Source organism: Enterobacter sp. PL_is511, from assembly GCF_055816065.1.
This window is the reverse complement of sequence record NZ_JBVPGP010000021.1, coordinates 1-229,422: the sequence shown is the minus strand read 5'-3', so window position 1 is coordinate 229,422 and position 229,422 is coordinate 1. Positions and strand designations below refer to the sequence as shown.

Annotated in this window: 205 protein-coding genes and 7 tRNA genes (1 of these 212 only partly in view); 148 read left to right on the top strand and 64 right to left on the bottom strand. The window is 55.8% G+C overall.

Features of this window, described 5'->3' with window-relative positions; translation table 11 throughout:
• Positions 1 to 286, top strand: partial view of an AI-2E family transporter gene (locus AC0TN7_RS10445; RefSeq protein WP_061714661.1) — the 3' portion only. It extends 779 nt beyond the left edge of the window; 286 of the gene's 1,065 nt are visible here — the last part of the coding sequence; the start codon falls outside the window, past its left edge; the stop codon is at positions 284 to 286.
• Positions 287 to 381: 95 nt separating this feature from the next.
• Here AC0TN7_RS10445 and bcp read toward each other — a convergent pair whose 3' ends face one another.
• Together bcp and AC0TN7_RS10435 are read right to left on the bottom strand one after the other, a co-directional pair.
• Positions 382 to 852 carry a thioredoxin-dependent thiol peroxidase gene (gene bcp, locus AC0TN7_RS10440; RefSeq protein WP_008501635.1) on the bottom strand — a complete coding sequence of 157 codons (471 nt, stop codon included), beginning with the start codon at positions 850 to 852 and terminating at the stop codon, positions 382 to 384.
• Positions 852 to 1,421 carry a glycine cleavage system transcriptional repressor gene (locus AC0TN7_RS10435; protein WP_023325845.1) on the bottom strand — a complete coding sequence of 190 codons (570 nt, stop codon included), beginning with the start codon at positions 1,419 to 1,421 and terminating at the stop codon, positions 852 to 854. The genes bcp and AC0TN7_RS10435 overlap by 1 nt, the downstream gene beginning before the upstream one ends.
• 145 nt (positions 1,422 to 1,566) lie before the next feature.
• Here AC0TN7_RS10435 and dapA point away from each other — a divergent pair, with 145 nt between their 5' ends.
• The 6 genes from dapA (at position 1,567) to ypfH (ending at position 8,024) form a co-directional block, all read left to right on the top strand.
• The gene (dapA, locus tag AC0TN7_RS10430) at positions 1,567 to 2,445 is read left to right on the top strand and encodes a 4-hydroxy-tetrahydrodipicolinate synthase (RefSeq protein WP_008501633.1); all 879 of its coding nucleotides are present in this window, start codon (positions 1,567 to 1,569) and stop codon (positions 2,443 to 2,445) included.
• Positions 2,446 to 2,461: 16 nt separating this feature from the next.
• Positions 2,462 to 3,496: an outer membrane protein assembly factor BamC gene (gene bamC / locus AC0TN7_RS10425; RefSeq protein WP_473702125.1), complete on the top strand. Its 1,035-nt coding sequence runs from the start codon at positions 2,462 to 2,464 to the stop codon at positions 3,494 to 3,496.
• Between the two features lie 109 nt (positions 3,497 to 3,605).
• Positions 3,606 to 4,319, top strand: a complete 714-nt coding sequence (purC, locus tag AC0TN7_RS10420; RefSeq protein ID WP_023332985.1) for a phosphoribosylaminoimidazolesuccinocarboxamide synthase — start codon at positions 3,606 to 3,608, stop codon at positions 4,317 to 4,319.
• Positions 4,320 to 4,439: 120 nt separating this feature from the next.
• A complete protein-coding gene (gene ypfJ, locus AC0TN7_RS10415; protein ID WP_023308754.1) occupies positions 4,440 to 5,309 on the top strand; it encodes a KPN_02809 family neutral zinc metallopeptidase in 870 nt (289 codons plus the stop codon).
• On the top strand, positions 5,309 to 7,255 hold the full coding sequence (locus AC0TN7_RS10410; protein WP_473702124.1) for a tRNA(Met) cytidine acetyltransferase TmcA: 1,947 nt from the start codon (positions 5,309 to 5,311) through the stop codon (positions 7,253 to 7,255). The genes ypfJ and AC0TN7_RS10410 overlap by 1 nt, the downstream gene beginning before the upstream one ends.
• Positions 7,256 to 7,328: 73 nt before the next feature.
• Complete coding sequence (ypfH, locus tag AC0TN7_RS10405) at positions 7,329 to 8,024, top strand: esterase (protein ID WP_024907569.1); 696 nt, start codon at positions 7,329 to 7,331, stop codon at positions 8,022 to 8,024.
• Between the two features lie 38 nt (positions 8,025 to 8,062).
• Here the strand turns inward: ypfH and AC0TN7_RS10400 are convergent, their stop codons facing one another.
• The 3 genes from AC0TN7_RS10400 to AC0TN7_RS10390 are packed head-to-tail and all read right to left on the bottom strand — an operon-like array spanning position 8,063 to position 9,773.
• Complete coding sequence (locus tag AC0TN7_RS10400; RefSeq protein WP_014171111.1) at positions 8,063 to 8,260, bottom strand: YpfN family protein; 198 nt, start codon at positions 8,258 to 8,260, stop codon at positions 8,063 to 8,065.
• Positions 8,261 to 8,284: 24 nt separating this feature from the next.
• Positions 8,285 to 9,412, bottom strand: a complete 1,128-nt coding sequence (dapE, locus tag AC0TN7_RS10395; RefSeq protein ID WP_208763146.1) for a succinyl-diaminopimelate desuccinylase — start codon at positions 9,410 to 9,412, stop codon at positions 8,285 to 8,287.
• 10 nt (positions 9,413 to 9,422) lie between these two features.
• Positions 9,423 to 9,773 (bottom strand): ArsC family reductase, encoded by a 351-nt coding sequence (locus tag AC0TN7_RS10390; RefSeq protein ID WP_024907571.1) that lies wholly within the window; start codon positions 9,771 to 9,773, stop codon positions 9,423 to 9,425.
• Positions 9,774 to 10,160: 387 nt separating this feature from the next.
• On the opposite strand from AC0TN7_RS10390, the gene ypfM reads away from it, so the two are divergent.
• Positions 10,161 to 10,220: a protein YpfM gene (ypfM, locus tag AC0TN7_RS10385; RefSeq protein ID WP_015572204.1), complete on the top strand. Its 60-nt coding sequence runs from the start codon at positions 10,161 to 10,163 to the stop codon at positions 10,218 to 10,220.
• Positions 10,221 to 10,329: 109 nt separating this feature from the next.
• Here ypfM and acrD read toward each other — a convergent pair whose 3' ends face one another.
• The gene (gene acrD, locus AC0TN7_RS10380; protein ID WP_024907572.1) at positions 10,330 to 13,443 is read right to left on the bottom strand and encodes a multidrug efflux RND transporter permease AcrD; all 3,114 of its coding nucleotides are present in this window, start codon (positions 13,441 to 13,443) and stop codon (positions 10,330 to 10,332) included.
• 142 nt (positions 13,444 to 13,585) lie between these two features.
• Positions 13,586 to 15,280 (bottom strand): nitrate/nitrite two-component system sensor histidine kinase NarQ, encoded by a 1,695-nt coding sequence (gene narQ / locus AC0TN7_RS10375; RefSeq protein WP_024907573.1) that lies wholly within the window; start codon positions 15,278 to 15,280, stop codon positions 13,586 to 13,588.
• 152 nt (positions 15,281 to 15,432) lie between these two features.
• Between narQ and aegA the strand changes: the two genes are divergently transcribed.
• The 3 genes from aegA (at position 15,433) to AC0TN7_RS10360 (ending at position 19,214) form a co-directional block, all read left to right on the top strand.
• On the top strand, positions 15,433 to 17,409 hold the full coding sequence (gene aegA, locus AC0TN7_RS10370) for a formate-dependent uric acid utilization protein AegA (RefSeq protein WP_024907574.1): 1,977 nt from the start codon (positions 15,433 to 15,435) through the stop codon (positions 17,407 to 17,409).
• Between the two features lie 66 nt (positions 17,410 to 17,475).
• A complete protein-coding gene (gene nudK / locus AC0TN7_RS10365) occupies positions 17,476 to 18,069 on the top strand; it encodes a GDP-mannose pyrophosphatase NudK (protein WP_024907575.1) in 594 nt (197 codons plus the stop codon).
• Between the two features lie 101 nt (positions 18,070 to 18,170).
• On the top strand, positions 18,171 to 19,214 hold the full coding sequence (locus AC0TN7_RS10360) for a DUF1176 domain-containing protein (RefSeq protein ID WP_024907576.1): 1,044 nt from the start codon (positions 18,171 to 18,173) through the stop codon (positions 19,212 to 19,214).
• Positions 19,215 to 19,261: 47 nt separating this feature from the next.
• On the opposite strand, the gene ygjK is transcribed toward AC0TN7_RS10360, so the two are convergent.
• From ygjK to ebgR, 6 genes are all read right to left on the bottom strand, one after another.
• Positions 19,262 to 21,607, bottom strand: a complete 2,346-nt coding sequence (ygjK, locus tag AC0TN7_RS10355; RefSeq protein WP_024907577.1) for an alpha-glucosidase — start codon at positions 21,605 to 21,607, stop codon at positions 19,262 to 19,264.
• A 14-nt stretch (positions 21,608 to 21,621) separates the two neighbouring features.
• Positions 21,622 to 22,680, bottom strand: a complete 1,059-nt coding sequence (gene ygjJ, locus AC0TN7_RS10350) for a protein YgjJ (protein ID WP_024907578.1) — start codon at positions 22,678 to 22,680, stop codon at positions 21,622 to 21,624.
• 37 nt (positions 22,681 to 22,717) lie between these two features.
• Complete coding sequence (locus AC0TN7_RS10345) at positions 22,718 to 24,154, bottom strand: amino acid permease (protein WP_024907579.1); 1,437 nt, start codon at positions 24,152 to 24,154, stop codon at positions 22,718 to 22,720.
• A gap of 56 nt (positions 24,155 to 24,210) precedes the next feature.
• Positions 24,211 to 24,660 (bottom strand): beta-galactosidase subunit beta, encoded by a 450-nt coding sequence (locus AC0TN7_RS10340; RefSeq protein WP_032646754.1) that lies wholly within the window; start codon positions 24,658 to 24,660, stop codon positions 24,211 to 24,213.
• A complete protein-coding gene (gene ebgA / locus AC0TN7_RS10335; protein ID WP_463727070.1) occupies positions 24,657 to 27,740 on the bottom strand; it encodes a beta-galactosidase subunit alpha in 3,084 nt (1,027 codons plus the stop codon). The genes AC0TN7_RS10340 and ebgA overlap by 4 nt, the downstream gene beginning before the upstream one ends.
• Before the next feature lie 146 nt (positions 27,741 to 27,886).
• A complete protein-coding gene (gene ebgR, locus AC0TN7_RS10330; protein WP_048989340.1) occupies positions 27,887 to 28,870 on the bottom strand; it encodes a transcriptional regulator EbgR in 984 nt (327 codons plus the stop codon).
• Positions 28,871 to 29,008: 138 nt separating this feature from the next.
• On the opposite strand from ebgR, the gene AC0TN7_RS10325 reads away from it, so the two are divergent.
• Positions 29,009 to 29,341, top strand: coding sequence for a tRNA-binding protein (locus AC0TN7_RS10325; protein WP_024907583.1), 333 nt, complete (start codon positions 29,009 to 29,011; stop codon positions 29,339 to 29,341).
• A 71-nt stretch (positions 29,342 to 29,412) separates the two neighbouring features.
• Here AC0TN7_RS10325 and tkt read toward each other — a convergent pair whose 3' ends face one another.
• Positions 29,413 to 31,401: a transketolase gene (gene tkt, locus AC0TN7_RS10320; protein ID WP_463727071.1), complete on the bottom strand. Its 1,989-nt coding sequence runs from the start codon at positions 31,399 to 31,401 to the stop codon at positions 29,413 to 29,415.
• 19 nt (positions 31,402 to 31,420) lie between these two features.
• A complete protein-coding gene (gene tal / locus AC0TN7_RS10315) occupies positions 31,421 to 32,371 on the bottom strand; it encodes a transaldolase (protein WP_024907585.1) in 951 nt (316 codons plus the stop codon).
• A 246-nt stretch (positions 32,372 to 32,617) separates the two neighbouring features.
• On the opposite strand from tal, the gene maeB reads away from it, so the two are divergent.
• The 18 genes from maeB (at position 32,618) to eutR (ending at position 49,835) form a co-directional block, all read left to right on the top strand.
• Positions 32,618 to 34,897 (top strand): NADP-dependent oxaloacetate-decarboxylating malate dehydrogenase, encoded by a 2,280-nt coding sequence (maeB, locus tag AC0TN7_RS10310; protein WP_024907586.1) that lies wholly within the window; start codon positions 32,618 to 32,620, stop codon positions 34,895 to 34,897.
• Between the two features lie 160 nt (positions 34,898 to 35,057).
• Complete coding sequence (eutS, locus tag AC0TN7_RS10305) at positions 35,058 to 35,393, top strand: ethanolamine utilization microcompartment protein EutS (protein ID WP_061714674.1); 336 nt, start codon at positions 35,058 to 35,060, stop codon at positions 35,391 to 35,393.
• A 12-nt stretch (positions 35,394 to 35,405) separates the two neighbouring features.
• A complete protein-coding gene (gene eutP, locus AC0TN7_RS10300) occupies positions 35,406 to 35,885 on the top strand; it encodes an ethanolamine utilization acetate kinase EutP (RefSeq protein WP_032646741.1) in 480 nt (159 codons plus the stop codon).
• Positions 35,863 to 36,567, top strand: a complete 705-nt coding sequence (gene eutQ / locus AC0TN7_RS10295) for an ethanolamine utilization acetate kinase EutQ (RefSeq protein ID WP_048989344.1) — start codon at positions 35,863 to 35,865, stop codon at positions 36,565 to 36,567. Before eutP ends, eutQ begins: the two co-directional genes overlap by 23 nt.
• Before the next feature lie 9 nt (positions 36,568 to 36,576).
• Positions 36,577 to 37,380, top strand: a complete 804-nt coding sequence (gene eutT, locus AC0TN7_RS10290) for an ethanolamine utilization cob(I)yrinic acid a,c-diamide adenosyltransferase EutT (protein WP_061714675.1) — start codon at positions 36,577 to 36,579, stop codon at positions 37,378 to 37,380.
• Complete coding sequence (gene pta, locus AC0TN7_RS10285) at positions 37,377 to 38,393, top strand: phosphate acetyltransferase (RefSeq protein ID WP_463727072.1); 1,017 nt, start codon at positions 37,377 to 37,379, stop codon at positions 38,391 to 38,393. Before eutT ends, pta (AC0TN7_RS10285) begins: the two co-directional genes overlap by 4 nt.
• 40 nt (positions 38,394 to 38,433) lie before the next feature.
• The gene (gene eutM / locus AC0TN7_RS10280) at positions 38,434 to 38,727 is read left to right on the top strand and encodes an ethanolamine utilization microcompartment protein EutM (RefSeq protein WP_003835054.1); all 294 of its coding nucleotides are present in this window, start codon (positions 38,434 to 38,436) and stop codon (positions 38,725 to 38,727) included.
• A gap of 114 nt (positions 38,728 to 38,841) precedes the next feature.
• A complete protein-coding gene (eutN, locus tag AC0TN7_RS10275; RefSeq protein WP_024907592.1) occupies positions 38,842 to 39,129 on the top strand; it encodes an ethanolamine utilization microcompartment protein EutN in 288 nt (95 codons plus the stop codon).
• A gap of 11 nt (positions 39,130 to 39,140) precedes the next feature.
• Positions 39,141 to 40,544, top strand: coding sequence for an aldehyde dehydrogenase family protein (locus AC0TN7_RS10270; protein WP_473702123.1), 1,404 nt, complete (start codon positions 39,141 to 39,143; stop codon positions 40,542 to 40,544).
• A 12-nt stretch (positions 40,545 to 40,556) separates the two neighbouring features.
• Entirely contained in the window at positions 40,557 to 41,396 is an 840-nt protein-coding gene (gene eutJ / locus AC0TN7_RS10265) for an ethanolamine utilization protein EutJ (RefSeq protein WP_032646729.1), read from the top strand.
• Positions 41,386 to 42,573 (top strand): ethanolamine utilization ethanol dehydrogenase EutG, encoded by a 1,188-nt coding sequence (eutG, locus tag AC0TN7_RS10260; RefSeq protein WP_024907595.1) that lies wholly within the window; start codon positions 41,386 to 41,388, stop codon positions 42,571 to 42,573. Before eutJ ends, eutG begins: the two co-directional genes overlap by 11 nt.
• 27 nt (positions 42,574 to 42,600) lie before the next feature.
• Positions 42,601 to 43,833, top strand: a complete 1,233-nt coding sequence (gene eutH, locus AC0TN7_RS10255) for an ethanolamine utilization protein EutH (RefSeq protein WP_248165326.1) — start codon at positions 42,601 to 42,603, stop codon at positions 43,831 to 43,833.
• Positions 43,830 to 45,233, top strand: coding sequence for an ethanolamine ammonia-lyase reactivating factor EutA (gene eutA, locus AC0TN7_RS10250; RefSeq protein WP_473702122.1), 1,404 nt, complete (start codon positions 43,830 to 43,832; stop codon positions 45,231 to 45,233). The genes eutH and eutA overlap by 4 nt, the downstream gene beginning before the upstream one ends.
• 11 nt (positions 45,234 to 45,244) lie before the next feature.
• Positions 45,245 to 46,606, top strand: coding sequence for an ethanolamine ammonia-lyase subunit alpha (eutB, locus tag AC0TN7_RS10245; RefSeq protein ID WP_473702121.1), 1,362 nt, complete (start codon positions 45,245 to 45,247; stop codon positions 46,604 to 46,606).
• Between the two features lie 20 nt (positions 46,607 to 46,626).
• A complete protein-coding gene (gene eutC / locus AC0TN7_RS10240) occupies positions 46,627 to 47,523 on the top strand; it encodes an ethanolamine ammonia-lyase subunit EutC (protein ID WP_024907598.1) in 897 nt (298 codons plus the stop codon).
• 9 nt (positions 47,524 to 47,532) lie between these two features.
• Positions 47,533 to 48,192, top strand: coding sequence for an ethanolamine utilization microcompartment protein EutL (eutL, locus tag AC0TN7_RS10235; protein WP_024907599.1), 660 nt, complete (start codon positions 47,533 to 47,535; stop codon positions 48,190 to 48,192).
• 11 nt (positions 48,193 to 48,203) lie between these two features.
• On the top strand, positions 48,204 to 48,734 hold the full coding sequence (gene eutK / locus AC0TN7_RS10230) for an ethanolamine utilization microcompartment protein EutK (protein WP_024907600.1): 531 nt from the start codon (positions 48,204 to 48,206) through the stop codon (positions 48,732 to 48,734).
• Between the two features lie 48 nt (positions 48,735 to 48,782).
• The gene (gene eutR, locus AC0TN7_RS10225; RefSeq protein WP_090420076.1) at positions 48,783 to 49,835 is read left to right on the top strand and encodes an HTH-type transcriptional regulator EutR; all 1,053 of its coding nucleotides are present in this window, start codon (positions 48,783 to 48,785) and stop codon (positions 49,833 to 49,835) included.
• 108 nt (positions 49,836 to 49,943) lie between these two features.
• On the opposite strand, the gene hemF is transcribed toward eutR, so the two are convergent.
• Together hemF and amiA are read right to left on the bottom strand one after the other, a co-directional pair.
• Complete coding sequence (gene hemF, locus AC0TN7_RS10220) at positions 49,944 to 50,843, bottom strand: oxygen-dependent coproporphyrinogen oxidase (RefSeq protein WP_473702120.1); 900 nt, start codon at positions 50,841 to 50,843, stop codon at positions 49,944 to 49,946.
• Positions 50,843 to 51,718, bottom strand: a complete 876-nt coding sequence (amiA, locus tag AC0TN7_RS10215; RefSeq protein WP_024907603.1) for an N-acetylmuramoyl-L-alanine amidase AmiA — start codon at positions 51,716 to 51,718, stop codon at positions 50,843 to 50,845. The genes hemF and amiA overlap by 1 nt, the downstream gene beginning before the upstream one ends.
• Before the next feature lie 212 nt (positions 51,719 to 51,930).
• On the opposite strand from amiA, the gene AC0TN7_RS10210 reads away from it, so the two are divergent.
• The 10 genes from AC0TN7_RS10210 to pdxK all read left to right on the top strand — a co-directional run bounded on the left by AC0TN7_RS10210 (position 51,931) and on the right by pdxK (position 60,273).
• Entirely contained in the window at positions 51,931 to 52,356 is a 426-nt protein-coding gene (locus AC0TN7_RS10210) for a GNAT family acetyltransferase (RefSeq protein WP_024907604.1), read from the top strand.
• Entirely contained in the window at positions 52,343 to 52,792 is a 450-nt protein-coding gene (locus AC0TN7_RS10205; RefSeq protein ID WP_208763133.1) for a DUF2919 domain-containing protein, read from the top strand. The genes AC0TN7_RS10210 and AC0TN7_RS10205 overlap by 14 nt, the downstream gene beginning before the upstream one ends.
• Before the next feature lie 63 nt (positions 52,793 to 52,855).
• The gene (locus tag AC0TN7_RS10200) at positions 52,856 to 53,431 is read left to right on the top strand and encodes an RpoE-regulated lipoprotein (protein WP_032659315.1); all 576 of its coding nucleotides are present in this window, start codon (positions 52,856 to 52,858) and stop codon (positions 53,429 to 53,431) included.
• A gap of 92 nt (positions 53,432 to 53,523) precedes the next feature.
• Positions 53,524 to 54,423: a Dyp-type peroxidase gene (locus AC0TN7_RS10195; protein ID WP_023332959.1), complete on the top strand. Its 900-nt coding sequence runs from the start codon at positions 53,524 to 53,526 to the stop codon at positions 54,421 to 54,423.
• Between the two features lie 173 nt (positions 54,424 to 54,596).
• On the top strand, positions 54,597 to 55,610 hold the full coding sequence (locus tag AC0TN7_RS10190) for a sulfate ABC transporter substrate-binding protein (protein ID WP_032646709.1): 1,014 nt from the start codon (positions 54,597 to 54,599) through the stop codon (positions 55,608 to 55,610).
• Complete coding sequence (gene cysT, locus AC0TN7_RS10185; RefSeq protein WP_004123378.1) at positions 55,610 to 56,443, top strand: sulfate/thiosulfate ABC transporter permease CysT; 834 nt, start codon at positions 55,610 to 55,612, stop codon at positions 56,441 to 56,443. The genes AC0TN7_RS10190 and cysT overlap by 1 nt, the downstream gene beginning before the upstream one ends.
• Positions 56,443 to 57,318: a sulfate/thiosulfate ABC transporter permease CysW gene (gene cysW, locus AC0TN7_RS10180; protein ID WP_032646707.1), complete on the top strand. Its 876-nt coding sequence runs from the start codon at positions 56,443 to 56,445 to the stop codon at positions 57,316 to 57,318. Before cysT ends, cysW begins: the two co-directional genes overlap by 1 nt.
• A complete protein-coding gene (gene cysA, locus AC0TN7_RS10175) occupies positions 57,308 to 58,402 on the top strand; it encodes a sulfate/thiosulfate ABC transporter ATP-binding protein CysA (protein ID WP_008501607.1) in 1,095 nt (364 codons plus the stop codon). Before cysW ends, cysA begins: the two co-directional genes overlap by 11 nt.
• Before the next feature lie 117 nt (positions 58,403 to 58,519).
• Positions 58,520 to 59,431, top strand: a complete 912-nt coding sequence (cysM, locus tag AC0TN7_RS10170) for a cysteine synthase CysM (RefSeq protein WP_061714682.1) — start codon at positions 58,520 to 58,522, stop codon at positions 59,429 to 59,431.
• 5 nt (positions 59,432 to 59,436) lie between these two features.
• Complete coding sequence (pdxK, locus tag AC0TN7_RS10165; protein WP_090420067.1) at positions 59,437 to 60,273, top strand: pyridoxine/pyridoxal/pyridoxamine kinase; 837 nt, start codon at positions 59,437 to 59,439, stop codon at positions 60,271 to 60,273.
• Between the two features lie 44 nt (positions 60,274 to 60,317).
• On the opposite strand, the gene crr is transcribed toward pdxK, so the two are convergent.
• The 5 genes from crr to cysZ all read right to left on the bottom strand — a co-directional run bounded on the left by crr (position 60,318) and on the right by cysZ (position 65,111).
• The gene (crr, locus tag AC0TN7_RS10160) at positions 60,318 to 60,827 is read right to left on the bottom strand and encodes a PTS glucose transporter subunit IIA (protein ID WP_003861316.1); all 510 of its coding nucleotides are present in this window, start codon (positions 60,825 to 60,827) and stop codon (positions 60,318 to 60,320) included.
• Between the two features lie 40 nt (positions 60,828 to 60,867).
• A complete protein-coding gene (gene ptsI, locus AC0TN7_RS10155) occupies positions 60,868 to 62,595 on the bottom strand; it encodes a phosphoenolpyruvate-protein phosphotransferase PtsI (RefSeq protein ID WP_032646702.1) in 1,728 nt (575 codons plus the stop codon).
• Between the two features lie 44 nt (positions 62,596 to 62,639).
• Positions 62,640 to 62,897: a phosphocarrier protein Hpr gene (gene ptsH, locus AC0TN7_RS10150; RefSeq protein ID WP_000487600.1), complete on the bottom strand. Its 258-nt coding sequence runs from the start codon at positions 62,895 to 62,897 to the stop codon at positions 62,640 to 62,642.
• A 317-nt stretch (positions 62,898 to 63,214) separates the two neighbouring features.
• Entirely contained in the window at positions 63,215 to 64,186 is a 972-nt protein-coding gene (gene cysK / locus AC0TN7_RS10145) for a cysteine synthase A (RefSeq protein ID WP_014884739.1), read from the bottom strand.
• Positions 64,187 to 64,349: 163 nt separating this feature from the next.
• Positions 64,350 to 65,111, bottom strand: coding sequence for a sulfate transporter CysZ (gene cysZ, locus AC0TN7_RS10140; RefSeq protein WP_407858846.1), 762 nt, complete (start codon positions 65,109 to 65,111; stop codon positions 64,350 to 64,352).
• 230 nt (positions 65,112 to 65,341) lie between these two features.
• Between cysZ and zipA the strand changes: the two genes are divergently transcribed.
• From zipA to AC0TN7_RS10125, 3 genes are all read left to right on the top strand, one after another.
• On the top strand, positions 65,342 to 66,319 hold the full coding sequence (zipA, locus tag AC0TN7_RS10135) for a cell division protein ZipA (RefSeq protein WP_032646698.1): 978 nt from the start codon (positions 65,342 to 65,344) through the stop codon (positions 66,317 to 66,319).
• 69 nt (positions 66,320 to 66,388) lie between these two features.
• Entirely contained in the window at positions 66,389 to 68,404 is a 2,016-nt protein-coding gene (gene ligA / locus AC0TN7_RS10130; RefSeq protein WP_463727076.1) for an NAD-dependent DNA ligase LigA, read from the top strand.
• 1 nt (position 68,405) lies between these two features.
• Complete coding sequence (locus AC0TN7_RS10125; protein WP_003861328.1) at positions 68,406 to 68,621, top strand: DUF3820 family protein; 216 nt, start codon at positions 68,406 to 68,408, stop codon at positions 68,619 to 68,621.
• Here AC0TN7_RS10125 and AC0TN7_RS10120 read toward each other — a convergent pair.
• On the bottom strand, positions 68,618 to 69,613 hold the full coding sequence (locus tag AC0TN7_RS10120) for a bile acid:sodium symporter family protein (RefSeq protein ID WP_370883423.1): 996 nt from the start codon (positions 69,611 to 69,613) through the stop codon (positions 68,618 to 68,620). The two genes, AC0TN7_RS10125 and AC0TN7_RS10120, sit on opposite strands and share 4 nt — an antisense overlap.
• Before the next feature lie 89 nt (positions 69,614 to 69,702).
• Here AC0TN7_RS10120 and AC0TN7_RS10115 point away from each other — a divergent pair, with 89 nt between their 5' ends.
• Positions 69,703 to 70,638: a LysR family transcriptional regulator gene (locus AC0TN7_RS10115; protein ID WP_024907616.1), complete on the top strand. Its 936-nt coding sequence runs from the start codon at positions 69,703 to 69,705 to the stop codon at positions 70,636 to 70,638.
• Here the strand turns inward: AC0TN7_RS10115 and AC0TN7_RS10110 are convergent.
• Complete coding sequence (locus AC0TN7_RS10110) at positions 70,635 to 70,973, bottom strand: FlxA-like family protein (protein ID WP_032659298.1); 339 nt, start codon at positions 70,971 to 70,973, stop codon at positions 70,635 to 70,637. The genes AC0TN7_RS10115 and AC0TN7_RS10110 overlap by 4 nt on opposite strands.
• 207 nt (positions 70,974 to 71,180) lie before the next feature.
• Here AC0TN7_RS10110 and xapA point away from each other — a divergent pair, with 207 nt between their 5' ends.
• The 3 genes from xapA (at position 71,181) to AC0TN7_RS10095 (ending at position 74,265) form a co-directional block, all read left to right on the top strand.
• Entirely contained in the window at positions 71,181 to 72,005 is an 825-nt protein-coding gene (xapA, locus tag AC0TN7_RS10105) for a xanthosine phosphorylase (protein WP_032646692.1), read from the top strand.
• 51 nt (positions 72,006 to 72,056) lie between these two features.
• Complete coding sequence (locus AC0TN7_RS10100; protein WP_267217630.1) at positions 72,057 to 73,313, top strand: nucleoside permease; 1,257 nt, start codon at positions 72,057 to 72,059, stop codon at positions 73,311 to 73,313.
• 67 nt (positions 73,314 to 73,380) lie between these two features.
• The gene (locus AC0TN7_RS10095; protein WP_463727077.1) at positions 73,381 to 74,265 is read left to right on the top strand and encodes a LysR family transcriptional regulator; all 885 of its coding nucleotides are present in this window, start codon (positions 73,381 to 73,383) and stop codon (positions 74,263 to 74,265) included.
• Between the two features lie 43 nt (positions 74,266 to 74,308).
• Here AC0TN7_RS10095 and AC0TN7_RS10090 read toward each other — a convergent pair.
• The 4 genes from AC0TN7_RS10090 to AC0TN7_RS10075 all read right to left on the bottom strand — a co-directional run bounded on the left by AC0TN7_RS10090 (position 74,309) and on the right by AC0TN7_RS10075 (position 74,686).
• Positions 74,309 to 74,384, bottom strand: a tRNA-Lys gene (locus tag AC0TN7_RS10090).
• Positions 74,385 to 74,388: 4 nt separating this feature from the next.
• Positions 74,389 to 74,464: transfer RNA gene (locus AC0TN7_RS10085), tRNA-Val, on the bottom strand.
• Between the two features lie 29 nt (positions 74,465 to 74,493).
• Positions 74,494 to 74,569, bottom strand: a tRNA-Val gene (locus AC0TN7_RS10080).
• 41 nt (positions 74,570 to 74,610) lie between these two features.
• Positions 74,611 to 74,686: transfer RNA gene (locus AC0TN7_RS10075), tRNA-Val, on the bottom strand.
• A 258-nt stretch (positions 74,687 to 74,944) separates the two neighbouring features.
• Here AC0TN7_RS10075 and gltX point away from each other — a divergent pair.
• Positions 74,945 to 76,360, top strand: a complete 1,416-nt coding sequence (gltX, locus tag AC0TN7_RS10070; protein ID WP_024907621.1) for a glutamate--tRNA ligase — start codon at positions 74,945 to 74,947, stop codon at positions 76,358 to 76,360.
• 38 nt (positions 76,361 to 76,398) lie between these two features.
• Here the strand turns inward: gltX and AC0TN7_RS10065 are convergent, their stop codons facing one another.
• Positions 76,399 to 76,791, bottom strand: a complete 393-nt coding sequence (locus AC0TN7_RS10065; protein WP_032645222.1) for a YfeC-like transcriptional regulator — start codon at positions 76,789 to 76,791, stop codon at positions 76,399 to 76,401.
• A gap of 1 nt (position 76,792) precedes the next feature.
• On the bottom strand, positions 76,793 to 77,155 hold the full coding sequence (locus AC0TN7_RS10060) for a YfeC-like transcriptional regulator (protein WP_048992413.1): 363 nt from the start codon (positions 77,153 to 77,155) through the stop codon (positions 76,793 to 76,795).
• A gap of 217 nt (positions 77,156 to 77,372) precedes the next feature.
• On the opposite strand from AC0TN7_RS10060, the gene AC0TN7_RS10055 reads away from it, so the two are divergent.
• The 3 genes from AC0TN7_RS10055 to AC0TN7_RS10045 all read left to right on the top strand — a co-directional run bounded on the left by AC0TN7_RS10055 (position 77,373) and on the right by AC0TN7_RS10045 (position 79,970).
• Positions 77,373 to 77,448: transfer RNA gene (locus tag AC0TN7_RS10055), tRNA-Ala, on the top strand.
• Between the two features lie 41 nt (positions 77,449 to 77,489).
• A tRNA-Ala gene (locus AC0TN7_RS10050) sits at positions 77,490 to 77,565 on the top strand.
• A 215-nt stretch (positions 77,566 to 77,780) separates the two neighbouring features.
• Entirely contained in the window at positions 77,781 to 79,970 is a 2,190-nt protein-coding gene (locus AC0TN7_RS10045) for a sensor domain-containing phosphodiesterase (protein WP_463727078.1), read from the top strand.
• 45 nt (positions 79,971 to 80,015) lie between these two features.
• Here AC0TN7_RS10045 and AC0TN7_RS10040 read toward each other — a convergent pair whose 3' ends face one another.
• Positions 80,016 to 81,203 (bottom strand): NupC/NupG family nucleoside CNT transporter, encoded by a 1,188-nt coding sequence (locus AC0TN7_RS10040; protein WP_024907625.1) that lies wholly within the window; start codon positions 81,201 to 81,203, stop codon positions 80,016 to 80,018.
• A 348-nt stretch (positions 81,204 to 81,551) separates the two neighbouring features.
• Here AC0TN7_RS10040 and AC0TN7_RS10035 point away from each other — a divergent pair, with 348 nt between their 5' ends.
• Complete coding sequence (locus AC0TN7_RS10035; RefSeq protein ID WP_024907626.1) at positions 81,552 to 82,790, top strand: Nramp family divalent metal transporter; 1,239 nt, start codon at positions 81,552 to 81,554, stop codon at positions 82,788 to 82,790.
• A 33-nt stretch (positions 82,791 to 82,823) separates the two neighbouring features.
• Here the strand turns inward: AC0TN7_RS10035 and AC0TN7_RS10030 are convergent, their stop codons facing one another.
• Positions 82,824 to 83,174: a DUF2502 domain-containing protein gene (locus AC0TN7_RS10030; RefSeq protein WP_024907627.1), complete on the bottom strand. Its 351-nt coding sequence runs from the start codon at positions 83,172 to 83,174 to the stop codon at positions 82,824 to 82,826.
• 127 nt (positions 83,175 to 83,301) lie between these two features.
• Entirely contained in the window at positions 83,302 to 84,300 is a 999-nt protein-coding gene (gene mgrA, locus AC0TN7_RS10025; protein WP_473702119.1) for an L-glyceraldehyde 3-phosphate reductase, read from the bottom strand.
• Positions 84,301 to 84,487: 187 nt separating this feature from the next.
• On the opposite strand from mgrA, the gene ipdC reads away from it, so the two are divergent.
• Positions 84,488 to 86,146, top strand: a complete 1,659-nt coding sequence (ipdC, locus tag AC0TN7_RS10020; protein WP_024907629.1) for an indolepyruvate decarboxylase — start codon at positions 84,488 to 84,490, stop codon at positions 86,144 to 86,146.
• Here the strand turns inward: ipdC and AC0TN7_RS10015 are convergent, their stop codons facing one another.
• Positions 86,147 to 87,382, bottom strand: coding sequence for an ion channel protein (locus AC0TN7_RS10015; protein WP_048990063.1), 1,236 nt, complete (start codon positions 87,380 to 87,382; stop codon positions 86,147 to 86,149).
• 205 nt (positions 87,383 to 87,587) lie between these two features.
• Here AC0TN7_RS10015 and glk point away from each other — a divergent pair, with 205 nt between their 5' ends.
• The gene (gene glk, locus AC0TN7_RS10010; protein ID WP_048029635.1) at positions 87,588 to 88,553 is read left to right on the top strand and encodes a glucokinase; all 966 of its coding nucleotides are present in this window, start codon (positions 87,588 to 87,590) and stop codon (positions 88,551 to 88,553) included.
• 35 nt (positions 88,554 to 88,588) lie between these two features.
• On the opposite strand, the gene AC0TN7_RS10005 is transcribed toward glk, so the two are convergent.
• Positions 88,589 to 89,320 (bottom strand): LytR/AlgR family response regulator transcription factor, encoded by a 732-nt coding sequence (locus AC0TN7_RS10005; RefSeq protein WP_061714689.1) that lies wholly within the window; start codon positions 89,318 to 89,320, stop codon positions 88,589 to 88,591.
• 3 nt (positions 89,321 to 89,323) lie between these two features.
• A complete protein-coding gene (locus tag AC0TN7_RS10000; RefSeq protein ID WP_024907633.1) occupies positions 89,324 to 91,030 on the bottom strand; it encodes a sensor histidine kinase in 1,707 nt (568 codons plus the stop codon).
• A 386-nt stretch (positions 91,031 to 91,416) separates the two neighbouring features.
• Between AC0TN7_RS10000 and alaC the strand changes: the two genes are divergently transcribed.
• Positions 91,417 to 92,655, top strand: coding sequence for an alanine transaminase (gene alaC, locus AC0TN7_RS09995; RefSeq protein ID WP_023308710.1), 1,239 nt, complete (start codon positions 91,417 to 91,419; stop codon positions 92,653 to 92,655).
• Positions 92,656 to 92,707: 52 nt separating this feature from the next.
• Here alaC and ypdK read toward each other — a convergent pair whose 3' ends face one another.
• The gene (ypdK, locus tag AC0TN7_RS09990; protein ID WP_099458937.1) at positions 92,708 to 92,779 is read right to left on the bottom strand and encodes a membrane protein YpdK; all 72 of its coding nucleotides are present in this window, start codon (positions 92,777 to 92,779) and stop codon (positions 92,708 to 92,710) included.
• A gap of 358 nt (positions 92,780 to 93,137) precedes the next feature.
• Positions 93,138 to 94,058: a kdo(2)-lipid IV(A) palmitoleoyltransferase gene (gene lpxP, locus AC0TN7_RS09985; RefSeq protein ID WP_024907634.1), complete on the bottom strand. Its 921-nt coding sequence runs from the start codon at positions 94,056 to 94,058 to the stop codon at positions 93,138 to 93,140.
• 12 nt (positions 94,059 to 94,070) lie between these two features.
• Between lpxP and AC0TN7_RS09980 the strand changes: the two genes are divergently transcribed.
• From AC0TN7_RS09980 to AC0TN7_RS09865, 24 genes are all read left to right on the top strand, one after another.
• Entirely contained in the window at positions 94,071 to 94,208 is a 138-nt protein-coding gene (locus AC0TN7_RS09980; protein WP_196761053.1) for a hypothetical protein, read from the top strand.
• 638 nt (positions 94,209 to 94,846) lie between these two features.
• Entirely contained in the window at positions 94,847 to 95,344 is a 498-nt protein-coding gene (gene tssB / locus AC0TN7_RS09975; protein WP_148770420.1) for a type VI secretion system contractile sheath small subunit, read from the top strand.
• A gap of 32 nt (positions 95,345 to 95,376) precedes the next feature.
• Positions 95,377 to 96,921: a type VI secretion system contractile sheath large subunit gene (tssC, locus tag AC0TN7_RS09970; RefSeq protein ID WP_473702118.1), complete on the top strand. Its 1,545-nt coding sequence runs from the start codon at positions 95,377 to 95,379 to the stop codon at positions 96,919 to 96,921.
• An 18-nt stretch (positions 96,922 to 96,939) separates the two neighbouring features.
• A complete protein-coding gene (tssK, locus tag AC0TN7_RS09965) occupies positions 96,940 to 98,277 on the top strand; it encodes a type VI secretion system baseplate subunit TssK (protein ID WP_417927646.1) in 1,338 nt (445 codons plus the stop codon).
• On the top strand, positions 98,274 to 98,927 hold the full coding sequence (gene tssL, locus AC0TN7_RS09960) for a type VI secretion system protein TssL, short form (protein ID WP_248165305.1): 654 nt from the start codon (positions 98,274 to 98,276) through the stop codon (positions 98,925 to 98,927). Before tssK ends, tssL begins: the two co-directional genes overlap by 4 nt.
• A gap of 3 nt (positions 98,928 to 98,930) precedes the next feature.
• Positions 98,931 to 100,655 carry an OmpA family protein gene (locus AC0TN7_RS09955; protein WP_024907639.1) on the top strand — a complete coding sequence of 575 codons (1,725 nt, stop codon included), beginning with the start codon at positions 98,931 to 98,933 and terminating at the stop codon, positions 100,653 to 100,655.
• Positions 100,656 to 100,659: 4 nt separating this feature from the next.
• Positions 100,660 to 101,151 (top strand): type VI secretion system effector Hcp, encoded by a 492-nt coding sequence (hcp, locus tag AC0TN7_RS09950; RefSeq protein WP_023325816.1) that lies wholly within the window; start codon positions 100,660 to 100,662, stop codon positions 101,149 to 101,151.
• A 158-nt stretch (positions 101,152 to 101,309) separates the two neighbouring features.
• Positions 101,310 to 103,943, top strand: coding sequence for a type VI secretion system ATPase TssH (gene tssH / locus AC0TN7_RS09945; RefSeq protein ID WP_463727082.1), 2,634 nt, complete (start codon positions 101,310 to 101,312; stop codon positions 103,941 to 103,943).
• Positions 103,944 to 103,968: 25 nt separating this feature from the next.
• Positions 103,969 to 104,610 (top strand): hypothetical protein, encoded by a 642-nt coding sequence (locus tag AC0TN7_RS09940; protein ID WP_248165301.1) that lies wholly within the window; start codon positions 103,969 to 103,971, stop codon positions 104,608 to 104,610.
• Positions 104,611 to 104,901: 291 nt separating this feature from the next.
• Positions 104,902 to 107,412 carry a type VI secretion system Vgr family protein gene (locus tag AC0TN7_RS09935; RefSeq protein WP_024907642.1) on the top strand — a complete coding sequence of 837 codons (2,511 nt, stop codon included), beginning with the start codon at positions 104,902 to 104,904 and terminating at the stop codon, positions 107,410 to 107,412.
• A gap of 13 nt (positions 107,413 to 107,425) precedes the next feature.
• A complete protein-coding gene (locus AC0TN7_RS09930) occupies positions 107,426 to 109,738 on the top strand; it encodes a hypothetical protein (protein WP_473702117.1) in 2,313 nt (770 codons plus the stop codon).
• Positions 109,738 to 110,709, top strand: coding sequence for a formylglycine-generating enzyme family protein (locus tag AC0TN7_RS09925; RefSeq protein ID WP_463727083.1), 972 nt, complete (start codon positions 109,738 to 109,740; stop codon positions 110,707 to 110,709). The genes AC0TN7_RS09930 and AC0TN7_RS09925 overlap by 1 nt, the downstream gene beginning before the upstream one ends.
• Positions 110,706 to 111,677, top strand: a complete 972-nt coding sequence (locus AC0TN7_RS09920) for a formylglycine-generating enzyme family protein (RefSeq protein WP_228117548.1) — start codon at positions 110,706 to 110,708, stop codon at positions 111,675 to 111,677. Before AC0TN7_RS09925 ends, AC0TN7_RS09920 begins: the two co-directional genes overlap by 4 nt.
• A 70-nt stretch (positions 111,678 to 111,747) precedes the next feature.
• Complete coding sequence (locus AC0TN7_RS09915; RefSeq protein ID WP_024907646.1) at positions 111,748 to 112,143, top strand: hypothetical protein; 396 nt, start codon at positions 111,748 to 111,750, stop codon at positions 112,141 to 112,143.
• A 147-nt stretch (positions 112,144 to 112,290) separates the two neighbouring features.
• Positions 112,291 to 112,548, top strand: a complete 258-nt coding sequence (locus tag AC0TN7_RS09910; RefSeq protein WP_071994475.1) for a PAAR domain-containing protein — start codon at positions 112,291 to 112,293, stop codon at positions 112,546 to 112,548.
• Between the two features lie 2 nt (positions 112,549 to 112,550).
• Entirely contained in the window at positions 112,551 to 113,732 is a 1,182-nt protein-coding gene (locus tag AC0TN7_RS09905; RefSeq protein WP_463727084.1) for a hypothetical protein, read from the top strand.
• A gap of 21 nt (positions 113,733 to 113,753) precedes the next feature.
• Positions 113,754 to 117,176: an ImcF-related family protein gene (locus AC0TN7_RS09900; RefSeq protein ID WP_032645225.1), complete on the top strand. Its 3,423-nt coding sequence runs from the start codon at positions 113,754 to 113,756 to the stop codon at positions 117,174 to 117,176.
• Entirely contained in the window at positions 117,176 to 118,771 is a 1,596-nt protein-coding gene (gene tssA / locus AC0TN7_RS09895; protein ID WP_024907649.1) for a type VI secretion system protein TssA, read from the top strand. Before AC0TN7_RS09900 ends, tssA begins: the two co-directional genes overlap by 1 nt.
• Positions 118,772 to 118,791: 20 nt before the next feature.
• The gene (gene tssF / locus AC0TN7_RS09890; RefSeq protein ID WP_061714702.1) at positions 118,792 to 120,555 is read left to right on the top strand and encodes a type VI secretion system baseplate subunit TssF; all 1,764 of its coding nucleotides are present in this window, start codon (positions 118,792 to 118,794) and stop codon (positions 120,553 to 120,555) included.
• On the top strand, positions 120,510 to 121,613 hold the full coding sequence (tssG, locus tag AC0TN7_RS09885) for a type VI secretion system baseplate subunit TssG (RefSeq protein ID WP_061714703.1): 1,104 nt from the start codon (positions 120,510 to 120,512) through the stop codon (positions 121,611 to 121,613). The genes tssF and tssG overlap by 46 nt, the downstream gene beginning before the upstream one ends.
• On the top strand, positions 121,594 to 122,130 hold the full coding sequence (tssJ, locus tag AC0TN7_RS09880; RefSeq protein WP_024907652.1) for a type VI secretion system lipoprotein TssJ: 537 nt from the start codon (positions 121,594 to 121,596) through the stop codon (positions 122,128 to 122,130). Before tssG ends, tssJ begins: the two co-directional genes overlap by 20 nt.
• On the top strand, positions 122,123 to 122,575 hold the full coding sequence (tssE, locus tag AC0TN7_RS09875) for a type VI secretion system baseplate subunit TssE (RefSeq protein WP_024907653.1): 453 nt from the start codon (positions 122,123 to 122,125) through the stop codon (positions 122,573 to 122,575). Before tssJ ends, tssE begins: the two co-directional genes overlap by 8 nt.
• Positions 122,576 to 122,589: 14 nt before the next feature.
• Complete coding sequence (locus tag AC0TN7_RS09870; protein ID WP_024907654.1) at positions 122,590 to 123,060, top strand: hypothetical protein; 471 nt, start codon at positions 122,590 to 122,592, stop codon at positions 123,058 to 123,060.
• Between the two features lie 91 nt (positions 123,061 to 123,151).
• The gene (locus AC0TN7_RS09865) at positions 123,152 to 124,483 is read left to right on the top strand and encodes a VasL domain-containing protein (RefSeq protein WP_463727085.1); all 1,332 of its coding nucleotides are present in this window, start codon (positions 123,152 to 123,154) and stop codon (positions 124,481 to 124,483) included.
• 49 nt (positions 124,484 to 124,532) lie between these two features.
• Here the strand turns inward: AC0TN7_RS09865 and AC0TN7_RS09860 are convergent.
• Together AC0TN7_RS09860 and AC0TN7_RS09855 are read right to left on the bottom strand one after the other, a co-directional pair.
• Positions 124,533 to 124,604 (bottom strand) — tRNA-Arg (locus AC0TN7_RS09860).
• 75 nt (positions 124,605 to 124,679) lie between these two features.
• Positions 124,680 to 125,609: a formate/nitrite transporter family protein gene (locus AC0TN7_RS09855; RefSeq protein ID WP_463727086.1), complete on the bottom strand. Its 930-nt coding sequence runs from the start codon at positions 125,607 to 125,609 to the stop codon at positions 124,680 to 124,682.
• A 316-nt stretch (positions 125,610 to 125,925) separates the two neighbouring features.
• Between AC0TN7_RS09855 and mlaA the strand changes: the two genes are divergently transcribed.
• A complete protein-coding gene (gene mlaA / locus AC0TN7_RS09850; RefSeq protein ID WP_024907657.1) occupies positions 125,926 to 126,678 on the top strand; it encodes a phospholipid-binding lipoprotein MlaA in 753 nt (250 codons plus the stop codon).
• Positions 126,679 to 126,722: 44 nt separating this feature from the next.
• Here the strand turns inward: mlaA and fadL are convergent, their stop codons facing one another.
• The gene (gene fadL, locus AC0TN7_RS09845) at positions 126,723 to 128,006 is read right to left on the bottom strand and encodes a long-chain fatty acid transporter FadL (protein ID WP_024907658.1); all 1,284 of its coding nucleotides are present in this window, start codon (positions 128,004 to 128,006) and stop codon (positions 126,723 to 126,725) included.
• 372 nt (positions 128,007 to 128,378) lie between these two features.
• Here fadL and AC0TN7_RS09840 point away from each other — a divergent pair, with 372 nt between their 5' ends.
• From AC0TN7_RS09840 to sixA, 4 genes are all read left to right on the top strand, one after another.
• The gene (locus tag AC0TN7_RS09840) at positions 128,379 to 128,663 is read left to right on the top strand and encodes a YfcZ/YiiS family protein (protein WP_024907659.1); all 285 of its coding nucleotides are present in this window, start codon (positions 128,379 to 128,381) and stop codon (positions 128,661 to 128,663) included.
• Positions 128,664 to 128,941: 278 nt separating this feature from the next.
• Positions 128,942 to 130,252, top strand: coding sequence for an acetyl-CoA C-acyltransferase FadI (gene fadI / locus AC0TN7_RS09835; protein WP_148770451.1), 1,311 nt, complete (start codon positions 128,942 to 128,944; stop codon positions 130,250 to 130,252).
• Positions 130,252 to 132,399 carry a fatty acid oxidation complex subunit alpha FadJ gene (gene fadJ, locus AC0TN7_RS09830; protein ID WP_148770453.1) on the top strand — a complete coding sequence of 716 codons (2,148 nt, stop codon included), beginning with the start codon at positions 130,252 to 130,254 and terminating at the stop codon, positions 132,397 to 132,399. The genes fadI and fadJ overlap by 1 nt, the downstream gene beginning before the upstream one ends.
• Before the next feature lie 209 nt (positions 132,400 to 132,608).
• Positions 132,609 to 133,094, top strand: coding sequence for a phosphohistidine phosphatase SixA (gene sixA, locus AC0TN7_RS09825; RefSeq protein ID WP_024907662.1), 486 nt, complete (start codon positions 132,609 to 132,611; stop codon positions 133,092 to 133,094).
• Positions 133,095 to 133,140: 46 nt separating this feature from the next.
• On the opposite strand, the gene smrB is transcribed toward sixA, so the two are convergent.
• A complete protein-coding gene (gene smrB / locus AC0TN7_RS09820; protein ID WP_032646638.1) occupies positions 133,141 to 133,692 on the bottom strand; it encodes an endonuclease SmrB in 552 nt (183 codons plus the stop codon).
• A gap of 145 nt (positions 133,693 to 133,837) precedes the next feature.
• Here smrB and prmB point away from each other — a divergent pair, with 145 nt between their 5' ends.
• From prmB to AC0TN7_RS09790, 6 genes are read left to right on the top strand one after another with little or no spacing between them, the layout of a single operon-like run.
• On the top strand, positions 133,838 to 134,770 hold the full coding sequence (gene prmB, locus AC0TN7_RS09815) for a 50S ribosomal protein L3 N(5)-glutamine methyltransferase (RefSeq protein WP_025757143.1): 933 nt from the start codon (positions 133,838 to 133,840) through the stop codon (positions 134,768 to 134,770).
• A gap of 60 nt (positions 134,771 to 134,830) precedes the next feature.
• Entirely contained in the window at positions 134,831 to 135,916 is a 1,086-nt protein-coding gene (gene aroC / locus AC0TN7_RS09810) for a chorismate synthase (RefSeq protein WP_371897352.1), read from the top strand.
• Between the two features lie 2 nt (positions 135,917 to 135,918).
• A complete protein-coding gene (gene mepA / locus AC0TN7_RS09805) occupies positions 135,919 to 136,743 on the top strand; it encodes a penicillin-insensitive murein endopeptidase (RefSeq protein WP_024908935.1) in 825 nt (274 codons plus the stop codon).
• On the top strand, positions 136,743 to 137,552 hold the full coding sequence (locus tag AC0TN7_RS09800) for a sulfite exporter TauE/SafE family protein (protein WP_024908936.1): 810 nt from the start codon (positions 136,743 to 136,745) through the stop codon (positions 137,550 to 137,552). Before mepA ends, AC0TN7_RS09800 begins: the two co-directional genes overlap by 1 nt.
• Positions 137,552 to 138,097 (top strand): elongation factor P hydroxylase, encoded by a 546-nt coding sequence (locus tag AC0TN7_RS09795; RefSeq protein WP_463727087.1) that lies wholly within the window; start codon positions 137,552 to 137,554, stop codon positions 138,095 to 138,097. The genes AC0TN7_RS09800 and AC0TN7_RS09795 overlap by 1 nt, the downstream gene beginning before the upstream one ends.
• 13 nt (positions 138,098 to 138,110) lie before the next feature.
• Complete coding sequence (locus AC0TN7_RS09790; protein WP_032646635.1) at positions 138,111 to 138,389, top strand: YfcL family protein; 279 nt, start codon at positions 138,111 to 138,113, stop codon at positions 138,387 to 138,389.
• 57 nt (positions 138,390 to 138,446) lie between these two features.
• Here AC0TN7_RS09790 and mnmC read toward each other — a convergent pair whose 3' ends face one another.
• On the bottom strand, positions 138,447 to 140,444 hold the full coding sequence (gene mnmC, locus AC0TN7_RS09785; RefSeq protein WP_463727088.1) for a bifunctional tRNA (5-methylaminomethyl-2-thiouridine)(34)-methyltransferase MnmC2/FAD-dependent 5-carboxymethylaminomethyl-2-thiouridine(34) oxidoreductase MnmC1: 1,998 nt from the start codon (positions 140,442 to 140,444) through the stop codon (positions 138,447 to 138,449).
• Positions 140,445 to 140,602: 158 nt separating this feature from the next.
• Between mnmC and fabB the strand changes: the two genes are divergently transcribed.
• On the top strand, positions 140,603 to 141,820 hold the full coding sequence (gene fabB, locus AC0TN7_RS09780; protein ID WP_014832795.1) for a beta-ketoacyl-ACP synthase I: 1,218 nt from the start codon (positions 140,603 to 140,605) through the stop codon (positions 141,818 to 141,820).
• 208 nt (positions 141,821 to 142,028) lie between these two features.
• Positions 142,029 to 143,207 (top strand): MFS transporter, encoded by a 1,179-nt coding sequence (locus tag AC0TN7_RS09775; RefSeq protein WP_032646632.1) that lies wholly within the window; start codon positions 142,029 to 142,031, stop codon positions 143,205 to 143,207.
• A gap of 90 nt (positions 143,208 to 143,297) precedes the next feature.
• Here the strand turns inward: AC0TN7_RS09775 and flk are convergent, their stop codons facing one another.
• A complete protein-coding gene (flk, locus tag AC0TN7_RS09770) occupies positions 143,298 to 144,302 on the bottom strand; it encodes a flagella biosynthesis regulator Flk (protein ID WP_032646631.1) in 1,005 nt (334 codons plus the stop codon).
• 113 nt (positions 144,303 to 144,415) lie between these two features.
• Here flk and pdxB point away from each other — a divergent pair, with 113 nt between their 5' ends.
• The 15 genes from pdxB (at position 144,416) to hisP (ending at position 158,507) form a co-directional block, all read left to right on the top strand.
• Positions 144,416 to 145,552 (top strand): 4-phosphoerythronate dehydrogenase PdxB, encoded by a 1,137-nt coding sequence (pdxB, locus tag AC0TN7_RS09765; RefSeq protein WP_420278543.1) that lies wholly within the window; start codon positions 144,416 to 144,418, stop codon positions 145,550 to 145,552.
• Positions 145,553 to 145,619: 67 nt separating this feature from the next.
• On the top strand, positions 145,620 to 146,633 hold the full coding sequence (locus tag AC0TN7_RS09760; RefSeq protein WP_024908943.1) for an aspartate-semialdehyde dehydrogenase: 1,014 nt from the start codon (positions 145,620 to 145,622) through the stop codon (positions 146,631 to 146,633).
• Positions 146,633 to 147,445 (top strand): tRNA pseudouridine(38-40) synthase TruA, encoded by an 813-nt coding sequence (gene truA, locus AC0TN7_RS09755; protein WP_023312566.1) that lies wholly within the window; start codon positions 146,633 to 146,635, stop codon positions 147,443 to 147,445. Before AC0TN7_RS09760 ends, truA begins: the two co-directional genes overlap by 1 nt.
• Before the next feature lie 28 nt (positions 147,446 to 147,473).
• The gene (locus AC0TN7_RS09750) at positions 147,474 to 148,133 is read left to right on the top strand and encodes a DedA family protein (RefSeq protein WP_008502599.1); all 660 of its coding nucleotides are present in this window, start codon (positions 147,474 to 147,476) and stop codon (positions 148,131 to 148,133) included.
• 154 nt (positions 148,134 to 148,287) lie between these two features.
• The gene (accD, locus tag AC0TN7_RS09745) at positions 148,288 to 149,193 is read left to right on the top strand and encodes an acetyl-CoA carboxylase, carboxyltransferase subunit beta (protein WP_003861408.1); all 906 of its coding nucleotides are present in this window, start codon (positions 148,288 to 148,290) and stop codon (positions 149,191 to 149,193) included.
• Between the two features lie 70 nt (positions 149,194 to 149,263).
• Positions 149,264 to 150,532, top strand: a complete 1,269-nt coding sequence (gene folC, locus AC0TN7_RS09740; protein ID WP_024908945.1) for a bifunctional tetrahydrofolate synthase/dihydrofolate synthase — start codon at positions 149,264 to 149,266, stop codon at positions 150,530 to 150,532.
• Entirely contained in the window at positions 150,522 to 151,226 is a 705-nt protein-coding gene (gene dedD, locus AC0TN7_RS09735) for a cell division protein DedD (protein WP_024908946.1), read from the top strand. The genes folC and dedD overlap by 11 nt, the downstream gene beginning before the upstream one ends.
• A 229-nt stretch (positions 151,227 to 151,455) precedes the next feature.
• On the top strand, positions 151,456 to 151,944 hold the full coding sequence (cvpA, locus tag AC0TN7_RS09730) for a colicin V production protein (RefSeq protein WP_000262116.1): 489 nt from the start codon (positions 151,456 to 151,458) through the stop codon (positions 151,942 to 151,944).
• Positions 151,945 to 151,977: 33 nt separating this feature from the next.
• Positions 151,978 to 153,495, top strand: a complete 1,518-nt coding sequence (purF, locus tag AC0TN7_RS09725) for an amidophosphoribosyltransferase (protein ID WP_024908947.1) — start codon at positions 151,978 to 151,980, stop codon at positions 153,493 to 153,495.
• A gap of 89 nt (positions 153,496 to 153,584) precedes the next feature.
• Positions 153,585 to 154,154 carry a UbiX family flavin prenyltransferase gene (locus AC0TN7_RS09720; RefSeq protein WP_473702116.1) on the top strand — a complete coding sequence of 190 codons (570 nt, stop codon included), beginning with the start codon at positions 153,585 to 153,587 and terminating at the stop codon, positions 154,152 to 154,154.
• A 291-nt stretch (positions 154,155 to 154,445) separates the two neighbouring features.
• Complete coding sequence (gene argT / locus AC0TN7_RS09715; RefSeq protein ID WP_023312560.1) at positions 154,446 to 155,228, top strand: lysine/arginine/ornithine ABC transporter substrate-binding protein ArgT; 783 nt, start codon at positions 154,446 to 154,448, stop codon at positions 155,226 to 155,228.
• Positions 155,229 to 155,454: 226 nt separating this feature from the next.
• Positions 155,455 to 156,237 carry a histidine ABC transporter substrate-binding protein HisJ gene (hisJ, locus tag AC0TN7_RS09710; RefSeq protein WP_024908950.1) on the top strand — a complete coding sequence of 261 codons (783 nt, stop codon included), beginning with the start codon at positions 155,455 to 155,457 and terminating at the stop codon, positions 156,235 to 156,237.
• Between the two features lie 88 nt (positions 156,238 to 156,325).
• Entirely contained in the window at positions 156,326 to 157,012 is a 687-nt protein-coding gene (locus AC0TN7_RS09705) for a histidine ABC transporter permease HisQ (RefSeq protein WP_024908951.1), read from the top strand.
• Positions 157,009 to 157,725: an ABC transporter permease gene (locus tag AC0TN7_RS09700; RefSeq protein ID WP_008502590.1), complete on the top strand. Its 717-nt coding sequence runs from the start codon at positions 157,009 to 157,011 to the stop codon at positions 157,723 to 157,725. The genes AC0TN7_RS09705 and AC0TN7_RS09700 overlap by 4 nt, the downstream gene beginning before the upstream one ends.
• Before the next feature lie 8 nt (positions 157,726 to 157,733).
• Entirely contained in the window at positions 157,734 to 158,507 is a 774-nt protein-coding gene (gene hisP / locus AC0TN7_RS09695) for a histidine ABC transporter ATP-binding protein HisP (RefSeq protein ID WP_010433274.1), read from the top strand.
• Positions 158,508 to 158,604: 97 nt separating this feature from the next.
• Here the strand turns inward: hisP and AC0TN7_RS09690 are convergent, their stop codons facing one another.
• The 4 genes from AC0TN7_RS09690 to yfcG form a co-directional block, all read right to left on the bottom strand.
• Complete coding sequence (locus AC0TN7_RS09690) at positions 158,605 to 159,123, bottom strand: GNAT family N-acetyltransferase (RefSeq protein ID WP_048992660.1); 519 nt, start codon at positions 159,121 to 159,123, stop codon at positions 158,605 to 158,607.
• Between the two features lie 44 nt (positions 159,124 to 159,167).
• On the bottom strand, positions 159,168 to 160,061 hold the full coding sequence (locus AC0TN7_RS09685) for a TIGR01777 family oxidoreductase (protein ID WP_032646624.1): 894 nt from the start codon (positions 160,059 to 160,061) through the stop codon (positions 159,168 to 159,170).
• Between the two features lie 13 nt (positions 160,062 to 160,074).
• Positions 160,075 to 160,443 carry a dihydroneopterin triphosphate 2'-epimerase gene (folX, locus tag AC0TN7_RS09680; protein WP_023312555.1) on the bottom strand — a complete coding sequence of 123 codons (369 nt, stop codon included), beginning with the start codon at positions 160,441 to 160,443 and terminating at the stop codon, positions 160,075 to 160,077.
• 75 nt (positions 160,444 to 160,518) lie between these two features.
• A complete protein-coding gene (gene yfcG / locus AC0TN7_RS09675; protein WP_032646621.1) occupies positions 160,519 to 161,148 on the bottom strand; it encodes a GSH-dependent disulfide bond oxidoreductase in 630 nt (209 codons plus the stop codon).
• 140 nt (positions 161,149 to 161,288) lie between these two features.
• Here yfcG and yfcF point away from each other — a divergent pair, with 140 nt between their 5' ends.
• Genes yfcF through yfcD form a run of 3 tightly spaced genes read left to right on the top strand, consistent with a single transcriptional unit; the run spans position 161,289 to position 163,151 of the window.
• Positions 161,289 to 161,933, top strand: a complete 645-nt coding sequence (yfcF, locus tag AC0TN7_RS09670) for a glutathione transferase (protein WP_032646620.1) — start codon at positions 161,289 to 161,291, stop codon at positions 161,931 to 161,933.
• Positions 161,934 to 161,989: 56 nt separating this feature from the next.
• Positions 161,990 to 162,541 carry a phosphodiesterase gene (gene yfcE, locus AC0TN7_RS09665; RefSeq protein ID WP_024908956.1) on the top strand — a complete coding sequence of 184 codons (552 nt, stop codon included), beginning with the start codon at positions 161,990 to 161,992 and terminating at the stop codon, positions 162,539 to 162,541.
• A 55-nt stretch (positions 162,542 to 162,596) separates the two neighbouring features.
• Complete coding sequence (gene yfcD, locus AC0TN7_RS09660; RefSeq protein ID WP_032646619.1) at positions 162,597 to 163,151, top strand: NUDIX hydrolase YfcD; 555 nt, start codon at positions 162,597 to 162,599, stop codon at positions 163,149 to 163,151.
• 3 nt (positions 163,152 to 163,154) lie between these two features.
• Here the strand turns inward: yfcD and AC0TN7_RS09655 are convergent, their stop codons facing one another.
• Positions 163,155 to 164,174, bottom strand: coding sequence for a LacI family DNA-binding transcriptional regulator (locus AC0TN7_RS09655; protein WP_024908958.1), 1,020 nt, complete (start codon positions 164,172 to 164,174; stop codon positions 163,155 to 163,157).
• A 234-nt stretch (positions 164,175 to 164,408) separates the two neighbouring features.
• On the opposite strand from AC0TN7_RS09655, the gene AC0TN7_RS09650 reads away from it, so the two are divergent.
• The 5 genes from AC0TN7_RS09650 to AC0TN7_RS09630 all read left to right on the top strand — a co-directional run bounded on the left by AC0TN7_RS09650 (position 164,409) and on the right by AC0TN7_RS09630 (position 168,391).
• The gene (locus AC0TN7_RS09650; protein WP_024908959.1) at positions 164,409 to 164,852 is read left to right on the top strand and encodes a PTS sugar transporter subunit IIA; all 444 of its coding nucleotides are present in this window, start codon (positions 164,409 to 164,411) and stop codon (positions 164,850 to 164,852) included.
• An 80-nt stretch (positions 164,853 to 164,932) separates the two neighbouring features.
• Positions 164,933 to 165,205, top strand: coding sequence for a PTS sugar transporter subunit IIB (locus AC0TN7_RS09645; RefSeq protein WP_157189503.1), 273 nt, complete (start codon positions 164,933 to 164,935; stop codon positions 165,203 to 165,205).
• 21 nt (positions 165,206 to 165,226) lie between these two features.
• On the top strand, positions 165,227 to 166,618 hold the full coding sequence (locus AC0TN7_RS09640) for a PTS ascorbate transporter subunit IIC (RefSeq protein ID WP_023312548.1): 1,392 nt from the start codon (positions 165,227 to 165,229) through the stop codon (positions 166,616 to 166,618).
• Positions 166,615 to 167,445: a transketolase gene (locus AC0TN7_RS09635; protein ID WP_048992664.1), complete on the top strand. Its 831-nt coding sequence runs from the start codon at positions 166,615 to 166,617 to the stop codon at positions 167,443 to 167,445. Before AC0TN7_RS09640 ends, AC0TN7_RS09635 begins: the two co-directional genes overlap by 4 nt.
• Positions 167,438 to 168,391, top strand: a complete 954-nt coding sequence (locus tag AC0TN7_RS09630; protein WP_157189502.1) for a transketolase family protein — start codon at positions 167,438 to 167,440, stop codon at positions 168,389 to 168,391. Before AC0TN7_RS09635 ends, AC0TN7_RS09630 begins: the two co-directional genes overlap by 8 nt.
• A gap of 112 nt (positions 168,392 to 168,503) precedes the next feature.
• Here the strand turns inward: AC0TN7_RS09630 and pta (AC0TN7_RS09625) are convergent, their stop codons facing one another.
• Together pta (AC0TN7_RS09625) and ackA are read right to left on the bottom strand one after the other, a co-directional pair.
• Positions 168,504 to 170,645: a phosphate acetyltransferase gene (gene pta / locus AC0TN7_RS09625; protein WP_024908963.1), complete on the bottom strand. Its 2,142-nt coding sequence runs from the start codon at positions 170,643 to 170,645 to the stop codon at positions 168,504 to 168,506.
• 76 nt (positions 170,646 to 170,721) lie between these two features.
• The gene (gene ackA / locus AC0TN7_RS09620) at positions 170,722 to 171,924 is read right to left on the bottom strand and encodes an acetate kinase (RefSeq protein ID WP_024908964.1); all 1,203 of its coding nucleotides are present in this window, start codon (positions 171,922 to 171,924) and stop codon (positions 170,722 to 170,724) included.
• Between the two features lie 337 nt (positions 171,925 to 172,261).
• Here ackA and yfbV point away from each other — a divergent pair, with 337 nt between their 5' ends.
• From yfbV to AC0TN7_RS09600, 4 genes are all read left to right on the top strand, one after another.
• Complete coding sequence (yfbV, locus tag AC0TN7_RS09615) at positions 172,262 to 172,717, top strand: terminus macrodomain insulation protein YfbV (RefSeq protein WP_008502875.1); 456 nt, start codon at positions 172,262 to 172,264, stop codon at positions 172,715 to 172,717.
• A gap of 91 nt (positions 172,718 to 172,808) precedes the next feature.
• Positions 172,809 to 173,303, top strand: coding sequence for a YfbU family protein (locus AC0TN7_RS09610; RefSeq protein WP_008502874.1), 495 nt, complete (start codon positions 172,809 to 172,811; stop codon positions 173,301 to 173,303).
• Positions 173,304 to 173,314: 11 nt separating this feature from the next.
• Positions 173,315 to 173,974, top strand: a complete 660-nt coding sequence (locus AC0TN7_RS09605; protein WP_267216869.1) for a sugar phosphatase — start codon at positions 173,315 to 173,317, stop codon at positions 173,972 to 173,974.
• Positions 173,975 to 174,049: 75 nt separating this feature from the next.
• A complete protein-coding gene (locus tag AC0TN7_RS09600) occupies positions 174,050 to 175,882 on the top strand; it encodes an SLC13 family permease (protein WP_473702115.1) in 1,833 nt (610 codons plus the stop codon).
• A gap of 80 nt (positions 175,883 to 175,962) precedes the next feature.
• Here the strand turns inward: AC0TN7_RS09600 and yfbR are convergent, their stop codons facing one another.
• Together yfbR and alaA are read right to left on the bottom strand one after the other, a co-directional pair.
• Positions 175,963 to 176,562 (bottom strand): 5'-deoxynucleotidase, encoded by a 600-nt coding sequence (gene yfbR, locus AC0TN7_RS09595; protein ID WP_024908967.1) that lies wholly within the window; start codon positions 176,560 to 176,562, stop codon positions 175,963 to 175,965.
• Between the two features lie 94 nt (positions 176,563 to 176,656).
• Positions 176,657 to 177,871, bottom strand: a complete 1,215-nt coding sequence (alaA, locus tag AC0TN7_RS09590; protein ID WP_008500204.1) for an alanine transaminase AlaA — start codon at positions 177,869 to 177,871, stop codon at positions 176,657 to 176,659.
• A 938-nt stretch (positions 177,872 to 178,809) separates the two neighbouring features.
• Between alaA and lrhA the strand changes: the two genes are divergently transcribed.
• From lrhA to nuoN, 14 genes are all read left to right on the top strand, one after another.
• Complete coding sequence (gene lrhA / locus AC0TN7_RS09585) at positions 178,810 to 179,748, top strand: transcriptional regulator LrhA (RefSeq protein ID WP_021241557.1); 939 nt, start codon at positions 178,810 to 178,812, stop codon at positions 179,746 to 179,748.
• A gap of 630 nt (positions 179,749 to 180,378) precedes the next feature.
• Positions 180,379 to 180,819: an NADH-quinone oxidoreductase subunit NuoA gene (gene nuoA, locus AC0TN7_RS09580; RefSeq protein WP_014171000.1), complete on the top strand. Its 441-nt coding sequence runs from the start codon at positions 180,379 to 180,381 to the stop codon at positions 180,817 to 180,819.
• Between the two features lie 15 nt (positions 180,820 to 180,834).
• Complete coding sequence (gene nuoB / locus AC0TN7_RS09575) at positions 180,835 to 181,509, top strand: NADH-quinone oxidoreductase subunit NuoB (RefSeq protein WP_003861482.1); 675 nt, start codon at positions 180,835 to 180,837, stop codon at positions 181,507 to 181,509.
• Positions 181,510 to 181,598: 89 nt separating this feature from the next.
• A complete protein-coding gene (nuoC, locus tag AC0TN7_RS09570) occupies positions 181,599 to 183,401 on the top strand; it encodes an NADH-quinone oxidoreductase subunit C/D (RefSeq protein WP_023312537.1) in 1,803 nt (600 codons plus the stop codon).
• 2 nt (positions 183,402 to 183,403) lie between these two features.
• Positions 183,404 to 183,904 (top strand): NADH-quinone oxidoreductase subunit NuoE, encoded by a 501-nt coding sequence (gene nuoE, locus AC0TN7_RS09565; protein ID WP_006176513.1) that lies wholly within the window; start codon positions 183,404 to 183,406, stop codon positions 183,902 to 183,904.
• Positions 183,901 to 185,238, top strand: a complete 1,338-nt coding sequence (gene nuoF / locus AC0TN7_RS09560; RefSeq protein WP_008500209.1) for an NADH-quinone oxidoreductase subunit NuoF — start codon at positions 183,901 to 183,903, stop codon at positions 185,236 to 185,238. Before nuoE ends, nuoF begins: the two co-directional genes overlap by 4 nt.
• Positions 185,239 to 185,293: 55 nt before the next feature.
• Complete coding sequence (gene nuoG, locus AC0TN7_RS09555; protein WP_473702114.1) at positions 185,294 to 188,017, top strand: NADH-quinone oxidoreductase subunit NuoG; 2,724 nt, start codon at positions 185,294 to 185,296, stop codon at positions 188,015 to 188,017.
• Complete coding sequence (gene nuoH, locus AC0TN7_RS09550; protein WP_008500211.1) at positions 188,014 to 188,991, top strand: NADH-quinone oxidoreductase subunit NuoH; 978 nt, start codon at positions 188,014 to 188,016, stop codon at positions 188,989 to 188,991. Before nuoG ends, nuoH begins: the two co-directional genes overlap by 4 nt.
• A gap of 13 nt (positions 188,992 to 189,004) precedes the next feature.
• On the top strand, positions 189,005 to 189,547 hold the full coding sequence (gene nuoI / locus AC0TN7_RS09545) for an NADH-quinone oxidoreductase subunit NuoI (protein ID WP_003861491.1): 543 nt from the start codon (positions 189,005 to 189,007) through the stop codon (positions 189,545 to 189,547).
• A gap of 10 nt (positions 189,548 to 189,557) precedes the next feature.
• Entirely contained in the window at positions 189,558 to 190,112 is a 555-nt protein-coding gene (nuoJ, locus tag AC0TN7_RS09540; protein ID WP_008500212.1) for an NADH-quinone oxidoreductase subunit J, read from the top strand.
• Positions 190,109 to 190,411, top strand: a complete 303-nt coding sequence (nuoK, locus tag AC0TN7_RS09535; protein WP_003861496.1) for an NADH-quinone oxidoreductase subunit NuoK — start codon at positions 190,109 to 190,111, stop codon at positions 190,409 to 190,411. The genes nuoJ and nuoK overlap by 4 nt, the downstream gene beginning before the upstream one ends.
• Positions 190,408 to 192,249 carry an NADH-quinone oxidoreductase subunit L gene (gene nuoL / locus AC0TN7_RS09530; RefSeq protein WP_024908969.1) on the top strand — a complete coding sequence of 614 codons (1,842 nt, stop codon included), beginning with the start codon at positions 190,408 to 190,410 and terminating at the stop codon, positions 192,247 to 192,249. Before nuoK ends, nuoL begins: the two co-directional genes overlap by 4 nt.
• Before the next feature lie 76 nt (positions 192,250 to 192,325).
• Positions 192,326 to 193,855, top strand: coding sequence for an NADH-quinone oxidoreductase subunit M (nuoM, locus tag AC0TN7_RS09525; RefSeq protein ID WP_024908970.1), 1,530 nt, complete (start codon positions 192,326 to 192,328; stop codon positions 193,853 to 193,855).
• Between the two features lie 6 nt (positions 193,856 to 193,861).
• Positions 193,862 to 195,319 carry an NADH-quinone oxidoreductase subunit NuoN gene (gene nuoN / locus AC0TN7_RS09520; RefSeq protein WP_463727089.1) on the top strand — a complete coding sequence of 486 codons (1,458 nt, stop codon included), beginning with the start codon at positions 193,862 to 193,864 and terminating at the stop codon, positions 195,317 to 195,319.
• A 91-nt stretch (positions 195,320 to 195,410) separates the two neighbouring features.
• Here the strand turns inward: nuoN and AC0TN7_RS09515 are convergent, their stop codons facing one another.
• Positions 195,411 to 196,415, bottom strand: coding sequence for a chemotaxis protein (locus AC0TN7_RS09515; protein WP_024908219.1), 1,005 nt, complete (start codon positions 196,413 to 196,415; stop codon positions 195,411 to 195,413).
• A 64-nt stretch (positions 196,416 to 196,479) separates the two neighbouring features.
• Positions 196,480 to 197,397, bottom strand: coding sequence for a ribonuclease BN (rbn, locus tag AC0TN7_RS09510; RefSeq protein ID WP_463727090.1), 918 nt, complete (start codon positions 197,395 to 197,397; stop codon positions 196,480 to 196,482).
• A gap of 71 nt (positions 197,398 to 197,468) precedes the next feature.
• On the opposite strand from rbn, the gene AC0TN7_RS09505 reads away from it, so the two are divergent.
• The 10 genes from AC0TN7_RS09505 (at position 197,469) to AC0TN7_RS09460 (ending at position 207,336) form a co-directional block, all read left to right on the top strand.
• Positions 197,469 to 197,930 (top strand): GNAT family N-acetyltransferase, encoded by a 462-nt coding sequence (locus tag AC0TN7_RS09505; RefSeq protein WP_090419949.1) that lies wholly within the window; start codon positions 197,469 to 197,471, stop codon positions 197,928 to 197,930.
• Between the two features lie 53 nt (positions 197,931 to 197,983).
• Positions 197,984 to 198,289, top strand: coding sequence for a stress response protein ElaB (gene elaB, locus AC0TN7_RS09500; protein ID WP_008500219.1), 306 nt, complete (start codon positions 197,984 to 197,986; stop codon positions 198,287 to 198,289).
• 85 nt (positions 198,290 to 198,374) lie between these two features.
• Positions 198,375 to 199,670 (top strand): isochorismate synthase MenF, encoded by a 1,296-nt coding sequence (gene menF / locus AC0TN7_RS09495; protein ID WP_267216874.1) that lies wholly within the window; start codon positions 198,375 to 198,377, stop codon positions 199,668 to 199,670.
• 88 nt (positions 199,671 to 199,758) lie between these two features.
• On the top strand, positions 199,759 to 201,429 hold the full coding sequence (menD, locus tag AC0TN7_RS09490) for a 2-succinyl-5-enolpyruvyl-6-hydroxy-3-cyclohexene-1-carboxylic-acid synthase (protein WP_473702113.1): 1,671 nt from the start codon (positions 199,759 to 199,761) through the stop codon (positions 201,427 to 201,429).
• Positions 201,426 to 202,202, top strand: coding sequence for a 2-succinyl-6-hydroxy-2,4-cyclohexadiene-1-carboxylate synthase (gene menH / locus AC0TN7_RS09485; protein ID WP_473702112.1), 777 nt, complete (start codon positions 201,426 to 201,428; stop codon positions 202,200 to 202,202). The genes menD and menH overlap by 4 nt, the downstream gene beginning before the upstream one ends.
• Positions 202,199 to 203,056 (top strand): 1,4-dihydroxy-2-naphthoyl-CoA synthase, encoded by an 858-nt coding sequence (gene menB, locus AC0TN7_RS09480; protein ID WP_014832749.1) that lies wholly within the window; start codon positions 202,199 to 202,201, stop codon positions 203,054 to 203,056. Before menH ends, menB begins: the two co-directional genes overlap by 4 nt.
• Complete coding sequence (gene menC, locus AC0TN7_RS09475; protein ID WP_061714725.1) at positions 203,056 to 204,021, top strand: o-succinylbenzoate synthase; 966 nt, start codon at positions 203,056 to 203,058, stop codon at positions 204,019 to 204,021. The genes menB and menC overlap by 1 nt, the downstream gene beginning before the upstream one ends.
• Positions 204,018 to 205,379 carry an o-succinylbenzoate--CoA ligase gene (menE, locus tag AC0TN7_RS09470; RefSeq protein WP_473702111.1) on the top strand — a complete coding sequence of 454 codons (1,362 nt, stop codon included), beginning with the start codon at positions 204,018 to 204,020 and terminating at the stop codon, positions 205,377 to 205,379. The genes menC and menE overlap by 4 nt, the downstream gene beginning before the upstream one ends.
• A 124-nt stretch (positions 205,380 to 205,503) precedes the next feature.
• On the top strand, positions 205,504 to 206,043 hold the full coding sequence (locus AC0TN7_RS09465) for a YfaZ family outer membrane protein (protein ID WP_024908211.1): 540 nt from the start codon (positions 205,504 to 205,506) through the stop codon (positions 206,041 to 206,043).
• Between the two features lie 93 nt (positions 206,044 to 206,136).
• Positions 206,137 to 207,336, top strand: coding sequence for a nicotinamide mononucleotide deamidase-related protein YfaY (locus AC0TN7_RS09460; RefSeq protein ID WP_473702110.1), 1,200 nt, complete (start codon positions 206,137 to 206,139; stop codon positions 207,334 to 207,336).
• Positions 207,337 to 207,369: 33 nt separating this feature from the next.
• Here AC0TN7_RS09460 and glpC read toward each other — a convergent pair whose 3' ends face one another.
• From glpC to glpA, 3 genes are read right to left on the bottom strand one after another with little or no spacing between them, the layout of a single operon-like run.
• Positions 207,370 to 208,560: an anaerobic glycerol-3-phosphate dehydrogenase subunit GlpC gene (gene glpC / locus AC0TN7_RS09455; RefSeq protein WP_024908209.1), complete on the bottom strand. Its 1,191-nt coding sequence runs from the start codon at positions 208,558 to 208,560 to the stop codon at positions 207,370 to 207,372.
• Positions 208,557 to 209,774 (bottom strand): glycerol-3-phosphate dehydrogenase subunit GlpB, encoded by a 1,218-nt coding sequence (glpB, locus tag AC0TN7_RS09450; RefSeq protein ID WP_407858816.1) that lies wholly within the window; start codon positions 209,772 to 209,774, stop codon positions 208,557 to 208,559. The genes glpC and glpB overlap by 4 nt, the downstream gene beginning before the upstream one ends.
• Positions 209,764 to 211,392, bottom strand: coding sequence for an anaerobic glycerol-3-phosphate dehydrogenase subunit A (gene glpA, locus AC0TN7_RS09445; RefSeq protein WP_473702109.1), 1,629 nt, complete (start codon positions 211,390 to 211,392; stop codon positions 209,764 to 209,766). Before glpA ends, glpB begins: the two co-directional genes overlap by 11 nt.
• 251 nt (positions 211,393 to 211,643) lie before the next feature.
• On the opposite strand from glpA, the gene glpT reads away from it, so the two are divergent.
• Together glpT and glpQ are read left to right on the top strand one after the other, a co-directional pair.
• Entirely contained in the window at positions 211,644 to 212,996 is a 1,353-nt protein-coding gene (glpT, locus tag AC0TN7_RS09440) for a glycerol-3-phosphate transporter (protein ID WP_024908206.1), read from the top strand.
• Positions 212,997 to 213,007: 11 nt separating this feature from the next.
• On the top strand, positions 213,008 to 214,066 hold the full coding sequence (gene glpQ, locus AC0TN7_RS09435; protein WP_032646596.1) for a glycerophosphodiester phosphodiesterase: 1,059 nt from the start codon (positions 213,008 to 213,010) through the stop codon (positions 214,064 to 214,066).
• Positions 214,067 to 214,169: 103 nt separating this feature from the next.
• Here glpQ and yfaE read toward each other — a convergent pair whose 3' ends face one another.
• From yfaE to ubiG, 4 genes are all read right to left on the bottom strand, one after another.
• Positions 214,170 to 214,424, bottom strand: a complete 255-nt coding sequence (gene yfaE, locus AC0TN7_RS09430; protein WP_023325749.1) for a class I ribonucleotide reductase maintenance protein YfaE — start codon at positions 214,422 to 214,424, stop codon at positions 214,170 to 214,172.
• Positions 214,424 to 215,554 (bottom strand): class Ia ribonucleoside-diphosphate reductase subunit beta, encoded by a 1,131-nt coding sequence (nrdB, locus tag AC0TN7_RS09425; RefSeq protein WP_023312514.1) that lies wholly within the window; start codon positions 215,552 to 215,554, stop codon positions 214,424 to 214,426. Before nrdB ends, yfaE begins: the two co-directional genes overlap by 1 nt.
• Before the next feature lie 54 nt (positions 215,555 to 215,608).
• Entirely contained in the window at positions 215,609 to 217,894 is a 2,286-nt protein-coding gene (gene nrdA / locus AC0TN7_RS09420; RefSeq protein WP_473702108.1) for a class 1a ribonucleoside-diphosphate reductase subunit alpha, read from the bottom strand.
• 347 nt (positions 217,895 to 218,241) lie between these two features.
• Positions 218,242 to 218,970, bottom strand: a complete 729-nt coding sequence (gene ubiG / locus AC0TN7_RS09415; RefSeq protein ID WP_473702107.1) for a bifunctional 2-polyprenyl-6-hydroxyphenol methylase/3-demethylubiquinol 3-O-methyltransferase UbiG — start codon at positions 218,968 to 218,970, stop codon at positions 218,242 to 218,244.
• A gap of 146 nt (positions 218,971 to 219,116) precedes the next feature.
• On the opposite strand from ubiG, the gene gyrA reads away from it, so the two are divergent.
• Positions 219,117 to 221,753, top strand: coding sequence for a DNA topoisomerase (ATP-hydrolyzing) subunit A (gene gyrA / locus AC0TN7_RS09410; protein ID WP_148768929.1), 2,637 nt, complete (start codon positions 219,117 to 219,119; stop codon positions 221,751 to 221,753).
• Positions 221,754 to 221,888: 135 nt separating this feature from the next.
• Complete coding sequence (gene rcsC / locus AC0TN7_RS09405) at positions 221,889 to 224,735, top strand: two-component system sensor histidine kinase RcsC (RefSeq protein ID WP_148768928.1); 2,847 nt, start codon at positions 221,889 to 221,891, stop codon at positions 224,733 to 224,735.
• 89 nt (positions 224,736 to 224,824) lie between these two features.
• Here rcsC and rcsB read toward each other — a convergent pair whose 3' ends face one another.
• Both rcsB and rcsD read right to left on the bottom strand, forming a co-directional pair.
• Positions 224,825 to 225,475 (bottom strand): response regulator transcription factor RcsB, encoded by a 651-nt coding sequence (rcsB, locus tag AC0TN7_RS09400; protein WP_003859405.1) that lies wholly within the window; start codon positions 225,473 to 225,475, stop codon positions 224,825 to 224,827.
• Positions 225,476 to 225,491: 16 nt separating this feature from the next.
• A complete protein-coding gene (gene rcsD / locus AC0TN7_RS09395; RefSeq protein ID WP_024908200.1) occupies positions 225,492 to 228,164 on the bottom strand; it encodes a phosphotransferase RcsD in 2,673 nt (890 codons plus the stop codon).
• 742 nt (positions 228,165 to 228,906) lie between these two features.
• Here rcsD and AC0TN7_RS09390 point away from each other — a divergent pair.
• Positions 228,907 to 229,422, top strand: a 516-nt coding sequence (locus AC0TN7_RS09390; protein WP_473702106.1) for a porin, incomplete at its 3' end; no start/stop codon positions are given.

The following is a 229,422-nucleotide window of genomic DNA, read 5'->3' as shown; positions in this document are numbered from 1 at the left end:
GACCATTCCGGTGGTTGGCGTGGCGCTGTTCCAGTTTGGGCTGGGGACTGAGTTCTGGAGCTGCTTCGCGGTGTATCTGATTATTCAGGGGCTGGACGGTAACCTGCTGGTACCGGTACTGTTCTCCGAAGCGGTGAACCTGCATCCGCTGGTGATTATCTTATCGGTGGTGATTTTCGGCGGGCTGTGGGGATTCTGGGGCGTGTTCTTCGCCATTCCGCTGGCGACGCTGATTAAAGCCGTGGTCCACGCCTGGCCGGATGTGCCGGCGGTGGAAGAGAAGTAGTTTTGAGCGGCCTGATGCCCTCCCCCCGACCCTCTCCCACGGGAAGAGGGGGAAAACACGAAAAACGGCAACCTGGGTTGCCGTTTTGCTGTTTATCAGGCGCTTTCTTTCAGCCAGTTCAACACCACGTCGTGGTGGTTGCTGGTTTTGAAGTCGTCAAACACGTGTTCAACTTTTCCGTCAGCGTCAATCAGGAAGCTGATGCGGTGAATACCGTCGTAGGTTTTACCCATAAACGTCTTCTCGCCCCAGACGCCGAACTGCTCGCACACCTGATGGTCTTCATCAGAAAGCAGCGTGAAGTTCAGCAGCTCTTTTTCAGCAAATCGTGACAGCTTTTCTGGTTTATCCGTGCTGATACCCAGCACTTCCACGCCGACTTTTTTCAACTCGTCCATGTTGTCGCGTAAGCCGCAGGCCTGTACGGTGCAGCCGGGGGTCATGGCTTTCGGGTAGAAATAGACCAGAACACGCTGTCCCTGGAAGTCGGTCAAATTTACTTGCTCGCCGTCTTGATCCGGTAAGCTAAATTTCGGTGCGATGTCACCGGCTTTCAGTGGGTTCATTACTCAACTCCATCCTGTTCGTGCTGCGAATAATTGACGACGCTTATACTGCCCTGCGCGTTTAATTCTGTACAGAGGGCTTTGAACGCTTGCTCGATATTTGACGCATCCTGTGATGCAGGACTGTGCGCGGTAATTTGAATAAAGAGCGTGGGAACCGTACTTGCGTCGCCCGGCTGTGTGCGGGAAACGAGCTCGGCAATGTTCATCTGATGGCTGTCAAACAGCGCGGTGAAGCGCTCTATCAGATGGGGAGAATCAGGCACTTCAACCTGCACCCAGACGGTAGAAGGCATAGCCGGACGCGGTCGCGCCGTGGTGCGCTTCATGACAATCAGCAAATCCAGCTCGGCGCCTTTCAGCGGCAGGGTCGATTCAATCAACGTAATGGCGTTCCATGTCCCGGAAAGCAACATAATAAATGTGAACTCTTCGCCAAGCATGGCCAGACGGCTGTCTTCGATATTACATCCGCAGCTGCTTACGTGGCGGGTGATGGTGTTCACGATACCCGGCCTGTCGGCACCCAGCGCAGTGATAACCAGGTAATGTTGTGATGAGGTTGTCAAACCTGTTCTTCCTTTGCATGGTTAAGTCTTCCTAAGGAAAGCATAAAAAAAACATGCATACAACCGCCTGAGAGCCTCAGGTCGCTTGCTTTTATTACAGTTCCAAACGTAACATTGAGGCTCTTGTTCGCACAGAGGATGGCTCATGTTCACGGGAAGTATTGTCGCGCTTGTTACACCGATGGATGAAAAAGGTAATGTCTGCCGGTCAAGCATGAAGAAGCTCATTGATTACCATGTCGCCAATGGAACCTCGGCGATCGTTTCGGTAGGGACTACCGGTGAATCCGCAACGCTGAGCCACGACGAGCACGGCGATGTAGTGATGCTGACCCTGGAACTGGCTGACGGACGTATTCCGGTCATCGCGGGAACTGGGGCTAATGCAACCGCAGAAGCTATCAGCCTGACCAAACGTTTTAACGACAGCGGCATCGTTGGCTGTCTGACGGTGACCCCTTATTACAACCGTCCTACTCAGGAAGGTTTGTTCCAGCACTTCAAAGCCATCGCTGAGCATACTGACTTGCCACAAATTCTGTATAATGTGCCGTCCCGTACCGGTTGCGATATGCTGCCGGAAACCGTTGGTCGTCTCTCGGAAGTAAAAAATATTATCGGTATTAAAGAGGCGACAGGGAACTTAAGCCGCGTTCATCAGATCAAAGAGCTGGTTTCAGACGACTTTATCCTGTTGAGTGGTGATGATGCGACCGCGCTGGACTTTATGCAGCTCGGTGGCCATGGCGTGATTTCCGTAACGGCAAACGTTGCGGCGCGCGATATGGCTGAAATGTGCAAACTGGCCGCAGCCGGTCACTTTGATGAAGCGCGTGTCATAAATCAGCGTCTGATGCCGCTGCACAATAAATTATTTGTCGAACCCAATCCAATCCCAGTGAAATGGGCATGTAAGGAGTTGGGGCTTGTAGCAACCGATACGCTGCGTCTGCCAATGACACCGATTACCGACCACGGTCGTGACATCGTCAGAGCGGCGCTGAAGCATGCCGGTTTGCTGTAGAGTTTAGGGAGATTTGATGGCTTATTCAGTACAGAAGTCGCGCCTGGCGAAGGTTGCGAGTGTTTCGCTTGTTATGCTGCTCGCTGCCTGTAGTTCAGACTCGCGCTACAAGCGCCAGGTGAGCGGTGATGAATCCTATCTGGATGCGACCCCGCTTGCTGAACTTCACGCACCGGCTGGTATGATCCTGCCGATTCAGAACGGCGATTATAATATTCCCGTGACCAACGGCAGCGGCCTGGTCGGTAAAGCGCTTGATATTCGTCCGCCAGCACAGCCTCTGGCGCTGGTTAACGGGGCGCGTACCCAGTTCACCGGTGATACGGCGTCTCTGATGGTTGAGAGCGCGCGCGGTAGCACGCTGTGGCCGCAGGTTGTCAGCGTCATTCAGTCGAAGAACTACACCATCGATAAACGCGATGACGCCAGCCAGACGTTAACCACCGACTGGATCGAGTGGAACCGTCTGGATGAAGACCAGCAGTACCGCGGTCGTTATCAAGTCTCCGTAAAACCACAGGGTTACCAGCAGGCGGTCAACGTTAAGCTGTTGAACCTGGAGCAGGCGGGTAAACCGGTTGCGGATGCCGCGTCCCTGCAGCGTTACAGCACCGAAATGCTGAACGTGATTGCCGCGGGTCTGGATAAAACCGCGACCGATGCCGCCAACGCCGCGCAGAGCCGCAACGGTGTGACCTTCGATGTGCAAAGCGGTGCGGATGATACCGGCCTGCCAATGCTGGTGGTTCGTGCGCCGTTTAACCAGACCTGGCAGCGTTTGCCAGCGACGCTGGAAAAAGTGGGCATGAAAGTGACCGACAGCATCCGCTCAACCGGTAGCATGACGGCAACCTATAAGCCGCTCTCCGACAGCGCATGGCAGGAACTGGGCGCGAAAGATCCTCAGCTTGCCTCCGGTGACTACAAAATTCAGGTCGGTGACCTTGATAACCGCAGTAGCCTGCAGTTTATCGATCCGAAAGGTCACACGCTGACCCAGTCGCAGAACGATGCGCTGGTCGCGGTCTTCCAGGCAGCATTCAGCAAATAAATACGAGGGCTGGTGAATCCAGCCCTTTTTATTTTCGTGCCACGCAAACGTGTGCGTGGCATAATATGCCCAGTTTTGAACACAAATCATCACACCAGGAGTAATGAAGATGCAGAAGCAAGCTGAGTTGTATCGTGGCAAAGCGAAGACCGTATACAGCACGGAAAACCCGGATCTGTTGGTGCTCGAGTTCCGCAATGATACGTCAGCAGGGGATGGCGCACGCATTGAGCAGTTCGATCGTAAAGGCATGGTGAACAACAAGTTCAACCACTTCATTATGACCAAACTGGCCGAAGCGGGTATCCCGACCCAGATGGAAGCGTTGCTGTCCGATACGGAATGTCTGGTGAAAAAACTGGATATGGTTCCGGTTGAGTGTGTTATTCGTAACCGTGCGGCGGGCTCCCTGGTGAAGCGTCTCGGCATTGAAGAAGGTATCGAACTGAACCCACCGCTGTTCGACCTGTTCCTGAAAAACGACGCCATGCACGACCCGATGGTCAACGAATCCTACTGCGAAACCTTCGGCTGGGTGAGCAAAGAGAACCTGGCGCGTATGCAGGAGCTGACCTATAAAGCCAACGACGTGCTGAAAAAACTGTTTGATGACGCGGGCCTGATCCTCGTCGACTTCAAGCTGGAGTTTGGTCTGTTCAAAGGTGAAGTGGTGCTGGGCGATGAGTTCTCACCAGACGGTAGCCGCCTGTGGGACAAAGAAACCCTGGATAAAATGGACAAAGACCGTTTCCGTCAGAGCCTGGGGGGCCTGATTGAAGCGTACGAAGCGGTTGCTCACCGTTTAGGCGTTAAGCTCGACTAACTCCCTCACCTGCCAAAGGATGTTCGCATCCTTTGGCGTCTTACCTTTGTTTCCTATGGTAATCTTGCCGTTAACCGCCTACGATCATAGCTATTATAAATGGAATAGTTCGAGGTGGTTATGCGCTGGCAAGGGCGTCGTGAAAGTGACAATGTAGAAGACAGACGCAGTGATGGTGGCGGCGGTCCTTCAATGGGGGGGCCCGGCTTCCGGTTACCCAGCGGCAAGGGCGGCATCATCCTGCTGATTGTGGTGTTAGTCGCGGGTTACTACGGCGTTGACCTCACCGGGTTGATGACCGGTCAGCCGCTGCAACAGCAGCAGCATTCTCAGCGCTCCATCAGCCCGAATGAAGATGAAGCGGCCAAATTTACCTCCGTTATTCTCGCCACAACAGAAGACACCTGGAGTCAGCTGTTTGAGAAAATGGGGCGTACCTACCAGCAGCCGAAGCTGGTGATGTACCGGGGGGCAACCCGCACCGGATGCGGCACCGGACAATCCGTGATGGGGCCGTTCTACTGCCCGGCAGACGGTACCGTCTATATCGATCTCTCTTTTTACGATGACATGAAACGCAAGCTTGGTGCCGACGGTGATTTTGCTCAGGGCTACGTGATCGCACATGAGGTTGGCCATCACGTGCAAAAGCTGCTGGGGATTGAGCCAAAAGTACGCCAGCTGCAGCAAAATGCGTCTCAGGCTGAAGTGAACCGCCTCTCCGTCAAAATGGAGCTGCAGGCGGACTGCTTCGCGGGCGTCTGGGGTCACAGCATGCAGCAGCAGGGCGTGCTGGAATCCGGCGATCTTGAGGAGGCGTTAAATGCCGCTCAGGCGATCGGTGACGACCGTCTTCAGCAGCAGAGCCAGGGGCGCGTCGTACCGGACAGCTTCACACACGGTACCTCACAGCAGCGCTACAGCTGGTTTAAACGCGGTTTCGACAGCGGCGACCCGGCGCAGTGTAATACCTTCGGCAAAGCGATGTAATGCTGGCGTTTGATCAGCTGATACGCGAGCTTGAGCGCACCGGCCATCGTCGGCTGGTGGTGCTCAGCGGTGAGGCGCAGTGGACGTTAAGCCAGGCGGTTGCCCTGCGTGACGCCTTGCCCGGAGACTGGGTAAGGCTTCACGAACATCCTTCAAAAGCCATCAGCGGCCTGCTGGGACGCGAGTTCCGGCATGCCGTTTTTGACGCCAGCACCGGGTTTGATGTCGCCGCGTTTGCCGCCCTGAGTGGAACGCTGAGCGCCGGAAGCCTTCTGGTGCTGCGGGTTCCGCCGCTTGCTGACTGGGCCGACAGGCCTGACAGCGATTCTTTGCGCTGGAGCGACAGCGCGGAGCCGATCGCCACTCCACACTTTGTGCACCACTTCTGCCGGACGCTTGCCGCCGATTCGGATGCGATTGTCTGGCATCAGCATCGTCCCTTGTCCGTTCCAGTTGCGCCGGATTTACCCGCCTGGCAGCCTGCCAGCGGCGCACCGCAGCGCGAGCAGGCGGAGATCCTTGACGCGCTTCTGACCATGCCTGCGGGCATCGCAGCCGTAACGGCACCGCGCGGGCGCGGAAAGTCAGCGCTGGCGGGGATGCTGCTCAGTCGCATTCAGGGGAGTGCGGTGGTTACTGCACCGGCTAAAGGGGCAACGGATGTCATTGCGCGCTTTGCGGGCGAGCATTTCCACTTTATGGCTCCGGACGCGCTGTTGGCCTCTTCACGCCAGGCTGACTGGCTGATTGTCGATGAAGCCGCTGCGATCCCGGGTCCGCTGCTGGAGAAGCTGGTGACGCGTTTTCCGCGCGTAGTGTTAACCACCACGGTCCAGGGCTATGAGGGGACGGGCAGGGGATTCCTGCTGAAGTTCTGCGCTCGTTTCAGTAGATTGCGGCATTATGCCTTATCGACCCCCATTCGCTGGGCTGCCGGATGCCCGCTTGAGCGATTCGTGGCGAATGCGCTGTTATTTGATGATGCGCTTATCGATCGCAAACCGGAAGGCGACGTGCGTATAACGCCGCTGGCGCCGCGGATGTGGGAGAGTGACCCGGCACGCGTGGCAAGCGTTTATGAACTGCTGTGTGCTGCACACTACCGTACTTCACCGCTCGATTTACGCCGGATGATGGACGCGCCCGGCCAGCACTTTGCTGTTGCCGGGACGGAGGCAGAGATTGCCGGCGCGCTCTGGCTGGTGGAAGAGGGCGGGCTGTCCCCTGAGCTTAGCCGCGCCGTGTGGGCGGGATACCGGCGTCCACGCGGGAATCTCGTGGCGCAGTCGCTGGCGGCGCACGGCGGATCGCCACTCGCGGCGACGCTGAAAGGGCGACGGGTTAGCCGCATTGCGGTTCACCCCCTGCGCCAGCGGGAAGGCATCGGGCAACGGCTTATCCGTAGCGCCAGCGGGGAAGACTATCTGTCGGTGAGTTTTGGTTATACCGACGAGCTGTGGCATTTCTGGCAGCAGTGTGGGTTTGTGCTGGTGCGGATGGGGAGCCATCGGGAAGCCAGCAGCGGCTGCTACACGGCGATGGCGCTGCTGCCACTGAGCGAAGCCGGGCGTCAGCTGTGCGCGCAGGAACATCAGCGTTTGTGCCGGGATATGCGCGTCCTGTCGGCCCGGAACGGTGAAAAGATCCCGGTGGAAGACGGCTGGGAAGCTACCCTTAATAGTGACGACTGGCTGGAGCTGGCGGGGTTTGCGTTTGCCCATCGGGCGTTTTCAACCTCGGTTGCCGCGCTGACGCGGTTGTTGCTCACCATTGATATGCCGCTTCCGGCCCTGCGGGGGAAAATGGCAGGGAAAGCGGATGAGGTCGGGCGAAAAGCGTTGCTGGCAAAGCTGCGCAGTGAAACCGCGCAAGCGCTTGAAAGCCTTGATTATCCGCGCTGCCAGCGGTTGAAGGAAGCCATTTTGCAATGGCAATTTTTTCAATGACTTCTTCAGTAAAGTGGCATGGTCATTCCCGCCGGGAGGCGTAGAATCCAGGTCATCTATTAAGGAGACCACCATGAAACACGACCATTTTGTTGTTCAAAGCCCTGACAAACCGGCTAAACAGTTACTGCTTCTGTTTCATGGTGTTGGCGATAATGCCGTCAATATGGGTCAGATTGGCAGCTGGTTTGCGCCCGTTTTCCCCGACGCGCTGATTGTCAGCATCGGTGGCGTTGAGCCATGCGGTCCGAACGGACGCCAGTGGTTCTCGGTTCAGGGCGTGACGGAAGAGAACCGTCAGGCGCGCATCGATGCCATCATGCCCACCTTTATCGATATCGTCCGCTACTGGCAACAGCAGAGCGGCGTGGGTGCCGACGCGACCGCGTTGATTGGCTTCTCACAGGGGTCAATCATGTCGCTGGAAAGCGTTAAAGCGCAGCCGGGTCTGGTTTCACGGGTAATCGCGTTTAACGGCCGTTTTGCGACGTTACCGACAAGCGCAACCACGCAGACCACGATCCACTTAATCCACGGCGGTGAAGACCGGGTGATCGAGCTCTCGCATGCGGTTGCTGCCCAGGAAGCGTTGATTCGCGAAGGTGGGGATGTGACGCTGGATATCGTTGACGATCTGGGCCACGCCATAGACGACCGCAGCATGCAGTTCGCGCTCGATCGTTTGCGCTATACCGTACCGAAGCACTACTTTGATGAAGCGCTCAGCGGCGGTAAGCCGGATAATGATGATATTGTTGAGTTTATGTGAGGTTATCCCCTCTCCACAGGAGAGGGGATACAGACCGATTACTTCTTCTGGTCTTTCTTCGGCCAGTCGTCGTCATCGTCCCACTTGTCGTTGAAATCACGGTGCGGGGGAAGATCCGGTTTGTTGGCGAGAAATTTTTTATGGTCAACGCGCTTAAGGTCTTTAATCACGTTAAGCAATACGCCAACCAAAAAAACCAACACCAGAATCCACCAGTACTTTGAAAGCCAATCCATTCGCTATTCCTCTCAGAGCGTTCGTCAGGCGACGATTTGCTCCATAATACGTTGATACATACGGGCCAGCAGTTGCAAATCTGCCGCATTGACACACTCATTTATTTTATGAATGGTTGCGTTTACTGGCCCCAGTTCGACAACCTGGGCGCCCATACGGGCGATAAAGCGTCCGTCTGAAGTGCCACCCGTTGTCAGCAGCTGTGGCTTAATTTCATTATAGTGCTCGATGGCGTTCACCACCGCATCCACCAGCTTACCGCGCTGCGTCAGGAACGGCTGGCCGGAAAGCCACCACTCCACGGTGTAGCGCAGCTGATATTTTTCCAGCAGGGCGATAACGCGCGCCTTGATCATCTCATCGGTCAGTTCGGTGCTGAAGCGGAAGTTAAACTGGACGAAGTAATCACCCGGGATCACGTTGTTGCTGCCGGTCCCGGCCTTGACGTTCGCAATCTGCATGCTGGTTGGTGGGAAGAATTCGTTGCCTTTATCCCACTCGATGCCCACCAGTTCGTTCAGCATCGGCGCAGCGCGATGTACCGGGTTATCGGCCAGATGCGGATACGCAACGTGCCCCTGAACGCCGTGAATGGTCAGGTTACAGGTCAGCGAGCCACGGCGCCCGTTTTTGACGACATCACCCACCACTTCGGTACTGGACGGCTCACCGACCAGGCAGTAGTCCAGACGCTCGTTGCGCGCCATCAGCGCTTCAACGACCTTCACGGTACCGTTATGGGCGCTGGCTTCTTCGTCGGAGGTTATCAAAAACGCGAGACGGTTTTTGTGGTTCGGATGCTGCGCCACAAAGCGTTCTGCCGCCACGACCATCGCCGCCAGAGAGCCTTTCATGTCTGCCGCGCCGCGACCAAACAGCATGCCATCGCGAATGGTCGGCTCAAACGGCGGGTTAATCCAGCGATCCGCATCACCTGCCGGAACGACGTCAGTATGCCCGGCAAAGGCCAGCGTTTCACCCTGGCCGCGCCACGCCCAGAAGTTCTGGGTATCGCCAAAATCCATGTGTTCAACGGTAAAACCGATGGCACGCAGGCGTTCAATCATAAGAGCCTGACAACCTGCGTCGTCCGGGCTAAGGGAAGGACGGCGAATAAGCTGCTGAGTCAGCTCAATGACCGGGCATGACATAAACTACACCTCAACGAAAAAAGTCGGAATAAAGGGTTTCACTGAAACCCAGCAGCATAGGCTGCCCTGGCGCGCAGAGCAATGGGCGTTTGATAATTGCCGGCATCTCGAGCATCAGTTTTGCCGCGCTGTCGGCATCTTTGATGCTGGCGCGTAGAGAGTCGTCCAGTTTACGCCAGGTGGTACCGCGGGTGTTCAGCAGGGCTTCCCAGCCCAGTTCGCGAATAGCGCTATGCAGAAATTCTGCATCGAGCCCATCGGCACGGTAATCGTGGAAGCGGTACTCCACGCTGTTTGCTTCCAGCCAGCGGCGGGCTTTTTTGATGGTGTCGCAATTTTTAATGCCGTACATCACAACCATGGTGAATCCTTTTGATGTTCTGATAATTAAATGTTCAGTAAATTCGAAGATATATCCTTAAGTGGAATATAACACATTCAGGAATCGTCTGGATTAATGTGTCTTCTTAATTCGACTCACAACTGTACGCTGAATATTCTTTCATCATTTAAGCATAGATGTCCATAAACTTTAAAAACCCAATAAAGTCAGCCAATAAAATAAAACTCACCCGTCCGTAGGGTTATTTCAAAATATTGCTGGCCGTCACAAAAAATTGAGGGCTCTCCGTTCATATTTATCATAAATCCCCGCAGGACGTGGGGTACAATCACAGCAATTGGTTAAATAGTCTTCACAATGATGGTACGTTTTTGTAGAATGCGCATAATAATAAGAGAGGTTGTTATGATTGAACGTGAACTGGGGAACTGGAAAGATTTTATCGAAGGCATGCTTCGTAAATGACATTCAGTAAGAATTGCAAGAGCACTAAAATAAGTAAAATAACCATAGTGTGAATTAATCACACAATAAAAAGGCGGCCGATAAAGCCGCCTTTTTTTATTTCAACCACTTACTCAGGACGTTCCTTCAGCGGGAAGCGGCGACGCACCAGCACAAAGAACAGCGGAACGAAGTAAATGGCCAGAATGGTGGCCGAAATCATGCCGCCCATCACCCCCGTCCCGACCGCATGCTGGCTGCTGGAGCCTGCACCCGTACTGGTTGCCATTGGCAGAACACCAAAGACAAACGCCAGCGACGTCATCAGAATCGGACGCAGGCGCTGACGGCAGGCGTGCAGCGTAGCGGCCATCAGCTCGTGGCCTTTGGCATTCATCTCGTTGGCAAACTCAACGATCAGAATGGCGTTTTTCGCCGACAGCCCAATGACGGTGAGCAGGCCCACCTGGAAGTAGACATCGTTCTCCAGGCCGCGCATCCAGGTCGCCAGCAGCGCACCGATAACCCCAAGGGGCACCACCAGCATGACCGAAAACGGGACCGACCAGCTCTCATACAGTGCGGCAAGGCAGAGGAAGACCACCAGCAGCGAAAGCGCATAAAGCGCAGGGGCCTGCGCCCCGGAGAGACGCTCCTGGTAAGACATGGCCGTCCACTCGAGACCAAAACCGGCGGGCAGCTGCTGCACCAGTTTTTCCATGGTGTCCATGGCAGTACCGGTACTGACGCCCGGCGCGGCTTCCCCGACGATTTCAACCGCAGAATAGCCGTTATAGCGCTCCAGGCGCGGCGAGCCGCTCTCCCAGTGCGAATTAGCAAAGGCGGAGAACGGCACCATGCCGCCAGCATTATTTCTGACAAACCAGCGGTTTATATCGTCCGGCAGCATGCGGAACGGCGCGGCGGACTGGACATACACTTTTTTCACGCGTCCGCGGTCCATAAAGTCATTCACATAGCTCGAGCCCCACGCCGTCTGCAGGGTGTCATTGATATCGTTGATCGAGACGCCCAGCGCCTGCGCCTTACGCTGATCGATATCCACCTGGAGCTGCGGACTATCATCAAGGCCGTTATGGCGAACGCGGGTCAGGCCCGGATCGTTGCCCGCCAGCGCTAGCAGCTTATCGCGTGCCGCCATCAGCGCCGTGTGGCCCGCCCCGGCGTGATCCTGCAGCTCCATATCGAAACCGGCAGAACTGCCCAGCCCGCTTATCGCCGGCGGACTGCTGGCAAAGACGCGCGCCTCTTTGATGTGCGCAAAGGCTTTAGTCGCACGTTCAATGATGGCAAATGACGTTCCCGTTCTGGTATCGCGCTCGTCCCAGTCCTTCAGGCGGACGAACATGCGGGCGACGTTCTGCCCGTTCCCGCCCGGACCGGAGCCGACGGTAGAGAAGACCGACACCACGTTATCTTTCTCTTTGGTGAAGAAGTATTGTTCCACTTTCTGGACCACTTTCAGCGTCTGCTGCTGCGTTGCGCCGCTCGGAAGCTGCACCGAGGTGGTGAACATCCCCCGGTCTTCCATCGGCAGGAACGAGGTGGGCAGGTGCAGGAACAGCCAGACCATGCCGCCCAGCAGCACAACGTAAATCATCATCCAGCGAAGGCTGCGGTGCAGTACGCGACCGACGGCAGATTCATACCGGGCGGCGTTGCGGTTGAACATCCGGTTAAACCAGCCGAAGAAGCCTTTCTGACCGTGATGCTCCCCTTTGTGCAGCGGTTTCAGAATGGTGGCGCACAGCGCGGGGGTGAGGATCAGCGCCACCAGCACGGAGAGCACCATCGCCGAGACGATGGTTATCGAGAACTGACGGTAAATCGCCCCGGTGGTGCCGCCAAAGAAGGCCATCGGGATAAAGACGGCCGACAGCACCATCGCAATACCGACCAGCGCCCCCTGAATTTGCCCCATGGATTTGCGCGTCGCCTGGCGCGGAGTGAGTCCTTCTTCGCTCATGATGCGCTCGACGTTTTCAACCACCACGATGGCATCATCCACCAGAAGGCCAATCGCCAGCACCATGGCAAACATCGTCAGGGTATTAATGCTGTACCCGAACGCGTACAGCACCGCAAAGGTCCCCAGCAGCACCACCGGGACGGCAATGGTGGGGATCAGCGTCGCGCGGAAGTTTTGCAGGAACAGGTACATGACCAGGAACACCAGCGCGATGGCTTCCAGCAGGGTCTTCACCACGTCCTCAATCGACGCTTTAACGAAGGAGGTGGTTTCATAGGCGACTTTATACTCCAGCCCGTGCGGGAAATACTGCGACAGCTCGTCCAGACGATCTAACACCAGTTTCGCCGTCGCCATTTCGTTCGCGCCGGAGGCCAGTTTAATTCCCAGACCGGAGGCCTGATTGCCGTTAAAGCGGCTCAGGTAGTCGTATTTCTCCGCCCCCATTTCCACCGTGGCGACATCGCCCAGACGCACTTCCGACCCGTCCTGATTCACGCGCAGGGTGATGTTGCGGAACTGGTCCGGCGTCTGCAGCAGAGATTGCGAATTGATAGTGGCGTTCAGGGCTTGCTTATCAACGGAAGGCGTTCCCCCCAGTTGCCCCACGGCAATCTGGGCGTTCTGGGCTTTAATGGCATCCGTCACGTCGGTTGCCGTCATCTGGTAGCTGTTCAGCTTGTTGGGATCGAGCCAGATACGCATCGAGTATTGTGAGCCGTAGGCGTCGATATCTCCGACGCCGTTAATCCGGCTGATAGGATCCTGAATATTACTGGCGACGTAGTCAGCGATGTCCTGTTTATCCATCGAGCCATCTGTCGAGACAAAGGCGATGGTCAATATGTTGGTATCACCGGTTTTACGCACGGTCACGCCCTGGTTCTGCACCGCCTGGGGCAGCTTGCGCATGGCCGACTGCAGCTGGTTTTGGACCTGCTGCACCGCTTCGTCCGGGTCGGTGCCCGCCTTAAAGCTCAGGGTGACCGTCGCCTGACCCGTGGCGCTACTTTGCGAGGACATGTACATCAGGTTATCCAGACCCGTCATGTTCTGCTCGATAACCTGCGTCACGGTATTTTCCAGCGTTTGCGCGGACGCGCCGGGGTAGTTGGCGGTGACGCGCACGTTAGGCGGTGCCAGGTCGGGGTATTGCTCAACGGGAAGTGAAGTAATCGCCAGGACACCTGTCAGACACAACAGGATGGCAAGCACCCAGGCAAAAATGGGGCGATCGATGAAGAAATTCGCCATGAAAGTGTGACCTCGTTTTGCTGCACGTCATTATTGTTTATTGCCCGCATAACTTTAGCGGTAAGGGGCAGGTCAAACGTGGAGAAATAAAGGAGATAATGTAAATTATCATGCGCTTTTCCCTGCGCTTGCCCCTTTACCGTTATTTACCTGTTAACGGCGTGGGCACCGGGAACGTCACGCTGACCAGCGTGCCGCCGTTTTGCGGCTGTGAAAAGTGTAGTGTTCCCCCAAGCCGTTGCGCGCGTTCACGCATAATGTTCAGCCCGTAGTGTCCCGGCGGCTCGCTGGCCTCGCCAATTCCGATCCCGTTGTCACGAATGCTGACGCAGTGCGTACCGTCCGCTGCCGTCACGCAGTTCACCGCGATTTCGCTGGCCTGCGCGTGCTTAATGGCGTTCAGCACGGCCTCACGCACGATCTGTAAAAGATGCACCTGCTTTTGCGCGTCCAGCGCCAGCGAGGAGAGGCGACAGTCGAGATGCAGCTTAGCCTGCGTCTGGCTCTGCAGGACGTCGAGGGACTCCTGCAGCGCCGCGGGTAAATTCGCGTGGTTCAGCGTCAGGCGGAAGGTAGTGAGCAGTTCGCGCAGCTGCTGCCAGGCGTTGTTCAGCTCGCGGGAGAAGTCTGAGATGATGGTCTGCGCCGGAGTATTTTCCTCCGGCACGGCGCGTTTGAGCAGCGCAAGCTGAATGCGCAGATACGACAGCACCTGCGCCAGCGAATCGTGCAGCTCGCGGGCGATGGTGGCGCGCTCTTCCATCAGCAGCAGCTGCTGGTAATGTTTTTGCGCCTGGTTAAAGTACAGCCCGCGCCCGAGCATGGTCGCCACGCTTCTCATCAGCGGAAGGGGGACGCTGTCCGTTTCGCTTTGCCAGCGCAGCTCGCCGTAAAGGGTGTCCTGCATCAGTACCGGCAGGTTTTGTAGAGGGATCCCCCTGGACTCCTTCCCTTCACACAGCCGCCAGTCGTCGCTGGTGCGCAGCTCCAGATAATTCATCTGCGTATAGTCATGTACAATCTGCAGGATATGCCGGAAACAGTGGCTGTCTATCTGGCCGGTATTCAGCGCCTGCGAGCACTTGAACAGCATGTCGAGCTGCTGGTGGGCTTCGTGCAGGTGCCGCGTTTTTTCCGCGACCGAAGCCTCAAGCGAACGGTAGAGCGTATCTAATTCGGCGGACATGTGGTTGAAGGCGCGGGAGAGCTGGCCCAGCTCATTCGGCAGGGCGGAATCCGGCGCCGGGGTTGCAAATTCCCCGCGCTCAACCCGTTCGCTGGCCGCCACCAGATTGTTAAGCGGCAGCACCACCTGGCGACGGATGCGTCGCAGGGTAAACAGCGTCAGCAGCAGGATCCCGAGAGCGCCTGCCAGGGAAAGCAGGGTCACCGTCTGAATCTTATGTTCGGTGTAGTGCTGAAGGGCGAGGACAAAGGCATCAATGCGGCCGACAAAATCTTCAATATTGTGTTGATACCACGCGCTGTCGCCGCGGGCGATGTGAGCATCCATCTCCTGCCAGGCCACGTGCAGCTGCTGGTAGCGTGCTTTAACATTGTCCGGGACGTACCAGCGGTTCAGCTTCTGCAGCGCAGGCGCGCCGAGCGTCTGTTGCCAGCTCTCGCGATGTGCAGCAAGGGAAGGGCTGTTGCGCTGCATCTCGTAGCCCAGACGATAGCTCTGCATGCGCAGCGAGCCGGCGATATTGATGGCTTCGGCATCACGCTGGCTGCTGGCCAGCGTCAGCAGCGCGACGGTGCTGGTCAGCACGGATAAAACAATGATCGAAAAGAAAGCCCAGGCAAGGCTTCCGGAAACGGGTCGTTTAACGGTCACAGAACGGCTCTCTGAATAAAATTGATCTGCCACAGGTTCACTGGAAATAATTGGGCATTCCGGGCATTTGAACATTGCCCGATCGCGCCGTGATGCGTAAATACCATACTCTTATAAAGAGAAAGGTTATTGAACCAAAAACAGGTGTGGTTATGAATCGTTTTATTATGGCTAACAGCCAGCAGTGCATCGGGTGTCGCGCCTGCGAAGTGGCCTGCGTGATGGCGCACAACGATGAGCAGCATGTCCTGAGCGAGCGCCATTTTCATCCCCGTATTACGGTCCTGAGATCCGGTGAGAAGAGCAGCCCCGTGACCTGTCATCATTGTGAAAATGCACCCTGCGCGCAAAGCTGCCCGAACGGTGCCATCAGCAAATGCGATGACAGCGTACAGGTGAATCAACAAAAATGCATCGGCTGTAAGGCCTGCGTGGTGGCCTGCCCGTTTGGCACGATGGAGATTATCGTCACCCCGCTCGACAACGGCAGCGTGAAGGCCTCGGCGAATAAATGCGATCTCTGTCTGACGCGGCCACACGGCCCGGCCTGTATCGAAAATTGCCCGGCAGATGTCCTCTCACTGGCGACGCCTGCTGTCCTTGATCATCTGGCGAAATCGCGCCGACAGCGCACGGCCTGCCTGGAGGCGCGGCCCTGGCATGCGGAGGCCGTCGGAGAAGATGCTCCGCGCACCAAACTGCAGCAGATGCAGGGGACGGCGCCACGCGGCGAGCCCGATAAACTGGCTGCCGCAGAGCGCGTAAGCCATTTTAACGAAATTTACCTGCCGTTCCGGGACGGGCAGGCCGCCCGCGAGGCGTCGCGCTGCCTGAAATGCGGAGAGCACAGCATTTGCGAATGGACCTGCCCGCTGCATAACCACATCCCACAGTGGATTGAGCGCCTCAACGCGGGGGATATCGCCGGCGCGGTCGAGCTTTCTCATCAGACCAACTGTTTACCTGAAATTACCGGCCGTGTCTGCCCGCAGGACCGATTATGCGAAGGGGCCTGCACAATACGTGAAGAGGCGGGATCCGTGACCATCGGTAACATCGAGCGCTATATCTCCGATCGGGCGCTGGCGATGGGCTGGCGGCCGGATATGTCCGCCGTCACGCCGACAGATAAACGTGTCGCGATTGTCGGCGCGGGGCCTGCCGGGCTGGCGTGCGCCGACGTGCTGGCGCGCAGCGGCGTGAGCGTGACGGTCTATGACCGGCATCCGGAAATCGGTGGATTGCTAACCTTTGGCATCCCGGCATTCAAGCTGGACAAATCGCTGCTCGCGCGGCGCAGAGAGATATTTACTGCGATGGGGATCCGCTTCGAGCTGAACTGCGAGGTGGGCCAGGACGTATCGATGTCGCAGTTAAAGCACGATTACGACGCCCTGTTTATTGGCGTGGGAACCTATCGTTCGATGAAGGCGGGTATCCCGCATGAAGACGCGCCAGGGGTCTATGACGCGCTGCCTTTCCTGGTGGGCAACACGCGGCATGTTATGGGGCTGGAGGCGACGGCCAGCGAACCGTTCATCGACACCCATGGCTTAAACGTGGTGGTGCTTGGCGGGGGCGATACCGCCATGGACTGCGTCCGCACCGCGTTACGCCACGGTGCGGCGAAGGTGACTTGCGCCTATCGTCGGGATGAGGCCAACATGCCGGGCTCGAAGAAAGAGGTGAAGAACGCCAGAGAAGAGGGCGCGGCGTTTGAATTTAACGTCCAGCCGGTTGAGCTGACGCTGGATCCGAACGGAAAGGTCAACGGTATCCGGATGCTGCGTACCGAACTCGGAGAGCCGGATGCGCAGGGACGGCGGCGACCGGTTCCCGTGGCGGGCAGTGAGTTCGTGATGGCCGCGGATGCAGTCATCATGGCGTTTGGTTTTAACCCGCACGCGATGCCGTGGCTGCAGGCGCAGGGTGTCGAAACGGATGACTGGGGGCGGATCGTTGCCTCCGTCGAGAGCCGTTACCGTTACCAGACGACTAACCCGCAGATCTTCGCCGGGGGCGATGCGGTACGCGGCGCGGATCTGGTGGTGACCGCCATGGCGGAAGGCCGCCATGCGGCGCAAGGGATACTCGACTGGCTGGGGGTTAACGCGCCAGAACATCATTAAACCGGCGGGCGACAAAGCGGGATTCACGGCGTAGTATAGGACGACTCATTGTGTCGTGGAGCCCGTATGACCCTGAAAATTGACGTTATCAAAGACAAAATTCTCTCTGAAAACTACTTTGTCCTGCGTAACATCACCTATGACCTTACGCGTAACAACGGTGAAGTGATCCGCCACAAACGCGAGGTCTACGACCGTGGCAATGGAGCAACTATTCTGCTCTATAACCGTGAAAAGCGGAGCGTGGTGCTGATCCGCCAGTTCAGGGTGGCGACATGGGTCAATGGCAACCCTGACGGACGTCTGATTGAAACCTGCGCGGGCCTGCTCGATGATGATGAGCCGGAAGTCTGCATCCGCAAAGAGGCCGTTGAAGAAACCGGCTTCGAAGTGGGCGAGGTCAAAAAGGTCTTCGAGCTGTTTATGTCGCCCGGCGGCGTGACGGAAATCGTCCATTTCTTCATCGCGGAATACAGCGACGCGCAGCGCACTCACCGGGGCGGTGGCGTCGAGGATGAAGATATCGAAGTGCTGGAGCTTCCTTTTTCCCGAGCGCTGGAGATGGTGCGAACAGGGGAAATCAGGGATGGTAAGGCGGTGATATTACTGCAGTATTTACAGACTACCGGGCTGATGAATACCCCTTTCGAACGGATATAGCCTGTTTTTCGGGTATATCTGATAAATCCGATTGAGCAACCCCGGCGGGAACACGAAGATACTGCCCAGTTATGCGTTTTCGTTCCGGGATTGTGTCATTCATGCGCTACAGCGTCTTTTTATTTTCCCTGTTTTGGGTGCTCCTCGCGCCGCAGGTGCGGGCTGCACCCGCGCAGCAAGCCTTTTCTGACTGGCAGGTGACCTGCAATAACCAGAACTTTTGCCTTGCCCGCAACACGGGCGAACATCGTGGTCTGGTCATGACGCTCACCCGAAGCGCCGGGGCGAAAACGGATGCCACGCTGCGTATCGATCTCGGCGGTCTTGATACGCCCTCCGTTAAAGAGCCTGAGATTGCTCCCCGCCTGCTGCTGGATAACGTTCCTCTGAAGCTCGACAAACAGCGCTGGCAGCTCACGCCCTGGCATCTGAAAACGGACGATGCGGCCACCATCACCGCCTTTCTGAAAAACATCCAGGAAGGGAAGGCCCTGACCCTGCGCGGCGGTAAGCAGGTCATTTCACTGAGCGGTCTGAAAGCCGCGCTGCTGTTCATTGATGCGCAGCAAAAGCGCGTCGGCAGCGAAACCGCGTGGATCAAGAAAGGTGACGATCCGCCGTTAAGCGTTCCGCCTGCACCCGCCTTAAAAAAGGTGGCGGTCGTCAATCCGACCCCGACGCCACTCTCCCACGCCGAACTGAACGACCTGCTGGACTATGGTACCGGACGGATGAACAGCAGCCAGTGCTCGCTGGATCCTAACCGCCGGGAAGTGCGCGTCACCGCGTTAACCGATGACAAAGCGCTGCTGATCGTCAGCTGCGAGGCGGGGGCCTATAACACGGTCGATCTGGCGTGGCTGGTATCACGTAAAAAACCGTTCACCGCCCGCAGCGTCAGGCTGCGGCTGCCGTTTACGCCGTCAAGCGACGGCAGTGAGATGGAGTTGATGAACGCCAGCTTCGATGAGAAGACGCGCGAGCTGACAACGCTCGCGCTGGGACGCGGTATGGGTGATTGCGGGATCCAGACGCGCTGGCGTTTCGACGGCCAGCGTTTCCGCCTGGTGCGCTACGCCGAGGAGCCCAGCTGCGACAACTGGAATGGGCCAGATGCCTGGCCCACGCTGTGGATCACGCGGTAGCTTTTCTGCCGGGTAAGCGCCACCCGGCAAAGCAGACCGCACCCTCGTTACTGTTTACGGAAAAAGTCGTTATACAGCATGTAAAGATGCGCCGCGCTCCAGGAAAAGTTAGGCGCGCCCTGCTGCGCGCCGGTCAGCGGGTTGTAGTTTTCCTGAATCGGGCCGTCGGACGTTAACCCCTTCGCGTGCTTAAAGAAGTTTTCTGCCAGCGTTTGAGCCTGCTCCCGGTAGCCATAGCGTTCCATCCCTTTCAGCCCAAACCAGAACTGGTCGACCCACACCCGGCCTCGCCAGTAGATATCCGGACCAAAGGCCGGGTTGGTTAGCGCGGCAGTCCCGAGCGGCACATACGTGTTGAACTCTTTCGGATCCAGCATCACCTTCACCACGGCATCCGCATGCGCCTGCGTTGCCGCACCGTTAAACAGCGGCGACCAGCCTTCCGGTCCTTTACCGCGCTCGACGATAGGCTTGCCCGCACAGCCGTTCGCCAGCGGTTTATCCTCGATACGGATGTCATAGTAAAAACCGCTTTTCGCGTCGAACATACAGGTATTGATGTAGGTCGCGAGCTTATCCGCCAGCTGGCGGTAGCGGCTGGCCTCCTGCTCTTTACCCAGCAGGCTCGCCATCTGCGCCAGATAGTGATTATCGCTGTACATGTAGCTCGCCTGGTCGACGGACTCCTGCAGCAGCGAATAGCCCAGCAGCTTGCCCTCGTTATCGCGATTTTCAGCAAACTTTACCGTCCAGTCGCTGCGCTTGCCGCCGTTTTCGACATAGTTATCCAGCTGGGCTTTATCGATAAAACCGAATACGGCGGCGTCATCGCGGCCTGATTCCCACGAGGCCGCAACCTGCGCCGGGATCTCCAGACTGTCGTAATGGCCCTTGTCGATCACCCGGGCATAGTTGTTCAGGCCGGAAAGCGATTCCTCTTTATCGCCTTTTTTGACCGTAAAGAGCATCTCCCCGCTGGCGGTGTTATGGGCTTTGTCACGGGTCGCGCCGTACTCCGGCACGCCGTTGCCGTTATGGTCGCGGTTGCGCAGCCACCAGTCGTGGTAGGCCACCAGTTTAGGGTACATTTCTGCCAGCCAGGCTTTATCCTGCGTGGTGTTATATACCTCCATCACCGACCACGCTGCCAGGCTCGGTTTAGTATTGCGCTCATTCCAGTTGCCGCCGTCGCCGCCGCGTTCCGGGCTCAGGTTCCAGGCGATGAGATCCGGCACAAAGCCGGCATCCTGCGGGCGTACCGGATCGTCGGGTTTGATTTGCCAGGAGAAGACCGCGCGAATGTTCTCTTTGGCGATATCCGGGTTGAAATGCGACATGGCAAACGCCTGTTTCCAGGTATCCCACGGCCAGGTCTGGTTGCCGGAGAACCACCGTCCGGTGACGGATGGCGTCACCGTGTTATAGCGTATCGCGCCGCCCGGCGAACGCCAGTTGCCGTTCAGCGTCTCGATGGCCTTCACCGCCACGCGGGTTTGCTCTGGCGTGGCGTTAGGGTTAGTTAACCCTTTCTGCAAATAGCCCTCCCAGCGCTGCTGCGAGGCCGTCATATAAGCGGCCGGGCGCGCCAGAATATCGCGGATCTGCACCTGCTCGCGCTTCACCTCATCGGCATTCAGCAGATGGGAGTAGGTGGTATACAGCGTGGTGCTGCCGGTAATGTGTGCCCGGCTGGTAAAGCGATGCCCGTCGACGGTGGTCTCGACGGGGAGGGATTTATGCACCTGATATTCGGAACTGCCGGAGGTCAGAAGATCCCAGGTGGAGCGCACTTTGCCAAAGGTCACTTTCAGGCCGTCACGGGTGGGGACCAGCCTGCGCTGGTAATCCGGATACGCGCCGTCGATGGTCTTATCCGACAGCGGTTTGCCCTCTTTGGCCTCCAGCTTTTCCAGCAGTTCGCCGTCCCACACCAGTTCCAGCGGTGCCTTGCTGGTGATGCGGGTCTCCAGCAGCGAGGTGCGCGCGGTGGCAAAGCGCAGCGTCATCACGATCTGCACATCTTTCGCGATCAGCTTTTGCACCAGCGCGCCGGGAAGGCTGTAAGCCTCAAGGGTAAAATCGATTTTTTTGCCGTTCTGATACACATTCAGGCGATCGAAATTGGTCGCCATAAAGTTAATGTACTCTTCGGTGAGCAGTGCTACGCCGGGAAATCCTCCCTGGGTCTGCGGCCCGTTCGGCAGCAAATGACCATGCCAGGCACCCAAATCGAAAAAGGGATTAAACCGCTGGTGGTCGTCAGCGTCGAAATCGTGCATGTATTCCGGAGCACCGGTACGGTTGATGACGTTTTTAAAATCAGCAGGAGCGGTGGCGTGAGCCGAAAAGCTGAGCGCCAGCGCGCAGGCCAGCGGTGTAAGGCTGAGTTTCATATCGGAAGATCCTTTTACCAGTAGACGTATTGCATCAGGAAGACCTGGTCGCTCGGGTCGCCGGAGGCATTTTTCATGTAAAAGCGGCTGTCGGCTGCGGTGGCAAAGCGTCCATCGCCGTACTCATACCAGATACCGAACTGCATAAACGAGGTCGTTTCATCGGCGGCATTGTCCGGGCGATGCTTTGCGTAGCTGTAAGCGGTGGAGAGATAGACGCCTTTTAACGCTTCAACCATGGCGCTGACCATATAGCCGGTTTCAGTCCCTGAGACGTCCTTGCCGCTGGCGCGTCCGGTGTGATGCCAGGCGCGCGCTGCAAGGTTGGGCGACAGAATGCCGGTCAGAAACAGTTGTCCCGTGCCGTCGGTGACCTCAAGTCCGTTCATCCAGGTGACATCTTTGACGATGTCATACTGGATATAGCCGTTCGCCATCGCCGGATAGGTATACTTATCGTCATAGCGATCGTATTTACCAAAATGCAGCCAGGCTTTGCTCTCGTCATGGTGCCCCGCAGGCGTGGCGGTGACGCTGTAGCGCAGGTTCCCGGAGAGGTTTTGTACCTTGAGCGCGTACATAATGTCGCGAGTGTTGGGGATCACGTAGCCCAGATCGGGCGTGAAATCTCCCCACCACTGCAGGTCATCAAGGGAGGAGTCCTGACGCAGGCTGAGCATGATCTCGGTGTTGCCGTCGGTTTTGTAGCCGCCGTAAAAGCGGTTAAGCCCACCTTCGAATCCGCCCCAGCTGTGGTCGGGCACCCAGGCGTTCCCCTGATGGTCAGCCTGTACGGTCCAGCCCTCGCCGTAAATCAGGCCGAACCAGTGCCCGTATTTCATTTCCAGACCGCTCTCAATGTAGGTGCCGTCACTGTATTTATGTTTATTCTGACCTTCTAAATCCATATATCCGCCAACCCCCAGCTCGCCATAAAAACGAAACGACGGAGAGGTAATTTCCGGGGTTCGGGTATCGTCATGTTCAGCGGGTCGGGCTTCTTCTGCGGCAAATGCCGGGCAGCAGAAAGAGAGGGCAGCGAGTGCCCCAATTGTTTTCTCTTTAATTTTCATGCACTCATCCCAGTGAAAAATATCCATGCCTTCAGCGTTAGTGAAGATTTGAGGCAGGTGACGCTTCTGTTTGTTGTTGTTCTTTTGATAATCCCTTGACGTATTTGCTGTATTTCCACCAGGCAAATCCGAGGAATAACACAATGCCACCGACGTTATAGAAAATAATCGTCAGAATATTGGCACCGGTGGGGAAAGTTGAGGCCACAAAGCCGATGGCAAAAATCACAATCAGCATCGACACCACCACCATGCCCGTGGTGCGTGAGCCCATTTTGAAGTCGCGCGGGAGATGATCGAGCTTACGGCGCAGGTTCAGGTAGGCCAGCATGATGAACAGCGGCGGTAACATTGACGCGGCCGCGGTCATGTTGATGACGGTATTCATCAGCTCCTGCGCGGTGTTCGACCCCATGGTTGGGATAATCATGAGCGGAATGACGATCAGATACTGGATCCACGCCGCCCGCGCCGGTACGCCGTTCTCGTTCAGCGCCACGGTTTTTGGCCCAAAGATGCCGCTTGGGATCTCAGAGAAGAAGATTTTGACCGGGGTTGCCGTCCACATCAGCAGGGAGCCGAACATCGCGGTAAAGGAGACCAGGCCGACGAAGCGGTTCATCAGCACTTCCGGCAGGCCAAACCATACCGCCAGGCCGTGGAACACCTGTACCGAACCACCGGTGAATTTCAGCTCTTTGCTGCTGATAAAGACGTTAATCAGCACCGAGGAGATGGAGTAGAGCACGCCGATGAAAATCCCCGCCAGAATGATCACCCTGACGAAGGATTTTGACCCGCCCTTCACGTCGTTAACGTATACCGCAACGGACTCTGCGCCCCCGGCGGCCATAAATATCCAGGTGGTGATGCCGAGGAAGGCCCAGTTGAAGTTGGGGATCATCGCGTCAACGGTAATCGGGTCGGCTGGCTGCACGCCGCCCACCAGCGCCGCGCCGGCCAGAAGAATATAGGAGAGGGTCAACAGCAGCATGAGCGTTGAGGTCACCGACGTGATCGGCCCCAGCATCTTCGCCCCGTTGGTGGACACCCAGGTCGAGAAGGCGAACAGCACCATGCTCAGTACCGTGGTGGCAAACGGCGTAAGAATGTACTCATAGCCCAAAAAGGCGTAAGAGGCGTAGGCGATGACGCGCGGTAATAACGAGGTGAAGAAAAACAGGTTCACGAACCAGTAGGTGTAGGCGGTAATAAACGCCCAGCGCCCGCCCAGCGAGCTTTTCACCCAGGCGTACACGCCCGCTTCGGAGTTTTTATTCAGGGAGACAAACTCCGCGATGATTAAGCAGAAAGGAATAAAGTAGAACAGGGTGGCTAAAAAGAACATCGGCGCGGAGGCCAGCCCCAGCTCGATGTTGTTATTAATCACGTTGTTAAAACTGAATACGGCGGCAAACGTCAGCGACAGCAGGCCGAATTTGCCGATGGTATTACGCTTGGTAGTTTCAGACATAACCTATCTCCGGGTACGAGGAGGATAGCGGTGCTTCATTGGCACCGCTGGATTTTTTATTTGTTATGGAAATAACCGTCTTCGATGGTCACATAGAGGACGACTTTTTTGGCTGGCGTTTCGCTGATAAAGCGATACGCCTCGTGGTTTTCACATATCACGATCTGTCCCTCCCGCACCTGTTCGGTATGGCCCACGCCTTTCAGGTATTCGCGGTCGGTTTCATCCCGGTAGCACTCCACAAGCTGAAGGGCGTCTTTTGCGGCGTACTCAATTTTCTGCGCGCCCTGTAGGTAGTAATGGACCTCGAAATAGCGGCGATGGCCGACGAACAGCGCGTCGGTGCTGGCATCATGGGTCACGCGGTAGGCCAGAGAGTCGCCAATCGAGTGGGCAACGCCGGGCTGGATGTGGTCGATGTTATTAATGGCCTCTGTGCAGCGCTGCCATTTGCGGCCCGTGCGATAACGCTGCTGGAACTGTTCCAGGCTGTCGAGAACGATCATTTTTCTGCCTCGCTGTGCGAATTCATGGAGAAGAAACCGCTGCCGAACCGATGGCGCGCCAGTGCCTGCGCGGCGGTGTGTCCGCCTTCCAGCGGGAGCAGGGTGAAGCCGTAGCGGAACGGCCTGAACCAGACGCGCCATGTATCCAGCACTTCGCTTCCCCAGGAGTTAGAGCCTAAGCCCAGTACCTGATGGTCGAGATTGAGGGTGATGTCCTCGCTGCGACGCAGTTCGTTGCAGTGCTGCGCGACGTGGATGTTCTCTGCCGTGTAGCGCCAGGCGCTGAGGTGAATCGGCTGTTCAGGCACTACCAGCAGGCCGCTGCCGTGACGGCTGGCGAGCGTTGCCCAGCGCACCTGCTGACGGTTGCCGTTGTTCTGCGGGAACGGGTAGTTTTCGAACATTTCGTCCACCGTGGTGTGCCACAGGTCTATGGTGCTGGCCTGCTGGCTGTCCGGGTAGTTCTCACCGGGTCCGCGTCCGTAGTAGCTTACCTGGTCGAATTCGCCGTTGATGCCGAGGGTAAAGCCGATGCACGGGATAATGTGCGGGTAATCACCGTAGCGTTCACCGCTCAGCTCAACGTTAATTTGCCCGTCGGCGGCAATGCGCCAGCGATAGCTACAGCGCATGCCAAAATCAAACACCGGCGGGGCAATCAGCGTGCGGGTGGTAATGACGATCGCATCGTCCTGCTGCTCGACCTCAAAACCGCGCAGGTGCTCCTGCATAATCTGCAGATGGTTGGGTTGCCACAGCCCCTCATACTCCTGCTTGTGGTTATCAATCATCGGTTTGAAAAAGTTAATCTTTGGTTCACGGGTGATGTTTTCCTCACCGTTAACCAGCCAGGAGCAGAGTTTCCCCGTCACTTTTGAGAAGCGTGCGCGGAAGTTATGCCCGATCACGGTACAGTTCAGACGGTCTTCTGCCAGCCGCAGCGGTGTCGCGTTAGCGTTACTAAACGGCGTGGCGTGAGCCGTGCACGCTTTTAGCGGGAACTGATACACCGCAATCTCGTGCCCCGCTTCGCTGTAGCGCGTGCGGCTGTTTTTGCTGATGCGCACGGTCAGGAACGCTTCGCGCTCGTCGAGTTCGGGCAGGTTCAGGCTCACGCTGCGGGTGCTGTTGGGGGCCAGCCCGGAAATTGTCAGCGGCTGGCTGTGCAGGGTTTCACCTTCGGCACGCACCTCAACGAGCAGGGTGTAATCATCCAGGCTGGTGAACCAGAAGCGGTTTTCAACGTGCAGCTCGCCGTTCTGCCAGCGAAGTTTGACCGGGGCAATCACCTGCTTATATTCACGCAGGCCCGGACCCGGCGTTTGATCGGAGTAGATCAGTCCGTCGAGGCAGAAGTTGTAGTTATTCGGGTAGTCACCAAAGTCGCCGCCGTAGGCGTAATACGTATTGCCGCTGGCATCTGCCGCCTGAATACCGTGGTCGCACCACTCCCAGACGTAGTGGCCCTGAATACAGTCGTGGCGATCGAAGACGTTTTGATATTCCGTCAACCCGCCCGGGCCGTTGCCCATCGCGTGGGCGTATTCGCAGATAATGCGCGGTTTGGCGTGGGGATACTCGCCGAACAAATTCATCAGCGGCACGCGGGTGTACATGGTGGAGATGATATCCACCACCTCGGCGTCGCGATCTTCTTCGTAATGCAGCAGGCGCGTGTCATCCAGCGCCTTTGCAGCCCGGGCCATGGCGCGAATATTGCAGCCGTAGCCGGACTCGTTTCCAAGCGACCAGATGATGATGGAAGGGTGGTTTTTCTGGGCGTGAATATGGCGCTCGATGCGCTCAACGTAGACATGTTCCCACACCGGATCGTCCGTGATGCGGCTCAGGTCGCCGACGTTGGCAAAGCCGTGGGATTCCACATCCGTCTCCGCCATCACGAACAGGCCGTAGAGGTCGCACAGCTCGTAGAAGCGCGGATCGTTGGGGTAGTGGGCGGTGCGCACTGAATTGATGTTGTGCTGCTTCATCAGGATCAGGTCGCGCTCGACGCGATCCATGCCCACGGCGCGGCCTTTCTGGTGATCGTTGTCGTGACGGTTTACGCCGTGCAGCTTCAGGTAGCGGTTGTTCACGTAGAACAGGCCGTCTCGCACCTTGATGTCGCGGAACCCAATGCGCTGAGGGATAACCTCCAGCGTCTGTCCGTGTTCATCTTTGAGCGTTACGACCAGATGGTAGAGGTAGGGCGATTCCGCAGACCACTGCTGAGGCTGTTTGACCTCAATGCTAAAGGCGGTTTCCGCGCTGCGGGTCACGGTCAGGCCGTCGGTGGTGCCCTGATGGATCGCTGCTTCGCCATCATACAGGGCATACTCCAGCGACACGGCGGATGCGTGCGGGGCCAGGTTTTCCAGCTCAAGCTGACAGAAGAGGGTGGCGTCTTTCCATGCCTCGTCGAAGGTGGTTTTGATCGTGAGGTCGCGCACGTGAGTGGGATTTTTGCCGATCAGATAGACGTCGCGGAAAATGCCGGCCGTCCACCACATGTCCTGATCCTCAATGTAGGTCGAATCCGCCCACTGCAGCACCCGCACGCACAGCAGGTTTTGCCCGCCGTGCACCGCGTGGCTGATATCAAACTCGGCGGTCAGCCGGCTGCCCTTGCTAAAGCCAATGTAGTGACCATTCACGTAGACTTCGAAATACGTTTCGACGCCGTCAAACTTGATGAGGGTCTGCTTCCCCTGCCAGCCGTCCGATAGCGTGAAGTGGCGCTGATACGCCCCGGTCGGATTGTCTGTAGGCACCCACGGCACGTCGACCGGGAAGGGGAAGCCTTCGTCGGTGTACTGCAGCTGGCCGTGCCCTTCCATCTGCCACATGGCGGGTACGGTAATGTCGCCCCAGTCGGCCATATACTCAGAGGTAAAGTTTTCCGGTACCAGAAGGGGGTGGGTGAAAAAGCGAAAGTTCCACTTACCGCTCAGAGACAGAAAGTGGCTGCTGGCCTCGCGGGCAAAGGTGCGAGCCTGCGCGACGGTGTCGTATGAGAAGAAGTACGCTCGCGGCGGAAGCCGGTTCTCATGCGTGAGTTGAATATTTTCCCAGCGATTCATGCGATCTCCCTGTAGGGGGTAAACATCATTGCTGGAGATTTTAGTAAATATTTTACTAAATAAAATCAGTAAAATTGATTTGCTTTAACTCGATCACGAAATAAAAAAATGCCGGGCATGCCCGGCAGTGTGTTAAACGAGGGGAATTAGCGGGTGGTGCCGCGCAGTTTCAGCACGCTCGGCACGAAAACCTGAAGCGGCAGCGTCCGGCCATCGCGGGCTTTTTCCAGCAGCAGGTTAACCCCCTGGCTGCCCATCATTTCCGAGTGGATGCGTACGGTAGAGAGCGGCGGGAAGGTGAAGCGGGCGGTCGGGATATCGTTCACGCTGATGAGCGAAATGTCCTCCGGGATCGCCAGCCCTTTTTCGTGGATAGCGCGCAAGACGCCGATGGCTATCGAATCAGAGGCCACAAACAGGGCGGTAGGCCAGCTTGTCTGAGCTAGCATGGTTTTTGCCAGTTCGTATCCGGATGAGCTGGAAAAACCGCCGCGCCAGATATCCTGTTCTGACACCACCCCTTTCAGGCGACCATACTCGACAAAAGCGGCTTCGCGGATATCGGCTTTGCCGGGCTCATCTTCCCCACCGATAAAGCCAATGCGCTTAACGCCCTGATCAATGAAGAAATCAACGATCTGCTTGCTGATGCGCGAGAGGTCAATGTCGACGGAATCGAACGCGCTGCCGGGCTCGTGAAAATCGATAAAGCAGACGTTGTCCGTTAACGCAGTTGCAGCGCGCAGGACGGCTGAAGAGGGCTTGCCCACAATCAGTACGCCGGTAAGTTTTTTACTCTCTGGCAGGGTGGCATTGGCGTAACAGTTGCTCAGCTCGACGCCCAGCTTTTCACACTGTGTCTCAATACCGTGGCGGATGGCAAGGTAGTAAGGGTCGTTAATCTCCAGCTCTTGCTGGTAGCTGTAGAGCGCCAGAATGTGCTGCTGACCCACCGCGGCAGACTGCATTTTGCGGGACGTTGTGCTTTTGTATTCCAGCTTTTCCGCAATCTCCAGAATGCGGTGCTTGGTCTCTTCTTTTACGTTCAACGTTGGGTCATCGTTTAAAACCCGGGATACCGTCGCCAGCGAAACGCCAGCCTCCGTCGCGATGTCTTTGAGCGTAGCCATGTTTGTCCTTATTCCCCCACGTGATGACCCATTGTAAAGGATGAATCAGGACATGCATCCGTTTTTACTAAATATCCTGCCCATTGCTTCCGGCAAATAGCGTGCTAGTATTTAGTAAAACTTTACCAAGGAGAGAGCATGGACACGATAGCTTACGATGACTTTGCAAAGCTGGAGATCCGCGTGGGGACGATTGTGGACGTTAAGCGCCACGCCAACGCAGACAAACTCTATATCGCGCAGATTGATGTGGGCGGAAAAACGCTGCAAACCGTCACCAGCCTGGTGCCGTATTACCGGGAAGAAGAGCTTATGGGAAAAACGGTGGTGGTGCTGTGTAATCTGGCGAAAGCGAAGATGCGCGGCGAAACGTCTGAATGCATGCTGCTCTGCGCGGAAACCGATGACGCCAGCGAAAGCGTGTTGTTAACGCCGGAGCGGGCGATGGCGGCGGGTGTCCGGGTAGTATAAAAAAGGGTGGCAAAGCCACCCGATTTTCCAGGCCGGGTAAGCGACAGCGCCACCCGGCAACGCAGACCGCACTACAGCACGCTCAGCGCCTTCTCCACCACGTTCTCAACGGTAAAGCCGAAGTACGGGAACAGCTTATCGGCAGGGGCGGATTCACCGTAGCCTCGCATGCCCACAATCGCCCCTTTGAGCCCGACATACTTGTACCAGTAGTCGGCGATACCGGCCTCCACCGCCACGCGCGCCGCGACGTTAGAGGGCAGCACCGACTCCCGGTACGCCTCGTCCTGAGCGTCAAAAATATCCGTAGAAGGCAGGGATACCACGCGCACCGTGTGGCCTTCGGCGGTCAGTTTTTCCGCCGCTTTCACCGTGATTTCCACCTCGGAACCGGTCGCAATCAGGATCACGTCCGGCTTGCCGCCGCTGTCCTTCAGAATATAGCCGCCGCGGGCGATGTTTTTCACCTGCTCCGGGGTACGCTCAATCTGCGCCAGATTCTGGCGTGACAGAATTAATGCCGTTGGACCGTTATGGCGTTCTACCGCCAGCTTCCAGCCCACTGCCGCTTCGACCTGATCGCACGGACGCCAGGTGCTGAAGTTTGGCGTCAGGCGCAGGCTAGCCAGCTGTTCAACCGCCTGGTGGGTGGGGCCGTCTTCTCCCAGACCGATGGAGTCGTGGGTATAGACCATAATCTGCCGCGCCTTCATCAGCGCCGCCATGCGCGCCGCGTTACGGGCGTACTCGACGAACATCAGGAAGGTGGCGGTGTACGGCACAAACCCACCGTGATGGGCGATGCCGTTGGCGATCGCGGTCATCCCGAATTCGCGCACGCCGTAGTGGATATAGTTCCCGGCAATGTCCTCTTTCAGCGATTTTGAGCCGGACCAGATCGTCAGGTTGCTTGGTGCCAGGTCCGCCGAGCCGCCGAGCAGTTCGGGCAGAATAGGGCCGATTGCGTTCAGGGTATTTTGCGACGCCTTACGGGTGGCGATCTTCGCCGGGTTGGACTGCAGGTTTTCAATCAGCGCCTGGGTTTTATCGTCCCAGTCTTCCGGCAGACCGCCGCTCATGCGGCGGGAGAACTCGGCGGCCAGCTCCGGGTGCGCTTTTTTATAAGCGGCAAACTTCTCATTCCAGGCGTGCTGGGCTTTCTCACCGTCTTCACGGGCATCCCAGGCTCTATAGATCTCTTTTGGGATCTCAAACGGCGGGTATTTCCAGCCCAGCTTCTGCCGGGTCAGCGCCACTTCCTCCTCGCCCAGCGCCGCACCGTGCGCCTCCTCTTTGCCCGCCTTGTTCGGCGAGCCGAAGCCGATGACCGTGCGGCAGATAATCAGGGACGGTTTGTCCTTCACGCTCTGCGCTTCCTGAATCGCTTTTTTCACCGCCTCAGGGTCGTGACCGTCAATCTCATGCACCACGTGCCAGTGGTAGGCCTCGAAGCGTTTTGCCGTGTCGTCGGTAAACCAGCCCTCGGTCTCCCCGTCGATGGAGATGCCGTTGTGATCGTAGAACCCGATCAGCTTGCCGAGCCCCAGCGTGCCTGCCAGCGAGCAGACCTCGTGGGAGATCCCCTCCATCAGGCAGCCGTCACCCATAAACACGTAGGTGTAGTGATCGACAATCTCGTGGTCCGGCTGGTTAAACTGCGCCGCCAGCGTACGTTCGGCAATCGCCAGCCCAACCGCATTGGCCAGCCCCTGACCGAGCGGCCCGGTGGTGGTCTCCACGCCCGGCGTATAGCCAATCTCCGGGTGCCCCGGCGTTTTGGAGTGCAGCTGGCGGAAGTTTTTCAGCTCCTCAAGCGGCAGATCGTAGCCGGAAAGGTGCAGCAGGCTGTAGAGCAGCATTGAGGCGTGACCGTTGGAGAGAATAAAGCGGTCGCGATCGTACCAGGTGGGGTCATTCGGGTTGTGCTTCAGGAAGTCATTCCACAGCACTTCGGCAATATCGGCCATGCCCATCGGTGCGCCGGGGTGGCCGGAATTGGCTTTCTGCACGGCATCCATGCTGAGGGCGCGGATGGCATTGGCGAGCTCTTTACGGGACATAGTTCACTCCGTGGCAAGGTTAAAGTTTGGCGGCGAGAAGGTCTTCAAGTTTGCGCTGGTCGACGGCGAACAGGCGGATACCTTCCGCCAGTTTTTCCACAGCCATCGCGTCCTGGTTGTGCTCCCAGCGGAACTCCGCCTCGGTCATGGTTTTCGGTTTTGGCAGAACGGTGGAGGTGGGCACCAGCTTACGGATCACCGTCTCTTCTTTATCCTGTAGCTCCTGGAGCAGGTTAGGGGAGATGGTCAGACGGTCACAGCCTGCCAGGGCGAGGATCTGCTCGGTACGGCGGAAGCTGGCCCCCATCACGATGGTTTCGTAGCGGTGCTGTTTGTAGTAGTCGTAGATGTTACGGACCGATTTCACGCCCGGATCCTCATCCACCACGTACGGATCCATCGGCTGTTTTGCCTGATACCAGTCGTAGATGCGCCCGACAAACGGCGAGACGAGGAACACGCCCGCTTCCGCGCAGGCGCGCGCCTGGGCAAACGAGAACAGCAGCGTCAGGTTGCAGTGGATACCCTCTTTTTCCAGCACCTCTGCCGCGCGGATGCCTTCCCAGGTGGAGGCGAGCTTGATCAGAATGCGTGATTTATCGATGCCCTGATCCTGGTAGAGCTCGACCAGACGACGTGCCTTATTAATGCTTTTTTCTTTATCAAATGAGAGGCGGGCATCGACTTCGGTCGAGACGCGTCCCGGAATGCTTTTCAGAATTTCTGCACCAAAATTAACCGCCAGCTTGTCGCTGGCTTCGGCGACCTGCTGCTCCTGCGTTTTACCGCGCTGTTTACCGTAGGCAATGGCGTCATCAATCAGATGGCTAAAATGGGCAAGCCCGGCCGCTTTGAGCAGCAGCGAAGGGTTGGTGGTCGCATCCTCCGGCTGATAGTGGCGAATCGACTCGATATCGCCGCTGTCTGCAACCACTGTGGTGAATTTTTTGATGCCGTCTAGCTGGTTCATAAATGATTACTCCTTGGAAATAAAAGCGTTAGCTGAGTGCGTTAGTTCACACTTCTGGAAAAATCATGATGGACTTAACAAAAAAGCATAGCAGACGGGGGAGGCATTGCTTTTGAGACGGGTAACATGGCTGTTATAAATTGATAACAATTTTTAATGTGTGATGGTGAGAGTTTGGCAGCCTTCAAAGTTTATGCGCTGTCCTGCGGCGATACTATCTGACCGATACGTAAAAGGAATAACAAGATGGACGATCAGTTAAAACAGAGTGCCCTCGATTTTCACGAGTTTCCTGTCCCGGGGAAAATCCAGGTCTCCCCAACCAAGCCGCTGGCAACCCAGCGCGATCTGGCGCTGGCCTATTCGCCGGGCGTAGCTGCCCCGTGTCTGGAAATTGAAAAAGACCCGCTGGCGGCCTACAAATACACCGCGCGTGGCAACCTTGTCGCCGTGATCTCTAACGGCACGGCGGTGCTGGGGCTGGGCAACATCGGTGCGCTGGCCGGTAAACCGGTGATGGAAGGGAAGGGGGTACTGTTCAAGAAATTCGCCGGTATCGACGTGTTCGATATCGAGGTGGATGAGCTCGACCCTGACAAATTCATCAACGTGGTGGCCGCGCTGGAGCCGACCTTCGGCGGGATTAACCTGGAAGACATCAAAGCGCCGGAATGTTTCTATATCGAGCAGAAGCTGCGCGAGCGTATGAACATTCCCGTGTTCCATGATGACCAGCACGGCACCGCGATTATCAGCACCGCCGCGATTCTGAACGGCCTGCGCGTGGTAGAGAAAAATCTCTCCGACGTGCGCATGGTGGTTTCTGGCGCAGGCGCTGCGGCTATCGCCTGTATGAATCTGCTGGTGGCGCTGGGTATGCAGAAACACAACATTGTGGTCTGCGACTCCAAAGGCGTTATCTATAAAGACCGCGAGCCGAACATGGCGGAAACCAAAGCGGCCTATGCGGTGGAAGACGACGGTAAACGCACCCTGGACGACGTGATCGACGGCGCGGATATCTTCCTCGGCTGCTCGGGTCCGAAGGTGCTGACCCAGGAGATGGTGAAGAAGATGGCGCGTGCGCCAATGATCCTGGCCCTGGCGAACCCGGAGCCGGAAATCCTGCCGCCGCTGGCGAAAGCGGTGCGTGAAGACGCCATTATCTGTACCGGTCGTTCTGACTACCCGAACCAGGTCAACAACGTGCTCTGCTTCCCGTTCATCTTCCGCGGTGCGCTGGACGTCGGCGCAACGGCGATCAACGAAGAGATGAAGCTTGCCGCCGTTCACGCCATCGCGGAGCTGGCGCACGCCGAGCAGAGCGAAGTGGTCGCGTCTGCGTACGGCGATCAGGATCTGAGCTTCGGTCCGGACTACATCATTCCAAAACCGTTCGACCCGCGTCTGATTGTCAAAATTGCGCCAGCGGTGGCCAAAGCGGCGATGGACTCCGGCGTGGCGACGCGTCCGATTCACGATTTCGACGCTTACGTCGATAAGCTCACCGAGTTTGTCTATAAAACCAACCTGTTCATGAAGCCGATCTTCTCCCAGGCGCGCGCCGACGCGAAGCGCGTGGTGCTGGCGGAAGGGGAAGAGGCGCGCGTGCTGCACGCCACCCAGGAGCTGATCACCTTAGGCCTGGCGAAGCCGATTCTGATTGGTCGTCCGAGCGTGATCGAGATGCGTATCCAGAAGCTGGGCCTGCAGATTAAGCCGGGCGTCGACTTCGAGATCGTTAACAACGAATCCGATCCGCGCTTCAAAGAGTACTGGAGCGAATACTACGCGATCATGAAACGGCGGGGGATCACTCAGGAGCAGGCGCAGAAAGCGGTCATCAGCAACACGACGGTGATCGGCGCGATCATGGTCCATCGCGGCGAGGCGGATGCGCTGATCTGCGGCACCATCGGCGATTACCACGAGCACTTTAGCGTGGTGCAGGAGATCTTCGGCTATCGCGACGGCGTCCATACCGCTGGGGCGATGAACGCGCTGCTGCTGCCAAGCGGCAACACCTTTATTGCCGATACCTACGTTAACGACGACCCGACCCCGGACGAGCTGGCGGAGATCACCGTGATGGCCGCCGAGACCGTGCGTCGCTTTGGTATTGAGCCGAAGGTGGCGCTGCTGTCGCACTCTAACTTTGGTTCGTCTAAATCCGCGGCGGCCTGCAAAATGCGTGAGACGCTGGCGCTGGTGCGCGAGCGCGCGCCGGAGCTGATGATTGACGGGGAAATGCACGGCGATGCGGCGCTGGTGGAGAGCATCCGTAACGAACGTATGCCGGACAGCCCGCTGAAGGGATCGGCCAATATACTGATTATGCCGAACGTGGAAGCGGCGCGTATCAGCTATAACCTGCTGCGCGTCTCCAGCTCTGAAGGGGTGACCGTAGGACCGGTGCTGATGGGCGTGGCGAAACCGGTGCACGTGTTAACGCCGATTGCCTCCGTGCGTCGTATCGTGAACATGGTGGCGCTGGCGGTGGTTGAGGCGCAGACGCAGCCGCTGTAATATCACTTTAATTTATTTCCGGCGCGGGTCTCTCCCGCGCCTTTTTATTTTCCCTTTCTTAGTGATCCACTTCACCTTTTAAACCTGGTTGCCGAATTTTGTTATTTGCTCTGACAAAAAATTGCCACGATGAGGGCAGTTTTAGAGGAGGCGGTGAGCAATGGAAAAAGAACGCATTATTCAGGAATTTGTGCCGGGGAAACAGGTCACGCTGGCGCATCTCATTGCGCACCCCGGAGAGGAACTGGCGAAAAAGATCGGCGTTCCCGAAGCCGGTGCCATCGGCATCATGACGCTGACGCCAGGGGAAACGGCGATGATTGCCGGTGACTTAGCCCTGAAGGCGGCAGATGTAAATATCGGTTTTCTCGATAGATTCAGCGGTGCGCTGGTTATCTACGGCTCGGTAGGCGCGGTAGAAGAAGCGTTATTACAGACGGTAAGTGGTCTGGGCCGGTTATTAAATTTCACATTGTGCAATCTGACAAAAAGTTAATCAGAGGCGGCGATGAAACGTATTGCGTTTGTCGGTACGGTGGGGGCGGGGAAAACGACGCTCTTTAATGCGCTACAGGGAAATTATTCCCTCGCCAGAAAAACACAGGCCGTGGAGTTTAATGAGAATGGCGATATCGATACGCCAGGGGAATATTTTAGCCATCCTCGCTGGTATCACGCCTTAATTACTACGCTGCAGGATGTTGATACGTTGATTTATATACATGCGGCAAATGATAAAGAAAGTCGCTTACCTGCCGGGCTGCTGGATATTGGCGCAAGTAAACGACAAATCGCCGTTATCAGCAAAACGGACCTGCCGGATGCCGACGTCGCCGCAACGCAACAACTTCTTTGCGGGATGGGGTTTCAGGAGCCGATTTTTGAGCTCAATAGCCATGACCCGCGCAGCGTGCAGCATCTGGTGGATTATCTGACTGAGCTCAGCCAAAAGGAGGAAAGGGCAGGTGAAAAAACTCATCACAGCTAACGATATTCGTGCGGCCCACGCACGCGGTGAACAGGAAATGTCAGTTGTTCTGCGCGCCAGCATCATCACCCCGGAGGCGCGCGAAGTTGCGGAGCTGCTGGGCGTCACCATCAGCGAATGCGATGAATCCACGCCATGCGCAGCCGCTGCTAAACCGGCTGCGGTGATTGATGGCAAAACGGAAAACCAACGCATTCGCGAAACCATCATTGCACAGTTACCGGAAGGACAGTTTACCGAAAGCCTGGTTGCCCAACTGATGGACAAAGTCATGAAGGAGAAACAGTCGCTGGAGCAGGGCGGAATGCAGCCGAGCTTTCACTCGGTGACTGGCAAAGGCGGCGTCAAAGTCATCGACGGCAGTAGCGTGAAGTTTGGTCGTTTTGACGGCGCACAGCCGCACTGTGTGGGGTTAACCGATCTGGTGACCGACCAGGACGGCAGCAGTATGGCCGCCGGGTTCATGCAGTGGGATAACGCCTTTTTCCCATGGACGCTGAACTACGACGAAATCGACATGATTCTGGAAGGTGAGCTGCACGTTCGTCACGAAGGTGAAACCATGATTGCTAAAGCCGGGGACGTGATGTTTATCCCGAAAGGCTCCAGCATCGAATTTGGTACGCCCTCGACGGTGAAGTTTCTGTATGTGGCCTGGCCTGCGAACTGGCAGTCCTGCTAAGGCGGATGTATGAAGGATTTCATTACCGAAGCATGGCTCAGAGCGAATCATACGCTCAGCGAAGGGGCTGAAATTCATCTCCCCGCTGACGCTCGCCTGACGCCGTCTGCCCGGGAATTACTGGAAAGCCGACATCTGCGCATTAAGTTTATCGACGAGCAGGGCAGCCTGTTTATTGCTGACGAAGACCAGCAGCCGCAGCCGGTGCATGGGTTAACCAGCAGCGATACGCATCCACAGGCCAGTTGCGAACTGTGTCATCAACCGGTGGCGAAGAAACCTGACACGCTGACGCATCTGACGGCGAACAAGATGGTTGCCAAAAGTGATCCGCGCCTGGGATTTCGCGCCGCGCTGGACAGCACCATCGCGCTGGCCGTGTGGTTGCAGATAGAGCTTGGGCAACCGTGGCAGCCGTGGCTTTCGGATATCCGTTCGCGCCTGGGCAACATTATGCGCGCCGATGCGATGGGCGAGCTGCTGGGAGCACAAGCTATCGTCGGCTTAAGTGACGACGATTTACACCGCCTTTCGCATCAGCCGCTGCGCTATCTGGACCACGACCATCTGGTGCCTGAAGCCAGTCACGGACATGATTGCGCGCTGCTTAATCTGCTGCGTACCAAAGTCCGTGAAACGGAGACGGTGGCGGCCCAGGTTTTCATCACCCGTAGTTTTGAAGTCATGCGACCGGACATCATGCAGGCGCTCAACCGCCTTTCCAGTACGGTCTACGTCATGATGATTCTGAGCGTTGCGAAGCACCCGCTTACGGTTAGCCAAATTCAACAGCGACTGGGGGAGAAACCGTGATCGTTGAACGTGCTCGTCAACTCTCCCACCGCTCACCTGCACGGGTGGTGTTTCCGGATGCGCTGGATGTTCGGGTACTGAAGGCGGCAAATTACCTGCATCAGCACCGTCTGGCGCGTCCCATTCTCGTCGCCAGTCCGTTTGCGCTGCGTCAGTTTGCTCTCAGCCACCGGGTGGCGATGGATGGCATTCAGGTTATCGATCCGCAAAGCAACCTGCCAATGCGTGAAGAGTTTGCGCTGCGCTGGTTGGCCCGCGCGGGAGATAAAACGCCTGCGGATGCCCGGGAAAAACTCAACGATCCGCTGATGTTCGCCGCGGCAATGGTCAGCGCGGGTAAAGCTGACGTCTGTATTGCGGGCAATCTATCGTCGACGGCCAACGTGCTGCGCGCCGGTTTGCGCATTATTGGGCTACAGCCAGGCTGTAAAACGCTGTCGTCAATTTTCCTGATGCTGCCGCAGTATCTCGGGCCGTCATTAGGGTTTGCCGATTGCAGCGTCGTGCCGCAGCCCACCGCCGCACAGCTGGCGGATATTGCGATTGCCAGCGCGCAGACATGGCAGGGGATCACGGGGGAAGAGCCGCGCGTGGCCATGCTGTCGTTTTCAAGTAATGGCAGCGCTCGCCATCCCAACGTCGCTAACGTGCAGCAGGCGACGGAGATTGTTCGTGAGCGTGCCCCGCAGCTTATCGTGGATGGCGAACTGCAATTTGATGCCGCCTTTGTTCCGGAAGTCGCCGCGCAAAAAGCGCCCGCCAGTCCGTTAAAGGGCAATGCCAACGTGATGGTTTTCCCGTCGCTGGAGGCAGGCAATATTGGCTACAAAATCGCCCAGCGTTTGGGAGGGTATCGCGCCGTTGGACCCTTGATTCAGGGACTTGCCGCACCGCTTCACGACCTCTCTCGCGGCTGTAGCGTACAGGAAATTATCGAACTGGCGTTGGTGGCCGCTGTGCCGCGCCAGACTGACGTGAGTCGTGAAAACGCCTCGCACACACTGGTTGTATAAGGTCCCGTTCTGGACCCCTTTGACTTAAGAGGAAAGCAAAATGGAAGCATTAGGAATGATTGAAACCCGGGGCCTGGTTGCACTGATTGAGGCTTCTGACGCAATGGTTAAAGCGGCACGTGTGAAACTGGTTGGCGTGAAGCAGATCGGTGGCGGTCTGGTCACGGCTATGGTCCGTGGCGACGTAGCGGCATGTAAAGCGGCAACAGACGCAGGTGCTGCGGCTGCACAGCGTATTGGCGAGCTGGTTTCCGTACACGTGATCCCGCGTCCGCATGGCGATCTGGAAGAAGTGTTCCCGATCAGCTTTAAAGGCGACAGCAACGACATGTAAGTCGTCCATGTGACGCCACAAATTTCATTGCTGGCGTCACCCTCTCTCCTTTTCACATTACCTTCTGCGGAGGGTAGGGGGAGGTTTTACCTGAAATATGCCACGGAGGCGCGTATGAAACTGGCAATCGTCACAGGACAAATTGTTTGTACCGTACGCCATCAGGGGCTCGCGCACGACAAGTTGCTGATGGTGGAAATGATTGATGCCCAGGGTAATCCCGACGGCCAGTGTGCTGTTGCTATCGACAGCATCGGCGCGGGAACCGGGGAGTGGGTGCTGCTGGTCAGCGGCAGCTCAGCCCGTCAGGCGCACCGTCACGAATCATCACCTGTCGATCTGTGCGTGATTGGCATCGTCGATGAAGTGGTGGCTGGTGGCCAGGTGATCTTCCATAAATAAGGCAGAAAATCATGAATCAACAGGATATTGAACAGGTCGTGAAAGCGGTGCTGCTGAAAATGAAAGACAGCAGCCAGCCCGTCAGTGCCGTTCAAGAAATGGGCGTTTTTGCCTCCCTGGATGACGCAGTGACGGCAGCAAAACTGGCCCAGCAGGGGTTGAAAAGCGTCGCCATGCGTCAGTTGGCTATCGCGGCTCTTCGCGAGGCGGGCGAAAAGCACGCCAGAGAATTAGCGGAACTTGCCGTCACAGAAACCGGCATGGGACGCGTTGACGATAAATTTGCCAAAAACGTGGCGCAGGCACGCGGTACGCCGGGGGTGGAATGCCTGTCTCCACAGGTCCTGACCGGCGATAACGGTCTGACGCTGATTGAAAATGCGCCGTGGGGCGTGGTGGCCTCGGTGACGCCGTCTACCAACCCTGCCGCAACTGTTATCAACAACGCCATCAGCCTGATTGCCGCTGGCAACAGCGTGGTCTTCGCCCCGCATCCTGCGGCAAAAAAAGTCTCTCAGCGCGCCATTACGCTGCTTAACCAGGCGATTGTTGCCGCAGGCGGCCCGGCAAACCTGCTGGTGACCGTTGCCAATCCGGATATCGAAACCGCCCAGCGCCTGTTCAAGTACCCAGGCATCGGCCTGCTGGTGGTGACCGGCGGTGAAGCCGTAGTGGATGCTGCGCGTAAGCACACCAACAAGCGTCTGATTGCCGCCGGTGCGGGTAACCCGCCGGTGGTGGTGGATGAAACGGCCGACCTGGCCCGCGCGGCGCAGTCGATCGTCAAAGGCGCATCGTTTGATAACAACATCATCTGCGCCGATGAAAAAGTCCTGATCGTCGTGGATAGCGTTGCCGACGAACTGATGCACCTGATGGAAAGCCAGCATGCGGTGAAACTGACTGCGGCTCAGGCCGAACAGCTGCAACCTGTGCTGCTGAAAAATATCGATGAGCGCGGTAAAGGCACGGTCAGTCGTGACTGGGTAGGCCGCGATGCAGGAAAAATCGCGGCGACGATTGGTCTGACCGTACCAGAGCAAACGCGGCTGTTATTCGTCGAAACCTCAGCGACGCATCCGTTTGCCGTCACCGAATTGATGATGCCGGTGCTGCCTGTCGTGCGGGTCGCCAGCGTCGATGAGGCCATTGAACTGGCGGTCAAGCTTGAAGGCGGCTGTCACCATACGGCGGCGATGCATTCGCGCAATATCGACAACATGAACCGCATGGCAAACGCCATTGATACCAGCATTTTCGTCAAGAACGGACCGTGTATTGCGGGGCTTGGGCTCGGCGGTGAAGGCTGGACCACGATGACCATTACCACACCAACCGGGGAAGGGGTGACCAGCGCGCGCACGTTTGTGCGTCTGCGTCGCTGTGTGTTGGTGGACGCCTTCAGAATTGTATAAGGAGTAAAAGGGATGGCGCACGACGAACAGCGTTGGCTGACACCCAGGCTGCAAAAAGCGGCAGCGCTATGTAACCAGACGCCTGCTGCGAGCGATTCACCGCTGTGGCTGGGCGTTGATTTGGGAACGTGTGATGTGGTGTCGATGGTTGTCGACAGTGACGGACAGCCGGTTGCGGTTTGCCTGGACTGGGCCGATGTCGTGCGCGATGGCATCGTCTGGGATTTCTTCGGCGCGGTGACCCTCGTTCGTCGCCATCTCGATACGCTCGAACAACAGCTGGGTTGCCGCTTTACCCATGCGGCAACCTCGTTTCCACCGGGAACGGACCGGCGCATTTCGATCAACGTGCTGGAGTCTGCCGGACTTGAAGTGAGTCATGTGCTCGACGAACCGACCGCGGTGGCGGACCTGTTGCAGCTCGATAACGCTGGCGTGGTGGATATCGGGGGCGGTACCACCGGGATTGCCATTGTTAAACAGGGCAAAGTGATCTATTCCGCCGATGAAGCGACCGGCGGGCACCATATTTCTCTGACGCTCGCCGGGAACCGTCGCATCCAGTTGGAGGAAGCCGAGCAGTACAAGCGCAGCAATGGCAAAGAAATCTGGCCAGTGGTTAAGCCGGTCTACGAAAAGATGGCGGAAATCGTGGCTCACCATATAGCCGGACAGGGCGTCGCTGACTTGTGGCTGGCCGGTGGCTCCTGTATGCAGCCGGGCGTTGATGAACTGTTCCGTAAGCGTTTCCCGAAGCTGCAGGTGCATTTACCCCAGCACAGCCTGTTTATGACTCCGCTGGCGATTGCAAATAGCGGAAAAGAAAAAGCGGAAGGAATCTATGCAAGCTGAATTGCAGACCGCGCTCTTTCAGGCATTCGATACCCTGAATCTGCAACGCGTAAAAACGTTTAGCGTTCCACCGGTTACGTTATGTGGACTGGGAGCGCTGAGTACCTGTGGGCAGGAAGCAAAAGCGCGCGGACTGACGCATATGTTCGTCATGGTTGATCGTTTCCTGCATCAGGCGGGGATGACCGCTGCACTGGAGCGCAGCCTGGCGATGAAAGGCGTGGCGATGACGCTGTGGCCATGTCCGGCGGGCGAACCGTGCATTACGGACGTCTGCGCGGCGGTCGCGCAATTGCGTGAATCGAAGTGCGATAGCGTTGTGGCATTCGGCGGCGGTTCCGTACTGGATGCCGCAAAGGCAGTCGCGTTGCTGGTGACCAACCCCACGCAGACGCTGGCTGACATGACGGAGCACAGCGTGTTGCGTGCGCGTCTGCCGCTGATTGCGGTGCCAACTACCGCCGGAACGGGCTCAGAAACCACTAACGTCACGGTGATTATCGACGCCGCGACAGGACTTAAACAAGTGCTGGCCCACGCACTGCTGATGCCGGATGTGGCGATCCTCGACGCCGCGCTGACGGAAGGTGTGCCCGCACACGTCACGGCGATGACCGGGATCGATGCGCTGACGCACGCCGTTGAAGCATATAGCGCGTTGAACGCGACGCCGTTTACCGACAGCCTGGCGATTGGCGCGATTGCGATGATCGGTAAATCGCTGCCAAAGGCCGTCGGCTACGGTCAGGATCTGGCGGCGCGGGAAAGCATGCTGCTGGCGTCCTGCATGGCGGGAATGGCGTTTTCAAGCGCGGGACTGGGCTTGTGTCATGCGATGGCGCACCAGCCGGGCGCTGCGCTGCATATCCCGCACGGACAGGCTAACGCCATGCTGCTGCCCACGGTAATGGGGTTCAACCGCATGGTGTGTCGTGAGCGCTTCAGCCATATCGGACGGGCGTTAACTAACAAGAAGTCGGACGATCGCGATGCCATCAACGCCGTCAGCGAGTTGATTAGTGAAGTGGGCCAGACAAAACGACTCTCTGACGTTGGGGCAAAGCCCGAGCATTACAGCGCATGGGCGCATGCCGCGCTGGAGGATATTTGTATTCGCAGTAACCCACGCACCGCCACGCAGGCCGACATTATCGCGTTGTATGCGACGGCACAATAAATACACATATGACAGGGAGTGAAGGTTATGGGAATTAACGAAATCATCATGTACATCATGATGTTCTTTATGCTGATTGCCGCCGTGGACAGGATCCTGTCGCAGTTCGGCGGTTCGGCGCGCTTCCTCGGTAAGTTCGGTAAGAGTATTGAGGGTTCGGGCGGCCAGTTTGAAGAAGGTTTCATGGCGATGGGCGCGCTGGGCCTGGCAATGGTCGGTATGACCGCGCTGGCACCCGTACTGGCGCATGTGCTTGGGCCGGTGATTATTCCGCTGTACGAAATGCTGGGCGCAAACCCGTCGATGTTTGCCGGAACGCTGCTGGCGTGCGATATGGGCGGCTTCTTCCTGGCGAAAGAACTGGCGGGCGGCGACGTTGCGGCGTGGCTGTACTCTGGCCTGATCCTCGGAGCGATGATGGGGCCGACGCTGGTCTTCTCCATTCCGGTTGCGCTGGGAATTATTGAACCGTCCGATCGTCGTTATCTGGCGCTGGGCGTGCTGGCCGGTATTGTCACCATTCCAGTTGGCTGTATTGCGGGTGGTTTGGTCGCGATGTACTCCGGCGTCGAAATCAATGGTCAGCCGGTGGAGTTCACCTTTGCGCTGATCCTGATGAACATGATCCCGGTGCTGATCGTGGCCGTGCTGGTGGCGCTGGGATTGAAATTCATCCCGGAAAAAATGATCAACGGCTTCCAGATCTTCGCGAAATTCCTCGTGGCGCTGATCACCCTCGGCCTGGCGGCTGCGGTGATCAAATTCCTGCTGGGCTGGGAGCTGATTCCGGGTCTTGATCCTATCTTCATGGCACCGGGAGACAGGCCGGGTGAAGTGATGCGCGCCATCGAAGTTATCGGTTCTATCTCCTGTGTGCTGCTGGGCGCCTACCCGATGGTGCTGCTGTTGACCCGCTGGTTTGAAAAACCGCTGATGAGCGTCGGCAACCTGTTAAACGTTAATAACATTGCGGCTGCGGGGATGGTCGCGACGCTGGCGAACAACATCCCGATGTTCGGCATGATGAAGAATATGGATACCCGCGGCAAAGTGATCAACTGCGCCTTTGCGGTCTCCGCGGCCTTTGCTCTGGGGGACCACTTAGGCTTCGCCGCTGCCAACATGAACGCGATGATCTTCCCAATGATTGTCGGCAAGTTGATCGGCGGTGTGACGGCGATTGGCGTGGCTATGCTGTTAGTACCGAAAGACGAAGATGTTCCGGCAACAGCAGACACTCATCCGGAGGCGCAATCGTGAATATTCGCCAGCTACTCAGCGTCGGTATCGATATCGGCACCACCACCACTCAGGTGATCTTCTCGCGCCTTGAGCTGGTCAACCGTGCGGCAGTGTCGCAGGTGCCGCGCTACGAATTCATCAAACGCGAAATTAGCTGGCAAAGCCCGGTGTTTTTTACCCCGGTTGATAAGCAGGGCGGGTTGAAAGAGGCCGAACTTAAGGCGCTGATCCTCGCCCAGTATCAGGCGGCGGGCATCAAGCCTGAGGCCGTCGATTCCGGTGCGATCATCATTACCGGAGAAAGCGCCAAAACCCGCAACGCACGACCCGCAGTGATGGCGCTCTCCCAGTCGCTGGGGGACTTTGTGGTTGCCAGCGCCGGTCCGCATCTGGAATCGGTGATTGCCGGTCAAGGCGCGGGAGTGCAAACCCTGTCCGAGCAAAAAATGTGCCGGGTACTGAATATCGACATCGGCGGCGGGACGTCGAACTACGTCCTGTTCGATGCCGGAAAGGTCAGCGGTTCGGCCTGCCTGAACGTTGGTGGAAGGCTTCTGGAAACGGACGGTCAGGGGCGAGTGGTGCATGCGCATCAACCGGGACAGATGATTGTTGATGACATATTTGGTCCGGGCTTTGACGCCCGAGCCCTCAATGCGGCGCAGCTTGTTCAGGTGGCCCGACGGATGGCGGCGCTGATTGTGGAGGTGATTGACGGCACGCTTTCACCGCTGGCGCAGGCGATGATGCAAACCGGTTTACTGCCTGCGGGTGTGAAACCGGATGTGATTACGCTTTCAGGGGGAGTGGGCGAATGCTACCGCAACCAACCAGCCGATCCGTTCTGTTTTTCCGATATCGGGCCGCTCCTCGCCACGGCGCTGCATGAACATCCGCGTCTGCGTGAGATGAACGTGCAGTTCCCGGCGCAGACCGTGCGTGCCACGGTGATTGGTGCCGGTGCGCATACGCTGTCGCTTTCGGGCAGCACTATCTGGCTGGAAGGCGTGGCGCTTCCGCTGCGCAATCTGCCGGTGGCGATTCCGGTTGATGAGGCTGATCTGGTTGCCGCCTGGCAGCAAGCGCTGATGCAACTCGATCTGGATCCGCAAACGGACGCCTACGTGCTGGCGCTGCCCGGTTCGCTGCCGGTGCGCTACGCCGCGCTATTAACGGTGATTGATGCGCTGCTGGCCTTTGTCGCGCGCTATCCGAATCCGCATCCCCTGCTGGTGGTAGCCGAGCAGGATTTTGGTAAAGCCCTGGGCATGCTGTTACGCCCACAGTTACAGCAACACCCGCTGGCGGTCATCGATGAGGTGGTTGTCCGGGCGGGGGACTATATCGACATTGGTACGCCTCTTTTTGGCGGATCGGTTGTGCCGGTGACGGTGAAATCACTCGCATTTCCTTCCTGAGGGAACGACTTATGAAACTAAAGACCACATTGTTCGGCAATGTTTATCAGTTTAAGGATGTGAAAGAGGTGCTGGCAAAAGCCAACGAACTGCGTTCGGGGGATGTGCTGGCAGGGGTAGCTGCAATCAGTTCGCAGGAGCGCGTGGCGGCCAAGCAGGTGCTGTCAGAAATGACGGTGGCGGATATCCGCAATAACCCGGTGATTTCCTATGAAGAGGACTGCGTCACGCGTCTGATTCAGGATGACGTCAACGAAACGGCCTATAACCGCATCAAAAACTGGAGCATCAGCGAACTGCGCGAGTACGTGCTGAGCGATGAAACCTCCGTTGATGACATTGCGTTTACGCGTAAAGGGTTAACGTCGGAAGTGGTCGCCGCGGTAGCAAAAATCTGCTCTAACGCGGACCTGATCTACGGCGGTAAGAAAATGCCGGTGATCAAAAAGGCCAACACCACTATTGGTCTGCCTGGCACTTTCAGCTGTCGTTTACAGCCGAACGACACCCGTGATGACGTGCAGAGTATTGCGGCACAAATCTACGAGGGACTCTCCTTCGGTGCGGGCGATGCGGTAATTGGCGTAAACCCGGTGACGGATGATGTGGAAAACTTAAGCCGCGTACTGGATACCGTGTACGGCGTTATCGATAAATTCAACATCCCGACCCAGGGCTGCGTACTGGCACACGTTACCACCCAGATCGAAGCGATCCGTCGCGGCGCGCCGGGCGGGCTGATTTTCCAGAGTATCTGCGGCAGCGAGAAAGGCTTAAAAGAGTTCGGCGTTGAGCTGGCGATGCTGGATGAAGCACGCGCAGTGGGCGCGGAGTTTAACCGCATCGCCGGTGAAAACTGCCTGTACTTCGAAACCGGACAAGGGTCTGCGCTCTCCGCAGGCGCTAACTTCGGTGCCGATCAGGTGACGATGGAAGCGCGTAACTACGGGCTGGCGCGTCACTACGATCCGTTTCTGGTGAACACCGTGGTGGGCTTTATCGGGCCGGAGTATCTGTACAACGATCGTCAGATTATTCGAGCGGGTCTGGAAGATCACTTTATGGGCAAGCTGAGTGGCATCTCAATGGGCTGCGACTGCTGCTACACCAACCATGCTGATGCTGACCAGAACCTCAACGAAAACCTGATGATTCTGCTCGCCACCGCTGGCTGCAACTACATCATGGGCATGCCGCTCGGTGACGACATCATGCTCAACTATCAGACCACCGCCTTTCACGATACCGCCACCGTCCGTCAGTTGCTGAATTTACGGCCGTCGCCGGAGTTTGAACGCTGGCTGGAAACCATGGGCATTATGGCAAACGGTCGCCTGACCAAACGGGCGGGCGATCCGTCACTGTTCTTCTGATGACGCGGGGATGACACACGATGGATCAAAAACAGATTGAAGAAATTGTACGCAGCGTTATGGCGTCAATGGGAGAGTCGCAGCCGCAGGCGCAAGCGTCGTCACCTGAAGAGAAATGTAGCACCGCGCAGTGTGCTGCACCAACGGGTGAAAGCTGTGCAATGGATTTAGGCTCAGCCGAGGCCAAAGCGTGGATTGGCGTTGAGAACCCGCATCGCGCAGAGGTGTTGACCGAGCTGCGTCGCAGCACCGCCGCGCGTGTATGTACCGGCCGTGCCGGTCCACGCCCGCGCACTCAGGCGCTGCTGCGTTTCCTGGCCGATCACTCGCGTTCAAAAGACACGGTGTTGAAAGAAGTGCCCGAAGAGTGGGTAAAAGCCCAGGGGCTGCTGGAAGTACGCTCGGAAATCAGTGACAAAAACCTGTACCTGACGCGCCCGGATCTGGGGCGTCGTCTGAGTGCGGAAGCCATTGAAGCGCTGAAATCACAGTGTGTAATGAACCCGGATGTGCAGGTGATTATCTCTGATGGCCTGTCTACCGACGCCATCACCGCCAACTACGAAGAGATCCTGCCGCCGCTGTTGTCGGGCTTAAAACAGGCCGGATTGAAGGTTGGGACACCGTTCTTTGTTCGCTATGGTCGCGTGAAAATCGAAGATCAGATCGGCGAACTGCTTGGTGCGAAAGCGGTGATCCTGCTGGTTGGGGAACGTCCGGGCCTTGGCCAGTCTGAAAGCCTTTCCTGCTATGCCGTCTATTCGCCGCGCGTGGCGACGACCGTTGAAGCTGACCGTACCTGTATCTCGAATATTCACCAGGGCGGTACGCCACCGGTTGAAGCGGCGGCGGTGATTGTGGATTTGGCCAGGCGCATGCTGGAGCAAAAAGCATCCGGCATCAATATGACCCGTTAAGGAGGCATCATGCCAGCATTAGATTTGATTAGACCTTCAGTCACCGCAATGCGCGTGATTGCCTCGGTAAATGACGGTTTTGCCCGTGAACTTAAATTACCGCCACATATACGTAGCCTTGGACTCATCACAGCAGATTCTGATGACGTGGCGTATATTGCCGCAGACGAAGCGACAAAACAGGCAATGGTCGAAGTGGTTTATGGCCGCTCGCTGTATGCCGGCGCGGCGCACAGCCCCTCTCCAACCTCGGGCGAAGTGTTGATTATGCTCGGGGGGCCAAACCCGGCCGAAGTTCGCGCAGGTCTGGACGCGATGGTGGCCAATATTGAAAGCGGTGCGGCTTTCCAGTGGGCAAATGACGCAGAAGATACCGCTTTCCTGGCGCATGTGGTTTCGCGCACCGGGTCGTATCTCTCGGCGACCGCAGGATGCCGACCTGGCGATCCGATGGCGTATCTGGTGGCGCCGCCGCTGGAGGCGACGTTGGGTATTGATGCTGCGCTGAAATCTGCCGATGTGCAGATTGTCACCTATGTGCCGCCACCGTCAGAAACCAACTATTCGGCCGCGTTTTTGACCGGTAGCCAGGCCGCCTGTAAAGCCGCCTGTAACGCCTTTGCTGATGCCGTGCTGGATATTGCCCGTAATCCAGTCCAGCGCGCGTAAGAGAGGTGGTGATGATCAATGCACTGGGATTACTGGAAGTGGATGGCATGGTGGCTGCCGTCGACGCGGCAGATGCCATGTTGAAAGCCGCTAACGTGCGTCTGCTGAGCCACGAAGTGCTCGATCCTGGCCGGCTGACGCTGGTGGTGGAAGGCGATCTGGCTGCGTGCCGCGCAGCGCTGGATGCCGGCAGCGCTGCCGCAGCGCGTACAGGCCGTGTTATCAGCCGTAAGGAAATAGGCCGGCCGGACGATGACACCCAGTGGCTGATCGGCGGTTTTACGCGCCAGCCGAAGAAACCAGAACAGAAGCCAGAAGTGAAAACAGAGGTAAATCCGCAGAAGACGCAGGATGCCCCGTTGACGTCTGAATCCTCTGAGCAACTTCTGGCGCTGTTGGCATCGGTCCGTCAAGGAATGACGGCAGGGGAAGTGGCTGCCCACTTTGGCTGGTCACTTGATGAAGCCAGAAAGGCGCTGGAACAGCTCTTTTCTCACGGAGCGTTGCGTAAACGCAGTAGTCGCTATCGCTTAAAAAATTAATCTGTCGGAGGGCCGGGGGCTTCGTGGAGGCTTCCGGCTTAAAAGATCATGAAAAAGACCCGAACTGCAAACCTGCACCATCTTTATCATGAAGCATTACCCGAAGACGTTAAACTTACGCCGAAAGTGGAGGTGGACAACGTTCATCAGCGGCGCACAACGGATGTGTATGAGCATGCGCTGACGATTACCGCCTGGCAGCAAATCTACGACCAGCTGCATCCGGGAAAATTTCATGGCGAGTTCACGGAAATCCTGCTCGACGATATTCAGGTGTTCCGTGAATACACCGGACTGGCGCTGCGTCAGTCATGTCTTGTCTGGCCGAACTCGTTCTGGTTTGGTATTCCGGCCACGCGCGGCGAACAGGGATTTATTGGCACCCAGTGTCTGGGTAACGCTGAAATTGCCACCCGCCCGGGCGGGACGGAGTTTGAACTGAGTACGCCAGATGATTACACCATTCTGGGCGTCGTTATTTCGGAAGAGGCGATTGCCCGTCAGGCCAACTTCCTGCATAACCCGGAAAGGGTGATGCATATGCTGCGTAACCAGTCGGCGCTGGAAGTGAAAGAACAACACAAAGCTGCTCTATGGGGATTTGTGCAGCAGGCGCTGGCGACATTTAGCGAGAATCCGGTAAACCTCCATCAACCTGCGGTACGCAAAGTGCTGGGCGATAACCTGCTGCTGGCGATGGGCACAATGCTGGAAGAAGCGCAGCCGATAATCACGGCCGAGAGTATCAGCCATCAGAGCTATCGTCGCCTGCTGTCGCGTGCGCGCGAATATGTGCTGGAAAATATGTCAGAGCCGCTGACCGTACTTGACCTGTGTAATCAGTTGCACGTCAGCCGTCGGACGCTGCAAAACGCCTTTCACACGATACTCGGAATTGGTCCGAATGCCTGGTTAAAACGTATTCGTCTGAACGCCGTGCGTCGCGAGCTGATAAGCCCGTGGTCGCAAAGCGTGACGGTAAAAGACGCCGCCATGCAGTGGGGATTCTGGCATTTGGGGCAGTTTGCCACTGACTATCAGCAATTGTTTGCGGAGAAACCGTCGTTGACGCTGCATCAGCGTATGCGCCAGTGGGCGTGATGACATTATTGTGCCGGGTACGACGCTTTGCGCCTTATCCAGCCTGCGGGGCGGTGCCTCAGTCGTTGCAGGCCTGATAAGGCGCTAGCCGTCATCAGGTCAGGTAAACTACACCCAGTCGCGGATCTGAATAAACTCGCTAAGGGCGGCTTCCGGGCTGTTCGCTTCCGGCTGCCAGTCATATTCCCAGCGCACCAGCGGCGGCATCGACATTAAAATCGACTCCGTGCGTCCGCCGGTCTGCAGACCGAACAGCGTCCCGCGATCCCACACCAGATTAAATTCCACGTAGCGCCCCCGACGGTAGAGCTGGAACTCACGTTCGCGCACGCCATAGTTGGTGTTTTTACGGCGTTCGACAATCGGCAGGTACGCGTCGGTATAGCCTTCACCCACCGCGCGCATAAAGCTGAACGCGGTATCAAAATCCGGCGTGTTGAGATCGTCAAAGAACAGCCCGCCGATGCCGCGCTGCTCGTCGCGGTGCTTCAGATAAAAGTAGTCGTCGCACCACTTTTTAAATTTCGGGTAGACGTCTTCGCCAAACGGCAGGCAAAGATCCCGCGCGGTGGTGTGCCAGTGCACGGCATCCTCTTCGAAGCCGTAATAGGGCGTTAAGTCGAAACCGCCGCCGAACCACCAGACCGGGTCGGCGCCCGTTTTTTCCGCAATGAAAAAGCGCACGTTGGCGTGGCTGGTGGGCACAAACGGGTTGTGCGGATGCACCACCAGCGAGACGCCCATCGCCTCGAAGCTGCGGCCTGCGAGCTCGGGACGATGTGCCGTCGCAGACGCAGGCAAGGCGTCGCCGTGAACGTGGGAAAAATTCACGCCCGCCTGTTCGAAGATGCCGCCGTTTCGCAGCACGCGGCTGCGCCCGCCGCCTCCGGCTTCGCGCTGCCAGGTATCTTCCTGAAATTCACCGCCGTCTGCGGCGGCCAGTTTCTGGCAGATCTCATCCTGCAGCTGCAGCAGGAAGGTTTTGACCAGTTGAGCATCGGGTTTCATTAACGTTTCCTGGAGTGCGCTTTTTGGTTATCGAACCAGTTGAAGTAACTGATAATGCCGGAGGCGATGGCGTTGGCGATCTTCTGACGAAACGCCGTGGTGCCGAGGAGTCGCTCCTCTTCCGGGTTGGTAATGAAGGAGGTTTCCACCAGCACGGACGGGATGGACGGTGATTTCAGCACCACGAACGCTGCCTGCTCGGTGCCTTTACTGTGCAGACGATGCACTGGCTTAATCTTCTTCAGAATATGCGAGCCGAGCGTCAGGCTGTTTTTGATCGTATCCGTCTGCACGAGGTCGAACAGCACCTGCTGTAGCAGGTGGTCTTTGTCAGTGGCTTTCTTCCCGGCGACTTCATCCGCCCGGTTTTCGCGGTCGGAGAGATATTTTGCCATGGCGCTACTGGCGCCACGGTTGGAAAGCGCAAACACCGAGGCACCGGCCGCAGAAGGGTTGGTAAAGCCGTCGGCGTGGATCGACATAAACAGATCCGCCCCGTGCTGGTGGGCGATCTCTACGCGGTCATACAGCGGAATAAAGGTATCGCCAGAACGCGTCAGACGGGCGTCAATGCCGTTACTGCGTAAAATTGCGCGCACATTTTTTGCAATTGCCAGCACGACGTGTTTTTCTTTCGACCCGTTTTTGCCGATGGCGCCGGTATCAATGCCGCCGTGCCCTGGGTCGAGCATCACCAGACGCTTCGCGCCCGGCTTTTTGGCTTTTGGTTTGCTGTGTCCGTTACTGGTTTTGAGCGTGCTCTCGTCTTTCGCCTGAGCCTGCTTTGCGATGCCCGTTAACGTTAAGGCCGCCAGCCCCGCTTTGAGAACCTGACGACGCGATGTGAGTGCTTTTAATGGTTTGAATGTGCTCATGCGGCCTGAATACTAAAAAATGGGGTCCTGGTGTTATATCGTATCGTGTTTCCCGTTACGACAGTCCATATTGAGAATTGTTTTACTTTTCATTTCAATACGTGACAAAGTGACATTATGCCAAATTTTGGCGAGATTTTCCCCGGTTATTGGCTAAAGGCGTGCTTCGCGCCATAATCACTGTTTTTAAACCCGAAAAGGCGGTTAATACCATGGAGATACGCGTTTTTCGCCAGGAAGATTTCGAAGAGGTGATCACCCTTTGGGAGCGCTGCGATCTGCTGCGTCCGTGGAACGATCCGGAAATGGATATCGAACGTAAGGTGAATCACGACGTCAGTCTGTTTCTGGTCGCGGAAGTTAATGGCGAGGTTGTGGGGACGGTAATGGGCGGTTACGACGGCCACCGCGGCTCGGCCTATTATCTGGGCGTTCACCCGGAATACCGTGGCCGCGGCATTGCCAATGCGCTGCTGAACCGACTTGAGAAGAAGCTGATCGCCCGCGGCTGCCCAAAAATCCAGATCATGGTGCGGGAAGATAACGACGTCGTGCTGGGCATGTATGAGCGTCTGGGCTATGAACATGCTGACGTGCTGACTTTGGGCAAGCGTCTGATCGAAGATGAAGAGTACTGAGATCCATCCGGCTGACTTTGACGCGCAGGGCCGCGTCAGGCTGCCCTTTTTATTCTGGTGCGTTCTGCTGCTCCAGGCCCGGACCTGGGTGCTGTTTGTGATGGCCGCCGCGTCGCGCGGGCAGGGCGACACGCTGTTGAATCTCTTTTACCCCGATCACGACGCCTTCTGGCTCGGACTACTGCCGGGCGTACCGGCGGTGGTGGCGTTTTTGTGCAGCGGCCGGCGGCAGGCGATCCCGCGTTTGTGGCGCGCGCTTCGCGGGCTGCTGATCCTTGCCCAGATTGCGCTGCTCTTCTGGCAGCCGGTACTCTGGTGGTTCGGTGAGCCGCTAACGGGCATCGGTATTGCGCTGGTGGTGGCCGATATTGTGGCGCTGCTGTGGCTGCTGACAAACCCGCGTCTTCGCGCCTGTTTTGCGCCTCAGGATGATTAATCCGGCACTTTTTGCCGATGTCGCACTCCAACAAGCGTTGATTTAATTAGAAAGGACGTTTCAATGAAATCGCTGCGTTTACTTTTATGCGCTCTCCCGCTGGCATTGACCGGCTGTTCGACGCTCTCCTCCATTAACTGGTCCGCCGCGTATCCGTGGAACTGGTTTGGCTCATCAACGGAAGTGACCGAGCAGGGCGTGGGGAAAATTACCGCCGCGACGGCGCTGGATCAGAATGCTATTCAGGATGCGCTCAGCAGCGATTACCGCCTGCGCAGCGGCATGAAAACAGAGAATGGCAATATAGTGCGCTATTACGAAGCGCTGAAGGGCGACAAGCTGGCACTGGTGATCAACGGTGACAAAGGCACGGTAAACCGGATTGCCGTCATGGATGAAGATATTCCGACCGCCAGCGGCGTGAAGGTCGGGACCCCGTTTAGCGATCTTTATAAGCAGGCTTTTGGCAATTGCACCAGCGTGCCGTCTGACGACAAGGTCGCGGTGGAATGTAAGGCGGAAGGCAGCCAGCACATCAGCTATGTCTTCACCGGAACCTGGAGCGGACCGGAAGGACTGATGCCGTCTGACGACACGCTCAAGAGCTGGAAAGTGAGCAAAATACTCTGGAAGCAGTAATTTGCGCCTGAACAAACCGCCTCGCTGAAATCCGGGTATAATACCCGCCATCAATGCCACGCTGACGTGGCATCTTTATTTCAGGAGGAGCGATGTCTCAGGTTCAGAGTGGCATTTTGCCAGAACATTGCCGCGCGGCGATTTGGATTGAAGCCAATGTTAAAGGGGACGTGGATGCCCTGCGTGCGGCCAGTAAAGCGTTTGTTGATAAGCTGGCCACCTTCCAGGCCAAATTCCCGGAAGCCCACCTCGGCGCCGTTGTTGCCTTTGGCAATAATGTCTGGCGTCAGCTGAGCGGTGGCGAAGGGGCGGAAGAGCTGAAAGACTTCATCCCTTACGGCAAAGGTCTGGCACCTGCGACCCAATATGATGTGCTGATCCACATTCTCTCCCTGCGTCACGACGTGAACTTTTCCGTTGCCCAGGCCGCTGTGGCGGCCTTTGGCGACAGCATTGAAGTGCAGGAAGAGGTTCACGGCTTCCGCTGGGTGGAAGAGCGCGATCTGAGCGGCTTCGTCGACGGGACGGAAAACCCGGCGGGTGAAGAGGTTCGTCGCGACGTGGCGGTGATTAAAGACGGCGTGGACGCGGGCGGCAGCTACGTGTTCGTTCAGCGCTGGGAGCACAACCTCAAGCAGCTTAACCGCATGAGCGTGCACGACCAGGAGATGATGATTGGTCGTACTAAAGAAGCCAACGAAGAGATCGACGGCGATGACCGTCCCGTTACCTCGCACCTGACCCGCGTTGACCTCAAGGAAGACGGCAAAGGGCTGAAGATTGTTCGTCAGAGCCTGCCGTACGGTACCGCAAGCGGCACGCACGGCCTCTACTTCTGCGCCTACTGCGCGCGCCTGTATAACATTGAGCAGCAACTGCTGAGCATGTTCGGCGATACCGACGGTAAGCGCGACGCCATGCTGCGCTTCACCAAACCGGTGACCGGCGGCTACTACTTTGCGCCGTCCGTTGAGCGTCTGCTGGCGCTGTAATAGCCTTTCTCCCTCTCCCTGTGGGAGAGGGCTGGGGTGAGGGCATCAGGCCGCACCCCTTATTCCCTTTTCTGCTTCTAAATCACCAAACGGTATATAAAACCGTTACTCCTTTCATCCCCGTTATAAATATTATGACTATAAGATAGTCATCACATTTATAAGGGTGCGCAATGGCCGTTACTGTACTAAAAAAAGGAACTCTGGCGCTGGCAGGTTTACTGCTGGTGGCACAGGCGCAGGCGACTGAACTGTTAAACAGTTCGTATGACGTCTCCCGCGAGCTGTTTGCCGCCCTTAACCCACCGTTCGAACAGCAGTGGGCGAAAGACAATAACGGCGATAAGCTGACCATCAAGCAGTCCCACGCCGGGTCGTCCAAGCAGGCGCTGGCGATTTTGCAGGGCCTGAAAGCGGATGTGGTGACCTACAACCAGGTCACTGACGTGCAGATTCTGCACGACAAAGGCAAGCTGCTTCCGGCCGACTGGCAGAGCCGTCTGCCGAACAACAGCTCGCCGTTCTACTCCACCATGGGCTTCCTGGTCCGTAAGGGCAACCCGAAGAATATCCACGACTGGAGCGACCTGGTCCGTTCCGACGTGAAGCTGATTTTCCCGAACCCAAAAACTTCCGGTAACGCGCGTTATACCTATTTAGCCGCGTGGGGCGCGGCGGACAAGGCTGACGGTAACGATAAAGCCAAAACCGAGCAGTTCATGACCCAGTTCCTGAAAAATGTCGAAGTGTTTGATACCGGCGGCCGTGGGGCGACCACGACCTTCGCAGAACGCGGTCTCGGCGATGTGCTGATCAGCTTCGAGTCGGAAGTGAACAACATCCGCAAACAGTACGAAGCGCAGGGCTTCGAGGTGGTTATCCCGAAAACCAACATTCTGGCCGAATTCCCGGTCGCATGGGTGGATAAAAACGTGCAGGCAAACGGTACCGAGAAAGCGGCAAAAGCCTATCTCAACTACCTGTACAGCCCTCAGGCGCAGACCATCATTACCGATTACTACTACCGCGTGAACAACCCGGACGTAATGAACAAACTGAAAGATAAATTCCCGCAGACCGCGCTGTTCCGCGTGGAAGATCATTTTGGCTCCTGGCCTGATGTGATGAAAACGCATTTTGCCAGCGGCGGTGAGTTAGACAAACTGCTGGCGGCGGGGCATAAGTAATGTTTGCAGTTTCGACAAAACGCGTGCTGCCGGGCTTTACCTTAAGCCTCGGGACCAGCCTGCTGTTCGTCTGCCTGATCCTGCTGTTGCCGCTCAGCGCGCTGGTGATGCAGCTTGCGCAGATGAGCTGGGCGCAGTACTGGGACGTGGTCACCAACCCGCAGGTGGTGGCGGCCTATAAGGTGACGCTGCTGTCGGCGTTTGTCGCCTCCATTTTTAACGGCGTGTTTGGCCTGCTGATGGCGTGGATTTTAACCCGCTATCGCTTCCCGGGCCGCACGCTGCTTGACGCTCTGATGGATCTGCCGTTTGCGCTGCCGACGGCGGTGGCGGGCTTAACCCTCGCGTCGCTCTTCTCCGTGAACGGGCTGTACGGCGAGTGGCTGGCGAAATTTGACATCAAGGTGACCTATACCTGGCTCGGTATCGCGGTGGCGATGGCCTTTACCAGCATCCCGTTTGTGGTCCGTACCGTGCAGCCGGTGCTGGAAGAGCTGGGTCCGGAATACGAAGAAGCGGCGGAAACGCTGGGCGCCACGCGCTGGCAGAGCTTCCGCAAGGTGGTGCTGCCGGAGCTCTCTCCGGCGCTGATGGCGGGCGTCGCGCTGTCGTTTACCCGCAGCCTCGGCGAGTTCGGCGCCGTGATTTTTATCGCCGGGAACATCGCCTGGAAAACGGAAGTCACTTCGCTGATGATTTTCATCCGTTTGCAGGAGTTTGATTATCCGGCGGCGAGCGCAATTGCCTCGGTGATCCTCGCAGCCTCGCTGCTGCTGCTGTACTCAATTAACACTCTGCAAAGTCGCTTTGGTCGACGTGTGGTAGGTCACTGATGGCGGAAGTTACGCAATTGAAGCGATACGATGCACCCCGCATCAACTGGGGTAAATGGTTTCTGATTGGGGCGGGCGTGCTGGTTTCCGCCCTCATTCTCGTCGTGCCGACGGTTTATATCTTCGTTCAGGCGTTCAGCAAGGGCCTGATGCCCGCGCTGGAAAACCTGGCAGACCCGGATATGCTGCATGCCATCTGGTTGACCGTAATGATTGCGTTGATCACCGTGCCGGTGAACCTGGTGTTCGGGACTCTGCTGGCCTGGCTGGTGACGCGCTTTAACTTCCCGGGACGTCAGCTGCTGCTGACCCTGCTGGATATTCCTTTCGCCGTATCGCCGGTGGTGGCGGGTCTGGTGTACCTGCTCTTTTACGGCTCCAACGGCCCGCTTGGCGGCTGGCTGGATGCGCATAACCTGCAGATCATGTTCGCCTGGCCGGGTATGGTGCTGGTTACCATCTTCGTGACCTGTCCATTTGTGGTGCGCGAGCTGGTGCCGGTGATGTTAAGCCAGGGGAGCAACGAAGACGAAGCGGCGGTGCTGCTGGGGGCTTCGGGCTGGCAGATGTTCCGCCGCGTGACGCTGCCGAACATTCGCTGGGCGCTGCTTTACGGCGTGGTGCTGACCAACGCCCGCGCGATTGGCGAGTTCGGTGCCGTTTCCGTTGTTTCCGGTTCCATTCGCGGTGAAACCCTGTCGCTGCCGCTACAGATTGAATTGCTGCAGCAGGACTACAACACCATCGGCGCGTTTACTGCCGCAGCGTTGCTGACGCTGATGGCCATTTTGACCCTGTTTTTGAAGAGTGTGGTGCAGTGGCGTTTAGAAAATCAGGAAAAACGTCAGCATCAGGAGGGAAATCATGAGCATTGAGATTGCCAATATTAAGAAGTCTTTTGGTCGCACCCAGGTGCTGAATGATATCTCGCTGGATATCCCTTCCGGACAAATGGTGGCGCTGCTGGGGCCGTCTGGCTCGGGTAAAACTACGCTGCTGCGTATTATCGCCGGGCTTGAGCATCAGACCAGCGGGCATATCCGCTTTCACGGCACCGACGTGAGCCGCCTGCATGCCCGCGATCGTAAAGTAGGTTTTGTGTTCCAGCATTACGCGCTGTTCCGCCACATGACCGTGTTCGACAACATCGCGTTTGGCCTGACCGTGCTGCCGCGTCGCGAGCGCCCGGATGCAGCAACCATTAAGGCGAAGGTGACCAAACTGCTGGAGATGGTGCAGCTGGCTCATCTGGCGGATCGTTTCCCGGCCCAGCTGTCCGGCGGGCAGAAACAGCGCGTGGCGCTGGCGCGTGCGCTGGCCGTTGAGCCGCAAATTCTGCTGCTGGATGAACCTTTCGGCGCGCTGGATGCACAGGTGCGTAAAGAGCTGCGCCGCTGGCTGCGTCAGCTCCATGAAGAGCTGAAATTCACCAGCGTCTTCGTGACCCATGACCAGGAAGAGGCGATGGAAGTCGCGGATCGCGTGGTGGTCATGAGCCAGGGCAACATTGAGCAGGTTGACGAGCCGGAGCAGCTCTGGCGCGAACCGGCGACCCGCTTCGTGCTGGAGTTTATGGGCGAGGTAAACCGTCTTCAGGGTACTATTCGCGGTGGGCAGTTCCACGTGGGCGCGCACCGCTGGCCGCTGGGCTATACCTCCGCGCATCAGGGACCGGTCGATCTGTTCCTGCGTCCGTGGGAAGTGGACGTGAGCCGCCGAACCAGCCTGGATTCACCGCTGCCGGTGCAGGTGCTGGAAGCTAGCCCTAAAGGTCACTACACCCAATTGGTGGTACAGCCCCTGGGCTGGTATACCGAGCCGCTGACCGTGGTCATGCGCGACGACGTGCCGCCGCACCGGGGAGAGCGCCTGTTTGTCGGTCTGCAGCACGCCCGTATCTATCACGGCAAGGAGCGCATCGAGACGCGCGAGGATATTGCTCTCGCGGAGTCAGCCTGATAGGTTATTAGGATGTTTATCGCCCGGTGGCACTGCGCTTACCGGGCCTACAGTTATCACTGCGTCTTGTAGGCCGGGATCGCTGCGCGCGCCCGGCTTTTTTATTGAGTAAAAAACGTGAATACACTCGAAAACACCATCGGCAACACGCCTCTGGTCAAGCTTCAGCGCATGGGGCCAGACAACGGCAGCGAAATCTGGGTCAAACTCGAAGGCAATAACCCGGCGGGGTCGGTGAAAGACCGCGCGGCGCTGTCGATGATTGTCCAGGCCGAAAAGCGCGGCGAGATTAAGCCGGGCGACGTGCTGATTGAAGCCACCAGCGGCAACACCGGTATCGCGCTGGCGATGATTGCGGCGCTGAAAGGCTATCGCATGAAGCTGCTGATGCCGGACAACATGAGCCAGGAGCGCCGCGCCGCGATGCGTGCCTACGGAGCCGAGCTGATTCTGGTGACCAAAGAGCAGGGGATGGAAGGCGCGCGCGACCTGGCGTTAGAAATGGCCGAGCGCGGCGAAGGTAAACTGCTCGATCAGTTTAATAACCCGGACAACCCGTACGCGCACTACACCACCACCGGCCCGGAAATCTGGCAGCAAACCGACGGGCGTATCACCCATTTTGTCTCCAGCATGGGTACCACCGGCACTATTACCGGGGTATCGCGCTTTCTGCGCGAGCAGGATAAAGCCGTCACCATTGTCGGCCTGCAGCCGGAAGAGGGGAGCAGCATTCCGGGCATTCGCCGCTGGCCTGCGGAGTATATGCCCGGCATCTTTAATGCGCAGCTTGTGGACCTGGTGCTGGATCTTCACCAGCGCGAGGCGGAAAATACCATGCGTGAGCTGGCCGTGCGCGAAGGCATCTTCTGCGGCGTCAGCTCGGGCGGCGCGGTAGCGGGTGCGATTCGGGTAGCAAAGGCAAATCCGGGCGCGGTGGTGGTGGCGATTATTTGCGATCGCGGCGATCGCTATCTGTCTACCGGCGTCTTTGGTGAAGAGAGTTATTCGCAGGGGGCGGGGATTTAAGCGTCATGGAGATGATTCTATTCCGGGATAATACCCGGGCGCAGCAAACCGATATTGTCGCCGTGCAGTCGCAGGTGGTTTACGGCAGCGTGGGGAACAGCATTGCGGTACCGAATATTCGAACCCACAGGCTGAACGTCACCGCCGTGCCGACGGTACTGTTTAGCAACACGCCGCACTACGACACATTTTATGGTGGAGTGATCCCCGACGAGTGGTTCAGCGGTTACCTGAAGGCGCTGGAAGAGCGCGAGATCCTGCGCGAGCTTAAGGCGGTCACTACCGGCTATATGGGAAATGCCAGCCAGATCGTCCTGCTGGCGCAGTGGCTGAAGGCGGTCAAAGCGCAGCATCCCGACCTGCTGGTGCTGGTCGACCCGGTTATCGGCGATATCGACAGCGGAATGTACGTGAAGCCCGAGATCCCCGAAGCGTATCGGGAGCACCTGCTGCCGCTGGCGCAGGGGATCACGCCAAACGTCTTTGAACTGGAAGTGTTAAGCGGCAAACCGTGCCGTACGCCGGAAAGCGCCATCGCGGCGGCACAGGGACTGCTCTCTGACAGCCTGAAGTGGGTGGCGATCACCAGCGCGCCGGTCGCTGACGACCCGCAAAACATCCACGTGGTGCTGGTGACGAATGAAGGCGTGACCGTCAGCGCGCATCCGCGGGTAGAAACCAATCTGAAAGGGACGGGAGACCTGTTCTGTTCAGAGCTGGTGAGCGGCATTGTTGAGGGGAAAACCGTTGCCGATGCCATTCGCATGGCCGGCGATCGGGTGACGGACGTGATGCTTTATACCCAGTCGAAAGGCTACGACGAGCTCATTCTTCCCGCATAAACAAAAATGGCGCCCGAAGGCGCCATTTTTCTGTGCGGCAAGAATTACTTCTTGATGCGGATAACCGGGGTTTCACCCACGGTGACGCTGCCAGACAGTTTGATCAGTTCTTTGATTTCGTCCATGTTGGAGATAACAACCGGTGTCAGGGTAGACTTGGCTTTTTCTTCCAGCAGTGGCAGATCGAATTCAATCACCGGGTCGCCAACTTTCACACGCTGGCCTTCTTCCGCGATACGTTTGAAGCCTTCGCCTTTCAGTTCAACGGTGTCGATACCGAAGTGAACGAACAGTTCGATACCGCTATCAGATTCGATAGAGAACGCATGGTTGGTTTCAAAAATTTTACCGATGGTGCCGTCAACTGGAGCAACCATTTTGTTGCCAGTTGGTTTGATAGCGATGCCATCACCAACGATTTTCTCAGCAAACACTACATCCGGCACGTCTTCGATGTTGACGATCTCGCCGGAGAGCGGAGCAACAATCTCAATAGTTCCGGAGTCTTTTTTATCATCAGAAACCAGAGATTTCAGTTTATCGAACAAACCCATGATCTTCTCCTAAGCAGTAAATTGGGCCGCATCTCGTGGATTAGCAGATTGTTTTTTCTTCAATGAACTTGTTAACCAGCGTCATTAACTCGTCCGTTGTCGGTTGAGCAAGAGCCTGCTCTGCTAATACCTTCGCATCTTCGAAGTTCGTGTTACGGATAATCTTCTTAATGCGCGGGATGGAAATGGCGCTCATAGAGAATTCGTCCAGACCCATACCCAGCAACAGAAGTGTAGCACGTTCGTCGCCTGCAAGCTCACCACACATGCCAGTCCATTTACCTTCTGCATGAGAAGCATCAATAACTTGCTTGATCAAGTTCAGTACGGACGGTGACATTGGCTGGTAGAGATGTGAAATCATATCATTACCACGGTCAACTGCCAGGGTGTACTGCGTTAAATCATTGGTACCGATACTAAAGAAATCAACTTCTTTGGCTAAATGACGCGCAATGGTCGCCGCCGCCGGTGTTTCCACCATCACGCCGATCTCGATTGACTCGTCAAACGCTTTACCTTCGTCACGCAGTTCCTGTTTGTAGATTTCGATCTCTTTCTTCAGTGCACGCACTTCTTCAACAGAGATGATCATCGGGAACATGATGCGCAGTTTACCGAAAGCAGAGGCGCGCAGGATCGCACGAACCTGGTCACGCAGGATCTCTTTACGATCCATCGCGATACGCACGGCACGCCAGCCCAGGAACGGGTTCTCTTCTTTCGGGAAGTTCATGTACGGCAGCTCTTTGTCGCCACCGATGTCCATGGTACGGACGATAACCGCCTGAGAGCCACACGCTTCAGCCACGGCTTTGTAAGCAGCAAACTGCTCTTCTTCCGTTGGCAGCGCGTCGCGATCCATGAACAGGAATTCTGTACGATAGAGACCGACACCTTCCGCACCGTTGCGCTCAGCGCCATCAACGTCGCGGACGGTACCGATGTTTGCGCACACTTCAACCTGATGGCCGTCCAGGGTGATGGCTGGCAGGTCTTTCAGCTTAGCGAGTTCCGCTTTTTCAGTCGCAACCTGCTCCTGAACCGCGCGCAGTTTATCGATCTCTTCATTGGTTGGGTTGACGTAAACCAGATTGTTTACGGCATCCAGAATCAGATAGTCGCCATTTTTCACCTGAGAGGTGACGCTACCGGTACCCACGATGGCAGGCAGTTCCAGAGAACGCGCCATGATAGAGGTGTGGGAGGTACGGCCACCCGCGTCGGTGATGAAACCGAGGACCTTTTTCAGGTTCAGCTGTGCGGTTTCAGACGGGGTGAGGTCAGCGGCAACCAGGATCACTTCATCCTGAATCGCGCTCAGGTCGATGATGGCCAGGCCCAGGATGTTGCGCAGCAGGCGCTTACCGATGTCACGTACGTCAGCCGCACGCTCTTTCAGGTATTCATCATCCAGTTCTTCCAGGGCAGTTGCCTGACCTTCGATAACTTCATGCGCAGCCGCGTCGGCCGTCATGCCTTTATCTTTAATCAGGGCTATGATTTCCTGCTCCAGCTCCTCATCTTCGAGCAGCATGATGTGCCCTTCGAAGATGGCTTCTTTTTCTTCACCGAAAGTTTCGCCAGCTTTAGTTTTGATTGCTTCCAGTTGCGCAGATGCCTTGGCACGACCGCTCAGAAAACGTTCAACTTCCTGATCAACCTTGTCGGCAGAAATTTTTTTCCGGTCGATGACGATCTCGTCTTCTTTCAGCAGCAGTGCCTTGCCGAAAGCGATACCCGGGGATGCTAAAATGCCTGAAATCATAACCCTACCTTACTTGTGACTGATATTTAAAAGAACCCGGAAACTTACTCGAGCTCAGCCATCAGTTTAACCAGATGCTCAACTGCTTTCTGCTCGTCTTCACCTTCTGCAGAGATGGTGACAACGGTGCCCTGAGTCAGGCCCAGAGTCTGCAGTTTGAACAGGCTTTTTGCGCTCGCGCTTTTGCCGTTGGAAGTCACAGTGATTTCAGAAGTGAAGCCTTTTGCTTCTTTAACAAACTGAGCAGCAGGGCGGGTGTGCAGACCGTTCGGAGCGGTAATGGTAACTTCTTGCTGGAACATTGTATTTCCCCAACTTATAGGTTTAGTGTTGTGGAACTAAAGTCTAGCCTGGCGACTGAACTTTAGCCTGTATTGTTAGCGCTGACGTTTCGATCGTCATTAAACATTATGCAGCGAAAGCAAGACTTGAACCAAATCATAAAATCGATTCAGCAAGGCTATTTCGTTTGCCGATTAATTTCACGCATCAAAATAATTGCTGGTTTAAATACCAGACCCTTCGGGGTGAAGCAATGCCAGGAGGGGTAAAAGTTTGAAGCAGGCCACAAAAAAGCACCTGAAAAGGTGCTTTTTTACGCGTTATTAACATGCTGGCACTACTGTTGCAGCTCTTTTTCGGTAAACAGATCGGCAAACAGTGCGGTGCTCAAGTAACGCTCACCCGAGGACGGAAGGATAACCACAATATTCTTGTTGGTAAAGGCTTCATCTTCCTGAAGCTTGAGCGCTGCCGCAACGGCCGCACCGGAAGAGATACCCGCCAGAATGCCTTCTTCATCCATCAGGCGACGCGCGGTAGAGATGGCTTCTTCGTTAGTGATGGTAACCACTTTATCGATCAGCTTCAGATCCAGGTTGCCCGGAATGAAGCCTGCGCCAATACCCTGAATTTTGTGCGGGCCGGGTTTGAGCTCTTCACCCGCCAGTGCCTGGGTGATAACCGGTGAGTCGGTTGGCTCAACGGCAACGGTGATCAGGTCTTTTTTACCCTTTGTGCCTTTAATATAGCGCGACACGCCGGTCAGCGTACCGCCGGTACCCACGCCGGAGATAAAGACGTCAACCTGGCCGTCGGTATCTTCCCAGATTTCCGGACCGGTGGTCTTCTCGTGAATTTCCGGGTTAGCCGGGTTGCTGAACTGCTGCAGCAGGAGATATTTAGCCGGATCGCTGGCCACAATCTCTTCGGCTTTCTGAATGGCGCCCTTCATGCCCTTCGCGCCTTCGGTCAGCACCAGGTTCGCGCCCAGCGCTTTGAGCAGCTTACGACGCTCAATGCTCATGGTTTCTGGCATGGTCAGCGTCAGCTTGTAGCCGCGCGCGGCAGCCACATAGGCCAGAGCGATACCGGTATTGCCGCTGGTCGGTTCCACCAGCTCAACGCCTGGCTTCAGTACGCCACGTTTTTCAGCATCCCAAATCATGTTTGCACCGATACGGCATTTTACGCTGAAGCTCGGGTTACGTGATTCGACCTTCGCCAGAATGCGTCCATTACCGATACGGTTCAGTCGAACCAGGGGCGTATGACCGATAGTCAGCGAGTTGTCTTCATAAATCTTACTCATGGCCTGTCCTTAACTGTATGAAATTGGGATACCGACCCAGCATACCTGTTGAGCAGGTAGGGGGAAGTAAGGAATTCGCATATCTATATACTGCAAGGAAATAATGGGGATCAGTATGGAATAAGGGGCGGCATAAGCCACCCCTGCTTTACACATTTTTGCATTATTTCCATAACGCGTGCTTAGCACGGTAGCAGTCGACCCACATCGCCGTCGCGCCGCAGACGGCGACGGGCATGATGAACAGATTCAGGAAGGGAATCATGGTGAACAGGCTGGTCAGCGCGCCAAACTGCATATTGGCGACCTTCTGGCTGCGCAGGGCGGTGCGCATCGTTTTAAATGGCACCTTGTGGTTATCGAACGGATAATCACAGTACTGGATGGCCAGCATCCAGGCGCTGAACAGGAACCACAGCACGGGTGCCACCGTCTGGCCAATGCCGGGCACAAAATAGAGGATAAGCAGCACAACCGCGCGGGGCAGGTACCAGGCAAACTTTTGCCATTCACGCTTCATAATGCGAGGGAGGTCTTTCATGATCCCCCATATGCCCGTGTCCGGCGGCGTCGCGCCGGTAAGCCGCGCTTCCAGCTGTTCCGCCAGCAGACCGTTAAACGGTGCGGCTATCCAGTTCGCAATCGTCGAGAAGAAATAGCCAAACACCAGCAGCACGGAAATCACCGCCACCGGCCAGAGCAGGTAGTTCAGCCACTGCAGCCAGTCCGGCACATGGCTCATCATGGACGGGATCCAGCTCTCCAGCTTGGTGAACAGCCACCAGAACGCGCCGCCCATCAGAATAATGTTGATCAACAGTGGGAGAATGACGAAGCGTCGAATCCCCGGCAGGGAGACCAGTTTCCAGCCCTGAGAAAAATACCAGACGCCGCTGCGCGGGGGAGAAGAAGATGTTGAAACCATAGCCAGGCTGTACTCCTTTTTACACAACCAGTGGAATTGCCCGCCTATATTATCCACTTACGGAGCAATGACCAGTTCGGAAATGTTCGAAAAACCAGCAAAAAGCACGATTTCCTTCATCTTTATGCTGTGAATGCTCTGCACACACTTGCACTTGACGTAAACGGCAAATACTCTTAGTGAGTAAATGTTTGCCGTGGTGGCAAGGTGTTAGAACAACAGAGAATATAATGATGCAGGATTTGCGTCTGATATTAATCATTGTTGGCGCGATCGCCATAATCGCTTTACTGGTACATGGTTTCTGGACCAGCCGTAAAGAGCGTTCCTCGATGTTTCGCGATCGCCCACTGAAGCGCATGAAGTCCAGTCGTGATGACGATGACAGTGAAGATGACATCGACGGCAGCGACGACGACGGCGTGGGTGAAGTTCGTGTTCATCGGGTCAATACTGCGCCCGGCGCAGGCCATGGGGAGCAAGAAGCACCTCGTCCTTCGCAGCACCAGTATCAACCGCCGTATGCTTCCGCACAGCCGCGCCAGCCAGCGCAGCAGCCTGTGGAAGAGCCGGTGCGCCAGCCGCCGCAACAGCCTGTCTATCAGCAGCCTGCCCAGCCGGTTCAACAGCAACCGGTGCAGCAGCCCGTGCAACAACAGCCTGCTCAGCCGGTACAACAACCGCAGCAGCCTGTTCATGTCCAGCCTGCGCCTCAACCCGCTCCGGCACCGCACGTTGAGCCTGAGCCCGTTGTAGAGCCAGAGCCGGTTGTTGAAAAACCGCAGCGTAAAGAAGCGGTGATCATTATGAACGTGGCCGCGCATCACGGTAGCCATCTTAACGGTGACGTACTGCTTAATAGTATTCAACAGGCAGGCTTCAAGTTTGGCGATATGAACATTTTCCATCGCCACCTGAGTCCTGACGGTAGCGGTCCGGCGCTGTTCAGCCTGGCCAACATGGTTAACCCTGGCACCTTTGATCCGGAAATGACCGGTGATTTCGTGACCCCGGGTGTGACTATCTTTATGCAGGTGCCGTCCTACGGCGACGAACTGCAAAACTTTAAGCTGATGCTGCAGTCTGCCCAGCATATCGCTGACGAAGTCGGCGGTGTGGTGCTCGACGATCAGCGTCGAATGATGACCCCGCAGAAACTGCGCGAGTATCAGGACCGCATCCGCGAAGTTAAGGAAGCCAACGCGTAATCGCCGCGTTGACTTCAACTCCTCCTCAACCCCCGCCTGTCGGGGGTTTTTTCTCATTGATGGTGCGATATGGACTCAATCGAACAACAACTCACTGAACTGCGAACCACGCTTCGCCATCATGAATACCTCTATCATGTTATGGACGCACCGGAAGTTCCGGATGCGGAGTATGACCGCCTGATGCGCGAGCTGCGCGAATTAGAGGCGCAGCATCCTGACCTCATCACACCAGATTCTCCCACCCAGCGCGTCGGCGCTGAGCCGCTGGGGGCTTTTAGCCAGGTGCGTCATGAAGTGCCGATGCTGTCGCTGGATAACGTCTTCGATGAAGAGAGCTTCCTCGCGTTTAACAAGCGCGTGCAGGATCGCCTGAAAAGCAGCGACTCCCTCACCTGGTGCTGCGAGCTGAAGCTGGATGGCCTGGCAGTCAGCCTTCTCTACGAAAACGGCGTGCTGGTACGCGCCGCGACGCGTGGCGACGGCACGACGGGTGAAGACATCACCACCAACGTGCGTACCATCCGCGCGATCCCGCTGAAGCTGCAGGGCGACAACATTCCTGCGCGTCTGGAAGTGCGCGGCGAAGTGTTCCTGCCCCAGGCGGGCTTCGAGAAAATTAACGAAGAGGCGCGTCGCACCGGTGGGAAGGTGTTTGCTAACCCGCGTAATGCGGCGGCGGGCTCTCTGCGCCAGCTTGACCCGCGTATCACCGCGAAGCGACCGCTTACTTTCTTCTGCTACGGCGTCGGTATTCTGGAGGGCGGCGAGCTGCCGGATACCCATCTCGGGCGTCTGCTGCAGTTTAAAGCGTGGGGCCTGCCGGTGAGCAACCGCGTTCAGCTCTGCGACTCGCCGGAAGCGGTACTGGCGTTCTACCACAAAGTGGAAGAGGACCGTCCGACGCTCGGGTTTGATATTGATGGCGTGGTCATCAAGGTGAACTCACTGGCGCTGCAGGAGCAGCTGGGCTTTGTGGCGCGCGCGCCGCGCTGGGCGGTGGCGTTTAAGTTCCCGGCTCAGGAGCAGATGACCTTCGTTCGCGACGTAGAGTTCCAGGTCGGCCGTACGGGCGCCATTACCCCGGTTGCCCGTCTGGAGCCTGTGCAGGTTGCGGGCGTGCTGGTGAGTAACGCCACGCTGCATAACGCCGATGAAATCGACCGCCTGGGCCTGCGCATTGGTGACAAAGTGGTGATTCGCCGCGCGGGGGACGTGATCCCGCAGGTGGTTAACGTTGTGGAGTCAGAACGTCCTGATGAAACGCGCGAGATTGTCTTCCCGACCCATTGCCCGGTGTGTGGATCTGACGTAGAGCGTGTGGAAGGTGAAGCGGTGACGCGCTGTACGGGGGGCTTAATCTGTGGCGCACAGCGTAAAGAGTCACTGAAGCACTTCGTCTCCCGTCGGGCGATGGACGTCGACGGCATGGGCGATAAAATTATCGATCAGCTGGTTGAGAAAGAGTATGTCCACACGCCAGCGGATCTCTTCAAACTGACGGCGGGCAAACTGACTGGTCTGGACCGCATGGGGCCGAAGTCAGCCCAGAACGTGGTTAACGCGCTGGAAGCCGCCAAAGAGACCACCTTCGCCCGCTTCCTGTACGCGCTGGGCATTCGTGAAGTGGGTGAAGCAACCGCAGCAGGTCTGGCAGCATACTTTGGTACGCTGGAGGCGCTGGAAAAGGCGAGCATCGAGGAGCTGCAGAAAGTTCCGGATGTCGGCATCGTTGTCGCCACGCACGTCTTTAACTTCTTCGCCGAAGAGAGCAACCGCGAAGTCATCGGCAAACTGCTGGAAGAGGGCATCAGGTGGCCAGCACCGGTAGTGGTCAACGCCGAAGAGATCGACAGCCCGTTCGCCGGTAAAACGGTGGTGCTGACCGGCAGCCTGAGCCAGCTTTCACGCGACGATGCAAAAGCGCGTCTGGTGGCGCTGGGGGCAAAAGTGGCGGGCAGCGTGTCGAAGAAAACCGACCTGGTGATCGCCGGGGAAGCGGCGGGTTCTAAGCTGGCGAAAGCCCAGGAGCTCGGCATTGAGGTTATCGACGAAGCGGAAATGATGCGTCTGTTAGGAGAGTAACGTGGAGAAAGAGCAGCTCGTTGAGATCGCCAATACCGAGATGCCGTTCGGTAAATACAAGGGCCGCAGGCTGATCGATTTGCCGGAGGAGTATCTGCTGTGGTTTGCCCGCAAGGATGAATTCCCGGCAGGGCGACTGGGTGAGCTGATGGCTATCACGTTACTGATCAAAACCGAGGGGCTGACCCAGCTGGTTCAGCCCCTGAAACGCCCTTAAGCCTTCGCGGCGCGGGTCTCTTCCTGCGCCAGCTTTTCGGTCTGGCGTTTGTAGCGACGCGCCAGCACCGCGCAGACCATCAGCTGGATCTGATGGAAAATCATCAGCGGCAGCACCATCATTCCAATCACCGAGGTCGGGAACAGAATGTTGGCCATCGGGATACCGTTAGCCAGACTCTTCTTCGAACCGCAGAACACAATCGTAATTTCATCCGCTTTGTTGAAGCCGCACTTGCGTGCCACAAAGACGTTTACCGCTATTACAATCGCCAGCAGGACAATGCTGACCACCACGATAAACAGCAGCGAGCCTGCCCCCACCTTGTGCCAGATCCCGTTCACGACTGCTTCGCTGAAGGCGGAGTAAACCACCAGCAGAATCGAGGTCTGGTCGGTTTTTGAGATCCACTTTTTATGCTTCGCCACAAATGCGCCGGTCCACGGACGGGAGAGATGTCCCAGGACAAACGGCAGCAACAGCTGCAGACAAATTCTTCCGACCTGCTCCAGGTTACCTTCCGCCCCGTGCATGTTCATCAGGAGGCCCACCAACAGCGGAGAGACGAAAATCCCTAACAGGCTGGATGCGGATGCCGAGCAGACCGCGGCCGCCACGTTGCCGCCTGCCAGCGAGGTAAAAGCGATGGCGGACTGCACGGTGGCCGGCAGAATACAGAGATACAGGAAGCCGGTGTAGAGCGCCGGGTCGACGTTAACCGGTGCCCACCAGGCAAACAGCACCCCGAGGATCGGGAACAGAATAAAGGTGCTACACATCACCCACAGATGCAGTCGCCAGTGTCCGCCGCCTGCGATAATGGCTTCGCGGGAGAGTTTGGCGCCGTGCATAAAGAACAGCAGGGCGATGGCCGCCGTGGTCAAGCCTTCAAAGAATGGGACGAAACCGCCGCGAGCCGGGAAAAACGAGGCCAGTAAAACGGTAACCACCAGGGTAAGCGTGAACGGATCAAGGATACGAAAAAGTTTCATAATCTCTCCTGAAAACAGATGTCGCTATTGTGCTTTCTTCCGTTTGAGAAATAAAATTGATTTATTGCATCCATTCATGAATTAAATAGATGAATTATTCATTACGTCAGCTTCGTGTTTTTGTCACCGTGGCGCAGGCTCGTAGTTTTAGCCGGGCAGGGGAGATGATTGGCCTGAGCCAGTCGGCGGTCAGCCACAGCGTGAAAGAGCTGGAGAATCAGACCGGGGTGAAGTTGCTTGACCGCACCACGCGCGAAGTGGTGTTGACCGAAGCAGGTCAGCAGCTGGCCCTGCGCCTCGAGCGGCTGCTGGATGAGCTGAACAGCACGCTCAGAGACGTGGGGAGGCTGGGGCAGCAGCTTTCGGGTACCGTGCGGGTCGCGGCCAGCCAGACGATCTCTGCGCACCTTATTCCGCAGTGTATAGCCGAGGGCAGTCATCGCTACCCGGACATTGATTTTGTCCTGCATGACAGGCCGCAACAGTGGGTGCTGGAGAGCATCCGTCAGGGAGATGTGGATTTTGGTATTGTTATCGATCCCGGTCAGGTGAGCGATCTGGCGTGCGAAAGCATACTTTCGGAGCCCTTTTTGCTGCTCTGTCGTGACGACGATCCGCTGGCCACATTGCCGGAAGTCAGCTGGCAGTCCCTGCAGGGCGCGAACCTGGTTTTACAGGATTATGCCTCGGGCAGCCGTCCGCTGATTGATTCCGCGCTGGTGAATCAGGGCGTAAAGGCAACGATTGTCCAGGAGATTGGTCACCCGGCGACGCTGTTTCCGATGGTGGAAGCCGGGATTGGCATCAGCGTGTTGCCAGCCCTGGCGCTTCCCCTGCCGCAGGGAAGCCGGCTGGCCGTCAAGCGATTAACGCCCGTTGTCGAGCGAAAGCTGATGCTGGTGCGGCGAAAAAATCGTTCACTCTCGGGGGCGGCGCAGGCTATCTGGGAAGTGGTGCGTATCCAGGCACAACGATTAACCGAAGCCCGCATACGCGACCCACTCTTTAACGCATCAGAAGATTAGATGTAGATATCGATCTGATTATTGTCTGACGGGCTGTTCACCCCTTCAACTTTGCCCAGCTTTTGATCCTGCTTCTTCTGGGCCTCTTCAGCCTGCTGGCGCTGCAGTGCGGCGAGCTGCGCCTGCAGCACTTTGATCTGGGTCTGAATAAGTTCCTGCTGCTTCTTCTTCTCATCCGTGCTGACGGGGCTGTTCGCCAGCTCTTTTAACTGCTGGGTTAGCTTTTTGATCTTGTCGAGAATGCGGGTGATTTGCGCAGAGATATCGTTACTGCTCGAAGTGCCACTCGCGCCGCTGGTTTGAATCTGTTGGGTTGAAGCCTGAATGGTCGTCATACTTTTTCCTCGCGTTATAAAACAGAGGTATCGGCACCGACGGGATTAGCTTGAGCAAAACTGCCATATCTGGCAGGGAGTTGCATCGATACACAATCAGTATTGATGGTGCGGTGAAAGTGTATTGGAGGTCACCGGCAGGCTGCGGATATAAGACGTAAGTCATGCGATCCCCGCTATCGCGATTTTCATCCTTAAGGAGCCTCTATGACCCTCTCGAATAACCCGTGGTACTGCGCCGATATCATTCGCGCCGCTAAGCCGAACTTCACGCCTCGCGTGGCGTTTATTCTCGGCTCTGGCCTGGGCGCACTTGCCGACCAGATTGATGACGCCGTTTCCCTGAGCTACGAAAAGCTGCCGGGCTTCCCGGTGAGCACCGTGCATGGCCATGCCGGCGAGCTGGTGCTCGGGCATCTGGCCGGGGTGCCGGTTGCCTGCATGAAGGGGCGCGGCCATTTCTATGAAGGGCGCGGGATGACCATCATGACCGATGCGATCCGCACCTTTACGCTGCTGGGGTGCGAACTGCTGTTTAGCACCAATGCGGCGGGCTCACTGCGCCCGGAGGTTCAGCCAGGAAGCCTGGTTGCCCTGAGCGACCATATCAACACCATGCCGGGTACGCCGATGGTGGGGCTGAACGATGAGCGCTTTGGCGATCGTTTCTTCTCTCTGGCCAATGCTTACGACGCGGATTACCGTGCCGTTCTGCAAACCGTGGCAACGAAAGAAGGCTTCCCGCTGCATGAAGGGGTGTTTGTCTCTTATCCCGGCCCGAACTTTGAGACGGCTGCCGAGATCCGCATGATGCAGATTATCGGCGGCGATGTGGTGGGGATGTCCGTGGTGCCGGAAGTGATTACCGCGCGCCACTGCGGCCTGAAGGTCGTGGCCGTTTCTGCAATTACCAATCTCGCCGAAGGGCTGGGGGAGGTCAAACTCTCGCATGAACAAACCCTCGCTGCCGCCGAGCTCTCCCGCCAGAACTTTATCAATCTTATCTGCGGTTTTCTTCGCCATATTGCCTGAGTAAAACAATAAAGTGGCCCGCCAGGGCCACACTGCTATAAGGAATGGGTTATGAACATCACGACTCGCTTAAAGCTGATGTCCTTTATGCAATATTTTATCTGGGGGAGCTGGCTGGTAACCCTCGGCGCTTACATGATTAACACCCTACACTTTACCGGCTCCGACGTGGGCATGGTGTACAGCTCCAAAGGACTTGCCGCGATTGTTATGCCCTCGCTGGTGGGAATTATTGCCGACAAATGGCTGCGGGCAGACCGTGCTTACGTGATTTGCCACCTCGTCTGTGCCGTCGCGCTCTGCTATGCCGCACAGGTCAATGAGCCCGGCCTGATGTTCTGGGTCATGCTGGTGAATGCGATGGCCTTCATGCCCACGATTGCGCTGTCGAATACGATTTCTTACTCATGTCTTGAACAGGCAGGGCTGGATACGGTGAGCCATTTTCCGCGAGTACGGGTGTATGGCACCGTGGGCTTTATTGCCGCGATGTGGGCCATAAGCCTGATGGGGGCGGAGCTGAGCAACGTGCAGCTCTATATTGCGGCTGCCGCGTCCCTGCTGCTGGCGCTCTATTCTCTGACATTGCCAGCCATTCCAGTTGCACAGGCGAAAACCTCTCAGTCGCTGGCAAGCAAGCTGGGCCTCAATGCGTTTATCCTGTTTAAACAGCCCCGCATGGCGGTGTTCTTTTTATTCGCGATGCTGCTGGGCGCCGTGCTGCAGATAACCAACACGTTTGGCAGCCCCTTTCTGCATGATTTTGCGCGTAATCCGGCGTATGCCGATAGCTTTATCGTTAAATATCCGTCCATCCTGCTCTCCGTTTCGCAAATGTCTGAGGTGTTCTTCATTCTGACCATTCCGTACTTCCTCGGACGCTTTGGCATTAAAGCCGTTATGCTGATGAGCATGGTGGCCTGGATGCTGCGGTTCGGTCTATTCGCCTTTGGCGATCCGTCCGCGACGGGCTTCGTGCTGCTCATGCTCTCAATGATTGTCTACGGCTGCGCGTTCGACTTCTTCAATATTTCCGGCTCGGTATTTGTTGAACAGGAGGTCAGCGCCGATATCCGCGCCAGCGCACAAGGGTTGTTTATGACGACCGTTAACGGTATCGGGGCGTATTTCGGTTCGGTATTGAGCGGTATGGCAGTGGATTATTTCTCGGTGGACGGGGTGAAGGACTGGCAGACGATCTGGCTGGTATTTGCGGCCTATGCCCTGGCGCTCGCGGTAGTGTTTTATTTCAGCTTTAACTATCGCCACACCAGCAAAAACAGCGGGATGCGCACAGTTGCACACTAAATTTCCCCTCCGGACGCGGAAAGGCTTTAAGGTAGGCGCATAAGTGTTATCGCCAGGATATGTTTTGATGGAACGCGTCTATCGGACCGATCTCAAGCTGCTGCGCTATTTTCTGGCCGTGGCGGAGGAACTGCATTTTGGACGGGCTGCGGCCCGTCTCAATATGTCTCAGCCGCCGTTAAGCCTCCATATTAAAGAGCTGGAAAGCCAGCTGGGCACGTTATTGTTTATTCGCCACTCGCGGAGCGTCGCGTTGACGCATGCCGGTAAAGTGCTGATGGAAGAGTCACGACGGCTGCTGGCCAGCGCAAACCAGGCTCTGGCTCGCGTCGAGCAAATTGGCCGGGGGGAAGCAGGGCGCATTGAGCTGGGGATTGTGGGCACCGCCATGTGGAGTGAGGTGCGCACGGTGATGCGCGCTTTTTTGAAATCGCACCCGAATGTCGATGTTGTATTCCGCGAGAAATCCCCAGTCATGCAGATGGCGCTGCTTGAGCGCCGGGAGCTGGATGTGGGCATCTGGCGAATGGCAACCGAGCCCACCGCTGGGTTTACCAGCGTACGGTTACGCGAGGCCGCGTTTCTGGTGGCGATGCCGGAAGATCACCGGCTGGTGAGCGAATCATCGATTGCGCTCGCAGAGTTGCAGGACGAGTATTTTGTCACGATGCCTTCAGCGCATTCTGACTGGGCATTTTTACATCGCGTCTGCCAGCAGGCCGGGTTTTCGCCGATGATCGTGCGTGAAGCCGTTGAGCCGCAAACGGTACTGGCGATGATCAGCATGGGCATGGGGATTACGCTTGCCGCAGACAGTTACGCGCAAATGCAGTGGCCGGGCGTGGTATTCCGCCCGCTGAAAGAGCGTATACCGGCAGATTTATATGTGGTGTATGACGAGAAGCAGGCGACGCCAGCGGTGAAGACATTGATTGCGACGTTAACAATGTAAATCGCAGATAGCAAAAAAGCGCCTTTAGGGCGCTTTTTTACATTGGTGGGTCGTGCAGGATTCGAACCTGCGACCAATTGATTAAAAGTCAACTGCTCTACCAACTGAGCTAACGACCCGAAATGGTGGGCGATGACGGGCTCGAACCGCCGACCCTCTCCGTGTAAAGGAGATGCTCTACCAACTGAGCTAATCGCCCATTTCGGAACTGCTGCGATAAGGTGAGAATGGTGGGCGATGACGGGCTCGAACCGCCGACCCCCTCCGTGTAAAGGAGATGCTCTACCAACTGAGCTAATCGCCCAATCTCAATTCTTATCTACACTGCGAGTCTACCGAAGTAGATGGTGGGTGATGACGGGCTCGAACCGCCGACCCCCTCCGTGTAAAGGAGATGCTCTACCAACTGAGCTAATCACCCCCGCTGTGTGGAGTCGCATTATAGGGAGAGTTGAAAATGAGTCAACGCATTTTCTAAAGTTTTTATTCGTTCGTCGTAAAATTAAACAAAACGATCGCGAAACGGGCTGTGGCGCATGATTTCTAAACAAAAATCGCAAACCCGGTCATGATAAAGGGATCAACATTGAGGATTCCCCCCACAGTGATAGAATATTGCCCATCGTTTTTTCCCCAGGATTTGCCGATTGCCGGCATCTTTATAACGTAAGGCCATTTCATGAAAATCAAAACTCGCTTCGCGCCGAGCCCGACAGGCTATCTGCACGTCGGTGGTGCACGTACCGCTCTCTATTCCTGGCTTTTCGCACGCCACAACAAAGGTGAGTTCGTGCTGCGTATTGAAGACACCGATCTTGAGCGCTCCACGCCGGAAGCAATTGAAGCCATTATGGATGGGATGAACTGGCTGAATCTGGAATGGGACGAAGGCCCGTATTTCCAGACCAAACGCTTTGACCGCTATAACGCCGTCATTGATGAGATGCTGGTCGCGGGCACGGCGTATAAGTGCTACTGCTCAAAAGAGCGTCTGGATGCGCTGCGCGAAGAGCAGATGGCGAACGGTGAGAAGCCACGTTATGACGGCCGCTGCCGCCACGACCACAGCGAGCATGCTGCTGATGAGCCTTGCGTCGTGCGTTTTGCTAACCCGCAGGATGGCTCGGTGATCTTTGACGACCAGATCCGTGGCCCGATCGAATTCAGCAACCAGGAGCTGGACGATCTGATCATCCGTCGCACCGATGGTTCCCCAACCTACAACTTCTGTGTTGTGGTTGACGACTGGGATATGGAAATTACCCACGTTGTGCGCGGTGAAGACCACATCAACAACACGCCACGTCAGATCAACATCCTGAAGGCGCTGAACGCGCCGGTGCCTGTTTATGCGCACGTCTCCATGATCAACGGTGATGACGGCAAAAAACTGTCTAAACGTCACGGTGCGGTGAGCGTCATGCAGTATCGTGACGACGGTTATCTGCCGGAAGCGCTGCTGAACTATCTGGTGCGCCTGGGTTGGGCCCACGGTGATCAGGAGATCTTCAGCCGCGAAGAGATGATCGAACTGTTCTCTCTGAGCTCTGTGAGCAAATCAGCGAGCGCATTTAATACCGACAAGCTCCTGTGGCTGAACCATCACTACATCAATACCATGCCGCCAGAATATGTGGCGACGTATCTGCAGTGGCACATTGAGCAGGCAAATATTGATACTCGCACTGGCCCTGAGCTGGCGGATCTGGTGAAACTGCTCGGCGAGCGCTGCAAAACCCTGAAAGAGATTGCCGAAAGCTGCCGCTACTTCTATGAAGAGTTTGATGCGTTCGACGCGGACGCCGCGAAGAAACACCTCCGTCCGGTTGCGCGTCAGCCGCTGGAAGTGGTGCGTGACAAGCTGGCTGCCCTCACCGAGTGGACCGCTGAGAATGTGCATCACGCCATTCAGGCGACGGCGGACGAGCTGGAAGTCGGCATGGGTAAAGTCGGTATGCCACTGCGCGTCGCGGTGACCGGTGCGGGTCAGTCTCCGGCGCTGGACGTAACGGTTCATGCCATCGGCAAATCACGCAGCGTGGCGCGCATTAACAAGGCGCTGGACTTCATCGCTGAACGTGAAAATCAGCAGTAATCACGTCTACAAAAACGGCAGGGTAACCTGCCGGTTTTTTATGCCTCTTTTTCCGCGATACCCAGACGTGTAAGAAAACCGTGTATACCCTCGCGTTTCAATAAAGCGTCCAGACGCTTCTGCTCTGACGGAGTCATACTCTCCAGCGTCTCAATAATGCCCGGAGACAGGTTTGAAGAGGGTCCATTATAGGCAGACGTGGCCTCCGCGAGATGGTAAACCGCCTGACGGTTACGGATCGCCGGGAGGCTTATAATATGTTCCTTCACGCGCGCATCAACATGAATGAGCCGAGCCCGACCCCCCTTTACGCCGTTGAGTCCTTCCGTTTTCCACCCCTGCTGGCGTATCCAGCGATTAACCGTTTGTCTGGCAACGCCTAAACACTCCGCCAGCTCTTCCGTGGTCATTTTGCTACGTAATTTTTTCATATCAGTTCTGATCGCGAATCCCTAAACGTTGCAACAATCCGGTAATCCCTTCCCGCATTAACAGCGATGTCATCTGCTTCTGCTCTTCCGGCGTCATTTCATTGGCCAGCGTCAGGAGTAGGGTGTGAAGCGAACCGTCATGGCTGGTGCCTTCTGGCAGTTCGGACGTTTCACTTGCCCGACGTGCGCTGCGGATAAAGTCACGGACTTTTTCGTTCACATGCACCAGGCGCGCTTTCCCGCCCTGGACGCCTGGCTTTGGTGATGTAATCCAACCCTCTTTGCGTACCCATTTATTGATGGTCTGGCGGCTATAGCCAGTGAGGAGGGCTAACTCTTCTGGCGTCATTCGTTCCTTGATCATGCAATTTCCTGAATATCTATGGGGTTAATTAACGGCTCATTTTATAGCACCGTTTTACGTGAAAACGTGACAGGCTTAACTCCTGACTGCGAGCAGGCTCGCAAAGTGATTAATTTGCATGATTTTTCGGCGATTGAATGGCTTGAATTGATTTTGCCGTTGACACTCCGCAGCGGAATTCATATTATGCCGCCCGTCAACATGACAGCTTTACGATGGGGCTATAGCTCAGCTGGGAGAGCGCTTGCATGGCATGCAAGAGGTCAGCGGTTCGATCCCGCTTAGCTCCACCAAACTCTGAACCCAACAGAGTGCGGTTAGTAAAGAAACATGTGGGGCTATAGCTCAGCTGGGAGAGCGCTTGCATGGCATGCAAGAGGTCAGCGGTTCGATCCCGCTTAGCTCCACCAAAATTGTAAACCCTCGTCATATGACGAGGGTTTTTTTTATCTGTTTGTAACACCCTCTCCCGTATTTTGTTATCAAAAAGAAGGTATTCTTGTACCTCACCTCAATCGACATCAATAAAGCAGTCTATAAATAGACTTGAACTTGATTCGTGCAATTAATAAACCTATTATCCACCCGGTCAATGATTCGAACGGATAATATACTCATCAGCTTAATGAATAGAAAAACGTACAATAATGTAAAGATATTTATAATTGCCCTGACACTTTGTCTGATTGCGGTACCTGTCTCCCGTTATCTCTCCCCCCGCGCAATGGTTAATGGTCACGACGTTTATTTAGCATGGCTACCGCTAAGCGTGATGCTGGCAGTAATTCTGCTATTTGGGCGCAGGGCAATTCTTCCCATTGTGTTAGGTTTTACTGTCACTAATTTATTTTATGTTAATTTAGCACCGCTACAATATTCAGTTTTACTGTTCTGTCAGACCTTTGCGCTGTTCGCGGCGTGCGGCCTGCTACGCCTCATGCTGGGCAAGCGCTGGCGTCACAGCATCCCTAACAAGCACATCGGGCTACGTATATTCTGGCTCGGTTTTATTGTACCATTAGGTATTAAACTGTCGATGTATATGGCAGGCTATTTGTTTGATTTTCCGGTGACTATTTCCACCTTTTTCGGCGAAGGAACGGTAATTTATAACGTTGTGGATATACAAAGCCTGATATGTGCGGCATTGATTTTTACCATGATGTTCTATTACCCACTAAGAATGATAATTAATCCTCGTTATGCCATGACCTTCTGGCGGCGAAGCGTGAAGCCCGTGTTTTATCACAAGAATCTATTATTTATTTTTGTCTGGCTGACGCTTTTAGGCTTCATTCTCGTCATTTTATGTGGTCCTTTTGAATCACCGGTCATTGCGGGCTATTTGATGCCGCTGATTTTTATTCTTTTTACCTTAGCGATAAGCCGCCTGACCTATGCGCTTATCTCTCTGCTGTGGGCTGCATCCGCGCTCCTGCTGTTGACCTACAACTACAACTTCCTTAACGGGGTGGAATCGGGCCATTCGCTCTCTTTTATCCTGTCCGTGCTTATCTCTTTTGCTATCTGTCTGCTTTACATGTCACGAATTTACCAGCGCAGCGAGTGGCTGAAACGGGGCTGGCAGGGCAGGGCGCTGACCGATCCGCTGACCGGTTTGCCTAATATTCGTGCGCTGGAGGATTACCTTGAGATTCATCCGGATGCCAAAGTGTGCATTCTGCGTATGGATAACCTGGAGTTTTTGAGCCGCCACTACGGGATTATCATGCGGGTCCACTGCAAACGTACGATCGCCACGTCGCTACAGCCGCTTTTGCAGAAAGATGAGACGCTCTTCCAGCTTCCGGGAAGCGAACTGGTGCTGGTATTACTGGGGCCGGGAACCGCCGAGCGTCTCCAGCACATGGTCGATCGGCTGAACAGCCGTAAGATTTTCTGGAACAACACCGGGCTGGATATTGAATTTGGCGCGTCCTGGGGAATGGTCGAAAACGGCGAAAAGCTGCATCACACGCTGGGACAGCTGAGCTGGCTGGCAGAGCAGGCCTGCGGAGAGCAAAACGTTCTCGCGCTCACGAATAGCCTTGAGGCGGCATCAGGCCAAACGACAGAGCGTGTCCTGATGCTGGCGCGAATTAAGCATGCCCTTGAGGCGGGGCAGTTCCATTTATACGCGCAACCGATCCAGAAGGCGGACGGGAGCGGGTATTACGAAATCCTGGCGCGTATGGAGAGCGAGGGCGAGATCTTCACCCCTGACCGCTTTATTCCGCTGATTGCCCAGTTCAACCTCAGCCATCGGTTTGATATGTGCGTCATGGAAAAATTACTGGTGTGGCTGCGCGATCACCCTGCAACGCAGGCTGGCGCCCGTTTTTCCGTCAATCTGATGCCGCTCACGCTGATGCAAAAAGAGGTGGCGAACGAGATTTGCGCGCTCTTTGAACGCTACGGCGTTGCGCCGCAGGCCGTCGTGATTGAGATCACCGAAGAGCAGGCCTTCTCAAACTCTGGCTGCAGCATCCACAATATTCAGCAGCTGCGGGATTACGGTTTCCGGATTGCCATTGATGATTTTGGTACTGGCTACGCCAACTACGAGCGTCTCAGACGCCTGCAGGCAGATATCATTAAAATTGACGGCTGTTTTGTTAAAGACATTTGTACCGACGATATGGATGCGATGATCGTCCAGTCGATGTGTAATCTGGCAAAGACGAAATCGCTGTGCGTTGTTGCGGAATATGTAGAAACACCCGAGCAGCGGGAGATGCTGCTTCGCTTCGGCGTGGATTACCTGCAGGGCTACCTGATAGGTAAACCCAAACCGCTGGAAGAGTTGTGGGCATAAAAAAACCGGGAGCCAGGCTCCCGGTTTTTTGTTTAACGGTAAACGTTACAGTACCAGTGCCGCGATGGAAGCAGACAGGACGCTCACCAGCGTAGAGCCGTAAACCAGCTTCAGGCCAAAGCGAGAAACCACGTTACCCTGTTCTTCGTTCAGACCTTTAATCGCACCCGCGATAATCCCGATGGACGAGAAGTTAGCGAAGGAGACCAGGAACACGGAGAGAATGCCTTCCGCGCGCGGAGAAAGCGTGCTGGCAATTTTCTGCAGATCCATCATCGCAACGAATTCGTTAGAAACCAGCTTGGTTGCCATGATACTGCCCACCTGCAGCGCTTCGTGAGCCGGAACACCCATCACCCATGCAACAGGGTAGAAGATGTAGCCCAGAATCCCCTGGAAGGAGATACCCAGCACCGCGGCGAACAGGGCGTTCAGGCCAGAAATCAGCGCAATGAAGCCGATCAGCATGGCGGCAACGATAATCGCCACTTTGAAACCAGCCAGAATGTATTCACCCAGCATTTCGAAGAAGCTCTGGCCTTCGTGCAGGTTTGACATCTGGATGTTCTCTTCGCTGGCGTCAACGCGGTACGGGTTGATCAGCGACAGAACGATAAAGGTGCTGAACATGTTCAGAACCAGCGCCGCAACAACATACTTCGGCTCCAGCATGGTCATATACGCACCCACGATAGACATGGAAACGGTAGACATTGCGGTTGCCGCCATGGTGTACATGCGGTTACGGGACATTTTGCCGAGAATATCTTTATACGCGATGAAGTTCTCAGACTGACCGAGGATCAGGGAACTGACGGCGTTAAAGGATTCCAGCTTGCCCATGCCGTTCACTTTGGATAACAGGAAGCCAATTCCACGAATAATGAACGGCAGAACGCGGATGTGCTGCAGAATACCGATCAGTGCGGAGATGAAGACGATTGGGCAGAGAACCTTCAGGAAGAAGAACGCCAGACCTTCGTCGTTCATTTTACCGAAGACAAAGTTGGTCCCTTCATTGGCGAATCCGAGCAGTTTTTCGAACATTTCGGAGAAGCCTTTTACGAAGCCGAGGCCTACGTTGGAGTTCAGGAAGAACCACGCAAGTAAAACTTCAATGACCAGCAGCTGGACAACATAACGGATACGAATTTTTTTGCGGTCTGTGCTGACCAGCAATGCGAGTGCAGTAACGACAACAAGTGCCAGGACAAAATGAAGGACGCGGTCCATATTTGCTCCAAATATGAGGCAGGTTTAATTTTCGTGCACATTCTATGTAACAAGGGAAAAGAAAACGAGATCGAGGACACACTATAGTTACATCCTGTGACGAGTCTCAAAAATAGTGATCCACAATACATTTTTGTTATGTTAGGTAAATGAGTGAAAAGTTAAGTTTGTGTGCTAGTCTTCACAAAAGCGCGCGCGATTTCAGTTTCTGTTAGATCGCCCCACTTACCCGCCCGTCTATCGTTCAAAGCTATCAGAGAAATCACTGTAAACTTCACAAATGAACTTGATAATCATTCTCATTTTGATAGCATTAAACATAGCAAAGGCTATATTTCAGAGGCAGAAATGACAAACAGTCGCGTAGAGGGTAGCAGTGGCAGAGCCGCGCGCAAGTTGCGGTTCGCATTAATGGGACCTGCGTTCATCGCTGCCATTGGCTATATCGATCCAGGTAACTTTGCGACCAATATTCAGGCCGGGGCCAGCTTCGGCTATAAGCTGCTGTGGGTGGTCGTCTGGGCTAACCTGATGGCGATGCTGATTCAGATGCTCTCTGCAAAGCTGGGGATTGCCACGGGCAAAAACCTGGCGGAGCAAATTCGCGACCATTATCCGCGTCCGGCCGTCTGGCTCTACTGGATTCAGGCGGAAATCATCGCTATGGCCACTGACCTCGCTGAGTTTATCGGCGCAGCGATCGGCTTTAAGCTGATTCTGGGCGTGTCGCTGTTGCAGGGGGCGGTACTCACCGGGATTGCCACGTTCCTGATCCTGATGCTACAGCGTCGGGGTCAAAAGCCGCTGGAGAAGGTCATTGGCGGTCTGCTGCTGTTTGTCGCGGCGGCCTATATCGTCGAGCTGATTTTCTCACAGCCGAATCTGGCGCAGCTCGCTAAAGGGATGGCGATCCCAAGCCTGCCAACCTCGGAAGCGGTGTTCCTGGCCGCCGGGGTATTGGGGGCGACCATCATGCCGCATGTGATTTACCTGCACTCCTCGCTGACGCAGCATCTCCACGGTGGGACGCGCAAAGAGCGTTACTCCGCCACCAAATGGGACGTGGCGATCGCCATGACCATCGCCGGGTTTGTCAATCTGGCGATGATGGCTACCGCAGCTGCCGCTTTCCACTTTAACGGTCACACCGGTATTGCCGATCTCGACCAGGCGTATCTCACGCTGGAGCCGCTACTGAGCCATGCTGCCGCCACGATATTTGGTCTTAGCCTGGTGGCTGCCGGTCTTTCTTCCACGGTGGTGGGCACGCTGGCAGGCCAGGTGGTGATGCAGGGGTTTGTCCGGTTCCATATTCCGCTGTGGGTGCGTCGCTCCGTCACCATGCTGCCGTCATTTGTGGTGATTCTGATGGGGCTCGACCCAACGCGAATTCTGGTCATGAGCCAGGTGCTGCTAAGCTTTGGCATCGCACTGGCGCTGGTGCCGCTGCTGATCTTTACCAGCGACAAAAACCTGATGGGTGAACTGGTCAACTCAACGCTGGTGAAACGGACCGGGTGGGCCATCGTGGTGGTGGTGGTGGCGCTGAACCTGTGGCTGCTGATTGGGACAGCGTTGGGACTCTAAAAGAAAAAGGAGCCGTGAGGCTCCTTTTTGCTGTTAATCGTCATGACCGTGGTGGCCATGTCCGTGACCTTTGCCGCGACCCCAGCCGCCGCGACGGTCATCACGATCGTTCCACCCTTCACGGTAGCCGCGCTCGTAGGCGCTGTCTTTATACCAGCCGCGGTGTCTGCCGTTATCATGTTTCCACCAGCGGTCTCCGCGCCACTCATAGTGACGGTTCCAGTAGTCACGGTCGCGCCAGTAGCCACCGTCCCAGTATCTGCCGTAGTCATCACGATCGCCAATTTGTAATTTTACTGATGGCAACAGGGTGATTTCGCCCGCAGTGGCGATCAGCGGGGCTGAAGCCAGTAATACCGCTGCAAGAATCAGTGACCTGAACATACTCTTTCTCCTTCACGATCGGGGCCTTTGTGGGGCCTGTTAACGCAATTTTACGAGTTGGTAAAGCCTCGTTTCATCGCCTCAACTCCGAATTCCTGAGGGAGAGCACTTTTTGCTAAAAGTGGTTCTATTTTGAGCTGTTCAGAATGCCTTCTATACGGGACAGTTCTTCCGCAGAGAAATGGCGGTTTGCCAGCATGCCCACGGCGTCATCAATCTGCGACGCTTTACTTGCCCCAATCAGTACTGACGTCACATTCTCATGGCGTAATACCCAGGCCAGCGCCATCTGGGACAGCTTCTGGCCGCGCTCTTCCGCAATGGCATTCAGCTTTCTAACCTTCTCCAGCTTCTCTTCGGTTATCTGGTCAGGGTTAAGGAACTTACTGCCGCTTGCCGCGCGTGAGTCTGCCGGAATGCCGTTCAGATAGCGGTTGGTAAGTTGCCCGCCGGCCAGCGGCGAGAAGGGAATACAGCCAACCCCTTTTTCCTGCAGCACGTTCAGCAGTCCCGCTTCCGGCGCACGTTCAAAGAGGGAGTATTTCGGTTGGTGGATCAGGCAGGGCGTACCGAGGTCATTAAGGATATCAATCGCCTGGCGAGCCAGAACAGCCGGGTAGTTGGATAACCCGACATACAGGGCTTTTCCCTGGCGCACCACATAGTCAAGCGCTTTCATGGTTTCCTGCAGCGGCGTTTCCGGATCTGGCCGGTGATGATAGAAGATATCCACATACTCCAGCCCCATGCGCTTCAGGCTTTGATCGAGGCTTGCCAGCAGATATTTGCGTGATCCCCAGTCGCCGTAAGGCCCCTCCCACATGGTATAACCCGCTTTGGTAGAGACGATCAGCTCATCGCGCCAGGGCAGGAAATCCTCCTGCAAAATACGGCCGAAATTACGTTCGGCCGATCCGGGAGGCGGGCCATAGTTGTTGGCAAGGTCGAAATGCGTAATGCCCAGATCGAACGCACGCTGTAAAAGTTGACGGCTGTTTTCGATAAGAGTGGTGTCACCAAAGTTATGCCACAGCCCAAGCGAGATGGCGGGCAACCTGAGCCCGCTTTGCCCGCAGCGGCGATACTCCATTGTCCCATAACGATTTTTATCCGGCTGATAACCCATTTTCGTAACCTCTGGCGCTGAAGTAAAAAATCAGTGTATGCGTTTACATTTACGTGAAAAAAAGCAGCATAGCGCAGCCTTTTTTGTAAAGCATTCTTTCCATGGTCTTCTTATCGCCAATTCTGGACAGCCATCACGCTTATTTAATACTCAAGGTGAGGTCAAAACATTAGAAGGATACCTGTTTATGCGTACCCCATACTGCGTCGCCGATTACCTGCTGGACCGTCTTACAGATTGTGGAGCCGATCATCTGTTTGGCGTGCCGGGCGACTATAACCTGCAGTTTCTCGACCATGTGATAGACAGCCCGGATATCTGTTGGGTGGGCTGTGCCAACGAATTAAACGCCTCTTACGCCGCGGACGGATATGCCCGATGTAAGGGCTTCGCCGCGCTGCTGACGACATTTGGCGTAGGAGAGTTAAGCGCCATGAACGGCATTGCGGGCAGCTACGCCGAGCACGTTCCGGTCTTGCATATTGTGGGTGCGCCGGGTACGGCGTCACAGCAAAGAGGTGAGCTGCTGCACCATACGCTGGGCGACGGTGAGTTTCGTCATTTTTACCATATGAGCGAACCGATCACCGCTGCACAGGCGATCCTGACCGAACAAAACGCCTGTTATGAAATCGACCGGGTATTAACGACCATGCTCCGGGAACGTCGTCCCGGCTATCTGATGCTGCCCGCCGACGTGGCTAAAAAGGCCGCCACACCGCCTGTAAACGCTCTCACGCTCCGGCACGCGCATGCCGATAGCGCCTGCCTGAAAGCGTTCCGGGATGCCGCAGAGAACAGGCTTGCCAGGAGCAAGCGTACTGCGCTGCTGGCCGATTTCCTTGTCCTGCGCCATGGCCTGAAGCATGCGCTACAGAAATGGGTAAAAGACGTGCCGATGGCACACGCCACCATGCTGATGGGCAAAGGGATATTCGACGAGCGTCACGCCGGTTTTTACGGCACGTACAGCGGTTCGGCGAGCGCCGGCGCGGTAAAAGAGGCGATTGAAGGGGCGGATACCGTGCTGTGCATCGGCACGCGTTTTACCGACACCCTGACCGCCGGCTTCACGCATCAGCTTACCCCGGCTCAAACGATAGAAGTTCAGCCTCACGCCTCACGCGTCGGTGATATCTGGTTTACCGGCATCCCCATGCTCCAGGCAATCGAAACGCTGGTGGAGCTGTGTAAACAGCACGTACACGATACGCCGGTACCGGCCTCTCAAAGCGCGATGGCCTACCCGCAGCCGGATGGCTCGCTGACGCAGGCGAATTTCTGGCAAACGTTGCAGACGTTTATCCGCCCGGGGGACATCATTCTTGCGGATCAGGGCACCTCGGCCTTCGGCGCGATCGACCTTCGTCTGCCGGCTGACGTGAATTTTATCGTACAGCCGCTGTGGGGATCGATCGGCTATACGCTGGCGGCGGCATTTGGCGCACAAACGGCCTGCCCGAACCGGCGCGTAATTGTGCTGACGGGGGATGGCGCGGCACAGCTCACCATTCAGGAGCTAGGCTCGATGCTGCGGGATAAACAGCACCCCATCATTCTGGTTCTGAACAACGAAGGGTACACGGTAGAAAGGGCGATCCACGGGCCTGAGCAGCGGTATAACGACATTGCGCTATGGAACTGGACGCAAATCCCGCAGGCACTGAGCCTTGATCCTCAGGCCCAGTGCTGGCGGGTCAGTGAAGCGGAGCAGCTGGCGGACGTCCTTGAAAAAGTAGCGCACCACGAGCGGCTCTCGCTGATTGAGGTGATGCTGCCGAAAGCAGATATCCCACCGCTGCTGGGGGCGCTTACCAAAGCGCTGGAAGCGCGCAATAACGCCTGACTACTTGTCGTTTCGCCAGGCCATCATCATCGGTTTGCCCGCCAGCAGGAGCCAGGCGGGCAACATCACGATACAAAGCAGAGGGAAAAGCGTCGAATCCGGTACGACTACCGCCGCCATGAACAGGCTGAGCCACGCGTCGCGCGTGACCACCAGAACCAGTCCCAGAATAGAGCATGAGACGGTAATCGCCGCCGGCACCGCATCGACATGTTCGTGCAGCATCAGCCCCAGCGCGACGCCAACAAAGACCGCCGGGAAGATGCGTCCACCGCGGAAACCGCAGGCGGCCGCCACCACCAGCGCTGCCAGCTTGATTACGGCAAACAGCAGATAGTCGGAGACGCTAAATACCTGGCTGAAGGCCAGCTGCTGCATCTCGTCCAGACCTTTAAACAGCGTCACCGGCCCACCGATTGCCCCTAAAATACCGAGGATCAAACCGCCAGCCCCCAGAATTAACACCGGGTGTTTGAGTCTATGCATTAGCCGGTGCAGACGTGGAAGGCACCATACCGCCACCATCCCCAGCGCGATGGCGATAGCAACGACGATGGCGCCGCTGAAAATATCGGCGATTTGCATCTGGCCGTAGTGGGGGAGTGAGAGGGAAAAATGGGGATGGAAAAACAGACTGGTGGTCAACGCCCCGGCGGCGGCGGCCATCAGCGGCGCAAAGAGTTTATCCCAGAGGGGGACGTCGTTATTGCTGCTGAGCGTCTGCGAAAAGATCAGTGCGGCAGCGACGGGTGTACCGAAAAGCGCTCCGATGGTGCCTGCGGAGGCGAGAATGGTCCAGTCCAGCGCGCCGACGCGGGGCAAAATGCGTGAACCGAGGAAAACCGCCAGGCCAATGTTGACCGCCATAATCGGATGCTCTGGTCCCAGGCTGACGCCACCGGCCAGACCGAGAATCAACGCGATAATCAGCCCCGGCAGTGCCGAAGGGGAAACCGGGGCACCAATCAGCGGTTCCTGTGCCGGGTCTGGTCCAGCATGGCCAGGACTGAAACGGATCACCAGGCCCACCGCAATACCGGTCAACGTTAGCATCACAACGATCCAGGCAGGGGAGTCAGCGGTGACGCCCAGTCCTGCAGGAAGTGCGTTCCATAATAGTGTTTGCAGCACCGACGCGACTTTCATCACGACAATGAGCACCAGGCTTGAAACCACGCCAATGATTAGCGCCGGAATGGCCAGCAACAGCATGGTTCTGGCTCGCGGGTGGAGCATGATGATTTCCTTGTACAAAACGGTATTACGTTACTTTGCACATTAAGCTTTATGGCAATAGTGCAAAAGGTGCTGAAACGGTAAAGTTATTCTGTGACGAAGATCGATAATCCATGGGCATTCACCTTACGGCCGTTGTTGTTATCACGCCTTGAATTTACAGTGTCCCAAAGATTTATTCTGACTTTAGCGGAGCAGTAGAAGAATGACAAAGTATGCTTTGGTAGGTGATGTGGGCGGCACGAACGCGCGCCTCGCATTATGCGATGTAAGTAGCGGTGAAATTTCCCGGGCGAAAACCTACTCAGGGCTGGATTATCCAAGCCTTGAGGCCGTTGTCCGCGTCTATCTGGACGAGCATCAGGTTAGCGTCGAAGATGGCTGCATCGCCATTGCCTGCCCGATAACCGGCGACTGGGTCGCCATGACCAACCATACCTGGGCATTCTCCATCGCCGAGATGAAAAAAAACCTCGGCTTTGCGCATCTTGAAATCATCAATGACTTCACCGCGGTGTCCATGGCGATCCCGATGCTGAAGCCGGAGCATCTGATCCAGTTTGGCGGCGCTGAACCTGTCGAAGGTAAGCCGATTGCGGTTTACGGGGCCGGTACCGGCCTGGGCGTTTCACATCTGGTGCACGTTGCTCAGCGCTGGGTGAGCCTGCCGGGTGAAGGCGGCCACGTAGACTTTGCGCCAAACAGCGAAGAAGAGGGCATTATCCTTGAAGAATTACGCGCTGAGATCGGCCACGTCTCCGCCGAGCGCGTCCTTTCGGGGCCGGGGCTGGTGAACCTGTACCGTGCGATTGTGAAATCTGACGGTCGTCTGCCGGAAAACCTGCAGCCGAAAGACGTCACCGAACGAGCGCTGGCGGACAGCTGCATTGACTGCCGTCGTGCCCTGTCGCTATTCTGCGTGATTATGGGACGCTTCGGCGGCAACCTGGCGCTGACGCTGGGCACCTTCGGGGGCGTTTATATCGCAGGCGGAATTGTGCCGCGCTTCCTCGACTTCTTCAAAGCCTCCGGCTTCCGCGGCGGGTTTGAGGATAAAGGGCGTTTCAGAAGCTACGTGCAGGACATTCCGGTTTATCTGATCGTGCATGATAACCCTGGCCTGCTGGGTTCGGGTGCCCATCTGCGTCAGGTTCTCGGTCAAATCCTGTGACGTAGAGCCCTCTCCCGCTGGAGAGGGCTTTTTCTTTACAGGTGCATCAGCTGGCGGAACTCTTTCACCTTGCTGCGGCTCACCGGCACCTGAAAATCCAGATCCTTCAGGCGCAAAATGTAGGTGTTGTTAAACCAGGGTTCGATTTCGCGGATCTTGTTTAAATTCACGCAGAACGAGCGGTGGCAGCGGAAAAAGTGCGACGCAGGCAGCTTGCTGCAAAACTCGGTGATGTTCATCGCTATCACGTAAGATTCCCGCCGCGTATAGACAAACGTCATCTTTTCATGGGCTTCGGCATAGTAGATATCATTGACCGGCGTCACGATGATGCGCTCATCTTTGACCAGATTAATGGTGTCGTTTTCCCGTACCGTTGGGGTGGCGCTAGCGGGGGCGGTCTGCTGCTGCCATGCGGCCTCCAGCTTTTGCAGCATGCTGACAATCCGCGACTCCTGGTAAGGCTTAAGGATATAGTCAAACGCCTCCAGCTCGAAGGCCTCAACGGCGTGCTCTTTCCAGGCGGTAACGAAAACGATAAACGGCTTATGGGCAAACTGATTGATGTTTTGCGCCAGCAATACGCCATCCAGCGACGGAATGTTGATATCCAGGAAGATGGCGTCGACCCGGTTATGCTGCAAAAACTTCAGCACGTCCAGACCATCATCAAACGTACCCACAATCTCCATCTGGCTGTGGGTGTTGATAAGCCAGGTGAGCTCCTGTTGAGCCAGGAATTCATCTTCTACGATGATAACTTTCATGGGTTACTCCACCTGGGGCAACAGTGATGTTGTCGAATGAACGGGAGAACGCTCATTCGGGACGTAAAAAGCAATTTCGGTGCCCGGCTCAAGACGCTGAATATGCAGTCCGTCGCCGTAAAGCAGCTTGACCCGGTGGTGCACGTTCAGCAGGCCGATTTTATTCCCGGGCATCTCGTTAGACTCCACGCGCTCAATGACTTTTGGGTCAATCCCGTGGCCGGTATCGCGCACGGCAATGCGTACCCGGTTACCGCTTTCGGTGATGCTGATGGTGACCACCCCTTTGCCTTTACAGGGCTGAATGCCGTGAACAATCGCGTTTTCGACCAGCGGCTGGATAAGCAGGCTCGGAATCACGCAGTTGACCTCTTCATCAATATCGTAAATGACCGTGAGCTTGTCACCAAAGCGCGCCTGTTCAATGGCGATGTAATCCTTGATCTGATACAGCTCTTTTTTGATGTCGATCTGCTCGTCATCTTTCAGCTCGATGTTGTAGCGCAGATAGCGGGACAGGTTAAAAATCAGCTGGCGCGCGGTGTCCGGATTAAGACGAATGGACGAGGAGATCGCGTTCAGCGCGTTAAACAGGAAATGGGGATTGATTTTGCTCTGCAGCGCGCGCAGCTCTGCCTTATTTGCCATCTCACGCAGCTGTTCTGCACGGGAGACTTCCAGCTGAGTGGAGATAATCTGCGACAGGCCAATCGCCATCTCCTGCAGGGAGGAGGTGATCTGATGCGCGTGACAGTAATAAATTTTCAGCGTGCCCGTCACGACGCCTTTCTCCCACAGCGGAATAACCAGCATGGAGTGGATTTCCGGCGTTCTGTGGGCTTCGTCATTGTTTTTAATAATGATTTTACCGTAATTGATCGCCTGTCTGGTGGTCGGGCTGATGGTGTCATCATTATCGCGATAGTTGTGTTCCCCGACGCCAACATAGGCCAGCACGTGGTCAATATTGGTGATGGCGACGGCGTCTGCGTGGATGTCGTGGCGGATAATCTCGCAGACCTGACGCAACGATTCCGCATTAACGTGGCGGAAAAGCGGCAGCGTTTTGTTGGCGATATCCAGCGCCAGCTTGGCCTGACGGGCGGCGCTGGCTTCTTTTTCCCCTTCAACGCTTTGCACCAGCAGCACGATAAAACCGATGCACACGCTGCCCAGGATCATCGGAATCCCGATTTTCGAGACGATATCCAGCCCCAGCGCGGTGGTGGGGGCCCAGACGACGACCAGGATCATAGTCAGCGTTTCGCACACCATGCCTGCGACGATCCCGGCGCGCCAGCGCTGTTTTTTCGGGATTTTGCGGCTGATCCAGCCGGAGAGCACCCCGGCGATAATGCTGGTAATAAAGCAGGGCACCGCCGTTACGCCGCCGATATCAATCAGGTAGCGATGGGTTCCGGCAATCACGCCGGTGATAACGCCCACCCACGGGCCAAACAAAATTCCGCCGGACATCACGGCGATAATGCGCACGTTAACCAGCGACCCCTCTACCGGCACGCCTGACCAGGTGCTGAACAGGGCGAACAGCGAAAAGATGGCGGTAACGGCCAGCAGCTCTTTTGGCGAGTGGGCGGATTTGTGCAACAGCTCGCGAAACAGGCGAATGCGGATGAGGAAGAACAGGCAAATCAGCATTAATGCCGCACGGTCAAAAACCGCCAGCAGCATAGTGAATATTTCGTGCACGAGTAGACCTGGGAAAACGGGAAAGAACCATGATAAAAAACCTGGCGCGTATTGACCAGCTATCCGTCAGGTTTATCAAATGAGGAAAAACCATAATTCTTAAAGGGGATTGTCCGGCGGTAACGGACACGGCCTTATTTTTTATAGTCAGCGCATCGTCAGGTAACTGTTTTGATATCATCCTGTTAAATAACGGCTATCAGAAAGCCAACCCTGAAACAGGGGCTTCCGCTTTTTGGCACTGCCGGGTTCCGGTTTTCAGGCGATCGCTTTTTTTTCATTTCCCTCTCGACAGCATGATTTTTTTCAGGTTATTTTCTAAGCATGCCACATCGGTGGCAGCGTCGCTCGGACGGTCCGGGCGCTAACGTTAATCTGAGGAATCTATGGCTGAATTCAGTCCTGAACGCCGTTTTACGCGTATCGATCGTCTCCCCCCTTATGTTTTCAATATCACTGCTGAACTGAAAATGGCTGCGCGTCGGCGCGGCGAAGATATTATTGATTTCAGCATGGGTAACCCTGACGGCCCAACGCCGCCGCATATCGTTGAAAAGCTCTGCACGGTTGCCCAGCGTCCGGATACGCACGGCTACTCAACCTCTCGCGGTATTCCCAGATTACGTCGCGCGATCTCGCGCTGGTATCAGGATCGCTATCAGGTTGATATCGATCCGGAAAGTGAAGCGATTGTCACCATCGGCTCGAAAGAGGGGCTGGCACACCTGATGCTGGCCACGCTGGATCATGGCGATACGGTGCTGGTGCCTAATCCAAGCTATCCGATCCACATCTACGGCGCGGTGATTGCCGGGGCGCAGGTTCGTTCCGTTCCGCTGGTGGAAGGTGTCGATTTCTTTAACGAACTGGAGCGTGCGATTCGTGAAAGCTACCCGAAACCGAAGATGATGATCCTCGGTTTCCCGTCGAACCCAACGGCCCAGTGCGTGGAGCTCGATTTCTTCGAGAAAGTCGTCGCCCTGGCTAAACGTTATGACGTGCTGGTGGTTCACGATTTAGCCTACGCTGACATCGTCTATGACGGCTGGAAAGCCCCTTCCATTATGCAGGTCCCGGGGGCGCGTGACGTGGCGGTAGAGTTCTTTACGCTGTCAAAAAGCTACAACATGGCGGGCTGGCGTATTGGCTTTATGGTGGGTAACAAAACGCTGGTGAGTGCCCTGGCGCGCATTAAGAGTTACCACGACTACGGTACCTTCACGCCGCTACAGGTCGCGGCTATCGCTGCCCTGGAAGGCGACCAGCAGTGCGTTCACGAGATTGCCGCCCAGTATAAGCGCCGCCGTGACGTGCTGGTAAAGGGCTTGCATGAAGCGGGCTGGATGGTGGAAATGCCGAAGGCGTCCATGTACGTCTGGGCGAAAATTCCGGAGCCTTACGCGGCGATGGGCTCGCTGGAGTTTGCCAAAAAGCTGCTGCAGGATGCGAAGGTGTGCGTATCACCGGGCATTGGCTTTGGTGATTACGGCGACACCCATGTGCGATTTGCCCTGATTGAAAACAGCGATCGTATCCGTCAGGCGGTGAGGGGCATCAAGAGTATGTTCCGGGCCGACGGTCTTCTCACTTCAAAGAGCGTCGCTGAACATCCCGCGTCGTCATGACATAAAAAAACAGGAGCCGATGGCTCCTGTTTTTTTGACTGCATATTCTTCACTAGATCATCAGGGCAAAGGTTCCGGCCCAGACTAAAACAATCACCGAAATGCCCATAAAGAAATATTTCACGTTTCATCGCTCCGCGTATCTTGTGGTACGCATTTAAAAACAGAGTCCACCTGATTATAGAGAACTGAAATCCGGTCAAAACGGAAATGAGAATTTTCCCGTTACGCCGTTAACTCCAGTTCAGAATTCTGTGCTTTCCTGTTGCCAGACGGCGCTAATGTACGCCTAAAAATGAGGGGTGACAAGAGGCATTTTTTTAAATAATTTCCGTTACTTACGAGTGTCGTGGAACGGCGACAGTTTGATTTCGCATCGCAATAAATTCACTTTGGGCGACGCAACGAAAGAGGGCTTCTCAACGGGATGACAGGTGATTGAAAAGGTTAGTTTCTTAGCGAAACTAACCTTCCTGAAAGACTTAAATATAGAGAGAGGCTTCGCCAAGAGGGCGGGTTTTGAAACGGCGATGCATCCACAGATACTGCTCTGGCGCACGCATGATTTCAGTTTCGATGACTTTATTGATAAACGCTGCGGCTTCGCACTCGTTTTCCGGATAGTTAGCCATTTCAGGGGAGATGTGCAGACGATAGCCTGACTTATCTGCTTTTCTCACCATCGTTACGGTCAGCATGGAGGCGCCCGACAGACGCGAAATGACAAAGGTGCCGTTAGTCGTCGCAACGTCTTTCACCGCAAAGAAGGGCGCAAAGCTGCTGCCTTTACGTCCATAATCCTGATCGGGTGCAAACCAGACGGCTTCACCTTTCTTCAGAGCACCGACCATACCGCGCAGGTTATTACGGCTGATCATCGCCTTATTGGAACGCATGCGGCCACGCGTCTGGACCCACTCCATCAGCGCACTGTTGTGGGGTCGATAGGTCGCCATCATTGGCTGGCAAAGGCCCATCACGCGGCCACCCAGTTCCAGCGACATAAAGTGAACGCCGACGACCATCACGCCGCGTTTTTGCATCTGCGCGCGTTTAAGGTTATCCAGTCCTTCCACGTCAAACCACTTACGGACACGCTCATCCGGCCAGAACCAGGCCATGCCGGTTTCAAGCAGCGCCATGCCGATAGACTTAAAGTTTTCAGCGATGAGCTTCTCGCGCTCTTCGGCATTGTACTGCGGAAAGCAAAGCTCAATATTTTTCCGTGCGATGGATTCGCGACGTTTCAGGAAAACGCGGGAAGCGCTGCCCAGTTTCGATCCCAGCAAACGCAGAACAGGGTACGGAAGTTGAACCAGCAGCCAGAGTACGCCAAGACCAAACCATGTAAACCAGTAACGCGGGTGTAAAAACGCGCGTTGAAATTTGGATTGAGACAAAATAGTAAAACCTATGTGAAGCCTGTAAAGGTAGCGCAGGGTTTGCGATACGACGTGCCGATAAGACCGTTCTTCAAGGTGATGGTTGCAGGCTTTACCGAACTTTACGGCGTTGCCTGGCCACTGCTGATTTGGGCGGGCGGCGTAATGTAGCACCGTTATACGATATGTGCTATTACTCGTTTTTGATTAAAAAAGCGGCAGTTTGGAAGGTGCTTGATTTTACAGATTTTATAGGCAGTCGCATGAAAGCGCCTTTCCTGCCGAGCGAAAGGCAAAAGCGTTAGCGCTCAGAGGGAAGGCGTAAAGAAAAAAACGGCATAGTTGATTTGCGCCAAATTAAACATTTACGCCTTTATTTATTCCTCCGCATAATAAATAAGAATTTTCTTCGTGAAAATTCTTAAGCGTTATTCATACCATCAATGGAATAGTCATCTGCTTTCATCCATTCCTGTCTTCTTTTAATCGTGCCGCAATAAGATATTGTCGTTCTTTCGCGCTTTTTGACGTAATGCTGTGATGCAAATCAAAACAAGATGTTTTTATAAACATCTCTCTGGCTACAACCCCTTCTGCGATACAAATATTCGATTTGTGCGAAAAGAGCAGTTTCTTTTCCTGATTTAGTTGTCCTATTTACGATAATGTCTTAGTGGAAAATTCTTAAGAAAATTCTTGCTTCGGATTAATGATCTGTGTATTTGATTTTGTTCCGATCATTATTCTATTATTGCGCATCAAGAACGATACCGTGAAGTTGGCATAGCAAAACAAAGAGGGATGATTAGATGGCTGACAGTTTTCAGAATGAGGTGCCTAAGGCACGTATTAACCTGAAGCTTGACCTGCATACTGGCGGAGCAAGCAAGAAAATGGAATTACCCTTGAAATTGCTTGTTGCGGGTGATTTCAGTAATGGGAAGGAATCTGCGACAATATCTGAGCGCGAAAAGATTAACATCACCAAAAATAATTTTGACAGCGTTCTTTCCGAATATTCCCCAAAAGTTAACCTGGCCGTTAAAAATACGCTGTCTGACGATGGTGGTGAGGACAACATTCAGCTGACTTTCCAGAGCATGAAAGATTTCACGCCAGAGCAGGTGGCAGCACAAATTCCACAGCTGAAGGCGATGCTGGCGATGCGCAACTTGCTCCGCGATCTGAAAGCCAACCTGCTGGATAACCAGACTTTCCGAAAAGAGCTGGAGAAAATCGTTCTTGACCAGTCACTTAGTGCTGAGTTGCGAAATGAACTATCCGCACTGGCTTCAAAAAAACCTTAACCATCATGCTGTTTTAACGGATTAATCAAGGAATGCTCATGTCTGTACAAAATAATACTGCTGGCGGGGAAAGCGTGGTGCTGGAACGCCCTGGTGTGGGTGGGGTATACGCCTCACTGTTTGAGAAAATCAATCTGAACCCTGTCTCCGAGCTGAGCGCGCTGGATATCTGGCAAGATGCGCAGGCGATGTCGGATGCGACCGCTGACGAGCGTCTGACCGCAGGTATGCAGGTCTTTCTGGAATGCCTGACCAAGGCAGGCTCGAAAGTCGAAAAACTGGATAAAAGCCTGATCGATCACCACATCGCTGAGCTCGATTACCAGATAAGCCGCCAGCTCGACGCCGTTATGCACCATGAAGAGTTTCAGGCGGTTGAGAGCCTGTGGCGCGGCGTGAAGTCGCTGGTTGATAAAACGGATTTTCGCCAGAACGTGAAAATTGAGCTTCTGAGCATGTCTAAAGAAGACCTGCGCCAGGACTTTGAAGACAGCCCGGAAATTATCCAGAGTGGTCTCTATAAACACGCCTACATTGATGAATACGATACCCCGGGCGGCGAGCCGATTGCGGCGCTGATTTCCGCTTATGAGTTCGATGCTTCAGCGCAGGATGTCGCTCTGCTGCGCAACATCTCTAAAGTATCCGCGGCTGCGCATATGCCGTTCATCGGCTCGGCAGGCCCGAAATTCTTCCTCAAGGAGTCCATGGAAGACGTCGCGGCGATTAAAGATATTGGTAACTATTTTGACCGCGCAGAGTACATCAAGTGGAAATCGTTCCGCGATACGGACGACGCTCGCTACATCGGTCTGGTGATGCCCCGCGTACTGGGACGTTTGCCGTATGGCCCGGATACTGTTCCGGTTCGCAGCTTCAACTATGTTGAAGAAGTCAAAGGTCCGGATCACGACAAATACCTGTGGACGAATGCGTCGTTTGCCTTCGCGTCCAACATGGTGCGTAGCTTCATCAATAATGGCTGGTGTGTACAAATCCGTGGCCCGCAGGCTGGCGGTGCGGTTCAGGATCTGCCTATCCATCTGTATGACCTGGGTACCGGCAATCAGGTAAAAATCCCGTCTGAGGTCATGATCCCTGAAACGCGTGAATTCGAGTTCGCGAATCTGGGCTTTATTCCTTTGTCCTACTATAAAAACCGCGACTATGCCTGCTTCTTCTCAGCCAACTCCGCCCAGAAACCGGCGCTGTATGATACCGCAGATGCAACGGCCAACAGCCGCATCAACGCCCGCCTGCCGTACATCTTCCTGCTGTCGCGTATTGCCCACTACCTGAAGCTGATTCAGCGCGAGAACATCGGTACCACCAAGGATCGCCGACTTCTGGAGCTGGAGCTGAACACCTGGGTCCGCGGTCTGGTGACCGAAATGACCGATCCGGGCGACGAACTTCAGGCGTCTCATCCGCTGCGTGATGCAAAAGTGGTGGTGGAAGATATTGAGGAAAACCCGGGCTTCTTCCGCGTGAAGTTGTATGCGATCCCGCACTTCCAGGTGGAAGGGATGGACGTCAACCTGTCGCTGGTTTCCCAGATGCCGAAAGCGAAATCGTAAGGCGAGGGGTGATCAGGGATGAAAATTTACCGCCCACTTTGGGAGGATGGGGCCACTCTGGCCCCGCAACAGTTCCAGCAGCAGGTCCGCTGGAGTGAGCACGTTGCCAGCATGGTCGCCCGGATGGGTATTTCTCATCCCTGGGGCGTGGTTGCGGCAGAATTTGATGATGCTGCACTTGCGCTCTCGCGTCTGAATGCCATCCGTCTGGTCGTACGTTTCCTGGATGGCACGATTGTTGATACGGATCTGGCGGATAATATTCCGCCGGTCTGTGATTTGTCTGCCGCAAACGGCTCAGAGGTTGTTGAGGTGGTTGCCGCATTGCCGCTGCTGAGCGCCAGTGGTGGCAACCTCGATAACGGACAGGACAGTGAACGCCCGCGTCGCTGGAAAGCCGAACGTGTGGTGGTGCAGGAACTGGCTGGTCATGAAAGCGGGGAGTTGGCCATTTTGCGTCATGCGCTGACCCTGCGTTTGTCCAGCCAGGAAAATACGGCATACCTGACCTGTCCGGTGACCCGCCTGGTGCGTAATGCTCAGGGGCAGTGGAGCCGGGACCCGGCTTTCATTCCGCCGATGCTTTCCCTTTCTGCAAGCCCGTCGCTGGCCACCGAACTGGGTGACCTGCTGGTTCGTCTGCAGGCCCGCCGCCGTCGCCTGATGGCTATGCGCCGTGAAAGCAATGAGCGGATGGCAGACTTTGCTGTCGCGGATGTCTCCCTGTTCTGGCTGCTGAATGCGCTGAACAGCGCCGAGCCGGTGTTAACGGAACTTCTGCAGACGCCCGATCGTCACCCGGAACTCCTGTACCGCGAACTGACTCGTCTTGCCGGCAGCCTGCTGACATTCTCCCTGGAACATGACGCCGGGGACATTCCTGCTTATCAGCACGATGCACCGGAACGGGTATTCCCGCCTTTGCTGGCATTGCTGGACAAGCTCTTTGAAGCGAGCCTGCCGTCGCGGGTCGTAAGAATCCACCTCGAGCATCAGGACCAGATCTGGAAAGGTGCCCTGCACGACGCGCGTCTGCGCGAAGGGGCGGACTTCTACCTCTCAGTACGTTCTTCCATGCCGAACCATGAGCTTCAGACGAAATTCCCGCAGTTGTGTAAAGCGGGCAGCTTTGATGATGTTTCGGATGTGGTGAATGTAGCGCTGAGTGGGATGCTGATTAAGCCTTTGACGCATGTTCCGGCCGCTATCCCGTTGCGCCTTGAGAATCAGTATTTCTCGCTGGATCTGAGCAGTGAGGCGGCTCGCGCCATGCTTGAGATGGGCTGTTGCACCTTCTATACCCCGCGCTCGCTGGGGGATGTTGATCTCGAACTCTTTGCGGTGCTGCGTACATGAATAAATCTGAACTCAGCCAGATAGAACGTATTTTCTACCCGGGCTGGCTGATGGCCAGCCAGATACGGGGCGGTCAGGAAGTCCGTGACGGGGAAGAGCTATACCGGAGGGCCTGCCGTCTGGTGCAAGAGGCGAAAGCGGCGCTCACTGAGGCTGGTTACAGCGACATCAGCCGTGACCATATGGTGTATACCCTGTGTGCACTGCTTGATGAGAGCGTGATGAACCGGGGAACCACCGATGCTGGCTACCTGACCTGGCGCCGTGACCCGCTGCAGGCACACTTCTTTGGTACCCTCAACGCAGGTGAAGAGCTGTGGGAAAGGATCCGTAACCTGCTGAAAGAAACAGCCCCTGATACCGCCGTCCTGACCTGTATGTACCGGGCTCTGCAACTGGGGTTCGTGGGACAGTATCGCGCTCAGGATGATGAGCGTAGGGAAGATATTGTTCGCGCTCTCGCAGAGCGGGTGCCCGCCTTCACATTGGCACAAGATGCCCCCATTGTTGCCCGCGCATCGCGTCTGCGCAGCGGCCGTCGCTGGTACTGGCTGAGCTGGGTTGTGGCCGCTGTCGCCCTGGCAGCGCTCTGGTTCTTCCTTTCGTCTTCGCTTACCGAACTGGTAAGCCAGATCGTCAGGCCGGGGTAAGCGATGCGGGATATGTACCGAAGTCTGTTAACTGCCCTGGGTGCCATTCTGGCGCTGTGGCTCGTTCTGGGATTCTGGCCACTGTCCACGGGCAGCCGTGTAGCACTCGGTCTTCTGGTTGCTCTGGCGGCCGGAGTTATTTTCTGGTGCCAGCGTCGGGGTTCTCTGGCGAGGGCAACCGCTGTTCGTGAGATCGTGGATGAAAGCCTGCCGCCGGAAGATTTTCAGGGGGCGGTTATCTTTGTCTGTGGTGATAACGCTCCACTCTTTGTGTCCGGAACCCGTCACCGGGAAACCCGGCAGGGCTGGTATCTGTGGGTAAAGGATGCAGAGCAACTACCGCTCTTTGCACAGCACCTGAGTTTGGTGCGCCCGGCTCTGGTGTCGCAAATCTCGGTCATGCTGGCGGTTGTGCCTGAGCAGCACATATCCAGCGATGATTTTACCCAGTCTCTTCGGGGCTGGCAGCGTGCTGTCGTCCAGTGTCGCGCGGCATTCGGCACGCTCCCTCCATTATGGACCGTAACCTGGGTGTCACCACCGGCGGCGTATGCGGAAGCCGATCCTGTCTGGTTTACCACGGTAAGCCAGCGGAGCGGTATTCAGGTCTATCAGCCTGGTCAGGGCAATGTGTCACTGACGGAGTGGGCCCGGGATACTGGGTCAGACGGACGTTTTTCCCGTCTGAGTCAGATCCTGTGGCTGGACAGTCTGCTTGCCTGGCAGAAGAGCGCGGTGAATGACTTGTTGTCGGTACGGCGGGGTGAGTTACCCGTGTTGAAGCCCTGTGTGCAGGGCATGTGCATGGTGCGAGTGAACGGTATCGCGGGCAATCTCTGGCAACAGCACATTACCTCTGTGACGGCGCTGCCGCCGGATGCGGCCGTGACCACAGAGCCACTGCCGCTACCTGAACTGCTTCTGCCGGCGTTACCACGCCGACATGGTATTAGCCGTCGGAAGGTATTCTGGGGTTATGCCGGGCTACTCGGGGGCATTTTCCTTGCGTTGGCGATGCTGGCGTCCTGGATGAACAATCAGCGTCTCATCCGTAACGTTGGCGATCATCTTGCACTGTATCACCAACTGAGCGGTAAGCCTGTTGAACCGAAACTGCACGCGCAGCAGCGCCTGCGGGCTGATAGTGCGTTGCTCGACGACTGGCTGCGTCGTGGGGAACCACTACGTTATCGCCTGGGACTATATCAGGGGCTGCGCCTGGTTCCGCTCGTTGAGGCCGCTCTCAGCGACTGGGCACCTCCGCCACCGCCTCCACCAGTCATTAAGAAAATCATCCAGGGACCGAAAACCATTCGCCTCGACAGCATGTCGCTGTTCGATTCCGGCAAGTTCGTGCTGAAAGCGGGTTCCACCAGGATGCTGGTGAATTCACTGGTTGGCATCAAAGCGAAACCGGGCTGGCTGATTGTCGTCTCCGGGCATACCGATAACACGGGCAATCCGCAGCTGAACCAGACGCTGTCTCTGAAACGCGCCGAAGCGGTGCGCAACTGGATGCGTGACACCGGCGACGTGCCCGAAAGCTGTTTTGCGGTGCAGGGCTATGGCGAAAGCCGTCCTGTCGCAACCAACGACACCCTGGAAGGGCGTGCGCTCAACCGCCGTGTCGAAATCAGTCTGGTACCGCAGGCGAACGCCTGTCAGATACCCGGCAAACACCCGGCGCCATCGCAGGATGATGGCGCTTCACTACACAATGGAGAGTAATTCCATGGCAATTCCTGTTTATCTTTGGCTGAAGGACGACGGCGGCGCGGACATCAAAGGGTCTGTTGACGTTCAGGATCGTGAAGGCAGCATCGAAGTGGTTGCACAGGAGCATAACCTGTACATCCCAACCGACAACAACACCGGCAAGCTGACCGGCACCCGCATCCACACGCCGTTCCTGTTCACGAAGGAAATCGATTCCTCCAGCCCGTATCTGTACAAGGCGGTGACAACCGGTCAGACCCTGAAATCCGCTGAGTTCAAGTGGTACAAAATCAACGACGCGGGCCAGGAAGTGGAGTACTTCAACACCAAACTGGAAAACGTGAAGGTAGTGAAAGTGAATCCTGAAATGTATGACATCAAGGATCCTTCTAAAGAGAAGCACAACCACCTTGAACGCGTTGAACTGCGTTACGAAAAAATCACCTGGACCTACAAAGACGGCAACATCATTCATTCCGATTCCTGGAACGAACGCGCCACGGCGTAATCCTGATGCGGGCAGGTTTTCCTGTCCGCAGTTTTTTGCTGAGTGCCTGAGATGCGGGTACTCAGCAAAGAAAAAACAATCTGCCTGCCTGACCTTATGCGCTTTGGTGAACAGCGAGGGGCGGTAGCGTGTCCAGGAACCGACAAAGAGAGAATCTCATGGAAAATCCAGCCATCCTGTTACGTCGTCTGAACCCTTACTGTGCCCGAGCGATGGAAGGCGCAGCTTCGCTCTGTCAGACCCGTGCGCATGCCGAAATTCTGCCGGAGCACTGGCTGCTGAAGCTGCTGGAGCAGGGGGAAGGTGACCTGACGGTGTTGGCGCGTCGCTATGAATGGGATATGGATGGCATCTGGCAGGATTTGCTTGGCTGGCTCGACAGACAACCTCGCTCCGTGCGCCATCGGCCCCAGCTCTCTGATGACATCCAGACTCTGATGCAGCAAGCCTGGCTACTGGCCTCGCTCAATGGCGAAGAGCACATTCGCAGCGTCCATCTGCTGATGGCGCTGGTGGAAAAACCAAAACTGGCACGTTGTGACGGCCTTTGGCCGTTGTTAACGCTTGCTCAGAGCCAGCTGGAACGTCTGCGACCTTTGCTGGATGCGCAATCGGATGAGCGTCCGGAAATGCAGCGCGAAGCCGAGCTGGCACAGAATCATGGTGGTGAGGTGGAGTTTGTCGGGCGTCCGGCTGGTGCGGAAATGAAAGAGGGGGAACTGAGTCCTGCGCTGCAGAACGCGCTGGATAAATTCACCCTCGACGTCACCGCCAAAGCGAAGGAAGGGAAGATCGATCCGGTGTTTGGCCGTGACACAGAAATCCGCCAGATGGTGGATATCCTCTCTCGTCGCCGCAAAAACAACCCGATTCTGGTCGGTGAGCCGGGCGTGGGGAAAACCGCACTGGTTGAAGGTCTGGCGTTGCGTATTGCCGAGGGTAATGTGCCTGAATCACTGAAAACGGTCACTCTGCGTACCCTTGACCTGGGCCTGCTGCAGGCCGGTGCAGGCGTGAAAGGCGAGTTCGAACAGCGGCTGAAAAACGTTATCGATGCGGTGCAGCAATCCCCGTCCCCGGTCATGCTATTTATTGATGAAGCGCATACCATCATCGGCGCGGGCAACCAGGCAGGGGGCGCCGATGCAGCGAACCTGCTAAAACCGGCGCTGGCGCGTGGCGAACTGCGTACCATTGCGGCCACTACCTGGAGCGAGTACAAGCAGTACTTCGAACGCGACGCGGCCCTGGAGCGTCGTTTCCAGATGGTAAAAGTCGATGAGCCTGACGACGACACCGCCTGCCTGATGCTCCGTGGTTTGAAATCCCGTTACGCCGAGCACCATCACGTGCACATTACCGACGATGCGGTGCGCGCTGCTGTTACGCTTTCCCGCCGCTATCTGACGGGCCGCCAGTTGCCGGACAAGGCGGTTGATCTGCTCGACACCGCCGCAGCGCGCGTCCGCATGAGCCTCGACACGGTGCCGGAACAGCTGACCTGCATTCGCTCGCAGATTACCTCACTTGAAATAGAGAAGCAGGCGCTGCTGGAAGATATTGCTGTCGGCAATCAGAGCCATGGTGAACGCCTGACCGTCATTGAGCAGGAAGAGAACGCTCTCATCGTTGCTCTCGACGAGCTTGAAACGCAGTACGGGCAGGAATTGAAACTCTCCGAACAACTGCTGGAAAGCCGCCAGGACATCTCCCGTCAAAGCGAGACGCACGCGCTGCAGCAGGAACTGAACGGCATGCAGCACAGCAACCCGCTGCTCTCTCTGGATGTGGATGTACGCACCGTTGCCAACGTGATTGCTGACTGGACAGGCGTTCCGCTGTCATCGCTGATGAAAGATGACCAGACCGAACTGCTGATCCTGGAAAATGAAATGGGTAAACGTGTCGTCGGGCAGGATGTAGCGCTCGCGGCCATCGCCCGGCGTTTGCGTGCGGCAAAAGCGGGTCTCACCTCCGAGAATGGCCCGCAGGGCGTATTCCTGCTGGTGGGGCCGAGCGGCGTGGGGAAAACTGAAACCGTGCTTGCGCTGGCCGATGTCATGTACGGCGGCGAGAAGTCACTTATTACGATTAACCTCTCTGAATACCAGGAACCACATACGGTTTCCCAGCTAAAGGGCTCGCCGCCGGGCTACGTCGGTTATGGCCAGGGGGGGATCCTGACCGAAGCCGTGCGCAAGCGACCGTACAGTGTGGTTTTGCTCGATGAAGTCGAAAAAGCCCACCGCGACGTGATGAACCTGTTTTACCAGGTCTTTGACCGCGGCTTTATGCGCGACGGTGAAGGGCGTGAAATCGACTTCCGTAACACCGTTATTCTGATGACCTCTAATCTTGGCAGCGACCACCTGATGCAGCTGCTCGACGAACAACCGGAGGCCAGCGAAGGCGATCTTCACGAGCTGCTGCGTCCGATACTGCGCGATCACTTCCAGCCCGCGTTGCTGGCCCGCTTCCAGATCGTCATTTACCGTCCGCTGGCGGAAGCGGCTATGCGTACCATCGTGGAAATGAAGCTGTTACAGGTTAGCAAGCGCCTGCATCGACACTACGGCCTGAGCACGCACATTGATGAAAGCCTTTATGACGCGCTGACCTCAGCCTGCCTGCTGCCGGACACCGGCGCACGCAACGTCGACAGCCTGCTCAATCAGCAAATTCTGCCGGTGCTGAGCCAGCAGCTGCTCACGCACATGGCCACGAAGCAGAAGCCACACAGCCTGACGCTGGGCTGGGATGACGAAGAAGGGATTGTGCTGGCGTTTGATTAACTGGTTTATCTAAAGGGTAGCAATTATGGACAGCGCAAAAGAGATTGCCAGAGATATGCTTGAGGCCATTCATATCGATGGGGCTGGGTTTATCGGTGCTGTGGCGAAAGGTGTTATTTCCTTACCCGTCAGCCTTGCCTATCTTGGCTATGATTTTATAGATACGGAACACCGCAGAGAGAATCAGGATGATAAATTTCGGTTAGCAGCACTGGTTAAAAAAGTAACTTTTAACGATGAGGTTATTTATAAGGTTATTAAACCATTTATAGATGATTTTGTTTCTCATGTAGATACGCATAAAATTTCATATTTTTCAAGAAATATATCTGGTAGTGTTATAGGTAAAATGATGTTCTCGCAGTTTACGGGGGGTAACCTCGGAAGGGCGATTATATCTCAAGGAGTTGGTGCCTTTTTTTCTGGTTCTGTTGCTGGTGGTGTATTGGGAGTTGGTGCTGAAGCATCAAGATCTATTTATACATCGCGGTACTTGCGTGAAAGAAACCCCATAATGTATGAGAAATTATACAGTATGGGTGATTTTGATCTTTTTTATTATCTTGTTGAGGACATTGTTAGGCCTTATGAGACGGCTTGTGAAATTGAAAAGATAAATCCTGAAGAGTTTAATAATGTCTGCGAATACTTCTTTGGGGGTTTATGAATATAAAAGATTTTATACTTATCATTGTTTCACGGATCGTAGCCAGTATCGGGATGACGCTAGGAACTATCAGTATGGTTTACTCTTTCTACTGTTTCTTTTTTTCAGCCGATCCTTACCGCTTTATTCTGGGTGGGGCAGGTATAGTAGCCTTTCTCATAGGTTATGGACTTTATAAATTCGCCTTGAAATATATTTATGATGAATGGGAACATTATAGGTAATATTTATAATGTTTGTTGAGTTTGGTTCTGTTTAATATCATTCTAACCCAGGACAGGAATTATAGAAATGGAAAATACATTTAAAATGACAGAGGGCATCCTTAATCGCTATAAACTGGATATTCCTTCCTGCCCTTATCCATTGGATGTGGAACGTTTTGATGGTTTAGAACAAATGAGTGCTCTCTATCATTACACCATTCGTTTTACCAGTTCACATCCGGATCTTACGGCTGAAATGATGTTAAGTAAAACCGTTACCCTGAGCATGGGGGTGGGGAAACTATTAGATTCTGTTGTCGGTAAAATTGTTCATGGTGTGGTGACAAATTTCCGACGCCTGACCGGTTCACGCGATCAGGTTGCGTATGAAATTATTCTGGAACCTTTTATATCCTTACTGGATAAGCAGTTTCGTACTCACCGTTTCTTCGTCAATAAATCAGTGCCTGAAGTGGTAGAGCAAATTCTTGGTGAGCATGGTTTGAAGGGGTGGGAATATGAATTCAAGCTTAAACAAACCTACCCAAAACGGGAACAGATAAATCAGTACCAGGAAAGTGACCTCGCGTTTATCGAACGTCTGCTGGCTGAGGTGGGGATTTTTTACTTCTTCACCCTTCAACCGGATACCCAGACTGAAGTGGTGCACTTTGCGGATAAGCAGAGCGCCTGGACATTCGATAAAAAACTGCCACTTAACAGCCCTTCGGGCACCAATGACAATGCCGTTGACTCGGTGTGGGATATCCACGTCTGGCACAACGTGGTGGAACGTTCGGTCACCGCCAGCGACTATAACCATCGCGAAGCGCAGAATATTCTGACGTCCGTCCCGGCAGACATGACCCGGGGCGACGGTGACGGTATCACTTATGGTGATGTGTATCACTATCGTCCGCGTCACCTCGAGCGGGGTGACAAAATTACCCCTGCAACCGAAACCGGTAACTTCTGGGCTCGTCTGGAGCATGAACGTTTTTTGTCCGCCCAGACTACAGTGACCGGCAGCAGTACGGACCACACCCTGGGCCCGGCGCAGGTTCTTACCATTACCGAAACCGCTATCTCGCCGACACTACCCCGTGAAACGGAGAATGGTGTTGTTATTATCCGCACTGGCTACTACGGCAGCCGTAAGAATGCCTTGAAAGTGACATGGGTAGCGATGCCGTACTACGAGAACCGATGCTGGCGTCCAGCCGCGAAAAAGCGTCCGGTGGTCAGCGGCACCCTGATGGCGCGTGTGACCAGTGCCAAAGATAACGACATCTACGCCTGGCAGGATGCATCCGGCATGTACCGGGTGAAGTTTGATGCCGACCGTGATGATAAAAAGCAGGGCATGGAAAGCATGCCAGTGCGCTTTGCCAAGCCTTATGGTGGGGACAAATACGGATTCCACTTCCCGTTGATCCAGGGTACTGAAGTCGCCATTGCCTTCCATGAAGGCGATCCGGATCGGCCGTATATTGCCCATGCCATGCACGACTCCCGCCACGTCGACCACGTCACTGAGGCCAACAGCACGCGCAATGTTATCCGCACAGCCGGCCTGAACAAGCTGAGGATGGAGGACAAGCGGGGTGAGGAGCATATCAAGCTCAGCACGGAGTACGGGGGTAAGACGCAGCTTAATTTAGGACACCTGGTTAATGCAGAAAGGGCATTGCGCGGTGAAGGCGCTGAGTTGCGAACGGATGACTGGGTGAGTATCCGGGGTGGAAAAGGAATTTTCATAAGCGCCGATGATCAACCCAAAGCGCAGGGAAAAATGTTGGATATGAATGCAGCTGTTGCACAGTTACAGGACGCGCTACAGCTGGTGACCTCCCTGGCAGAAAGCGCCAAAGCATCCGGAGCAATGGAAGCCGATACGGGGTCTCAACAACAGCTTGGTAAGGTTCTTGCGCAATTAAAAGGGGCTGGACTACTGGCTTCAGCGCCTGCCGGTATTGGTTTTGTGACACCAAAAAATATCCAGATTTCTGCAGGTCATACGCTGACTGCAACTGCAGGTGAGAATGTGGATATGGGCATAATGAAAAAACTCACTGTAGCTGCGGGTGAAGCCATAAGCTTATTTGCCCAAAAGATGGGGATGAAGATATTCGCCGCAAGAGGCAAAGTGGATATTCAGGCGCAAACCGATGCCATGCGACTTCAGTCTGACAAAGCAATGAACCTCAACAGCGTCAGCAGTGAGATTGTGTTGAACGCGGCTCAGGGAATAACCCTGACTAGTAAAGGTGGTGCCTATATAAAAATCAAAGACGGCGCAGTGGAAATCGGAGCTCCCGGTAAAATAGATCTCAAAAGCGGGTCTATCTTATGGGGGGGAAGTGCGTCGCTTGAACAGGCTCTTTCTCCTGTGACGGTGAGTGATCCCGAGTTTCATAATCCTATGAATGGTGGATTCCAAATAAAAGATCAGGCTAATAATCAGCCTAAACCGTACATTCCTTATCGGATCGAGACAGAGGATGGACAGGTTATTCGTGGCGTCACGGATGAGAATGGATATACACAGGCCCATTATGGTGTGGATCCTAAAGCAATCAAATTATTTTTTGAATAATCAGGGGGGGATAGTGAACAAACAAGGAACACCCGTTGCGGAACATTCTTTAAGTAAAGTCGAAAAAAATGTTAAAGTTGTTCTGCACAAGTCATGTCAGTGTTATTTTCGCATAGAGACGCTTGAGTTAATTTTTATTGATGAGGGCGATGCCGCGGAGCTTGAAAAACTGATGAGCAAGCTTAGCGAGGTAATAGATAAACAACATAAGGCCAAGATCAATTATTCTCAGGCAATAGAGGATTATGGTAATAATCTGAAAGATATTGCGAATAAAGATAAATTGCCTGGATATGAGGATAAGATCACTACGGCTGAAGCTGCTCTCGACAAAGCAACGAAAAATCTTCAGGCTGAACTAGGTGAATTTGATGAGAGTACGGGTTATAAACCCGTGATTGAGATGATTCCTGTTCAACCCTTAAATAAAGGAATGTTTGGACGTTGCTACTCTTATATAAAACAGTCTGATTATGACGCGCTTAAAAGCAAATTTACTATTCTTTCGGTTGATACATTCAGCGGTGATGCGATCTTTACTAAGGATGATAAAGGCAATATTACCGGAATCAATATCGGTGCGTTAAAAACTAAGCTAGTTGCTGCACAAAATGCCATCAAGCAGATGATGGATAACACCATGACGGTCAGTGGAGATATTAGCTATGAAGCTACGCTGACTGAATGGGCTAATGCATGGAATAATCAATATAAAGAATATAGTAAAGACGGTAATTATATTGATGTTTCTGCTGGCGCGCAATTCTTGAGGCTTACGGCTAATGCCTCAACGTTGAATACCTGGAACCCGGATACGGGGAATGTACATATTAAAGGCGAGGCGAAAGCGGCTTTGACCGTCTTTTGCGGCAAAGTGAATTCAACTATTTATGTTCCAGATCGGGTCGGCTGGGAACTAAAATTTATGGTAAGTGATACCAAGGAAGCGAAAATTGGGATTTTGAGAGCAAAGATTGAGGGGGAGTTGAGGGGGTATGTAGGCGCCTCGGCGCAGGCGGAAGGCAACCTGCAGTTTGTTACGTTTGGTAATAAGCAGTTGCTGATGGGAAACCGAACGCCTGGTTCGCGTTTCGCTACCCGAAAAAAAGAAGGCGTAACAATTAAAGACAGCAAAGAGAACCCAAAAGGGTTGGAACTTAAAGGGGAAGCCTTTGGTGGCGCAAAAGTCGGTGGTAGCATGGGGGGGGCTTTGCAATGGTTAAAGCCTTTCGATTCGCTGGTTGACGAACTCCCGAATATGTTGCATACCTTTGGGCTGGATTCTCCGGCGCTAAAAGAAATTCTTCCTCCCATTAGTCAGTCAGAGAAGAAAAAAGGAGCGTATCTGGGGGAATTTCAGGATTTCGCTTCGCTAACTCTTGGGGGCGATGCGGAGTTAGGCATAGGTTTGAGTGGTGAATTTAAAGTCCGTTTCGTAAAAGGTAAGTTCAGATTCCATATTAAAGGTAGCCTCTGTCTGGGCGCAGGTGCGAAAGGCGAGGTAGAAGGTGAAATTACGCCTGAACTGTTTCCTGAGTTTGCTATCTGGGTTATTTATCAGTTATATGGCATTGATTATAAGCATTTGACTATAATTACTAAAGAAGCGTTTATGGCGTTATCTTATGTTTTGATTATGGGGGGGCGAGCTATTTATGAGGAATATTATAAGAGTATTTCTGCTGAATTTGAAGATATAAAGTCGGATTTTAATGATTTTATTGATAAAATATCAACGCAGCTAACTGATGCCAAGCGTAGATCAACAGAGCGTAATGATTTTGCGAACGTGATTAATGCTAAGCCTGGCAGTGTGTATCTATTTTATCCTGAGGCAAAGGGTATTGCTCTATATATCCTTATGGGTGACGGTGCATATGACCGTATAGATATCAATAATCAGGGGGATGGTTTTTTACCTGACCCCAATAAAAATAGAAAGAAAGCTGTATTACATATTTTGTCCAGCATTCAGACGAAGCGGGAATGGAAGAAGGTGTTGACACGCATAACAAAAGATGGAAGCGTCCGCCCTGGCAAGGAAGAGGCAATCGTCAAGCTAGCTCAGGAAGATTTAGCAATATTCTTACAGATAGGATTCAACCGGGATAAAGAACTCGAGGCTATTATTGATAAGTTAAACCTGAGGGATTTTGATGAAGTCATGAGTCGCCTGAAAAATAGCCCTGCCTACGGATATGCATTCTCACCGAACTGTTCGAAACAGTATTTTTTACACTGTGACGAAAACCCGTTTTATTCCTCGTTATGTCATTTTGTGCCTGTAGATACCCAGTATAACCAAAAATGGGAGAGAAATGAATAATGTCAAAAAATCGTCTGGGTAAATATAGTCTCATTTTAATGGTTTTTGTCAGTGGTTGTGATAATTCAGCGAGTGCAATAAAGCATACACCGCAAGAGAAAGCAGAGATTCAGCGCTATCTAAGCCGTGTTAAAGCGGATTTAGTCTATGTCCATGGGGGTACCTTCTGGATGGGCGATTTCTGCAAGAAAATGAGGGATGGTGGTCCCTACTGCTCACCAGAGAAAGACACAAAACCACTTCATGAAGTAGAACTCAGTAGTTATTCGATAGGTAAATTTAAAATCACACATGAAGACTATAATTTTTATCTAAAAAAGGCAGGTTTGCCAGAGAAGCGTTTCGAAAAAAAATGGAGGAATGATATATTAGCTGAAATGACGCACTTTAATAATAGTCCTGCTATAGTAACCTGGAATGAAGCAAATAACTACTGTAATTGGTTGAAATATGAAACTGGATTACCCTTTTCCCTCCCCACTGAAGCCCAATGGGAATATGCCGCACGTAGCCGTGGAAGGAATATTTTAGTGGCAACGGATGATGGGGTTTGGCGAGAAAATGAGAAAAATGGAGAAGGAGAAAACTATGCAACTGATGAAGACCGAAATAAAGTTGAAGAACGGTTTGGGGTAAATGGTTTGCTTGTGTTTTTTCCAGTTGATAAGTATCCACCAACTTCATTCGGTTTATATGGCATGGCAGATAATGGTTATGAATGGGTTAAGGATTGGTATGACCCTGAATATTATCAACACTCCCCAAGGAAAGATCCTCTGGGGCCAGAAAAACCTGTTGTTAAAGATGAGGATACCGGGCAGTACTGGAAGGTGCGGCGCGGAGGAGATCATCCGGATCCTACTGGCGATGTTGGTCTGACTTTTTTCCGCGGTTATAATATTCCAGATAGTGATTACCCTGATGGCACAACAGTCCGATGCGTGGTTAATAATGCGGAGCCTGTAAATTGAAAAATATAAAAAAGCAATGGAGTATTTTATTGGTTCTTATTATTTGCGGTTGTGATGATTCAACGAACTCAATAAAACATACCCCGCAAGAACAAGCAGAGATTCAGCGCTATCTAAGCCGTGTTAAAGCGGATTTAGTCTATGTAAAAGGAGGGACTTTCTGGATGGGCGATTTCTGCAAGAAAATGAGGGGAGACGGCCCATACTGCTCTTCAGAAAAAGATACTAAACCACTTCATGAAATTGAATTGAGCAGTTTTTCCATAAGTAAATTTAAAGTTACCCATGAGGACTATAAGTTCTACCTCAAAATTAATAATCTGCCTGCCCAAATATTCGACAAAAAATGGAAGAATGCTACATTGGCAGAAATGAATCATTTCAAAAATAGTCCAGCCATAGTGAATTGGACTGAAGCCAATAATTACTGTGTTTGGTTGGGAAGGGTAACTGGTTTACCCTTTTCACTCCCGACTGAAGCTCAGTGGGAATATTCTGCTCGTAGCCGTGGTCAGTATATTCTTGTAGCAACTGATGATGGTGTGTGGCGAGAAAATAAAAAAAATGGGAAGGGAGTAAATTATGCTACGGATGTGGATCGCCAGGCTGTAGAGGATATGGTCGGGATTAATAGCACATCCGTTCATTTTCCCGTCAATGCATATCCTCCATCGCCTCTTGGACTTTATGGCATGGCCGATAACGGTTATGAGTGGGTGAAGGATTGGTATGATCCTAATTATTATAATGTAGCCGACAAAAAAAATCCGCAAGGGCCTGAGAAACCTGTTATTAAGGATGAGCGAACAGGCCAATACCGAAAAGTATTGCGTGGCGGTAATAACCCAGACCCCACCGGTGATGTAGGATTAACATTTTACCGTGGTTTCAGAATTACAGATAACCCTTATCCTGTTAGCACTACGGTTCGATGTGTAGTTAATGCACCTGACCCAATAAAAGAATGACTGACTCACTTTTACTAATGTTCATTTATAAACACTTCAGGTATTTATAACGATAATAACAGGAGGTGATATGAATAGTGATCGAGTTATTCCTCTTTCGGAATTAAAATGTCGACTTATGGAATTGAATCAGGATGGCGGTATTCCGTTTTCTGTAATTGAGCAAGGAGATAAGCTAGTTGCTTCATGGAAGATTGTGGATGCGAAATGGATCGAGTTATTCGGCGTTGATGGCCTGAAGAAGCAATACAAACTGACATTGATTTTTAATGAAGCAAAGAACAGAGTGAGTTACAGAGAAAAATCAACCGATATCGAAACTGAACTAAGCATTGAGGCAGTGGGTTTAAAAAAACAAGTTCAATGGGGTAGTCGCAAAGAATTTAGTTTTGAAAAATCCTGGGGGATAAAAAAGATGGGGCGATTGGAGAACAGTATTCTTATAAATTTAGTTCATCAGATATAAAGAGTCCTGTATTTAGTATTGTCAATGGCTCAGGTTGGGAACTCAAAAAAAGCTTGGTGGATAAATATCGCTCCATATTTCTCTGGCTTATCTTTATCGCGATGGTGTTACTCGGGGCTATGTATTATCTGGTTTAAAGGAATAATTATGCAGGGTGTAATTCGAATTAATGATAAAACGACTCACGGTGGCACTGTAATTGAAGGAAGTTCCGGTGTGAAATTTATGGGGTTAGAGGTTGCTTGTCTGATGGATAAAGTAACCTGCCCTATGCATGGTCAAACGTTTATTGCAGAGGGCGATGAAGGTTCAAAAATTAATGGCAGACCTGTTGCATTACATGGCCATCGCTGCGGCTGTGGTTGTACGCTCATTTCTTCATTACTTGTTGCCGGAAAACGTTAATTATGCCAGTTGATCTTAAACAGATCCCGAAGGCAGAGCCATTACCCGTTCCTCCGAGTAAGTCTCGCTGGGTTCTAGCGATTGTTATTATCCTGATTGCGGGAGCCTTATTGGTGCTTTCTTTTTGGCCAAAAGGGTTGAGTACGCATTCCGCCTGGTTCTGGTTTTGTTCGCTTCTTATTCCTTTCTCGGTGGGAATGGCCGGTTATATTGCCAGATTAAGGCACTATGAGAACGAACGAGATCGCGTGATGTGGTGGAATCATTTACACCAAAAGCAGCATAATGAACAAGTTTTATTGGGGCAGCAAGCCGTTGGAGTGCTTGGGATGAGCTATACCACGCCTGTTGCCAGTAACAAACTTGCTGCAGCACTTTTGCAGGGATCAAATGCACTTCAGACAAACTATTATCCATCTCTTCAGTCCACGCTGACTTCGGCCTCACTCCATACGGCATCGAAAGTACGTAATGAAGCCGAGTATCTGTCCTTCCTGGATGTGGTACTGACCCGCGTTAGCCAGCAGTTACACGGAGAGATAGCAAAATTCACCGGTAACTTCGTTGTTCGCCTTCATCATGATGGCGTGTTGAAAGATGAGCAAATTTTCACTACCTGGCGAAGAGCTTTTCCTGAATTACATGCTGTTAACGACATAACCATCAGTACCGAAAACAATGGATTGATGTGGGTAGATGAGTGGCTCGACAAACAGGATGATACGCTGCTCCTTTCCGTTGAAATCAATTTATTTCTACTGGCCCGCGATCGACAGGCGGAATCGGTATCCGCTTTATTGCTGGCTTCTCCTTTGTGCATGGAGCGGCTGCATATTAAACCGCAAGCGTGGATACACCGCCCAGTTGTTGTGGGAGATGCCGAAAATAGTGTTGCGGATACTGCAAATTGGGGAAAAGTAACTTCTGGATTACCCTGGTATTTCTGGCGGGCCCAGGTGAAAAACGATGCACTGTCCATTGTTCTTCAGATGATGGACAAGTGGGGATTTTTAACTGCTAAAAAAGGGGAGCAGGTTCTGGATGATGCCTTTGGCAGGCCAGCTGCTGCAGTGGGCAATATAACGCTGATTTGCGCTTGCGAACATGCTGTTACTTCGGGTTTGCCTCAGTGGTTACTTGTTGGCGCTCGTACTACCCAAATGGCTATTGTCCGCCCTGCATAATGCTACGCAAAGGATAGTGATGTGAAAAAGAAAAAACGCCTCAGTACCTGGCTAGTCGTACTGCTCATCGCGGCTATAGGCGGTGGACTGATATGGACTGAAAATCCCTTTGTTTATCTTCGTTCTCCAGAGAAAAAAATGGCGGCTTCCCTGGCTGTCTCGGGCTTATGTTTGTTCATTTTACTCTGTGATGATTTATTTGTCCGATTGTGGCAATGGTTTATTTCTTTAAGTTTTATGAAACAGCTTCGTGAATTAACCGGGAAAAGTCATCAAACGGAACACATATCGCGTGCGGAGCAAGGAAAATGCAGTGAAACGATTAATATTCTCCACCTTGCTATGCGCAACCTCTATGGCCGTCGCTGGGGACGCAAAACGCGCATCCTCCTGATAACCGGTACGGCGGCTGAAGTTGAGCAACTGAATCCCGGCCTCACCACCCAGCTCTGGCAGGAAGATCGCGGCACGTTGCTGTTGTGGGGCGGTGACCTCAACACCCCAGCCGACAGTGTCTGGCTGACCGCACTGCGTAAGCTGCGCCGCCGTCCGGTGGATGGCATGGTGTGGGTCACCTCAGCATTTGATAGGCTTTTAGCGCCGGGGTTGGAGCAACCGTTACCGGTTCCCTCTGAAAGCATCATGGATTCCCTGTCTCATGCCATCAGTAACCGCATGGATGCGCTTGGCTGGAAACTCCCCCTGTACGTCTGGTCCCTACATCCGCGCGCCGGTAAGCCGGAAGGCCGCATCGTGCAGGCGACAGGTTGTCTGCTGCCCGCCGGATGCAGTCTGGAAGCGCTGGCTGACCAACTCGCGGCACTGACGCCGGCATTGACCTCACAGGGTGTGCAGCAGACCTGTGACAAGGTAAGGCATAACTTCCTGCTGTCCCTTGCCGATCAGCTCATTCGTGAGCCGGAAAGCGTGACCGCACCGCTGTCGGTGATGCTCAATCCGTATCGCCCGCTGCCGCTGGCCGGTGTGGTGTTCAGTCAGCCTTCAGCCGGTGCAGAACGCACTGTGCCGCACCACTGGGGCATGGATAAGCGCTGGAATGTTCTGCCTGAATCAGTCCGGACGCTTCCTGACGGGCTGCGTCCTCGCAAGCCCGGTATTCCATGGCGCAAGGTAATGGCATCTGCTGCTGCGCTCACGATGGTGAGCTGGGTTATGTGGATGGGCATCGCGTATGTCACCAACCGCAGCCAGATTGCAGGTGCGAATGCCCAGACCGCACTTGCCGCCCTACAGAATCAGCCGCTGGAGCAGCGCCTGCACGCGCTGTCTGAACTTCAGAAAACCATGGCCCGTCTGCAGTACCGCTCTGAGCATGGCGTGCCGTGGTATGAAAAGGCCGGGCTGAGCCAGAATAACGCCCTGCTGGCCGCACTCTGGCCACGCTATCAGGACAGCGCGTTGCCGCTGTTGCGGGATGCGGCTGCAGACCATCTGCAGAAGCAGGTCAGTGCCTTTAACGCGCTGCCTCCGGATAGCCCGCTGCGCGAGCAGAGGGCAAAAGCGACCTATGACCAGCTGAAACTTTACCTGATGCTGGCGCGTCCTGAGCATATGGATGGTGCCTGGTTTAGCACGGTGCTGCTTCAGGACTGGCTGAAGCGTGACGGTGTGAAGGACGGTATCTGGCTAGGCGTGGCCCCGTCGCTGCTGTCGTTTTATGGTGCACAACTGGTCACACATGCTGAGTGGAAACTGCGAGCTGATGAAAACATGGTCAGCCAGGCGCGTTCCCTGCTGGTTCGCCTGATGGGGGTGCGTAATAGCGAATCGACTCTGTACCAGAAAATGCTTTCACAGGTGGCACATCTGTATGTGGATATGCGTCTTGAAGATATGACAGGTGATACCGATGCTGCCCGCCTGTTCAGCACCACCGAAATTGTACCTGGCATGTTTACCCGTCAGGCCTGGGAGCAGGCCGTTCAGCCCGCCATCGAGAAGGTGGTGAAGGCGCGCCGGGACGAGCTCGACTGGGTGCTGACTGACAGCAAACGTCCGGTCAATAAGCAGGATGAAATCTCCCCGGAAGCACTTAAAAATCGCCTGACGGAGCGTTATTTTGCCGATTTTGGCGGCGCCTGGCTGGAATTCCTCAACAGCCTGCGCTGGAACCAGGCCACCACGCTGTCGGACTCCATTGACCAGTTGACCCTGATGGCCGACGTGCGTCAGTCGCCTCTGGTGGCGCTGATGAACACTCTGAATGTTCAGGGGCGTACCGGACAGACAGGCGAAGCGATATCAGATTCACTGGTGAAATCAGCCAAAAATCTGCTGGGTGGCGACAACAAAGATGCCATTGACCAAAGTGCCGGTGTTCATGGCCCGCTTGATGCGACCTTTGGCCCGGTCCTGGCACTGATGGATAAAAGCCGCACGGGAGCACAAGAGCAGAGTCTGCAGTCGTATCTGACACGTGTGACGCAGGTGCGTCTGCGTCTGCAGCAGGTGACCAATGCCGCCGACCCGCAGGCGATGACCCAGACCATTGCCCAGACCGTATTTCAGGGTAAAGCTGTGGACCTCACCGAAACCCGCGACTACGGCAGCCTGATTGCCGCCGGTCTGGGGCAGGAGTGGAGCGGCTTTGGCCGAACGGTGTTTGTGAATCCAATGGAGCAGGCCTGGCAGCAGGTGCTGACCCCTGCGGCCAACAGCCTCAATGCCCAGTGGCAGCAGGCGGTAGTGGCTGAGTGGAACAGTGCCTTTGGTAGCCGCTATCCGTTTAACAACTCAAGTAGTGATGTCTCGTTGCCGCTGCTGGCCAAATACCTCAACGCGGATTCCGGGCGTATCGCTCAGTTCCTGCAGACCCGTCTCAAAGGCGTGCTGCACAAAGAAGGAAACCACTGGGTGCCGGACAGCATCAACTCGCAGGGGCTGGCCTTTAACCCAGAGTTCCTCAATGCCATTAACACCCTGAGTCATATCTCCGATGTGGCCTTCACCGAAGGCAATGCAGGGATGAACTTCGAACTACGTCCAGGTACTGCCGATGGCGTGATGCAGACCACCATGATTATCGACAGCCAGAAGCTGATATACGTTAACCAGATGCCAGCCTGGAAGCGCTTCACCTGGCCTGCGGATACTGAGGCTCCTGGTGCGAACCTGAGCTGGATAAGCACCCAGGCAGGCACCCGTCAGTATGCGGATATTCCAGGCGCCTGGGGCTGGATACGACTGCTCGACAAAGCTGCCGTCAGTGCTTATTCGGGCGTGGGTAGCAGCTACAGTCTGAGCTGGACGGCGCAGGACGGTCGAACACTCAATTACACCCTGCGTACCGAAGCGGGAGAGGGTCCTCTGGCGCTGCTGAAACTGCGTAATTTCCGCCTGCCAGAGACCATCTTCAGCACGAAAGGCGTGGCAGCATCAGACCAGGTCGCCAGCGCAAGCAATGATACAGAGGACGTATATTGATGAGCACGCTCAACGCTTTACTCCGCGCCTGCCAGACTGAGCAGGAACCACTCCTTGCGACCACCCGTGAGCGGGTTAGGCTCTGGGATAGCTGGCTGCAGCCGCTGTCCGGTCCATCTCCTCAGGGTGACGACCCGGGTTATGACGATGACTTTCAGCAGATGCGCGAGGAGGTCAACAAACTCTCAGGTGCAGATACCGAACTTATCTGCCAGCTTGCAGAGAAGCTTCTGACCACGACCGCCAAAGATATCCGTGTGGCCACCTACTACTGCTGGGCAAAGCTGCACCGCGAAGGTGAGCAGGGGCTCGCTGAAGGTCTTGAACTGCTGTGCGGCCTGCTGGAGCGCTTTGGTACACAACTGCATCCACAGCGTGAGCGCAGCCGTAAGGCGGCACTGGAATGGCTGGCGGGATCGCGAATGACTGACTCTCTTTCCCTGTACCCCGAAGTGGTCAGGAACGATGCGATACGTACCACCGGGGCACTGCTGTTGATAGAGCAACTGACGGAAAATGAGCCGGATGAAATCCGACCGGAACTCAATACGCTGTATGGTGCTCTTGAAAGCCGCTTGCAGAAAGCGGGTGGTGTGGATGCGGTTGTGCCGCAGAACGCCAGTGCCTGCGAAACCCCTGCGACTGCTAGCCACTACGATGCCCCGGTCATCGGACGTATCACCTCCGGTCAGGATTTGCTGGCACAGGCCCGCACGCTCGCCGAATATCTGCGCGAACAGCCGGACGGGTGGCTGTCCGCACACCATCTGATGAAGAGCCTGCGTCACGATACTCTGCGGGCAATTCCGGCCCCGGATGCGCAGGGCCGTACCCGCATCGAACCGCCAAGAGCAGACCAGCGCGCGTTACTTAAACGTCTCTATCTGCAGCAGAACTGGGTAGAGATGCTTGAAACGGCAGATAGCGCCTTTTCCCGCGGTGCTAATCACCTTTGGCTGGATTTGCAGTGGTACATCCACCAGGCCCTGACGAAATCGGGTCAGGACACTCTGGCTGGCATTATTGCCGCTGACCTGAAAGGGTTGCTCACCCGTCTGTCCGGTCTGGAAACGCTCGCGTTCAGTGACGGAACGCCATTTGCGGATGAAGTAACGCTGAACTGGATCCAGCAAAGCGTGATGGACACAACTGGCGGGTGGGGCAATGACACCCCATCCGCTCAGATGTCTGCCAGCAATGATGACATTCTGGCGCTGGAGCCAGAAGCCGTGGTGCTGGCGGACAGTGAAGGCCCGGATACTGCGCTGGCCTGGCTACAGAAGCGCCCGGGTGTGACCACCGATCGCCAGAAGTGGCTGTTACGTCTGCTGATGGGCCGCATTGCTGAGCAGTACGGTAAAAATGAGCTGGCGATGCATCTGTTTGCTGAACTGGGTGATCGCGCCAGAGACGTGACTCTCAGCAACTGGGAGCCTGAGCTGCTGTTCGAGGTACAGGCCCGTCATCTGAAACTCCTGCGCCTGAAAGCCGGCCGCAGTGAGGCTGATAAGGCACGACTTACACCGTTAATGGACAAGTTACTTGCCGGGCTGATCGCTGTCGATCCAGCACGTGGTGCCGTGCTTTGCGGTTAAATGCACAGGAGCAGAAAAAAATGGAAGATTTGACTCTGCGTTATTACGACGCGGAAATGCGCTACCTCCGTGAAGCGGCTAAAGAATTTGCCCAGACCCATCCGGACCGGGCAGCCATGCTGGACCTGGATAAAGCCGGCACACCCGATCCGTATGTAGAGCGCCTGTTTGAAGGCTTTGCTTTCTCTATGGGGCGGCTGCGCGAAAAGATTGACGACGACCTGCCGGAGCTGACTGAAGGACTGGTCAGTATGCTCTGGCCACATTACCTGCGGACCATTCCGTCACTCTCGGTGGTCGCGTTCACGCCTGCGCTTCAGACCGTTAAGATGGCAGAGGTGATGCCCGCGGGGCTGGAAGTGTACTCCCGCCCGGTGGGGCCGAAAAATACGGTCTGCCGTTACCGCACAACCCGCGATGTGATGCTCAACCCGCTGAATATCTCTCGGGTGACCATGACCACTGAGCCGGACGGGCGCTCGTTACTGCGAATGCGCTTTGCCTGCAGCACACAGGCGGACTGGTCCCATGCGGACCTCAGTGACCTGAGCCTCTATCTAGGGGCGGATGCACCGGTCAGCAGCCAGCTACACCTTATGCTGACCAAACGGCAGGCCGCACTCTATATGCGCCTGCCTGGTCAAACTGACCGTATCCGGCTTGACGGATATTTCTCACCGGGCGGCTTTCGTGACGAAGACTGCCTGTGGCCGAAAGGCGATACCGCGTTCAGCGGCTACCAGCTTCTGCTGGAGTATTTCACCTTCCGCGACAAGTTTATGTTTGTCCACCTTAACGGCCTTGAGGGCATCACGCCGCCAGCGGGGGCTGAGTATTTTGATGTTGAAGTGGTGTTCAGTACGCCATGGTCATCTGACCTACCGGTCACTGATGATGCGGTTCGCCTCCACTGCGTGCCGGTGATTAACCTGTTTACGCTGGAGGCTGACCCGCTCACCATCACCGGGCTTGAAAACGAATACCTGCTGCGTCCAAAACGTCTGCAGGACGGACATACCGAGATTTATTCGGTGGATTCAGTCACTGGCTCAAACCGCACCAATGACGCGGAGTATGTTCCGTTTAGCAGCTTCAGGCACAAGGGCGGGATGATGCGCCGTTATGCTCCCCCCCGTTATTACCACACCCGCGTTAAGCGCAGCGTGACCGGGCTCTATGACACCTGGCTTATCCTTGGCGGGCACCAGTGGGAAGATGACCGCCTGTTTGAGCGTGAGGCCGTGTCGCTGCAAATCACCGGCACCAACGGTCAGTTACCACGCCGGGCATTACAGAGCACACTGCTTGACCGCTGTGAGCAGGTGGTGAGTACGCAACTTTCAGTACGTAACCTCTGCAAACCAACGCTGCCAGTCTATCCGCCTTCTGAAGACCGCTTTCACTGGCGGGTTCTGAGCCACCTGGGATCCGGTTTCCTGAACATGATGAGTACCGCCGAAGTGCTGCGCGGCACGCTTGCCCTGTATAACTGGCAGGAAGATGAAATGAACACCCGGCGTCTGGAGGCGATTCAGCATGTAAAGCACCATCGCCTTCAACGCTTTGAACAGGGCTACCTGCTGCGGGGGCTGGATATTGAGGTAACCCTCGACAGCAACGGCTTCACCGGTGAGGGTGATATTCACCTGTTCGGTGAAATGCTCAACCGATTCTTTGCGCTGTATGCCGATATGAACCAGTTCAACCAGCTTACCCTCATTGTTCAGCCAGAAGGAAAATGCATCCGGTGGAAAGAGAATCACAGTCCGCGTCTGCCAGGCTGATAGCGCAACTGGGCGACCGGCTGCCGTACATGAATTTTTACCGTTTCTGTCAGCTACTGGAGCAGAGCCAGCCGGATAAACCGGTCACCGGCAGCACCTGGCAGGTGCGACATGAGCCGGTTCGTTTCCGACCCCATGCGGGGATGGGGTTCCCAGCCTCTGAAATCAAAGGAGCAGAGCTACCGGAACATCCGCACCTTCCACCCACAATCCGTACCACCTTTATGGGGCTCTACGGCGTGGAGTCTCCGCTGCCGACGCACTATATCGATGACATCGCTCAGCGACGGGAAGGGTACGAAGCTAACGCGGACTTCCTCGATATCTTCAACCACCGGCTGATTGCTCAGTACTACCGTATCTGGCGTAAATATTCGTATCCGGCAACGTTTGAAGAAGGCGGTAAGGACAAAACTTCACAGTATCTGCTGGGTTTGGCTGGGCTTGGGATTGACGGCTGCACAGAAAGTATAGCGGCGCCTGCCTCACGCTTTCTGGCGCTGCTGCCGGTGATGTTGTTGCCAGGACGTACTGCGGAAGGCATGGCTTCACTGGTACGTCTTCTGGCGCCTAATACGCAGGCGAAAATCTGGCACCACGACAGGCGTCGGGTACCGCTGAAGAAACCTTTGAGAATGAGCATTAGCCAGCCTGTCACACTGACGCATCGCCCGGTGATGGGCAGTTATGCCACCGATGTGAACAGCCAGGTACTGATGCGTCTGACCACCACAGACCCTGTGGAAGTACCGGGTTGGTTGCCCGGCGGGGTGCTTTACACGGATCTGATGGCGCTATTGCACGTCTATCTTGGCTCTCGCCTGGATGTCCGCCTGCAGCTGTGTGTCGACCGTAGACTGCTGCCGGACGCGACAATGAGCACTCAACCCAAAGCGGGTGCAGTGCAACTGGGCCGCACTGCCGTGATGCGACCGCTGAATGCGGCTAAGACAACATCACACCCAAAAACAATAACCATCAATCTTGGCCGCTACGAGCGCGTACAGGAAAACATTCACCGCAAGGAGACTGATGAAGATGGCGATTACCGCTGGTAAATTTCCTCTGGTTACGCTGGCTGTAGGCATTACGCTGATGCTGGCTGGCTGTGGACTTACTCAGAGTGTTACGGACGGCACTGTCGCCGTGACTAAATCGATTTTTTATAAGCAGGTGAAGATCCTGCATCTCGATATTCGTGCCCGTGAAGCCGTGAACAGCAATGCTGGAGGTGTCGCTCTGTCGACGGTGGTGCGTATTTATCAGCTTAAAGACCGCAAAACCTTTGACAGCATGGACTACCCGTCATTGTTTAAAGACGACAGCCAGGCCGTCAAGGCAGACCTCGTGGCGGAGAAAGATATAAGGCTGCAGCCGGGGGGGGCGGTAACGGTTGATATGCCAATGGAAAAAGATGCGCAGTACGTGGCAGTGGCCGGGATGTTTATGTCACCTGACCAGGAGAACAACACCTGGCGTGTAGTATTGAGCCGCGATGAGCTTGATCCGGAGAAGGCCCGGGTGATTGACGCGGGCAGCAATCGACTGACTCTGCAGGCGCTGAAAGATGAGTGAGTCATCCCGTCCTTCACTGTATGAAACACTTTATGGCAACTTCACCGGCGGCCTCGACCTGCATCAGGTCAGCGAGCAGAACCAGGTCATCCTCTCGGTACTGGATAACATGCAGCGTATCCTCAACTGTCGTGCCGGCACGCTGGCGCATCTGCCTGACTACGGCCTGCCGGATATGACCAAAATCCTGCAGGGCATGCCGGGAACGGCTCATGAGCTGATGGGCACATTGTCTGCCGTCCTGTTCAAATACGAACCACGCCTGAAAAAAATAACCGTTGTCCTGCTGGAACAGAACGTCCCCGGTGAACTGCGCTATGCCATTGATGCTGAACTTAAAGGGATTGGCCTGGTGCGCTACGGGACTGAATTTATGCCCGAAGGACGGGTCCTGTTAAGGCATCTCAGACAACAGCAGTATCTCGACGCCACTCTTCGTATATAAGGTCCGATAACATCATGTCTGTAAAATTACAGTTCCTGAAGAAGTTGCAGGCACGCCAACCTGCACCTGTTCCTGCCATCAGCAAGAGTCAGGCTGATATTGCAGAGTTTCGCCAGCGAATGGCCCAGCTTCAGGAGCAAATGGACGCGTGGCTGACGGATACGGGACTGAATGTGGAGCCACTGACAGTATCCGTTCCGGATCTGCTGGTGGAGGGCGGGGCTTTTGAGATTTCCGGTATCGTTTTGCGCTATGACAGCCGGGCGGTCAAATTTATGCCGATCTTTCTGTATGGGCTGGGCGTCGCAGGTTGTGTCGAGATAACTTTCTGTTCCGGGGACAAGGTGATTTCTCAAGGACGCCTGTTCATGAGGGTGGGGAACGCAAATGGCTGGATCTTTACTCCCCCTGATACCTCATCCCGGTCCGGACAACTATTTGATGAAGGTGTATTTTTCGGTCTGATTTTAGCGCTGCTGCCATAGCGATATTTATGAGTCATTGCACTTTTAAACGCAAAATAGCCCCTCACATCAACTGACGAAATTAACCACACGGATATGCAGGCCCTCCAGGATGACCACACATATAACGTTAAAAACCGGCGGTGACCCGCGCACGCTGCCAGATTACGCCGCCCTCCGCGATGAGCTCAGCAAGCTGACGCATCCTGCTCGCCCGGATGTGAACTGGCAATATGTCGAAAAACGCTGCCTCTCTCTGTTTGAACAAAACGGTGTGGAGTTGCAGACTGCGGCCTGGTTCACCCTTGCCCGGACTCACCTGTCTGGATTGGCTGGCCTGAACGAAGGGCTGGCGATTCTGGAGGCCCTGATTAGCCATCAGTGGGACGTTTTCTGGCCGAAGACGCTACATACTCGTCTGGAAATTCTTAGCGGCCTGAGCCAGCGCCTGCAGCAGCGCATGCGTATGCTTCCACTCAACAATAGCCATCTTAGTGAGCTTTATCGTGCTGAAGCGTTGCTTACCCGGCTGAGTGCGGTGCTCCAGCGCCTTGAACTGAAACACCTAAGCCAGTTCGATACGTTACGAACAATGATACGTTCGAATGCTGAACGGCTGGAAAGCAGTAATGACGCATCCGATCTGAATGCACGCATGATGCCCGGTTGCGAATTACCTCAGGAAAAGGCAGAGCCGGTTGACGAAGTGAAATGGGTTTATGTTGTGCAGCCGGAAAATCAGCCCAATGCAGAGGATCGTGCGACAGCGCATGGGGCTGTCAGACCATGGAAACCCTTTGTCGCCGGGATGTGTTCTATGCTGGTGGTCAGCGTCGCCGTGGCGTGGGGAGGGGGCTTTCTGTCCAGACCCGATCCCTTAACGGCTCAGGCTATTGCCTCGCTGGCACCGTTACCTGAAGCGCTTACACCTGCTCAGCAAGACGCGTTAGCACAGCGAGGCACTTTCCCGTCCACGTTTATCACAGAAACGCAGCAGCAGCTTGCCCGACTGGATAAATTGCCTCCTGACTGGAATATTTCCTACAGCCTTCAGCTGTTAGCGCAACTCCAGGCATTGCGGCCGGAGGAAGCAAAGCCGCTCGCCGTACAGTGGCAGCAAAAATTTAACGCGGCGGCGTTGCCTGCTGAGGCCATGAACAGCTGGTATCAGGGAATGATGAAGCTTCAGCAACTGAGCCACCGGCTGAGTAGTCTGGATGAACAAAAAGGAAAATACATCACGGTGAGTGAGCTTAAATCGGTGGTTTTTTCGACTATACAGTCATTTAACCAAACAATACCGGCTGAAGAACAACTCAGACGCCTGTCACAGCATCCAACAGGAGGTGTGCTTCCTGAAGCCGAAAAGACCCAGCTGGAGTTGCGTCTTAAACAGCTGGCAACGCGTTACGCTCAAATAAAACGGGATTCTTCTTCGCAGTGAATTCTGCGGTGGACAGGCGAATTTGTTCAACAACGCGTGGAAGTCAAAGTGTCCCCTGCAGGAATCGAACCTGCAACTAGCCCTTAGGAGGGGCTCGTTATATCCATTTAACTAAGGGGACGAGGCGGCACGAGTATAGCCTTATTTACACTGTGCGTTAAGCGCATCGCCGCCTGACTGCTCAAAGAGTCACCATTCAGGACAATTTTTTTGTCGATTTATCATCATTTTCCCGTGCCTTAAGCTCAGCTTTGCGTTTGTTCGACATGTCGTTACGGATTTGGGCATGGCTTAACAGCGCGAAGATAAACGTTCCGCCGCAGATGTTACCCGCCAGCGTCGGTAGGGCGAACGGCCAGAAAAAATCGCTCCAGTGAAGCGTACCGTTAAAGACCAGATACAGTATTTCAACGGTACCGACCACAATATGCGTGGTATCAGCCAGCGCAATCAGCCAGGTCATCAATATAATCACCACAATTTTGGCGCTCCCTGCTGAAGGAAACATCCAGACCATTGTGGCGATGATCCAGCCGGAGATGATGGCATTCGAGAACATCTCCACCGGGGTGTTTTTCATCACATCCATGCCGATTTTTACAAACGCGTCCCGGGTGGCTTCATCAAAGATCGGCATGTGTTCAAACGCCCAGGCCGCGATGCCCGTGCCGATGATATTACCCAGCAGGACGACGCTCCACAGACGCATCAATAAACCGAAATTGCCGAGGGTGGGGTTTTGCATCACCGGCAGAACGGCGGTTACCGTGTTCTCGGTAAACAGCTGCTGTCGGGCCATGATGACAATAATAAAGCCGAAGGTATAGCCGAGATTCTCGAGTAAAAATCCGCCGGGTACACCCTCCAGCTGCACATGAAATATCCCTTTCGCAAGCAGAGATGCGCCCATTGAGAGCCCGGCAGCGATGGCTGACCAGAAGAGGGCCATCGCGTCGCGCTCCATCTCCTTTTCACCATCCTGACGTATATGTTCGTGGATGGCCATCGCGCGGGAGGGGAGGCGATCTTCATCAATTTCTATCTTCTCGCCGCGCGCTTTCTCCTCGCTTTCAATTTCAAGTTCCTCACTGTTCTCGCCAATTTTTTCTTCGCCCACGTCTTTCATATTTGCTCCCGGAGGTTGATCTTTTTGTTAAGCGTAGCGGCTTTTATCGGAATGCCTGTGGGGATGCTCTTAAATTGGCGGCAATGGCAACAAAGGTGATACATCTCTTTCAAAAGACATTATAAAATTGCCAGCGAAACGAATTCCAAAAGCCAGGCTATGCTGAGATCAGAGTCACGGTGGTTACTGCCCGTAATTGTGCTCATAGACATCGGTAAACGTGCTGTTACAATCGCTTGCACGTTTACAGACGGAGCGTCAACGGCTCCGTTACGGATGGCAATCAACGATAGCCATACTGAACAGGGAGATATTTATGAAACTTCGGCTGTCGGCGCTTGCGCTGGGCGCGACGATGCTTGTGGGCTGCGCCAGCTCCGGTGAGCAAACGGGACGCTCCGATCCTCTCGAAGGATTTAACCGCTCAATGTATAGCTTCAACTACAACGTGCTGGACCCGTATGTGGTTCGCCCGGTGGCAGTAGCATGGCGCGATTATGTTCCACAGCCCGCGCGTAACGGATTAAGTAACTTTACCAGCAACCTCGAAGAGCCTGCGGTAATGGTGAACTATTTCCTGCAGGGCGATCCGTATCAGGGGATGGTGCACTTTACCCGCTTCTTCCTGAACTCCATTCTGGGGATGGGCGGCTTTATTGATGTCGCAGGTATGGCGAACCCGAAACTGCAGCGTGAACAGCCGCACCGTTTTGGTAGTACGCTGGGGCATTATGGCGTTGGTTACGGCCCTTACGTTCATCTGCCGTTCTATGGCAGCTTCACCGTGCGTGATGACGGCGGCGATATGGTCGATACGCTATATCCGGTTCTGTCGTGGCTGACCTGGCCGCTTTCTGTGGGTAAATGGACGGTGGAAGGGATTGAAACCCGTGCGCAACTGCTCGACTCTGATGGTCTGCTGCGCCAGTCTTCTGACCCGTACATTATGGTGCGTGAAGCGTACTTCCAGAATCATGACTTTATCGCCAACGGCGGTAAGCTGAAGCCGGAAGAGAATCCAAACGCGAAGGCTATCGAAAACGAACTAAAAGATATCGATTCACAGTAAATAAAAAAGGTGAGCAATGCTCACCTTTTTTGATTCCAGTACGATTAGAACGCGTAGTTGAAGTTCGTACCGAACAGCCAGGCTTTACCTTCAGAGGTAAACTCGTAAGGGCCTTCCTGGAACGTCACTTTCTGACCGTGCATATAAGAAACGCCCGCATCGATGGATGCATTCTCGTTGAACGCATATGTCGCGCCTGCACTTAACCAGAAGCGGTCCTGATCCGGAATCGAAATGGAACGCTTGTCTGCCGGAACCGGGCTGTCGTCAAATGCAATACCGGAGCGGAAAGTCCAGTTTTTATCGTAGTAGTAGGTGGTACCCAGCGCAATACGATAGGCGTCGTGGAAGCTTTCGTCCTTATAGAACAGCGTTTGACCATTGGTTCCGGTCGCTTTCAGCTCCTGGAACTGGCTCCAGCTGGTATAGGCCAGGCTATAGTGAATAGCCCATTGTGGTGCAACGCGGTTGTAACCGGACACTTCCCACATTTCTGGCAAATGCAGCGACAGTGAACCTGGAACGGTCTGGTTTGACGTTCCCCAAGGAATGGTGGTACCTGCACCGGGAACCAGGTTGTTCACAGGCTTCAGGATGCCGCTCTTGTAATCGCCGTCGAAGTCAATTTTCACTTCGGAACGATAGGTCAGACCCCAGCGGTTGTTTTTATCCAGTTCGTACAGGATACCGGCGTTCCAGCCATAGCCCCACTCATCACCTTCAAGGCTGGCAATTTTATTGCTGTTTTTTGGCAGGCGAGCAGTCTGTTCCCCGGAATAACGTTCGATTTTGGCATCGGCGTAGACGGCATCAAAGCCCAGGCCAAAACTCCAGTTATCGTTCAGGCGATACGCACCGCTCAGGTTGAGGTTCAGCGTGGTAAGGTCTGTTTTACCGCCGTATTCACCTGCCGGGTAGTTGTTATTGAACTCGGTAGCAAGGCCGTAGTTAGACGTTACGGATGCACCCCAGCCAAACTGTTCATTGATAGGCGCAACGAAGTGCAGGTTAGGGATCCATGCCGTTGGGGCAATATTGTCCGCTTTAAGACTCGCACCCGTATAAGGCGACTTACCGGAAATGTTTACATCAGGATCGATATAAACCGCACCAGCAGAGAAGGTCGGACGATCAAACATCATGATCAATGCAGGGTTACGACTCGCGTTACCTGCATCATCAGCAATAGCGCCTTCCCCGGAATATGCGCGGCCAAGGCCAGAGGAAGAAAATTCGTTTAACTGAAAGCCCGCTGACCATGCGGAAGTGGAGACGAGTGCCACTGCGACTGCCAGCGCAGTCTTGTTGAACAGGGTTTTCTGGCTCATGACCATAACCTCATTGAGTTATTTTTATTCAATAATTGTTACATACCGTAACAGGAGCGCGAAGTGTAGGGTCTGAGGTATGACAGACAAATCAGACCAGTGGCCAGAGTATAGGTCTGACCAGCCGGAATGTTGCAAGTTTGTTTATTAATATTTTCAAACATGTTTCGTGAAACGAGATCTGGTTGGCAAAATTGTGACCATCGAGACTCACCCAAAAGGGTGGTTTTTGTTTTAGATCATTTTTTAGTGTGATATTGGTCACTTATCCGATTTTGCGCCATTAACGGCTGGAGAGAGCCCGCGCCGGGGCGTAAAATAGCAGCATCGTGTTTATCTCGCGCGCTGCGCGAATACAGAGGAAATTGAGCTATGAGTAAATGCAGTGCTGATGAAACCCCGGTTTGCTGCTGTATGGATGTTGGGACCATCATGGACAACACCGATTGCACCGCCTCTTACAGCCGCGTATTCACCAACCGTGCCGAAGCGGAAGAGACCCTGACTGCGCTGAGCAAGCGTGCGCGTGACGTTGAATCCGATCCTTGTGAAATCAAGTCTACCTTTACCGAAGTGGAAGGCGGCGTGAAGCTAGACATCGACTTTGTTTTCGCCTGCGAAGCAGAAACGCTGATTTTCCAGTTAGGCCTGCGTTAATTTCTGCGGCCTGATGCCCTCACCCCGGCCCTCTCCCACGGGAGAGGGCGCAAACATTAAAAACGGTAACCTACGGGTTACCGTTTTGCTTTTACCTTGCGCACCCGGCAACATACCGCACAAATGCCCCTGCTATGCAGGGGCATTTTCTTTTTCTTCTCTGTGTTTTAGCTCGCATTTTTTCGTTTCCCCGATTGGCTGAATGTAAAAAAATGGTTAAGACTATTATCAGGTCAGACCACTTTGTGTTTGCGAAAAATTTTTTACAGGGGAGTGTTATGAGTCAGGCATTACCGCTTATTACCCGTCAGGGCGATCGCATTGCCATAGTCAGTGGATTGCGCACGCCATTTGCGCGTCAGGCGACGGCGTTTCATGGCATACCGGCCGTCGACCTGGGGAAAATGGTAGTGGGGGAGATGCTGGCTCGCAGCGAAATTCCGCCTGAGGTCATCGAACAGCTGGTTTTCGGCCAGGTTGTGCAGATGCCTGAAGCCCCCAACATTGCGCGGGAAATCGTCCTCGGTACCGGGATGAATGTGCACACCGATGCCTACAGCGTCAGTCGCGCCTGTGCGACCAGTTTCCAGGCCGTGGCGAACGTCGCCGAAAGCCTGATGGCGGGGACTATCCGCGCCGGGATTGCGGGCGGGGCGGACTCCTCTTCGGTACTGCCGATTGGGGTCAGTAAAAAGCTGGCGCGTATCCTGGTCGATGCTAACAAAGCCCGTACGACGGGTCAGAAACTCAAACTCTTCTCGCGTTTACGTCTGCGCGATCTGATGCCCGTGCCACCTGCCGTAGCGGAATACTCCACTGGCCTGCGCATGGGCGATACCGCCGAGCAGATGGCGAAAACCTACGGCATTACCCGTGAACAGCAGGATGCGCTGGCGCATCGCTCGCATCAGCTTGCGGCAAAAGCCTGGTCGGAAGGCAAGCTGACCGACGAGGTCATGACCGCCTACATTCCACCCTATCGCGAACCGCTTGCGGAAGATAACAATATTCGCGGCACCTCGACGCTGGCGGATTACGCCAAACTGCGCCCGGCGTTTGACCGCAAGCACGGCACGGTGACGGCGGCGAACAGTACGCCGCTGACGGACGGGGCCGCCGCCGTGATCCTGATGACCGAATCCCGTGCGAAGGAGCTGGGCATTACTCCCCTCGGCTATTTACGCAGCTATGCCTTCACCGCCATTGATGTCTGGCAGGACATGTTGTTAGGTCCGGCGTGGTCCACGCCGCTGGCGCTGGAGCGTGCGGGGCTAACGCTGGCTGATTTAACCCTGATTGATATGCACGAAGCATTTGCCGCGCAAACCCTGGCCAACGTCCAGCTGCTGGCAAGCGAGCGTTTCGCACGCGATGTGCTGGGCCGCGTCCATGCTACGGGTGAAGTGGATCAGAGCAAATTCAACGTGCTGGGCGGCTCTATCGCTTATGGTCATCCGTTTGCTGCCACCGGCGCGCGAATGATCACGCAAACATTACATGAACTTCGTCGCCGTGGCGGCGGGTTTGGCCTTGTTACCGCCTGTGCGGCGGGCGGCCTTGGTGCAGCAATGGTTCTGGAGGCTGAATAATGGATATGCCATCTGCATTTAATCTGACGGTTCGCCTCGATAACGTGGCCGTTATCACTATTGATGTGCCGGATGAAAAGATGAATACCCTGAAGGCCGAATTTGGTGTTCAGGTGCGCGCGATGCTAAAGCAGATCCGCGAGAACAAAGCCATTCGCGGCCTGGTGTTTATCTCTGCCAAGCCGGATAACTTTATCGCCGGGGCCGATATCAACATGATCGCCCGGGCGCAAAGCGCGCTGGAAGCCGAAGAGCTGGCGCGTCAGGGCCAGCAGGTCATGGCGGAGATAAACGGCCTGCCGATCCCGGTCATTGCCGCGATCCACGGTGCCTGTCTGGGCGGCGGGCTGGAGCTTGCGCTGGCGTGCCACAGCCGTATATGTACCGACGATCCGAAAACCATTCTGGGTCTGCCTGAAGTGCAGCTGGGCTTGCTGCCAGGCTCCGGCGGAACGCAACGACTGCCGCGCCTGGTGGGCGTCAGCACGGCGCTGGAGATGATCTTAACCGGTAAACAGCTGCGAGCTCGTCAGGCGCTGAAAGCCGGTCTGGTCGATGACGTCGTGCCGCAGTCCATTTTGCTGGAGGCCGCCGTTGAGCTGGCGCTGAAAGGGCGTCAGGTAAGACGTCCTTTGCCGGTACGCGAGCGCGTGCTGGCAGGGCCACTGGGGAGAACGCTCCTGTTCAACATGGTGGGCAAAAAGACCGAACAAAAAACCAAAGGTAACTATCCGGCGGCAAAGCGGATCCTCGAGGTGATTGAGACCGGGCTGTCCCAGGGCAGCAGCAGCGGCTATGCCGCAGAGGCCAAATCCTTTGGCGAACTGGCGATGACGCCGCAGTCACAGGCGCTGCGCAGCATCTTCTTCGCCAGCACGGACGTGAAAAAAGATCCCGGTAGCGAGGCGCAGCCCGCGCCGCTGCGTGCCATTGGCGTACTGGGTGGAGGACTCATGGGCGGCGGTATCGCTTTTGTTACCGCCAGCAAAGGCAAATTGCCGGTACGCATCAAAGACATCAATCCTAAGGGGATCAACCACGCGCTGCAGTACAGCTGGCAGAACCTTGATCAAAAGGTCAAGCGCCGCCATATCAAGGCAAGCGAGCGTGATAAAACCCTGGCGATGATCTCCGGCACGACGGATTACAGCGGTTTTGCGCACCGCGATCTGGTGATTGAAGCCGTGTTTGAGGATCTTGCGCTTAAGCAGCAGATGGTGGCAGACGTTGAACAGCATTGCGCCGCGCATACCATTTTTGCCTCCAATACGTCGTCATTACCGATTGGCGATATCGCGGCGAAAGCCGTGCGTCCGGAGCAGGTGATCGGGCTGCACTTCTTTAGTCCGGTGGAAAAAATGCCGCTGGTGGAAGTTATTCCACACGCGACCACCAGTCCGCAAACTATCGCCACGGTAGTCAAGCTTGCGAAGAAGCAGGGTAAAACGCCGATCGTGGTTGCAGATAAAGCCGGCTTCTACGTCAACCGCATTCTGGCGCCCTACATTAATGAAGCCATGCGGCTGCTGACGGAAGGCGAGAAGATCGAACATGTCGACGAGGCGCTGGTAAAGTTTGGTTTCCCCGTTGGCCCAATCCAACTTTTGGATGAGGTGGGAATAGACACCGGCACTAAAATTATACCTGTACTGGAGGCGGCTTATGGCGATCGTTTTAGCCCGCCTGCAAACATTGTTTCTGCAATTTTGAAGGACGATCGCAAAGGCAGAAAAAATGAACGCGGTTTCTATCTTTACGGCGCGAAAGGGCGTAAAAGCAAGAAACAGGTCGACCCTTCGGTTTATGGGCTTATTTCGACCACCGGTCAGGGAAAACTGTCCGCCGTTCAGTGCGCTGAACGCTGCGTGATGATGATGCTCAATGAAGCGGCGCGCTGCTTTGGTGAACAGGTGATCAAGAGCGCGCGCGATGGCGACATCGGCGCGGTATTTGGCATTGGTTTCCCGCCGTTCCTTGGCGGCCCGTTCCGTTACATGGATACGCTCGGCGCGGGTGAAGTGGTTGCTATCCTGCAACGTCTGGCTTCGCAATATGGTCCACGGTTTACACCGTGTGACGAATTATTGCAGATGGCGGAACGGGGCCAGACATTTTGGCCTGCAAGGGAAACTGTCCTCGTAAGCTGAGGTCAAAGAAGGGTAAATCCTGAAGTGAATGAACCTGTTCTGGCGATTTTGTAAACAGAGATTGACTATACTTACGCCATTGAGGTAAAAAACAGCGTTTCATTCACCGAATGGATCAGGCACAATGCCCGACCATCGGGTTTTCTACCTCGCAGCATTTATCGCGGGTAGTTAACGCCGGTGATTCTGGTTAACAAAAGCGGTGCAATATGCAAGTTTTTATCATGCGTCACGGCGACGCGGCACTCGATGCCGCCAGTGACTCAGTACGTCCTTTGACCGTCTGTGGCTGCGACGAATCTCGTCTGATGGCGAACTGGCTTAACGGTCAAAAAGTGGACATCGAACGCGTTCTGGTGAGTCCGTTCCTGCGTGCAGAACAGACGCTGGACGTGGTAGGGGAGTGTATGAACCTGCCATCCAGTGTGGATGTTCTTCCTGAACTCACCCCGTGTGGTGATGTCGGCCTTGTCAGCGCCTATCTTCAGGCGCTGTGCAATGAAGGTGTCGCTTCCGCGCTGGTCATTTCCCACCTGCCACTGGTTGGCTATCTGGTATCTGAGCTGTGCCCTGGCGAGACCCCGCCGATGTTCACGACATCCGCCATTGCCAATGTTTCTCTCGACGAAACGGGCAAAGGTGTCTTCAACTGGCAAATGAGTCCGTGCAACCTGAAGATGGCAAAAGCCATCTGACGTGACGTGCGATATGGCGGGGTGCAATGTGCTTCCCGCCATTCTGTCAGGGCAACTCTGGCGGCTGCCACTCTTCCACTTCAATCAACACCAGCAACGCGGCATCTCCGCCGTACTCTTTTGGTGCCTGATGAAACGCCATCACGTGTGGATGCTGAGCCAGCCACAGCGGCGTCTGTTGCTTGAGGATATGTTTACCGTGGCCATGCATCACGCAGGCGCAGAAAACATGTTCACGACGACAGGCTGCAATCAATGCCCCCAGCTCCTGTTTCGCCTGCATCTGCGTTAAACCGTGCAGATCAAGAAACAGCTCCGGCGAATAATCTCCGCGACGTAACTTTTTCAGCTCAAAATGGCTGACGTCTTCGCGTACGTATTTCACCGCACCCTGAGTATTGAGCAGTGGCTGAAATTCATCTGAAAAATAGTGGCTGTTATCCGCCTGCTCCTGCAGCAGACGTTTGACCGGTACTTCGCTGATTTTTTTACGCTGCGGGCGATGGACAATCGTGTCCTGCGTGATTTTACGCGTCCCGGTCATTAGCTGCCGGAAGAGCGCCTGATCCTCCTCGCTGAGCGATGTTTTCTTTTTCATTCGTCATTCTCATCTCGTATTTCCGACAGTGTACCCGACTAAACGCATTTTTTAACCTCAAGCGAGACGCGTCATTGCTGATTTATCGCCGTCTTCATGGCAAACTAGCCGCCGAAAATTATGCGAGCATGCCCTGGAGGAAAGAGTGGATAAAATTTTTGTCGATGAAGCAGTAAACGAGCTGCATACCATACAGGACATGTTGCGCTGGTCGGTTAGCCGCTTCAGCGCCGCCAATATCTGGTACGGACACGGTACCGACAACCCGTGGGATGAAGCCGTGCAGCTGGTGTTGCCGTCCCTCTACCTGCCGCTGGATATCCCGGAAGACATGCGCACCGCGCGCCTGACCTCCAGCGAAAAACACCGCATCGTTGAGCGCGTGATCCGCCGCGTGAACGAACGTATTCCGGTCGCCTATCTGACCAACAAAGCCTGGTTCTGCGGCCACGAGTTCTATGTCGATGAACGCGTGCTGGTGCCGCGCTCGCCGATTGGTGAGCTGATCAACAACCACTTTGAAGGTCTGATCGGCCATCAGCCGCAGCACATTCTGGATATGTGTACCGGCAGCGGCTGTATCGCCATCGCCTGCGCGTACGCCTTCCCGGAAGCGGAAGTGGACGCCGTCGATATCTCCACCGACGCGCTGGCCGTGACCGAGCACAACATTGAAGAGCACGGTCTGATCCATCACGTCACGCCAATTCGCTCCGATCTGTTCCGCGATCTGCCGACGTTGCAGTACGATCTGATCGTCACTAACCCGCCGTACGTCGATGCGGAAGACATGTCCGATCTGCCGAGCGAATACCGTCACGAGCCGGAGCTGGGTCTGGCGTCAGGATCTGACGGCCTGAAGCTGACCCGCCGCATTCTGGCCTGCGCGCCGGATTATCTGACCGACGACGGCGTTCTGATTTGTGAAGTGGGCAACAGCATGGTACATCTGATAGAGCAGTACCCGGATGTGCCGTTCACCTGGCTTGAGTTCGACAACGGCGGTGACGGTGTCTTTATGCTGACCAAAGCGCAGCTGCTCGACGCGCGCGAACACTTCAGCATCTATAAAGATTAATCCAGCGGGCTTCGGCCCGTTTCACAACGCTCAAACACAAACAACAACATCGGAGCCGTGATGGCAGGAAACAGTATTGGACAGTTATTCCGCGTGACCACCTTTGGCGAGTCGCACGGGCTGGCGCTGGGCTGTATCGTTGATGGCGTACCGCCAGGCATCGAACTGACCGAAGCCGATTTGCAGCACGACCTCGACCGTCGTCGTCCGGGCACCTCTCGCTACACCACGCAGCGTCGCGAGCCGGACCAGGTCAAAATTCTCTCTGGCGTCTTTGAAGGCCGCACTACAGGCACCAGCATTGGTCTGCTGATTGAAAACACCGATCAGCGCTCCCAGGACTACGGCGCCATCAAAGACGTGTTCCGTCCGGGCCATGCCGACTATACCTACGAACAAAAGTACGGTTTCCGGGACTATCGCGGCGGCGGGCGCTCTTCCGCGCGTGAAACCGCGATGCGCGTGGCGGCTGGCGCCATTGCCAAAAAATACCTGCAGCAGAAATTTGGTATCGTTATCCGCGGCTGTCTGACCCAGATGGGCGACATTCCGCTGGCGATCAAAGACTGGGATCTGGTCGAGCAAAACCCGTTCTTCTGTGCCGATGCCGACAAGCTGGAGGCGCTGGACGAACTGATGCGCGGCCTGAAAAAAGAGGGCGACTCCATTGGGGCGAAAGTGACCGTCGTGGCCGACGGCGTCCCACCAGGCTGGGGCGAGCCGGTATTTGACCGTCTCGACGCCGACATCGCCCACGCGCTGATGAGTATCAACGCGGTGAAGGGCGTTGAGATTGGCGACGGTTTTGACGTGGTATCCCTGCGCGGCAGCCAGAACCGTGACGAGATCACGAAGGCGGGCTTCCAGAGCAACCACGCGGGCGGTATTCTGGGCGGTATCAGCAGCGGGCAGCAGATTATTGCCAACATCGCGCTGAAGCCAACCTCCAGCATTACCGTGCCGGGCCACACGATTAACCGCGATGGCGAAGAAGTTGAGATGATCACCAAAGGACGTCACGATCCGTGCGTGGGGATCCGCGCGGTGCCGATCGCAGAAGCGATGCTGGCGATCGTGCTGATGGATCACTTCCTGCGCCAGCGCGCGCAGAATGCGGACGTGACGACCACCATTCCACGCTGGTAAACATGAAAAAAACCGCAATTGCTCTGCTGGCGCTGCTGGCCAGTGGAGCCAGTCTGGCCGCAACGCCATGGCAAAAAATCACCCACCCGGTGGCGGGGAGCGCGCAGTCCATTGGCGCCTTTTCCAACGGCTGTATCGTCGGTGCCCAGGAGCTTCCTCTCCAGTCTGATACCTATCAGGTGATGCGCACCGATCAGCGGCGTTATTTCGGCCACCCGGATCTGGTGCTGTTCATCCAGCGTCTGGGAAATCAGGTGCATAACCTGGGGCTGGGCACGATGCTGATTGGCGATATGGGGATGCCTGCCGGGGGGCGCTTTAACGGTGGACACGCCAGTCACCAGACCGGACTGGATGTCGATATCTTCCTGCAGCTGCCGAAAACCCGCTGGACCTCCGCCCAACTGCTGAAACCGCAGGCGCTGGATCTGGTGGCGAGCGACGGCAAGCGCGTTGTGCCGTCCCTGTGGACGCGAGACGTATCCAGCATGATCAAGCTGGCCGCGGAAGATAACGACGTCACGCGGATTTTCGTCAACCCGGCCATCAAGCAGCAGCTCTGCCTGGATGCCGGAACCGATCGCGACTGGCTGCGCAAAGTGCGCCCGTGGTTCCAGCATCGTGCGCACATGCACGTTCGTCTGCGCTGTCCGGCGAATAGCCTGGAATGTGAAGATCAGCCGCTACCGCCGCCAGGCGATGGCTGCGGTGCGGAACTGCAAAGCTGGTTTGAACCGGCAAAACCTGGAACCTCTAAGCCTGAGAAGAAGACACCGCCTCCGTTGCCGCCTTCCTGCCAGGCGCTACTGGATGAGCATGTACTTTAATGGATAATTTCGTCGATCTGTTTATGGTGTCACCGCTGCTGCTGGTGGTGCTGTTCTTCGTGGCCATGCTGGCCGGTTTTATTGATGCCCTTGCGGGCGGTGGCGGGTTATTAACCGTACCCGCGCTGCTGGCGGCGGGCATGAGCCCGGCGCAGGCGCTTGCCACGAACAAGCTGCAGGCCTGCGGCGGCTCGCTCTCGGCGTCTCTCTATTTTATCCGCCGCAAGGTGGTGAGCCTGGCCGACCAGAAGCTCAATATCCTGATGACCTTTATCGGTTCCACATCGGGCGCGCTGCTGGTTCAGCACGTGCAATCGGATATTTTGCGCCAGATCCTGCCGGTTCTGGTCATCTGCATCGGTCTCTACTTCCTGCTGATGCCAAAGCTCGGCGAGGAAGACCGCCAGCGTCGTCTGCACGGCCTGCCGTTTGCCCTGATTGCCGGGGGCTGCGTCGGCTTTTACGACGGATTCTTCGGCCCGGGGGCAGGCTCGTTTTATGCGCTGGCGTTCGTGACGCTGGCCGGGTTTAACCTCGCCAAATCGACCGCTCATGCCAAAGTGCTCAACGCGACCTCGAACCTCGGCGGTCTGCTGCTGTTTATCATTGGCGGCAAGGTCATCTGGGCAACCGGATTCGTCATGATGGCAGGGCAGTTCCTGGGCGCACGCGCGGGTTCGCGTCTGGTCTTAAGCAAAGGACAAAAACTGATTCGCCCGATGATTGTCATCGTCTCGGCCGTAATGAGCGCCAAACTTCTTTATGACAGCCATGGACAGGAGATCCTCACCTGGTTGGGGATGAATTAATGAACAGTACGCATCACTACGAACAGCTGATTGAGATTTTCGACGGCTGTTTTGCTGACGATTTTAATACCCGTCTGATTAAAGGCGACGACGAACCGATCTATCTTCCTGCTGATGCAGAGGTTCCGTATAACCGCATCGTCTTTGCGCACGGCTTTTACGCCAGCGGTCTTCACGAGATTTCGCACTGGTGCATTGCGGGGAAAGCGCGGCGCGAGCTGGTGGATTTCGGTTACTGGTACTGCCCGGACGGACGTGATGCCGCCACCCAGGGGCAGTTTGAGGATGTGGAAGTGAAGCCGCAGGCGCTGGAATGGCTATTATGCGTCGCGGCGGGTTTCCCGTTCAACGTGAGCTGTGACAACCTCGAAGGCGACTTCGAGCCAGACCGTATCGTCTTCCAGCGCCGCGTTCATGCGCAGGTGATGGAATATCTTGAGAAAGGCATCCCGGAACGTCCGGCGCGCCTGATCGAGGCCTTACAGAATTATTACCACACGCCGGCGATCGCGGCGGAATGCTTCCCTTGGCCGGAAGATCTTTAACAGAGGAAAGAAGATGATCGCAGAATTTGAATCACGCATTCTGGCGTTAATTGATGACATGGTGGAACACGCCAGTGATGATGAGCTGTTCGCCAGCGGTTATCTGCGTGGTCACCTGACGCTCGCGGTAGCCGAGCTGGAAGCGGGTGACGATCACTCTGCCGACGCCGTTCACGCTGAAGTCACCCGCAGCCTGGAAAAAGCCATTCTGGCCGGGGAGCTCTCTCCGCGCGACCAGTCACTGGTGCTGGGCATGTGGGACAATTTGTTCCGGCAGGCGAAAGCGAAGTAAATGTTTCACCACCCTCTCCCAGTGGGAGAGGGACGGGTGAGGGCACCTGACCGCACCCTATTTAACCTTTTTCCCCTTCAGCAGTTTCCGTACCCACAAGCGATTCGGATTCAGCCCCGCAAGCGTAACGCTGTCCAGCGGAATCGGCTCGTCGCTCATTTGCGCGGCTAACACTTCAGCCAGCAACGGGGCAGAGCACAACCCGCGAGATCCTAATCCACCCAGCATATACAGCTCCGGATAAACCGGCGCGCTTACCGCTTTATCCCGGTTATCTGCAAGATCCTGATAGGCCCCAAGCGTCGCGTCGTAGTCCGGCACATTTCCCGCCATCGGCAGATGATCGCGGGTGGCACAGCGAACGCCGCAGCGCGCTTCTCCCTCGCTGACGTCAACCTCTTGCGCCCATGCCGCATCCGGGAAACAGTCAATCAGGCGCTGGCGGTTTTGCGCCTGATCCGCATCGCTGTAGCGCATATCCGTTTCGCCACGATGATAGCTGGCCCCGATGCAGTGATGGCCGTTAGACGGATTTTGTGGCGTCAGGTAGCCGTCATAGCACAGCACCTGACGCAGTTTGCTCAGTTCTGGTGCGGAAGGAATATGGCTCACCTGGCCGCCGACCGGATAAACCGGCAACGTTTCTGTCTGGATAAACTGATTGATGTTATGCCCGTTTGCCAGCACAACGCTGGCATGGCTTACCGCTTTGCCATCCGCAAAACGCAGATTCCAGCGCTCGCTTCGGCTCAGCGATTCAACGGTGTGAGCATAATACGCCGTCAGCCCGCGCGACTGCGCCAGGGAAATGACCGCCGCGGTCAGTTCAGCCGGGCACAGCCAGCCGCCGAGCGGATACTGAATGCCCCCACAGCCGGTTTCCACGCCAGCGGTGGCTGCCACCTCCTGCGCGCTTACCGCGCGAGCAATCTCGTCAGGCAGGCCCAGCGACAGCATCTGCGTGATTTTTTGCTGGCTCTTTTCATCCCAGCCGAGCTGCGTTACGCCGCACCAGTCATGATCGAACGCCACAGGCAGGGCGTCGTAGAGGCGACGAGCAAAGGTAAACGCCGCCGGGAAAAACCGGAACAGGGCCGGGTCGTGCGCGCTTAAAAGCGGATAGAGCGCCCCCTGGCGGTTGCCGGACGCGCCGCTGGCGGGCACATCGTCAGCACAGTAGAGCGTGACCTGCCAGCCACGGTGGAGAAGCGCGAGAGACAGCAGGGCGCTGGCGATCCCCCCGCCGACTATCGCCACCTCACGTGATGCACTGGCGCGGCGTGCAAACCAGGGCGCCTGAGCGGGAACGTCCAGCGTCTGATCCATCCTTCCGACCAGCATGTCGCGCTTGCGGCCAAAGCCTTTGGTCTTCTGCATGGTAAAGCCCGCCTCCTGCAGCCCGCGGCGGACAAAGCCCGCCGAGGTGAAGGTGGCAAGCGTTGCGCCAGGGCGCGCCAGCCGGGCCATCGCGCTAAACAGATGCTGGCTCCACATGTCCGGGTTTTTGGCGGGGGCAAAGCCGTCCAGGAACCATGCGTCCACCTTCTGATTCATCGAATCATCGAGCGTATCGGTCAGGTCATTGATGTCGCCAAGCCATAAATCCAGCGTCACGCGTCCGCCGTCCAGAATCAGACGGTGGCAGCCGCCGATGTGAGGCGGCCACTGTGCCTGAAGCTGTTCCGCCCAGGTGGCAAGCTCTGGCCAGCGCTGATGAGCGAGCCGCAGATCGTGCGCGGTGAGCGGGAATTTTTCGAAACTGATGAAATGTAATCTTTGTAGCGTAGCCTCAGGGTGTGCAGCGTGAAACTGGTTAAACGCCTGCCAGAGGGTTAAAAAATTCAGCCCGGTACCGAACCCACTTTCCGCGACCACAAACAGGCTCCGCGGATGCACCGGGAAGCGGGTGCTGAGCTGGTTTCCGTCGAGGAAAACATAGCGAGTTTCTTCGAGCCCGTTATCATTAGAAAAATAGACGTCATCAAAATCTCGGGAAACAGGTGTACCCTCAGCGTTGAATTCGAGGTTGGCGGGTTGTATAGCGTTTTGTTTCACGTAAGTTACTCGTCTGGCAGGCAGTGGCACGATCTTAACGATGTGAGTCCATCGGTGCAAATTTCCGCAGAAAATGTCTGATCGGACTTGTTCGGCGTACAAGTGTACGCTATTGTGCGACTCGAAACTTACTATAGTGCGACTTACAGAGGTATTGAATGAAACGTGCAGTGATTACTGGCCTGGGCATTGTTTCCAGCATCGGTAATAACCAGCAGGAAGTCCTGGCATCTCTGCGTGAAGGACGCTCCGGGATCACTTTCTCTGAAGAGTTTAAAGATTCAGGTATGCGTAGCCACGTATGGGGTAACGTCAAACTGGACACCACCGGTTTGATTGACCGCAAAGTGGTTCGTTTCATGAACGATGCCTCTATTTATGCTTATCTCTCCATGCAGGAAGCGATCAAAGATTCTGGCCTGAGCGAAGAGGTTTATCAGAACAACCCGCGCGTGGGTCTGATCGCCGGTTCCGGCGGTTCATCTAAAGCGCAGGTATTCGGTGCTGACGCAATGCGTAGCCCGCGTGGTCTGAAAGCGGTAGGTCCGTACGTGGTCACCAAAGCCATGGGTTCTGCGGTTTCCGCGTGCCTGGCGACCCCATTCAAAATCCACGGTGTGAACTACTCCATCAGCTCCGCGTGTGCGACTTCCGCGCACTGCATCGGTAACGCTGTTGAGCAGATCCAGCTGGGTAAACAGGACATCGTATTTGCTGGCGGCGGCGAAGAGCTGGGCTGGGAAATGGCCTGTGAATTCGACGCGATGGGCGCACTGTCCACCAAGTACAATGAGACCCCGGACAAAGCATCTCGTACCTACGATGCACACCGTGACGGTTTCGTTATCGCGGGCGGCGGCGGTATGGTTGTGGTTGAAGAGCTGGAGCACGCACTGGCGCGTGGCGCGCACATCTACGCTGAAATCGTGGGCTACGGTGCAACGTCTGACGGCGCCGACATGGTTGCGCCATCCGGCGAAGGCGCGGTGCGCTGCATGAAGATGGCGATGCACGGCGTTGACACCCCAATCGACTACCTGAACTCTCACGGTACCTCTACGCCGGTAGGCGACGTAAAAGAGCTGGGTGCGATCCGTGAAGTCTTCGGCGACAACAGCCCGGCGATCTCCGCGACCAAAGCCATGACTGGTCACTCTCTGGGGGCGGCTGGCGTTCAGGAAGCGATCTACTCGCTGCTGATGCTGGAAAACGGCTTTATCGCCCCAAGTATCAATATCGAAGAGATGGACGAGCAGGCTGCTGGCCTGAACATTGTGACCAAACCAACGGAAGCGACGCTGACTACCGTCATGTCCAACAGCTTCGGTTTCGGCGGCACCAACGCCACGCTGGTCATGCGTAAGCTGAAAGCATAAGTTTTATGTTTGATTCAGAAGGGGAGCCATAAGGCTCCCTTTTTTTATGCATTGACAAGCAGCTGATCTCACAGGCAAACTTCACCCCTCAACATTATCCTCACGATAATGCGTAAGCGTTTAACGTCAACCAACGCACCTTAATCCTGATTATCAGGTAGAGGGGGCGTGGCATTTCCCCGCCTTACTCTTCATTTCGGAGTAAAGCATGACTGCAGTAACTCAAACAGAAACAACCCCTTCAGCGAACGTCTCGCTGTTCCGTATCGCCTTTGCGGTATTCCTGACCTATATGACCGTTGGCCTGCCGCTGCCGGTGATCCCGCTGTTCGTTCATCAGGAGCTGGGCTATGGCAACACCATGGTCGGCATTGCCGTGGGCATTCAGTTTTTAGCCACGGTATTAACCCGCGGTTACGCCGGACGGCTGGCGGATCAGCACGGTGCTAAACGCTCGGCGCTGCAGGGGATGTTTGCCTGCGGGCTGGCTGGCGGCGCCTGGCTGCTGGCGGCTCTCCTGCCGGTAGACGCCGCGTATAAATTTGCGCTGCTGGTGCTAGGCCGTTTAATTCTTGGCTTCGGTGAAAGCCAGCTGCTGACCGGCACCCTGACCTGGGGAATGGGGCTGGTGGGGCCAGCACGTTCCGGCAAGGTGATGTCCTGGAACGGCATGGCCATCTACGGCGCGCTGGCCGCCGGTGCACCGCTTGGCCTGCTGATCAATAGCCAGTTTGGATTTGCGGCGCTGGCTGCAACGACCATGGCGCTGCCGCTGGTGGCATGGGCGTTTAACGGCTCGGTGCGTAAGGTACCTGCGCACAAAGGCGAGCGTCCTTCCCTGTGGAGCGTGGTCGGCCAAATCTGGCAGCCGGGCCTGGGCCTGGCGCTGCAGGGCGTGGGGTTTGCGGTGATTGGCACCTTCGTCTCGCTCTATTTTATGAGCCGCGGCTGGGCGATGGCCGGTTTTACGCTTACTGCCTTTGGCGGCGCGTTTGTGCTGATGCGCGTGCTTTTTGGCTGGATGCCGGATCGCTTTGGCGGCGTGAAGGTGGCGGTGGCATCGCTGGTCATTGAAGCTATCGGTCTTCTGCTGTTGTGGAATGCTCCCGTGGCATCCGTGGCCCTGCTGGGCGCTGCGCTGACCGGCTGCGGCTGTTCTCTGATCTTCCCGGCGCTGGGCGTTGAAGTGGTGAAGCGCGTGGCCCCGCAGGTGCGCGGGACGGCGCTCGGCGGCTATGCGGCGTTTCAGGATATCTCATACGGGGTAACCGGGCCGTTGGCCGGGGTGTTAGCCACCTCGTTTGGCTATCCGTCCGTCTTTCTGGCCGGTGCGGTTTCTGCGGTGGTGGGGATCGTGGTGACGCTGGTGGCGTTTCGCAGGCGTTGAGCCGTTGTTGCCGGGTGACGGCTGTGCCTTACCCGGCCTGCGATTCGAGCCGTTGTAGGCCCGGTAAGCGCAGCGCCACCGGGCAAAACCTCAGGCAACCAGCCAGAAAATCGCCAGCGCAATCAGCAGTGCAATAAACATCAACCCCGGACGCGCAGAGAGCGTTCTGAATGTCTCGACGACCGGCGCAAACAGCGGGCTGTAGATCGGCTGAACGTTTCTCACCTCCGGCACGCCGCCTTCACGTTCGGCGCGACGAACGAAGATTTGATTGAGCAGATCCTGCACCTGCGCGGTGGTCAGTACCGTCTGCGGCGTGGCCTGCCAGTTTTGCTGGGCGTAATCCCGAATCACGTCGAACTCGTGCGGCTCAAGCGGCTGTTTCAGCGCGGCCTGGACAGTATGCAGGGTAGGGGCATTCTGGGTGCTGAGCGTCTGGCGCGCCTGGAGCCAGGTCACCAGATGAGTAAACTGTTTGGCCGGGATCAGTTCACCCGCCTTCACGCCAGACAGCTCCAGCATGGATTGCCAGATAAGCTTCGTCGGTTCGCCGGTGGCCGCAGCCAGCTTTGTCACCATCTGCTTGAGCGTGTTGTGCTCGGCGGGCAGCAGCGGACGCTCGGTCGACGGGCGCACCTGAGGCTGCGGAATAGACAGCTCGTTGTTCTGCAGCAGGGTCAGCACGGTTTTAAGCTGGTCGGGCGTCAGCTGCCCTAGCGCGGTCTGACCATACTGCTGGCGAATAAAATCACTCACCGCCTGGCGGTTATTACCCTGGCCCAGCAGCTCCGTCAGCTGAGCAACAATCTGGCGCGTGGTGTGGTTCTGCTGCGCGGTCGTAATACGCTGGTTCAGATTTTGCTCGGCAGCAGGGAAATGACGCGACTGCAGCGGTGCGTCGTTCCTCACGCCTAAATCATGCTTTACTCCTGCCCAGACTTCCGCATTTTGCTGTGAAGTCAGCGCAATCAGGCGCGTGATCAGTCGCTCCAGCACGGTGCGCTGTTGCGTGGATAGCGGTTGTTCACCGGCAACGTTTGGCGTGACGGGGCCTTCACCCGGAGGGCGTGGCGGCGTACCTGAAATGGGCTGCATCGTCAAAAATCCTTAAAGTCAAAACTCAGCGTAAACCAGGTATACGTATATGCCTGGCGGCCAGATTATGGCACACTTGGCAGGTTTTCTTCCTCTCAAACAGGTACTCAGACGTGAAAATCCTCGTTGATGAAAATATGCCTTATGCCCGTGAGCTGTTTAGCCGCCTGGGTAACGTTAAGGCTGTCCCTGGTCGCCCGATCCCGGTCAACGAACTGGATGACGCAGACGCGCTGATGGTGCGCTCGGTGACCAAAGTAAATGAGGCGTTGCTCGCCGGTAAAGCGATTAAGTTTGTCGGAACCGCAACGGCAGGGACCGATCATGTGGATGATAAGTGGCTGAAGCAGGCTGGAATCGGTTTTTCCGCCGCGCCGGGCTGTAACGCCATTGCCGTTGTGGAATACGTTTTCTCCTCGCTGCTGATGCTGGCCGAGCGCGACGGGTTTGCGCTGAAGGACCGCACCGTGGGGATTGTTGGCGTGGGTAACGTCGGCGGACGCCTGCAAAAGCGTCTTGAAGCGTTAGGGATCCGCACGCTGCTGTGCGATCCGCCGCGCAAAGACAACGGTGATGACGGGGATTTCCGCTCGCTGGACGAGCTGGTCGAACTATGCGACGTGCTGACTTTCCACACGCCGCTGTTTAAAGAGGGGCCGTATAAGTCGCTGCATCTTGCTGACGAGGCGCTGATCCGTCGTCTGAAGGCTGGCACTATTCTGATAAATGCCTGCCGTGGCCCTGTGGTCGATAACGCTGCGCTGCTGACATGTCTGAATGAAGGACAAGACCTCAGCGTGGTGCTGGACGTCTGGGAGCCGGAGCCGGATCTCAACGTTGAGTTGCTTAACAAGGTGGACGTGGGCACAGCGCATATCGCCGGTTATACCCTCGAGGGGAAAGCGCGCGGCACGACGCAGGTCTTCGAGGCCTACAGCGCTTTTATCGGCCATCCGCAGCAGGTGGCGCTGGATACCTTACTCCCCGCGCCTGAATTTGGCCGCATTACCCTGCATGGTCCGCTCGATCAGGCAACGCTGAAAAGGCTGGTGCATTTGGTGTATGATGTGCGCCGCGATGATGCGCTGCTGCGTAAAGTGGCGGGGATCCCGGGTGAGTTTGATAAGCTGCGCAAGAACTATGTTGAGCGCCGCGAGTGGTCTTCCCTGTATGTAATGTGCGACGACGCCTCGGCGGCGACGCTGCTGCATAAGCTGGGGTTTAACGCCGTTCATCATCCGGCACGTTAATGTCTTCTTAATGCTCCCTGTCGGATACTCCGACAGGGACGCTTTTTTATTTCTGGAGTAAACCACCATGTCTGAAGGCTGGAACATTGCCATTTTAGGTGCCACGGGTGCCGTGGGCGAAGCCCTGCTCGAAACCCTTGCTGAGCGTCAGTTCCCGGTGGGCGATATCTATGCGCTGGCGCGTACCGACAGTGCAGGTGAGCATCTGCGTTTTAACAGTAAATCCGTGATGGTCCAGGACGCGGCAGCATTCGACTGGACCCAGGCGCAGCTGGCGTTTTTCGCTGCGGGCGCTGAAGCGACTGCTGCGTATGTTGAAGAGGCGACCAACGCAGGCTGCCTGGTGATCGACCTGAGCGGCCTGTTCTCAATGGAGCCGGATGTGCCGCTGGTGGTGCCGGACGTGAACCCGTTTGTGCTGGCTGACTACCGCAACCGTAACGTCATTGCGGTGCCCAACAGCCTGACCAGCCAGCTGCTGACTGCCCTGAAACCGCTGATCGACGACGGCGGACTGTCGCGCATTACCGTCACCAGCCTGCTCTCCGCGTCCGCGAACGGTAAAAAGGCCGTTGACGCGCTGGCCGGGCAGAGCGCGAAGCTGCTGAACGGTATCCCGATTGATGAAGATGATTTCTTTGGCCGCCAGCTGGCGTTCAACATGCTGCCGCTGCTGCCGGACCGCGAGGGTTCCGTGCGCGAAGAGCGTCGTATCGTCGATGAAGTGCGTAAGATTTTGCAGGACGATGGCCTGATGATCTCTGCGAACGTCGTGCAGTCCCCGGTCTTTTACGGCCACGCGCAGATGGTCGGCTTTGAAGCGCTGCGTCCGCTGGCAGCAGAAGAGGCGCGCGATGCGTTTGGCCGCGGTGAAGACATCGTGCTCTCTGAAGAGAGCGAGTTCCCGACCCAGGTGGGCGATGCCACCGGCAGCGCGCATCTTTCCGTTGGCTGCGTGCGTAACGATTACGGCATGCCGGAACAGGTTCAGTTCTGGTCCGTTGCCGACAACGTTCGCTTTGGCGGCGCGCTGATGGCGGTCAAAATTGCTGAAAAACTGGTGCAGGAGTACCTGTACTGATGTCAGACGTGGAACAAAAGCCGGTCCATAGAATTGCCCTCGGCATTGAGTACGACGGCAGTAAGTATTATGGCTGGCAGCGTCAGAACGAGGTGCGCAGCGTCCAGGAGAAGCTGGAAAAAGCGCTCTCTCAGGTGGCAAACGAGCCGATTAACGTCCTGTGCGCAGGACGTACGGACGCGGGTGTTCACGGTACGGGGCAGGTCGTGCACTTTGAAACCACCGCCGTGCGTAAGGATGCCGCCTGGACCCTGGGTGTAAATGCGAATTTGCCTGGTGACATTGCGGTGCGTTGGGTAAAAGCTGTGCCGGATGATTTTCACGCGCGTTTCAGCGCCACGGCGCGTCGCTACCGTTATGTCATCTACAACCAGCGCCTGCGTCCGGCGGTGTTAAGCCAGGGCGTGACGCATTTTTATGAACCGCTTGATGCTGAACGTATGCATCGCGCGGCGCAGTGTCTGATTGGTGAAAATGACTTTACGTCGTTTCGTGCGGTGCAGTGTCAGTCCCGCACGCCGTGGCGAAACGTCATGCACATAAACGTCAGCCGTTTTGGCGCGTATGTGGTGGTGGATATCAAAGCCAATGCCTTTGTACATCATATGGTTCGGAATATTGTGGGCAGCCTGATGGAAGTGGGCGCCGGACACCAGCCGGAGAGCTGGATTGCAGACCTGCTGGCAGCGAAGGACAGAACGCTTGCGGCAGCTACGGCGAAAGCGGAAGGGTTGTATCTGGTCTCGGTAGACTATCCGGATCGGTTTGACCTGCCGAAACCGCCAATGGGCCCGCTTTTTTTAGCGGACTAAACAAAGGTGCAATTAGGGCTTAGACAATATGGACGTAATTCGTTTTTTGATTGATTTCATCCTGCATATTGATGTTCACCTGGCGGAGCTGGTCGCGCAGTATGGCGTCTGGGTTTACGCTATTCTGTTCCTCATTCTGTTTTGTGAAACCGGTCTGGTCGTTACCCCATTCCTGCCAGGGGATTCCCTGCTGTTCGTTGCCGGCGCGCTATCGGCGTTACCCACTAACGATCTGAACGTGCATCTTATGGTGGTGCTGATGGTGATTGCCGCTATTGTCGGTGATGCGGTCAACTACACGATTGGACGCGTATTCGGTGAGCGGCTGTTCAGCAATCCGGATTCGAAAATTTTCCGTCGCAGCTATTTAGACAAAACCCATGCGTTTTATGAACGCCATGGCGGAAAAACCATTATCCTTGCGCGCTTTGTGCCTATTGTGCGCACATTTGCACCGTTTGTGGCGGGAATGGGGCATATGTCCTATCGTCATTTTGCCATGTATAACGTCGTGGGGGCGCTGTTGTGGGTGCTGTTGTTTACCTATGCAGGCTACCTGTTTGGCGATCTCCCGGTGGTTCAGGAAAATCTTAAGTTACTGATTGTAGCGATTATTGTGCTTTCCGTACTGCCTGGCGTTATCGAAATTATTCGTCATAAACGTGCGGCGGCAAAACAAGCGAAGTAAATGCACGCTGGCGGTTCGACCACTTTTTTATCCAAAGTTTCGGGCTGTTATGTTTTAATGTGCAACATTCATGGTCTGTTGGAGGCAAAAATGGCATTATTCGCCTCTTATAGCAAAACTGGCAAACGACCAGGTTCAGGCAGAAAGGTTATCAATGAGCTGGATTGAACGAATTAAAAGCAACATTACCCCAACGCGTAAAGCGAGCATTCCTGAAGGGGTATGGACGAAGTGTGATAGCTGCGGTCAGGTTCTGTATCGCGCAGAGCTGGAGCGCAACCTTGAGGTGTGTCCGAAGTGTGACCACCATATGCGTATGTCGGCGCGCAACCGCCTGCATAGCCTGCTGGACGAAGGCTCTCTGGTAGAGCTGGGTAGCGAACTTGAGCCAAAAGACGTGCTGAAGTTCCGCGATTCCAAAAAATACAAAGATCGTCTGGCCTCTGCACAGAAAGAGACTGGCGAGAAAGACGCGCTGATCGTCATGAAAGGCACCCTGCATGAGATGCCGGTTGTTGCCGCTGCGTTTGAGTTCTCCTTTATGGGCGGCTCAATGGGCTCTGTGGTTGGTGCGCGCTTCGTGCGTGCCGTTGAGCAGGCGCTGGAAGACAACTGTCCGCTGATCTGCTTCTCTGCCTCCGGCGGTGCGCGTATGCAGGAAGCGCTGATGTCGCTGATGCAGATGGCGAAAACCTCTGCTGCGCTGGCGAAAATGCAGGAGCGCGGTCTGCCGTACATCTCCGTGCTGACCGACCCAACCATGGGCGGCGTCTCCGCGAGCTTCGCGATGCTGGGCGACCTGAACATCGCTGAGCCTAAGGCCCTGATCGGCTTTGCCGGTCCTCGCGTTATCGAGCAGACCGTTCGCGAGAAACTGCCGCCGGGCTTCCAGCGCAGTGAGTTCCTCATCGAGAAAGGCGCCATCGACATGATCGTCCGCCGTCCGGAAATGCGCCTGAAGCTGGCGAGCATCCTGGCGAAGCTGATGAATCTGCCAGCGCCGAACCCGGATGAGCCGCGCGAAGGCGTGGTGGTACCGGATCAGGAACCCGAGGCCTGATAACTGAAAAGGGCAGGGCCGGTTGGCGCTGCCCTTTTGCTTTCTAATCTGTTAATGACAACCGGGCATTATGGAAAATAAAAGCATTCCCCAAGCCACGTCGCCCCTGGCCGCGTGGCTTTCTTATCTGGAAAACCTGCACAGTAAAACCATCGATATGGGGCTTGAGCGCGTAAGCCAGGTCGCCGCGCGTCTTGATGTGCTCAAACCGGCACCTTTCGTGTTCACCGTCGCGGGGACCAACGGTAAAGGCACGACCTGCCGCACGCTGGAATCTGTCCTGATGGCCGCGGGTTACAAAGTTGGCGTGTACAGCTCGCCACACCTGGTCCGCTATACCGAGCGCGTTCGTGTGCAGAACCGCGAACTGCCGGAATCGGCGCATACGGCGTCGTTCGCGGAAATTGAAGCCGCACGCGGTGAGATCTCATTAACCTATTTTGAATACGGCACCCTGTCGGCGCTGTGGCTGTTCAAACAGGCGCAGCTGGATGTGGTGATTCTTGAGGTTGGCCTCGGCGGACGTCTTGATGCGACCAATATGGTGGATGCGGACGTGGCGGTGGTCACCAGCATCGCGCTGGACCATATCGACTGGCTGGGACCGGATCGTGAAAGCATTGGCCGCGAGAAGGCCGGTATTTTCCGCGCAAATAAGCCCGCGGTGGTTGGCGAGCCGGATATGCCGCATACCATTGCTGACGTGGCGAACGAGAAGGGCGCGCGTCTGGTGCGCCGCGACGTTGACTGGCAGTACGAGGTCCAGGATAACGGCTGGCGCTTTAGCGACGCGCAGGGCGCGCTCGACAACCTGCCGCTGCCGCAGGTACCGCAGCCGAACGCGGCAACCGCGCTGGCGGCACTGCGCGCCAGTGGCCTCACGGTCAGCGAGCAGGCGATCCGCGACGGCATTAAGAATGCGCTGTTGCCCGGGCGTTTCCAGATCGTCAGCGAATCACCGCGCCTGATTCTGGACGTGGCGCATAACCCCCATGCGGCGGCGTATCTCGCGGGACGTCTCAATTCGTTACCAAAAACCGGGCGCGTGCTGGCGGTTATCGGTATGCTTCATGATAAAGATATCGGCGGGACGCTGGCCTGCATGGAGAGTGTGGTCGATAGCTGGTATTGTGCTCCTCTGGAGGGGCCGCGCGGCGCGACGGCTGAGCAACTGATGGAACATCTCGGCAAAGGCGCAATCTACAGTAGCGTGGCTCAGGCCTGGCATGCCGCGATGGCGGATGCTAAACCAGAAGATACCGTGCTGGTGTGTGGGTCATTCCACACGGTGGCACATGTCATGGAAGTGATGGACGCGGGGAGAACCGGTGGCGAGTAAGTTTCAGAACCGTTTAACAGGAACCATTGTGCTGGTCGCGCTCGGGGTGATTATTCTCCCGGGTCTGCTCGACGGGCAGAAAAAGCATTATCAGGATGAGTTTGCCGCTATTCCGCTGGTGCCGAAGCCGGGTGACCGCGATGAGCCGGATATGCTGCCTGCGGCGACGCAGGCGCTGCCTGCTCAGCCGCCGGAAGGGGCGGCGGAAGAGGTGCGTGCAGGCGATGCCGCCGCACCATCGCTCGATCCGTCTCGCCTGGCGGCAGCGAGCAACAGCGATATCGATCCGGTGCCGGTCGAGCAGCCTAAACCGGTTGAAAAACCGAAGCCGGTTGAGAAGCCGCAGCCGCAGCCGAAACCGCAGCGGGATAAAGCCGCAGAACAGCTAGCCGCGGCGTCAGAGACACCTCCGCCAGCAAAACCGGCGCAGCAGGATGCCGCTGCCCCAACGGGTAAAGCCTACGTGGTGCAGCTTGGTGCGCTGAAAAACGCCGATAAGGTCAACGAGGTCGTGAGCAAACTGCGCAGTGCGGGATATCGTGTTTACACTTCACCTTCCACGCCGGTGCAGGGTAAAATTACCCGTATCCTCGTGGGGCCAGAAGCGTCCAAAGATAAGCTTAAAGGTTCGCTCGGTGAGCTGAAGCAGATCTCCGGCCTGAGCGGTGTGGTGATGGGCTACAGCGCGAACTGATAAGATCTTACCCATTCCCGGAATGGTTTGCTCCCTCTCCCTTGAGGGAGAGGGTTGGGGTGAGGGGGGAGCAGACGTCCACAGAGACGTCAAATGGACCGTGGCGTTGAACATTTTTTCAGCGCCTTTTTTATTTACGCGCGGGAAGGAAATCCCTACGCAAACGTTTTCTTTTTCTGTTAGAATTCGCCCCGAACTGGATGACAGGGCGTTAAATCGTGGGACACATATGGTCTGGATTGATTACGCCATCATTGCGGTGATTGGTTTTTCCTGTCTGGTTAGCCTGATCCGTGGCTTTGTTCGTGAAGCGTTATCGCTGGTGACATGGGGTTGTGCTTTCTTTGTTGCCAGTCATTACTACACTTACCTGTCTGTCTGGTTCACGGGCTTTGAAGATGAACTGGTCCGAAATGGAATCGCTATCGCGGTGCTGTTTATCGCAACGCTGATTGTCGGCGCTATCGTGAATTACGTGATAGGTCAGCTGGTCGAGAAAACCGGTCTGTCAGGAACGGACAGGGTGCTCGGGATCTGTTTCGGGGCATTACGAGGCGTGCTGATTGTGGCCGCGATCCTGTTCTTCCTGGATACCTTCACCGGGTTCTCCAAAAGCGAAGACTGGCAAAAATCGCAGCTCATTCCAGAGTTCAGCTTCATCATCAGATGGTTCTTTGACTATCTGCAAAGCTCGTCAAGTTTTTTGCCCAGGGCATAAACCCTGAGATGTGGCTTAACGAGGAAAAGACGAATGTGCGGTATTGTCGGTATCGCCGGTTTCATGCCGGTAAACCAGTCGATTTATGACGCGTTAACGGTGCTTCAGCACCGTGGGCAGGATGCTGCGGGTATCATCACCATTGATGCAAACAACTGCTTCCGTTTACGCAAGGCGAATGGCCTGGTAAACGATGTGTTTGAAGCCCGCCATATGCAGCGTCTGCAAGGTAATATGGGGATCGGTCACGTTCGTTATCCTACTGCTGGCAGTTCCAGCGCCTCTGAGGCACAGCCTTTCTACGTCAACTCACCGTATGGCATTACCCTTGCTCATAACGGCAACCTGACCAACGCGCATGAGCTGCGTAAAAAGCTGTTCGAAGAGAAACGTCGCCACATTAACACCACCTCTGATTCTGAAATCCTGCTCAATGTGTTCGCCAGCGAGCTGGATAACTTCCGTCACTATCCGCTGGAAGCAGACAACATTTTTGCCGCGATTGCCGCGACAAACCGTCAGATCCGCGGCGCGTACGCCTGCGTTGCGATGATCATCGGTCACGGTATGGTCGCCTTCCGCGATCCTAACGGCATTCGTCCGCTGGTGCTCGGTAAGCGCGACCTCGGCGATGGCCGTACTGAATATATGGTTGCCTCTGAGAGCGTGGCGCTGGATACCCTGGGCTTCGAATTCCTGCGCGACGTTGCGCCGGGCGAAGCGGTCTACATCACCGAGAAGGGCCAGCTGTTTACCCGCCAGTGTGCCGACAACCCGGTCAGCAACCCGTGCCTGTTTGAATACGTTTACTTTGCCCGTCCGGATTCCTTCATCGACAAGATTTCCGTCTACAGCGCGCGCGTCAACATGGGCACCAAGCTGGGCGAGAAGATTGCTCGCGAGTGGGACGATCTCGACATCGACGTGGTGATTCCTATCCCGGAAACCTCCTGCGATATCGCGCTGGAGATCGCCCGCATTCTGGACAAGCCATACCGTCAGGGCTTCGTGAAGAACCGCTACGTTGGCCGCACCTTTATCATGCCGGGGCAGCACCTGCGTCGTAAGTCCGTGCGCCGCAAGCTGAACGCCAACCGCGCGGAATTCCGCGACAAGAACGTTCTGCTGGTGGATGACTCCATCGTTCGCGGCACCACCTCTGAGCAGATTATCGAGATGGCGCGCGAAGCGGGTGCGAAGAAAGTCTACCTGGCCTCTGCTGCGCCGGAGATTCGCTTCCCGAACGTGTACGGCATCGATATGCCAACCGCCAACGAGCTGATCGCTCACGGCCGTGAAGTAGATGAAATTCGCCAAATCATCGGTGCCGACGGCCTGATTTTCCAGGATCTGAACGATCTCATCGACGCGGTGCGTGCCGAGAACCCGGAAATTCAGCAGTTTGAATGCTCCGTGTTCAACGGTATTTACGTGACCAAAGACGTTGACCAGCAGTACCTCGACTATCTTGATTCGCTGCGTAACGACGATGCGAAAGCCGTCCAGATGCAGAACGATCTCGAAAGTTTAGAGATGCACAACGAAGGTTGATGCTCCGGCAAGTGAGGGCGAATGCCCTCACTTGCAACTCCCCGCAAAATCCTGCACAGTCTGCCCTGAAATCAGTAAGGGCGAAAATCATGAAACGACTCATTGTTGGGCTCAGCGGCGCCAGCGGCGCGATTTACGGCGTACGTCTGTTACAGGTTCTGCGTAACGTGGCGGAAGTCGAGACCCATCTGGTGATGAGCCAGGCGGCGCGTCAGACCCTCTCTCTGGAAACCGATCTCTCCCTGCGCGATGTTCAGGCAATGGCGGACGTGGTTCACGATGCCCGTGATATCGCCGCCAGCATCTCCTCAGGCTCGTTTAAAACGGCTGGCATGGTTATCCTGCCCTGTTCAATTAAAACGCTCTCCGGCATTGTGAACAGCTATACCGACACCCTGGTCACGCGCGCGGCGGATGTGGTGCTGAAGGAGCGTCGTCCTCTGGTGCTCTGCGTGCGGGAAACGCCGCTGCACCTTGGCCACCTGCGTTTGATGACCCAGGCCGCGGAGCTGGGAGCCATCATCATGCCGCCGGTACCGGCATTTTATCATCGCCCGACCTCGCTGGATGACGTGATTAATCAGACCGTTAACCGCGTGCTGGATCAGTTTGACATCGACCTGCCTGAAGATCTCTTCACCCGCTGGCAGGGTGCCTGAATCTGTGCACAAACCAGGTGCATGAAAAGACAAGTTGCCCTGTTTCAGGGCAATTATGCAACGGCGATCATATCCTCGACATTTAATTCGTTTTTTCCCTTTTTCTCTCTCCGGTTCGTTCGGCAGACCTGCTATCTTTCACCATTAAGGCAGTATCGCAACGTTTTATTAACATATTTAACGTCGAAGTTTTGACCAGACGGCAATGTGGCATAAGACCTGCAAGATGAAGCCTGCAACACAACACACAACACAATACATAATAAAATCACGGTACTTGAGGGTAAATGTATGAAGAAGACGGTTCTGGCTCTGTCTTTGCTCGTGGGGTTAAGTGCGGCAGCAGGTAGCTACGCAGCGCTTCCACAGACGGTTCGTATCGGTACAGACGCAACCTACGCGCCATTCTCTTCCAAGGATGCGAAAGGCGATTTCGTGGGGTTTGATATCGATCTGGGAAATGAAATGTGCAAGCGCATTGCGGTGAAATGCACATGGGTGGGCAGCGACTTTGACGCGTTAATCCCGTCGCTGAAAGCCAAGAAAATCGACGCCATTATCTCTTCTCTCTCCATCACCGAAAAACGCCAGCAGGAGATTGCCTTCTCTGACAAGCTCTACGCCGCGGATTCTCGCCTGATTGCGCCAAAAGGCTCCCCGATTAAGCCAACCATCGACTCGCTGAAAGGCAAGCATGTTGGCGTGCTTCAGGGATCGACCCAGGAAGGTTATGCCAATGCCACCTGGCGTGAGAAGGGTGTCGACGTGGTGGCTTACCAGAACCAGGATCTGATCTACTCTGACCTGGCGGCAGGCCGTCTGGATGCGGCATTCCAGGATGAAGTCGCCGCGAGTGAAGGCTTCCTGAAACAGCCTGCGGGGAAAGACTACGCGTTTGCGGGCCCGTCGGTGAAAGACAAAAAATACTTTGGTGACGGCACCGGTATTGGCCTGCGTAAGGATGATACCGAGCTGAAAGCCGCCTTCGACAAAGCCTTTGCAGAGCTGCGTAAAGACGGTACTTACGACAAACTGGCGAAGAAATACTTCGACTTCAACGTATACGGTGAATAATACCTGACGCTAACGCACCGGAAAGGTGCGTTACGGGAACGGTTGACCCAATACGGTGCGTTCGTTGCACCGTATTGGATCGCTTTGTGCATACTTACGCATTTATAATGCAAAAATTCCCGCCTGAAGGGCATTAGTCTTTGCCTGTCAGAGGGAATTAATGGCACATTAGCACCACCCCGTCGTCGTAAAAAACCCGTATGAAGACAGTTTGTTGAGGACAAATATGAAAAAACTCGTGTTGTCACTATCTCTGGTGCTGGCCTTTTCCAGCGCTACCGCGGCATTCGCAGCCATTCCGCAGAAAATTCGGATCGGTACCGATCCCACCTATGCGCCGTTCGAATCGAAAAATTCAAAGGGTGAACTGGTTGGTTTTGACATCGATCTGGCCAATGAGCTGTGCAAACGCATCAAAGCACAGTGTACCTACGTTGAGAACCCGCTGGATGCGCTGATCCCGTCCCTGAAAGCGAAAAAAATCGACGTGATCATGTCCTCGCTCTCCATCACTGAAAAACGCCAGCAGGAGATTGCCTTCACAGACAAACTTTACGCGGCCGATTCTCGTCTGGTGGTGGCTAAATCGTCTGACGTTCAGCCAACGCTGGAGTCCCTGAAAGGTAAACGTGTCGGCGTGCTGCAGGGCACTACCCAGGAAACCTACGGTAACGAACACTGGGCGCCGAAGGGGATTGAAATCGTCTCCTATCAGGGCCAGGAAAATATCTACGCTGACCTGACGGCAGGCCGAATTGATGCGGCATTCCAGGATGAAGTCGCGGCAAGCGAAGGCTTCCTGAAAACGCCGGTCGGTAAAGATTACAAGTTTGGCGGCCCGTCCATTAAGGACGTGAAGCTGTTTGGTGTGGGCACCGGTATGGGCCTGCGCAAAGAAGACAACGAGCTGCGTGAGGCGCTGAACAAAGCGTTTGCTGAAATGCGCGCTGACGGCACCTACGACAAGCTGGCGAAAAAGTACTTTGATTTTAATGTTTACGGCGGCTAATCGCCCCGTCAAATAACGTGCGGCCCCTCCCTCCGTGGGAGGGGGAAAGACACGGTTCCACCACTCACGATACGACAGGGCTCGCGGTATGCTGTACGGATTTTCTGGCGTTATTTTACATGGCGCGCTTGTCACCCTTGAGCTGGCTATCAGCTCCGTGGTGCTGGCGGTGCTGATAGGTCTGGCAGGCGCAGGGGCGAAGCTTTCGGCTAACAAACCGCTGGCGCTAATTTTTGAAGGCTACACCACGCTTATTCGCGGCGTTCCCGATCTGGTGCTGATGCTGCTTATCTTTTACGGTCTGCAGATTGCGCTGAACAGCGTGACGGACGCGATGGGCATGGGACAAATTGATATCGACCCGATGGTGGCCGGTATTATTACCCTCGGTTTTATCTACGGGGCCTACTTCACCGAAACCTTCCGCGGTGCTTACATGGCCGTGCCGAAGGGGCACATTGAGGCGGCAACCGCATTTGGTTTTACCTCTTCACAAACGTTTCGTCGGATTATGTTCCCGGCCATGATGCGTTACGCGCTGCCGGGCATCGGCAACAACTGGCAGGTTATCCTCAAAGCGACAGCGCTGGTCTCGCTGCTCGGTCTGGAAGACGTCGTGAAAGCGACTCAGCTGGCGGGCAAGAGCACTTGGGAGCCGTTTTACTTTGCGGTGGTCTGCGGCGTGATTTATCTGGTCTTTACGACCGTCTCCAATGGTGTGCTGCTTCTGCTCGAGCGTCGCTACTCCGTGGGTGTGAAGAGGGCTGACCTGTGATTGAGATTATTCAGGAATACTGGAAATCGCTGCTGTGGACAGATGGCTACCGCTTTACCGGCGTGGCGATTACGCTCTGGCTGCTGATCTCCTCCGTGGTGATGGGCGGCATTCTGGCGGTGTTTCTTGCCATTGGCCGCGTGTCGAACAATAAATTTATCCAGTTCCCGATCTGGCTGTTTACCTACGTGTTTCGCGGTACGCCGCTGTACGTGCAGCTGCTGGTGTTCTATTCGGGGATGTATACGCTTGAGATCGTAAAAGGCACTGAGATGCTGAATGCGTTCTTCCGCAGCGGTCTGAACTGTACGGTGCTGGCGTTGACGCTCAACACCTGCGCCTATACCACCGAGATTTTCGCGGGAGCCATTCGTTCGGTTCCGTACGGTGAAATTGAGGCGGCGCGCGCGTACGGCTTTTCCTCAGTGAAACTTTATCGCTGCATTATTCTGCCGTCGGCACTGCGTATCGCGTTACCGGCGTACAGTAACGAAGTGATTTTGATGCTGCACTCCACCGCGCTTGCCTTTACCGCGACGGTGCCGGATCTGCTCAAAATCGCGCGCGATATTAACTCCGCGACCTATCAGCCGTTTACCGCGTTTGGCATTGCGGCGGTGCTCTATTTAATTATCTCTTATGTTTTGATTAGCCTGTTCCGTAAGGCTGAAAAACGCTGGTTGCAGCATATAAAACCTTCTTCGACGCACTGAGAAAGATGATGGCTGAGAACAAATTAAACGTTATTGATTTGCACAAACGCTACGGCGAACATGAAGTGCTGAAAGGGGTGTCGCTGCAGGCTAACGCAGGCGATGTAATCAGTATCATCGGTTCATCCGGCTCGGGTAAAAGTACTTTCCTGCGCTGCATTAACTTCCTGGAAAAGCCGAGCGAAGGCTCGATCGTGGTGAGCGGGCAGAACATCAACCTGGTGCGTGACAAAGACGGCCAGCTGAAGGTGGCGGATAAACACCAGCTGCGCCTGCTGCGTACGCGCCTGACGATGGTGTTCCAGCATTTTAACCTCTGGAGCCACATGACGGTGCTGGAGAACGTGATGGAAGCGCCGGTTCAGGTACTGGGGCTGAGCAAGCAGGAAGCCCGCGAGCGTGCGGTGAAATATCTGGCAAAAGTGGGCATCGACGAGCGCCAGCAGATGAAATACCCGGTGCATCTCTCCGGCGGTCAGCAGCAGCGTGTCTCCATCGCGCGCGCGCTGGCGATGGAACCCGAGGTGCTGCTGTTCGACGAACCGACCTCCGCGCTCGACCCGGAACTCGTTGGCGAAGTGCTGCGCATCATGCAGAAGCTGGCTGAAGAGGGCAAAACGATGGTGGTGGTGACGCACGAGATGGGCTTCGCCCGTAACGTCTCGAACCACGTGATTTTCCTGCACCAGGGGAAAATTGAAGAGCAGGGGCATCCGGACGAGGTGCTGGCGAACCCGCAAAGCCCGCGTTTGCAGCAGTTCCTGAAGGGGTCGTTGAAGTAGGTTTGCTTCTCCCTCTCCCTGTGGGAGAGGGGCGAGGTGAGGGCATCAGGCCGCAGTACAGCCCAATCGCCCGGTGGCGCTTCGCTTACCGGGCCTACTAATTCTGTTGCTGGCCGGCATACTCCAGCCGATAGACCCAATCGTCATAGCGCACGCCGTCAATTTCATACGCCTTTTCCAGCACCTGCGTACGCACAAACCCGGCTTTCTCCAGCACGCGCACCGATCCGCCGTTGTCCGCCAGCACGTACGCGTTAATCGCCTTCACGCCGGTCTGGTTGAACGCATAATCACACACCGCGCGCAGCGCCTCGCTGGCGATACCTTTCCCTTGCGCGGCAGGTACAACCGTATAGCCGATATCGGCCTCCTCACGATTCTCAGGGCTGATTTGCAGGCCAATATCGCCAAGCGGCGTATCATCATCCCGGGCGCGAATGACAAACACATGAGCAGCAGCGAGTCGCGCGGCAAACACGCGTCGGGTCTCTTTTTCTGGCGCGATGGCGGCCATGTAGCGCATGATGCGGCGATCTTCACGCAGCGAGCGGAAGAAGGCCCAGTCAGTGGGTTCGAAAGGGGTGAGGTAAAGCCGGGGAGTGGTGATCGTTGCCATTGTGACGCCATATTTTCGGAACATGGCCTGTCACTGTAACATATTCACCGCACCACATCCCCCAGCGCCTCTTCTAATTCATACCAGCGGAACGCAAAGCCGGCCGCTTCCAGTCGTTTTGGCAGCGCTCTCTGTCCGCCTAATACCAGAACAGACGCTTCACCCATCAGCAGACGAATGACCGTGGCAGGCACGCGCAAAATTGCCGGACGGTGCAGGGCATGCCCCAGCGCGTGAGCAAACTGTTCATTACGCACCGGATATGGCGCAACCATATTGAACGGCCCGCGCAGATCGTTATCCAGCAGCCAGAGAATACCGTTGACCATATCGTCGATGTGGATCCAAGCCATATACTGACGGCCATTACCAATGGGGCCCCCGAGTCCGAGCCTGAAAGGGGGAAGCATCTTCGCCAGGATGCCGCCTTTCGGCGCGAGGACGACCCCGGTCCGCAGCAGGCAGACGCGGGTACGATCGCTTTGCGCCGCACAGGCGATACGCTCCCACTGGGCGCAAAGTTTATGGGTAAACTCGTTATGGGGTGGTTCTTCCTCGGTCACCACCACCTCGCCGAGATCGCCGTAATAGCCCACCGCTGAACCCGAAATCAGCACTGAAGGTGGGGTGTGGCTATTACGGATCAGCTCGACGAGCTTTTCGGTAATGTTCCACCGGCTGCTGCATAACAGCTGTTTTTGCTCTTCCGTCCAGCGCTTATCGGCGATGGGTTCACCCGCGAGGTTAATGACGGCGTCGAAACCGTCCAGATTTTGCTGCTCAGCCAGATTTTTCCAGATATCGACACCCGCCCCCAGCACCTGACGCGCTTTCTCCGGGCTGCGCGTGACCACGGTGATGTCGTGATGCAAGGCCTGCAGACGCGCAATGAGGTGACGACCAATCAGGCCTGTCCCGCCGGTCAGCAAAATCTTCATACAACCTCCAGGTTTACGCCTGGCGCCGCCAGCTTAACGTCATGGAGACGGAATCGGCGTAGCGCAGGGCGTGAAGTTTATCGATCTCAACTTCAGCATAAGTGACCCAGTGATGTTCGCGTGCGATATCGAGCACATCCTGAGTTAATTTTTCCAGCAGGGAGAAGCGGTTATTCTCCACGTACTGAATGATGTTTTTGGTTATTGTGCGGTAGTTAAGCGCGTCGTTGATGTCTTCGCTGGCCCGCGCTTTATCTGCGGGGTAGTGAATCACCACGTTAATGACAATATCCTGACGGTTGGCGATCTCTTCCTCTTTGATACCGATGAAGGTACGCAGGCGTAAATTTTTTATACGAATAATGGCGTCTGGCTGTGACATTGCAGGTCTTCTCCGTGTCAGTATTTCCCGCTCATCATACATGAGAGGCTCGCGGGCACCCAGCCTCATAGAGGGTTAAATCTGCTGGATTTTTTGCATCGCCCGCTCGGTCGCCGGGCGGGTCCGGATGCGCTCAAACCAGTTGTTCACCGCCGGGTAAGAGGCCAGGTCAATTCGGTGTTTTTCATGCGTATTCACCCATGGCCAGCAGGCGATATCGGCAATGCTGTAATGATCCCCCCCGAGCCACGGCGTTTTCTTCAGCCGACGGTTCAGAACGTCATAGAGCCGCTGCGTCTCGACCTGATAGCGTTCTATCGCATAGGGAATGGGCTGCGGGGCGTAAGCGGTAAAGTGATGGTTTTGACCCAGCATGGGCCCCAGCCCGCTCGCCTGCCAGAAGAGCCACTGCAGGGTATGGTGACGCTCACGCAGCTCGCCGCTCAGCAGCTTGCCGGTTTTCTCTGCCAGATAGAGCAAAATTTCACCGGATTCAAACAGGCTCAACGGTCTGCCCCCGTCCGCCGGCTGGTTATCAATAATGGCCGGGATTTTATTATTCGGCGAGATAGCCAGAAAGAGAGGGCTGAACTGTTCGCCCTTGCTGATATCCACGCGAATGATCCTGTAATCCAGCTCGGCTTCTTCAAGAAAGAGGGTGATCTTATGGCCGTTTGGGGTAGGGGCGTAATAAAGGTCGATCATTCTCAACTCCTGTCCATGCGAAGAGTGGTGCCATGACAAATGAGTATAGGTGGTTGTTGTAAATCGTGAGTTTTCATCAAGTGACAGCGAGGCAAAGAGATTATATGTTGAGTAAAAACCGATCAGCCTATGAGGATGTTATGAACCAGCCCGTCATCACGTTGTGGTCCGATGCGAATTTCTTTTCTCCCTATGTTATGAGCGTATACGTTGCGCTGGCCGAAAAAGGGCTCACGTTTACGCTGAAGACCGTTGATCTCGACGGCGGTGAACATCTTAAACCGCAGTGGCAGGGTTACGATCTGACCCGACGCGTGCCGGTGCTGGAGATTGACGGTTTTGCCCTGAGCGAATCCTCGGCGATTGATGAATATCTGGAAGATCGGTTCGCGCCGCCGGAGTGGGAGCGCATCTATCCTCACGATCTGCAAAAGCGCGCCCGGGCGCGACAGATCCAGGCGTGGTTGCGAAGCGATCTGGTACCGATTCGCGTCGAACGCTCGACGGACGTCGTGTTTGCCGGGGTGAAAAAACCAGCTCTCAGCGCAGAAGGTGCAGAAAGCGCGCAAAAACTCATTGAAACCGCCACCTCTCTCCTCGCACACGGCAACCCGAACCTGTTCGGCGAGTGGTGCATTGCTGATGCCGATCTGGCGTTGATGCTAAACCGCCTGATCCTCAATGGCGATGAGGTGCCGCAGCTGCTGGTGGATTATGCCGCGTTTCAGTGGCAGCGCGCCTCCGTGCAGCGCTATGTGGCACTCTCGGCTAAGCGTGCGGGCTGATAAGCCCTGACGCTTCAGGTATGATGGGGGCAGTCTGTTTTCCCGAGGAGTGACTGATGAAACTGATGTTTGCGTCGGATATCCATGGATCGCTGCCCGCTACCGAGCGTGTCCTCTCCCTGTTTGCACAAAGCGGCGCGCAGTGGCTGATTATTCTGGGCGACGTGCTCAATCACGGCCCGCGCAACGCGTTGCCGGAAGGCTACGCCCCTGCGCAGGTCGCGGAAAAGCTCAACCCGTATGCCTCGCGCATCATCGCCGTTCGCGGCAACTGCGACAGCGAAGTGGACCAGATGCTGCTGCATTTTCCCCTTACTGCGCCGTGGCAGCAGGTGCTGCTGGAACAAAGCCGACTGTTCCTGACCCATGGGCATCTTTTTAGCCCGGATAATCTTCCGGCGCTCGCGGCTGGCGATGTCCTGGTTTACGGTCATACTCATATTCCGGTTGCTGAAAAGCGCGGTGAGATTTATCACTTCAACCCGGGTTCGGTCAGTATCCCGAAAGGTGGCTATTCTGCGAGCTATGGCATGCTGGATGGAAATACCCTGAGTGTTATCGCACTTAATGATCAGCAAGTTATTGCGCAAGTAGCGATTAATCCGTAAGTTACACCTCAACTGCAAACGCGCCGAAAGAGCGCTTAGAAGAGAAGGTTTCCCGATGGTGGAGCAGAGTCATTTGGCAAGTACAGAGTGGGTTGACATTGTCAGCGAAGAGAATGAAGTGATCGCGCAGGCCAGCCGCGAACAAATGCGTGCGGAGCGTCTGCGCCACCGCGCAACGTACATCGTTGTGCATGACGGGATGGGCAAAATTCTGGTCCAGCGCCGTACGGATACCAAAGATTTTCTCCCGGGTATGCTGGATGCCACTGCAGGCGGTGTTGTCCAGGCAGATGAAGTGCTGCTGGATTCCGCACGTCGTGAAGCAGAAGAAGAGTTAGGCATCGCCGGTGTGCCGTTTGCCGAGCACGGTCAGTTCTATTTTGAAGACGAAAACTGCCGCGTCTGGGGCGGGCTGTTTAGCTGCGTTTCTCACGGCCCGTTTGCCCTGCAGGAAGAAGAGGTGAGTGAGGTCAGCTGGATGACGCCGGAAGAGATCACCGCGCGCTGCGACGAGTTCACGCCGGATTCGTTAAAAGCGCTGGCGCTCTGGATGAGCCGCAACGCCAATAACGAATCGACAAAATCAGAGAAAGAGGAAGAGGCTGAGTAAGCTTCAGCAACTCTCTCTCAGACACAGACTGGACGCGATGGGCTTTTGATCGCGCCAGTCTCCGCCATTCAGGCGCTCCAGTAACGCTTTCCCGGCTTCAATTCCAATCTTACGATGCGGCACCGCCATGGTCGTTAGCGGCGGCTGGCAGACGCGGCTCACGTCGCTATCGCCAAAGCCTACCACCGCCAGATCGTCCGGCACTTTGATTCGCCTGCGCTGGCACTCGTACAGCGCGCCGCACGCCAGCTCGTCAGAGACGCACACCAGCGCATCCAGCTCCGGCCAGGCCAGCAGGAACTCGGGCAGCTGTGCTGCACCGGTCGAGAAGCTCGGCGGCATCGCCGCGTTAATGACCCGGTTCGGCGACATATGGTGGCGAAGCATGGCTTTGTACCAGCCCTGCAGATGCTGCTGGAAAATCCACTGTTCCTGGTTGGCGCACAGCAGGCCTATGTTTTGGTAGCCGCGCTTAATCACCATTTCCGTGAGTTCATACATGGCCGCCACGTTATCAATCCCGATATTCATATCAATCGGATCGGCGCGCATGGCACCCATCTCCATCACCGGGATAGAGGCATTTTTCAGCCAGTGGCGAACGGTGTCGGTATGTTCAACGCTGAGCAGGATAGCGGCGGCAATATTCGACGCCAGCAGCGTCTCCAGCAACTTCTCCTCCTGCTCAAGACGATGCTGGGATTCAGCCAGCATGATCTGATACCCGGCAGGCTGTAGCACCTGCTGTAGCCCGGCGAACATCTCCGAGCAGCCGGCTTCGGAGAGGTTGGGCACTACCATGGCTATCGTCCATGACGACGCCGAGGCCAGCGCGCTGGCGGCAAGATTAGGCATATAACCCAGCTCCTGCACGGCAGCTTCAATTTTTTCACGTAGTTTATCGGAAACCTGTTCGGGCGTGCGGAGTGCACGGGACACGGTCATCGTGCCCACACCGGCAAGCTGTGCGACATCGGCGAGTGTCACTTTACCAGTACTGCGCCGTTTTCGGGTTAGAGACATACACCTTCCTGCTGACCAGACGCGTTCTTCTTTTCCTTCGTTTCACGTGACAGGCAGTATACGCCTTAAATCCCTTTTTTTGCTGTGATTTAGCAACGTGATTGCAATTTGATAGCGCTATCACATTTCTGCATGATAACGATTGGTAGCGCTATCTTTGTGATAGCGATCACAGTCAATCACTGATGCGTTGAATAAAGTTTGCTCATCTTAAGCGTGTCGCGGGAGTGAAAAGTGCTCAAAAAATGGATATATGATACAACCATCACGCTGCAGGAGAGCGTGGAAGGCTGGCCGCAGGCGCTGGAGCTGTGCGCGAAGCCGCTGCTGGATTTGCAGGTGATTGAGCCTGAATACGTCACCGCCATCATCCAGCAGCACCACACGTTAGGACCCTATTATGTGCTGGCACCAGGGCTGGCGATGCCGCATGCGCGGCCGGAGGAAGGCGCCAAAGGACTGGGGTTGTCGTTATTAAAACTAAAACAGGGCGTCTCGTTTGGTGCCGGTGAGTTTGACCCTGTCGACGTCATTATTATGCTCGCGGCACCCGACAAAAATAGCCATATCGAGATGATCTCGTCGCTGGCAGAGTTATTTTCCAGCGATACCGATATGGACGAACTGCATCAGGTGAATACCCTGGAGGAAATTAAAACGATTATTAACCGCTTCTGATTTAATTCTTTAATCCGATTTTTCACAACATTACGCGTCAGCGTGATGGGGCGTACTCTACTCAAAATAAGGGGACAACAATGAAAATCATGGCTATTTGCGGTTCTGGCCTGGGCAGTAGTTTTATGGTCGAAATGAATATTAAAAAGGTGCTCAAAAAGCTGGAGATTGAAGCTGAGGTTGAACACTCCGATCTCTCCTCGGCCACGCCGGGCGCGGCCGATCTGTTCGTGATGGCAAAAGACATTGCCGCCAGCGCCAGCGTGCCGCAAAGCCAGCTGGTGGTGATCAACAACATCATCGACATTAACGAACTTGAAGCGCAGCTGCGCGGCTGGTTCGAAAGACAATAACCCTGATAAGGCGAGGTGGATATGTTTATCCTTGAAACGCTGAATTTCGTTGTTGATATTTTAAAAGTCCCTTCGGTGCTGGTCGGTTTAATCGCGTTAATCGGTCTGGTTGCGCAGAAAAAAGCGTTTTCCGACGTGGTGAAAGGGACCATTAAAACCATTCTCGGCTTTATTGTACTGGGCGGTGGCGCCACGGTACTGGTAGGGTCATTAAATCCTTTGGGCGGGATGTTTGAACACGCCTTTACGATCCAGGGCATTATTCCAAACAATGAGGCGATCGTGTCCATTGCGCTGGAAAAATACGGTGCAGCGACCGCGCTGATTATGGCCTTCGGGATGGTGGCGAATATTATCGTCGCGCGTTTTACCCGCCTGAAGTATATCTTCCTGACTGGACACCACACGTTTTATATGGCGTGCATGATTGGCGTGATCCTGACGGTGGCGGGCTTTGAGGGCGTGGGGCTGGTCTTTACCGGGTCGCTGATCCTCGGCCTGATCATGGCCTTCTTCCCGGCGATTGCCCAGCGCTACATGAAGCGCATTACCGGCAATGATGAGATTGCCTTCGGCCACTTCGGCACGCTGGGCTACGTGCTGTCCGGCTGGATTGGCAGCAAGGTCGGTAAAGGCTCCCGCTCAACTGAAGAGATGAACCTGCCGAAGAACCTGAGCTTCCTGCGCGACAGCTCGATCTCCATCTCCCTGACCATGATGATCATCTACCTGATCATGGCGGTGAGCGCCGGGCGCGAGTATGTGGAGGCCACCTTCAGCGGCGGTCAGAACTACCTGGTCTACGCCATCATCATGGCGATTACCTTTGCGGCGGGCGTGTTCATCATCCTGCAGGGCGTACGCCTGATTCTGGCGGAAATCGTTCCTGCCTTTACCGGCTTCTCTGAAAAACTGGTGCCGAACGCGCGTCCTGCGCTGGACTGCCCGGTGGTGTATCCCTATGCGCCAAACGCGGTACTGATTGGCTTCCTGTTCAGTTTCCTTGGCGGGATTGTGGGGCTGTTCATCTGCGGTCAGTTTAGCTGGGTGCTGATCCTCCCGGGCGTCGTGCCGCACTTCTTCACCGGCGCAACGGCGGGCGTGTTTGGTAACGCCACCGGCGGACGTCGCGGGGCGATGATTGGCGCTTTTGCTAACGGCCTGCTGATTACCTTCCTGCCGGTCCTGCTGCTGCCGGTGCTGGGCGCCATTGGCTTTGCCAACACCACCTTCTCTGACGCCGACTTCGGCGCGGTCGGGATTGTCCTCGGCAACCTGGCGCGCTTCCTCTCGCCGCTTGCCATCACCGGGCTGGTCGTGGCGCTGTTCGCGCTGCTGGTGGCGTACAACGTCTTCGCGAAAAACAAACCTGCGGGCGGTAACGCGCAGGAAAACACCGGAGCCAAATCATGAATGAGAAAGAGATAACCGAACTCGCGCGTCAGATCCGTCTTGAGACGCTGAAATCCCTGACGCAGCTCGGCTTTGGCCACTATGGCGGCAGCATGTCGGTGGTCGAAACCCTGGCCGTGCTGTACGGCGCGGTGATGAAAATCGACCCGGCGGATCCGGACTGGCCGGAGCGAGACTACTTTGTCCTGTCGAAAGGCCATGCGGGCCCAGCGCTCTACAGTACCCTGGCGATCAAGGGCTACTTCCCGACAGAAGAGCTGAGCACGCTGAACCAGAACGGCACGCGCCTGCCCAGCCACCCGGACCGCCTGAAAACGCGCGGCGTGGACGCCACCACCGGTTCGCTGGGGCAGGGGATTTCCATCGCGGGCGGCATGGCGCTGTCGCACAGGCTGGCCGGGCGACCGAATCGGGTCTTCTGCATCGTCGGCGACGGCGAGCTGAATGAGGGGCAGTGCTGGGAGGCGTTCCAGTTTATCGCCCACCATCGCCTGAACAACCTGACGGTATTTGTCGACTGGAACAAACAGCAGCTCGACGGCGAGCTGGACGAGATTATCAGCGCGTTTGACCTGGAGGGCAAATTCCGCGCCTTTGGCTTTGATGTGGTGACGGTGAAGGGGGACGACATTCCTGTGCTGCTGGAGGTGACGTCGCGGGTTCCGGCTGCTGATGCGCGTCCGTTAGTCGTCATCCTCGACAGTATCAAAGGGCAGGGTGTGCCGTATCTGGAGCAGCTCGGCAACTCGCACCACCTGCGATTGACCGCAGAGAGCAAAGCGGCCCTCAACGAGACGATTCGCCAACTGGAGGCTTCACATGATTAAGGTTGCACCGGCAGGACAGAAAGACGCCGTTGAGATGCGTAAAGTTTACGCTGGCTTCGTGGCAAAACAGATTGAGGCCGGAAGTGACATCATTGCGCTCGAAGCAGACCTGATGAGCTCGATGGCGATGGACGGCGTGGCGCGCGATTATCCTCAGCACGTGATTAACTGCGGCATTATGGAGGCCAACGTCATTGGCACCGCGGCGGGGCTGTCGCTGACCGGACGCAAGCCGTTCGTTCATACCTTTACCGCGTTTGCCAGCCGCCGCTGTTTTGATCAGCTGTTTATGTCCCTGGACTATCAGCGCAACAACGTGAAGGTGATTGCCTCGGATGCGGGCGTGACGGCCTGCCACAACGGCGGAACGCATATGTCGTTTGAGGATATGGGCATCGTACGCGGTCTGGCCCACTCGGTGGTGCTGGAGGTGACCGACGCGGTGATGTTTGAGGACGTGCTGCGCCAGCTTATCGACCTCGAAGGCTTCTACTGGGTACGGACCATTCGTAAGCAGGCGCCGAGCGTGTATGCACCGGATTCCACCTTCACCATCGGCAAAGGCAACGTGCTGCGTGAAGGAACTGATATTACCCTGATTGCCAACGGCATCATGGTGGCGGAAGCGCTGGAGGCGGCGCGCCAGCTGGAGCAGGAGGGCGTCAGCGCGGCGGTCATCGACATGTTTACCCTGAAGCCCATCGACCGGATGCTGGTGAAAAACTACGCCGAGAAAACCGGACGCATCGTCACCTGTGAAAACCACAGCATTCACAACGGTCTGGGGTCGGCGGTGGCGGAAGTGCTGGTGGAAACCTGCCCGGTGCCGATGCGGCGGGTGGGCGTCAAGGAGCGCTACGGTCAGGTAGGGACGCAGGATTTCCTGCAGAAGGAGTATGGCCTGACGGCACATGACATTGTGTCGGCGGCGCGCGAGCTGCTGTAAATAAAAAAGGCGACCGGTTAAGTGGTCGCCTTTCTTGCCGGATGGCGCTTCGCTTATCCGGCCTACAAAACCGTAGGCCCGGTAAGCGCTAGCGCCACCGGGCTTTTTAACATTACTGCTGCTGCGAAGACTGGATCGCCGTCAGCGCGATGGTGTAAACGATATCGTCTACCAGTGCGCCACGAGACAGATCGTTCACAGGTTTGCGCATGCCCTGCAGCATTGGCCCGATGGAGATCAGGTCTGCAGAACGCTGTACCGCTTTGTAGGTGGTGTTACCGGTGTTCAGATCCGGGAAGATGAACACGGTAGCGCGACCTGCAACCGGCGAGTTCGGCGCTTTGGATTTCGCAACGTCAGCCATAACCGCGGCGTCGTACTGCAGCGGGCCGTCGATCATCAGGTCAGGACGTTTTTCCTGCGCCAGACGGGTCGCTTCACGCACTTTCTCTACGTCGCTACCTGCACCAGAAGTACCGGTGGAGTAGGAGAGCATCGCTACGCGCGGTTCGATACCGAAGGCAATCGCAGAGTCCGCGGACTGGATAGCGATTTCTGCCAGCTGCTCTGCGGTTGGATCCGGGTTGATCGCGCAGTCACCGTAAACGTAAACCTGTTCAGGCAGCAGCATGAAGAACACGGAAGAAACCAGAGAGCTGCCCGGTGCGGTTTTGATCAGCTGCAGCGGTGGACGGATGGTGTTCGCCGTGGTGTGAACCGCACCGGAAACCAGACCGTCAACTTCGTCCTGCTCCAGCATCAGCGTGCCCAGCACCACGTTGTCTTCCAGCTGTTCGCGCGCAACGGCTTCAGTCATGCCCTTGCTCTTACGCAGCTCAACCAGACGGGCAACGTAGCTTTCGCGAACCACTTCCGGGTCAACGATTTCGATGCCAGCGCCCAGCTCAACGCCCTGAGACGCCGCTACGCGGGTGATCTCATCCGGGTTACCCAGCAGCACACAGGTCGCGATGCCGCGCTCTGCACAGATAGCAGCCGCTTTAACGGTACGTGGTTCGTCGCCTTCTGGCAGAACAACGCGTTTGCCCGCTTTACGCGCCAGCTCGGTCAGCTGGTAACGGAATGCTGGAGGAGACAGACGGCGGCTGCGCTCGGAGGTTGCAGTCAGGGATTCAACCCAATCTGCGTTGATGTAGCCTGCAACGTATTCCTGAACTTTCTCAATACGCTCGTGGTCATCAACCGGCACTTCCAGGTTGAAGCTCTGCAGGCTCAGGGAGGTCTGCCAGGTGTTGGTGTTCACCATGAAGACCGGCAGGCCGGTGGCGAACGCGCGTTCGCACAGCTTGCTGACGCGTGGGTCCATCTCGTAGGCACCGGTCAGCAGGATCGCACCGATTTCCACGCCGTTCATCGCGGCCAGGCAGGCTGCAACCAGCACGTCAGGGCGGTCTGCGGAAGTCACCAGCAGGGAACCTGCGCGGAAGTGTTCCAGCATGTGCGGAATGCTGCGCGCACAGAAGGTCACGGACTTCACGCGGCGGGTGTTGATGTCGCCTTCGTTAACCACGGTGGCGTTCAGGTGACGCGCCATATCGATTGCACGAGTGGCAATCAGATCGAAGCTCCATGGCACCGCGCCCAGGACTGGCAGCGGGCTGGATTCCTGCAGCTTAGCCGGGTCAACTTTGATGACTTTCGCTTTGGACGAGTCGTCGAAGATCTCGGACAGGTCAGGGCGAGTACGACCCTGCTCATCCACCGGTGCGTTCAGTTTGTTCACGATCACGCCGGTGATGTTGGTGTTCTTCGCGCCGCCGAAGCTGCTGCGCGTCAGTTCGATACGCTCGTTCAGCTGCTCTGGGGTATCAGTGCCCTGAGACATCACGAAAACGATCTCTGCGTTCAGGGTTTTCGCGATTTCAAAGTTCAGAGACTGGGCGAACTGGTGTTTGCGCGTCGGGACCAGGCCTTCAACCAGCACCACTTCCGCGTCTTGCGCGTTAGCATGGTAGTTGGCGATGATCTCTTCCATCAGCACATCTTTCTGGTTGCTGGACAGCAGAGACTCAACGTGGCTCATCTTCAGCGGTTCAGCCGCTGGCAGATTGGAATTCTTGCGAACGATGGTGGTGGTCTGGTCTGGCGCATCGCCACCGGCACGTGGCTGGGCGATTGGCTTAAAGACGCTCAGACGAACGCCTTTGCGTTCCATAGCACGGATAACGCCAAGGCTGACGCTGGTCAGGCCGACGCTGGTTCCGGTAGGGATCAGCATAATAGTACGGGACACGGTTTATCCTCTTTCGTTACCGCCCAAATGTAGCGGGTTACAAAACAGCACCGCCAGCATTGCTGGCGGTGTGGAATCAGGCAGTCAGGCGATGCGCGTCTTGCGCAATGACCAGCTCTTCGTTAGTTGGGATAACGATAGCCGGGCGGGTGCCTTCTTTGTTGATGAAGCCAGACTTGCCGAAGCGGGCAGCCAGGTTACGCTCGTGATCAACTTCGAAGCCCAGAACGCCCAGTTTACCCAGGGACAGTTCACGAACCATCGCTGCGTTCTCACCGATACCACCGGTGAAGATAACCGCGTCCAGACGGCCTTCCATCAGCGCAGTGTAAGAACCGATGTACTTCGCCAGACGGTGGCAGTAAACGTCCATTGCACGTTTAGCGTCTTCTTTGTCTGCGTAGTTGTCTTCAACATAACGGCAGTCGCTGGTGACTTCGGTCAGACCCAGCAGGCCAGACTCTTTGGTCAGCATTTTGTTGATCTGGTCAATGCTCATGCCCAGGGTGTCGTGCAGGTGGAAGATGATCGCCGGGTCGATGTCACCGGAACGCGTACCCATCACCAGACCTTCCAGCGGGGTCAGACCCATGGAGGTATCAACACATTTACCGTTACGGATAGCAGAAACAGAACCGCCGTTGCCCAGGTGGCAAGTGATGATGTTCACTTCTTCAACCGGCTTGTTCAGCACTTTTGCCGCTTCCTGAGTTACATAGAAGTGGCTGGTGCCGTGTGCGCCATAACGACGTACGCCGTGTTCTTTGTACAGGCTGTACGGCAGGGCATAGAGGTAAGATTCTTCCGGCATGGTCTGATGGAACGCGGTGTCGAACACGGCCACGTTTTTGTCTTTCAGATTCGGGAAGGATTTCAGCGCTTCAGCGATACCGATCAGGTGAGCCGGGTTGTGCAGCGGTGCGAAGGATGCAGAGTCTTTGATACCCTGAATCACAGACTCGTCGATAACGACAGAGCTGGTGTATTTTTCGCCGCCGTGGACGATACGGTGACCAATCGCAGTCAGCTGAGCAGACAGTTCTGGTTTTTGTGCCAGAATAGTGTTAACGATAAAGTTCAGCGCTTCACTGTGAGCGGCGCCTGCACCTAAAGCCGCTTCTTGTTTGCTGCCGTCCATCTTCCACTTGATACGTGCTTCAGGCAGATGGAAACATTCGGCCAAACCAGAGAGGTATTCGTCACCGTTGAGCGCATCGATGATGGCGAATTTCAGTGAGGAGCTACCGCAGTTCAGAACCAGTACTAACTTACTCGACATGGAAGTACCTATTATTGATACGTGGCTAAAAAAACGTCAGTGAGTCTAACAGCGTAACGCATGATGACTCAGACATTTATGATTAACATCATGCCAAACGAACATTGTGGCATGATGGAAGAAATAACTATGATTTTATGCCATTTTGCACAATTTTCAGCCAATGGCATAATATGCAATAATTTGACGAGTTAATGATTCTCGTCTATGGCCCTATCAGGCTGGCACAGGATACCCGATACGGGGTAGAGATGACAAAATATTTTGAACGTTGTCATAGCTTGTTGTGGTTTTGCACGAAAATTTTAATTTTTATATGTGAAGTTGAGGTACAGCCATGTCGACACCAGAGAACCCGTCCGTAAATTTCTTTAGTCTGTTTCGTCGGGGACAGCATTACGCAAAGACGTGGCCGATGGAAAAGCGCCTTGCGCCTATGTTTATTGAGAATCGCACCATCCGCGCCACGCGCTATGCGATTCGCTTTATGCCGCCTGTCGCTATCTTTACGCTGTGCTGGCAGATTGCGTTGGGCGGGCAGCTTGGACCTGCGGTCGCGACGGCGCTCTTCGCATTAAGCCTGCCGATGCAGGGACTGTGGTGGTTAGGTAAACGGTCCATCACGCCACTTCCCCCTTCTATTTTACACTGGTTTTATGAAGTGCGCGGAAAACTGGAGGAGGCCGGGCAGGCGCTCGCCCCGGTGGAAGGCAAGCCGGATTACCAGGCGCTGGCGGACACGTTAAAGCGTGCTTTTAAGCAACTCGATAAAACATTCCTCGATGACTTGTGATTGATCATCGAAACGACGACGAAAAGAAGGCACAGTAACAATCAGTTACCGTGTCTTTTTTTTAAGTGCAATGCGCTACAGGAGTCGAAAGATGGAAATGACCCATGCTCAACGTCTGATTTTGTCCAATCAGTACAAAATGATGACTATGCTTGATCCCGATAACGCTGCGCGCTACAGCCGCCTGCAGACCATCGTCGAACGCGGTTTTGGTTTGCAAATGCGCGAACTGGACCGCGAGTTTGGCGAGCTGAAAGAAGAAACCTGCCGCATCGTGATCGACATTATGGAGATGTATCACGCCCTGCACGTCTCCTGGACGAATCTCAAAGATCAGCAGTCCATTGACGAGCGCCGCGTGACCTTCTTAGGCTTTGATGCGGCAACGGAAGCGCGTTATCTGAGCTATGTTCGCTTTATGGTGAATACGGAAGGGCGCTATACCCACTTTGACGCGGGCACCCACGGCTTCAACGCGCAGACCCCGATGTGGGATAAATATCAGCGTATGCTGAGCGCGTGGCACGCCTGCCCGCGTCAGTACCATTTAAGCAGCAACGAAATTCAACAAATCATTAATGCCTGACGGAGGTGCGTGTGCAGTGTAGAGGTTTTCTGTTTGATCTGGACGGTACGCTGGTGGATTCGCTGCCGGTTGTGGAGCGTTCCTGGTGCCATTGGGCTGACAGACATGGCATCGACCATCAGGACGTGCTGAATTTTATCCATGGCAAACAGGCCATCACCTCGCTACGGCACTTCCTGGCCGGACGCTCTGAGGACGAAATTCAGGCGGAGTTCAAATACCTGGAACACATTGAAGCCACCGATACGGACGGCATCACCGCGTTACCAGGCGCGCGCGAGCTGCTTGAGCATCTGAACGAGGCGCAGATCCCGTGGGCTATCGTCACCTCCGGTTCCGTGCCGGTTGCCCACGCCCGACACAAGGCGGCAGGCTTGCCAACGCCCGACGTATTCATCACGGCGGAGCGCGTGAAGCGGGGTAAACCGGAGCCTGACGCATTTTTACTGGGGGCCGAACTGCTGGGCCTCGACCCCGCAGAGTGCGTGGTGGTGGAAGATGCGGCGGCTGGCGTACTGGCCGGGCTGAACGCAGGAAGTCACGTCATCGCCGTTAACGTTCCGGCCGGATCCCCCCGGCTGGACGAGGCAGATTTGGTGCTGGATTCACTGACGGCCCTGTCTGTTTCAAAAGCCTCTGACGGAGTTGTAACCGTCTCGCTAAAAGTGTAATCCCATGATATGGCCCCACATTGCTGGGGCTTTTTTATGGCAAAATTCCTCATCTTCCACTGACAAGGATAAGTTGTGAACGGTGAACTGATTTGGGTCCTGAGCCTGCTTTTAATCGCCATCCTTCTTTTTGCAACGGGCAAGGTACGCATGGACGCCGTCGCCCTGTTTGTCATCGTCGCGTTTGTGCTGAGCGGTACGCTCACGCTACCGGAAGCCTTCTCCGGATTTAGCGATCCCAACGTTGTCCTCATTGCCGCCCTGTTTATCATCGGGGATGGGCTGGTGCGCACCGGTGTGGCGACCATCATGGGGTCGTGGCTGGTGAAGGTGGCGGGCAACAGCGAAACCAAAATGCTGATTTACCTGATGGTGACCGTCGCCGGGCTGGGGGCGTTTATGAGCTCCACGGGCGTGGTCGCCATCTTTATCCCGGTGGTGCTGAGCGTCTCCATGCGGATGCAGAGCTCGCCGTCACGCCTGATGATGCCTCTGAGTTTTGCCGGTTTGATCAGCGGCATGATGACGCTGGTGGCAACGCCGCCGAACCTGGTCGTCAACAGCGAACTGATCCGCGAAGGATTTGAGGGCTTCAGCTTTTTCAGCGTCACCCCGCTGGGGCTGGTCATTCTGGTATTGGGCGTGGTCTACATGCTGCTGACCCGGTTTGCCCTGAAAGGTGAAAAACAGGAAAAAAATAAAGAAGGGTGGAAGCGACGCACCTTCCGCGATTTGATTAAAGAGTACCGCCTTACCGGGCGCGCGCGCCGTCTGGCTATTCGTCCTGGCTCGCCGATGGTGGGGCAGCGGCTGGATGACCTGAAGCTGCGTGAGCGCTATGGCGCGAATGTGATCGGCGTAGAGCGCTGGCGTCGTTTTCGCCGGGTGATTGTCAACGTCAACGGGGTGTCGGAATTCCGCGCACGGGACGTCCTGCTGATTGATATGTCCACTGCGGACGTGGATCTGCGCGAGTTTTGCAGCGAACAGCTGCTGGAACCAATGGTGTTGCGCGGGGAGTATTTCTCCGATCAGGCGCTGGATGTTGGCATGGCCGAAGTATCGCTCATCCCTGAATCGGAACTGTTGGGCAAAACCGTGCGGGAAATGGGGTTCCGAACCCGCTATGGCCTGAACGTCGTGGGGCTGAAGCGCGATGGCGTAGCGATGGAAGGTGCAGTGGTGGATGAACCGATCCTGCTGGGCGATATTTTTCTCGTCGTCGGTAACTGGAAGCTGATAAGCCAGCTCGGGCAAAAAGGGCGTGATTTTGTGGTGCTCAACATGCCTGTTGAGGAGAGCGATGCCTCCCCGGCGCACAGCCAGGCCCCGCACGCAATTTTCTGTCTGGTGCTGATGGTGGCGCTGATGCTGACCGATGAGATCCCCAATCCGGTCGCGGCAATTATTGCCTGCCTGTTGATGGGCAAATTCCGCTGTATTGACGCCGAAAGCGCCTATAAAGCCATTCACTGGCCGAGCATCATTCTCATTGTCGGGATGATGCCTTTCGCCCTGGCGCTGCAAAAAACCGGCGGGGTGGATCTTATCGTTAAAGGCTTAATGGACGTGGGCGGCGGGTATGGGCCGTACATGATGATGGTCTGTCTGTTTATCATGTGTGCCACTATCGGTCTGTTTATCTCCAATACCGCGACGGCGGTTCTGATGGCGCCGATTGCGCTGGCGATGGCCAAATCCATGGGCGTGTCGCCGTATCCTTTTGCGATGATGGTCGCAATGGCGGCCTCAGCGGCATTTATGACGCCAGTTTCTTCACCGGTGAACACGCTGGTGCTGGGGCCGGGGAACTACACATTCAGTGATTTCGTGAAGCTGGGCGTGCCGTTCACCGTGCTGGTGATGGTGGTATGCGTGATATTGATACCGGTTCTGTTCCCGTTCTGAGCATTTTGCCGGGTGGCGGCTACGCCTTACCCGGCCTACAACCCCGTAGGCCCTGCAAGCGCAGCGCCGCTGGGCGACAGTCAGAGGGGAGAATCCTGGCTAATCTCATCCAGCGATAGATGGAAGCTCGGCACAAACACCTGCATAAAGTAATCCATCTCTTCGCTGCGGCGGGATTCCAGCGTTTTTTCCAGACGCGTTTTTGCCAGTAAAAATTCGTTATTCCCCGCGGACAACTCTTCCAGACACTTGAGGTAGGCGCAGAGCGCGTCGGCCTGTTTGACCAGCGACTTTTCATCTTCCGTGTACTGATGCTCATCGATGAGCGGCTCAAAGATGTCGCGCAGTTCTTCAGGCACCATGTCAATCAGCTTCTGCTGGGCAATTTTCTCGATGGCCTTATATTCCTGCGCAATCTGCGAGTTGAAATACTTTACCGGCGTAGGCAGATCGCCGGTCAGCACTTCTGACGCATCGTGGTACATCGCCAGCAGGGCAATGCGCTCTGGATTGACCTGACCGTTGAATTTGCGGTTTTTAATGGCGGCCAGCGCGTGAGCGACCATCGCAACCTGCAGACTGTGCTCTGACACATTTTCCGTGCGGACATTGCGCATCAGCGGCCAGCGGTTGATGAGTTTCAGGCGGGAGAGGTGGGCAAAGAAATGACTCTGACTCATAGGGTACCTTTTGTCTTCACTGCGACAGGCGTTCATTGTGCGGGGAGGGGAGGGAAGATGCAAATCAGGCTACCGAAGTAGCCTGATTTTAAGATTACTGATGGTATCCGGAGAGGAAGCGCCCGAAGCGGCTAATGGCCATTTCCAGGTCATCTTCGCGCGGCAGCGTCACGATACGCACGTGATCCGGCCACGGCCAGTTAAACGCCGTACCCTGAACCAGCAGCACTTTTTCCTGGAGCAGGAAATCGAGCACCATTTTCTGGTCGTCATGAATATTAAAGCGCTTCGCGTCAATTTTCGGGAACATGTAGAGCGCGCCATTCGGCTTCACGCAGGAGACGCCAGGAATATCGTTGATCAGTTCCCACGCACGGTTGCGCTGTTCGTACAGGCGACCGCCGGGAACGATGAACTCGCTAATGCTCTGATAACCACCCAGCGCCGTCTGGATCGCGTGCTGCGCCGGAACGTTGGCGCATAAACGCATGGAGGCCAGCATCTCCAGCCCTTCAATATAGCCTTTGGCGTGCTTTTTCGGACCGTTCAGTACCATCCAGCCCTGACGGAAACCGGCCACGCGGTAGGTTTTGGACAGGCCGTTAAAGGTGACGGTCAGCAAATCCGGTGCCAGCGCAGCGATTGAGTGGTGCTGTGCCGCGTCGTACAGGATCTTGTCGTAAATTTCGTCGGCGAAAATGATCAGGTTGTGCTGACGGGCCAGCTCGACGATCTCCATCAACAGCTCTTTTGAGTATACCGCGCCCGTTGGGTTGTTCGGGTTAATGATCACGATGCCGCGCGTGCGGGGCGTAATTTTCGCGCGAATATCATCGAGGTCCGGGAACCAGTCAGAGGACTCGTCGCACAGGTAGTGCACCGCTTTACCGCTGGACAGTGACACGGCTGCCGTCCACAGCGGATAGTCCGGCGCGGGTACCAGCATTTCGTCACCGCTGTTCAGCAGCGCCTGCATCGCCTGCACGATCAGTTCGGAGACGCCGTTGCCGATATAGATATCTTCAACGGTAACATCACGCATACCGCGTGCCTGGTAGTGCTGCATGATGGCTTTACGTGCGGAGTAAAGTCCTTTTGAATCGCAATAGCCTTGTGCAGTAGGAAGGTTGCGGATCACATCAACCAGAATTTCATCCGGCGCTTCAAAACCAAATGGCGCTGGGTTACCAATGTTGAGTTTCAGAACCTTGTTGCCTTCTTCTTCAAGGCGTTTTGCCTCTTTCAGAACCGGGCCGCGGATGTCATAACAGACGTTATCTAGCTTGCTGGATTTTTCGATAGGGGACATGAACCTTTAACCTTTTCGCTATGATTGCCACTCCCTGCCGTGGAAGTCAGCACGGAATAATGTACTCCCCCCTCGCTTCGTTTTGAAGGGTGTGCAGTAGAAGATTTTGTGCCGGGAGCAAAATTTTGATAAATCTTTTTATCTGGGTGTATGCTTTTATGCTGGCTTAAAGTTGTGCGCACGGTGCCATATTGGGTTAAATGTGCTATTCATTTGTCAAAATTGTGTATATTGTGCTAGTAAAAATAGGTGGAAAGCAGGACAAAGGTGGCAATCACCCTGAGTGACATTTCGTTAAACCTGAATGCTTGATACCTGTTTCTGTAATAGCATGCTGTGGCTAAAAGTTACTCATGTGAAATTAATGTTAAGTGCCATTAATGAATGGTCTTAATCTAAATTAAAATTTATTTATTATTAACCTAAAAAATGCAACTTTAGTTAATTCTAATAAAATTAGTTTAGAAGCTTAACATTCTTCTTTAATCCTCAATATTGCAATAAGACTTATAAATAAAGTGGATTTGGGTTAAGATGTCTTCCAGGAAAGCAGAGTGCAGATACACGTTTTTTGTATATCTGTGACTGGTTTTCCTCATTAATTGATTGTTATTGTTGGAGTTATCTCTGGCTGGAATGTGTCGAACATCTCCTGCTACGTTGACAGCGCTGCGATACAGATGGCAGAAAAGGTGTTATACCTTTAATGTAATTTACATAAACCTGCGAACATCTAAATATCCTGAACGTTTAAGAGAATAAAAATAACGTCATGAAACGTGCTTTCTGACTGTTGATATAAAGCAGCACAATAACTATCTGTCAGGCAGTCTGCCGGGCCGGGATGCGAGGGAAAATCTTCAGAGGGAATTGCTTAACTGTACACACACAGCTTCAACCCGGGCAGCTCCGCACGAGCAACCTGAAAGTGAATAGATATGATAAATGCAAATCGTCCGATAATGAATCTCGACCTCGATCTGCTGAGAACGTTTGTTGCGGTCGCCGATCTCAACACTTTTGCAGCCGCTGCTGCCGCCGTTTGCCGAACTCAGTCTGCCGTCAGCCAGCAAATGCAGCGGCTGGAGCAACTGGTTGGTAAAGAGCTTTTTGCGCGTCATGGGCGTAATAAGCTCTTAACGGAACACGGTATTCAGCTTCTGGGTTATGCCAGGAAAATTCTTCGCTTTAATGATGAAGCATGTATGTCATTAATGTTTAGCAACCTTCAAGGGGTGCTAACGTTAGGCGCATCTGATGAGTCAGCGGATACTATATTGCCGTTTCTTCTCAATCGTATTAGTTCGGTTTATCCGAAGCTTGCGCTGGACGTTAGCGTAAAGCGTAATGCCTTTATGGTTGAGATGTTAAATGAGAATAAAGTCGACCTGGTGGTCACCACGCATCGTCCCGGGCAGTTTGACTGCCTGACGCTGCGTACATCGCCTACGCACTGGTATTGCGCGGCCGAATATGTGCTGCAAAAAGGGGAGCCGGTTCCACTGGTCTTACTGGATGACCCTAGCCCGTTCCGCGATATGGTGCTCACGGCGCTGAATGAGGCCAACATTCCGTGGCGTCTGGCGTATGTGGCCTCCACGCTGCCAGCGGTCCGTGCCGCCGTGAAGGCCGGTCTGGGTGTGACGGCCCGTCCGGTTGAGATGATGAGCCCCGATCTGCGCGTCTTGGGAAAATCCGATGGTCTTCCTGCGCTGCCGGATACGGAGTATCTGCTCTGCCACAATTCGTCCAGCCATAACGAGTTGGCCAAAGTGGTGTTCGAGGCGATGGAAAACTACCATAACCCGTGGCAGTTCGAACGCGTTACCTCCGAAGGGGGGGATGATTCCCTGATCGTTGAAGGGGATTTCGAGTGATCGATAGCTCAAAATTCTGGTAACAAAATGTAAGTGTAAAAAAAAGCCACTCGTGTGATTTTCACATGCAGTGGCTTTTTTTTAGCAAAAATATCCGCTTATGGCGTATGGGTTTTCAGGATACTTCATATTTATCAACATTCTAAATGCTTTTGCTTAAAACTTGTCCGTTTTCCGTTCTAACTTCAACCACCTACCTCACATGTTAAAAAAACAGGAAATATGTTGCCGTTTTCCTGGTTGAATTAACAAAAGCGTGTCACAGATCAAGAAAATACTCCTATTTGGGGGGAGGAATCGTTGGCAAATCCTGTCAAAATAGGAGGGTTATTTTTTTTACTTCCGAAACGGACACGATTCAACAACATACATTTGACGGAAAGTCATGCACCCACCAGGGTTAAAGGGCACCAAATGTTAATGAGAATCGCTCGATGTAATTTAATGTGAAGAAACCTTTGTTAAAGTTGACAATAGGTTATAGAAAGGAGTAAAAAACCCCATCATTTTGCTGTCTACGTCTCATTTCTGACAGTTAGTGTAAGGTTATTTGTTCCTCCCCATGAATCGATGTGATGCCCATCTGCCAGCAAGAGCAGTGTCGTTGGTATCACTTTTGATGAGTAAGCAATGAGTATGTCAACATCCACAGAAGTCATCGCTCATCACTGGGCATTCGCAATCTTTCTTATTGTAGCCATTGGCCTGTGCTGCCTGATGTTAGTCGGCGGCTGGTTCCTGGGCGGTCGCGCCCGCGCAAGGCACAAAAACACACCTTTCGAATCAGGTATTGATTCAGTAGGTTCCGCTCGCTTACGCCTGTCTGCCAAGTTCTATCTGGTAGCCATGTTCTTCGTCATCTTCGACGTGGAAGCGCTTTACCTTTTCGCATGGTCAACTTCCATCCGCGAAAGTGGTTGGGTGGGCTTTGTCGAGGCCGCAATTTTCATTTTAGTGCTACTGGCCGGTCTGGTTTATCTGGTGCGTATTGGCGCGCTTGACTGGACGCCTGCGCGTTCACGTCGTGAACACATCAACCCGGAAAACAGTATCTCTAATCGTCAGCAGTAACAGCGAGGCAATAAGATGGATTATACGCTCACCCGCATAGATCCTAACGGTGAGAATGACCGTTACCCCCTGCAAAAACAGGAGATCGTAACCGACCCCCTGGAGCAAGAAGTCAATAAAAGCGTGTACATGGGCAAACTCGAACATGCCATGCACGATATGGTCAACTGGGGTCGTAAGAACTCCATCTGGCCGTACAACTTTGGCCTTTCTTGCTGCTACGTTGAAATGGTGACGTCATTCACTGCGGTGCATGACGTTGCGCGTTTTGGGGCCGAGGTACTGCGTGCTTCACCACGTCAGGCTGACCTGATGGTGGTAGCCGGTACCTGCTTTACCAAGATGGCACCTGTTATTCAGCGTCTTTATGACCAGATGCTGGAGCCTAAATGGGTTATCTCCATGGGCGCATGTGCAAACTCTGGCGGTATGTACGACATCTATTCCGTCGTGCAGGGCGTAGATAAATTTATCCCAGTGGATGTGTACATCCCGGGTTGTCCGCCACGTCCGGAAGCTTACATGCAGGCGCTGATGCTGCTGCAGGAGTCTATCGGTAAAGAACGTCGCCCACTGTCGTGGGTTGTTGGCGATCAGGGTGTGTATCGCGCGAACATGCAGTCTGAGCGCGAGCGTAAACGTGGTGAACGTATTGCCGTCACCAATCTGCGTACGCCTGACGAAATTTAATTTGCGCCTGTAGGCCTGGAGAACACCTTCGCATATCACTACTCAAATAGCGCGAAGCCAGGCTCAACAGTCACCACGGACCATTTGCAATGGTGAACAATATGACCGACTTAACCGCGCAAGAAGCCGCCTGGCAGACCCGGGATCATCTGGATGACCCAGTCATTGGCGAACTGCGCAACCGTTTTGGGCCGGATGCCTTTACTGTTCAGGCTACCCGCACCGGGGTACCCGTTGTTTGGGTGAAGCGTGAGCAATTGCTGGAAGTTGTCGATTTCCTCAAGAAATTGCCAAAACCGTACGTCATGCTGTTTGACTTACACGGCATGGATGAACGTCTGCGTACCCACCGCCAGGGTCTCCCTGCTGCGGATTTTTCCGTTTTCTACCACCTGATCTCAATAGACCGTAATACGGATATCATGCTCAAGGTGGCATTGTCTGAAAACGACATGCATCTGCCGACGATCACCAAACTTTTCCCGAACGCCAACTGGTACGAGCGTGAAACCTGGGAAATGTTCGGCATGACCTTTGACGGCCACCCGCACCTGACGCGCATCATGATGCCGCAGACCTGGACAGGCCACCCGCTGCGTAAAGACTACCCGGCACGTGCCACCGAATTCGATCCGTTTGAGCTGACCAAAGCCAAGCAGGATCTGGAGATGGAAGCGCTGACCTTCAAACCGGAAGACTGGGGCATGAAGCGCGGTACCGACAACGAGGACTTCATGTTCCTCAACCTCGGTCCAAACCACCCGTCTGCGCACGGTGCATTCCGTATTATTCTTCAGCTTGATGGCGAAGAGATTGTCGACTGCGTACCTGACATCGGTTACCACCACCGTGGTGCTGAGAAGATGGGCGAGCGTCAGTCCTGGCACAGCTACATTCCTTATACCGACCGTATTGAGTACCTCGGCGGCTGCGTCAACGAGATGCCATACGTGCTGGCCGTTGAGAAACTGGCGGGTATCGTTACGCCGGATCGCGTTAACGTGATTCGCGTCATGCTGTCAGAGCTGTTCCGTATCAACAGCCACCTGCTGTATATCTCCACCTTCATTCAGGACGTCGGCGCGATGACCCCGGTCTTCTTCGCCTTTACCGACCGTCAGAAAATCTACGATCTGGTGGAAGCGATTACCGGTTTCCGTATGCACCCGGCCTGGTTCCGTATCGGCGGTGTGGCACACGATCTGCCGCGCGGCTGGGACCGTCTGCTGCGTGAATTCCTTGACTGGATGCCAAAACGTCTGGCCTCTTACGAGAAAGCCGCGCTGCGCAATACCATCCTGAAAGGCCGTTCCCAGGGCGTTGCTGCCTACGGCGCGAAAGAAGCGCTGGAGTGGGGGACGACAGGTGCAGGTCTGCGTGCGACCGGTATTGATTTCGACGTGCGTAAAGCCCGTCCTTACTCTGGCTACGAGAACTTCGACTTTGAAGTCCCGGTGGGCGGCGGTGTTTCCGACTGCTACACCCGCGTGATGCTGAAAGTAGAAGAGCTGCGCCAGAGTCTGCGCATCCTTGAGCAGTGCCTCAACAACATGCCGGAAGGCCCGTTCAAGGCGGATCACCCGCTGACGACGCCGCCACCGAAAGAGCGCACGCTGCAACATATCGAAACCCTGATCACCCACTTCCTGCAGGTTTCCTGGGGTCCGGTCATGCCGGCGCAAGAATCCTTCCAGATGATTGAAGCGACCAAGGGTATTAACAGTTACTACCTGACCAGTGACGGCAGCACCATGAGCTACCGTACCCGCGTGCGTACGCCGAGCTTTGCGCACCTGCAGCAGATCCCGTCCGCCATCCGCGGCAGTCTGGTCTCCGACCTGATTGTGTATCTGGGTAGTATCGACTTTGTTATGTCAGATGTGGACCGCTAATTATGCACGAGAATCAACAACCACAAACCGAGGCTTTTGAGCTGAGTGAAGCAGAACGTGCCGCCATTGAGCACGAGATGCACCACTACGAAGACCCGCGTGCGGCGTCCATTGAAGCGCTGAAAATCGTACAGAAACAGCGTGGCTGGGTGCCGGATGGGGCGATCTATGAGATCGCGAAAGTGCTGGGTATTCCGGCAAGTGACGTAGAAGGCGTAGCCACGTTCTACAGCCAGATCTTCCGTCAGCCGGTAGGCCGCCATGTGATCCGCTACTGTGACAGCGTAGTCTGCCACATCACCGGTTATCAGGGCATTCAGGCTGCGATTGAGAAGAAGCTCAATATCAAGCCGGGCCAGACCACGTTCGATGGACGCTTTACTCTGCTGCCGACCTGCTGCCTGGGTAACTGCGACAAGGGGCCGACCATGATGATTGATGAGGACACTCACAGCCATCTGACGCCGGAAGCGATTCCTGACCTGCTGGAGCAGTACAAATGAAAACTGTAATTCGTACTGCTGAGACGCATCCGCTGACCTGGCGTCTGCGCGATGACAAACAGCCGGTATGGCTCGACGAATACCAGAGCAAAAACGGCTATGCCGGCGCGCGTAAAGCCCTTGGCGGCATGGCGCCGGACGACATCGTTAACGCGGTAAAAGAGTCTGGCCTGAAAGGGCGCGGCGGCGCGGGCTTCTCCACCGGTCTGAAGTGGAGCCTGATGCCAAAAGACGAATCCATGAACATCCGTTACCTGCTGTGTAACGCCGATGAAATGGAACCGGGCACCTATAAAGACCGCCTGCTGATGGAACAACTGCCGCACCTGCTGGTGGAAGGCATGCTGATCTCCGCGTTTGCGCTGAAAGCGTACCGTGGCTACATCTTCCTGCGCGGTGAGTACATCGAAGCGGCGGAAAACCTGCGTCGTGCGATTGCCGAAGCCACCGAAGCGGGCCTGTTGGGTAAAAACATCCTGGGCACCGGGTTTGACTTCGAACTGTTCGTGCACACCGGCGCCGGGCGTTACATCTGCGGTGAAGAAACCGCGCTGATTAACTCCCTGGAAGGCCGCCGCGCGAACCCGCGTTCCAAGCCACCGTTCCCGGCAAGCTCCGGCGTATGGGGTAAACCGACCTGCGTAAACAACGTCGAAACCCTGTGTAACGTTCCGGCTATCCTCGCCAACGGCGTGGAGTGGTATCAGGGCATCTCCTCAAGCAAAGATGCCGGTACCAAGCTGATGGGCTTCTCCGGTCGCGTTAAAAATCCTGGCGTCTGGGAACTGCCGTTCGGTACTACCGCACGTGAAATTCTTGAAGACTACGCGGGCGGCATGCGCGATGGCCTGAAATTCAAAGCCTGGCAGCCGGGTGGGGCAGGGACTGACTTCCTGACCGAAGCCCACCTTGACCTGCCGATGGAATTCGAAAGCATTGGTAAAGCAGGCAGCCGTCTGGGTACGGCGCTGGCGATGGCCGTCGACCACGAGATCGGCATGGTCTCGCTGGTGCGTAACCTGGAAGAGTTCTTCGCCCGCGAGTCCTGCGGCTGGTGTACACCGTGCCGTGATGGTCTGCCGTGGAGCGTGAAGATCCTGCGTGCAATCGAACGTGGCGAAGGCCAGCCTGGGGATATCGAGACGCTTGAGCAACTGTGTCGATTCTTAGGCCCGGGTAAAACCTTCTGTGCCCACGCACCGGGTGCCGTCGAACCTCTGCAGAGCGCGATCAAATATTTCCGCGACGAGTTCGAAGCAGGCATCAAGCAGCCGTTCAGCAATACCCATGCAATCAATGGGATTCAGCCGAACCTGCTTAAAGCGCGCTGGTAACGACAAGAATTTTGATTAACGCTCGGTTTCGACCGAGCCAACTGGAAGCATGCTAATGGCTACGATTCATGTAGACGGCAAAGAATACGAAGTCAACGGGGCGGACAACCTGCTGGAAGCTTGTCTGTCTCTTGGCCTCGATATTCCGTACTTTTGCTGGCATCCGGCGCTGGGCAGCGTCGGTGCTTGCCGCCAGTGTGCGGTGAAGCAATATCAAAACGCGGAAGACACGCGTGGTCGCCTGGTGATGTCCTGTATGACGCCAGCCACCGAAGGCACCTTTATTTCGATTGATGACGAAGAAGCCAAACAGTTCCGCGAAAGCGTGGTGGAGTGGTTGATGACCAACCACCCGCACGACTGTCCGGTTTGTGAAGAGGGCGGTAACTGCCACCTTCAGGATATGACCGTGATGACCGGTCACAGCTTCCGTCGCTATCGCTTTACCAAGCGTACCCACCGTAACCAGGACCTGGGGCCGTTCATCTCTCACGAAATGAACCGCTGCATCGCCTGCTACCGCTGCGTGCGTTACTACAAAGACTATGCAGACGGTCAGGATCTGGGCGTGTATGGCGCGCATGACAACGTCTACTTCGGTCGTCCGGAAGACGGCGTGCTGGAGAGCGAATTCTCCGGTAACCTGGTAGAAATCTGCCCGACCGGCGTCTTTACGGATAAAACTCACTCCGAGCGTTACAACCGTAAATGGGACATGCAGTTTGCGCCAAGCATCTGCCAGCAGTGTTCCCTCGGCTGTAACACCAGCCCGGGTGAGCGCTACGGCGAACTGCGCCGTATCGAAAACCGTTACAACGGTACCGTTAACCACTACTTCCTCTGCGACCGCGGTCGTTTCGGCTATGGCTATGTGAACCTGAAAGACCGTCCGCGTCAGCCGGTTCAGCGCCGTGGCGACGACTTCATTACCCTGAACGCTGAACAGGCGATGCAGGGCGCGGCAGATATTCTGCGCCAGTCGAAGAAAGTGATCGGTATCGGCTCCCCGCGGGCCAGCATCGAAAGCAACTTCGCGCTGCGCGAGCTGGTCGGGGCGGAAAACTTCTATACCGGCATCGCCAAGGGCGAGCAGGAACGTCTGCAGCTGGTACTGAAAGTGCTGCGTGAAGGCGGTATTCATACCCCTGCGCTGCGCGAAATCGAATCCTATGATGCGGTTCTGGTGCTGGGTGAAGACCTGACGCAGACGGGCGCACGCGCGGCTCTGGCGGTTCGTCAGGCGGTGAAGGGTAAAGCACGTGAAATGGCAGCGGCGCAGAAAGTGGCTGACTGGCAGATTGCGGCGATCCTGAACATCGGTCAGCGCGCGAAGCATCCTCTGTTTGTGACCAACGTCGACAACACCCGTCTGGACGACATCGCGGCGTGGACCTACTGCGCACCGGTTGAAGATCAGGCGCGTCTTGGTTTTGCGATTGCCCACGCGCTGGACAACAACTCACCGGCCGTTGAGCTGGATCGCGACCTGCAAAACAAGGTTGACGTGATTGTTCAGGCCCTGGCCGGTGCGAAGAAACCGCTGATTATTTCCGGTACCAACGCCGGTAGCGCAGAGATCATTCAGGCCGCAGCCAACGTGGCCAAAGCCCTGAAAGGCCGCGGTGCTGACGTCGGTGTGACCATGATTGCCCGTGCGGTGAACAGCATTGGTCTGGGCATGATTGGCGGCGGCTCGCTGGAAGCTGCGTTAAGCGAACTGGAATCCGGTGCCGCTGACGCCGTGGTGGTGCTGGAAAACGACCTGCATCGTCATGCTTCTGCCGCTCGCGTTGACGCCGCGCTCTCCAAAGCGCCGCTGGTGATGGTGATTGACCATCAGCGCACCGCGATTATGGACAAAGCGCACCTGGTGCTCTCTGCGGCAAGCTTCGCAGAAAGCGACGGTACCGTTATCAACAACGAAGGCCGCGCCCAGCGTTTCTTCCAGGTTTATGACCCGTCTTACTACGACAGCAACACCGTGATGCTGGAAAGCTGGCGCTGGCTGCACTCCCTGCACAGCACCGTGCAGAGCCGTGAAGTGGACTGGACGCAGCTCGACCACGTTATCGACGCGGTGGTGGAAAAACTGCCTCAGCTGGCAGGCATTAAAGATGCCGCGCCTGAAGCGAGCTTCCGCATTCGCGGCCAGAAACTGGCGCGTGAACCGCACCGTTACAGCGGCCGTACCGCAATGCGCGCCAATATCAGCGTGCACGAACCGCGCCAGCCGCAGGATAAAGACACCATGTTCGCCTTCTCCATGGAAGGGAACAACCAGCCGTCTGCACCGCGTTCGCAAATCCCGTTCGCATGGGCACCGGGCTGGAACTCCCCGCAGGCATGGAACAAGTTCCAGGCTGAAGTGGGCGGCTCCCTGCGCCACGGCGATCCGGGCGTGCGTCTGATTGAAGCTTCCGAAACCGGTCTGGACTTCTTCACCACCGTACCGGCGAGCTTCCAGGCGCAGGACGGTAGCTGGCGTATTGCGCCGTACTACCACCTGTTCGGTAGCGACGAGCTGTCCCAGCGTTCACCGGTCTTCCAGACCCGTATGCCGCAGCCGTACATCAAGCTTAACCCGGCGGATGCCGCGAAGCTTGGCGTTAACGCGGGTGCGAACATCGCCTTTAGCTATGACGGCCAGACCATCAGCCTGCCGCTGATTATTTCTGAAAGCCTGACAGCAGGGCAGGTCGGTCTGCCGATGGGTATGCCTGGCATCGCGCCGGTTCTGGCGGGTGCGCGTCTTGATAATCTGCAGGAGGCAAAAGCATGAGTTGGTTAACGCCGGATCTTATCGACATCCTGCTGAGCATTCTGAAAGCGATTGTTATCCTGCTGGTGGTGGTCACCTGCGGTGCGTTCATGAGCTTTGGTGAACGTCGTCTGCTCGGTCTGTTCCAGAACCGTTACGGACCGAACCGCGTGGGCTGGGGTGGTTCACTCCAGCTGGTCGCGGACATGATCAAGATGTTCTTTAAAGAGGACTGGATCCCGCGCTTCTCGGATCGCGTGATCTTTACTCTGGCACCGATGATCGCCTTCACCTCGCTGCTGCTGGCGTTTGCTATCGTGCCGGTCAGCCCGACCTGGGTGGTCGCTGACCTGAACATCGGCATTCTGTTCTTCCTGATGATGGCAGGCCTCGCGGTTTACGCGGTCCTGTTCGCAGGCTGGTCCAGTAACAACAAATACTCGCTGCTGGGTGCGATGCGTGCTTCCGCGCAGACCCTGAGCTACGAAGTGTTCCTGGGTCTCTCCCTGATGGGCGTGGTGGCGCAGGCCGGTTCATTCAACATGACCGACATCGTCAACAACCAGGCCGACATCTGGAACGTTATTCCGCAGTTCTTTGGGTTTATTACCTTTGCCATCGCGGGCGTGGCAGTGTGTCACCGTCACCCGTTTGACCAGCCAGAAGCCGAACAGGAACTGGCCGACGGTTACCACATCGAATATTCCGGTATGAAATTCGGTCTGTTCTTCGTGGGCGAGTACATCGGTATCGTCACCATTTCCGCGTTGATGGTAACGCTGTTCTTCGGTGGCTGGCATGGCCCGTTCTTACCGCCGTTCATCTGGTTCGCGCTGAAAACCGCGTTCTTCATGATGATGTTCATTTTGATTCGCGCAGCGTTACCGCGTCCGCGTTATGACCAGGTAATGTCCTTCGGCTGGAAAGTGTGCCTGCCGCTGACGCTCGTCAACTTGTTGGTAACGGCCGCTGTCATTCTCTGGCAGCAGCCATAAGGGGCAATAGACCATGACCTTAAAAGAATTACTGGTAGGCTTCGGTACCCAGGTACGCAGTATCTGGATGATCGGCCTGCACGCGTTTGCCAAACGCGAAACCCGGATGTACCCGGAAGAGCCGGTATATCTGCCGCCGCGCTACCGTGGCCGTATCGTGCTGACGCGCGACCCGGACGGTTCCGAGCGCTGCGTTGCCTGTAACCTGTGTGCGGTAGCGTGTCCGGTAGGCTGTATCTCTCTGCAGAAAGCCGAGACGGTAGACGGCCGCTGGTACCCTGAGTTCTTCCGCATCAACTTCTCACGCTGCATCTTCTGCGGTCTGTGTGAAGAAGCGTGCCCAACCACGGCGATTCAGCTGACTCCAGACTTCGAGCTGGGTGAGTACAAGCGTCAGGACCTGGTGTACGAGAAAGAGGATCTGCTGATTTCCGGTCCGGGCAAATACCCGGAATATAACTTCTACCGGATGGCGGGTATGGCAATCGACGGCAAAGATAAGGGCGAAGCAGAGAACGAAGCTAAGCCTATCGACGTCAAGAGCCTGTTACCGTAAGGAGAGGGCAATGGAATTCGCTTTTTATATCTGTGGCCTTATCGCCATCCTGGCTACGCTGCGAGTGATCACGCACACCAATCCGGTGCATGCGCTGCTGTACTTAATCATCTCGCTGCTGGCCATTTCCGGGGTGTTCTTTGCACTGGGCGCGCACTTCGCCGGTGCGCTGGAAATCATCGTCTACGCCGGGGCCATTATGGTGCTGTTCGTGTTCGTGGTGATGATGCTGAACCTGGGCGGCTCTGAAATTGAGCAGGAACGTCAGTGGTTAAAACCGCAGGTGTGGATTGGCCCGGCAATTCTGTCGGCCATCATGCTGGTGGTGATCGTTTACGCCATTCTGGGTGTTAACGATCAGGGCATCGACGGCACGCCGATTGGCGCGAAAGAGGTCGGTATCACGCTCTTTGGCCCATACGTTCTGGCAGTGGAACTGGCCTCAATGCTGCTGCTGGCAGGTCTGGTTGTGGCTTTCCACGTTGGCCGCGAAGAGCGTGCTGGCGAGGTGCTGAGCAACCGCACTGACGACCGCGCGAAAAGAAAAACGGAGGAGCGCGCATGATCCCCTTAACACATGGACTGATCCTCGCTGCGATTTTATTCGTTCTGGGTCTGACCGGTCTGGTTATCCGCCGCAATCTGCTGTTTATGCTGATCGGGCTGGAAATCATGATTAACGCCTCCGCGCTGGCCTTCGTGGTCGCAGGAAGCTACTGGGGCCAGACCGATGGTCAGGTGATGTACATTCTCGCCATCAGCCTCGCGGCTGCCGAAGCGAGTATTGGCCTGGCGCTGTTGCTGCAGCTCCATCGTCGCCGCCAGAATCTGAACATCGATTCAGTAAGTGAGTTGCGTGGATGAACATGCTTGCCTTAACCATTATTTTCCCGCTGATTGGCTTCGTGCTGCTGGCGTTTTCTCGCGGCCGCTGGTCTGAGAATCTGTCTGCAACCGTTGGCATGGGCTCTGTTGGCCTGGCCGCGCTGGTGACAGCGTATGCGGGTATCGACTTCTTTAACAACGGGCGTCAGCCTTTCAGCGTGCCGCTGTGGACCTGGATGTCGGTCGGTGATTTCAACATCGGTTTCAACCTGGTGCTGGACGGCCTCTCGCTGACCATGCTTTCCGTGGTTACCGGCGTTGGCTTCCTGATCCACATGTTCGCCTCCTGGTATATGCGCGGTGAAGAGGGGTACTCCCGCTTCTTCGCCTATACCAACCTGTTTATCGCCAGCATGGTGGTTCTGGTCCTGGCCGATAACCTGCTGCTGATGTATCTGGGCTGGGAAGGCGTGGGTCTGTGTTCTTACCTGCTGATCGGTTTCTACTATACCGATCCGAAGAATGGCGCAGCGGCCATGAAAGCGTTCATCGTGACCCGCGTGGGTGACGTCTTCCTCGCTTTCGCGCTGTTCATTCTTTACAACGAACTGGGCACGCTGAACTTCCGCGAAATGGTGGAACTGGCGCCAGCGCACTTCGCTGCAGGTAACAACATGCTGTGGTGGGCAACGCTGATGCTGCTGGGTGGTGCTGTGGGTAAATCCGCGCAGCTGCCGCTGCAGACATGGCTGGCCGACGCGATGGCGGGTCCAACTCCTGTTTCCGCGCTGATCCACGCCGCGACCATGGTCACCGCCGGTGTCTATCTGATTGCGCGTACCCATGGCCTGTTCCTGATGACCCCGGAAATTCTGCATCTGGTGGGTATCGTCGGTGCGGTCACGCTGGTGCTGGCAGGCTTTGCCGCGCTGGTGCAGACCGACATCAAACGCGTTCTCGCGTACTCCACCATGAGCCAGATTGGTTACATGTTCCTGGCGCTGGGCGTTCAGGCGTGGGACGCAGCCATTTTCCACCTGATGACGCACGCGTTCTTTAAAGCGCTGCTGTTCCTCTCATCCGGTTCGGTGATCCTGGCCTGCCACCACGAGCAGAACATCTTCAAGATGGGCGGACTGCGTAAGTCCATCCCGCTGGTGTATGTCTGCTTCCTGGTGGGCGGCGCGGCGCTGGCGGCACTGCCGCTGATCACCGCGGGCTTCTTCAGTAAGGACGAAATCCTTGCGGGTGCCATGGCGAATGGTCATATCAATCTGATGGTTGCGGGTCTGGTCGGTGCGTTCATGACCTCCCTGTATACCTTCCGTATGATTTTCATCGTATTCCACGGTAAAGAACAAATTCACGCTCACGCAGGGAAGGGGATCACCCATCACCTGCCGCTGATTGTGCTGCTGGTACTGTCCACCTTCGTTGGCGCGATGATTGTGCCGCCGCTGCAGGGCGTACTGCCAGACACCACCGAGCTTGAGCACGGTCGCGTTCTGACGCTTGAAATCACCTCAGGTGTGGTCGCTATCGCGGGCATCCTGATCGCAGCATGGCTGTGGCTGGGCAAACGTACGCTGGTGACTGCCGTGGCCAACAGTGCGCCGGGCCGCCTGCTGGGCACCTGGTGGTACAACGCGTGGGGCTTCGACTGGCTGTACGACATGATCTTCGTTAAGCCGTTCCTGGGCATTGCGTGGCTGGTGAAGCGCGACCCACTGAACAGCCTGATGAATATCCCGGCGATCCTCTCCCGCTTTGCAGGTAAAGGCCTGCTGTACAGCGAGAACGGTTACCTGCGCTGGTATGTGGCGTCCATGAGCATCGGTGCGGTTGTCGTGCTGGCGCTGCTGATGGTGTTGCGTTGATCGTTAAGTGAATTTTATTCGAATTCGTTGAAAATCAGGCCCCTGCAGGGGGCCTTAAAAAGGAATGTAAATCGCCATGTTACTACCCTGGCTAATATTAATTCCCTTCATCGGCGGCTTCCTGTGCTGGCAGACTGAACGCTTTGGCGTGAAGATGCCGCGCTGGATTGCGCTGATCACCATGGGATTGACGCTCGCGCTTGGCCTGCAACTGTGGTTGCAGGGCGGTTACTCACTGACCCAGTCTGCGGGCATTCCGCAGTGGCAGTCTGAGTTCATCCTGCCGTGGATCCCGCGTTTCGGCATTACGATCCACCTGGCGATTGACGGTCTGTCGCTGCTGATGGTGGTGCTGACCGGTCTGCTCGGCGTTCTGGCGGTACTTTGCTCCTGGCGAGAAATCGAAAAATACCAGGGCTTCTTCCACCTGAACCTAATGTGGATCCTGGGCGGCGTGATCGGCGTGTTCCTTGCCATCGACATGTTCCTGTTCTTCTTCTTCTGGGAGATGATGCTGGTGCCGATGTACTTCCTGATCGCGCTGTGGGGCCACAAGGCGTCCGACGGTAAAACGCGTATCACGGCGGCAACCAAGTTCTTCATCTATACCCAGGCGAGTGGTCTGGTGATGTTGATTGCCATTCTGGCGCTGGTGTTTGTTCACCACAACGCGACCGGAACCTGGACCTTCAACTACGAAGAACTGCTGAAGACGCCAATGTCCCACGGCGTTGAATACCTGCTGATGCTGGGCTTCTTCATCGCCTTCGCAGTGAAAATGCCGGTGGTTCCGCTGCACGGCTGGCTGCCAGACGCGCACTCTCAGGCACCAACGGCGGGTTCCGTTGACCTGGCGGGCATCTTGCTGAAAACGGCGGCCTACGGTCTGCTGCGTTTCGCTCTGCCGCTTTTCCCGAACGCCTCCGCAGAATTCGCACCGATTGCCATGTGGCTGGGTGTGATCGGTATCTTCTACGGTGCCTGGATGGCCTTCACGCAGTACGACATCAAGCGTCTGATTGCCTACACCTCCGTTTCCCACATGGGCTTCGTGCTGATTGCTATCTACACCGGCAGCCAGCTGGCGTACCAGGGGGCGGTGATCCAGATGATTGCGCACGGTCTGTCCGCAGCCGGTCTCTTCATCCTGTGCGGCCAGCTGTATGAACGTCTGCACACCCGTGACATGCGTATGATGGGCGGTCTGTGGAGCAAAATTAAGTGGCTGCCAGCGCTCTCCATGTTCTTCGCGGTGGCGACTCTGGGGATGCCGGGTACCGGTAACTTCGTCGGCGAATTTATGATTCTTTTCGGCAGCTTCAAAGTGGTACCGGTGATTACCGTGATCTCCACCTTTGGTCTGGTGTTCGCTTCCGTCTACTCGCTGGCGATGCTGCACCGCGCGTACTTCGGTAAAGCGAAGAGCGAAATTGCCGCACAAGAACTGCCGGGGATGTCGCTGCGTGAGCTGTTCATCATCCTGCTGCTGGTCGTACTGCTGGTGCTGCTGGGCTTCTTCCCGCAGCCGATTCTGGATACCTCGCACAGCGCGATGGGCAATATCCAGCAGTGGTTTGTTAATTCTGTTTCTACTACAAGGCCGTAATTCGCCATGACAATAACTCCACAACAACTGATCGCGCTGCTACCGCTGCTGATCGTCGGATTGACGGTGGTGGTTGTGATGCTCTCCATTGCGTGGCGACGCAATCACTTCCTGAATGCCACGCTGTCGGTCATCGGCCTGAACGCCGCGTTAGTCTCTCTCTGGTTTGTTGGCCAGGGTGGGGCGATGGACGTCACCCCGCTGATGCGCGTTGACGGTTACGCCATGCTGTATACCGGTCTGGTGCTGCTGGCGAGCCTGGCAACCTGTACCTTTGCGTACCCGTGGCTCGAAGGCTACAACGACAACAAAGAAGAGTTTTACCTGCTGGTTCTGATTGCCGCGCTGGGCGGCATTCTGCTGGCGAATGCGAACCACCTGGCCGCGCTGTTCCTCGGCATTGAGCTGATCTCTCTGCCGCTGTTCGGTCTGATTGGTTACGCCTTCCGCCAGAAGCGCTCCCTGGAAGCAAGCATCAAGTACACCATCCTGTCTGCGGCGGCGTCCTCGTTCCTGCTGTTTGGTATTGCGCTGGTGTATGCACAGTCCGGTAACCTCTCCTTCATGGTGCTCGGCAAGAGCCTCGGTGACGGCATGCTGCATGAGCCGCTGCTGCTGGCGGGTCTGGGCATGATGATCGTTGGTCTCGGCTTTAAACTCTCTCTGGTGCCGTTCCACCTGTGGACGCCAGACGTCTACCAGGGCGCTCCGGCTCCGGTGTCGACCTTCCTGGCGACGGCGAGCAAAATCGCTATCTTCGGTGTGGTCATGCGTCTGTTCCTGTACGCACCGGTAGGTGACAGCGAAGCTGTTCGCGTGGTGCTGGGCATTATCGCGTTCGTCTCCATCATCTTCGGTAACCTGATGGCGCTGAGCCAGACCAACATCAAGCGTCTGCTGGGCTACTCGTCTATCTCTCATCTGGGCTACCTGATGGTGGCGCTGATTGCGCTGCAGAGCGGTGAGATGTCGATGGAAGCCGTGGGCGTCTATCTGGCCGGTTACCTGTTCAGCAGCCTCGGCGCCTTCGGCGTGGTGAGCCTGATGTCCAGCCCGTATCGTGGTCCGGATGCCGATTCACTGTTCTCCTACCGTGGTCTGTTCTGGCACCGTCCGATCCTGTCCGCAGTGATGACCGTGATGATGCTCTCTCTGGCAGGTATTCCGATGACGCTCGGCTTTATCGGTAAGTTCTACGTGCTGGCCGTCGGTGTGCAGGCGCACCTGTGGTGGCTGACTGCGGGCGTGGTGATCGGCTCCGCGATTGGTCTCTACTACTACCTGCGCGTGGCCGTGAGCCTGTACCTGAGCGCGCCTCAGCAGCTCAACCGCGATGCCCCAACCAACTGGCAGTACAGCGCCGGTGGTATCGTAGTGCTTATCTCCGCGCTGCTGGTGCTGATCTTCGGTATCTATCCGCAGCCGCTGATTGATATCGTGCAGCGAGCGATGCCGCTGATGTAAAAACAAAAAACCCGCCTCGGCGGGTTTTTTTTGGTTTACTCCCTCTCCCTGTGGGAGAGGGCCGGGGTGAGGGCACCAGCCCGCACCATGCTTAAGCCAGCTGCTTCCGGCTAATCAACGGCCCGTCAATCTTCTTCATCGAGCGGTCCAGCACTTCCTCAATCACTGACGACAGCTCGTTCAGCTCAAACTTCGCCACATACCCGTCCGCCTTCACCTTGCGAATATGGTCTTCGTTGGCGTTGCCGGAAAGGGAAGAGTGGATCACCACCGGAATATCTTTCAGTACCGGGTCGGTTTTGATTTTGCGTGTCAGCGTAAAGCCGTCCATTTCTGGCATTTCGAGGTCGGTCAGCACCAGCGCGATCTTATCGGTGATGGGAACCCCTTCAGCCTGGGCCTGTGCCGCCAGCACGCCAATTTTCTCCCACGCTTCTTTGCCGGTGATATGCAGCTGGGCCGGGATCTCCATTGCCTGCAGACCTTTCTCCAGCATCGAGCGCGCCACTTTGGAGTCTTCCGCGACGATGGCGACAGCGCCTGGCTTGATATGGAATTTGGTGGTCTTCAGGTTCGTGGCGTGCAGATCGTGATTGGCCGGGGTGATGTCATACAGGATCTGCTCAACGTCCAGCACCATCGCCAGATCGTTGGTATCGGTCTTCTCGTCAAGACACGCGATACTTGTGATGTAGCGGCCGCTGACGGCGGTTTCCGCCGCGTGCACCTGCTTCCAGTCCAGACGCATGATGTTCTCAACCGACTCCACGGCAAACGCCTGCACGCTGCGCGCATATTCGGTGATCAGCAGAATGTTCAGCCCGGTGGTGGGCTTACAGCCCGCCACGGCGGCCAGGTCAATCACCGGGATCACCTGATCGCGAATATTCACCATTCCCATCAGCGGTGACTTCATCCCGGCGGGTTTCGTGAACTCCGGCATCGGCACAATTTCACGCAGCTTAAAGACGTTAATGCCAAACAGCTCAGATTTATTTTCGTTCAGAGAGGTGCCAAGACGGAACAGCAACAGTTCAAAACGGTTCGACAGGGTCAGATTCGCCCTGTCATCAATATCTTTCTGGAAATTATCCATTCTACCCTCGAGAGAAATGCTGACCTTTTAATCGTTATCGGCATCCTGAGCGAAAAATGAAGGACTAAACGCTGACCTGAGCGAAATCTTCGGCCAGCTCACATTCCGGAAACAGCGTGCGGCACTCTGCCAGCAGGCTTGCGCATCCCCGCGCGTCGTAGCGGGAGCTGACGTGGGTGACGATGAGCCTCCCGACGCCCGCGTCACGGGCAAGCTGCGCCGCCTGACGCGTGGAGCTGTGTCCCCGGCTGTTGGCTTTCTCTTCCATCGCCGTTTCAAGCGTCGCTTCATGCACCATCACGTCCACGCCCTGGGCCAGCGTGAGCGCTGCCGGGCACGGGGCCGTATCGCCAAAAATCGCCAGCTTTTTGCCGGGCTGTGGGGCGGCGAGATAATCCTGGCCGTTGATGACGCGTCCGTCCTCCAGCGTGACGGTCTCACCGTGCTTCAGACGCTGGAACAGCGGTCCGGGTTTTACGCCGTCGGCCATCAGCGCGGCGGCATCCAGCGCGCCGGGTTTGTCATGCGCGTCAATACGGTAGCCATAGCATTCCACCGGATGATTAAGTGGTTGAGCAGTAACCTGATAATCCCCGTCATCGAATACCAGGCCTTCGGTAATCTCAACGACCTCCAGCGGATAATCGGTCCACGACCCGCTCAGCCGCAGCGTGGTTTCAATAAATTCACGAATACCCGCAGGCCCGTAAATCGTCAGCGGGTTGGCGTTACCGGCCATCGAGCGGCTGCACAGCAGGCCCGGAAGGCCAAACAGATGGTCGCCATGCAGATGGGTGATAAAAATTTTATCCAGCTTGCCGGGGTGATAAGCGGTGTGTAATAGCTGATGCTGCGTCCCTTCACCACAGTCAAACAGCCACAGCCCACCGCGGGTGGGGTGCTTAAGACCCAGCAGGATCGCCGTCACGTTCCGTGAGCGGGTTGGCACGCCAGCGGACGTACCCAGAAAAATCAGTTCCATAACGCAATCAGCCCTTTGCCGAACGGGGAGGGGTTTAGTATAACGTGATGAACCCCAGGAAGGAGACTGACATGATCCAGTGGCAAGATTTACACCATAGTGACCTCACCGTTCATTCACTTTACGCTGTGCTGAAACTGCGCTGCGAAGTGTTCGTGGTTGAACAGACCTGCCCGTATCAGGACATCGACGGCGACGATCTCGTCGGCGAGAACCGCCATATCCTCGGCTGGCGGAATAACGAGCTGGTGGCGTATGCGAGGATTCTGAAAAGCGAAGACGATTTTGAGCCTGTCGTCATTGGCCGCGTCATCATCAGCGGCAAAGCGCGTGGTGAAAAACTCGGCTATCAGCTGATGGAAAAAACGCTGGAGGCGTGCCAGAAACAGTGGCCGAACAAGGCGTTATACCTGGGTGCGCAGGCGCACCTGCAGTCCTTCTACGGCCACTTTGGTTTCGTGCCCGTCACCGAGGTGTACGATGAAGATGGTATTCCCCACGTCGGCATGGCGCGAGAAGCGAAGCAGGCGTAATAGCGAGTCGTTGGCTATAGTTAGCGGACTGGTGTACTAACATGGAGAAAAATATGTCATTTCAATCCTGGGATACCCGTATCGACGACGACCTGGCCTTACTGAGCGAAACGCTGGAAGAGGTGTTACGTTCCTCGGGCGACCCTGCCGATCAGAAATATATTGAGCTAAAAGCCCGCGCCGAGCAGGCGCTGCATGAAGTGAAAAACCGCGTCAGCCATGCGTCTGATACCTACTACTACCGCGCTAAAAAAGCGGTGTACCGTGCCGATGATTACGTGCATGAAAAACCGTGGCAGGGCATTGGAGTAGGTGCTGCCGTAGGCCTGGTGCTGGGGCTGCTGTTGGCCCGTCGTTAAGCCGTTTAACCACTCCCTATACGTGGGTACTGATATTTCGTATGGTACCCCGTATAATACGAGGCTTTAACAGGGAGAGGTTCGCGTGAATTCGATTTTCCTCGCGCTGGAGCAACTGCGTACCCAGCTATCGCAAGCGTTACCCGCAGCACCCGGCATACGTCATTTCGACGTCTCTTTCCCGTTAAACGACGCCTTTGATCCCCTCGCCTGGCTGGGCGAGCAGCAGTGTTATCCGCAGTTTTACTGGCAGCAGCGTAACGGCGATGAAGAGCTGGCTGCGCTGGGAGCGGTTATCCCTTTTTCCTCTCTGGCGTTAGCCTCGCAGTTTTTGCGCGAGCAAAACGCAGCAGGTGATACCCGTATCTGCGGGCTGAACGCCTTTAATCCGGAGCAGAGCAGCCTCTTTTTACCGCGGCTGCTCTGGCGACGCACCGCCGGCAACGCCACGCTGCGCCTGCAGCTGTGGAGCGACCGCTCGCTTGAGGAGGATGCCCGCGCCGCGCTGGATTTTTTACAGCAGCTCCGTCCTGCGAGATCTATCCGTCCGCTGTCCGTTCAGGTTGAGCACGAAACCCATCAGCCGCAGCAGGCCGAATGGATGACGCTTATCCGCATGGCGACAGAGACCATCGCGCGCGGTGATTTTGAAAAAGTGGTTCTCGCCCGGGCAACCGATATTCAGGTTACACAGCGCGTTAACCCTGTCGCGCTGATGGCGGCCAGCCGCGCCCTGAATTTACACTGCTACCATTTCTGCATGGTATTCAACGCCAGCAACGCGTTTCTTGGCTCGACGCCCGAGCGTCTCTGGCGGCGGCGCGGCACGCTGCTGCGCACGGAAGCGCTGGCGGGCACCGTTGCCAGCCATACCGATGATAGCCAGGCGCAGCGTCTCGGCGAGTGGTTGCTTAACGACGATAAAAACCAGCGCGAAAATATGCTGGTCGTGGAAGATATCTGTCAGCGTCTTCAGCACTACACGCAGACGCTTGAGGTACTGCCCCCTCAGGTGGTGCGCCTGCGTAAAGTGCAGCATTTGCGCCGCTGTATCTGGACCGAGCTCAAACAGGCCGATGATGAGCAGTGTCTGCTCATGCTACAGCCGACCGCGGCCGTAGCCGGATTACCCCGACAGCCTGCGCGCGAGTTTATTCAGAAGGTTGAGCCCTTTAACCGCGAGTGGTACGCCGGTTCTGCCGGGTATTTATCGCCTGACCAGAGTGAATTTTGCGTGGCGTTGCGCTCCGCGCGCGTCCAGGATGACTCCCTGCGGCTCTATGCCGGTGCCGGCATTGTCAGCGGGTCTGACCCGGAACAGGAGTGGCAGGAGATCGAAAACAAAGCCGCCGGATTGCGCTCTCTGCTCCTAAGGGATTAATACTGAATCGCGCAATCCCGATTCATATCAAAATTCCAATTTTTTCTATTATTTATACTGTGTCGCATTCTTGATACCGGACAATCTCATGTCAGTAAGTTCTTTTAACCGACGCTGGGCGGCGGTGATCCTTGAAGCCCTGACGCGCCATGGCGTCAGGCACGTGTGTATTGCACCGGGCTCTCGCTCAACGCCGCTTACGCTGGCGGCCGCTGAAAACCGGGCGTTGATTCACCACACCCACTTTGATGAGCGTGGTCTCGGGCATCTCGCGCTGGGTCTGGCGAAGGTCAGCAAAGAACCCGTGGCGGTGATCGTCACTTCCGGTACCGCCGTGGCGAACCTCTATCCGGCTCTGATTGAAGCCGGGTTAACCGGTGAAAAACTGATCTTACTGACGGCCGACCGCCCCCCTGAGCTTATCGACTGCGGCGCCAATCAGGCCATCCGTCAGCCGGGGCTCTTTGCTTCGCATCCTTCGCAGACGATTTCGCTGCCCCGTCCCACCCAGGATATTCCGGCAAGCTGGCTGGTCTCCACCGTCGATCACGCTCTGGAGACGTTGCGCAGCGGGGCGTTGCACATTAACTGCCCGTTTGCCGAGCCGCTGTACGGTGAGCTGGACGATACGGGTCTTGACTGGCAGCAATCCCTTGGCGACTGGTGGGAGAGTGAAAAACCGTGGCTTCGCGAGCAGACGCACCTTGAGAGCGCGAAGCAGCGCGACTGGTTCTTCTGGCGGCAGAAGCGCGGCGTGGTGATTGCCGGGCGCATGAGCGCCGCCGAAGGCAAGCTGGTCGCCGAATGGGCGCAAACCCTGGGCTGGCCGCTGATAGGCGACGTGCTTTCCCAGACCGGTCAGCCGCTGCCGTGCGCCGACCTCTGGCTGGGTAATGCCAAAGCGGTCACCGAGCTGGCGCAGGCGCAGATTGTGGTTCAGCTTGGATCGAGTTTAACCGGCAAACGGTTACTGCAGTGGCAGGCCACCTGCACGCCGGAAGAGTACTGGCTGGTGGACGCGCTGGAAGGGCGGCTTGACCCGGCGCACCATCGCGGACGTCGTCTGGTCAGCCATATCGACGCCTGGCTGACGCTTCATCCGGCTGAAAAACGCAAGCCCTGGGCGGTGGCCATCCCGGACCTTTCGCGCCAGGCGTGGGAACTGACTAAAGCGCACTGTGAAGCGTTTAGCGAGGCCGGACTGGCGCACCGTATTCGCCAGTGCCTGCCTGAACAGGGGCAATTGTTTGTCGGCAACAGCCTGGTGGTGCGGCTGATTGACGCTTTTTCGAAGCTGCCCGCGGGCTACCCGGTGTACAGCAACCGTGGCGCCAGCGGTATCGACGGGCTGATCTCCACGGCGGCGGGCGTGCAGCGCGCCAGCGCGAAATCAACGCTGGCGATCGTGGGCGATCTCTCCGCGCTCTACGATCTCAACGCGCTGGCGCTGCTGCGTCAGGCGTCAGCCCCGTTTGTGCTGATTGTGGTCAACAACAACGGTGGGCAGATTTTCTCCCTGCTGCCCACGCCGCAGAGCGAGCGCGAGCGCTTCTATCTGATGCCGCAGAACGTGCAGTTCGAACACGCCGCGGCGATGTTTAGCCTGAAATACCATCGCCCGGAAAGCTGGGAACAGCTGGACGCGGCGTTAAGCAGTGCCTGGAAGCAGCCGGGTGCGACGCTGATTGAGCTGGTGGTAAACGAGGCTGACGGTGCGCAGACCCTGCAAAGCCTGCTGGCGCAGGTGAGCCAGCTGTGATCCTCTCGGGCGTGCAGCATGACGGAAAATCAGGCTATCCCTGGCTGGTCTTTTTGCACGGTTTTTCCGGCGATTGCCGCGAGTGGCAGGTTGTTGGTGAGCGACTCCGTGACTACCCCCGGCTGTATCTGGATCTGCCGGGGCACGGCGGATCCCGGAATCTGGGCGTCACGGGCTTTGACGAGATGAGCAGGCTACTCACCCAAACTCTTATTAGTTACAACATACTGAATTTCTGGCTCATCGGGTACTCCCTCGGCGGCCGCATTGCGATGTTCCATGCCTGCCAGCAGCCAAAGGGGCTGCAAGGCGTGATAGTGGAGGGAGGACATCCGGGCCTGCAGGATGCCGATGCGCGACAGGCGCGGCTGGCATCCGACCGCCGCTGGGCAGCACGTTTTCGCAGCGAACCGCTGGATAACGTATTCGCTGACTGGTACCAACAGCCTGTGTTTGCCTCCCTGACTGACGCCCAGCGCGACGCGCTGATTACCCTGCGCAGCCAGAACGACGGCGCGATGCTGGCGATGATGCTTGAGTCGACCTCGCTGGCCGTGCAGCCCGACCTGCGTGCTGCCCTGAGCGCGCGCGATTTCTCTTTTGATTATCTCTATGGCGAACGTGATGAGAAGTTCGCGGCCCTTGCCGCGGAAGTGAACGCCGTTCGCCATGCAATTCCCAACGCCGGACACAACGCCCACCGGGAAAATCCCGATGCGGTTGCGGCAAGTCTGGCTCAGATACTGCGTCTTCGAATAAAGGACACTCTATGATCTACCCTGATGAAAACATGCTTTACGCCCCGGTTGAATGGCAGGACTGCTCCGAAGGCTACACCGACATTCGTTACCACAAATCCACCGACGGCATTGCCAAAATTACCATCAACCGCCCGCAGGTGCGTAACGCCTTCCGCCCGCTGACCGTGAAAGAGATGATTCAGGCCCTGGCGGATGCGCGCTACGACGACAACATCGGCGTGATTGTCCTGACCGGCGAAGGCGAGAAAGCGTTCTGCTCCGGTGGCGATCAGAAAGTGCGCGGTGACTACGGCGGATACCAGGACGACGCGGGTACGCATCACCTGAACGTCCTCGATTTCCAGCGTCAGATCCGCACCTGTCCAAAACCGGTGGTGGCGATGGTGGCGGGCTACTCTATCGGCGGCGGCCACGTCCTGCACATGATGTGTGACCTGACCATTGCCGCCGAGAACGCCATCTTCGGCCAGACCGGCCCGAAAGTAGGATCCTTCGACGGCGGCTGGGGTGCCTCCTACATGGCGCGCATCGTCGGGCAGAAAAAAGCCCGCGAAATCTGGTTCCTGTGCCGTCAGTACAACGCGCAGGAAGCGCTGGATATGGGCCTGGTGAATACCGTGGTACCGATTGCCGATCTCGAAAAAGAGACCGTTCGCTGGTGCCGTGAAATGCTGCAAAACAGCCCGATGGCGCTGCGCTGCCTGAAGGCCGCGCTCAATGCCGACTGCGACGGTCAGGCGGGTCTGCAGGAGCTGGCGGGCAACGCCACCATGCTGTTCTACATGACCGAAGAGGGTCAGGAAGGGCGCAACGCGTTTAACGAAAAACGCCAGCCGGACTTCAGCAAATACAAACGGAATCCGTAATGCGTCGCGCGCAGGTTTACCGCTGGCAGATACCGATGGACGCGGGCGTGGTGCTGCGTGAACGGCGGTTAAAAACCCGTGACGGCTTCTTCGTGCATCTGCAGCAGGGCGAGCGGGAAGGCTGGGGCGAGATTTCGCCTCTGCCGGGCTTTAGCCAGGAGTCACTGGATGACGCGCAGACGGCCTTGCTGGCTTGGGCGGACGCGTGGCGCGGGGGGGCGGATCCGGTGCTGCCGGAGGTGCCTTCCGCGGCCTTTGGTATCAGCTGCGCGCTGGCGGAGCTGGACGGCAGCCTGCCGGAAGCGGGGAATTACCGCGCGGCGCCGCTCTGTACGGGCGATCCTGACGAGCTGTTCGCGCTGCTCTCCGCCATGCCGGGCGAGAAGGTGGCGAAAATTAAAGTCGGTCTCTATGAAGCGGTGCGCGACGGCATGGTCGCCAACCTGCTGCTGGAGGCGATCCCCGATCTGCATCTGCGTCTGGACGCCAACCGCGCCTGGACGCCGCTCAAGGCGCAGCAGTTTGCAAAGTACGTCGACCCGGCCTACCGCAGCCGCATTGCCTTCCTCGAAGAACCGTGCAAAACCCGCGACGATTCGTGCGCGTTTGCCCGCGAAACCGGGATTGCCATCGCCTGGGATGAAAGCCTGCGCGAGGACGATTTTGAATTTGTCGCCGAGCCCGGCGTCAGCGCGGTGGTGATTAAACCGACGCTGACCGGCAGTCTGGCGAAGGTGCGCGAGCAGGTCGCAGCAGCGCACGCCTCAGGGCTGACGGCGGTCATCAGCTCGTCGATTGAGTCCAGCCTTGGGCTGACCCAGCTGGCGCGCATTGCCGCCTGGCTAACGCCGGATACGGTTCCTGGCCTTGACACGCTGAACCTGATGCAGGCTCAGCTTATCCGCCCGTGGCCGGACAGCGCGCTGCCGTGCCTCGACGTCGAGGCGCTGGAGCCGCTGCGATGAGTTTTACCGACTGGCCGTGGCGGCACTGGTGCGCGCTGTCTGCTGATAAACCGGCCCTCAGGCTGAACGATGAGGTGCTCAGCTGGCAGCAGCTGTGCACCCGCGTCGACCGGCTTGCGGCAGAGTTTCACCGGCAGGGCGTGGAGGAGGGCAACGGCGTGCTGCTGCTGGCCCATAATCATCCGCAAACCCTGCTGGCGTGGCTGGCGCTGCTCCAGTGCGGGGCGCGCATTCTTCCCGCTAATCCGCAGCTGCCGCGTCCGCTGCTGGACGTGCTGCTCCCGCAGATGACGCTGCGCTTTGCGCTGGTGCTGGACGGCAGCTACGACGCTCTTCCTGCCCTGCGCATGCACGAGACAGCCGATGCGTATTGCGCTGCGTGGCAACCGGCGCGGCTGGCGTCCATGACGCTGACCTCCGGCTCCACCGGTCTGCCGAAAGCGGCGGTCCATACCTGCGAGGCCCATCTTGCCAGCGCGCGCGGCGTTTTGTCGCTGATGCCCTACGGTGAAGACGACGACTGGCTGCTTTCGCTACCGCTGTTTCACGTTTCCGGCCAGGGAATTTTATGGCGCTGGCTGCAGGCCGGCGCGCGGTTAACCGTACGCGAGAAACAGCCTCTTGAGCAGGCGTTGCGCGGCTGCACCCACGCCTCGCTGGTGCCGACCCAGCTCTGGCGCTTGCTGAATGCGCACCAGCCTGTCGCACTGAAAGCGGTGCTGCTGGGCGGGGCGGCCATCCCTGTTGAATTGACCGAACAGGCGCGAGAGCAGGATATACGCACCTTCTGCGGCTACGGTCTGACCGAGTTTGCCTCTACCGTTTGTGCGAAAGAGGCGGACGGCGAGCCGGACGTGGGCCGTGCGCTGCCGGGCAGAGAGGTGCAGGTGGTTAACGGTGAAGTCTGGATCCGGGCGCAAAGCATGGCCTCAGGCTACTGGCGAGACGGCGAAATGATTCCGCTGAACAACGCGCAGGGTTGGTTCGCCACACGCGATCGCGGCGAATGGCATGACGGCCGTCTGACGATCCTCGGCCGCATGGATAACCTCTTTTTTAGCGGCGGAGAAGGGATCCAACCGGAATCGCTGGAGCGCGTTATCGCCACGCACCCGCAGGTTAACCAGGTGTTTATCGTCCCGCTGGACGACGCTGAATTCGGGCAACGTCCGGTGGCGGTGGTGGAGTGCGAGCCGGGAACGGATATCACCCGCTTACCCGACTGGGTCAGGGATAAGGTCGCGCGTTTTGAGCAACCCGTCCGCTGGCTGCTGTTGCCGACTGAACTCAAAAATGGCGGCATTAAAGTTTCGCGCCGCGCGCTGCAGCAGTGGGTGAACGCATCGCTGAAGGGATAATAGCCGTTTCAAATAGTTACAATCTACTGACCGGCCGCACGCAGAGTGCTTGATCCCCGGGAGACTCCGGTTAAAATCTCGCGGTTTTGGGACTTCTTTATAATAATTGTGCGGGATCACGACAATGAAAAAAGTGGCATTACTGGGCTTCGGCCTGATGGTTGTATCGGCGGCGGCGAACGCCATCAGCATTAACGGCTCGGCGGGTCAGGATTATACCCACCTGGGCTTTGGCATGGGTACCGAGACATCCGGTCTGGCGATGACCGGCGGCTGGACGCATAACGATGACGACGGCGACGCGGCCAGCCTCGGCCTGGGTCTCAACGTTCCTCTTGGCCCGTTCCTGGCCACCGTTGGCGGTAAAGGTATCTATACCAACCCAAATGACGGTGATGAAGGGTACGCGGCGGCAGTGGGCGGCGGCCTGCAGTGGAAAATTGGCGACAGCTTCGGCCTGTTTGGTGAGTACTACTATTCGCCGGACTCCCTCTCCAGCGGTATCGAAAGCTATGAAGAGGCCAACGCCGGTGCGCGCTGGACCATCATGCGTCCGATTACCATCGAAGCTGGCTATCGCTATCTGAACCTGGCCGGTAAAGACGGCAACCGTGACAACGCGCTGGCCGACGGCCCGTACGTGGGCGTTAGCGCAGGCTTCTAATCACTCCGGCGCGGCGTTCTGTCGCGCCAGTTTCTCTCTTCTCCACCCCGCGTTTGCGCTATAGTGTTTTGACCATATAAGCGGGAGAACATAATGATTAACGTGGAGATGTTATCCACCGGCGACGAAGTGCTGCATGGACAAATTATTGATACCAATGCTGCCTGGCTCGCCGATCTTTTCTTTGAGCAAGGATTACCGTTAACGCGCCGCAATACCGTAGGCGACAATCTTGAGTCGCTGGTCGCTATTCTGCGTGAGCGCAGCGAGCACTGCGACGTGCTGATTGTGAACGGCGGGCTCGGCCCCACCGGTGACGATCTCAGCGCCCTGGCCGCCGCGACCGCAAAAGGCGAAGGGCTGGCGCTGCACGAGGCGTGGCTTTCGCAGATGGAGCGCTTTTTCTCCGAACGTGGCCGCGTCATGGCCCCAAGCAACCGCAAACAGGCTGAAATTCCCGCCAGTGCTGAACTGGTCGATAACCCGGTGGGTACCGCGTGCGGGTTTGCTATGCAGCTGAACCGCTGCCTGATGTTCTTTACGCCGGGTGTGCCCTCAGAATTTAAAGTGATGGTCGAGCAGCAGATCCTGCCGCGCCTTCGCGATCGTTTTACCCTGCCTGAACCGCCGCTGTGCCTGCGTCTGACCACCTTTGGCCGCTCGGAAAGCGATCTGGCCCAGAGCCTCGATCATCTTCCGCTGCCGCCAGGCGTGTCCATGGGCTATCGCTCCTCCATGCCGATCATTGAACTTAAGCTGACAGGCCCGGCCGAACAGAAAGAGGCGATGCTGGCCCTGTGGCCCGAGGTGCAGCGCGTGGCGGGCGAAAGCCTGATCTTTGAAGGTACGGAAGGGTTGCCCGCGCAGATTGCGACGCATCTACAGGCGCGTCAGCTGAGCGTGACCTTAAGCGAACAGTTCACCGGTGGCCTGCTGGCGCTGCAGCTGTCGCGCGTCAACGCGCCGCTGCTGGCCAGCGAAGTGGTGCCGTTCCAGCAGGAGACTCTCGCGCAAACCGCCCGCTGGGCGTCCGAGAGAAGGGTGAAGCATTTTGCCGGTCTGGCGCTGTTTGTCGGGGGGCTGGACGAGGAATACCTTAACTTCGCGCTGGCGACGCCGGAAGGCACCTGGGCGCTGCGGGTTAAAATGAGCATCACCCGCCATAGCCTGGCGGTGCGTCAGGAGGTTTGCGCCATGATGGCGTTGAACATGCTGCGCCGCTGGCTGAATGGCAAAGAGGTTGCCAGCGAGCACGGCTGGATCCATGTGGTCGAGTCGCTGTTTATCGAGTAAAACCTGTGCCGGGGCCTTTCGCCCCGGCCATGTTTAGCCCAGCGCCTTCGCCAGCAGGGTAATCGGATGTTCACAGCGCTTGCTGGTGGACATCTCAATCTGCCACTTGCAGGTTTCGCAGTCGGTCACCACGATATCCGCGCCGCTCTCTTCAATCTGACGGAACAGCGGGGCGCCAATCGCCTGTGACGTTTCGTAGTTTTCACGCTTAAAGCCGTAGGTCCCTGCAATCCCGCAGCAGCGCGAATCCAGCACCGTCAGCTCCAGGCCTGGAATAAGCCGCAGCAGCTCAAGCGTATAGAGCGACCAGCCCATTTTTTCCATGTGACACGGCGTGTGATAGACCACTTTCAGCGGTAATGTCCCCAGCGGCAACGTCTGCCCGCTATCCAGTTTGCGCCACAGGAAGCGTGTCGCCAGCTCGATGTGCTCGCGCAGGCCGGTGTTATCCACGTCCAGCAGATGCGGATACTCATCGCGAAGGGTGAAGGTACAGGTGGATGAGGTCGCCAGCACCGGAATACCTTTATCGACAATGGCTTCGCGCAGGGAGGTGACATTGCTTTGAGCCTGCCTGCGCGCTTTATCGGTAAACCCGTTGGCAATTAGCGGTACGCCGCAGCACTTCTCTTTGTTCAGTAACTGAACGCCCGTGCCCATGGCGTTCAGCACCTTCAGCAGATCTTTACCCAGCTGCGGGTGGTTGTAGTTCACATAGCAGCCGTGGAAAAAGGCCACCTGGTCGGCGTACTGCGCCTGCTGTGCCGCGACGGATTTGTACCAGCGGCGGAAGGTGCCGTGAGAATATTTCGGCAGGCTGCGGTGATGGTCTATCTTCAGCGTGGCATCCAGCAGCTGACGCACCGGTTTGAGAGCGGTCGCGGCATTCACGATGGGGGCAAAGGGCGTCGAGACGCTGCCCATCAGATCGGTGTGGCTCAGGATCGCATCGCGCAGTGTCGGTTTTTGCGTGCTGTAGCGCGCCCGGGCGCGCTGAATGATATCGCCGATTTTCACATCCGACGGGCAGGCGACTTCGCAGCGTTTGCAGTTAATGCAGTATTTCAGCGCTTCATCGTACAGCTTGCCGTCCTTCAGGCGTAGGCGCTCGCCGTCCGGCCCGGCCTGCTTTGGTCCGGGATAGCGTGGGTTAACGCCGCTGACCGGGCAGACGGTGGTACACACCGTGCATTTGATGCAGCTTTCAAAACGGGTGTCGTTCATTGTTCAGCCTCCGTGCGCTGGCTAATCTGCTCTGCCACATACAGCGCCGTGACGGCGCAGACCCCGCCACCGCATCCCTGGGCAATGGGATCGTACCCGCCCAGCAGCGAGCCGATGGCAAAGAGATTCCTGACGGGTTTACCGGAAAGCTGCGGATGCAGCTGGTTATCGACAATCACGCCGAACTGTTGCCAGGGCTGCGGCGAGAAGAAATCACTCTGATACCAGTCCGCGCGTGAGGCATGCTGGCGAACATCCAGCCCCATAATGGCTTCCCGGATGCCCTCCCGGCTGCTCAGCAGTCCGTTGCTGAAGAAGCTGCCGCTTGCCAGCACCGTATAGCGGGCGCGAAGCGGAATATCGTCGTGGTTGCGCGTCCAGATTTCGCTCACCGCGCCGTCGGTCAGAGTGATTTTTTTCACCTCATCACCCGCCATCCACACGCCGCCCTGCGCGACAAACTGACGCTGGAGCTGGGTATGCAGGCGAATGCCGGGTACGGAAGGGGGCAGCGTTGGCAGCAGGCCGAGCGAGCAGGGCAGACGATCCGAGAGCCAGCGCCAGAGTCGGTTGTCGCGTAAACCGAAGCAGGCGGGCATCAGCAGGGCATCGCAGGTTTCGCCGAGCGGCCTGAGCGCGTCATACAGCAGCGGCCATTTGTCCTCGTTATCAAGAAAACGGGCGATATTCACCGCGCGAAACTCGCTCGGGTTATCGCGCAGGACATCAAGCTCGGGCAGCTCTATCTCTGCCGTTTCCGCGTTAACACCCTGGCGACAGAGCGACGCCGCTGCGAGATGGGGCTGGAAATCCAGAAAGCCGCTAATCCCTACCACCCGCACACGTCCCGCGCGAATGGGGGCAATGGGCACCTCCTCCGGGCTGAGCCACGCGGAACGCAGGGTGCCGAGCGGCGTAACGCGCTGGTGATTGAGCCGGGCGCTGCCCTGCAGACGTGCGCCGCAGTCCGCCAGCAGCGCTTCGGTTTCCAGCGCAAAGCGGTCAATATGCTGCGCGCCAATCAGGTGATACGGGTGCTCCGGCGGCAGCTTATCGCGGTACGCTTCGTCCACCAGATCCAGCGAGCCCGACGAGAAGTGCAGGGCGCTCTGGCCCCGGGTGATAATGGCGCAGCGCAGCCCCTGCTTCGTGAGTTTGATGCCGCAGAGCAGGCCTGCCAGCCCGCCGCCGACGATTACGGTATCAAATTTCATCGCGTTGCTCCTTCTCAAGACCGCAAAGCCCCTGGTAGACCCAGCGGGTAAATTCGCTTTCGCGCAGGGCATCGCCCCAGGCGACAGGCTGAATGCCTTTCCAGCGCTCGTTTAAAAACGCGCTGAGCTGATCGAGCGACTGGGTGGCGGTGGTGGTGTGAAAACGCTGCAGCAGACCGGCGGCACGACAGGCGCACAGCTCGCCCTGACAGGTGCCCATTCCGACGCGGGTGCGGCGGCGAAGATCGAGCAGGCTGTTGACCGTCAGATTCTCCACCGCGTACTGCACCTCACCGGCGGTGACGGCTTCGCACTCGCACACCAGGCTGCGGCTCAGTCGTCCTTCACCGAGCCACTGTGGCGTTCTGTCGCCGTGGCGGTAAATAGCGGACCCGCGCAGCGGCGCGGGCAGGGAGATAATTTTTTGCAGCGTCTTCTCGGTGGACTGACGCGAGCCGGGCAGGGCTTGTTCTGCCGTCACGCACCGTTCGGTATTGCCCAGCTTGCGGCAGACGGCATCGGTCGCCCACTCGGCCATCAGGCGGTAGGTCATCAGCTTGCCGCCGGTGATGGTGATAAACCCGTCCATGCCGTCGCGTTCGGCGTGATCGAGCAGCACGATGCCCCGGCTGACGTTACGTCCGCTCGGGTCGTTGTCGCTGGCGACCAGCGGACGCACGCCCGCGTAGGCGCGAAGAATACGCGTGTGGGCCATCACCGGCGCCAGTTTTTCCCCTTCGCGCAGCAGGATGTCCACCTCTTCAGCGGTGACGCGGTTGTAGTCAATCTCGCTGTAGTCCACGTGCGTTGAGGTGGTACCGATTAACGAAATGGTATCTCCCGGCACGAGGATATCGGCGTCAGACGGTTTGCGGCAGCGGTTGATCACGTGGTTATTGATGCGGTGGTCGAGGATCAGCAGCGAGCCTTTCGCCGGGAACATGCGCACCGACAGGTCCGCGTATTCCGCAATCTGCTGCCCCCAGATCCCCGCCGCGTTGACCACAACGGCGGCATACAGCTCGCTGTGTTCGTTATATTGCGTATCAAGGATCCGCACGCCGCAGATACGATGGCCTTCGCGGATAAGCCCGGTCACTTCATGCCCGGTCAGGATGTGCGCGCCATGCTCGCGGGCGTCCAGCATATTGGCGGCGGTCAGGCGGAACGGATCGACGGTGCCGTCAGGGACCTTCACCGCGCCGATAAGCGCCGGGTTAACCGACGGTTCCAGCCGCCGCGCCAGCGCCGGATCCATGGCCTCAGCCTGAATGCCCGCGGCGCTGCAGGCGGTAATAAAGGTGTCCTGAAAAGCGAGGTCATCTTCGGGAAGGGTAATAAAGAGGCCGTCCGTCGGCTCAATGCAGTGGCGGGCGATACGCTTGAGGATCTGGTTTTCAGCAATACATTCGCGCGCGGATTCAGCGTCGGTGACCGCATACCGCGCGCCGCTGTGCAGCAGGCCGTGGTTACGCCCGGTTGCGCCCGTGGCGATATCATGGCGTTCCAGAAGCGTAACGCTTAAGCCGCGAAGGGCGCAATCGCGTGCGATCCCGGCGCCGGTTGCGCCACCGCCAATGATTATCACATCGCTGTAGCGAGGATCGTGAATGGTCATTGTTTACCCTCTATGTTCGTTTTTTATCATTTAGCCATATTAATTTTGTGGTTTGTTTGATTTCGAACATAAACGCGCGGAATTCGAAAGTGAAACGTGATTTCATGCGCTTTTCTGCGCATTATGTCATATTTCTGTAACAATCTGTGCGTTGATTCACAGTAACAATCACCGTGATTTCTTAACATCCCCGCCTCTGGAATTCAGGTGCGAGCCACCTGCTCATTCATTTCAAGGCCACGGAGGCTGTTATGCTCAGTATCTTCAAACCTGCGCCCCACAGGGCGCGTCTGCCAGAGGCAGAAATAGATCCGCTCTATCGCCGTCTGCGTTGGCAAATCTTCCTGGGGATCTTCTTCGGGTACGCGGCGTACTACCTTGTACGTAAAAACTTCGCGCTCGCCATGCCGTATCTGGTGGAGCAGGGCTTTTCCCGCGGCGATCTGGGGTTCGCGCTGTCGGGGATCTCTATCGCCTACGGTTTTTCCAAATTCATCATGGGCTCCGTGTCGGATCGCTCGAATCCGCGCGTGTTCCTGCCCGCCGGTCTGATCCTGGCGGCCGCGGTCATGCTGTTCATGGGCTTTGTGCCGTGGGCAACCTCCAGCATTGCCATCATGTTCGTGCTGCTGTTCCTCTGCGGCTGGTTCCAGGGGATGGGGTGGCCGCCGTGCGGACGCACCATGGTGCACTGGTGGTCGCAGAAGGAGCGCGGCGGCATCGTGTCGGTGTGGAACTGTGCCCATAACGTGGGTGGCGGTATTCCGCCGCTGCTGTTCCTGCTGGGGATGGCCTGGTTCAACGACTGGCACGCTGCGCTGTATATGCCTGCCTTTGGCGCCATCGTGGTGGCGATTTTCGCTTTCGCGCTGATGCGTGATACGCCGCAGTCCTGCGGCCTGCCGCCGATTGAAGAGTACAAAAACGACTATCCGGATGATTACAGCAAGGAGCACGAAGAGGAGCTGACCGCAAAACAGATCTTCATGAAGTACGTCCTGCCGAACAAGCTGCTGTGGTACATCGCGGTGGCGAACGTGTTCGTTTACCTGCTGCGCTACGGCATCCTCGACTGGTCGCCAACCTACCTGAAAGAGGTGAAGCACTTCGCGCTGGATAAATCCTCCTGGGCGTACTTCCTGTATGAATACGCCGGGATCCCAGGCACGCTGCTTTGCGGCTGGATGTCGGACAAGGTGTTTAAGGGTAACCGCGGTGCGACGGGCGTCTTCTTTATGACCCTGGTGACCATCGCGACGGTTGTTTACTGGCTCAACCCGCCGGGCAACCCATCAGTAGACATGGCCTGCATGATCGTCATCGGCTTCCTGATTTATGGTCCGGTAATGCTGATCGGTCTGCATGCGCTGGAGCTGGCACCGAAAAAAGCGGCAGGCACGGCGGCAGGCTTTACCGGCCTGTTCGGTTACCTCGGCGGTTCGGTCGCGGCGAGCGCCATTGTGGGCTACACCGTTGACTTCTTCGGCTGGGACGGCGGCTTTATGGTGATGATCGGCGGTAGCGTGCTGGCGGTACTGCTGCTGATTGTTGTGATGATCGGTGAGAAACGTCACCACGCGGAAGTGCTGGCACGTCGTCAATAAGGAGCTTTACGATGAAATTAACTCAGTTAGCGACAGGCCTGCTGCTGGCGGGCCTGATGACAGGCTCCGCGCTGGCGGCGGATAAAATCGTTATTGCCCACCGTGGCGCGAGTGGCTATCTGCCGGAGCATACGCTGCCGGCGAAAGCGATGGCCTATGCGCAGGGCGCGGATTACCTCGAGCAGGATCTGGTGATGACGAAGGACGACCAGCTGGTGGTCCTGCATGACCACTATCTGGACCGCGTGACGGACGTGGCGGAGCGTTTCCCGGACCGCGCGCGAAAAGATGGCCGCTACTACGCCATTGATTTCACCCTGGCGGAGATCCGTTCCCTGAAGTTTACCGAAGGCTTCGAGATTGAAAACGGCAAGAAGGTGCAGGTCTATCCGGGACGTTTCCCGATGGGCAAATCTGACTTCCGCATTCATACCTTCCAGGAAGAGATTGAGTTTGTTCAGGGGCTGAACCACTCAACCGGTAAAAATATCGGTATCTACCCGGAGATCAAAGCGCCGTGGTTCCATCATCAGGAAGGGAAAGACATTGCCGCGAAGACGCTGGAGGTGCTGAAGCAGTACGGCTACACCAGCAAGAAGGACAAAGTCTACCTGCAGTGTTTTGATGCCGCCGAGCTGAAGCGCATCAAAACCGAGCTAGAGCCGAAGATGGGCATGAACCTCAACCTGGTGCAGCTGATTGCCTACACTGACTGGAATGAAACTCAGGAGAAACAGCCGGACGGGAAGTGGGTTAACTACAACTACGACTGGATGTTTAAGCCGGGGGCGATGAAGCAGATTGCGCAGTACGCCGACGGCATCGGGCCGGATTATCACATGCTGGTGGCGGAGGGCTCAGCGCCGGGCCACGTGAAGCTGACGGCGATGGTGAAAGAGGCGCACGCCAGCAAGATGCAGGTGCATCCGTATACCGTGCGTGCAGACCAGCTGCCGCCGTATGCCACGAATGTGAATCAGCTTTATGAGGTGTTGTATAACCAGGCGGGCGTGGACGGACTGTTTACGGATTTCCCGGATAAAGCGGTTGAATTCATTCACCGGAAGTAGGTTTTGTAGGTCGGGTAAGGCGAGGCCGACACCCGACAATCAGGCTCTGCGGCCTGATGCCCTCACCCTAACCCTCTCCCACAGGGAGAGGGAATAAGGGCAATCACATCTCGATCTCAATATCGCCTTTTGCCCGGCAGCAGCAGGGCAAAATTTCCCCTTCGTTGATAAAGGCCAGCGGCTCGGTCAGCCAGTCCACCTGGCCGGCGACCAGACGGCAGCGGCAGGAGCCGCAGTAGCCGGAACGACACTGGTACTCTACTTCTACCTGATGCGCCTCAAGCGCCACCAGCAGAGAAGGGTGCTCCTCCCGACACAGTACCTCAGTGCCGGAAAGACTTAACGTGACGCGTGGCATCAGAGCTGGAAGTTGCTCAGGTCGTCGGTGTTGACTTCAGAATCAATCTGACCGACCAGATAAGAGCTCACTTCCACTTCCTGCGGCGCGACCTGCACGTTATCGGACACCAGCCAGGTGTTGATCCACGGGATTGGGTTAGAGCGCGTCTGGAACGGCAGGTCGAGACCGACAGCCTGCATGCGGATGTTGGTGATGTACTCAACGTACTGGCACAGGATGTCTTTGTTCAGGCCAATCATGGAGCCGTCGCGGAACAGGTAATCTGCCCACTCTTTCTCCTGCTGAGCCGCCAGTACGAACAGGTCGTAGCACTCCTGTTTGCACTCTTCGGCGATTTCCGCCATCTCCGGATCGTCCGTACCGCTGCGCAGCAGGTTCAGCATGTGCTGGGTACCGGTGAGGTGCAGGGCTTCATCGCGGGCAATCAGACGGATAATCTTGGCGTTGCCTTCCATCAGCTTGCGCTCGGCAAAGGCGAAGGAGCAGGCGAAGCTCACGTAGAAGCGGATCGCTTCCAGCGCGTTGACGCTCATCAGGCACAGGTACAGCTGCTTTTTCAGCGCACGCAGGTTTACGGTGATGGTTTTACCGTTCACGTTGTGGGTGCCTTCGCCCAGCAGATGCCAGTAGCTGGTCATCTCGATCAGCTCGTCGTAGTAATGGGCAATGCCTTCCGCGCGCTTCTGGATCTGCTCGTTGGTAACGATATCGTCAAACACCACCGCCGGATCGTTCACGATGTTGCGGATGATGTGGGTGTAAGAGCGGGAGTGGATCGTCTCGGAGAACGCCCAGGTTTCCACCCAGGTTTCCAGCTCTGGAATGGAGATCAGCGGCAGCAGCGCCACGTTCGGGCTACGGCCCTGAATAGAGTCCAGCAGCGTCTGGTACTTCAGGTTGCTGATGAAGATATGCTTTTCGTGATCCGGCAGCGACTGGTAGTCAATACGGTCGCGGGAGACATCCACTTCTTCCGGGCGCCAGAAGAAGGAGAGTTGCTTTTCAATCAGCTTTTCGAAGATGTCATATTTTTGCTGATCGTAGCGTGCCACGTTGACCGGCTGGCCGAAGAACATCGGCTCTTTGAGCTGGTCGTTTTTCGTCTGTGAAAAGGTGGTATATGCCATGAGTGTGTCCTAAAAACGTAGGCCGGGTAAGCGTAGCGCCACCCGGCATTTACATTAGATCTTACATGCGCCGCTTTCGCAGCCATCGTCCTGAATTGACGGAACCAGGTCGTCCTGCGCGTCTTCCGCACCGTCACGGGTGTTGTGATAGTACAGCGTTTTCACGCCAAACTTATAGGCGGTGAGCAGGTCTTTCAGCAATTGCTGCATCGGAACCTTGCCTGACGGGAAGCGCGTCGGGTCATAGTTGGTATTGGCAGAGATCGACTGGTCGATAAACTTCTGCATGATACCCACCAGCTGCAGGTAGCCGTCGTTGTTTGGCATTTCCCACAGCAGCTCGTAGTTGTTGCCCAGCGTTTCGTAGTCCGGTACGACCTGACGCAGCACGCCGTCTTTCGACGCTTTGATGCTGACGTGGCCGCGCGGCGGTTCGATACCGTTGGTAGCGTTAGAGATCTGCGAAGAGGTCTCGGACGGCATCAGAGCAGAGAGCGTGGAGTTACGCAGGCCGTGCGTTTTAATGGACTCGCGCAGGCCTTCCCAGTCGAGATGCAGCGGCTCGCTGACGATCGCATCCAGGTCTTTTTTGTAGGTGTCGATCGGCAGAATGCCTTTCGCGTAGGTGGTTTCGTTGAACCACGGGCACGCGCCTTGCTCTTTCGCCAGCTCGTTAGAGGCTTTCATCAGGTAGTACTGAATGGCTTCAAACGTCTGGTGCGTCAGGTTGTTAGCGCTGCCGTCGGAGTAACGCTTGCCGTTTTTCGCCAGCCAGTAGGCGAAGTTGATCACGCCGATACCCAGGGTACGGCGGCCCATCGCACCGCGTTTCGCTGCCGGGATTGGGTAATCCTGGTAGTCCAGCAGGGCGTCGAGGGCACGAACCGCCAGCACGGCCAGCTCTTCCAGCTCGTCCAGGCTCTTAATCGCGCCCAGGTTGAACGCGGACAGCGTACACAGCGCGATTTCGCCGTTTTCGTCGTTCACGTCTTCCAGCGGTTTGGTCGGCAGAGCGATCTCCAGGCACAGGTTAGACTGGCGCACTGGTGCAACAACCGGGTCAAACGGGCTGTGGGTGTTGCAGTGGTCAACGTTCTGAATGTAGATACGGCCCGTAGAGGCACGTTCCTGCATCATCAGGGAGAACAGGTCTACCGCCTTCACGCGCTGCTTGCGGATGCTGTCGTCTTTTTCATATTTGGTGTACAGACGCTCGAACTCGTCCTGATCGGCGAAGAACGCGTCATACAGGCCTGGAACGTCGGACGGGCTGAACAGGGTGATGTCTTCACCTTTCAGCAGACGGGTGTACATCAGCTTGTTGATCTGCACGCCGTAGTCCATGTGACGCACGCGGTTGCCTTCGACACCACGGTTGTTTTTCAGGACCAGCAGGCTTTCCACTTCCAGGTGCCACATTGGGTAGAACAGGGTCGCAGCACCGCCGCGCACGCCGCCCTGAGAGCAGGATTTTACTGCCGTCTGGAAGTGCTTATAGAACGGGATACAGCCGGTGTGGAACGCTTCACCGCCGCGAATCGGGCTGCCCAGCGCACGGATGCGGCCGGCGTTGATGCCGATACCTGCACGCTGGGAAACGTATTTCACAATGGCGCTGGAGGTGGCGTTGATGGAATCCAGGCTGTCACCACACTCGATCAGGACGCAGGAGCTGAACTGACGGGTAGGGGTGCGCACGCCAGACATGATTGGCGTCGGCAGAGAAATTTTGAACGTCGAAACCGCATCGTAGAAACGCTTCACGTAATCCAGACGGGTATCACGCGGGTAGTTAGAGAACAGGCAGGCGGCCACCAGAATGTAGAGGAACTGGGCGCTTTCGTAGATCTCACCGGTTACACGGTTCTGGACCAGGTATTTGCCTTCGAGCTGCTTCACCGCCGCGTAGGAGAAGCTCATGTCGCGCCAGTGATCGATAAACCCGTTCATCTGCTCGAACTCTTCTTCCGTATAGTCTTCCAGCAGATGCGTGTCGTATTTGCCCAGCTCAACCATTTTCACCACGTGATCGTAAAGCTTCGGCGGCTCAAACTGGCCGTAGGCTTTTTTACGCAGGTGGAAAATCGCCAGACGTGCAGCGAGGTACTGATAATCCGGTGCTTCGCGGGAGATGAGGTCTGCCGCCGCTTTGATGATAGTTTCGTGGATATCAGACGTTTTGATGCCGTCGTAGAACTGAATATGAGAACGCAGTTCAACCTGGGAGATAGATACGTTGTTCAGTCCTTCTGCTGCCCAGTCGAGAACTCGATGGATTTTGTCCAGATTGATACGCTCGGTAGTACCGTCGCGCTTTGTCACCAGCAGACTCTGATTCATGTGGGTTTTACCTGTCCGTGAAATAAAAAATATCCCCCGCTTATCCACAGATCCGTCTTGTGACTAACTCTGTGGATAAATACTACATATAGGGGGTTTGCGATAAGAAAAACGCTATATGGTGAGTATTCTAGTATCGAATCTTTTCAGCACAAGGGTTGATTTTGACGTTAAATTGAGGTTGTGAAAGGGTAAAAAAGGCTAAGTCCTCGTACCGTAAGGCCTGGAAGACATGTCAATAATTAAGAAAAAAAATTCAAAATTTGATCGAGTGCTGATTTCTTCAACGAGAGGTCAGAATTGCGCAACATGATGTCGCGCAATCTTTATAAGAATAACGAATGACGTTAGTCGTTTTTGGCGGTTGTGTGCAACATATAGTTAACATCAACGCCCGGTGCGAGTTTGAATTTATTGGTCAGCGGATTGTAGTGCAGGCCGATGATGTGCTGCTCTTTGAGCCACGTCTGGTCAACCCAGCTTAACAGCTCTGCAGGCTTAATGAATTTCTTCACGTCGTGGGTCCCTTTCGGCACCATGCGCAGCACATACTCCGCGCCGACAACGGCCATCAGACAGGCTTTACCGTTGCGGTTGAGGGTTGAGAAGAAGACCTGGCCGCCCGGTTTTACCAGTTTTGCACAGGCGTGCACCACCGACTGCGGATCGGGAACGTGCTCCAGCATCTCCATGCAGGTCACCACATCGTACTGATGGGCGTGTTTTGCCGCGTGCTCTTCTACGGTTTCCTGCACGTATTCCACCTGTATACCCGACTCCAGCGCATGAAGGCGGGCCACCTGCAGCGGTTCAAAGCCCATATCCAGGCCCGTAACATTCGCCCCTTCGCGCGCCATGCTCTCAGCCAGGATGCCGCCGCCGCAGCCGACGTCGAGCACTTTCTTACCGAACAGACCGCCGGAACGCTCCGCGATATAGCCCAGACGCAGCGGGTTAATACGGTGCAGCGGTTTGAACTCACCTTCGAGATCCCACCAGCGGGACGCCACCGCTTCAAATTTGGCAATCTCTTCGTGGTCAACGTTGTGAACCACCGGGGATTTTTCGGCATTCATGGGCGCTTTTACTCCTTATTTAGCAAGACGAATGAGTATATCAGGCAATCCCCGTGAATAAAGCGTATAGGTTTACCTCAATCACCTCGGCTGTGTTATAATTTGCGACCTTTGAATCCGGGATACAGTAGAGGGATAGCGGTTAGATGAGCGACCTTGCGAGAGAAATTACACCGGTTAACATCGAGGAAGAGCTGAAGAGCTCCTATCTGGACTATGCGATGTCGGTCATTGTTGGCCGTGCGCTGCCGGACGTCCGCGATGGCCTTAAGCCGGTACACCGTCGCGTACTATACGCCATGAACGTATTGGGCAATGACTGGAATAAAGCCTATAAAAAATCTGCCCGCGTCGTCGGTGACGTCATCGGTAAATATCACCCGCATGGTGATACTGCCGTTTATGACACCATCGTTCGTATGGCGCAGCCATTCTCCTTGCGCTACATGCTGGTAGATGGCCAGGGTAACTTTGGTTCAGTCGACGGCGACTCCGCTGCGGCGATGCGTTATACGGAAATCCGTATGTCGAAAATCGCTCATGAGCTGATGGCCGACCTGGAAAAAGAGACCGTTGATTTCGTCGATAACTACGACGGCACCGAGCGCATCCCAGATGTGATGCCCACCAAGATCCCGAACCTGTTGGTTAACGGTTCGTCCGGTATCGCGGTCGGTATGGCAACCAACATTCCGCCGCACAATATCACCGAGGTGATCAACGGCTGCCTGGCCTATATCGACGATGAAGACATCAGCATTGAAGGGCTGATGGAACACATCCCGGGCCCGGACTTCCCGACGGCGGCGATCATCAACGGTCGTCGTGGTATTGAAGAAGCGTACCGCACCGGTCGCGGCAAGATTTACATCCGTGCCCGCGCCGAAGTGGAAGCGGACGCTAAAACCGGCCGTGAAACCATCATTGTTCACGAGATCCCGTATCAGGTGAACAAAGCGCGTCTGATTGAAAAAATCGCCGAGCTGGTAAAAGAAAAACGCGTTGAAGGCATCAGCGCGCTGCGTGACGAGTCTGACAAAGACGGTATGCGCATTGTGATTGAGATCAAACGCGACGCGGTGGGTGAGGTTGTGCTGAACAACCTGTACTCCCAGACTCAGCTTCAGGTCTCCTTCGGTATCAACATGGTTGCACTGCACCATGGTCAGCCGAAGATCATGAACCTGAAAGAGATCCTGAGCGCGTTCGTGCGTCACCGCCGTGAAGTGGTGACCCGCCGTACCATCTTCGAACTGCGCAAAGCGCGCGACCGTGCGCACATCCTTGAAGCGCTGGCGGTTGCGCTGGCCAACATCGACCCGATCATCGAACTGATCCGTCGTGCGCCAACCCCGGCGGAAGCGAAAGCTGCCCTGATTTCCCGTCCGTGGGATCTGGGTAACGTCGCCGCGATGCTGGAACGTGCGGGCGATGACGCAGCGCGTCCTGAGTGGCTGGAACCTGAATTCGGCGTGCGTGACGGTCAGTATTACCTGACTGAACAGCAGGCCCAGGCGATTCTGGATCTGCGTCTGCAGAAACTGACCGGCCTTGAGCATGAAAAACTGCTCGACGAATACAAAGAGCTGCTGGAACAGATTGCTGAGCTGCTGCACATCCTGGGCAGCGCAGAGCGTCTGATGGAAGTGATCCGTGAAGAGCTGGAACTGGTCCGCGATCAGTTCGGCGACGAGCGCCGCACCGAAATCACCGCGAACAGCTCTGATATCAACATTGAAGATCTGATCAACCGCGAAGACGTGGTGGTTACCCTGTCTCACCAGGGCTATGTGAAGTATCAGCCGCTGACCGACTACGAAGCACAGCGTCGTGGCGGTAAAGGCAAGTCTGCGGCACGTATTAAAGAAGAAGACTTTATTGACCGCCTGCTGGTGGCTAACACCCATGACACGATCCTCTGCTTCTCCAGCCGCGGTCGTCTGTACTGGATGAAAGTCTATCAGCTGCCGGAAGCGAGCCGTGGCGCACGTGGTCGTCCAATCGTTAACCTGCTGCCGCTGGAAGCGGACGAACGTATCACCGCCATCCTGCCGGTACGCGAGTACGAAGAGGGCGTGAACGTCTTTATGGCGACCGCCAGCGGTACCGTGAAGAAAACCGCGCTGACCGAGTTCAGTCGTCCGCGTTCTGCCGGTATTATCGCCGTGAACCTGAACGAAGGCGACGAGCTGATCGGTGTGGATCTGACCTCCGGTTCTGATGAAGTGATGCTGTTCTCTGCGGCCGGTAAAGTGGTGCGCTTTAAAGAAGACGCCGTTCGTGCGATGGGCCGTACCGCGACGGGCGTGCGTGGTATCAAGCTGGCTGGCGAAGACAGCGTGGTTTCTCTGATTATTCCGCGCGGTGAAGGGGCTATCCTGACCGTAACGCAGAATGGTTACGGTAAACGTACGGCGGAAGGGGAATACCCAACCAAGTCTCGCGGCACGCAGGGCGTTATCTCTATCAAAGTTACCGAGCGCAACGGTTCCGTTGTGGGCGCGGTGCAGGTGGACGATGCGGACCAGATCATGATGATCACCGATGCCGGTACGCTGGTGCGTACCCGCGTGTCTGAGATCAGCGTGGTAGGGCGTAATACCCAGGGCGTAATCCTCATCCGTACAGCGGAAGATGAGAACGTGGTGGGTCTGCAGCGTGTTGCTGAGCCGGTGGATGATGAAGAGCTCGATTCCATCGACGGTAGCGTTGCGGAAGGCGATGATGATATCGCGCCGGAAGTCGACACTGACGATGACGCAGCGGATGACGCTGACGAGTAATGTCTTCTGATGCAAAAAAGGGCCGGATTCCGGCCCTTTTCTTTTGCACAAGCAGATAAGTCAACGTTGCGACCTGGCGCGTTTACCGCTACCTTAACCACATTCTTTTGACCCCGACGGCGGAGCCTCGCCCCCTTGAAATACCTCGTCTCCTTTCGTACTACGCTGAAAGTCTCTCGCTATCTGTTTCGGGCGCTGGCGCTCTTGCTTTGGCTGCTGGTGGCCCTGTTCTCGGTGTTTTACATCGTTAACGCGCTGCACCAGAAAGAAGCGGAGATCCGCCAGGAGTTTAACTTAAGCTCCGACCAGGCCCAGCGCTACATTCAGCGAACGTCTGACGTGATGAAGGAGCTGAAGTATATTGCCGAAAATCGTCTGACGGCGGAAAACGGCATCCTTGCGCTTCGCGGGCGTGATGACAAAACTGAAGTCCCGGATTTCCAGCCGCTGTTCCCGGACTCCGATTGCTCCACCATGAGCAATTCCTGGCGCGGGTCGCTGGAATCCCTTGCCTGGTTTATGCGCTACTGGCGCGACAATTTCTCCGCCGCCTATGACCTGAACCGCGTCTTCCTGATTGGCAGCGAGAATCTCTGCATGGCTGACTTTGGCCTGCGCGACGTGCCCGTTGAGCGTGACGATGCGCTGAAAAGCCTGCATGAACGTATTGTGAAATACCGCAATGCGCCGCAGGACGAACGCGGCAATAACATCTTCTGGGTGAGCCAGGGCCCGCGTCCGGGCGTGGGCTATTTCTACGCTCTGACGCCGGTGTATCTCGGCAATCGCCTGCAGGCGCTGCTGGGGATTGAGCAGACCATTCGCATGGAAAACTTCTTCACCCCGGGCAGCCTGCCCATGGGGGTGACCATTCTGGATGAAAACGGTCATCAGCTGATCTCGCTTGCCGGGCCCGATAACCGGCTTAACGTCGAACCCCACTGGATGCAGGAGCGGTCGTGGTTTGGCTATACCTCAGGGTTCCGCGAACTGGTGCTGAAGAAGAGCCTGCCGCCTTCCTCGCTGAGTATCGTCTATTCGCTGCCGGTGGACATGGTGCTTGAGCGGATACGCATTCTCATCATGAATGCCATTCTGCTGAACCTGATCGCGGGTGGGGCGCTGTTCACCCTGGCGCGCATGTATGAGCGGAAAATCTTTATTCCCGCCGAGAGCGACGCCCAGCGGCTGGAGGAACACGAGCAGTTTAACCGGAAGATTGTCGCTTCGGCGCCGGTGGGGATCTGTATTCTGCGTACCCAGGACGGGACCAACATCCTGAGTAACGAACTGGCGCATAACTACCTGAATATGCTGACGCATGAGGACCGGCAAAGGCTGACGCAGATTATCTGCGGTCAGCAGGTTAACTTTGTCGACGTGCTTACCAGCACGCACACCAACCTGCAGATTAGCTTTGTCCATTCCCGCTATCGCAATGAAAACGTGGCGATTTGCGTGCTGGTGGATGTCTCCGCGCGCGTGAAAATGGAAGAGTCGTTGCAGGAGATGGCGCAGGCGGCAGAGCAGGCCAGCCAGTCGAAATCCATGTTCCTTGCGACCGTCAGCCACGAGCTGCGAACGCCGCTGTACGGGATCATCGGTAACCTCGACCTGCTGCAGACGAAAGAGCTGCCGAAAGGGGTCGACAGGCTGGTGACGGCGATGAACAACTCCTCCAGCCTGCTGCTGAAAATCATCAGCGATATTCTCGACTTCTCTAAAATTGAGTCTGAGCAGCTGAAAATCGAGCCGCGGGAGTTCTCGCCGCGCGAGGTCATGAACCATATCAGCGCCAACTATCTGCCACTGGTCGTGCGTAAACAGCTGGGGCTCTACTGCTTTATTGAGCCGGATGTGCCGCTGACGCTGCACGGCGATCCGATGCGCCTGCAGCAGGTCATCTCTAACCTGCTCAGCAACGCCATTAAATTCACCGATACCGGCTGTATTGTGCTGCACGTCTGCCGGGCAGGGGATTACCTGAGCATTCGCGTGCGCGACACGGGCGTCGGCATCCCGGCGAAAGAAGTGGTTCGTCTGTTCGATCCGTTCTTCCAGGTCGGTACCGGCGTGCAGCGTAACTTCCAGGGAACCGGACTGGGGCTGGCGATTTGTGAGAAGCTCGTCAGCATGATGGACGGTGATATCTCGGTGGATACCGAGCCCGGCATGGGCAGCCAGTTCACCATCCGCATTCCGCTCTATTCGGCGCAGTATCCGGCAAAATCCACGGTAGACGGGCTGAGCGATAAGCGCTGCTGGCTGGCGGTGCATAACGCCTCGCTGAATGACTACCTGACGGCGCTGCTTGCCCACAGCGGCGTGAGGGTGTGCCGCTATGAAGGTCAAACGCCGGACGTGGACGATGTGCTGATCGCCGACGAGATGCCGGATCAGCCGTGGCAGGGAAGAGGGGCGGTGCTCTTCTGTCGTCGCCACATCGGCATTCCTGTCGAGCGTGCGCCTGGGGAATGGGTACACAGTGTCGCAACCCCGCACGAGCTGTTGAGCCTGCTGGCGCGCATCTACAAAGTGGAGCTGGAAGAGCGCGACGGCGCGGGCGGATTGCCGTCACCCGAGTCTCTGGCGTCAGTGAATGACGATATGATGATTCTGGTGGTGGATGATCATCCGATTAACCGCCGCCTGTTGGCTGACCAGCTTGGATCGCTGGGCTACCAGTGCAAAACGGCCAATGACGGTGTGGATGCGCTGAATGTGCTGAGTAAAAATCATATTGATATCGTACTTAGCGACGTCAACATGCCAAACATGGACGGCTACCGTCTGACGCAGCGCATCCGACAGTTGGGCCTGACGCTGCCGGTGGTGGGCGTAACGGCGAACGCGCTGGCGGAAGAGAAGCAGCGCTGTCTGGAGTCAGGCATGGACAGCTGTCTGTCGAAACCGGTGACGCTGGACGTGCTGAAGCAGACATTGTCGATTTACGCGGAGCGCGTGAGAAAAACAAGAATATAAAAAAGGCCCGCAAGGGCCTTTTAAGCTTTTCACCCTCTCCCGGTGGGAGAGGGGCGGGGTGAGGGCATCAGGCCGCACACCCGTTGAGATCAATCCTTGTCCGTTGCGCTCAGCGTGACGGAGGAAAGATAGTTCAGCAGTGCAATATCGTTGTCCACGCCCAGTTTCATCATCGCTGATTTCTTCTGGCTGCTGATGGTTTTAATGCTGCGGTTCAGCTTCTTGGCGATCTCGGTCACCAGGAAACCTTCGGCGAACAGGCGCAGAACTTCACTCTCTTTCGGCGACAGGCGTTTGTCACCGTAGCCACCCGCGCTGATTTTTTCCAGCAGACGAGAGACGCTCTCAGGCGTGAACTTCTTGCCTTTCTGCAGCGCAGCAAGCGCTTTTGGCAGATCGGTCGGTGCGCCCTGTTTCAGCACAATCCCTTCGATGTCCAGATCCAGTACCGCGCTCAGGATCGCCGGGTTGTTGTTCATGGTCAGAACAATGATCGAGATATCCGGGAAGTGACGTTTAATATATTTGATGAGCGTGATCCCATCACCGTACTTGTCTCCAGGCATGGAGAGATCGGTAATGAGCACGTGTGCATCAAGCTTTGGGAGATTATTGATCAGTGCTGTAGAGTCTTCAAATTCACCGACTACATTCACCCACTCGATCTGTTCAAGTGATTTGCGAATACCGAACAGTACAATCGGATGGTCATCGGCAATAATTACGTTCATATTGTTCATGTATAAGGCTACCTTGCTACAGCAAGCTTTTGACGTAGGCGTCAATGTCGCTGATGTATTTTTCAATGCCAGAGGCATCTTTCTCACGAATTAGATGTTCCAGCGTTTCACATAACTGCTTGCCGGGAACCAGATTAAGCATGGCAAACACCCCTTTAAGCCGGTGTGCTGTCTGTGCCAGCGCTGCAAAATCATTCGCAGCGGACTCAGTATACAACCGCTTAACATCATCTGGTACTGTATCAACAAAGAGTGAATAGTATCCGCTGGCGTGAAGCTCGGCATTTTCATTGCCGCCTAACGGGGATTCCGCTATCTCTTCCTGCGCCAGCTGCTCTTCTATTAGTTGTAGTACAGCTTCCTGCATCGCATTGCTTATATTAAAGTTGACGCGCAGCTGGCCAGGGCCGATTTTCCGCACGCCTGACTCATCATCGCTTAAAAGCAAGCCGGAGGCAGTAAGATTAGACGGATTATCAGTTAAAAACAGATCAAATTCTTGACTTGCAAGTCTTTCATCCGGCGTGATGCAGGCCGCACCCCAGTTTTCTAACTGGCGAACGACAATATTGCGGATCTCGTTCGAGGTCACATCGACCATCACCACGACATCATCCAGCAGACGTTCTTCATCTTCTTCCTGCGGATTGGCCGCCATTTTCACGTGCAGAGAATAACGGGTGCCGAGGGATTCACGGGCTTTGATATTCAGATGGCCGCCGAGCTTACGCGCCAGCTGATCGCACAGCCAGAAGGTCAGGGCATTGGCCTTGCCGTAGCGATCGCTTTGCGTGTCATTCAGGAACGGGAAGTGCAGATTATCAATTTCACTCGTGGTGACGCCTTCCCCGGTGTCCAGGATGCGGAACGTCAGGCGGTCTTCTGCTGACTCCTCAGTGCCAACTTCGAGGGTGATCTTGCCAATCTGCGTGGTGGTCACGGCGTACTGAATAATCATCAGCAGAATACGCCGCAGCGCTTCACGATCGCCGTGGCGTTCGTCATTCGCAGGGAGATTGTTATTGATCAGCAGCTGCAAACCTTTGCGCTTAATGACGGGCAGCACTTCCGGCACCACTTCATCGATCAGTTCCTGAATGGAGAAGAGGGTTGGGGTTCCCTTCCAGAAATCATTCTCCAGCATGTTCGCCAGCTGGATCTCATCAACCATTCTGACCAGCGAATCGGCCTGGCAGGCAAGCTGGTGGCTTTCAGCGGTGTTTAACGCCGCCGCCTGGGTTGCCAGCGTTTTTAACGGCTGCTTGAAGGCATCGCCAATGTTCTGCATGAATGCGGCGCGCCCCTGCTGGTTTTTCTCATACAGTCTTTGTGCCTGCTTGAGCTTTTTATTGACCAGCACTTCGCGATCCTGGTCGCGAATAATGAAGATTTGCGTGCGGGGAGCCACCTGGCTGCGGAACTGACGGATTTCGTACAGTTCATTGTTGATGGTGGCCTGAATCACCCCCTGATGCTGATCCGCCATGGTGGTGATGTTCTGCAGGTTAAGATGCGGCAGCAGATGGTCGGCAATTTTGTTGCTCATCACTGTACGATTCGCCTCCTGGTCGTGAACTAAGACCCCAAGCGGCAGCACGGAAACAATCTCTTCATTCAATGCACGCAATACGCGCAGCTCATTGCTGGTGCCGGCCGGAACCGCAGAGGCGTCGCTCTGACGCCCCGTCTGGAAACGGAAGGTGCTGTAGCCAAACAGCGCCAGCGCCAGCAGACCGATATTTAACAGCAGAGGCAGCAGGATATTTTGCAGGGTATCGAGCAACAGCGTGCCAAACGGCACCTGCCACACCAGACGCATACCGGTCGAATTCAGCGATGAGGCAATTTCGATTTTCGAGCCGTTAAAGGAGATCGATACGCTCTCTGCGGCCTCTTTGTCAGACGCCGCCCGCATGTTCTGGGTGCTGCTGTCGGGCTCCAGACGGAAGCTGTCGAGCGGCATGTCCGGCGGGATTAAATCATTAATCGGTAAATCGAAGGCCACCACCGTCGCCAGGTGTCCTGGCTGGTTGAACGTAGTGCGCAGGGTAAAATAATGACCGTTTTGCCAGGCCAGACGACGCAGGGAAGAGAAGCTCTCACGTTCATCGAGGGCATTCGCCTGCTGCAGCATCTCTGCCCGGCGGGAATCGACGATGCTGCCCACGGTGGTCTCTTTAAATCCGGAAGAGAGATCTTTTAACGGCAGCGTGGAGATCAGGATCATGCTGTTGTCCTGACCGTTCAGATAGTACATCGACCATGGCACCGTTTCGGCACCCCAGAGAGTATCCAGATAGGTCGAAATACGCTGCGTCATCTCAAGCGTCGCGCTGTCGTGAGAGCCAAAAATAAGCGCCTCGGTCTTACGCTGCGGTTTTTCGAGATAGTAGACATCCTGCTTAAGCCGTGTCTCCTGAAGTCCATCTCCGGACGAGGAGGCCGGGGCGGCCGCGATATTGTCGTAAATCTGCCAGGTGGCGTAGCGCCAGGTATCGATGCGCTTATGCACGGCGTGGGTGATATCGACGACCTGATAGCTCTTATCCTTCAGCCAGGCGTTAACCGCGCTTTGTACCATCACCCCCATGGTCACTAACAGCACAACGATCAGAAGAAGAAAGAAACGGGTGATGCTCCCGGGAAGGAGGGAAAATTTGCTCGGGGCGGTAGTTTCAGTCTGACTCATTGATATCTTTAACCCGTCATGGTCATGCTCTGTGGCGATAGGGCAGTATAAAGCGTAATAACTGAATTTCCAGCGCCACTGCCCGGGAAGAGTCGACTTTTTCAACGGACAATATCGGCGGCAGGTGGCGCACTAAACATGTACAAACACGCCGTGCGCGTACAAATAATAAGTGCGCTTAGCCAGCAAATAGCACGAATTAACAAGAAATTAAGTTTTACATCAATATTTCGCCAGCGAAGGATAGCAGTGAAGATTTAGTTAATAGTCGTTACAGTTTCGGTGCGGTAGCACAAAAAATGAGAAGTTACGTAAAGAAAGGTAAAAAAAAACCGAATGCGAAGCATTCGGCTCAATTAGGGATAAACAGACATTCAAAACTGAATGACGGTAATAAATAAAGTTAATGATGATAGCGAGAGATATTTTAGAGATTAGGCGCGATCTTGTTTTGTCATTCAGTGCTGTAACGATTTTTATTATAAGTGGTTGATTTTCATGTGTGTTATTTTTCTTTTGATTATAAATGCTAAATTTCTAAGCTATTTGTGCTTTGTAAAAGTTCCTTGATATTTACATTTTGAAACATGTTCATAGATAAATGAAACATCTTCAAAGTTTTCGTATCATATTCGCATTGGATTATTCTGTGATTTTGCGGAGAATGAAATTGCCGACTGGTTAATGAGGGTTAACCAGTAAGCAGTGGCAATTATAAGGCATATAACAGAGGGTTAATAAAATGAAAGTTAAAGTACTGTCCCTCCTGGTACCAGCACTCCTGGTGGCAGGCGCAGCAAATGCGGCCGAAATTTATAACAAAGATGGCAACAAATTAGATCTGTACGGTAAAGTTGATGGTCTGCACTATTTTTCTGACGACAAGGGTAACGACGGCGACAAGACCTACATGCGTCTTGGCTTCAAAGGCGAAACTCAGGTTAACGATCAACTGACCGGTTACGGCCAGTGGGAATACCAGATTCAGGGCAACACCACTGAAGGTGACAATCAGTCCTGGACGCGTGTGGCGTTCGCGGGTCTGAAATTCGCTGAGGCGGGTTCTTTCGATTACGGTCGTAACTACGGCGTAATCTACGACGTAACTTCCTGGACTGACGTTCTGCCAGAATTTGGCGGCGATACCTACGGCGCTGACAACTTCCTGCAGCAACGTGCTAACGGCGTCGCGACCTACCGTAACCAGGACTTCTTTGGTCTGGTGGACGGCCTGAACTTTGCTCTGCAGTATCAGGGC

What these genes read in the sequence shown, in the direction of transcription:
- bcp (WP_008501635.1), bottom strand. Translation starts at nt 852, where the DNA reads ATGAACCCACTGAAAGCCGGTGACATCGCACCGAAATTTAGCTTACCG.
- dapA (WP_008501633.1), top strand. Translation starts at nt 1,567, where the DNA reads ATGTTCACGGGAAGTATTGTCGCGCTTGTTACACCGATGGATGAAAAA.
- bamC (WP_473702125.1), top strand. Translation starts at nt 2,462, where the DNA reads ATGGCTTATTCAGTACAGAAGTCGCGCCTGGCGAAGGTTGCGAGTGTT.
- purC (WP_023332985.1), top strand. Translation starts at nt 3,606, where the DNA reads ATGCAGAAGCAAGCTGAGTTGTATCGTGGCAAAGCGAAGACCGTATAC.
- ypfJ (WP_023308754.1), top strand. Translation starts at nt 4,440, where the DNA reads ATGCGCTGGCAAGGGCGTCGTGAAAGTGACAATGTAGAAGACAGACGC.
- AC0TN7_RS10410 (WP_473702124.1), top strand. Translation starts at nt 5,309, where the DNA reads ATGCTGGCGTTTGATCAGCTGATACGCGAGCTTGAGCGCACCGGCCAT.
- ypfH (WP_024907569.1), top strand. Translation starts at nt 7,329, where the DNA reads ATGAAACACGACCATTTTGTTGTTCAAAGCCCTGACAAACCGGCTAAA.
- AC0TN7_RS10400 (WP_014171111.1), bottom strand. Translation starts at nt 8,260, where the DNA reads ATGGATTGGCTTTCAAAGTACTGGTGGATTCTGGTGTTGGTTTTTTTG.
- dapE (WP_208763146.1), bottom strand. Translation starts at nt 9,412, where the DNA reads ATGTCATGCCCGGTCATTGAGCTGACTCAGCAGCTTATTCGCCGTCCT.
- AC0TN7_RS10390 (WP_024907571.1), bottom strand. Translation starts at nt 9,773, where the DNA reads ATGGTTGTGATGTACGGCATTAAAAATTGCGACACCATCAAAAAAGCC.
- acrD (WP_024907572.1), bottom strand. Translation starts at nt 13,443, where the DNA reads ATGGCGAATTTCTTCATCGATCGCCCCATTTTTGCCTGGGTGCTTGCC.
- aegA (WP_024907574.1), top strand. Translation starts at nt 15,433, where the DNA reads ATGAATCGTTTTATTATGGCTAACAGCCAGCAGTGCATCGGGTGTCGC.
- nudK (WP_024907575.1), top strand. Translation starts at nt 17,476, where the DNA reads ATGACCCTGAAAATTGACGTTATCAAAGACAAAATTCTCTCTGAAAAC.
- AC0TN7_RS10360 (WP_024907576.1), top strand. Translation starts at nt 18,171, where the DNA reads ATGCGCTACAGCGTCTTTTTATTTTCCCTGTTTTGGGTGCTCCTCGCG.
- ygjK (WP_024907577.1), bottom strand. Translation starts at nt 21,607, where the DNA reads ATGAAACTCAGCCTTACACCGCTGGCCTGCGCGCTGGCGCTCAGCTTT.
- ygjJ (WP_024907578.1), bottom strand. Translation starts at nt 22,680, where the DNA reads ATGAAAATTAAAGAGAAAACAATTGGGGCACTCGCTGCCCTCTCTTTC.
- AC0TN7_RS10345 (WP_024907579.1), bottom strand. Translation starts at nt 24,154, where the DNA reads ATGTCTGAAACTACCAAGCGTAATACCATCGGCAAATTCGGCCTGCTG.
- AC0TN7_RS10340 (WP_032646754.1), bottom strand. Translation starts at nt 24,660, where the DNA reads ATGATCGTTCTCGACAGCCTGGAACAGTTCCAGCAGCGTTATCGCACG.
- ebgA (WP_463727070.1), bottom strand. Translation starts at nt 27,740, where the DNA reads ATGAATCGCTGGGAAAATATTCAACTCACGCATGAGAACCGGCTTCCG.
- ebgR (WP_048989340.1), bottom strand. Translation starts at nt 28,870, where the DNA reads ATGGCTACGCTCAAAGACATCGCGACGGAGGCTGGCGTTTCGCTGGCG.
- AC0TN7_RS10325 (WP_024907583.1), top strand. Translation starts at nt 29,009, where the DNA reads ATGGACACGATAGCTTACGATGACTTTGCAAAGCTGGAGATCCGCGTG.
- tkt (WP_463727071.1), bottom strand. Translation starts at nt 31,401, where the DNA reads ATGTCCCGTAAAGAGCTCGCCAATGCCATCCGCGCCCTCAGCATGGAT.
- tal (WP_024907585.1), bottom strand. Translation starts at nt 32,371, where the DNA reads ATGAACCAGCTAGACGGCATCAAAAAATTCACCACAGTGGTTGCAGAC.
- maeB (WP_024907586.1), top strand. Translation starts at nt 32,618, where the DNA reads ATGGACGATCAGTTAAAACAGAGTGCCCTCGATTTTCACGAGTTTCCT.
- eutS (WP_061714674.1), top strand. Translation starts at nt 35,058, where the DNA reads ATGGAAAAAGAACGCATTATTCAGGAATTTGTGCCGGGGAAACAGGTC.
- eutP (WP_032646741.1), top strand. Translation starts at nt 35,406, where the DNA reads ATGAAACGTATTGCGTTTGTCGGTACGGTGGGGGCGGGGAAAACGACG.
- eutT (WP_061714675.1), top strand. Translation starts at nt 36,577, where the DNA reads ATGAAGGATTTCATTACCGAAGCATGGCTCAGAGCGAATCATACGCTC.
- eutM (WP_003835054.1), top strand. Translation starts at nt 38,434, where the DNA reads ATGGAAGCATTAGGAATGATTGAAACCCGGGGCCTGGTTGCACTGATT.
- eutN (WP_024907592.1), top strand. Translation starts at nt 38,842, where the DNA reads ATGAAACTGGCAATCGTCACAGGACAAATTGTTTGTACCGTACGCCAT.
- AC0TN7_RS10270 (WP_473702123.1), top strand. Translation starts at nt 39,141, where the DNA reads ATGAATCAACAGGATATTGAACAGGTCGTGAAAGCGGTGCTGCTGAAA.
- eutJ (WP_032646729.1), top strand. Translation starts at nt 40,557, where the DNA reads ATGGCGCACGACGAACAGCGTTGGCTGACACCCAGGCTGCAAAAAGCG.
- eutG (WP_024907595.1), top strand. Translation starts at nt 41,386, where the DNA reads ATGCAAGCTGAATTGCAGACCGCGCTCTTTCAGGCATTCGATACCCTG.
- eutH (WP_248165326.1), top strand. Translation starts at nt 42,601, where the DNA reads ATGGGAATTAACGAAATCATCATGTACATCATGATGTTCTTTATGCTG.
- eutB (WP_473702121.1), top strand. Translation starts at nt 45,245, where the DNA reads ATGAAACTAAAGACCACATTGTTCGGCAATGTTTATCAGTTTAAGGAT.
- eutC (WP_024907598.1), top strand. Translation starts at nt 46,627, where the DNA reads ATGGATCAAAAACAGATTGAAGAAATTGTACGCAGCGTTATGGCGTCA.
- eutL (WP_024907599.1), top strand. Translation starts at nt 47,533, where the DNA reads ATGCCAGCATTAGATTTGATTAGACCTTCAGTCACCGCAATGCGCGTG.
- eutK (WP_024907600.1), top strand. Translation starts at nt 48,204, where the DNA reads ATGATCAATGCACTGGGATTACTGGAAGTGGATGGCATGGTGGCTGCC.
- eutR (WP_090420076.1), top strand. Translation starts at nt 48,783, where the DNA reads ATGAAAAAGACCCGAACTGCAAACCTGCACCATCTTTATCATGAAGCA.
- hemF (WP_473702120.1), bottom strand. Translation starts at nt 50,843, where the DNA reads ATGAAACCCGATGCTCAACTGGTCAAAACCTTCCTGCTGCAGCTGCAG.
- amiA (WP_024907603.1), bottom strand. Translation starts at nt 51,718, where the DNA reads ATGAGCACATTCAAACCATTAAAAGCACTCACATCGCGTCGTCAGGTT.
- AC0TN7_RS10210 (WP_024907604.1), top strand. Translation starts at nt 51,931, where the DNA reads ATGGAGATACGCGTTTTTCGCCAGGAAGATTTCGAAGAGGTGATCACC.
- AC0TN7_RS10205 (WP_208763133.1), top strand. Translation starts at nt 52,343, where the DNA reads ATGAAGAGTACTGAGATCCATCCGGCTGACTTTGACGCGCAGGGCCGC.
- AC0TN7_RS10200 (WP_032659315.1), top strand. Translation starts at nt 52,856, where the DNA reads ATGAAATCGCTGCGTTTACTTTTATGCGCTCTCCCGCTGGCATTGACC.
- AC0TN7_RS10195 (WP_023332959.1), top strand. Translation starts at nt 53,524, where the DNA reads ATGTCTCAGGTTCAGAGTGGCATTTTGCCAGAACATTGCCGCGCGGCG.
- AC0TN7_RS10190 (WP_032646709.1), top strand. Translation starts at nt 54,597, where the DNA reads ATGGCCGTTACTGTACTAAAAAAAGGAACTCTGGCGCTGGCAGGTTTA.
- cysT (WP_004123378.1), top strand. Translation starts at nt 55,610, where the DNA reads ATGTTTGCAGTTTCGACAAAACGCGTGCTGCCGGGCTTTACCTTAAGC.
- cysW (WP_032646707.1), top strand. Translation starts at nt 56,443, where the DNA reads ATGGCGGAAGTTACGCAATTGAAGCGATACGATGCACCCCGCATCAAC.
- cysA (WP_008501607.1), top strand. Translation starts at nt 57,308, where the DNA reads ATGAGCATTGAGATTGCCAATATTAAGAAGTCTTTTGGTCGCACCCAG.
- pdxK (WP_090420067.1), top strand. Translation starts at nt 59,437, where the DNA reads ATGGAGATGATTCTATTCCGGGATAATACCCGGGCGCAGCAAACCGAT.
- crr (WP_003861316.1), bottom strand. Translation starts at nt 60,827, where the DNA reads ATGGGTTTGTTCGATAAACTGAAATCTCTGGTTTCTGATGATAAAAAA.
- ptsI (WP_032646702.1), bottom strand. Translation starts at nt 62,595, where the DNA reads ATGATTTCAGGCATTTTAGCATCCCCGGGTATCGCTTTCGGCAAGGCA.
- ptsH (WP_000487600.1), bottom strand. Translation starts at nt 62,897, where the DNA reads ATGTTCCAGCAAGAAGTTACCATTACCGCTCCGAACGGTCTGCACACC.
- cysK (WP_014884739.1), bottom strand. Translation starts at nt 64,186, where the DNA reads ATGAGTAAGATTTATGAAGACAACTCGCTGACTATCGGTCATACGCCC.
- cysZ (WP_407858846.1), bottom strand. Translation starts at nt 65,111, where the DNA reads ATGGTTTCAACATCTTCTTCTCCCCCGCGCAGCGGCGTCTGGTATTTT.
- zipA (WP_032646698.1), top strand. Translation starts at nt 65,342, where the DNA reads ATGATGCAGGATTTGCGTCTGATATTAATCATTGTTGGCGCGATCGCC.
- ligA (WP_463727076.1), top strand. Translation starts at nt 66,389, where the DNA reads ATGGACTCAATCGAACAACAACTCACTGAACTGCGAACCACGCTTCGC.
- AC0TN7_RS10120 (WP_370883423.1), bottom strand. Translation starts at nt 69,613, where the DNA reads ATGAAACTTTTTCGTATCCTTGATCCGTTCACGCTTACCCTGGTGGTT.
- AC0TN7_RS10115 (WP_024907616.1), top strand. Translation starts at nt 69,703, where the DNA reads ATGAATTATTCATTACGTCAGCTTCGTGTTTTTGTCACCGTGGCGCAG.
- AC0TN7_RS10110 (WP_032659298.1), bottom strand. Translation starts at nt 70,973, where the DNA reads ATGACGACCATTCAGGCTTCAACCCAACAGATTCAAACCAGCGGCGCG.
- xapA (WP_032646692.1), top strand. Translation starts at nt 71,181, where the DNA reads ATGACCCTCTCGAATAACCCGTGGTACTGCGCCGATATCATTCGCGCC.
- AC0TN7_RS10100 (WP_267217630.1), top strand. Translation starts at nt 72,057, where the DNA reads ATGAACATCACGACTCGCTTAAAGCTGATGTCCTTTATGCAATATTTT.
- AC0TN7_RS10095 (WP_463727077.1), top strand. Translation starts at nt 73,381, where the DNA reads ATGGAACGCGTCTATCGGACCGATCTCAAGCTGCTGCGCTATTTTCTG.
- gltX (WP_024907621.1), top strand. Translation starts at nt 74,945, where the DNA reads ATGAAAATCAAAACTCGCTTCGCGCCGAGCCCGACAGGCTATCTGCAC.
- AC0TN7_RS10065 (WP_032645222.1), bottom strand. Translation starts at nt 76,791, where the DNA reads ATGAAAAAATTACGTAGCAAAATGACCACGGAAGAGCTGGCGGAGTGT.
- AC0TN7_RS10060 (WP_048992413.1), bottom strand. Translation starts at nt 77,155, where the DNA reads ATGATCAAGGAACGAATGACGCCAGAAGAGTTAGCCCTCCTCACTGGC.
- AC0TN7_RS10045 (WP_463727078.1), top strand. Translation starts at nt 77,781, where the DNA reads ATGAATAGAAAAACGTACAATAATGTAAAGATATTTATAATTGCCCTG.
- AC0TN7_RS10040 (WP_024907625.1), bottom strand. Translation starts at nt 81,203, where the DNA reads ATGGACCGCGTCCTTCATTTTGTCCTGGCACTTGTTGTCGTTACTGCA.
- AC0TN7_RS10035 (WP_024907626.1), top strand. Translation starts at nt 81,552, where the DNA reads ATGACAAACAGTCGCGTAGAGGGTAGCAGTGGCAGAGCCGCGCGCAAG.
- AC0TN7_RS10030 (WP_024907627.1), bottom strand. Translation starts at nt 83,174, where the DNA reads ATGTTCAGGTCACTGATTCTTGCAGCGGTATTACTGGCTTCAGCCCCG.
- mgrA (WP_473702119.1), bottom strand. Translation starts at nt 84,300, where the DNA reads ATGGGTTATCAGCCGGATAAAAATCGTTATGGGACAATGGAGTATCGC.
- ipdC (WP_024907629.1), top strand. Translation starts at nt 84,488, where the DNA reads ATGCGTACCCCATACTGCGTCGCCGATTACCTGCTGGACCGTCTTACA.
- AC0TN7_RS10015 (WP_048990063.1), bottom strand. Translation starts at nt 87,382, where the DNA reads ATGCTCCACCCGCGAGCCAGAACCATGCTGTTGCTGGCCATTCCGGCG.
- glk (WP_048029635.1), top strand. Translation starts at nt 87,588, where the DNA reads ATGACAAAGTATGCTTTGGTAGGTGATGTGGGCGGCACGAACGCGCGC.
- AC0TN7_RS10005 (WP_061714689.1), bottom strand. Translation starts at nt 89,320, where the DNA reads ATGAAAGTTATCATCGTAGAAGATGAATTCCTGGCTCAACAGGAGCTC.
- alaC (WP_023308710.1), top strand. Translation starts at nt 91,417, where the DNA reads ATGGCTGAATTCAGTCCTGAACGCCGTTTTACGCGTATCGATCGTCTC.
- tssB (WP_148770420.1), top strand. Translation starts at nt 94,847, where the DNA reads ATGGCTGACAGTTTTCAGAATGAGGTGCCTAAGGCACGTATTAACCTG.
- tssC (WP_473702118.1), top strand. Translation starts at nt 95,377, where the DNA reads ATGCTCATGTCTGTACAAAATAATACTGCTGGCGGGGAAAGCGTGGTG.
- tssK (WP_417927646.1), top strand. Translation starts at nt 96,940, where the DNA reads ATGAAAATTTACCGCCCACTTTGGGAGGATGGGGCCACTCTGGCCCCG.
- tssL (WP_248165305.1), top strand. Translation starts at nt 98,274, where the DNA reads ATGAATAAATCTGAACTCAGCCAGATAGAACGTATTTTCTACCCGGGC.
- AC0TN7_RS09955 (WP_024907639.1), top strand. Translation starts at nt 98,931, where the DNA reads ATGCGGGATATGTACCGAAGTCTGTTAACTGCCCTGGGTGCCATTCTG.
- hcp (WP_023325816.1), top strand. Translation starts at nt 100,660, where the DNA reads ATGGCAATTCCTGTTTATCTTTGGCTGAAGGACGACGGCGGCGCGGAC.
- tssH (WP_463727082.1), top strand. Translation starts at nt 101,310, where the DNA reads ATGGAAAATCCAGCCATCCTGTTACGTCGTCTGAACCCTTACTGTGCC.
- AC0TN7_RS09940 (WP_248165301.1), top strand. Translation starts at nt 103,969, where the DNA reads ATGGACAGCGCAAAAGAGATTGCCAGAGATATGCTTGAGGCCATTCAT.
- AC0TN7_RS09935 (WP_024907642.1), top strand. Translation starts at nt 104,902, where the DNA reads ATGGAAAATACATTTAAAATGACAGAGGGCATCCTTAATCGCTATAAA.
- AC0TN7_RS09925 (WP_463727083.1), top strand. Translation starts at nt 109,738, where the DNA reads ATGTCAAAAAATCGTCTGGGTAAATATAGTCTCATTTTAATGGTTTTT.
- AC0TN7_RS09915 (WP_024907646.1), top strand. Translation starts at nt 111,748, where the DNA reads ATGAATAGTGATCGAGTTATTCCTCTTTCGGAATTAAAATGTCGACTT.
- AC0TN7_RS09910 (WP_071994475.1), top strand. Translation starts at nt 112,291, where the DNA reads ATGCAGGGTGTAATTCGAATTAATGATAAAACGACTCACGGTGGCACT.
- AC0TN7_RS09905 (WP_463727084.1), top strand. Translation starts at nt 112,551, where the DNA reads ATGCCAGTTGATCTTAAACAGATCCCGAAGGCAGAGCCATTACCCGTT.
- tssA (WP_024907649.1), top strand. Translation starts at nt 117,176, where the DNA reads ATGAGCACGCTCAACGCTTTACTCCGCGCCTGCCAGACTGAGCAGGAA.
- tssF (WP_061714702.1), top strand. Translation starts at nt 118,792, where the DNA reads ATGGAAGATTTGACTCTGCGTTATTACGACGCGGAAATGCGCTACCTC.
- tssG (WP_061714703.1), top strand. Translation starts at nt 120,510, where the DNA reads ATGCATCCGGTGGAAAGAGAATCACAGTCCGCGTCTGCCAGGCTGATA.
- tssJ (WP_024907652.1), top strand. Translation starts at nt 121,594, where the DNA reads ATGGCGATTACCGCTGGTAAATTTCCTCTGGTTACGCTGGCTGTAGGC.
- tssE (WP_024907653.1), top strand. Translation starts at nt 122,123, where the DNA reads ATGAGTGAGTCATCCCGTCCTTCACTGTATGAAACACTTTATGGCAAC.
- AC0TN7_RS09870 (WP_024907654.1), top strand. Translation starts at nt 122,590, where the DNA reads ATGTCTGTAAAATTACAGTTCCTGAAGAAGTTGCAGGCACGCCAACCT.
- AC0TN7_RS09865 (WP_463727085.1), top strand. Translation starts at nt 123,152, where the DNA reads ATGACCACACATATAACGTTAAAAACCGGCGGTGACCCGCGCACGCTG.
- AC0TN7_RS09855 (WP_463727086.1), bottom strand. Translation starts at nt 125,609, where the DNA reads ATGAAAGACGTGGGCGAAGAAAAAATTGGCGAGAACAGTGAGGAACTT.
- mlaA (WP_024907657.1), top strand. Translation starts at nt 125,926, where the DNA reads ATGAAACTTCGGCTGTCGGCGCTTGCGCTGGGCGCGACGATGCTTGTG.
- fadL (WP_024907658.1), bottom strand. Translation starts at nt 128,006, where the DNA reads ATGAGCCAGAAAACCCTGTTCAACAAGACTGCGCTGGCAGTCGCAGTG.
- AC0TN7_RS09840 (WP_024907659.1), top strand. Translation starts at nt 128,379, where the DNA reads ATGAGTAAATGCAGTGCTGATGAAACCCCGGTTTGCTGCTGTATGGAT.
- fadI (WP_148770451.1), top strand. Translation starts at nt 128,942, where the DNA reads ATGAGTCAGGCATTACCGCTTATTACCCGTCAGGGCGATCGCATTGCC.
- fadJ (WP_148770453.1), top strand. Translation starts at nt 130,252, where the DNA reads ATGGATATGCCATCTGCATTTAATCTGACGGTTCGCCTCGATAACGTG.
- sixA (WP_024907662.1), top strand. Translation starts at nt 132,609, where the DNA reads ATGCAAGTTTTTATCATGCGTCACGGCGACGCGGCACTCGATGCCGCC.
- smrB (WP_032646638.1), bottom strand. Translation starts at nt 133,692, where the DNA reads ATGAAAAAGAAAACATCGCTCAGCGAGGAGGATCAGGCGCTCTTCCGG.
- aroC (WP_371897352.1), top strand. Translation starts at nt 134,831, where the DNA reads ATGGCAGGAAACAGTATTGGACAGTTATTCCGCGTGACCACCTTTGGC.
- mepA (WP_024908935.1), top strand. Translation starts at nt 135,919, where the DNA reads ATGAAAAAAACCGCAATTGCTCTGCTGGCGCTGCTGGCCAGTGGAGCC.
- AC0TN7_RS09800 (WP_024908936.1), top strand. Translation starts at nt 136,743, where the DNA reads ATGGATAATTTCGTCGATCTGTTTATGGTGTCACCGCTGCTGCTGGTG.
- AC0TN7_RS09795 (WP_463727087.1), top strand. Translation starts at nt 137,552, where the DNA reads ATGAACAGTACGCATCACTACGAACAGCTGATTGAGATTTTCGACGGC.
- AC0TN7_RS09790 (WP_032646635.1), top strand. Translation starts at nt 138,111, where the DNA reads ATGATCGCAGAATTTGAATCACGCATTCTGGCGTTAATTGATGACATG.
- fabB (WP_014832795.1), top strand. Translation starts at nt 140,603, where the DNA reads ATGAAACGTGCAGTGATTACTGGCCTGGGCATTGTTTCCAGCATCGGT.
- AC0TN7_RS09775 (WP_032646632.1), top strand. Translation starts at nt 142,029, where the DNA reads ATGACTGCAGTAACTCAAACAGAAACAACCCCTTCAGCGAACGTCTCG.
- flk (WP_032646631.1), bottom strand. Translation starts at nt 144,302, where the DNA reads ATGCAGCCCATTTCAGGTACGCCGCCACGCCCTCCGGGTGAAGGCCCC.
- AC0TN7_RS09760 (WP_024908943.1), top strand. Translation starts at nt 145,620, where the DNA reads ATGTCTGAAGGCTGGAACATTGCCATTTTAGGTGCCACGGGTGCCGTG.
- truA (WP_023312566.1), top strand. Translation starts at nt 146,633, where the DNA reads ATGTCAGACGTGGAACAAAAGCCGGTCCATAGAATTGCCCTCGGCATT.
- AC0TN7_RS09750 (WP_008502599.1), top strand. Translation starts at nt 147,474, where the DNA reads ATGGACGTAATTCGTTTTTTGATTGATTTCATCCTGCATATTGATGTT.
- accD (WP_003861408.1), top strand. Translation starts at nt 148,288, where the DNA reads ATGAGCTGGATTGAACGAATTAAAAGCAACATTACCCCAACGCGTAAA.
- folC (WP_024908945.1), top strand. Translation starts at nt 149,264, where the DNA reads ATGGAAAATAAAAGCATTCCCCAAGCCACGTCGCCCCTGGCCGCGTGG.
- cvpA (WP_000262116.1), top strand. Translation starts at nt 151,456, where the DNA reads ATGGTCTGGATTGATTACGCCATCATTGCGGTGATTGGTTTTTCCTGT.
- purF (WP_024908947.1), top strand. Translation starts at nt 151,978, where the DNA reads ATGTGCGGTATTGTCGGTATCGCCGGTTTCATGCCGGTAAACCAGTCG.
- AC0TN7_RS09720 (WP_473702116.1), top strand. Translation starts at nt 153,585, where the DNA reads ATGAAACGACTCATTGTTGGGCTCAGCGGCGCCAGCGGCGCGATTTAC.
- argT (WP_023312560.1), top strand. Translation starts at nt 154,446, where the DNA reads ATGAAGAAGACGGTTCTGGCTCTGTCTTTGCTCGTGGGGTTAAGTGCG.
- hisJ (WP_024908950.1), top strand. Translation starts at nt 155,455, where the DNA reads ATGAAAAAACTCGTGTTGTCACTATCTCTGGTGCTGGCCTTTTCCAGC.
- AC0TN7_RS09705 (WP_024908951.1), top strand. Translation starts at nt 156,326, where the DNA reads ATGCTGTACGGATTTTCTGGCGTTATTTTACATGGCGCGCTTGTCACC.
- hisP (WP_010433274.1), top strand. Translation starts at nt 157,734, where the DNA reads ATGGCTGAGAACAAATTAAACGTTATTGATTTGCACAAACGCTACGGC.
- AC0TN7_RS09690 (WP_048992660.1), bottom strand. Translation starts at nt 159,123, where the DNA reads ATGGCAACGATCACCACTCCCCGGCTTTACCTCACCCCTTTCGAACCC.
- AC0TN7_RS09685 (WP_032646624.1), bottom strand. Translation starts at nt 160,061, where the DNA reads ATGAAGATTTTGCTGACCGGCGGGACAGGCCTGATTGGTCGTCACCTC.
- folX (WP_023312555.1), bottom strand. Translation starts at nt 160,443, where the DNA reads ATGTCACAGCCAGACGCCATTATTCGTATAAAAAATTTACGCCTGCGT.
- yfcG (WP_032646621.1), bottom strand. Translation starts at nt 161,148, where the DNA reads ATGATCGACCTTTATTACGCCCCTACCCCAAACGGCCATAAGATCACC.
- yfcF (WP_032646620.1), top strand. Translation starts at nt 161,289, where the DNA reads ATGAACCAGCCCGTCATCACGTTGTGGTCCGATGCGAATTTCTTTTCT.
- yfcE (WP_024908956.1), top strand. Translation starts at nt 161,990, where the DNA reads ATGAAACTGATGTTTGCGTCGGATATCCATGGATCGCTGCCCGCTACC.
- yfcD (WP_032646619.1), top strand. Translation starts at nt 162,597, where the DNA reads ATGGTGGAGCAGAGTCATTTGGCAAGTACAGAGTGGGTTGACATTGTC.
- AC0TN7_RS09655 (WP_024908958.1), bottom strand. Translation starts at nt 164,174, where the DNA reads ATGTCTCTAACCCGAAAACGGCGCAGTACTGGTAAAGTGACACTCGCC.
- AC0TN7_RS09645 (WP_157189503.1), top strand. Translation starts at nt 164,933, where the DNA reads ATGAAAATCATGGCTATTTGCGGTTCTGGCCTGGGCAGTAGTTTTATG.
- AC0TN7_RS09640 (WP_023312548.1), top strand. Translation starts at nt 165,227, where the DNA reads ATGTTTATCCTTGAAACGCTGAATTTCGTTGTTGATATTTTAAAAGTC.
- AC0TN7_RS09635 (WP_048992664.1), top strand. Translation starts at nt 166,615, where the DNA reads ATGAATGAGAAAGAGATAACCGAACTCGCGCGTCAGATCCGTCTTGAG.
- AC0TN7_RS09630 (WP_157189502.1), top strand. Translation starts at nt 167,438, where the DNA reads ATGATTAAGGTTGCACCGGCAGGACAGAAAGACGCCGTTGAGATGCGT.
- ackA (WP_024908964.1), bottom strand. Translation starts at nt 171,924, where the DNA reads ATGTCGAGTAAGTTAGTACTGGTTCTGAACTGCGGTAGCTCCTCACTG.
- yfbV (WP_008502875.1), top strand. Translation starts at nt 172,262, where the DNA reads ATGTCGACACCAGAGAACCCGTCCGTAAATTTCTTTAGTCTGTTTCGT.
- AC0TN7_RS09610 (WP_008502874.1), top strand. Translation starts at nt 172,809, where the DNA reads ATGGAAATGACCCATGCTCAACGTCTGATTTTGTCCAATCAGTACAAA.
- yfbR (WP_024908967.1), bottom strand. Translation starts at nt 176,562, where the DNA reads ATGAGTCAGAGTCATTTCTTTGCCCACCTCTCCCGCCTGAAACTCATC.
- alaA (WP_008500204.1), bottom strand. Translation starts at nt 177,871, where the DNA reads ATGTCCCCTATCGAAAAATCCAGCAAGCTAGATAACGTCTGTTATGAC.
- lrhA (WP_021241557.1), top strand. Translation starts at nt 178,810, where the DNA reads ATGATAAATGCAAATCGTCCGATAATGAATCTCGACCTCGATCTGCTG.
- nuoA (WP_014171000.1), top strand. Translation starts at nt 180,379, where the DNA reads ATGAGTATGTCAACATCCACAGAAGTCATCGCTCATCACTGGGCATTC.
- nuoB (WP_003861482.1), top strand. Translation starts at nt 180,835, where the DNA reads ATGGATTATACGCTCACCCGCATAGATCCTAACGGTGAGAATGACCGT.
- nuoC (WP_023312537.1), top strand. Translation starts at nt 181,599, where the DNA reads ATGGTGAACAATATGACCGACTTAACCGCGCAAGAAGCCGCCTGGCAG.
- nuoE (WP_006176513.1), top strand. Translation starts at nt 183,404, where the DNA reads ATGCACGAGAATCAACAACCACAAACCGAGGCTTTTGAGCTGAGTGAA.
- nuoF (WP_008500209.1), top strand. Translation starts at nt 183,901, where the DNA reads ATGAAAACTGTAATTCGTACTGCTGAGACGCATCCGCTGACCTGGCGT.
- nuoG (WP_473702114.1), top strand. Translation starts at nt 185,294, where the DNA reads ATGGCTACGATTCATGTAGACGGCAAAGAATACGAAGTCAACGGGGCG.
- nuoH (WP_008500211.1), top strand. Translation starts at nt 188,014, where the DNA reads ATGAGTTGGTTAACGCCGGATCTTATCGACATCCTGCTGAGCATTCTG.
- nuoI (WP_003861491.1), top strand. Translation starts at nt 189,005, where the DNA reads ATGACCTTAAAAGAATTACTGGTAGGCTTCGGTACCCAGGTACGCAGT.
- nuoJ (WP_008500212.1), top strand. Translation starts at nt 189,558, where the DNA reads ATGGAATTCGCTTTTTATATCTGTGGCCTTATCGCCATCCTGGCTACG.
- nuoK (WP_003861496.1), top strand. Translation starts at nt 190,109, where the DNA reads ATGATCCCCTTAACACATGGACTGATCCTCGCTGCGATTTTATTCGTT.
- nuoL (WP_024908969.1), top strand. Translation starts at nt 190,408, where the DNA reads ATGAACATGCTTGCCTTAACCATTATTTTCCCGCTGATTGGCTTCGTG.
- nuoM (WP_024908970.1), top strand. Translation starts at nt 192,326, where the DNA reads ATGTTACTACCCTGGCTAATATTAATTCCCTTCATCGGCGGCTTCCTG.
- nuoN (WP_463727089.1), top strand. Translation starts at nt 193,862, where the DNA reads ATGACAATAACTCCACAACAACTGATCGCGCTGCTACCGCTGCTGATC.
- AC0TN7_RS09515 (WP_024908219.1), bottom strand. Translation starts at nt 196,415, where the DNA reads ATGGATAATTTCCAGAAAGATATTGATGACAGGGCGAATCTGACCCTG.
- rbn (WP_463727090.1), bottom strand. Translation starts at nt 197,397, where the DNA reads ATGGAACTGATTTTTCTGGGTACGTCCGCTGGCGTGCCAACCCGCTCA.
- AC0TN7_RS09505 (WP_090419949.1), top strand. Translation starts at nt 197,469, where the DNA reads ATGATCCAGTGGCAAGATTTACACCATAGTGACCTCACCGTTCATTCA.
- elaB (WP_008500219.1), top strand. Translation starts at nt 197,984, where the DNA reads ATGTCATTTCAATCCTGGGATACCCGTATCGACGACGACCTGGCCTTA.
- menD (WP_473702113.1), top strand. Translation starts at nt 199,759, where the DNA reads ATGTCAGTAAGTTCTTTTAACCGACGCTGGGCGGCGGTGATCCTTGAA.
- menB (WP_014832749.1), top strand. Translation starts at nt 202,199, where the DNA reads ATGATCTACCCTGATGAAAACATGCTTTACGCCCCGGTTGAATGGCAG.
- menC (WP_061714725.1), top strand. Translation starts at nt 203,056, where the DNA reads ATGCGTCGCGCGCAGGTTTACCGCTGGCAGATACCGATGGACGCGGGC.
- menE (WP_473702111.1), top strand. Translation starts at nt 204,018, where the DNA reads ATGAGTTTTACCGACTGGCCGTGGCGGCACTGGTGCGCGCTGTCTGCT.
- AC0TN7_RS09465 (WP_024908211.1), top strand. Translation starts at nt 205,504, where the DNA reads ATGAAAAAAGTGGCATTACTGGGCTTCGGCCTGATGGTTGTATCGGCG.
- AC0TN7_RS09460 (WP_473702110.1), top strand. Translation starts at nt 206,137, where the DNA reads ATGATTAACGTGGAGATGTTATCCACCGGCGACGAAGTGCTGCATGGA.
- glpC (WP_024908209.1), bottom strand. Translation starts at nt 208,560, where the DNA reads ATGAACGACACCCGTTTTGAAAGCTGCATCAAATGCACGGTGTGTACC.
- glpB (WP_407858816.1), bottom strand. Translation starts at nt 209,774, where the DNA reads ATGAAATTTGATACCGTAATCGTCGGCGGCGGGCTGGCAGGCCTGCTC.
- glpA (WP_473702109.1), bottom strand. Translation starts at nt 211,392, where the DNA reads ATGACCATTCACGATCCTCGCTACAGCGATGTGATAATCATTGGCGGT.
- glpT (WP_024908206.1), top strand. Translation starts at nt 211,644, where the DNA reads ATGCTCAGTATCTTCAAACCTGCGCCCCACAGGGCGCGTCTGCCAGAG.
- glpQ (WP_032646596.1), top strand. Translation starts at nt 213,008, where the DNA reads ATGAAATTAACTCAGTTAGCGACAGGCCTGCTGCTGGCGGGCCTGATG.
- yfaE (WP_023325749.1), bottom strand. Translation starts at nt 214,424, where the DNA reads ATGCCACGCGTCACGTTAAGTCTTTCCGGCACTGAGGTACTGTGTCGG.
- nrdB (WP_023312514.1), bottom strand. Translation starts at nt 215,554, where the DNA reads ATGGCATATACCACCTTTTCACAGACGAAAAACGACCAGCTCAAAGAG.
- nrdA (WP_473702108.1), bottom strand. Translation starts at nt 217,894, where the DNA reads ATGAATCAGAGTCTGCTGGTGACAAAGCGCGACGGTACTACCGAGCGT.
- ubiG (WP_473702107.1), bottom strand. Translation starts at nt 218,970, where the DNA reads ATGAATGCCGAAAAATCCCCGGTGGTTCACAACGTTGACCACGAAGAG.
- gyrA (WP_148768929.1), top strand. Translation starts at nt 219,117, where the DNA reads ATGAGCGACCTTGCGAGAGAAATTACACCGGTTAACATCGAGGAAGAG.
- rcsB (WP_003859405.1), bottom strand. Translation starts at nt 225,475, where the DNA reads ATGAACAATATGAACGTAATTATTGCCGATGACCATCCGATTGTACTG.
- rcsD (WP_024908200.1), bottom strand. Translation starts at nt 228,164, where the DNA reads ATGAGTCAGACTGAAACTACCGCCCCGAGCAAATTTTCCCTCCTTCCC.